At 45.5% G+C, this 221538-nt stretch carries 216 protein-coding genes, 12 tRNA genes, 1 pseudogene and 1 riboswitch; of the genes and pseudogenes, 129 read left to right on the forward strand and 100 right to left on the reverse strand.

All coding sequences use genetic code 11. The features are described 5' to 3' along the window. From ICN19_RS08250 to ICN19_RS08265, 4 genes are all read left to right on the forward strand, one after another. Positions 1-3918: S-layer family protein (locus tag ICN19_RS08250; RefSeq protein ID WP_216246994.1), on the forward strand; the 3918-nt coding region annotated here is incomplete at its 5' end. 16 nt (positions 3919-3934) lie between these two features. Next, on the forward strand, positions 3935-4768 hold the full coding sequence (locus ICN19_RS08255) for a peptidylprolyl isomerase (protein WP_216246996.1): 834 nt from the start codon (positions 3935-3937) through the stop codon (positions 4766-4768). A 4-nt stretch (positions 4769-4772) separates the two neighbouring features. Beyond that, positions 4773-5303: a hypothetical protein gene (locus ICN19_RS08260; protein WP_216246997.1), complete on the forward strand. Its 531-nt coding sequence runs from the start codon at positions 4773-4775 to the stop codon at positions 5301-5303. Then, positions 5300-5848 carry a hypothetical protein gene (locus ICN19_RS08265; RefSeq protein ID WP_216247000.1) on the forward strand — a complete coding sequence of 183 codons (549 nt, stop codon included), beginning with the start codon at positions 5300-5302 and terminating at the stop codon, positions 5846-5848. The genes ICN19_RS08260 and ICN19_RS08265 overlap by 4 nt, the downstream gene beginning before the upstream one ends. 12 nt (positions 5849-5860) lie before the next feature. Here the strand turns inward: ICN19_RS08265 and ICN19_RS08270 are convergent, their stop codons facing one another. Genes ICN19_RS08270 through pgi form a run of 3 tightly spaced genes read right to left on the reverse strand, consistent with a single transcriptional unit; the run spans position 5861 to position 8983 of the window. Beyond that, positions 5861-6040, reverse strand: coding sequence for a hypothetical protein (locus ICN19_RS08270; RefSeq protein WP_216247001.1), 180 nt, complete (start codon positions 6038-6040; stop codon positions 5861-5863). Positions 6041-6055: 15 nt separating this feature from the next. Next, positions 6056-7441 carry a phosphomannomutase/phosphoglucomutase gene (locus tag ICN19_RS08275; RefSeq protein WP_216247003.1) on the reverse strand — a complete coding sequence of 462 codons (1386 nt, stop codon included), beginning with the start codon at positions 7439-7441 and terminating at the stop codon, positions 6056-6058. Between the two features lie 45 nt (positions 7442-7486). Further along, the gene (pgi, locus tag ICN19_RS08280; protein WP_216247005.1) at positions 7487-8983 is read right to left on the reverse strand and encodes a glucose-6-phosphate isomerase; all 1497 of its coding nucleotides are present in this window, start codon (positions 8981-8983) and stop codon (positions 7487-7489) included. Between the two features lie 140 nt (positions 8984-9123). Between pgi and ICN19_RS08285 the strand changes: the two genes are divergently transcribed. Together ICN19_RS08285 and ICN19_RS08290 are read left to right on the forward strand one after the other, a co-directional pair. Then, positions 9124-10260 carry an NAD(P)/FAD-dependent oxidoreductase gene (locus ICN19_RS08285; protein WP_216247007.1) on the forward strand — a complete coding sequence of 379 codons (1137 nt, stop codon included), beginning with the start codon at positions 9124-9126 and terminating at the stop codon, positions 10258-10260. Positions 10261-10280: 20 nt separating this feature from the next. After that, a tRNA-Ser gene (locus ICN19_RS08290) sits at positions 10281-10370 on the forward strand. Positions 10371-10440: 70 nt separating this feature from the next. Here ICN19_RS08290 and ICN19_RS08295 read toward each other — a convergent pair. Next, positions 10441-10713, reverse strand: a complete 273-nt coding sequence (locus ICN19_RS08295) for a hypothetical protein (RefSeq protein WP_216247009.1) — start codon at positions 10711-10713, stop codon at positions 10441-10443. A 148-nt stretch (positions 10714-10861) separates the two neighbouring features. Here ICN19_RS08295 and ICN19_RS08300 point away from each other — a divergent pair, with 148 nt between their 5' ends. Next, the gene (locus ICN19_RS08300) at positions 10862-11263 is read left to right on the forward strand and encodes a hypothetical protein (RefSeq protein ID WP_216247011.1); all 402 of its coding nucleotides are present in this window, start codon (positions 10862-10864) and stop codon (positions 11261-11263) included. On the opposite strand, the gene ICN19_RS08305 is transcribed toward ICN19_RS08300, so the two are convergent. Beyond that, entirely contained in the window at positions 11260-11490 is a 231-nt protein-coding gene (locus tag ICN19_RS08305) for a helix-turn-helix transcriptional regulator (RefSeq protein WP_216247013.1), read from the reverse strand. The two genes, ICN19_RS08300 and ICN19_RS08305, sit on opposite strands and share 4 nt — an antisense overlap. 106 nt (positions 11491-11596) lie before the next feature. Here ICN19_RS08305 and ICN19_RS08310 point away from each other — a divergent pair, with 106 nt between their 5' ends. The 5 genes from ICN19_RS08310 to ICN19_RS10285 all read left to right on the forward strand — a co-directional run bounded on the left by ICN19_RS08310 (position 11597) and on the right by ICN19_RS10285 (position 14205). Next, positions 11597-11794, forward strand: coding sequence for a hypothetical protein (locus ICN19_RS08310; protein WP_216247015.1), 198 nt, complete (start codon positions 11597-11599; stop codon positions 11792-11794). 182 nt (positions 11795-11976) lie between these two features. Then, a complete protein-coding gene (locus tag ICN19_RS08315) occupies positions 11977-12708 on the forward strand; it encodes a peptidoglycan DD-metalloendopeptidase family protein (protein WP_255536993.1) in 732 nt (243 codons plus the stop codon). A gap of 137 nt (positions 12709-12845) precedes the next feature. Next, entirely contained in the window at positions 12846-13349 is a 504-nt protein-coding gene (locus ICN19_RS08320; RefSeq protein ID WP_216247016.1) for a hypothetical protein, read from the forward strand. Between the two features lie 17 nt (positions 13350-13366). Continuing rightward, complete coding sequence (locus ICN19_RS08325; protein WP_216247018.1) at positions 13367-13801, forward strand: hypothetical protein; 435 nt, start codon at positions 13367-13369, stop codon at positions 13799-13801. A 185-nt stretch (positions 13802-13986) separates the two neighbouring features. Next, positions 13987-14205, forward strand: coding sequence for an HGGxSTG domain-containing protein (locus ICN19_RS10285; RefSeq protein WP_370625188.1), 219 nt, complete (start codon positions 13987-13989; stop codon positions 14203-14205). A gap of 49 nt (positions 14206-14254) precedes the next feature. On the opposite strand, the gene ICN19_RS08330 is transcribed toward ICN19_RS10285, so the two are convergent. The 7 genes from ICN19_RS08330 to ICN19_RS08360 all read right to left on the reverse strand — a co-directional run bounded on the left by ICN19_RS08330 (position 14255) and on the right by ICN19_RS08360 (position 19585). Then, entirely contained in the window at positions 14255-14788 is a 534-nt protein-coding gene (locus tag ICN19_RS08330; RefSeq protein ID WP_216247021.1) for a hypothetical protein, read from the reverse strand. After that, complete coding sequence (locus ICN19_RS08335; RefSeq protein WP_216247022.1) at positions 14781-15440, reverse strand: DUF3102 domain-containing protein; 660 nt, start codon at positions 15438-15440, stop codon at positions 14781-14783. The genes ICN19_RS08330 and ICN19_RS08335 overlap by 8 nt, the downstream gene beginning before the upstream one ends. Continuing rightward, positions 15437-15694: an AlpA family transcriptional regulator gene (locus ICN19_RS08340; protein WP_216247024.1), complete on the reverse strand. Its 258-nt coding sequence runs from the start codon at positions 15692-15694 to the stop codon at positions 15437-15439. The genes ICN19_RS08335 and ICN19_RS08340 overlap by 4 nt, the downstream gene beginning before the upstream one ends. A 103-nt stretch (positions 15695-15797) precedes the next feature. After that, complete coding sequence (locus ICN19_RS08345; RefSeq protein WP_216247025.1) at positions 15798-16310, reverse strand: hypothetical protein; 513 nt, start codon at positions 16308-16310, stop codon at positions 15798-15800. 91 nt (positions 16311-16401) lie between these two features. Next, complete coding sequence (locus ICN19_RS08350) at positions 16402-17619, reverse strand: site-specific integrase (RefSeq protein WP_216247027.1); 1218 nt, start codon at positions 17617-17619, stop codon at positions 16402-16404. A gap of 331 nt (positions 17620-17950) precedes the next feature. Further along, entirely contained in the window at positions 17951-18532 is a 582-nt protein-coding gene (locus ICN19_RS08355) for a hypothetical protein (RefSeq protein WP_216247029.1), read from the reverse strand. 99 nt (positions 18533-18631) lie between these two features. After that, positions 18632-19585, reverse strand: a complete 954-nt coding sequence (locus ICN19_RS08360) for a hypothetical protein (RefSeq protein ID WP_216860671.1) — start codon at positions 19583-19585, stop codon at positions 18632-18634. 46 nt (positions 19586-19631) lie between these two features. Here ICN19_RS08360 and ICN19_RS08365 point away from each other — a divergent pair, with 46 nt between their 5' ends. Beyond that, the gene (locus tag ICN19_RS08365) at positions 19632-21080 is read left to right on the forward strand and encodes a sensor histidine kinase (RefSeq protein WP_216247031.1); all 1449 of its coding nucleotides are present in this window, start codon (positions 19632-19634) and stop codon (positions 21078-21080) included. A 99-nt stretch (positions 21081-21179) separates the two neighbouring features. Then, on the forward strand, positions 21180-23279 hold the full coding sequence (locus ICN19_RS08370) for an alkyl/aryl-sulfatase (RefSeq protein WP_216247032.1): 2100 nt from the start codon (positions 21180-21182) through the stop codon (positions 23277-23279). A gap of 73 nt (positions 23280-23352) precedes the next feature. On the opposite strand, the gene ICN19_RS08375 is transcribed toward ICN19_RS08370, so the two are convergent. Then, the gene (locus tag ICN19_RS08375; RefSeq protein WP_216247035.1) at positions 23353-24603 is read right to left on the reverse strand and encodes a CaiB/BaiF CoA-transferase family protein; all 1251 of its coding nucleotides are present in this window, start codon (positions 24601-24603) and stop codon (positions 23353-23355) included. A 76-nt stretch (positions 24604-24679) separates the two neighbouring features. On the opposite strand from ICN19_RS08375, the gene ICN19_RS08380 reads away from it, so the two are divergent. After that, positions 24680-25669, forward strand: a complete 990-nt coding sequence (locus tag ICN19_RS08380; protein WP_216247037.1) for a tripartite tricarboxylate transporter substrate binding protein — start codon at positions 24680-24682, stop codon at positions 25667-25669. Positions 25670-25674: 5 nt separating this feature from the next. Continuing rightward, positions 25675-26472, forward strand: a complete 798-nt coding sequence (locus ICN19_RS08385; protein WP_216247039.1) for an enoyl-CoA hydratase/isomerase family protein — start codon at positions 25675-25677, stop codon at positions 26470-26472. 18 nt (positions 26473-26490) lie between these two features. Here ICN19_RS08385 and hemW read toward each other — a convergent pair whose 3' ends face one another. The 3 genes from hemW to rph are packed head-to-tail and all read right to left on the reverse strand — an operon-like array spanning position 26491 to position 29004. Continuing rightward, complete coding sequence (gene hemW / locus ICN19_RS08390) at positions 26491-27672, reverse strand: radical SAM family heme chaperone HemW (protein ID WP_216247041.1); 1182 nt, start codon at positions 27670-27672, stop codon at positions 26491-26493. After that, complete coding sequence (gene rdgB, locus ICN19_RS08395; protein ID WP_216247042.1) at positions 27665-28255, reverse strand: RdgB/HAM1 family non-canonical purine NTP pyrophosphatase; 591 nt, start codon at positions 28253-28255, stop codon at positions 27665-27667. The genes hemW and rdgB overlap by 8 nt, the downstream gene beginning before the upstream one ends. 8 nt (positions 28256-28263) lie before the next feature. Beyond that, positions 28264-29004, reverse strand: coding sequence for a ribonuclease PH (gene rph / locus ICN19_RS08400; protein ID WP_216247043.1), 741 nt, complete (start codon positions 29002-29004; stop codon positions 28264-28266). Between the two features lie 68 nt (positions 29005-29072). Here rph and ICN19_RS08405 point away from each other — a divergent pair, with 68 nt between their 5' ends. The 4 genes from ICN19_RS08405 to ICN19_RS08420 are packed head-to-tail and all read left to right on the forward strand — an operon-like array spanning position 29073 to position 33314. Next, entirely contained in the window at positions 29073-30002 is a 930-nt protein-coding gene (locus tag ICN19_RS08405) for a YicC/YloC family endoribonuclease (protein WP_216247044.1), read from the forward strand. 22 nt (positions 30003-30024) lie between these two features. Then, on the forward strand, positions 30025-30663 hold the full coding sequence (gene gmk, locus ICN19_RS08410; protein WP_216247045.1) for a guanylate kinase: 639 nt from the start codon (positions 30025-30027) through the stop codon (positions 30661-30663). Positions 30664-30707: 44 nt separating this feature from the next. Then, positions 30708-30911: a DNA-directed RNA polymerase subunit omega gene (gene rpoZ, locus ICN19_RS08415; protein ID WP_011902918.1), complete on the forward strand. Its 204-nt coding sequence runs from the start codon at positions 30708-30710 to the stop codon at positions 30909-30911. A 15-nt stretch (positions 30912-30926) separates the two neighbouring features. Further along, positions 30927-33314 carry a RelA/SpoT family protein gene (locus ICN19_RS08420; RefSeq protein ID WP_216247046.1) on the forward strand — a complete coding sequence of 796 codons (2388 nt, stop codon included), beginning with the start codon at positions 30927-30929 and terminating at the stop codon, positions 33312-33314. Between the two features lie 2 nt (positions 33315-33316). Here ICN19_RS08420 and greB read toward each other — a convergent pair whose 3' ends face one another. After that, a complete protein-coding gene (gene greB, locus ICN19_RS08425) occupies positions 33317-33817 on the reverse strand; it encodes a transcription elongation factor GreB (RefSeq protein ID WP_216247049.1) in 501 nt (166 codons plus the stop codon). Positions 33818-33835: 18 nt separating this feature from the next. Here greB and ICN19_RS08430 point away from each other — a divergent pair. From ICN19_RS08430 to ICN19_RS08465, 8 genes are all read left to right on the forward strand, one after another. Further along, a tRNA-Arg gene (locus ICN19_RS08430) sits at positions 33836-33912 on the forward strand. An 89-nt stretch (positions 33913-34001) separates the two neighbouring features. After that, positions 34002-35174: an ABC transporter permease gene (locus ICN19_RS08435; RefSeq protein WP_216247051.1), complete on the forward strand. Its 1173-nt coding sequence runs from the start codon at positions 34002-34004 to the stop codon at positions 35172-35174. Next, positions 35174-35959, forward strand: a complete 786-nt coding sequence (locus ICN19_RS08440; RefSeq protein ID WP_216247053.1) for an ABC transporter ATP-binding protein — start codon at positions 35174-35176, stop codon at positions 35957-35959. Before ICN19_RS08435 ends, ICN19_RS08440 begins: the two co-directional genes overlap by 1 nt. Next, positions 35956-36885 (forward strand): MlaD family protein, encoded by a 930-nt coding sequence (locus tag ICN19_RS08445; protein WP_216247055.1) that lies wholly within the window; start codon positions 35956-35958, stop codon positions 36883-36885. Before ICN19_RS08440 ends, ICN19_RS08445 begins: the two co-directional genes overlap by 4 nt. Then, positions 36882-37508, forward strand: a complete 627-nt coding sequence (locus tag ICN19_RS08450; protein WP_216247057.1) for a membrane integrity-associated transporter subunit PqiC — start codon at positions 36882-36884, stop codon at positions 37506-37508. The genes ICN19_RS08445 and ICN19_RS08450 overlap by 4 nt, the downstream gene beginning before the upstream one ends. A 4-nt stretch (positions 37509-37512) precedes the next feature. Then, complete coding sequence (locus ICN19_RS08455; protein WP_216860672.1) at positions 37513-38499, forward strand: tripartite tricarboxylate transporter substrate binding protein BugE; 987 nt, start codon at positions 37513-37515, stop codon at positions 38497-38499. Positions 38500-38528: 29 nt separating this feature from the next. Next, entirely contained in the window at positions 38529-39314 is a 786-nt protein-coding gene (locus tag ICN19_RS08460) for an SDR family oxidoreductase (RefSeq protein ID WP_216247058.1), read from the forward strand. After that, positions 39311-41797 carry an ABC transporter permease gene (locus ICN19_RS08465; RefSeq protein WP_216247059.1) on the forward strand — a complete coding sequence of 829 codons (2487 nt, stop codon included), beginning with the start codon at positions 39311-39313 and terminating at the stop codon, positions 41795-41797. Before ICN19_RS08460 ends, ICN19_RS08465 begins: the two co-directional genes overlap by 4 nt. Before the next feature lie 10 nt (positions 41798-41807). Here ICN19_RS08465 and ICN19_RS08470 read toward each other — a convergent pair whose 3' ends face one another. From ICN19_RS08470 to ICN19_RS08485, 4 genes are read right to left on the reverse strand one after another with little or no spacing between them, the layout of a single operon-like run. After that, a complete protein-coding gene (locus ICN19_RS08470; RefSeq protein WP_216247060.1) occupies positions 41808-42344 on the reverse strand; it encodes an RDD family protein in 537 nt (178 codons plus the stop codon). 7 nt (positions 42345-42351) lie between these two features. Then, positions 42352-42978, reverse strand: coding sequence for a DUF3106 domain-containing protein (locus ICN19_RS08475; RefSeq protein WP_216247061.1), 627 nt, complete (start codon positions 42976-42978; stop codon positions 42352-42354). Between the two features lie 14 nt (positions 42979-42992). Beyond that, entirely contained in the window at positions 42993-43451 is a 459-nt protein-coding gene (locus tag ICN19_RS08480; RefSeq protein WP_216247062.1) for a DUF3619 family protein, read from the reverse strand. Next, a complete protein-coding gene (locus ICN19_RS08485) occupies positions 43448-44017 on the reverse strand; it encodes an RNA polymerase sigma factor (protein ID WP_216247063.1) in 570 nt (189 codons plus the stop codon). The genes ICN19_RS08480 and ICN19_RS08485 overlap by 4 nt, the downstream gene beginning before the upstream one ends. Before the next feature lie 193 nt (positions 44018-44210). Between ICN19_RS08485 and ICN19_RS08490 the strand changes: the two genes are divergently transcribed. From ICN19_RS08490 to ICN19_RS08625, 28 genes are all read left to right on the forward strand, one after another. Further along, a complete protein-coding gene (locus ICN19_RS08490; protein ID WP_216247068.1) occupies positions 44211-45998 on the forward strand; it encodes an acetolactate synthase 3 catalytic subunit in 1788 nt (595 codons plus the stop codon). Further along, the gene (ilvN, locus tag ICN19_RS08495; protein ID WP_011902903.1) at positions 45998-46489 is read left to right on the forward strand and encodes an acetolactate synthase small subunit; all 492 of its coding nucleotides are present in this window, start codon (positions 45998-46000) and stop codon (positions 46487-46489) included. The genes ICN19_RS08490 and ilvN overlap by 1 nt, the downstream gene beginning before the upstream one ends. Before the next feature lie 50 nt (positions 46490-46539). Next, positions 46540-47556 carry a ketol-acid reductoisomerase gene (ilvC, locus tag ICN19_RS08500; protein ID WP_216247069.1) on the forward strand — a complete coding sequence of 339 codons (1017 nt, stop codon included), beginning with the start codon at positions 46540-46542 and terminating at the stop codon, positions 47554-47556. A 42-nt stretch (positions 47557-47598) separates the two neighbouring features. Continuing rightward, positions 47599-48246 carry a phosphatidylserine decarboxylase gene (locus tag ICN19_RS08505; RefSeq protein ID WP_216247070.1) on the forward strand — a complete coding sequence of 216 codons (648 nt, stop codon included), beginning with the start codon at positions 47599-47601 and terminating at the stop codon, positions 48244-48246. 28 nt (positions 48247-48274) lie between these two features. Then, positions 48275-49138 (forward strand): CDP-diacylglycerol--serine O-phosphatidyltransferase, encoded by an 864-nt coding sequence (gene pssA / locus ICN19_RS08510; protein ID WP_216247071.1) that lies wholly within the window; start codon positions 48275-48277, stop codon positions 49136-49138. A 225-nt stretch (positions 49139-49363) separates the two neighbouring features. Beyond that, positions 49364-50911, forward strand: a complete 1548-nt coding sequence (locus ICN19_RS08515; protein ID WP_216247073.1) for a 2-isopropylmalate synthase — start codon at positions 49364-49366, stop codon at positions 50909-50911. Between the two features lie 200 nt (positions 50912-51111). Next, on the forward strand, positions 51112-51381 hold the full coding sequence (gene rpsO / locus ICN19_RS08520) for a 30S ribosomal protein S15 (RefSeq protein ID WP_068323724.1): 270 nt from the start codon (positions 51112-51114) through the stop codon (positions 51379-51381). A gap of 267 nt (positions 51382-51648) precedes the next feature. Further along, positions 51649-53814, forward strand: coding sequence for a polyribonucleotide nucleotidyltransferase (pnp, locus tag ICN19_RS08525; RefSeq protein WP_216247074.1), 2166 nt, complete (start codon positions 51649-51651; stop codon positions 53812-53814). Positions 53815-53838: 24 nt separating this feature from the next. Further along, positions 53839-54837: an NAD(P)H-quinone oxidoreductase gene (locus ICN19_RS08530; RefSeq protein ID WP_216247075.1), complete on the forward strand. Its 999-nt coding sequence runs from the start codon at positions 53839-53841 to the stop codon at positions 54835-54837. 16 nt (positions 54838-54853) lie between these two features. After that, positions 54854-55612 carry a triose-phosphate isomerase gene (tpiA, locus tag ICN19_RS08535; protein WP_216247076.1) on the forward strand — a complete coding sequence of 253 codons (759 nt, stop codon included), beginning with the start codon at positions 54854-54856 and terminating at the stop codon, positions 55610-55612. 22 nt (positions 55613-55634) lie between these two features. After that, positions 55635-55979 carry a preprotein translocase subunit SecG gene (gene secG / locus ICN19_RS08540; protein ID WP_216247077.1) on the forward strand — a complete coding sequence of 115 codons (345 nt, stop codon included), beginning with the start codon at positions 55635-55637 and terminating at the stop codon, positions 55977-55979. An 86-nt stretch (positions 55980-56065) separates the two neighbouring features. Then, a tRNA-Leu gene (locus tag ICN19_RS08545) sits at positions 56066-56150 on the forward strand. Positions 56151-56258: 108 nt separating this feature from the next. Then, positions 56259-56618 carry an NADH-quinone oxidoreductase subunit A gene (locus ICN19_RS08550; RefSeq protein WP_012357790.1) on the forward strand — a complete coding sequence of 120 codons (360 nt, stop codon included), beginning with the start codon at positions 56259-56261 and terminating at the stop codon, positions 56616-56618. Positions 56619-56623: 5 nt separating this feature from the next. After that, complete coding sequence (locus tag ICN19_RS08555) at positions 56624-57106, forward strand: NADH-quinone oxidoreductase subunit B family protein (protein ID WP_011902891.1); 483 nt, start codon at positions 56624-56626, stop codon at positions 57104-57106. A gap of 3 nt (positions 57107-57109) precedes the next feature. Beyond that, positions 57110-57709 carry an NADH-quinone oxidoreductase subunit C gene (locus ICN19_RS08560; RefSeq protein WP_216247078.1) on the forward strand — a complete coding sequence of 200 codons (600 nt, stop codon included), beginning with the start codon at positions 57110-57112 and terminating at the stop codon, positions 57707-57709. Between the two features lie 3 nt (positions 57710-57712). Continuing rightward, a complete protein-coding gene (locus tag ICN19_RS08565) occupies positions 57713-58966 on the forward strand; it encodes an NADH-quinone oxidoreductase subunit D (RefSeq protein ID WP_215350019.1) in 1254 nt (417 codons plus the stop codon). A gap of 22 nt (positions 58967-58988) precedes the next feature. Next, a complete protein-coding gene (gene nuoE, locus ICN19_RS08570) occupies positions 58989-59495 on the forward strand; it encodes an NADH-quinone oxidoreductase subunit NuoE (protein WP_068323048.1) in 507 nt (168 codons plus the stop codon). Continuing rightward, entirely contained in the window at positions 59492-60790 is a 1299-nt protein-coding gene (gene nuoF, locus ICN19_RS08575; protein ID WP_216214964.1) for an NADH-quinone oxidoreductase subunit NuoF, read from the forward strand. The genes nuoE and nuoF overlap by 4 nt, the downstream gene beginning before the upstream one ends. Before the next feature lie 32 nt (positions 60791-60822). After that, positions 60823-63138 (forward strand): NADH-quinone oxidoreductase subunit NuoG, encoded by a 2316-nt coding sequence (nuoG, locus tag ICN19_RS08580; RefSeq protein ID WP_216247338.1) that lies wholly within the window; start codon positions 60823-60825, stop codon positions 63136-63138. Between the two features lie 8 nt (positions 63139-63146). Next, complete coding sequence (gene nuoH, locus ICN19_RS08585; RefSeq protein WP_216247079.1) at positions 63147-64220, forward strand: NADH-quinone oxidoreductase subunit NuoH; 1074 nt, start codon at positions 63147-63149, stop codon at positions 64218-64220. Positions 64221-64231: 11 nt separating this feature from the next. After that, positions 64232-64723 carry an NADH-quinone oxidoreductase subunit NuoI gene (gene nuoI, locus ICN19_RS08590; RefSeq protein ID WP_216247080.1) on the forward strand — a complete coding sequence of 164 codons (492 nt, stop codon included), beginning with the start codon at positions 64232-64234 and terminating at the stop codon, positions 64721-64723. Positions 64724-64744: 21 nt separating this feature from the next. Continuing rightward, the gene (locus ICN19_RS08595) at positions 64745-65392 is read left to right on the forward strand and encodes an NADH-quinone oxidoreductase subunit J (protein WP_216247083.1); all 648 of its coding nucleotides are present in this window, start codon (positions 64745-64747) and stop codon (positions 65390-65392) included. Beyond that, a complete protein-coding gene (nuoK, locus tag ICN19_RS08600) occupies positions 65389-65697 on the forward strand; it encodes an NADH-quinone oxidoreductase subunit NuoK (RefSeq protein WP_114689749.1) in 309 nt (102 codons plus the stop codon). Before ICN19_RS08595 ends, nuoK begins: the two co-directional genes overlap by 4 nt. A 2-nt stretch (positions 65698-65699) precedes the next feature. Then, on the forward strand, positions 65700-67760 hold the full coding sequence (gene nuoL / locus ICN19_RS08605) for an NADH-quinone oxidoreductase subunit L (RefSeq protein WP_216247084.1): 2061 nt from the start codon (positions 65700-65702) through the stop codon (positions 67758-67760). Between the two features lie 24 nt (positions 67761-67784). Beyond that, entirely contained in the window at positions 67785-69251 is a 1467-nt protein-coding gene (locus ICN19_RS08610; protein WP_216247086.1) for an NADH-quinone oxidoreductase subunit M, read from the forward strand. Between the two features lie 10 nt (positions 69252-69261). Then, positions 69262-70761 carry an NADH-quinone oxidoreductase subunit NuoN gene (nuoN, locus tag ICN19_RS08615; RefSeq protein ID WP_216247087.1) on the forward strand — a complete coding sequence of 500 codons (1500 nt, stop codon included), beginning with the start codon at positions 69262-69264 and terminating at the stop codon, positions 70759-70761. Between the two features lie 113 nt (positions 70762-70874). Continuing rightward, positions 70875-71474 carry an NUDIX domain-containing protein gene (locus tag ICN19_RS08620; RefSeq protein WP_216247088.1) on the forward strand — a complete coding sequence of 200 codons (600 nt, stop codon included), beginning with the start codon at positions 70875-70877 and terminating at the stop codon, positions 71472-71474. Between the two features lie 65 nt (positions 71475-71539). Beyond that, positions 71540-72025: a DUF1178 family protein gene (locus tag ICN19_RS08625; protein WP_216247089.1), complete on the forward strand. Its 486-nt coding sequence runs from the start codon at positions 71540-71542 to the stop codon at positions 72023-72025. Positions 72026-72095: 70 nt separating this feature from the next. On the opposite strand, the gene ICN19_RS08630 is transcribed toward ICN19_RS08625, so the two are convergent. Further along, positions 72096-73616 (reverse strand): CoA-acylating methylmalonate-semialdehyde dehydrogenase, encoded by a 1521-nt coding sequence (locus ICN19_RS08630; RefSeq protein ID WP_068323011.1) that lies wholly within the window; start codon positions 73614-73616, stop codon positions 72096-72098. 162 nt (positions 73617-73778) lie between these two features. On the opposite strand from ICN19_RS08630, the gene ICN19_RS08635 reads away from it, so the two are divergent. Beyond that, positions 73779-74900 carry an NADH:flavin oxidoreductase/NADH oxidase gene (locus tag ICN19_RS08635; RefSeq protein WP_216247093.1) on the forward strand — a complete coding sequence of 374 codons (1122 nt, stop codon included), beginning with the start codon at positions 73779-73781 and terminating at the stop codon, positions 74898-74900. Between the two features lie 29 nt (positions 74901-74929). Beyond that, positions 74930-75904, forward strand: a complete 975-nt coding sequence (locus tag ICN19_RS08640; RefSeq protein ID WP_216247095.1) for a tripartite tricarboxylate transporter substrate binding protein — start codon at positions 74930-74932, stop codon at positions 75902-75904. An 8-nt stretch (positions 75905-75912) separates the two neighbouring features. On the opposite strand, the gene ICN19_RS08645 is transcribed toward ICN19_RS08640, so the two are convergent. Continuing rightward, a complete protein-coding gene (locus tag ICN19_RS08645; protein ID WP_216247098.1) occupies positions 75913-77223 on the reverse strand; it encodes an amidase in 1311 nt (436 codons plus the stop codon). Between the two features lie 78 nt (positions 77224-77301). Here ICN19_RS08645 and ICN19_RS08650 point away from each other — a divergent pair, with 78 nt between their 5' ends. Both ICN19_RS08650 and ICN19_RS08655 read left to right on the forward strand, forming a co-directional pair. Then, positions 77302-77964 (forward strand): SprT family zinc-dependent metalloprotease, encoded by a 663-nt coding sequence (locus ICN19_RS08650; RefSeq protein WP_216247099.1) that lies wholly within the window; start codon positions 77302-77304, stop codon positions 77962-77964. A 49-nt stretch (positions 77965-78013) separates the two neighbouring features. Beyond that, entirely contained in the window at positions 78014-79105 is a 1092-nt protein-coding gene (locus ICN19_RS08655) for a tartrate dehydrogenase (protein WP_216860673.1), read from the forward strand. Between the two features lie 17 nt (positions 79106-79122). On the opposite strand, the gene dnaQ is transcribed toward ICN19_RS08655, so the two are convergent. The 5 genes from dnaQ to ICN19_RS08680 all read right to left on the reverse strand — a co-directional run bounded on the left by dnaQ (position 79123) and on the right by ICN19_RS08680 (position 85593). Continuing rightward, positions 79123-79833: a DNA polymerase III subunit epsilon gene (gene dnaQ, locus ICN19_RS08660; RefSeq protein WP_216247102.1), complete on the reverse strand. Its 711-nt coding sequence runs from the start codon at positions 79831-79833 to the stop codon at positions 79123-79125. Further along, the gene (locus tag ICN19_RS08665) at positions 79833-82931 is read right to left on the reverse strand and encodes an efflux RND transporter permease subunit (RefSeq protein ID WP_216247103.1); all 3099 of its coding nucleotides are present in this window, start codon (positions 82929-82931) and stop codon (positions 79833-79835) included. Before ICN19_RS08665 ends, dnaQ begins: the two co-directional genes overlap by 1 nt. Continuing rightward, on the reverse strand, positions 82928-84232 hold the full coding sequence (locus ICN19_RS08670) for an efflux RND transporter periplasmic adaptor subunit (protein WP_216247106.1): 1305 nt from the start codon (positions 84230-84232) through the stop codon (positions 82928-82930). Before ICN19_RS08670 ends, ICN19_RS08665 begins: the two co-directional genes overlap by 4 nt. 110 nt (positions 84233-84342) lie before the next feature. Next, positions 84343-84795 (reverse strand): ribonuclease HI, encoded by a 453-nt coding sequence (rnhA, locus tag ICN19_RS08675; protein WP_068322986.1) that lies wholly within the window; start codon positions 84793-84795, stop codon positions 84343-84345. 9 nt (positions 84796-84804) lie between these two features. Further along, on the reverse strand, positions 84805-85593 hold the full coding sequence (locus ICN19_RS08680) for a class I SAM-dependent methyltransferase (RefSeq protein ID WP_255536983.1): 789 nt from the start codon (positions 85591-85593) through the stop codon (positions 84805-84807). Positions 85594-85629: 36 nt separating this feature from the next. Between ICN19_RS08680 and gloB the strand changes: the two genes are divergently transcribed. The 7 genes from gloB (at position 85630) to ICN19_RS08715 (ending at position 95494) form a co-directional block, all read left to right on the forward strand. Beyond that, complete coding sequence (gene gloB, locus ICN19_RS08685; protein WP_216247110.1) at positions 85630-86439, forward strand: hydroxyacylglutathione hydrolase; 810 nt, start codon at positions 85630-85632, stop codon at positions 86437-86439. Further along, entirely contained in the window at positions 86439-87875 is a 1437-nt protein-coding gene (locus ICN19_RS08690; protein ID WP_216247112.1) for a transglycosylase SLT domain-containing protein, read from the forward strand. Before gloB ends, ICN19_RS08690 begins: the two co-directional genes overlap by 1 nt. 33 nt (positions 87876-87908) lie before the next feature. Then, the gene (locus ICN19_RS08695; RefSeq protein WP_216247114.1) at positions 87909-89792 is read left to right on the forward strand and encodes a propionate--CoA ligase; all 1884 of its coding nucleotides are present in this window, start codon (positions 87909-87911) and stop codon (positions 89790-89792) included. 245 nt (positions 89793-90037) lie between these two features. Then, positions 90038-91225, forward strand: a complete 1188-nt coding sequence (gene carA, locus ICN19_RS08700) for a glutamine-hydrolyzing carbamoyl-phosphate synthase small subunit (protein ID WP_216247116.1) — start codon at positions 90038-90040, stop codon at positions 91223-91225. Further along, positions 91225-94488, forward strand: a complete 3264-nt coding sequence (gene carB / locus ICN19_RS08705; protein WP_216247118.1) for a carbamoyl-phosphate synthase large subunit — start codon at positions 91225-91227, stop codon at positions 94486-94488. Before carA ends, carB begins: the two co-directional genes overlap by 1 nt. A 56-nt stretch (positions 94489-94544) precedes the next feature. Next, positions 94545-95021: a transcription elongation factor GreA gene (gene greA, locus ICN19_RS08710; RefSeq protein ID WP_068322970.1), complete on the forward strand. Its 477-nt coding sequence runs from the start codon at positions 94545-94547 to the stop codon at positions 95019-95021. Continuing rightward, on the forward strand, positions 95021-95494 hold the full coding sequence (locus tag ICN19_RS08715; protein WP_216247120.1) for a DUF4149 domain-containing protein: 474 nt from the start codon (positions 95021-95023) through the stop codon (positions 95492-95494). The genes greA and ICN19_RS08715 overlap by 1 nt, the downstream gene beginning before the upstream one ends. A 28-nt stretch (positions 95495-95522) precedes the next feature. Here ICN19_RS08715 and ICN19_RS08720 read toward each other — a convergent pair whose 3' ends face one another. After that, positions 95523-96149: a YhbY family RNA-binding protein gene (locus tag ICN19_RS08720; RefSeq protein WP_216247122.1), complete on the reverse strand. Its 627-nt coding sequence runs from the start codon at positions 96147-96149 to the stop codon at positions 95523-95525. A 126-nt stretch (positions 96150-96275) separates the two neighbouring features. Here ICN19_RS08720 and ICN19_RS08725 point away from each other — a divergent pair, with 126 nt between their 5' ends. The 4 genes from ICN19_RS08725 to glmM all read left to right on the forward strand — a co-directional run bounded on the left by ICN19_RS08725 (position 96276) and on the right by glmM (position 101223). After that, entirely contained in the window at positions 96276-96950 is a 675-nt protein-coding gene (locus ICN19_RS08725; RefSeq protein WP_216247124.1) for an RlmE family RNA methyltransferase, read from the forward strand. A gap of 136 nt (positions 96951-97086) precedes the next feature. Continuing rightward, a complete protein-coding gene (ftsH, locus tag ICN19_RS08730; RefSeq protein WP_216247126.1) occupies positions 97087-98964 on the forward strand; it encodes an ATP-dependent zinc metalloprotease FtsH in 1878 nt (625 codons plus the stop codon). 22 nt (positions 98965-98986) lie between these two features. Continuing rightward, positions 98987-99862, forward strand: a complete 876-nt coding sequence (folP, locus tag ICN19_RS08735; protein ID WP_216247343.1) for a dihydropteroate synthase — start codon at positions 98987-98989, stop codon at positions 99860-99862. Positions 99863-99879: 17 nt separating this feature from the next. Then, positions 99880-101223: a phosphoglucosamine mutase gene (glmM, locus tag ICN19_RS08740; protein ID WP_216247127.1), complete on the forward strand. Its 1344-nt coding sequence runs from the start codon at positions 99880-99882 to the stop codon at positions 101221-101223. Between the two features lie 14 nt (positions 101224-101237). Here glmM and ICN19_RS08745 read toward each other — a convergent pair whose 3' ends face one another. After that, a complete protein-coding gene (locus ICN19_RS08745; protein ID WP_216247129.1) occupies positions 101238-103334 on the reverse strand; it encodes a TonB-dependent receptor in 2097 nt (698 codons plus the stop codon). Positions 103335-103416: 82 nt separating this feature from the next. Continuing rightward, positions 103417-103785 carry a hypothetical protein gene (locus ICN19_RS08750; RefSeq protein ID WP_216247131.1) on the reverse strand — a complete coding sequence of 123 codons (369 nt, stop codon included), beginning with the start codon at positions 103783-103785 and terminating at the stop codon, positions 103417-103419. A 60-nt stretch (positions 103786-103845) separates the two neighbouring features. Here ICN19_RS08750 and ICN19_RS08755 point away from each other — a divergent pair. The 6 genes from ICN19_RS08755 to ICN19_RS08780 all read left to right on the forward strand — a co-directional run bounded on the left by ICN19_RS08755 (position 103846) and on the right by ICN19_RS08780 (position 106436). Next, positions 103846-103922, forward strand: a tRNA-Pro gene (locus ICN19_RS08755). 38 nt (positions 103923-103960) lie between these two features. After that, positions 103961-104037: transfer RNA gene (locus tag ICN19_RS08760), tRNA-Arg, on the forward strand. 78 nt (positions 104038-104115) lie between these two features. Then, positions 104116-104478, forward strand: a complete 363-nt coding sequence (locus tag ICN19_RS08765) for a hypothetical protein (RefSeq protein WP_216247133.1) — start codon at positions 104116-104118, stop codon at positions 104476-104478. Between the two features lie 64 nt (positions 104479-104542). After that, positions 104543-105226, forward strand: a complete 684-nt coding sequence (locus ICN19_RS08770) for a DUF3313 domain-containing protein (protein WP_216247134.1) — start codon at positions 104543-104545, stop codon at positions 105224-105226. 9 nt (positions 105227-105235) lie between these two features. Next, entirely contained in the window at positions 105236-105490 is a 255-nt protein-coding gene (locus ICN19_RS08775) for a hypothetical protein (protein ID WP_216247135.1), read from the forward strand. 52 nt (positions 105491-105542) lie between these two features. Beyond that, positions 105543-106436 (forward strand): alpha/beta fold hydrolase, encoded by an 894-nt coding sequence (locus tag ICN19_RS08780; RefSeq protein WP_216247136.1) that lies wholly within the window; start codon positions 105543-105545, stop codon positions 106434-106436. Positions 106437-106495: 59 nt separating this feature from the next. Here the strand turns inward: ICN19_RS08780 and ICN19_RS08785 are convergent, their stop codons facing one another. From ICN19_RS08785 to wrbA, 4 genes are all read right to left on the reverse strand, one after another. Further along, complete coding sequence (locus ICN19_RS08785) at positions 106496-106681, reverse strand: hypothetical protein (protein WP_015420997.1); 186 nt, start codon at positions 106679-106681, stop codon at positions 106496-106498. 90 nt (positions 106682-106771) lie between these two features. Further along, positions 106772-108187, reverse strand: a complete 1416-nt coding sequence (locus ICN19_RS08790; RefSeq protein ID WP_216247139.1) for an FAD-binding oxidoreductase — start codon at positions 108185-108187, stop codon at positions 106772-106774. 4 nt (positions 108188-108191) lie between these two features. Continuing rightward, on the reverse strand, positions 108192-108578 hold the full coding sequence (locus ICN19_RS08795; RefSeq protein WP_216247141.1) for a DUF2069 domain-containing protein: 387 nt from the start codon (positions 108576-108578) through the stop codon (positions 108192-108194). A gap of 8 nt (positions 108579-108586) precedes the next feature. Continuing rightward, on the reverse strand, positions 108587-109204 hold the full coding sequence (gene wrbA / locus ICN19_RS08800; RefSeq protein WP_216247143.1) for an NAD(P)H:quinone oxidoreductase: 618 nt from the start codon (positions 109202-109204) through the stop codon (positions 108587-108589). Positions 109205-109226: 22 nt separating this feature from the next. Here wrbA and ICN19_RS08805 point away from each other — a divergent pair, with 22 nt between their 5' ends. From ICN19_RS08805 to ICN19_RS08820, 4 genes are all read left to right on the forward strand, one after another. Next, positions 109227-110075, forward strand: a complete 849-nt coding sequence (locus ICN19_RS08805) for a YhjD/YihY/BrkB family envelope integrity protein (RefSeq protein WP_216247145.1) — start codon at positions 109227-109229, stop codon at positions 110073-110075. 78 nt (positions 110076-110153) lie between these two features. Beyond that, on the forward strand, positions 110154-110609 hold the full coding sequence (locus ICN19_RS08810) for a CBS domain-containing protein (protein WP_216247147.1): 456 nt from the start codon (positions 110154-110156) through the stop codon (positions 110607-110609). A gap of 43 nt (positions 110610-110652) precedes the next feature. Continuing rightward, positions 110653-111768: a chorismate synthase gene (gene aroC, locus ICN19_RS08815; RefSeq protein ID WP_216247148.1), complete on the forward strand. Its 1116-nt coding sequence runs from the start codon at positions 110653-110655 to the stop codon at positions 111766-111768. 13 nt (positions 111769-111781) lie between these two features. Next, positions 111782-112939, forward strand: coding sequence for an MFS transporter (locus ICN19_RS08820; RefSeq protein ID WP_216247151.1), 1158 nt, complete (start codon positions 111782-111784; stop codon positions 112937-112939). A gap of 13 nt (positions 112940-112952) precedes the next feature. Here the strand turns inward: ICN19_RS08820 and ICN19_RS08825 are convergent, their stop codons facing one another. Genes ICN19_RS08825 through ICN19_RS08845 form a run of 5 tightly spaced genes read right to left on the reverse strand, consistent with a single transcriptional unit; the run spans position 112953 to position 116557 of the window. Continuing rightward, the gene (locus tag ICN19_RS08825) at positions 112953-113747 is read right to left on the reverse strand and encodes a peptidylprolyl isomerase (protein ID WP_216247152.1); all 795 of its coding nucleotides are present in this window, start codon (positions 113745-113747) and stop codon (positions 112953-112955) included. 45 nt (positions 113748-113792) lie between these two features. Beyond that, positions 113793-114077, reverse strand: coding sequence for a BolA family transcriptional regulator (locus ICN19_RS08830; RefSeq protein WP_216247154.1), 285 nt, complete (start codon positions 114075-114077; stop codon positions 113793-113795). Continuing rightward, positions 114074-114622 carry a septation protein A gene (locus ICN19_RS08835; RefSeq protein ID WP_216247156.1) on the reverse strand — a complete coding sequence of 183 codons (549 nt, stop codon included), beginning with the start codon at positions 114620-114622 and terminating at the stop codon, positions 114074-114076. Before ICN19_RS08835 ends, ICN19_RS08830 begins: the two co-directional genes overlap by 4 nt. Before the next feature lie 23 nt (positions 114623-114645). Then, complete coding sequence (gene msrB / locus ICN19_RS08840; protein ID WP_216247157.1) at positions 114646-115065, reverse strand: peptide-methionine (R)-S-oxide reductase MsrB; 420 nt, start codon at positions 115063-115065, stop codon at positions 114646-114648. A gap of 25 nt (positions 115066-115090) precedes the next feature. Further along, positions 115091-116557, reverse strand: a complete 1467-nt coding sequence (locus ICN19_RS08845; RefSeq protein ID WP_216247159.1) for a YdiU family protein — start codon at positions 116555-116557, stop codon at positions 115091-115093. A gap of 54 nt (positions 116558-116611) precedes the next feature. Here ICN19_RS08845 and ICN19_RS08850 point away from each other — a divergent pair, with 54 nt between their 5' ends. Next, positions 116612-117094 (forward strand): PaaI family thioesterase, encoded by a 483-nt coding sequence (locus ICN19_RS08850; protein ID WP_216247161.1) that lies wholly within the window; start codon positions 116612-116614, stop codon positions 117092-117094. A 2-nt stretch (positions 117095-117096) separates the two neighbouring features. Here the strand turns inward: ICN19_RS08850 and ICN19_RS08855 are convergent, their stop codons facing one another. Then, on the reverse strand, positions 117097-117954 hold the full coding sequence (locus ICN19_RS08855) for an NRDE family protein (protein WP_216247163.1): 858 nt from the start codon (positions 117952-117954) through the stop codon (positions 117097-117099). A gap of 8 nt (positions 117955-117962) precedes the next feature. Further along, the gene (locus ICN19_RS08860) at positions 117963-118970 is read right to left on the reverse strand and encodes a folate-binding protein YgfZ (RefSeq protein WP_216247165.1); all 1008 of its coding nucleotides are present in this window, start codon (positions 118968-118970) and stop codon (positions 117963-117965) included. Positions 118971-119023: 53 nt separating this feature from the next. Here ICN19_RS08860 and mltG point away from each other — a divergent pair, with 53 nt between their 5' ends. The 6 genes from mltG (at position 119024) to ICN19_RS08890 (ending at position 123962) form a co-directional block, all read left to right on the forward strand. Further along, positions 119024-120064, forward strand: a complete 1041-nt coding sequence (gene mltG / locus ICN19_RS08865) for an endolytic transglycosylase MltG (protein WP_255536984.1) — start codon at positions 119024-119026, stop codon at positions 120062-120064. A gap of 11 nt (positions 120065-120075) precedes the next feature. Beyond that, on the forward strand, positions 120076-120714 hold the full coding sequence (gene tmk, locus ICN19_RS08870) for a dTMP kinase (protein ID WP_216247169.1): 639 nt from the start codon (positions 120076-120078) through the stop codon (positions 120712-120714). Continuing rightward, positions 120715-121836 carry a DNA polymerase III subunit delta' gene (locus tag ICN19_RS08875; protein ID WP_216247172.1) on the forward strand — a complete coding sequence of 374 codons (1122 nt, stop codon included), beginning with the start codon at positions 120715-120717 and terminating at the stop codon, positions 121834-121836. Positions 121837-121866: 30 nt separating this feature from the next. After that, positions 121867-122652 carry a TatD family hydrolase gene (locus ICN19_RS08880; RefSeq protein WP_216247173.1) on the forward strand — a complete coding sequence of 262 codons (786 nt, stop codon included), beginning with the start codon at positions 121867-121869 and terminating at the stop codon, positions 122650-122652. 2 nt (positions 122653-122654) lie between these two features. Further along, entirely contained in the window at positions 122655-123362 is a 708-nt protein-coding gene (locus tag ICN19_RS08885) for an ankyrin repeat domain-containing protein (protein WP_216247176.1), read from the forward strand. Between the two features lie 72 nt (positions 123363-123434). Beyond that, a complete protein-coding gene (locus ICN19_RS08890; RefSeq protein WP_216247178.1) occupies positions 123435-123962 on the forward strand; it encodes an ion channel in 528 nt (175 codons plus the stop codon). A 2-nt stretch (positions 123963-123964) separates the two neighbouring features. On the opposite strand, the gene ICN19_RS08895 is transcribed toward ICN19_RS08890, so the two are convergent. From ICN19_RS08895 to hyi, 4 genes are all read right to left on the reverse strand, one after another. Then, positions 123965-124762, reverse strand: coding sequence for a DUF3108 domain-containing protein (locus ICN19_RS08895; RefSeq protein WP_255536985.1), 798 nt, complete (start codon positions 124760-124762; stop codon positions 123965-123967). Positions 124763-124968: 206 nt separating this feature from the next. Beyond that, the gene (locus tag ICN19_RS08900) at positions 124969-125538 is read right to left on the reverse strand and encodes an HNH endonuclease (RefSeq protein ID WP_370625191.1); all 570 of its coding nucleotides are present in this window, start codon (positions 125536-125538) and stop codon (positions 124969-124971) included. Between the two features lie 82 nt (positions 125539-125620). Continuing rightward, positions 125621-126208 (reverse strand): YqiA/YcfP family alpha/beta fold hydrolase, encoded by a 588-nt coding sequence (locus ICN19_RS08905; RefSeq protein ID WP_216247180.1) that lies wholly within the window; start codon positions 126206-126208, stop codon positions 125621-125623. Positions 126209-126241: 33 nt separating this feature from the next. Beyond that, positions 126242-127018, reverse strand: a complete 777-nt coding sequence (gene hyi / locus ICN19_RS08910; protein ID WP_216247182.1) for a hydroxypyruvate isomerase — start codon at positions 127016-127018, stop codon at positions 126242-126244. Positions 127019-127171: 153 nt separating this feature from the next. Here hyi and ICN19_RS08915 point away from each other — a divergent pair, with 153 nt between their 5' ends. Next, on the forward strand, positions 127172-127771 hold the full coding sequence (locus ICN19_RS08915; RefSeq protein WP_216247185.1) for a hypothetical protein: 600 nt from the start codon (positions 127172-127174) through the stop codon (positions 127769-127771). An 83-nt stretch (positions 127772-127854) separates the two neighbouring features. Here ICN19_RS08915 and ICN19_RS08920 read toward each other — a convergent pair. The 4 genes from ICN19_RS08920 to gltX form a co-directional block, all read right to left on the reverse strand. Continuing rightward, a tRNA-Asp gene (locus tag ICN19_RS08920) sits at positions 127855-127931 on the reverse strand. 53 nt (positions 127932-127984) lie between these two features. After that, positions 127985-128060 (reverse strand) — tRNA-Glu (locus ICN19_RS08925). 32 nt (positions 128061-128092) lie between these two features. Beyond that, positions 128093-128168, reverse strand: a tRNA-Ala gene (locus tag ICN19_RS08930). Positions 128169-128246: 78 nt separating this feature from the next. Beyond that, positions 128247-129644: a glutamate--tRNA ligase gene (gene gltX / locus ICN19_RS08935; RefSeq protein ID WP_370625192.1), complete on the reverse strand. Its 1398-nt coding sequence runs from the start codon at positions 129642-129644 to the stop codon at positions 128247-128249. A 65-nt stretch (positions 129645-129709) separates the two neighbouring features. Between gltX and ICN19_RS08940 the strand changes: the two genes are divergently transcribed. Beyond that, positions 129710-130675, forward strand: coding sequence for an Hsp33 family molecular chaperone HslO (locus tag ICN19_RS08940; RefSeq protein WP_216247189.1), 966 nt, complete (start codon positions 129710-129712; stop codon positions 130673-130675). Between the two features lie 10 nt (positions 130676-130685). On the opposite strand, the gene ftsB is transcribed toward ICN19_RS08940, so the two are convergent. Genes ftsB through ICN19_RS08960 form a run of 4 tightly spaced genes read right to left on the reverse strand, consistent with a single transcriptional unit; the run spans position 130686 to position 134882 of the window. Continuing rightward, positions 130686-130991 (reverse strand): cell division protein FtsB, encoded by a 306-nt coding sequence (ftsB, locus tag ICN19_RS08945; RefSeq protein ID WP_216214853.1) that lies wholly within the window; start codon positions 130989-130991, stop codon positions 130686-130688. An 18-nt stretch (positions 130992-131009) separates the two neighbouring features. After that, complete coding sequence (gene eno, locus ICN19_RS08950; protein WP_216247190.1) at positions 131010-132296, reverse strand: phosphopyruvate hydratase; 1287 nt, start codon at positions 132294-132296, stop codon at positions 131010-131012. A 51-nt stretch (positions 132297-132347) separates the two neighbouring features. Further along, the gene (gene kdsA / locus ICN19_RS08955; protein WP_216247193.1) at positions 132348-133211 is read right to left on the reverse strand and encodes a 3-deoxy-8-phosphooctulonate synthase; all 864 of its coding nucleotides are present in this window, start codon (positions 133209-133211) and stop codon (positions 132348-132350) included. A gap of 9 nt (positions 133212-133220) precedes the next feature. Then, the gene (locus ICN19_RS08960) at positions 133221-134882 is read right to left on the reverse strand and encodes a CTP synthase (RefSeq protein ID WP_216247195.1); all 1662 of its coding nucleotides are present in this window, start codon (positions 134880-134882) and stop codon (positions 133221-133223) included. 111 nt (positions 134883-134993) lie between these two features. Here ICN19_RS08960 and ICN19_RS08965 point away from each other — a divergent pair, with 111 nt between their 5' ends. Both ICN19_RS08965 and ICN19_RS08970 read left to right on the forward strand, forming a co-directional pair. Beyond that, positions 134994-135182 carry a superinfection immunity protein gene (locus ICN19_RS08965; RefSeq protein WP_216247197.1) on the forward strand — a complete coding sequence of 63 codons (189 nt, stop codon included), beginning with the start codon at positions 134994-134996 and terminating at the stop codon, positions 135180-135182. Positions 135183-135390: 208 nt separating this feature from the next. Further along, positions 135391-137976 carry a bifunctional aconitate hydratase 2/2-methylisocitrate dehydratase gene (locus ICN19_RS08970; RefSeq protein ID WP_216247198.1) on the forward strand — a complete coding sequence of 862 codons (2586 nt, stop codon included), beginning with the start codon at positions 135391-135393 and terminating at the stop codon, positions 137974-137976. An 88-nt stretch (positions 137977-138064) separates the two neighbouring features. Here ICN19_RS08970 and ICN19_RS08975 read toward each other — a convergent pair whose 3' ends face one another. From ICN19_RS08975 to ICN19_RS08985, 3 genes are read right to left on the reverse strand one after another with little or no spacing between them, the layout of a single operon-like run. Beyond that, entirely contained in the window at positions 138065-138820 is a 756-nt protein-coding gene (locus tag ICN19_RS08975; RefSeq protein ID WP_216247200.1) for a spermidine synthase, read from the reverse strand. Between the two features lie 11 nt (positions 138821-138831). After that, positions 138832-142869 carry a phosphoribosylformylglycinamidine synthase gene (gene purL, locus ICN19_RS08980; protein WP_216247202.1) on the reverse strand — a complete coding sequence of 1346 codons (4038 nt, stop codon included), beginning with the start codon at positions 142867-142869 and terminating at the stop codon, positions 138832-138834. A gap of 21 nt (positions 142870-142890) precedes the next feature. Beyond that, the gene (locus tag ICN19_RS08985) at positions 142891-143565 is read right to left on the reverse strand and encodes an ABC transporter ATP-binding protein (RefSeq protein ID WP_216247204.1); all 675 of its coding nucleotides are present in this window, start codon (positions 143563-143565) and stop codon (positions 142891-142893) included. Positions 143566-143567: 2 nt separating this feature from the next. On the opposite strand from ICN19_RS08985, the gene ICN19_RS08990 reads away from it, so the two are divergent. Next, positions 143568-144239: an arylesterase gene (locus ICN19_RS08990; protein WP_216247206.1), complete on the forward strand. Its 672-nt coding sequence runs from the start codon at positions 143568-143570 to the stop codon at positions 144237-144239. A gap of 1 nt (position 144240) precedes the next feature. Here ICN19_RS08990 and ICN19_RS08995 read toward each other — a convergent pair whose 3' ends face one another. The 9 genes from ICN19_RS08995 to ispD all read right to left on the reverse strand — a co-directional run bounded on the left by ICN19_RS08995 (position 144241) and on the right by ispD (position 153490). Continuing rightward, positions 144241-145704 carry a peptidylprolyl isomerase gene (locus ICN19_RS08995; protein WP_216247207.1) on the reverse strand — a complete coding sequence of 488 codons (1464 nt, stop codon included), beginning with the start codon at positions 145702-145704 and terminating at the stop codon, positions 144241-144243. Between the two features lie 107 nt (positions 145705-145811). Continuing rightward, positions 145812-145887: transfer RNA gene (locus ICN19_RS09000), tRNA-Val, on the reverse strand. A 107-nt stretch (positions 145888-145994) separates the two neighbouring features. Then, positions 145995-148427 carry an endopeptidase La gene (gene lon / locus ICN19_RS09005; RefSeq protein ID WP_216214830.1) on the reverse strand — a complete coding sequence of 811 codons (2433 nt, stop codon included), beginning with the start codon at positions 148425-148427 and terminating at the stop codon, positions 145995-145997. Between the two features lie 188 nt (positions 148428-148615). Then, complete coding sequence (gene clpX / locus ICN19_RS09010) at positions 148616-149977, reverse strand: ATP-dependent Clp protease ATP-binding subunit ClpX (protein ID WP_216247208.1); 1362 nt, start codon at positions 149975-149977, stop codon at positions 148616-148618. 30 nt (positions 149978-150007) lie between these two features. Next, entirely contained in the window at positions 150008-150637 is a 630-nt protein-coding gene (gene clpP, locus ICN19_RS09015; RefSeq protein WP_216247210.1) for an ATP-dependent Clp endopeptidase proteolytic subunit ClpP, read from the reverse strand. 30 nt (positions 150638-150667) lie between these two features. Next, positions 150668-152005 (reverse strand): trigger factor, encoded by a 1338-nt coding sequence (tig, locus tag ICN19_RS09020; protein ID WP_216247212.1) that lies wholly within the window; start codon positions 152003-152005, stop codon positions 150668-150670. Positions 152006-152062: 57 nt separating this feature from the next. After that, positions 152063-152149 (reverse strand) — tRNA-Leu (locus ICN19_RS09025). A gap of 78 nt (positions 152150-152227) precedes the next feature. Next, positions 152228-152731: a 2-C-methyl-D-erythritol 2,4-cyclodiphosphate synthase gene (ispF, locus tag ICN19_RS09030; RefSeq protein WP_216247213.1), complete on the reverse strand. Its 504-nt coding sequence runs from the start codon at positions 152729-152731 to the stop codon at positions 152228-152230. A gap of 9 nt (positions 152732-152740) precedes the next feature. Continuing rightward, positions 152741-153490: a 2-C-methyl-D-erythritol 4-phosphate cytidylyltransferase gene (gene ispD, locus ICN19_RS09035; RefSeq protein ID WP_216247215.1), complete on the reverse strand. Its 750-nt coding sequence runs from the start codon at positions 153488-153490 to the stop codon at positions 152741-152743. A 23-nt stretch (positions 153491-153513) separates the two neighbouring features. On the opposite strand from ispD, the gene mfd reads away from it, so the two are divergent. After that, the gene (gene mfd, locus ICN19_RS09040) at positions 153514-157059 is read left to right on the forward strand and encodes a transcription-repair coupling factor (RefSeq protein WP_216247217.1); all 3546 of its coding nucleotides are present in this window, start codon (positions 153514-153516) and stop codon (positions 157057-157059) included. An 18-nt stretch (positions 157060-157077) separates the two neighbouring features. Beyond that, positions 157078-157965 carry a phosphoserine phosphatase SerB gene (gene serB, locus ICN19_RS09045; RefSeq protein ID WP_216247219.1) on the forward strand — a complete coding sequence of 296 codons (888 nt, stop codon included), beginning with the start codon at positions 157078-157080 and terminating at the stop codon, positions 157963-157965. A gap of 30 nt (positions 157966-157995) precedes the next feature. On the opposite strand, the gene ICN19_RS09050 is transcribed toward serB, so the two are convergent. The 7 genes from ICN19_RS09050 to ICN19_RS09080 form a co-directional block, all read right to left on the reverse strand. Then, positions 157996-159180: an acetyl-CoA C-acyltransferase family protein gene (locus ICN19_RS09050; RefSeq protein ID WP_216247221.1), complete on the reverse strand. Its 1185-nt coding sequence runs from the start codon at positions 159178-159180 to the stop codon at positions 157996-157998. A 92-nt stretch (positions 159181-159272) separates the two neighbouring features. Then, positions 159273-160631: a 30S ribosomal protein S12 methylthiotransferase RimO gene (rimO, locus tag ICN19_RS09055; protein ID WP_216247223.1), complete on the reverse strand. Its 1359-nt coding sequence runs from the start codon at positions 160629-160631 to the stop codon at positions 159273-159275. Positions 160632-160633: 2 nt separating this feature from the next. After that, a complete protein-coding gene (gene phaR, locus ICN19_RS09060; RefSeq protein ID WP_216214797.1) occupies positions 160634-161194 on the reverse strand; it encodes a polyhydroxyalkanoate synthesis repressor PhaR in 561 nt (186 codons plus the stop codon). Between the two features lie 118 nt (positions 161195-161312). Then, a complete protein-coding gene (locus tag ICN19_RS09065; RefSeq protein WP_216247224.1) occupies positions 161313-162053 on the reverse strand; it encodes a 3-ketoacyl-ACP reductase in 741 nt (246 codons plus the stop codon). Positions 162054-162082: 29 nt separating this feature from the next. After that, on the reverse strand, positions 162083-163720 hold the full coding sequence (gene phaC, locus ICN19_RS09070) for a class I poly(R)-hydroxyalkanoic acid synthase (protein ID WP_216247225.1): 1638 nt from the start codon (positions 163718-163720) through the stop codon (positions 162083-162085). 116 nt (positions 163721-163836) lie between these two features. Beyond that, positions 163837-164598 (reverse strand): peptidoglycan editing factor PgeF, encoded by a 762-nt coding sequence (gene pgeF, locus ICN19_RS09075; protein WP_216247226.1) that lies wholly within the window; start codon positions 164596-164598, stop codon positions 163837-163839. Continuing rightward, entirely contained in the window at positions 164595-165635 is a 1041-nt protein-coding gene (locus ICN19_RS09080; RefSeq protein ID WP_216247227.1) for an RluA family pseudouridine synthase, read from the reverse strand. The genes pgeF and ICN19_RS09080 overlap by 4 nt, the downstream gene beginning before the upstream one ends. A gap of 101 nt (positions 165636-165736) precedes the next feature. Between ICN19_RS09080 and ICN19_RS09085 the strand changes: the two genes are divergently transcribed. Next, positions 165737-166543: an outer membrane protein assembly factor BamD gene (locus ICN19_RS09085; RefSeq protein WP_370625198.1), complete on the forward strand. Its 807-nt coding sequence runs from the start codon at positions 165737-165739 to the stop codon at positions 166541-166543. A 49-nt stretch (positions 166544-166592) separates the two neighbouring features. Here the strand turns inward: ICN19_RS09085 and alr are convergent, their stop codons facing one another. Beyond that, entirely contained in the window at positions 166593-167684 is a 1092-nt protein-coding gene (alr, locus tag ICN19_RS09090) for an alanine racemase (RefSeq protein WP_216247350.1), read from the reverse strand. 74 nt (positions 167685-167758) lie between these two features. Here alr and lplT point away from each other — a divergent pair, with 74 nt between their 5' ends. After that, positions 167759-169078, forward strand: coding sequence for a lysophospholipid transporter LplT (lplT, locus tag ICN19_RS09095; protein ID WP_216247234.1), 1320 nt, complete (start codon positions 167759-167761; stop codon positions 169076-169078). A gap of 19 nt (positions 169079-169097) precedes the next feature. On the opposite strand, the gene ICN19_RS09100 is transcribed toward lplT, so the two are convergent. Genes ICN19_RS09100 through scpA form a run of 8 tightly spaced genes read right to left on the reverse strand, consistent with a single transcriptional unit; the run spans position 169098 to position 178175 of the window. After that, a complete protein-coding gene (locus ICN19_RS09100; protein ID WP_216247235.1) occupies positions 169098-169619 on the reverse strand; it encodes a DNA polymerase III subunit psi in 522 nt (173 codons plus the stop codon). Further along, a complete protein-coding gene (gene rimI / locus ICN19_RS09105; RefSeq protein ID WP_216247236.1) occupies positions 169616-170146 on the reverse strand; it encodes a ribosomal protein S18-alanine N-acetyltransferase in 531 nt (176 codons plus the stop codon). The genes ICN19_RS09100 and rimI overlap by 4 nt, the downstream gene beginning before the upstream one ends. After that, positions 170146-170850, reverse strand: a complete 705-nt coding sequence (tsaB, locus tag ICN19_RS09110) for a tRNA (adenosine(37)-N6)-threonylcarbamoyltransferase complex dimerization subunit type 1 TsaB (RefSeq protein WP_255536986.1) — start codon at positions 170848-170850, stop codon at positions 170146-170148. Before tsaB ends, rimI begins: the two co-directional genes overlap by 1 nt. 33 nt (positions 170851-170883) lie before the next feature. Beyond that, positions 170884-171351: a VOC family protein gene (locus ICN19_RS09115; protein WP_216247238.1), complete on the reverse strand. Its 468-nt coding sequence runs from the start codon at positions 171349-171351 to the stop codon at positions 170884-170886. Between the two features lie 14 nt (positions 171352-171365). Then, positions 171366-173402, reverse strand: coding sequence for an acetyl-CoA carboxylase biotin carboxylase subunit (gene accC / locus ICN19_RS09120; RefSeq protein WP_255536987.1), 2037 nt, complete (start codon positions 173400-173402; stop codon positions 171366-171368). 15 nt (positions 173403-173417) lie between these two features. Next, positions 173418-174950, reverse strand: a complete 1533-nt coding sequence (locus ICN19_RS09125; RefSeq protein ID WP_216187131.1) for an acyl-CoA carboxylase subunit beta — start codon at positions 174948-174950, stop codon at positions 173418-173420. A gap of 10 nt (positions 174951-174960) precedes the next feature. Continuing rightward, on the reverse strand, positions 174961-175986 hold the full coding sequence (gene meaB, locus ICN19_RS09130; protein ID WP_216247240.1) for a methylmalonyl Co-A mutase-associated GTPase MeaB: 1026 nt from the start codon (positions 175984-175986) through the stop codon (positions 174961-174963). Positions 175987-176000: 14 nt separating this feature from the next. Then, positions 176001-178175 carry a methylmalonyl-CoA mutase gene (gene scpA, locus ICN19_RS09135; protein WP_216247243.1) on the reverse strand — a complete coding sequence of 725 codons (2175 nt, stop codon included), beginning with the start codon at positions 178173-178175 and terminating at the stop codon, positions 176001-176003. A gap of 94 nt (positions 178176-178269) precedes the next feature. Here scpA and ICN19_RS09140 point away from each other — a divergent pair, with 94 nt between their 5' ends. Beyond that, positions 178270-178908 carry a GntR family transcriptional regulator gene (locus tag ICN19_RS09140; RefSeq protein ID WP_216247251.1) on the forward strand — a complete coding sequence of 213 codons (639 nt, stop codon included), beginning with the start codon at positions 178270-178272 and terminating at the stop codon, positions 178906-178908. Between the two features lie 77 nt (positions 178909-178985). Here ICN19_RS09140 and ICN19_RS09145 read toward each other — a convergent pair whose 3' ends face one another. Together ICN19_RS09145 and ICN19_RS09150 are read right to left on the reverse strand one after the other, a co-directional pair. Continuing rightward, positions 178986-179339, reverse strand: coding sequence for a cytochrome c (locus ICN19_RS09145; protein ID WP_216214776.1), 354 nt, complete (start codon positions 179337-179339; stop codon positions 178986-178988). A gap of 31 nt (positions 179340-179370) precedes the next feature. After that, positions 179371-179736: a cytochrome c gene (locus ICN19_RS09150; RefSeq protein ID WP_255536988.1), complete on the reverse strand. Its 366-nt coding sequence runs from the start codon at positions 179734-179736 to the stop codon at positions 179371-179373. 162 nt (positions 179737-179898) lie between these two features. Here ICN19_RS09150 and ICN19_RS09155 point away from each other — a divergent pair, with 162 nt between their 5' ends. The 3 genes from ICN19_RS09155 to ICN19_RS09165 are packed head-to-tail and all read left to right on the forward strand — an operon-like array spanning position 179899 to position 182486. Further along, a complete protein-coding gene (locus tag ICN19_RS09155; RefSeq protein ID WP_216247253.1) occupies positions 179899-180768 on the forward strand; it encodes a MoxR family ATPase in 870 nt (289 codons plus the stop codon). A gap of 27 nt (positions 180769-180795) precedes the next feature. Next, positions 180796-181971, forward strand: a complete 1176-nt coding sequence (locus ICN19_RS09160) for a VWA domain-containing protein (protein ID WP_215349769.1) — start codon at positions 180796-180798, stop codon at positions 181969-181971. A 56-nt stretch (positions 181972-182027) separates the two neighbouring features. After that, positions 182028-182486 (forward strand): RidA family protein, encoded by a 459-nt coding sequence (locus tag ICN19_RS09165; protein ID WP_216247255.1) that lies wholly within the window; start codon positions 182028-182030, stop codon positions 182484-182486. Between the two features lie 15 nt (positions 182487-182501). Here ICN19_RS09165 and ICN19_RS09170 read toward each other — a convergent pair whose 3' ends face one another. Further along, a complete protein-coding gene (locus ICN19_RS09170) occupies positions 182502-183152 on the reverse strand; it encodes an NTP transferase domain-containing protein (RefSeq protein ID WP_216247257.1) in 651 nt (216 codons plus the stop codon). 53 nt (positions 183153-183205) lie between these two features. On the opposite strand from ICN19_RS09170, the gene ICN19_RS09175 reads away from it, so the two are divergent. Then, positions 183206-184165, forward strand: a complete 960-nt coding sequence (locus tag ICN19_RS09175; protein WP_216247260.1) for an XdhC family protein — start codon at positions 183206-183208, stop codon at positions 184163-184165. 9 nt (positions 184166-184174) lie between these two features. On the opposite strand, the gene parC is transcribed toward ICN19_RS09175, so the two are convergent. Further along, the gene (gene parC / locus ICN19_RS09180; protein ID WP_216860684.1) at positions 184175-186547 is read right to left on the reverse strand and encodes a DNA topoisomerase IV subunit A; all 2373 of its coding nucleotides are present in this window, start codon (positions 186545-186547) and stop codon (positions 184175-184177) included. Positions 186548-186618: 71 nt separating this feature from the next. Then, positions 186619-188607 (reverse strand): DNA topoisomerase IV subunit B, encoded by a 1989-nt coding sequence (locus tag ICN19_RS09185; protein WP_216247263.1) that lies wholly within the window; start codon positions 188605-188607, stop codon positions 186619-186621. A 79-nt stretch (positions 188608-188686) separates the two neighbouring features. Between ICN19_RS09185 and ICN19_RS09190 the strand changes: the two genes are divergently transcribed. The 10 genes from ICN19_RS09190 to thiE all read left to right on the forward strand — a co-directional run bounded on the left by ICN19_RS09190 (position 188687) and on the right by thiE (position 197751). After that, positions 188687-189907: a CaiB/BaiF CoA-transferase family protein gene (locus tag ICN19_RS09190; protein ID WP_216247264.1), complete on the forward strand. Its 1221-nt coding sequence runs from the start codon at positions 188687-188689 to the stop codon at positions 189905-189907. Between the two features lie 6 nt (positions 189908-189913). Further along, positions 189914-191146 carry an MFS transporter gene (locus ICN19_RS09195; protein ID WP_216247266.1) on the forward strand — a complete coding sequence of 411 codons (1233 nt, stop codon included), beginning with the start codon at positions 189914-189916 and terminating at the stop codon, positions 191144-191146. Further along, entirely contained in the window at positions 191139-191282 is a 144-nt protein-coding gene (locus ICN19_RS09200; RefSeq protein ID WP_216247268.1) for a hypothetical protein, read from the forward strand. The genes ICN19_RS09195 and ICN19_RS09200 overlap by 8 nt, the downstream gene beginning before the upstream one ends. 41 nt (positions 191283-191323) lie before the next feature. Further along, a tRNA-Arg gene (locus tag ICN19_RS09205) sits at positions 191324-191398 on the forward strand. A 201-nt stretch (positions 191399-191599) separates the two neighbouring features. Next, entirely contained in the window at positions 191600-192433 is an 834-nt protein-coding gene (locus tag ICN19_RS09210; protein ID WP_216247270.1) for an NUDIX hydrolase family protein, read from the forward strand. An 85-nt stretch (positions 192434-192518) separates the two neighbouring features. Further along, a riboswitch (TPP riboswitch) is annotated at positions 192519-192626 on the forward strand. A gap of 37 nt (positions 192627-192663) precedes the next feature. Continuing rightward, positions 192664-194604, forward strand: coding sequence for a phosphomethylpyrimidine synthase ThiC (gene thiC / locus ICN19_RS09215; protein WP_251374472.1), 1941 nt, complete (start codon positions 192664-192666; stop codon positions 194602-194604). Positions 194605-194631: 27 nt separating this feature from the next. Beyond that, positions 194632-195771, forward strand: coding sequence for an FAD-dependent oxidoreductase (locus ICN19_RS09220; RefSeq protein WP_370625195.1), 1140 nt, complete (start codon positions 194632-194634; stop codon positions 195769-195771). Further along, on the forward strand, positions 195762-195959 hold the full coding sequence (gene thiS / locus ICN19_RS09225) for a sulfur carrier protein ThiS (RefSeq protein WP_216247274.1): 198 nt from the start codon (positions 195762-195764) through the stop codon (positions 195957-195959). Before ICN19_RS09220 ends, thiS begins: the two co-directional genes overlap by 10 nt. Before the next feature lie 24 nt (positions 195960-195983). After that, complete coding sequence (locus ICN19_RS09230) at positions 195984-196802, forward strand: thiazole synthase (protein ID WP_216247275.1); 819 nt, start codon at positions 195984-195986, stop codon at positions 196800-196802. 22 nt (positions 196803-196824) lie between these two features. After that, a complete protein-coding gene (gene thiE / locus ICN19_RS09235) occupies positions 196825-197751 on the forward strand; it encodes a thiamine phosphate synthase (protein WP_216247276.1) in 927 nt (308 codons plus the stop codon). 6 nt (positions 197752-197757) lie between these two features. Here thiE and thiD read toward each other — a convergent pair whose 3' ends face one another. Next, on the reverse strand, positions 197758-198642 hold the full coding sequence (thiD, locus tag ICN19_RS09240; RefSeq protein WP_216247277.1) for a bifunctional hydroxymethylpyrimidine kinase/phosphomethylpyrimidine kinase: 885 nt from the start codon (positions 198640-198642) through the stop codon (positions 197758-197760). Positions 198643-198663: 21 nt separating this feature from the next. On the opposite strand from thiD, the gene ICN19_RS09245 reads away from it, so the two are divergent. Further along, a tRNA-Asn gene (locus ICN19_RS09245) sits at positions 198664-198739 on the forward strand. A gap of 72 nt (positions 198740-198811) precedes the next feature. Here ICN19_RS09245 and ICN19_RS09250 read toward each other — a convergent pair. Beyond that, entirely contained in the window at positions 198812-199855 is a 1044-nt protein-coding gene (locus ICN19_RS09250) for an alpha/beta hydrolase (protein ID WP_370625196.1), read from the reverse strand. Between the two features lie 166 nt (positions 199856-200021). On the opposite strand from ICN19_RS09250, the gene ICN19_RS09255 reads away from it, so the two are divergent. The 4 genes from ICN19_RS09255 to ICN19_RS09270 all read left to right on the forward strand — a co-directional run bounded on the left by ICN19_RS09255 (position 200022) and on the right by ICN19_RS09270 (position 204576). Further along, the gene (locus tag ICN19_RS09255; RefSeq protein WP_216247279.1) at positions 200022-201329 is read left to right on the forward strand and encodes a U32 family peptidase; all 1308 of its coding nucleotides are present in this window, start codon (positions 200022-200024) and stop codon (positions 201327-201329) included. Between the two features lie 32 nt (positions 201330-201361). Next, the gene (locus tag ICN19_RS09260; protein ID WP_216247280.1) at positions 201362-201889 is read left to right on the forward strand and encodes a hypothetical protein; all 528 of its coding nucleotides are present in this window, start codon (positions 201362-201364) and stop codon (positions 201887-201889) included. Between the two features lie 18 nt (positions 201890-201907). Next, the gene (locus ICN19_RS09265; RefSeq protein ID WP_216247282.1) at positions 201908-202771 is read left to right on the forward strand and encodes a transporter; all 864 of its coding nucleotides are present in this window, start codon (positions 201908-201910) and stop codon (positions 202769-202771) included. Positions 202772-202836: 65 nt separating this feature from the next. Further along, the gene (locus tag ICN19_RS09270; RefSeq protein WP_216247283.1) at positions 202837-204576 is read left to right on the forward strand and encodes an IlvD/Edd family dehydratase; all 1740 of its coding nucleotides are present in this window, start codon (positions 202837-202839) and stop codon (positions 204574-204576) included. A gap of 11 nt (positions 204577-204587) precedes the next feature. Here ICN19_RS09270 and ICN19_RS09275 read toward each other — a convergent pair whose 3' ends face one another. Both ICN19_RS09275 and ICN19_RS09280 read right to left on the reverse strand, forming a co-directional pair. Continuing rightward, positions 204588-206258, reverse strand: coding sequence for an AMP-binding protein (locus tag ICN19_RS09275; protein WP_370625197.1), 1671 nt, complete (start codon positions 206256-206258; stop codon positions 204588-204590). Positions 206259-206274: 16 nt separating this feature from the next. Next, a complete protein-coding gene (locus ICN19_RS09280; RefSeq protein WP_216247285.1) occupies positions 206275-206832 on the reverse strand; it encodes a 5'-methylthioadenosine nucleosidase in 558 nt (185 codons plus the stop codon). A gap of 11 nt (positions 206833-206843) precedes the next feature. Here ICN19_RS09280 and ICN19_RS09285 point away from each other — a divergent pair, with 11 nt between their 5' ends. Further along, entirely contained in the window at positions 206844-207362 is a 519-nt protein-coding gene (locus ICN19_RS09285; protein WP_216247287.1) for an adenine phosphoribosyltransferase, read from the forward strand. On the opposite strand, the gene ICN19_RS09290 is transcribed toward ICN19_RS09285, so the two are convergent. From ICN19_RS09290 to ICN19_RS09315, 6 genes are read right to left on the reverse strand one after another with little or no spacing between them, the layout of a single operon-like run. After that, positions 207359-207640, reverse strand: a complete 282-nt coding sequence (locus tag ICN19_RS09290) for a YqjK-like family protein (RefSeq protein ID WP_216247289.1) — start codon at positions 207638-207640, stop codon at positions 207359-207361. The genes ICN19_RS09285 and ICN19_RS09290 overlap by 4 nt on opposite strands. Further along, positions 207637-208005 carry a phage holin family protein gene (locus tag ICN19_RS09295; protein ID WP_216247291.1) on the reverse strand — a complete coding sequence of 123 codons (369 nt, stop codon included), beginning with the start codon at positions 208003-208005 and terminating at the stop codon, positions 207637-207639. The genes ICN19_RS09290 and ICN19_RS09295 overlap by 4 nt, the downstream gene beginning before the upstream one ends. A gap of 6 nt (positions 208006-208011) precedes the next feature. After that, positions 208012-208353: a YqjD family protein gene (locus ICN19_RS09300; protein ID WP_216247294.1), complete on the reverse strand. Its 342-nt coding sequence runs from the start codon at positions 208351-208353 to the stop codon at positions 208012-208014. A 56-nt stretch (positions 208354-208409) separates the two neighbouring features. After that, on the reverse strand, positions 208410-208823 hold the full coding sequence (locus ICN19_RS09305; protein ID WP_255536990.1) for a Smr/MutS family protein: 414 nt from the start codon (positions 208821-208823) through the stop codon (positions 208410-208412). A gap of 60 nt (positions 208824-208883) precedes the next feature. Then, positions 208884-209183: a hypothetical protein gene (locus tag ICN19_RS09310; protein ID WP_216247298.1), complete on the reverse strand. Its 300-nt coding sequence runs from the start codon at positions 209181-209183 to the stop codon at positions 208884-208886. Position 209184: 1 nt separating this feature from the next. Beyond that, positions 209185-209364, reverse strand: a complete 180-nt coding sequence (locus tag ICN19_RS09315) for a hypothetical protein (RefSeq protein ID WP_216247300.1) — start codon at positions 209362-209364, stop codon at positions 209185-209187. A gap of 225 nt (positions 209365-209589) precedes the next feature. Here ICN19_RS09315 and ICN19_RS09320 point away from each other — a divergent pair, with 225 nt between their 5' ends. From ICN19_RS09320 to ICN19_RS09345, 6 genes are all read left to right on the forward strand, one after another. Continuing rightward, a complete protein-coding gene (locus tag ICN19_RS09320; protein WP_216247302.1) occupies positions 209590-210582 on the forward strand; it encodes a tripartite tricarboxylate transporter substrate binding protein in 993 nt (330 codons plus the stop codon). A 49-nt stretch (positions 210583-210631) separates the two neighbouring features. Then, positions 210632-212140, forward strand: coding sequence for a class I adenylate-forming enzyme family protein (locus tag ICN19_RS09325; protein ID WP_216247305.1), 1509 nt, complete (start codon positions 210632-210634; stop codon positions 212138-212140). A gap of 22 nt (positions 212141-212162) precedes the next feature. Beyond that, a complete protein-coding gene (locus tag ICN19_RS09330) occupies positions 212163-212942 on the forward strand; it encodes a citryl-CoA lyase (protein WP_216247308.1) in 780 nt (259 codons plus the stop codon). A gap of 2 nt (positions 212943-212944) precedes the next feature. After that, on the forward strand, positions 212945-213670 hold the full coding sequence (locus tag ICN19_RS09335; RefSeq protein ID WP_216247310.1) for an SDR family oxidoreductase: 726 nt from the start codon (positions 212945-212947) through the stop codon (positions 213668-213670). Between the two features lie 12 nt (positions 213671-213682). Continuing rightward, positions 213683-214507 (forward strand): SDR family NAD(P)-dependent oxidoreductase, encoded by an 825-nt coding sequence (locus ICN19_RS09340; RefSeq protein WP_216247311.1) that lies wholly within the window; start codon positions 213683-213685, stop codon positions 214505-214507. Positions 214508-214569: 62 nt separating this feature from the next. After that, a complete protein-coding gene (locus tag ICN19_RS09345; protein ID WP_216247313.1) occupies positions 214570-215118 on the forward strand; it encodes a hypothetical protein in 549 nt (182 codons plus the stop codon). 79 nt (positions 215119-215197) lie between these two features. On the opposite strand, the gene ICN19_RS09350 is transcribed toward ICN19_RS09345, so the two are convergent. Continuing rightward, positions 215198-216106 carry a tripartite tricarboxylate transporter substrate binding protein gene (locus tag ICN19_RS09350; protein WP_255536999.1) on the reverse strand — a complete coding sequence of 303 codons (909 nt, stop codon included), beginning with the start codon at positions 216104-216106 and terminating at the stop codon, positions 215198-215200. 402 nt (positions 216107-216508) lie between these two features. Here ICN19_RS09350 and ICN19_RS09355 point away from each other — a divergent pair, with 402 nt between their 5' ends. The 5 genes from ICN19_RS09355 (at position 216509) to ICN19_RS09375 (ending at position 220285) form a co-directional block, all read left to right on the forward strand. Continuing rightward, positions 216509-217726, forward strand: coding sequence for an integrase arm-type DNA-binding domain-containing protein (locus ICN19_RS09355; protein WP_216247316.1), 1218 nt, complete (start codon positions 216509-216511; stop codon positions 217724-217726). A 94-nt stretch (positions 217727-217820) separates the two neighbouring features. Beyond that, positions 217821-218282: a hypothetical protein gene (locus ICN19_RS09360; RefSeq protein WP_216247318.1), complete on the forward strand. Its 462-nt coding sequence runs from the start codon at positions 217821-217823 to the stop codon at positions 218280-218282. A gap of 76 nt (positions 218283-218358) precedes the next feature. Next, on the forward strand, positions 218359-218631 hold the full coding sequence (locus tag ICN19_RS09365) for an AlpA family transcriptional regulator (protein WP_216247320.1): 273 nt from the start codon (positions 218359-218361) through the stop codon (positions 218629-218631). Beyond that, positions 218628-219491: a hypothetical protein gene (locus ICN19_RS09370; RefSeq protein WP_216247322.1), complete on the forward strand. Its 864-nt coding sequence runs from the start codon at positions 218628-218630 to the stop codon at positions 219489-219491. Before ICN19_RS09365 ends, ICN19_RS09370 begins: the two co-directional genes overlap by 4 nt. Before the next feature lie 38 nt (positions 219492-219529). Beyond that, positions 219530-220285, forward strand: coding sequence for a plasmid recombination protein (locus ICN19_RS09375; RefSeq protein ID WP_216247324.1), 756 nt, complete (start codon positions 219530-219532; stop codon positions 220283-220285). A gap of 261 nt (positions 220286-220546) precedes the next feature. Here ICN19_RS09375 and ICN19_RS10225 read toward each other — a convergent pair whose 3' ends face one another. Then, positions 220547-220678: a hypothetical protein gene (locus ICN19_RS10225; protein ID WP_255536991.1), complete on the reverse strand. Its 132-nt coding sequence runs from the start codon at positions 220676-220678 to the stop codon at positions 220547-220549. 266 nt (positions 220679-220944) lie between these two features. Then, positions 220945-221538: pseudogene (locus ICN19_RS10230) on the reverse strand (integrase core domain-containing protein); the annotation flags it as partial.

A 221538-nucleotide genomic window follows, 5' to 3' on the forward strand; every position in this document is an offset into this window, starting at 1 on the left:
GTGACTGGTAACGTGACTGGCGTCTTTGCCAACGCCAACGTAGGTAATGGCCTTGCCGTCACTACCAACGTCAGTGGCCTCACACTCTCGAATCCAAACTACTACGTAGCGGGTGTAACCACAGCATTAACTGCCAACATCACACCAGCCCCAGTAACCATCACTGGCCTGTCAGCTGCGAATAAGGTATATGACGCCACAACAACGGCAACCATTAACGGCATCCTGAATATTGCAGGCCTACTCTCAACAGATGCCTCAACAGTGACTGGTAACGTGACTGGCGTCTTTGCCAACGCCAACGTAGGTAATGGCCTTGCCGTCACTACCAACGTCAGTGGCCTCACACTCTCGAATCCAAACTACTACGTAGCGGGTGTAACCACAGCATTGACTGCCAACATTACGGCTGCGCCTTTGACTATTGCTGTAAATAATGATTCCAAGATTTACGGAAGCACAAGCACGAATGCGAATATTAGTTATACCAATGGCAGTACAACGGGCGCTTCTGGTTACACCGTCAGTGGCTTGCAGGGTAGTGATGCTATTAGTTCTGTTGTACTAACGAGCCAGGGCGCACTAGCGACTGCTGGAGTGCTTGGCTCGCCTTACGCAATTAATGCAAGCCTGGCTGTTGGCACAAATAACCTATCCAATTATGTTGTTACCTATATTCCTGGTGCTCTTGTTGTAACACCAAAAACATTAGCGGTAACGGTTGATAGCAAGTCAATGAACTACGGCGATGCTCTCATGCCAACCTTGACTTATTCTGTAGCCGGTTTAGTCAATGGTGACACCAGTACTATCAGCTTAGCTACAACTGCGAGCGCCTATACAGGCGCCGCTGGATCTGCATCAAATGTTGGTTCTTATCCAATCACTGCAACTGCAAGTAGTAATAGAAACTATCTAGTGAGTTCAAGTGATGGTGTATTGACTGTGAATACAGTGGCCCTCACTATTCAGGCAAATACCCAATCTACGACCTATGGTTCGCCTTTAGTTCTCTCTCAATCAGCGCTTACTGCCACTGGATTGCTCAATGGAGACTCTGTATCCGGTGCAAGCATCTTGACTGATGTCGCTCAGACTGGGCAAGCAGGGGTAAATAGTCAGACTGTGTCCGGTTTGACAAATGCTGGTACGTACAGCAGAAATTTATCCATTAGCAATGCCACTGGTGTCAGACTGTCGAATTACGCCATTAGCTATCAAGCAGGAAATCTCATTGTTGATAAGGCGGTATTAACAGTAACATCTGTAAATGATGCCAAATTTATTGGCCAAACTGATGCGGCTGGTTATGCGAATTCTTGCGGTACAGCCACGGCCTGTGCCGGTGGATACGCAGGTGTAATGTACTCTGGGTTTAAGAATGCCGATTCAGTAAGTTCATTAAATGCGAGTGGCTTAGTAGTTGCTCGTCAAAATGTAAGTAATGTGAATAGCAATCTCTCAGGAGAGCCTCATGCACCAGATACTTACCTTGGAGCCTTACAGGCTAGCGGTTTAACGGCGGCTAACTATAGCTTTAATTACGTACCGGGTAACTACACCATTGTTCCCGCATCCCAATTGCTGATTAAGGTTGGCGCTGTCAATACCATCTATGGCACTGCGCCGAATTACAGCAACATTACCGCCCAATATCTATATGGAAATAACATTGCTCCGACCACCTTATCGGTAAGCAATATTGGGGCAACAGTATCTGTTTCCGATGGTTCAGGCGGCACTGCACAATTTAATTTGATTCCGGTAAGTCCGCAATTTAGTGGCTCCAATAATCTGAGTGTTGGTAGCTATGGCTTGCAGATTAATACTGCGCCAGGGCAATTGCTCGTATCGGGAACCCATTTCGGAAATCAGTTAGTGATTTCTGGTGGATTGACGGTTACTCCTTTGGCACTGACTTTCAATCAGTTAAACATCTCCGGTTTAAATAAGGTGTACGACGGTTCTGCTTACATGACCAATTTATCAGTCAATGCTGCTGCAAATGCATTTATCGCAGGTGACAATTTATCAGTCTTGGCAACAGGAACATTTGCCTCCAAGAATGTTCAGAATAATTTGGCATATACCGTTGGCGTTCTCTTTGATGGACCGGATGCTGCCAATTATGTTGTTGGAAATGGTTCAAGCTATGCAGGGACTAACGGCTCAATAACGCAGCTTAATTCCGTTACCTATACTGGTTCGAATACAGGTGGCGCCTGGTCTAACCCTGCGAACTGGACAACTACAGGCACAACTGCTGTGGGCGCTATTCCAGATTTGGCAAACGTGGCGAATGTCATTATTCCAGTTGGTTCGACAGTGGTTTATGACGGGACTGTGGCAGGACCCGTTGACACGAATGTTGCAAACAGCGGCAATTTGCAGATCAATCTCAGTTCAGCAGCTTCGATGCCAATGAACATTAGCGGTACCGGTGTAGTGACCATTTCTGGGGCTGGTGCGGTAACCCTGACTGGTAATAGTAGCTATACCGGTAGCAATATTCTGAATGCTGGCGCTACGCTGATAGCGGGCTCGAATAATGCAATCGGGACTGGCAATATTCAATCTCATGACGGCTCATTCGGCACCTTAACTGGTGTGACATTGCCGGCAATCAATGCAACTGGCTCCATGACCTTACTGAGCAGCATTGATTCAACTGGCGTTCAATCCTACGGGAACTTAACATTGGCAACGACAGCTAGTGGTTTGAATACCTCTAGCTTTGGTGCAACAACCATTAGTTTGGCCTCCCAGAATGCCAATATCAGTCTACTCGGAACGGTTGATGGTGTCACGGCTAAAACCCAGTCTTTGAGTGTCAATGCAGGCACCGGTGTTGTGACGATAGGTGATAGCGTCAGCTCAGTAACGCGCCTGAATTCTCTTGATGTAACGGGCGCCACTATATATATCTTGGCCGATGTATTAACTTCCGCAACTCAAGCTTATCGTGGAAGCGTCTTGATTGGCGACGCTTCCTATTTGAATAAGCCGAGGGTGGTTGGTTTCTTGCTGGCCGGCTATCGCGGCTATTTTGATTACCAGCGTGGTGGGTTGGTGAGTAGGGTGGATTACCTCAATTCCAATCCAGTCTATATCCGCACCTTGATATCTGAGGACCCATCGGTCACATTTACGGGTACCGTGAATGACGTAGTACCAAATACGCATACCTTATTAGTTGCAGCTATAGCGCCAAGCTTGGCCTCAGCTCTGATTGACAGTCCGGCAATTATGTATGAGCAAGCGGTTGGTTCAATTGCTCCGCTATACAGCCTTAACAGCCAGACAACGATCTCGCAAAGCGTAGTGCCTGCAACGAGTTCTGATGCCTATGCTGGAGCGATTCAATCGACGAATGTCAGCACGTACTCTAGTCAAACGTACAGCACCCAGTCTATGACGGCTTCAGCTTCGACTGTTGGCGGAACTGTTACTTTCTCTATCTGGGATCCGACTGCTGCTGTGAATTTTATGTTGCCAACGCACGTTACCAATGGCGTGACCCAGCTCAACCTCTTTAACGGCAACTCGGCATTCCTAGCAATTAATGGGTCCACAAATTACAGCGGTGCCGCCAACACGGGCGTATCGTCTAATCAGTGGGCTGAGCCAATCCTCAATCAGGCTTTAGGTTATGTAGCACCACCTCCTGAGGCTCCGGTAAACATGGCACCGACTCAGGTTGCCCCAATTCCTGGTGATGGCGCCGTTCTTCAAGGTGTTTTGGGTAATCACATATCCAATATGACTTCTACTCTGCTTGCAGGAGCCGGCTCGGTATCCGTTAGCTCTCCAGATGAAGTTACACTTGTAGAAGGAAAGTCTAAATCCGGTCAAGCTAAGTCTGAAGGCGGATGTTCATCTGATCTAGACGGAAATGAATCTAGCTGTGCTGAAGATTAAGTGCGTACCCATAAGAATGATCAAACTCCATACCCAATTTAATAAACCTCTATTTGTCATTTTGTTGATGGCAATGCCATTGATCACTTTAGCGCAAACCCAAAAATCTCCTGCTGACTATGAATTCGTAGCCTCCGTGAACGGTTCCCCGATCTCAAAAGGTTTGCTGGAGTTCAATCTGAAGGGTGCGATTTCTCAGGGACAAAAAGATAGCCCCCAATTACGTCAGGCCGTTAAAGAAGAATTAATTAACCGTGAGTTAATCGCTCAAGCCGCTATTAAGGAGGGCTTAGAGAAAAACATTGATCTAACAGATCAAGTGGTTCAGCTGAAACAAACCTTGCTATTGCAGGCTTATCTTGAAGATCATTTCAAGAAAGAGCCCATTACTGATGCCAAACTTCGTGAAGAATATGAGAAGCAGAAGAAGCTCATGGGTGATAACTCCACGGCAGTTCAGTACAAGGTAAGTCAAATTATCCTGCCTTCCGAGTCTGAGGCTTTAGGGGTCATTGTGCGACTTCAAAAGGGCGAGTCCTTCTCAAAGCTGGCTAAAGAAACCTCTATTGATAACGCATCTAAAGAGCAGGGCGGCTCTGTTGGTTGGATATTGCCCCAACAGATTCTGCGGCCAATTGCTGATGTCATGGTGAACCTGCCTAAAGGTAGCATTTCGAATTCACCTATTCAGGTACAAGGTGGCTGGGTCATTATTAAGCTTGAAGACAAGCGCACCATGAAAGTCCCGACGTTTGAGGAGGCAAAGAATCAGCTTCGTCAGGCAGTGGTACAGCAGTATTTGGCAGAGTCTATCAAACGACTACGCGAGAGCGCAAAAATTGTTCAATAAGGCCATGCTGAAAAGCATCATTCATGCGATAGCCTTATCCGGCGCCTTGTTATTGGCGTTTGAGGTGAGCGCTAACGATAGAGTTGCCTATCAAAATTGGATTGTAGATACAGGCCCAGAAACCACTGAGGCTTACACAGCCAATGATTCCAACTCTTCATTGGGTCTTTTTTGTGGTGGACCTACTTGCGTGTTTTATCTCAACCCCAATCTCAATTGCCAACCCAATGCAAAAAATGCTGTTCTGATGAATAGCTCAAGTCAGTCTGCCGCCATCACTATGCAATGCACTTTGGTGGGAAAGCATTATTTTCAGATTCTGGATCCATTTGATCAGGTCTTAAATGCTGTTAAATCGGGTGGCAATATTGGCTCTGCTGTTGCCCTTCAGGGTGGAGCATTTTCGGTTTATCGATTTAGCCTAAATGGGGCGGTGCCAGCTTTGCAAAGAGCCTTGGATGAGTCGGCTAAAAAGCGTTTAGTGAAGCCAGTGCAGCCAAGTGGGCAACCCGGCTTTAAAGACATTACGTTATGAGCATTAAGCAATTTAACGCTACCTATCTGGCGCCAGATGATCGGCTGCTATTTCGTTTTAATACCACCGAAGATACGGAGTTTCGCTTTTGGTTTACGCGCCGGATAACGCTGTTTATCTTGGCGGCAACTCAGCATCTGACTGTTAAAAGCCTTGAGCAGACTCATGCTCCCGAGATCGCCAAGGCAATAGCGGACTTTGACAAAGAAGTCATGCAGAGCAACCCGGAGTCACAGGGTGTCTCGAAGGCGGAGGCGTATCAGCCCGCCGCAAACTATCCTCTTGGTGCAGACCCCTTGTTGGTAATGGATGCTAAATGCACGCCTGAGAAGCAGGGCTCAGAAGACGGGGTGTCACTAGATCTAGTCTTGCCAGGTGGCGCCAATATCAACGTCAAGATGGCGGGCCCAACCTTACAGGCTTTGTGCGCCTTATTGAATCAGTTGCGCGAGCATGCCAAGTGGGGTGATATTCCTTTGGTGGCGCAGTCCGCTACCGGAGTTGAGATTCTTGCGGAAGAGGGTAAGAAGCCCTCCGTTCATTAAGAGTCTTAAATGTTAAAAAGTCTTCCATTTTTCCAATGGAGGACCTTCTACTTCAATGATTTCGTTATATTCCTTTACAAAACTTTCAGTTATCAAGCCTTGACATTCTTTTCCAAGCATTAAGTTTGATAAGGCATCATGCTTTATTTGACTTGCTGTGACGATAATTTTTATCATAGTACCAGTCGACATTTGAGTTTTTCAAACTTAAAAAGGCAACTTTGCTTCAGGCTTAGCAGCCAATAAAACAGTCTTAAACTCCGCCTGAATACGTTTAATTGCTTCTTCACTATCAGCCTCAAAACGCATCACCACCACTGGAGTGGTATTGGATGGTCTAGCCAAGCCAAAGCCATCGGCATACTCTACGCGCACCCCATCAATGGTGTTGATGGATTCAGAAGTAGGGAACTTCGCATTGGCCTTGATAGTTTCCAGCAAGGCAAAAGGCTCACCCTCGGCACAAGCAAGTTGCAGTTCTGGTGTGCAGATTGCATTTGGTAGGTTGTTGAGGGTGTCGCTCGGGTTTTTCTCTTTGCTTAGGATTTCTAGCAAACGAGCTCCCGTGTAAAGACCGTCATCAAAACCAAACCAACGATCCTTGAAGAAGATATGGCCACTCATCTCACCGGCGAGTGGAGCGCCAGTTTCTTTGAGCTTAGCCTTGACTAGCGAGTGACCGGTTTTCCACATGATGGGCTCGCCTCCATGTTCTTTTACGTAGGTCGCTAAATTGCGAGTGCACTTCACATCGTAAATAATTTGCCCGCCCGGATTGCGAGATAGAACGTCTTTTGCAAAGAGCATCATTTGACGGTCCGGGAAAATCACTTGACCATCTTTAGTCACGACACCTAAGCGATCAGCATCGCCATCAAAAGCGAGGCCTAATTCATTATCGGTAGTCTGGAGGTTCTTGATGAGATCTTGTAGATTCTCAATATGGGCTGGATCGGGGTGGTGATTTGGAAAATGACCATCTACTTCACAAAAGAGTTCTTGCACTTCACAGCCAAGAGCTCTAAATAACTTGCCGGCAAATGCACCGCCAACGCCATTACCGCAATCGACGGCAATCTTCATGGGGCGAGTAATCTTGATATCGCCCACAATGTAATTAAGATACATCGGGAAAATATCAAAGGTGCTTCTACTGCCTTGGCCGGTAGCAAATTGCTTGGCTTCAATGCGCTTACGCAATTCCTGAATCTGCTCACCATAAATAGCCGATGTACCCAAGACCATTTTGAAGCCGTTGTAGTTCGGAGGATTGTGACTTCCCGTAATCATGATGCCGGACTTTGGTGTCTTGCTATTGATAGTGTGATTAGCGGCAAAGTACACCATGGGTGTTGCAACCATGCCTAAATCAATCACATTGATGCCGGTAGAGAGCAGGCCTTCTGTTAATGCCTCAATCAAGCTAGGGCCAGATAGACGACCATCGCGGCCGATGACGATATCGGTCTCGCCAAGCTCACGCATTTCAGTGCCAAAGGCTTGGCCAATCAATTTGGCGATAGAGGGATCTAGGGTCTCATCAATAATGCCGCGGATGTCATATGCTTTAAAAATGGACGGAGACAATTGCATTGCAGATCCTTCAGTAAAAACACCCAGGCATGGCTTGGGTGATAACTAGTTATTTGAATTTAATAAATTAATACGAGCTGCAGTAACGGCATCGATATCTGCGCTTGCTTGAATATCACTCTGATGGCTTGCAAGAGCCTTCTCAATCGGCTTGGCTAGTACTTTGCCGTATTCCACGCCAGGCTGATCAAAGCTATTGATATTCCATAGGGCGCCTAATGTCGCAGTGCGATTCTCATAGAGGGCGAGTAGGCCGCCAAGATAAAAAGGATTGAGCTTAGGTAGTAGCAAAAGATTGCTTGGGCGTTTACCGGGATAGACGTCATTTGGGTTGCTAGCAGTTTTGCCATTGGCGAGTGCTTGCGCTTGTGCCAAGCAGTTGGACAACAGAATACGATGATGGGCCACAGCCTCTGGTCTATCGCTCATTGGCTCGCGTACTGCAATGAAATCAATCGGAATGATCTCGGTGCCTTGATGAAAGAGTTGGAAGTAAGAGTGCTGCGCATTGCTGCCGGCGCTACCAAATACCACTGGGGAAGAATGTTTGACGGGTTTGCCGTCACGATCAACACTCTTGCCATTGCTTTCCATATCGAGCTGCTGTAGCCATTTCGGAAACCAATCCAAAGCATCTGCATACGGAATGGCAGCATACGCTTTGATGTTGTGCTTCTCTTGTTGATGGAGGAGAGTAAGTGCCATGATGACAGGCAAATTTTCTTCCAGGGGCGCATTCTTAAAATGCAAATCCACTGCTTCTGCGCCAGCCAAAAACTGTTTGAATGTTTCAAAGCCGTATTGCAGGGCAATTGGCAAGCCAACAGCTGACCAAACGGAGTAGCGTCCACCCACCCAATCCCAGAAGGGGTAGATATTGTCTTCCTCAACGCCAAATGCTTTAGCGGCAGGAATATTGGCTGTTACTGCATACAAAGCATGCGCGATTTGACTCTTGGTGCATCCACTGTCTTTTAGCCAAGCAACTACTGCTTTGGCATTCATCGAGGTTTCAAGAGTGGTGAACGACTTGGAGACCACAATCACGCGGGTGCTGTGTGGCTGAGCTCGTGCCAGAATGCGCGCTAACTCGGCGGTATCAATGTTAGCCAAGAAATGCATGCGCATGCCACGGCTTTCAATGCCGGGAACATGAGCTAAGGCTTCGATGGCGAGTCGCGGACCAAAGTCAGAGCCACCAATGCCAATATGAATGACATCGGTCACGCCAACCCATTTATTGCAGAGCGCTTCAATGCGATGCCAAACCTCAGAAACTGCTGGCATGACATCAGTACCATTAATCAATACAGGAGTTTTGCTCAGATTGCGCAGCGCAGAATGTAGGGCGGGGCGATCTTCGCTATTGTTAATGTGCTTGCCAGCAAACATATCCACAATGAATTGCTCGAGATGGCTTTGACGGGCAGAAGCAAAGAGCTTTTTCCAGTTGGCGGCATCAATCCCCTGATAGGCGGTATCTAGGACCATATCGAGGGCTGAATGACTATTTTGGGTAGCTAGTTGGCTTTGCGCAGACATTACTAGATTTTATCAACAAGGGCATCAAAATCCCTTTAAAACACTGAAAATGTTACGATTTGAGCTATATAAAGCCTTTAGTAAAGGCAAAAGTCATTACAAAATTGAGATATATCTGAAATCAGGTCAGGAAAAGCCGAATGGAGCAGGTTGATTGCGTAGTAGTGGGCGCTGGAGTGGTAGGCTTGGCAGTTGCTCGTGAGATGGCATTGCAAGGTCGAGAAACTATTTTGCTCGAGCGAGAGGACTCCTTCGGCACCATTAGCAGTGCGCGCAATAGCGAGGTCATTCACGCGGGGATTTATTACCCAAAAGACTCACTCAAAGCCAAGCTTTGCGTAGAAGGTAACCGCCTTTTATATGAATACTGCCGCAGCCATCAGGTTGGCACTCAAGCCTATGGCAAGCTCATTGTGGCCGCCAATGCGAGTCAGTTGGATGATCTTCAAGCTATTTTGTATAAAGCCCAAAATAATCAAGTACCCGATATCAAGATGATTTCTGGGGCGCAGGCCAAAGCGCTAGAGCCACAACTACAGTGTGAAGCGGCGGTACTCTCGAGCTCAACAGGCGTAGTAGATAGCCACGGCCTTATGCTTTCTTTGTTGGGTGGTTTTGAGGGCGCTGGCGGTATGGTTGCCTATCAATCCCCATTGCTTAGTGCTAGACCGATTGGTAGTAATGCAGAAGGCGGCTTTGAGTTAGATATTGGCGGTGCCGATGGCATGAAAATTCAAGCCAAGCTTCTAATTAATTGCGCGGGTATGAGTGCGCCAGCCCTAGCCCAAAAAATTGAAGGTCTAGCAAAAGACCGAATACCCAAGGCATATTTTGCAAAAGGGAATTACTTCTCGCTTTCAGGTAAATCTCCATTCAGTCATTTGATTTACCCCATCCCTGAGCCGGGCGGTCTTGGAGTACATCTCACCCTCGATATGGGTGGGCAGGCAAAGTTTGGTCCAGATGTGGAATGGCTCGATATTGACGAGGAAAGTCAGATTAGCTACACGGTTGATCCTCAGCGAGGGGAGGGCTTTTATGCGGCGGTCAGGCAGTACTGGCCAGACCTAAAAGATGGCGCTTTGCAGCCAGATTATTCTGGCGTTAGAGCCAAAATCGTCCCCCCAAATGCCCCTGCAGGAGACTTTTATTTTGAAGGCCCCCAGCAACACCAGCTACAAGGACTATTTAATCTATATGGCTTTGAGTCCCCTGGGCTAACCTCTTGTTTAGCAATTGCCCAGCATTTGGAAGTGCAAATCAAAAGTTCTCTATAATCTAGGACTTAAATCGCAAAGGAAGAGTGGCAGAGCGGTTGAATGCACCAGTCTTGAAAACTGGCGAGGATGAAAGTCCTCCGTGAGTTCGAATCTCACCTCTTCCGCCACTTGTCAAGTGGGTATATAGGTTCAAGACCTTACCCCTCTAAATTCACCCCAAAATTCCCCACACGGGGGTTATTCCTCGAAGCGCGCTCTCGTTAATGGCAGGTTTCTTAACTTATCTGGCTGCGCTGGGGTTGCTGTTGTTCTATGGCGCTGCTCATCCTCTGCAGCCATCTCAAAGTCTCTGGCGCGCTTCAATTCCAACTCTTTAGCCTTAGCTAAATTAGAGGCAGGCATTACCCTACCTTCTTTTATGAGACGCTCCAACTGAAACTGTTTGAAGGTCTGGGTTTTTATCTTGCCCGCGAAGTGTGCGTTGCTGTTATCTGAGCTATCGAAGTCCATAAGGACACTCTATCAAAGTCTGGGGGGTACCCCTTTATAAAATCTCAAATTTATGACCCCACTGTACCCCCATCCCCTTTTTCAGCCCCTTGCCCGCATACAGGGTAAGCATAGTATTTTGCTCGGTTGATTTAAGTAAACTTACTTTATGGGAAAGATAAATATCAAATTTGGCTATCCAACTTCCCAAAAGGAGTTTGAGCAACTCTCAGAGCGAGCCATCTTTCATGATGAATCCATCGAGAGCGCACTTTGCTATGAGTTTGAAAAAACTCTCAATTCACTTATTAAAGGACAGGATTCTGAGAATTTCTTTGACCTAGTTTTTTTTGTAGTGTCGGGTCAAAAAGTAACCGCGCCAAAAGTTAGATTTTCCTCGTACGTGGAGAATGGCCATAGACTCCCGATGATAGAGTTCAGGGATGATTATTTGATGTCGATTGGCGCCAATCGGATTAATCTCTCTGATGAATTGGTTGATGGCTTGGGGGAGCTATACCAAACAGAGTTTAATTACGAGTATGCGGGCTTTGAGAGGGTGGGGGCTTAAAACTTATCTACAAACTTTTTAAGCCATTTAACTGGATCCACCCCCATCGCGCTACAGTAGGCAATAAACTCTATTACGTCGAGTCCGCGCTCACCCGACTCAATTTTCGAAATATAGCTTTGAGGCCTCTTTAAGACCTTTGCTATATCGGCTTGATGCAGCCCAGCACCTATCCTTGCTTTTTTAAGCTCAGATCTTAGACATTCGTATTTTTGGCGCTCAAGCATAGATTCATGCTAGATTCCAATATAGAATATCCCATTTCAGGATATATTTGACTAGTTAACTTACCTCAAACAATCACCACGGTTTAGGCTGAAGGCTCTAATATTTATGACGAAAAAAGGAATGCTTGCTGCAGTGGCTAGTTGGGTTGGTCTAATGATATTTGGACTCTCAAATAGCTCTTGCGCCAAAAGAAGCTTTTGTGACGGTGGCGACCTACTTCTCTTTGGAGTTATGGCTATTGGCGCCTTGGTGCCAGCCTATTTTATTGGTGTGATTTTCTTTGGAGAACCTGAACGTGATTGATAAAGACCCATCGAAAATCATCTTGTATGTAATGTATTCGAGGGTTTGTAAATGAGCAGGCACGGTTTAGGGGAATTTATCTCTAAACAGATGGGTGAAAAGATTTGAAATTGATATCTAAAAATGAAAATTTTGGAGTTCTGACTTCAACTTCGAAGTTACTCTTTTCTTGTGTTTTTTTATTGAGCTCAGTTAATGTAATTGGACAGCAACCCCAAAGTACTTACCAGGTAAAGCCTGGGGATACCATGGCGCGTATAGCTCTTGATCACGGGATTGCCCCAAGAGATTTAGTGGCATGGAATGCTGTTGATCCAAATCAGCTTGTTGTTGGTCAAATACTTTCCTTAACTCCCCCAAGCGGTTTTGTTGCGCAAAATTCCACTGCAAATCCATCAACTTCCGCCCCAATCTCACTACCCCCATCATTTATATGGCCAATAAATGGAAGAGTACTGACGGGCTATACAGAGGCAAGTAGGGGTATTGACATTGAAGGGGGTCGGGATGAACCAGTTCAAGCCTCTGCTAACGGAGTAGTGGTTTATTCAGGAAATTCATTAAAAGGGTATGGAAACTTAATCATCATCAAACATGACAATACATACCTAACGGCTTACGCAAACAACAGCAAGCTCTTAGTAAAAGAAGGCGATAAGGTCTCCAAAGGCCAAAAAATATCTGAAATTGGCAGTGGTGAGCCTAATACTCAGAATTTACATTTTGAGATTCGGGTTAACGGAAAGCCAGTAGATCCATTGCCATACCTTAATGGCACTGTTACAGCTATTAAAGCCTCAACAGCCCCCAAAGTAGCAACTTCTATGGAAGATTACAAAAACAAATGCAAAGAGCTTGGCTTTAAATCTGGAACTGAGGACTTTGGAAAATGCGTGTTACAACTATCAAAATAATTTTCTCATCTGCTTTTTTGCTGCTTCTCAATAGTGCAAACCTATCAGCTGCACCTACAAGATTTGATTGTCTTGTGAAGCTGGGCAATAACGCATCCAAAGAAGATATTGACTCATGTGTAAAGGGCAATAATTCAATGGCGAATAATTCTAGCCAGGATAGCTCAATTGATACCAGCACCGAAGAGGCAGCATGCCTTGATTTGGGCTTTAAGAAAAAAACTCCCTCATTCGCTAATTGCGTTTTAGAGCTATTAGAGCGTAAGGAAAATTCAACGGCTAGTACGGATCCAGATGATGCAACATGTCGAAAGTATGGGTTCAAAAGAAAAACAAATGAATACGCAACATGTAGGCAACAAATAGAGCAGGCAAAAATGCAGGCTGCGCAACAGCAGGCGCAATATCAACAGCAGCAAAGGCAGTATCAGGCGCAGCTTGATGAGCAAAGGCGACAAAGAAGCGTAGCTGCAGGTTTAGCTCTCATGCAATTGGGCACAGGCATGACCTCAGGAGCATATAACGCTAACAATGGATATGGAACACTTCCAACCCCACCCAATCCCAATCGAACATATATTCTGCCGGGCGGTAAAACAATGAATTGCACAACAACTGGTACGGTTACGAATTGCTTTTAAATTCCAGGTAACCCACTATGAAAAATATATTACTGTTAGCTCTTTTGTTATTGGCAGGATGCGCGCCTGGAGTTATGTATAAGTCCGATCCACCTGGTGCCGTTATTTCAGGCGATGCACATGGGGGAGGATCATTTGCATACAACACACCCATGAGAATGATCTATCCAGGATTAAAAGATGGCTTTAGGGGCGGTGTCTGCCCAGAAATTATTAGCCCAACCGCGCGCTGGCCCGATGGAACGACTCTGCCCCCACAGAATCTCCGCATATGTCACAGGGAGTCGGAGTGGACTTTTGTAAAACCTGCGCCAATATACCAGGCTCCTGTGAGCCAGCAAAACCAGTCTAAAACAGTGGGAATGGATGAGGCCAAGAAAAAATGCATTGATCTTGGTTTTAAATCTGGAACCAACGAGTTTGGTAAATGCGTTTTACAGCTAACAAAATAATAGGCTATATGAAAATGATTTCTCTGGGCGGGAATTAAATTGACATTCATGTCATGATGGAGTGGAATGCAGTGTATGCATCAACCATCTTCGGAAGATAAATGTGAAAAGAACATACCTAACGCGTAAACAGATAAAACAACGCATACAACTGCTGGCAAAAGCTAATAATTTAGCGCCTCAATATGCAGTGCGGAGCTAAAACACGCTCTGGTGGCCAATGCCAAAAGCATGGAATGTTAAATGGCCGCTGCAGGCTTCACGGAGGTCTTTCTCCCAAAGGGCGCGATCACTGGAATTTCTTGCATGGCAAGTGCACCAAGGAACGTCGCGCACGCAACATACAGACAACCCAAGAGCTGAGAATGCTTGCTTGGTTGGTAAAAGAGTTAAATATGCTTTAGGGGGTCTTTGGGTTAGGGAGGTAGCAAATATTCCGCTACCCCACGAAAGTTAACCTTTAGATGCTGCGCGATAGGCTTTAGCCACTGCATCAAATTCTTTGTTATCTCTAGTTCTTTGATCTCCAGGATTATCACTACATGGCTGAAGTTGACTTGAGCTGATTTGACTTGAATTAACTTGAATTGAAGAACCTTCAGGTTGACCTAAAGGTTGACCTTGCATATTTAGATCTTCCTGTTTTCTCTTCTTTCTCCTGGCGCCTTCCTTTCCGCCTTCAGACTGCAACCTCCTCTTTTCTGCGTATCCTTTTTTTTGGGCATCTAGCTCTGGCGATGAGATTTCATTAAATTCTTCTGTAAAAAATTTCATGTAACGATCTTTTGGAATCGCCTTAATTTCTTGGGGGTTGAATCCAAGGCACTTCGCCAGGTCTTCGGGATCGGCTGGTACGGAGTCATTTGGCCAGCATTCAAGAAGAATGGAGATCCAAAGGCCTCGCTCCATTAAGGACATCAGCTTATATTCTCTTTTAGCAAGGATGTTTTCTGCATAACATGGGAAGTAGGGGACATCTCTAGGCATCATTACTTCCTTTAGTGAGAGCAGAGGAGTCTGCGTCACTGTCAAATTGTCCAAAAGGTAAAGATTGACCTGGAGCCTTTTTGATATTCCAAATTACATCCCTAGGGTTCATCAATCCATAGAAAACAAGAGTGCATTCAACTTTATCGGCATCTACCGAATGTTTTGTACAGCTGTACAAGAGATCCCATTCTATATCTGTGCGGCTTGTGTCAATCCCTGGGGGCGCGGAAAATTTACTTATGTGAAATGCATTGGTAAATTTGGAATCTGGAACTATCCAAAATCCACCAGTATCTAGACCCGCGCAATACCAAGTATCTTCTTCTGGTATCCATTGTGGGTTATGAAGCCTTTCATGGAAATACTCTTTTTCAAAATCCGACATGACGTCGCTTTTGGGTAGGGTGTTGATTTCGGGTTTTTTGGCCTTGTAGGCTGCTATATATCTTTGTGCCTGTCTTTGAGTAACAGCTAGGTTTTCTTTTACCCAGCTACCGAATTGTCCATGAGTAAGGGATTTCTTTACGGTCGATAAATGCATGCCTGCTTCTTTTGCATAGCCTATTGCGTCCTCAGCTGATCTGGTTGCCTTTTCATGGAGTTGGTTGATTTGTGTTGCTGCAATTGAAAAATCCAATAGATCGCTCATTTCACTGAATCCCCATGTTTGGCGCTGATCCAGTCATTCACATCTATTAAGCGCCAGGCATTAATTGTTGGTGAGAGACGTAGCGGGGCGGGAAACTTTGACTGGGCCACCCAAAGTCTGATTGTCGGTTTAGCAAGAGAAGTTAAGGAGCTAACCTCATCAATTCTTAGCAGCCGATTTTGAATATCTTTAACTTCTTCCGCGTTGCTAAGGCTATGTTTATATTCCGTATGTGTTACGTCTAAATGATTCATTTTTAATTCTCCTTTAAGAAGAATTAATTGTTATCAATTAGCACTAATAAAGAAACGCAATAAATTATTATTGCGCGTTGGTACGTTTTTGGATGACCTCGGCCTAAGTGAAGGTTTTATCCCTCATCTTTTTTATCCAATCTTGACCTGTTCTTGTGCTGATATTCATGGGGCATGGCTCTCCGCGCAATGCCATTTCATTGATACGTGCATTCACCTCATCAGCGAGATATTTACCAGTAGGTAATGCATCCTTATCTTGATTTAATTGCCTAAATTCATCCACTACATCGGAAGCGATCTTCATGGCTTCAGTAGTTTTATTTCGGCCCACTGTTTTACCTGACTTAGTTGTAGTTAGGACTCCATCGAAGTACATTAAAAAATGATCAACCTCGCTTCTCAGCCCCCAAAAAATATCTAAGAATTCACGCGGAATTGATTTCTTATCAAAATTTAAGAACTCCTTTTCATAGTGTTCATTTGCACTCTGAAGATTTCCCAGTAGGTGATTGATAATGTCTTTTCTTGATGGTTCTTCTGGATATGGCTCGCGCTCTTCGATTGGAATAATTTTCCCATCAACTTGCCGTATACCTTTTGCTGTCTTTTTCATTGGCGCCTCTGCACGCATGCCTGCATGGGAAGCTGCGCCAAGGAGAGCAGGGACCTCCAATTCGCTCCGTCGAGCTAGGCGCAGCTATAGTTTAAGCAGCTTTTTGCCATTCCAGGGTTAAGGTATTCCCCCAGCAGCCAGTTTGGCAATATGACTCCCAGTCTGTTAGAAGCCTTCTTCTTGGTTCTATTAGGTCACCTCTCCTATAAGCAGACTCTGTCTTATTTTGGATGGTGTGTGCCAGCACTTTTTCGGCAACTTCTGGAGAGTGTTGAGTTTCTTCGGCCACCCAGTCGCGAAAAGTCGAACGAAATCCATGGACCGTAAAATCTTTCCCCATTCTGCGCAACATAACTGTTAATGCCATATTGCTAAGATGTTTTCCATTCCTTGAGAAAAGATATGGGCTATCTCTATCTGAGTGCCACGCAATTGACAGTATCTCTAGAGATCGTTTGCAAAGTGGAACACGATGCTCCTTCTTTGACTTCATTCGCGTTGCTGGTATTGTCCAAATATCGCCTTGAATTTCTTCTCGGAGCCCATACAGCACTTCCCCCGTCCTATTGGCATTAAGTATCAAAAATTCAAGCGCAAGGCTTGACAGGCAATCTATAGCCTTGATTTCATTTATGAATGAGGGAAGTTCTTTGTAGGGTAGGGCTTTATGGTGTTCAATCGGAGCCACCTTGGAAGGTTTTGGCAGGATTGTGTCTAAATGACCTCGCCATTGAGCAGGGTTCATGCCAACGCGAAGCCCTCTGGATGTTGCGGAAGCTAGTATCCATTCAATTCTGCCTCGTAAACGAGATGCGGTATTCGTCTTTGTTTGCCAAATAGGATTTAATATTTTTAGGATGTCTTCGGTATTTAGCGCGTTTATTGGTAGGTGGCCAATATGAACAAATGCATAGTCACGAAGAGTATTCCTCCATTGCTCAGCATGTTTCGCATTGCTCCACTCAGATCGTTTGCTTTCTATACACTCAAGCGCATAATCTTTAAAAGTCACGATTTTTTCTGATTCCCGATTGCATGCCCTGGCGACCTTTCTCTCATCAGCTGGATTCAGCCCCTGATTTACTTGGTTTCGCGCAGCTACGGCTCTTTTACGTGCCTCCTTCAAGGGAATGGCTGGGTACGAGCCTAAGCTGTAGTCATAACGCTTGTTTTTATAAGAGTACCTAAATACCCAATATTTTTGATGGTTGGCCTTTACTTGGAGGTTGAGGCCTCTAACTTCGCCGTCTGTATATCTCCCAGGGTTTATGAGGTTTTTGATGAATAAATCAGTAAAGCAGGTTGCCATGAAGATTTCCTTTAACTATCCCCACATATTTCCCCACAGGCTCCCCATGGCTGGCTATGTGATGTCTTGGTAAGTAAAGTAAAGTCTTGTTTGAAAATTAACTACGCAAAAACTATTTATTGCGCAGCTAACCCTTAGGGCATTGGAATTTATAGGGTTTTAGGCTTACTAACGCTTGCTAGGGTCAAACAAGGCTTTACATGGAGGGATCCTGACACCTCTTCCGCCAAGTTAAATGTAAAAAGCCCAGCAACTACTTGCTGGGCTTTTATCTTTTCAGCTACTGAAAAGAATGACTGTGCTTCTTGGCTACTTCTTGATTGCTTCTTGATTACTTCTTGGCAGCTGGTGCGCTTACTACTGCAGCGATTGCTTCTGTGTAAACCACTTTTACTTGATCATTTACAGCAATATCTTTCATCAACTCAGGGTTCTGAACCTTAACCTTGATGATATTTCCTTGTGGGCCTTTTAAAGAAACAACATTTTTAGCTGTATCAATTGCCTCAACATTAGCGGTTGCAGTAACGGTATTAGTAGTGATCATGCCCGGCTTATCACCTTGTGGAGCAGTAGTAGTGCTGGTGCTAACTTGCTCACTAGTAGTGCCTGGATTTTTAACCTTAACCAGCTCAATCGCTACAGCGAGTTCATAAACAACATCAAAACGGTCACCCACTTTAATTTCAGCAAAGTTCTTCACTTCAGGGCCGGCAACAATAGAAGTTTCGCCATCATTGTTTTTGAGAGTCACTGTACGAGTTGCTGCATCAATTTTGGTTACTTCACCATCATAGATGAGTGCGGCTTCTTGAGCGGCTACGCCAGCAATAGGCACTTTTGGTTTGGTTAGGAAAACGTAAGCGCCAACTGCGATTGCAGCAATGACGATAGCAATGATAATTTTTTTCATAATGGTTTAATCCTTTGGGTGGTTAAAGAGCATCACCCTTGGGTGGTGATGCGGAAATGTCTAAATACTGGTGATTTAGTACTTGCGTCCATTGTATTGCTAGAAGCTAGCTGCAAGGCCAATAGAGGTGCCATGTACGTTTTGGCCAAACTGATAGCGAAATACGACCCTAACCCGAGTAAAAATAGGGTCAGATGCACTGCGATCCAATTCAATACCGGTGCCAACGGAGGATAGGGAGTTAAAACCCAGCGCTCCACGTAAGTCACCCAAGAATTCGGTATGCGCCACTTCAAACACGGCTCTTAAGGGTCTATCCAGAAGTGTGATCGGTGTCGGAATACGACTTCTGGCCCAAAGTGCCAGACTTTGTGAATCTGCTGATCCTTGTACTGCGGTAGAGCTGGCAAATGTTTGGACCGGAATATTGGTGTAACGCAACTCCACATCAATCTCTTGATCGGGCTTGTAATTTTCATAATCAAGCATGACGGAGCCACCCAGGCCATAGGAGTTCATGCGACCTCCGTTCAGGAATTGCAAATCAATCCCCTTTTGATTCTGAAGCACTCTAGAGGCAATCGACAGGTCACTCTCGAGATGCCCCAACATTACATTAGCAATAGGGCGAAAGCGCAACTCATTGGTAATCGGGAAATCCCAACCGATACCGCCTGTTCCAGTAATGCTATTCCAGTGCACGGGCACGGTAACAGAGCTGTTTCCAATCCCGTCTGTAAAAGTAGGGTTGTAGCGATTGACTGCTAGGGTGCCTTCTAAATAGAGTGGAAAATTTGCACTAATACGATCACCACCGCCAAGTGAGATCATTTGTAGATCAGAGTTCTCTCCACCATTGTTGCGAATTGATAGGGAGCCTGTAGTGACATCCGGCGTTAGTGAATACCCCGTAATTGTCATGAAGGCATCGGCACGCTTTTTGAGGTAATTGTTAGCGGCGTTGTAGAAGGCAGATTGGGCCTGTGCAAAGTCAATCCCAATGATGGATAGGGTGATAAAGAAAAGGAGCTGGATTCTACTTAAAAGCCGCATGACAGGCATTTTAGCGAATCAATTCTCTGGATGTACTATAGCGAACATGAAGCTGCTCATTTCTATTTACTTCTTTATTCTGGCCATTATTCAGATGGGCCTGTTTTTCGGTATTTATCATTATTACCGCTCCCAAAATTTGCTTAAGCCAAGTCTGTACTGGATGTCCTCGCTATTAGTGAGTGTGGTGGGTCTATTTGTTTTTGGGGCGGGAGTCATCACCATTCAAAATATTGCGAACCCTGAATTTAATTTCACGGTTGCCAACAGCTTCTTTTATGTCGCTGCGCTATTGCAAGCCCTTTTTTGCCAGTCACTCAATCGAGAAGTTTCCAGGCGAGCAAAGATATTTGCCTCAGCTTCAGTTCTCCTCTTTATTCCTGCTTTCGAATACATGCGCCTGTATGGGACTTTTGAGATTCGAACTGCTGCAATGGCTGCTATTGCCAGTATTTTTTATTGCTGGCAAATCTATGAGTTAGCCATCAAAAGAAAAGCATCACCATCAAAGCAATTGTTCTATATGCAATGCGCCAGTTTTGCTGAAATATTTTTTGCAATAGGTCGTTTTTTTATATTAGTTGCCTCAGCTTTTACTATTACGCATGTTGAGCAAATTCCTCAAATATTGATTCTCTTTACCATCTCTCAATTGGTGATGAATACGCTCTCCTATATAGCTATTGGCAGTTATTGGGCTGAGCAAATTGCAAAAGCAAATGCACAGTCTACTCATGAGAACCAAGAGATTAAGTCACTCCTGAAAGAGCGGGATATCCTAATTGGCACGCTACTCAAGGCAAATAAGACTGCCGGCACTGGAGCTTTATCTGCCTCAATCGCTCATGAGCTCAATCAGCCGCTTGGTGCCTCTAGTCTGAATATTCAATTTCTGCAAAAAAAGTTATCCGAGGGCAGCTTAAGTCCTGAATTGCAAAAAGAAATTCTAGACTCTTTGCTCGTCGATAATCAGCGAGCGGCAGGCATCATTCGCTCCCTCAGATCCGTCTTTGCTGATGAAAAATTGGCCTCAACAAAAATAGATATTGCTGAATTAATAGACTTAGTGCTCACCATCGCAAGTCCTGAAATTGCTAAGCAGAATATTCAAATGGTATTGAAACTGGAGCAGAATTTATTTGTAACCGCAAATAAGGGGGAGCTACAACAAGTACTTTTAAATTTAGTGAATAACGCAATTGATGCCTTAAAGAATTTGGACAAAGCGGATAAAAAAATTACGATTTTGGGTCGGCACGTTGGCTCTGATATTCAAATATCAGTTGCAGATAGTGGCTTGGGAATTGATCTAGAGGTTCAGTCCCATATGTTTGAGCTGCTTTCAACTACCAAAAGTTCCGGCATGGGAATTGGCCTCTGGTTATGCAAACATATTGTGATGAGACATGGTGGCTCAATCTGGTTTGAGTCATCCCCAGAGAAGGGGGCCACTTTCTTTGTGAGCTTGCCTCTGGTTGCGGTCTATGTAATCTAATTTCCTCATTCAACTTAACTATTAGCTTTAGGGCTAATTGCCATTGGTTAGCTCAAACATATCATTGAAGTAATCAAAGCATTTTTACTTTAGGCTCTTATGAAAATCAAACTTACTCAAATTTCAATTACAGTTACCTTGTTGTCCTCTGGATTGGCTTTAGCTGCGGGCGGCGGCGGTGTTGTAGTTGATCCTGGCGCCATGCAAGGCAAACACTTTGATGTGAAAGGTAAGTCGCCATCGAGCTATACGGTCGAATTACAAAACGGGTTACGTAAGACGCTGCCTTTTGAGGATAAAAGGGATTTTGAAGAGTCAAAGAGGGGTTTTATTGCTGCGCCTCCTTATAAGGCCATCATGGCTGATGCAGGAAATGTTGCCTGGGATATGGGGAGCTATGAATTTCTATTGCAGGGTAAAGACTTTGACAGCGTGCATCCATCTTTGCAGCGTCAGGCGATTCTCAATATGGGTTATGGCTTGTACGAAGTCGTGCCAGACAAGATTTACCAGGTTCGCGGCTTTGACTTATCCAATATTAGTTTTGTTAAAACAAATACAGGATGGATTGTCTTTGACCCATTGACCTCAAAAGAGACCGCTAGAGCAGCTCTGGAATTGGTGAATGAGAAACTAGGTAAGCGTCCAGTAGTTGCGGTGGTGTATTCACATTCGCATGCCGATCACTTTGGTGGTGTTCGTGGCGTGGTAGAGGAGTCTGATGTGAAGAGTGGCAAGGTAAAAATTATTGCACCTGCTGGCTTTATGGATCATGCCGTTGCAGAGAACGTATATGCCGGCAATGCCATGACACGTCGTTTGTATTTCCAGTATGGCGTCTTATTGCCCCGCAGCCCATTTGGACACGTTGACCAATCGATTGGTAAAAATACCGCAGCAGGAAATCTTGGTTTGATTGAGCCAACCATTCTCATTAATGAGCCATTTGAAAAGATGACGGTTGATGGTGTGGAAATGGAGTTTCAAAATACTCCGGGAACCGAGGCGCCTGCCGAGATGAATACCTATTTCCCGCAATTCAAAGCATTCTGGGCTGCTGAAAATATTACTGGCACCATCCATAATATCTATACCTTACGTGGCGCTTTAGTTCGCGATGCTTTGGCATGGTCTAAGAACATTAATAATGCTTTGTATCGTTATGGCAATGAGGCTCAAGTAATGTTTGCTTCACATTCTTGGCCGCGTTGGGGTAATGAGCGTGTTCAAGAGGTGATGCGCACTCAGCGTGATAGCTATGCGCACTTAAATAACGAGGTGCTTCATTTGGCGAACAATGGCGTCACGATTAATGAAGTGCATAACGTCTACAAACAACCTGAGAGTTTGAAAAAGCAGTGGGCAGCGCATAGCTACCACGGTTCAGAAGAGCACAACAGTCGTGCTGTGATCAATCGCTACTTGGGTTACTGGGATGCTAATCCTGCTACCTTGATTCCTCTGTCACCAAAAGATTCTGCGCCGCTGTATGTTGAGATGATGGGCGGTTCTGCCAAGATTATGGCAAAGGGCAAGCAGCTCTATCAGCAGGGCAAATATCGTGAGGCGATGGAGATTGTCAATAAGCTGGTTTATGCGCAACCGAACAATACTGCCGCCAAAGATCTGCTAGCCGATATTTTTGAACAAATTGGCTATCAAAAAGAAAGTCCTAGCGTGCGTAATAGCTTCCTAGGTGCTGCATACGAATTGCGTCATGGTATGCCTTCTGGTGCATCACCAAAGACTAATGGCCCTGACATGATCAGAGCCATGACTACAGAGCTTTGGCTTAATGCATTGGCAATCAGCATGGATAGCAAAAAAGCTGCCGGCATGAAGTTCACCATCAATCTGAGCACTCCAGATAATGGTGAAAAGTTTGTTGTGGAGATGAGTAATTCTGCGCTGACCAATATCAAGGGTTATCAGGATAAAAATCCAAACCTCACTATTACTGTGAATCGTAGTGACCTAGAGAAAGTCATGGGCGGACAAACTACTTTTGAAAAACTTCAGGCCGAAGGTAAAGCCAGGTTTGAAGGTGATCGCAAAGTCTTTGATCAACTGCGTAGCACCATGATCACCTTTACTCCAGACTTTGAATTAATGCCTGGCACCAAGGCTAAGGCACCACCAGCCAAACCTAGCAAGGATCCGTTTGAAGCTCCTCCAATTGCTAATTCTGATGGTGCCTAAGCTAATCAATGGGTAGGTAATAAGAAATGGGCTCCTAGGAGCCCATTTCTTTTATCCAAAACAGAAGAATTTCTCAGGCTGTAAAAGCGCCGCCAGCTTCCAGTGACTTCAGTTCTTCCCCAGCAATGCCTAATTCTGCAAGAAGCTCACTGGTGTGTTCACCCAGCAAAGGAGGGTGGCGATAAACCTGCTGAGGAGTGCCATTCATCTTGACGGCAAAGCCAATATTGGGAACTTTGCCTTCAATAGGGTGATCGATTTCCATGCGCATTTTGCGATGACGTCCATGTTCGCTATCGAATGCTTCTGGATATGTATTGATGGGGCCGGCTGGTATTCCGGCGGCAAGCAATGCATCAACCCATTCATTGCTGGTTTTTTGGGCGAATGATCTTTCTAATTCAGCAGCGAGCTCCAGTCGATTGGCTAAGCGTAGAGGATTGGTTTTAAAGCGTGCGTCTTCAAATAATTCTGGTCGATCAATTTTGTCGCAGAGAAGTTTCCAGAGCTTTTGATTCGTAGCGCCCATCACAAAATAACCATCAGAGGCCTTCATAGCTTGATAAGGTGCACTCATGTGATTGGCTGTGCCGAGTTTGTAGGGCTCAACTCCAGTACCCCAATACTGCGCGGTATCCCAGATGGAGAAGGCTAAGGCTGAATCAAACAGTGAGGCATCAATAAATTGACCTTCACCGGTTTTGCTTTTACCAATATAAGCAGACAAAATTCCGTACACAGCGAATAGGGCGCAGCCAATATCAGCAACCGGGACGCCAGCCTTTACCGGTGGACCGTCTGGATATCCTGTAACACTCATCACGCCAGACATGGCTTGCGCCATTAAATCAAATCCGGGGCGATCTGCCCACGGACCCGTTTGGCCAAATCCGGAGATGCTGGCATAGACCAAGCCTGGATTAATTGCTTGCAAAGAGGGGTAATCAATACCCAGTTTTTTCATTACGCCCGGGCGATAATTTTCAACCAAGATATCGGCTGTTTTGACCAGCTCAAAAAATACCTTTTTACCAGCTTCTGTTTTGAGATTAAGAGTGAGGCTGCGTTTATTGCGATTCATATTCAGAAAACCCATGCTGTCTGAACCCTTCATCTTGAATCCCATAGCGCCACGAGTTTGGTCACCAGTTCCAGGCGGCTCTATTTTGATGACATCGGCACCGAGGTCAGCCAAGAGCATGCAGCAGTAGGGACCTGCCATAACTTGACTGACGTCAAGAACACGTACTCCTGAAAGGGGTAATGGCTTGGAAGATCCGTGATGTGCGCCATCTGAAGCGCCATTTATAGGTGTTTTCGTCATTGTCTCAATTGTTTTTATATGTTTAGAATTACCCTGTAATAGTAACAAACACAATTAAAACAATTTTGGAGACTTTATGTTGGTTAAAACGCCTAAATGGGCTATGCGTAGCTTGCTCGCAATCTCGCTGGCCACAAGTTCATTTTTTGCAATGGGGCAGCAAGCCTACCCTGCAAAACCAATTCGTTTGATTGTTGGTTTCGCGCCTGGTGGCGGCACCGACATTGTTGCGCGTGCAATTGCACCCAAGATGAGTGAAATCTTGGGTCAGAGCGTGATTATTGAGAATAAGTCAGGTGCTGCTGGCACTATTGGAGCTGATCAGGTTGCTAAATCTAATCCGGATGGATACGCCTTGCTCGTAGGGCATTCAAACTCCAATGCGATTGCACCATTTGTATTAACAAATGTTCCTTACAATCCAGCAACGGATTTCACACCAATTACCTATTTAGGATACGTGCCGAACGTATTGGTTGTGAAGTCTTCATTGCCTGTAAATTCAGTAGCCCAGTTAATTTCTTTGGCCAAAGCAAATCCTGGCCAGATGACTTATGGATCTTCAGGCATTGGCAGCACGCAGCATTTAGCTGGTGCTTTGTTCTCCAAGATTGCCGGCATTCAGTTAAACCATGTACCTTATAAAGGTAGTGGTCAGGCGATTATTGATTTGCTTGGCGGACAAATTACGATGAACTTCGATACTTTGCCTCCAAACTTGCAGCAGATTAAAGATGGTGGCTTAAAAGCATTGGCGATCTCAACTCCAAAACGTTTATCGATTCTTCCAAATGTGCCAACATTTGCTGAGGTGGGCATTGTTGGATTCGATGTCACCAATTGGTATTCCGTAATGGGTCCAAAAGGAATGGATCCAGCTGTTGTGAACAAGATTGATCAGGCTGTTAAGGCTGCAATGGCAGATCCACAAATTAAAAAGACATTGGATTCTCAGGGTTTGCAACCTGAAGGCCCAGCAACACCGGCTGCCTTTAGTTTGTTCTTATCAGCTGAGTTAGCAAAGTATCAGCGTCTCGTAAAGAGCCTGAACATCAAAGCTGAATAAATTGCATGCTTGAGCACGGTAAAGAGGGTAATGTTGCGCAGGTTACATTAGAGATACGCGACAACATTGCCCACATTACCTTTGATCATGTGGCTGCTCGCAATGCGATGACCGTCAGCATGTATCAATCACTTAAATCCATTTGTGAAGACCTAGCCACAAATCCAAAGATACGAGTAGCTATCTTTCGGGGTGCTGGCGGCAAGTCATTTGTGTCGGGTAGTGATATCGCCCAATTTGCTAGCTTCAAAAGCGGTGAAGATGGGGTACGTTACGAAGAGGGTATTGATAGTTATCTTGCCCCGCTTGCCACTTTACCAATCCCAACCATCGCCGTGATTGACGGTATGGCGGTAGGGGGTGGTTTAGCAATTGCTAGCTGCTGCGATTTTCGACTTTCTTCACCTGGAGCCAAATTTGGCGTACCCATAGCTAAAACCCTTGGCAATTGTTTATCAGCGGGCAATGTCGCTTGGCTCGTAGCACATCTAGGTATCAATATTGTGAAACGGATGTTGCTCTTAGCAGAAATGATTTCTGCAGAAGAGTTGGCAAAGCAAGGATATGTATTTGCTATCCATAATCAAGATCAATTAAGTCAAGAGGCTGAAAACTTAGCTGAGCGCCTCAGTAAATTAGCGCCCATTACTCAAAAATCGACCAAGCTCGTTCTTGCAAGACTAATTAAAAATAATCTGCCCGATTGCAGAGATCTCATTAGTGAAACTTATGGCAGTGCAGACTTTAAGAATGGTGTCGCTGCATTTTTAAATGGCGAGCCACCAGTTTGGATCGGTAAGTAGTAATCTGAAGCTACCGATCTAATCTAAAAACATCTCTTGCAGGTTATTGAGATAGCGAATTCCCATTTCGGTGGCTTTTAGTCTGCTAGGATTTTCATCTAACAATCCTTTTTTACTTGCCTCATCTAAGCCTTTGCTAATCACGCTTAAAGGCAAGCCAGTGCGCTCACTAAAGGTGCTGGTGTCTACGCCATCAGTTAACCTTAAGGTGTTGAGCATAAATTCAAAAGGAAGATCCTTGGCTGCTATCTCACGGTTTTCAATGAGCGCATTACCTTTGGATTCCATAGCGCTCATATAGGCTTCTGGTTGGCGCTCTCGGACTTGCCGTGTGATTCGATCTGGATATGAAACCTTGCCGTGCGCCCCTGCGCCAATGCCGATGTAATCACCAAAACGCCAGTAGTTCAGATTATGTTTGCACTCTTGATTTTTTTGGGCATATGCAGAAACTTCGTAGCGTTGATAGCCTGCCTTAGTGAGTAAATCTAAATTCTGCTCATAGATCGCATCAATTTCATCTTCGCTAGGAAGGTTGGGTGGAAAACTAGCAAAGTAGGTATTTGGTTCCAAGGTGAGGTTATAGAAAGACAAGTGGGGAGTCTTAAATGACAGAGCAGTTTCTATATCCGCCTTTGCTGCTTCAAGAGTTTGCTTGGGTAAGCCGTACATTAAATCTAGATTCACGGATTTAAAGTGTTTTAAAGCGATCTCAATTGCTCGCTTCGCTTCTTCACCATTGTGAATGCGTCCCAAGGCTTTAAGCTGCTCATCCTGAAAGCTTTGTATGCCCAAAGAAACGCGGTTGACTCCCGCCTTAGCAAAGCCTGCTAATTTCTCAGTCTCGACTGATCCAGGATTTGCCTCCATCGTGATCTCGGCATCCGGCTCTAGATTTACTCTGGCACGTATTGCGCAAAGCAATTGATCCATTCCTTCAGCGGAAAGTAGGCTGGGCGTTCCGCCACCAATAAAAATACTGTGAACTTGACGTCCCCAAGTATTAGGCAATTCCGTTTCTAGATCAGCAATCAGCGCCTTGATATAACGAGCCTCATCAAAGCCCGCTTTACCTTCTTTAATTTGATGCGAATTAAAGTCGCAATAAGGGCACTTCTTTTCGCACCAAGGAAAGTGAATATATAAAGCCAAAGGTGGCAATGCACTGAGGCTGACTTTGTTAGGATTGGAATTAAGCACGAGCTTTAAGTTGCGTAATTAGTTCGCGCAAGGCTTGACCACGATGGCTTATTAAATTCTTTTGGGTGGGCTCTAGCTCTGCAGCAGTGCAGTTTTGATCCTCTAAAAAGAAATGAGGGTCATACCCAAACCCATTGCTGCCTGATGCTTTATCAACAATTTGCCCATACCAGCGGGTCTGAACAATCAACGGCTCTGGATCATCTGCACTATTGACTAGTACAAGAGCGCAAACATAATGCGCACCCCGATCAGTGTGAGCCTTTAATTCTTGAATGAGTTTTTCATTGTTCGCTGCATCATCGCCTTGCTCTCCTGCAAAGCGGGCTGACAAAACACCAGGTTTGCCATCCAAGGCGTGTGCGCAAATTCCAGAATCATCGGCTAAAGCCGGAAGACCAGACGCCGCGCTGGCGTGACGTGCTTTGGCTAGTGCGTTTTCTACAAAAGTGCAGTGAGGCTCTTCTGCGGACGGAATGCCTAATTCACCTTGAGGAATGACCTGAAAATTCAGAGGAGCTAAAAGCGCCTGAAATTCCTTTACCTTGCCAGCGTTATTGGAAGCGAGAACCAGCTTTTGCATTGCGACCTTTATTTCAATGCATCGATTTGCATTTGAGTAAGCTCACGAATACCTTGTTCAGCAAGATCCAGGAGTGCATTGAGTTCATTTCTAGAAAAAGCAGCGCCCTCAGCGGTACCTTGTACTTCAATCATGCCACCTTTACCTGTCATGACGACATTCATGTCGGTATCGCAAGAAGAGTCTTCTGGGTAATCCAAGTCAAGCACTGGCGTGCCTTGATAAATACCGACAGAGATGGCGGCTACGCTATCAATAATCGGGTCCTTGGTGAGTACACCACTTTTTAGAAGTTGGTTAACTGCATCTCTTGCGGCAACATAGGCGCCAGTAATCGATGCAGTGCGTGTACCACCGTCAGCTTGCAATACATCGCAATCCAGATGAATGGTTCTTTCTCCCAAGACTTTTAAATCAAAGACACTGCGCATAGCGCGACCAATCAGGCGCTGAATTTCTTGGGTACGGCCTGATTGTTTGCCGCGAGCTGCTTCACGATCGCTACGGGTGTGGGTAGAGCGGGGGAGCATGCCGTATTCGGCAGTTACCCAGCCTTCGCCAGAACCCTTTTTATGGGGTGGCACCTTTTCTAGGATGCTGGCGGTGCAAAGAACCTTGGTGTCCCCAAAGGCAATCAATACCGAACCTTCGGCATGCTTGGTAAAGGCTCTAGAAATGGTTACGGGGCGCAAATCTTTTGGCTGACGGCCGCTCGGGCGGGTAATATTGGCTGAATTGGCGGTGCTCATGGAAATGGGGTCCTGTGGGGTTAGGGTATGTATCGGGTCTGGTTCAATAATGAATCTACAATGTCCATATGATATCGAGCATGACTGGTTATGGCAGCGCTTCTCGCCAAGTCTCCCTGGGAGCTGGTGTAGTTGCTGATCTGCAGGTGGAATGTCGGGCTGTTAATAGCCGCTTTCTGGATTTGGGATTTCGTCTTCCGGACGAGTGCCGTGGGGCTGAACCCGCCTTACGAGAAATGGCTACTCAAAGCCTCTCTCGTGGCAAGGTAGAGTTCCGGGCTGCTTGGCGAGTCAATGCAGGGGCGGCTAATTCAGCCAAATCTAACCCACATGCACTGGGTGCTATTAATAAAGACCGCCTAGACGCTCTATATACCTTGCAAGAAAGGGCCCAAGACGCTTTTCCAAAAGCGCAAGAACTGAGTATTGCTGAAGTATTACGTTGGCCTGGCGTTGTTTCTGAGCCGCGCGGTGAAGAAGATAGTTGGGTCACAGCCGCCGTTGAAGCTGGGCGAGCTGCTCTAGCAGCCCTTATGGAAAGTCGTCATGCGGAAGGCAAAGCCTTAGTTGGCGTTCTTACTAGCATTACCGGCAAGATGCGTGACATCGTTAAGGTGATTGAGCCCAAGGTTCCTGAATACGTCGCGCAATACCAAGAGAAGTTAACTGAGCGATTATCAGAAGCCTTAGCTGCGCAAGAGCAGGCTAAAGCAGGGGCAGAGCTCATGGAGCGTATTCGCCAAGAGGTTGTTCTATATGCTGTGCGGATCGATGTTGCCGAAGAGTTTGCGCGTTTAAAAACCCATCTTCAGGCTGTAGATACAGCGCTTACAGGCAAGGGCCCAGTAGGCAAACGTTTAGATTTTCTGATGCAAGAACTCAATCGCGAAGCCAATACCTTAAGCTCTAAGTCTGTTTCAGAAGAATGTACGCAAGCAGCGCTAGAGCTCAAATTGTTTATTGAGCAAATGCGTGAGCAAGTTCAAAATCTTGAGTAATCCTTGAGTAATTAAACAATTCATGACTAACGCTAATTCAACTCCATCCTATCAAGGCAGCATGTTGATGATAGTGGCACCATCCGGTGCCGGTAAATCATCTTTGGTGAATGCTTTATTAAAAGATGACCAGGGATTGAAGTTATCTTTATCCACTACCACTCGCGCTCCAAGACCTGGTGAGATAGATGGTAAAGACTATCGTTTTTTGACCAAAGACAATTTTCTGCAAGAGCGTGACCAAGGTCATTTTTTAGAGTGGGCAGAAGTGCATGGTCATTTTTACGGCACATCTAAGCCGTGGATTGAGTCTCAAATGCAAGCTGGCAGTGATGTCATGCTGGAGATCGATTGGCAGGGTGCCCAACAGATCCGTAAATTAATTCCATCAGTGCAGTGGATCTTCATTTTTCCACCGTCCATTGAAGCCCTAGAAGAGCGTTTGCGTAAGCGTGGCCAAGATGATGAAGCCACTATTGAGCGCCGCTTAGCGGCTGCCCATATTGAGCTCACGCATGCCCATGAGGCTGATTACATCGTTGTGAATGATTCGTTTGATCAGGCTTTGGTGGATTTAAAGCATATTTTGGCTTCCAGCCGCCTGCGCTCAGGACCCAGTATGGCCCGAAATCCAGCTCTTTTGAAGCGTCTCGGGGTCTAATCAGTTATCCTATAGGTATTGAAGCTAAATTAAGTGAGTTCAGCATGGCCCGAATTACTGTAGAAGATTGCCTTAAAACGATTCCAAACCGATTTGAATTGGTTTTGGCTGCCACTTATCGTGCGCGCCAATTGGTGCAAGGTCACTCCCCACGTGTTGAGTCCAGAGATAAAGCTACTGTAGTTGCATTGCGCGAAGTAGCTGCTGGTGTAACCGACCGTGACATGTTGACCAAAGTACCTCTGTAATTAAGGAGTTCCGGTGTGGAGCTCCCTATTGGACAAGTCAAAACATCGGAAAAAGTAGGAAGCATCTTGCCTAAAGATGCTTCGCTTGACTCAGCTCAAGCGCAATTGTTGGATATCGATTCCAATACATCTCAAAGCGGTAAAAAATCAATCATTGCGAGTTTGTTAGCGCAATCGAGTCGTCATTTGTTTGGGCCCACCTCAGCGCCCAATCTTCCTCTCAAGCATCAGGTAGTTTCGATTGAGGGATTGCTGTCAAAGCTTACCTATCTCAAGCCAGAAGAAATTGCGCAAATTAAAAAGGCTTTTCAGTTTTCTGATGCTGCGCATTTAGGTCAATATCGCCATAGTGGTGAACCTTACATCACACACCCAGTTGCTGTTGCTGAGCTCTGCGCTACCTGGCGCTTAGATGCGCCTTCCATCATGGCGGCCTTAATGCATGATGTGATTGAAGATACCGGCTGCACAAAGGCAGATTTAGTTGAAAAGTTTGGCAACAAAGTAGCTGAGCTAGTTGAAGGTCTAACCAAACTCGATAAATTAGAGTTTCAGAGTCATGCAGAGGCGCAAGCAGAAAGCTTTCGCAAAATGTTTATGGCAATGGCACGCGATGTTCGTGTCATCTTAGTCAAGCTGGCTGACCGCACCCACAATATGCGCACTCTCGATGCGGTGCCGATGGAGAAGCGTCGTCGTGTAGCAGCTGAAACCATTGAAATCTACGCGCCTATTGCTCACCGCCTCGGCTTGAACGTCATTTACCGCGATCTACAGGATTTGAGCTTCCGTTATTCCATGCCGATGCGTTTTAGGGTGATTGAAGGAGCGGTCAAGCGGGCGCGTGGTAATCGCAAGGAAATGGTCGAGAAGATTTTGCAGGCTTCTCGCATGGCGTTCGCTAAAGCCAACTTAGAAGTAGATCTTCGTGGTCGTGAAAAGACGCTCTTTAGCATTTATAACAAGATGCGCTCTAAGCATTTAAGTTTTTCTCAAGTACTAGATGTCTATGCCTTCCGCGTAACCGTTCATTCGATTGACGAATGCTATCGCGCTCTAGGGATCTTACATTCTTTGTATAAGCCAATGCCTGGCAAGTTTAAGGATTACATTGCCATTCCTAAGTTGAATGGCTACCAATCCTTGCACACTACCTTGTTGGGTCCATCAGGTGTGCCAGTAGAGTTTCAGATTCGTACTACTGATATGCATGCAGTGGCTGAAGCGGGTGTGGCAGCGCATTGGGCTTATAAAGACGGTTCACCTGATATGAGTGAAGTACAAAACCGCGCCCATCAATGGTTGCAATCGTTAATTGATATTCAAGATAGTAGCGGCGACTCACAAGAATTTTTAGAGCACGTCAAAATCGATTTGTTCCCAGATGCGGTATATGTTTTTACGCCTACCGGACAAATTAGGGCTTTACCAAGAGGCGCCACTGCACTTGATTTTGCCTATTCGATCCATAGCGACCTTGGCAATACTTGTGTAGCCGTCAAGATTAATGGCCTGCAATTACCACTACGCAGTGAGTTAAAAAATAGTGACATTGTTGAAGTCATTACTTCTGCAAGCTCGCAGCCTAATCCTGGTTGGCTCGCTTTTGTGCGCACCGGAAAAGCCCGTGCCTCTATTCGCCATTCCTTAAAGACTAAGCATTATTCCGAATCCTTGCAGCTTGGCGAACGCCTTTTAGCAAATTCATTGCGTCAGCAAGGCGTTGATGCAGCATTGCTGAGCCCAGAGATTTGGGAAAAACTTACTCACTGGACTGGTGATAAAACCAGAGAAGAAGCTTGCGTCAACATTGCCTTAGGTAGAAGATCCCCTCAAGAGTTAGCAATTCGTCTGAAGATTTTGATTGATGACGAAGGTGGTTCAGAGCAGATGCGCTTGGGCGCCTCCGATTGGGTTGCACCAAATCAAGAAATTAATCATCATCAACGCCAGGCTATTTTGGTGGATGGTCGTGAGGGCAATTCCATTCACTTCCAGGGTTGTTGCCACCCGATTCCAGGCGATAACATCATTGGCTACCTAGGTAAAGGCGAAGGCCTGCAAGTGCATACCAACGATTGTCCGGTTGCTTTACGCATGCTCTCAAAAGACAGCGATAAGTGGGTAGAGGTGGAGTGGGGTAAAGAGCTCAATCGTGAGTTTGAGTTGGATCTAGCAATTGATACGCGCCAAGGTAAAGGTGTTTTGGCTAGAGTTGCAAGTAGTGTGACTGCGGCTGACTCAAACATCATGAATGTTTCAATGGAGGATCGCTTCAAGGAAGATTCTGTGACAATCCGCTTTACGATCCAGGTTTACGATCGTCTGCATCTCTCTAAGGTGATGCGTAGCTTACGTGCTAATCCAGACGTTATGCGTGTCACTCGTACCCGCGCTATGTAGTTTTAAAGATACTGAACATCTAGGATTTCAATTTCAGCTGGTCCAGTTGGCGTTTGAATAAAAACGCAGTCTCCGATTCGAGACTTAATGAGTGCTTTAGCTATAGGTGATACCCAGCTCACATGGCCTTTATCTAGATCAACCTCATCTACCCCAACAATGGTAATAACGGTCTCTTTGCCTTCTTGAGGTCCTTCAAGGGCGGAGTAGGTTACGGTAGCCCCAAAGAAGACCTGATCGGCGTCATTTTCGCCAGATTTTCGGGTGGAATTGTCTACAACTACGGCAAATTCAAGGCGTTTATTAAGGAATCGAATCCGTCTATCGATCTCCCTGAGGCGCTTTTTTCCATAGATGTAGTCCCCATTTTCAGACCGGTCGCCGTTGCTGGCAGCCCAGTGGACAACCTTGACAACCTCCGGTCTATCAAGGTTTAAGAGCTTTAGGAGCTCGGTCTTGATACGCTCGTGACCAGCTGGGGTGATGTAGTTCTTCTCTTCCATGGCATAATTATGGCTGTTGCGGCTGTAGCTCAGCTGGATAGAGTACTTGGCTACGAACCAAGGGGTCGTGGGTTCAATTCCTGCCAGCCGCACCAACTTATATGAGGGCCTAGTTGCAAAACTGGGCCCTTTTCATTTTTAAGCGTTTTATAAAACTTAAACCTGTATCCCTTATAGTTGGGTTATGAGCATTTCTGACACCATTTCTGCCGTTTCTGAGGCCCCAGTTGCTGTTTGGTCGCAAGTAGATGCCAATTCTGCAAAGGTGTCTCTCAGTGGCATTGTGAACGTCTATTCCTTGGGTGGAGTTTGGACCCAAATTCGTGATTCTCAAGATGCCTGGCTAAAGCAGGGCGATAGCAAAGCAAAAACCCTCAGTGTTGATTCATCGGCAGTTGCTTCTCTAGATGGCGCTGGTATTGCCTTTCTGATAGCCATACAAGAGGCGCAGACAATTGCCGGCGCTAAATATCTCTTATCTGGCTTGGATGCTCGTTATCAACCTCTACTAAAAGAGTTTGATCCAATCAATAATTTATTTCCTGCGCCATCTGTAAAACCCAAAAGAAGTTTTGTGGTCAGCCTGGGGATGGCAGTTCAAAACATCATTGATGACACTGCAGGTTTAATTGAATTCACGGGTCATTTATTTTCTGATTTAGTTTGGTCAGTTAGAAATCCAAAGCAAGTGAGGTGGGGCGACTTTATTAATGCTGCGGTTGAGGCGGGCATTGCGGCATTACCAATCGTTGGTTTGGTTGCCTTCTTAATCGGTGTGATCTTATCTTTCCAAGCTGCAATTGGTATGAAACAGTTTGGCGCGGTATCTTTTGTTGGCCCCTTGGCTGCCCTGGGGATTGTTAGAGAAATGGGGCCGTTAATTACCGCTATTTTGTTGGCCGGCCGTTCCTCCGCTGCCTTTGCTGCTGAGATCGGTACGATGACAGTCAACAGCGAAGTGGATGCTTTAGTTTCAGGCGGCTTAAGCCCAATTCGCTTTTTGGTAGTGCCGCGAGTCTTAGCTGGCATTCTCGTTGCCCCAATTTTGACTTTGTTCGCAGATATCGTCAGTATTTTTTCTTCGATGTTGACGATGTTGATCTATGGCATTCCATTTGTAAATTTTTATAATGGCATGCTATCTGCTGTCGATGTGGAAGACATTCTTTCTGGCTTATTGAAGGCAACCCTATTTGGTGTAGTTGTCTCAGCTATGGGTTGTTTGCGCGGCATGCAAACGGGTACTGGTGCGGCTGCTGTAGGTATCTCAGCTACACGTGCAGTAGTTAGCAGCATTGTCATGATTGTCATCGTTGACGGTATTTTCGCCTTCATCTCCTATAAAACAGGCTTCTGATGGACGCGCCAATTACTCCGAATAATTCTCCTTACGCTATTGATGTCCAGAACCTCACGGTTGGTTATGGATCTAAGGTGCTCATGCAGAACTTAAATTTCACTGTTAGTAACGGTGAGATTTTTGTGATTCTCGGTGGTTCGGGTTGCGGTAAATCCAGTCTTCTGAAAAATTTGTTCGGTTTGTATCAACCATTAGCTGGTAATGTCCTAATCGAAGGTCAAAATATCACCACTGCAACTGGTGCCGAACGTCAAAAGATCATGACGAGCTTTGGGGTGATGTATCAGCAAGGCGCGTTATTTGGATCAATGAATCTATTGGATAACGTCACTTTGTTTATGCAGGAATACACTCAGCTGACACAGGCGCAAATGAATCTTCTAGCGCGCTGTAAGCTAGATTTGGTCGGTCTCTTGCCATATGAGTCCTATATGCCTAGTGAAATCAGTGGTGGCATGCAAAAACGTGCAGCGATTGCAAGGGCGATGGCACTAGACCCTAAAATCTTATTTTTGGATGAGCCTTCAGCGGGTCTTGATCCAATCACCTCAGCGGATCTCGATAGCACCATCCAAGATTTATCAAAAAACTTGGGCATTACCTTTGTGATTGTTTCTCATGAGTTGGCCAGCATTTATGCCATTGCTGATAAGGTCATCATGTTGGATAAGGATGCTAAAGGCATCATTGCGGAGGGAGATCCGAAAGTGTTAAGAGATACCAGTAAGGACCCTAGAGTGCATCAATTCTTTAATCGCATTATGAGCAAGGACGCAGCATGAGCAATAACTCAAATCCGAATTATTTCCGCCTAGGCGTTTTCGTTCTGGCCGCAATAGGGGTGCTATTGGCTGTGATTTTGATCTTTGGATCTGGACAGATTTTTAAAAAATCTTTCTATATTGAAACCTATATTAAGCAATCCGTTACTGGATTAGACACTGGTGCTGCAGTGCGCTTCAGGGGTGTGAAGGTGGGTCAGGTCACCATGATTGGTCTAACCGGGGATATTTACGAAAAAGACATTCCCTTTAAAAAGCGTCGACAGTATGTGATCGTTCGCATGCAAATTTTTGGCGAGCAAGTGGACATGGATCACCTTAATATTTTTGTAAAAAATAATTTACGTGCGCGCGTTAAGTCCATGGGTATAACCGGCGTGAACTATGTGGAGTTTGATTTTGTTGGCGAAGCCAATCGGACTGAAGAGCTGCCGTATGATTGGAAGCCTGACTACCCGGTCATTCCCTCTTTACCAAATCAGGCTGATGAAATCATTTCTGGCATTCAAAAGCTGATTGGCGCACTCAATGATATGAATATTGACGGCACACAGAAGAAGTTGGATGCGTTATTTACCAATTTGAATGTCATGATGGCTGGTGATGGCAAAGGCAATGAGGGCGTCATTGAATCTGTTAAACAACTCAATGTGATCATGGCTCGTATTAATAAGGTAACCGATAAAGACGAGCTCAGTATTTTGATGCGAGAGCTTGTTGGCACGATGGTTGCATTACGTCAAACCGTTACCAGCATTCAGGGTGACACTAGTGCCACGATTGAGAACCTGAAGCAGACTAGCGAGAATCTCAATGAATTTAGTCGCATTGCAAGTCAATCACCATCTAGCTTGATATGGGGTGAGCCGCCAGCGAAAATTACACCACCGCTAAAAGGTTCAAGCGGTTCTGGAGCGCAAAAATGATTAAACGAATTCTCTTTTTAATAGCAATCTTGGGTTTAGTTTCATGCTCACTTCCGACTCGAGCACCGGTTTCTCCTACGAGCTGGATGGTTGCGCCTGAACGAACTGCCGCGCCCCTTAAAACTCGCTCTGACCTATGGTTAAAGATCGGCTCAGTATCTGTAGCGCCACCATTTGATGCAAAGTCTTTGGTCTACCGCTTGAGTGATCAACGTTATGAAAAAGATTTTTATAACGTGTATACCGTTATCCCATCGGAGATGATTGCAAATGCAGAGCGTAAGTGGTTTAACCAGGCAAATATCTTTGCCGCAACCGTTGGTCAGGGCAACAGCTTTTTCCCTTTCTATACTCTGCAGTTAACAATTAATGAGTTTTACGGTGACTACCGCATCAAGCCAGAGGCGGTAGTGAGCGTTGAATTCTTCTTAACTGCGACTAATGCAGGCAAGAGCAATCCCTTGATTGGTGCAAATCGATATACAAAACGAGTAGCGCTTAAAGACAATACTCCAGAGGCGCTAGTTTTGGGTCAGCAGCAAGCCTTGGCTGAAATCTTCCAGGACTATGAAGGTCAACTTTCTAAATATGCCTCTAATTTACCTAAACCTATAGGTCAGTAAACTTATGAAATTCACCACAGTAAAGCTTATTAAATTTATTAGCGCGACCGCTCTTGTAGCGGTTGGCTCTGTTGCTGTCGCTCAGGCGCAAAATTTCCCCGTTAAGCCAATTCGCTTGGTAGTGCCATTCGCGCCAGGCGGCAGTACTGACATCATCGCTCGTGCAGTGGGTGATGCCCTGGGCCGTCAGCTTGGCCAGCCTGTCATTGTGGAAAACAAGGCGGGTGGTGGTGGCTCTATTGGTGCATTGGAGGTAATGCGTGCGCCTAAAGATGGTTACACCATCGGTATGGCAACTGTATCTACAACGGCTGCTAATCCGGCTATTAACCCGAAGGTTGGTTACGATCCAATCACTGATTTCACGGCCATTAGCAATATTGCAGCAACACCAAACATCATCGCAGTCAATCCAGCATTCCCAGCCAAAGACTTCAAAACTTTTATGGAGGTATTGAAGGCGAATCCTGGTAAGTACTCCTATTCAAGCTCTGGCACAGGAGGCATTGGACATCTGCAAACCGAATTATTTAAAAGTTTGACAGGCGTATTTATCGTGCATATTCCTTATCGTGGTGCTGGTCCAGCATTGGCAGATACAGTTGGCGGACAAGTGTCGATGATTTTTGATAACTTGCCATCATCTTTGCCGTTCATTAAAGATGGCAAGCTTGTTCCGATCGTGATTGCCGCCCCTAAGCGTTTGGCTCAATTACCTAATGTCCCAACCTTTGCTGAAGTTGGTTTGGCGCCAGTCAATCGTATGGCTTACTACGGTTTATTAGGCCCAGCTGGTATTCCAAAAGAGGTGGTAGATAAATACAACGCAGCACTACAAAAAGTGGTTGCCGATCCAGCGGTAAAAAAGCGAATTGAAGACACAGGTTCGATCATTAATGTGAACGGCTCCGAAGCCTTTGCAAAAGAGATTAAGGCTGAGTACACCGTTTATAAAGAGGTTGTTGCTAAACAAAAATTGCAGTTAGACTAAAAATATAAAAATTAGCTTTTGGAGACAAAATGGATTTAGGAATTCAGGGTAAGGTTGCTTTAGTGATGGCTTCTAGTCGTGGCTTAGGTCAAGCGATGGCAGTCTCGTTAGCGCGCGAAGGCGTTAAAGTTGCTGTCACTGGGCGTAACGCAGAAGGTTTGAAGGAGTCCGTCAAATTAATTGAGGCGGCCGGTGGAAAGGCTTTGGCATTGAATTGGGATTTATCGGATCCGTCAGTGATTGATGGCTTAATCCTAAAAGTGGAAAAAGAGCTAGGCCCAATCGACATCTTGATAAATAACACTGGCGGTCCACCACCAACACCTGCTGCTGGTCAAGACCCGGCACTATGGCAAAAAAGTTTTAACGATATGGTGCTATCGCTTATCGCTATTACGGATCGTGTATTGCCAGGAATGCGTCAACGCAAATGGGGCCGCATTATTACTAGCACGACATCAGGCGCGATTGCACCCATTAAAAATTTAGCTATTTCCAATACATTGCGCGCAGCACTGCTAGCTTGGTCAAAAACTTTGGCGTCAGAGGTAGCTGCTGATGGTGTCACCGTGAATATCATCATGCCGGGCAGAGTGGCAACAGATCGCTTGCGTCAGCTTGATGAGGCCCGCGCGAATCGCGAAGGCAAAAGCTACGAAGATGTTGTTAAGCTAAGCTTGGGACAAATTCCGATGGGGCGATATGGGGACCCTAGAGAATATGGTGATACAGCTGCATTCTTAGCCAGTCAAAATGCCTCCTTTATTACGGGTACCGTTATGCGCGTTGATGGCGGTCAAATTCAGGCCATTTGAGACAATTGATTCTTCGCTTCCTGGGTGGTCTGAAGCGCGATTTTCGCTCTGCTGAATTAGCTTGGCTTTTTGTTGCGCTAACACTTTCTGTAACGGCGCTTTCCAGCGTGAGTTTTTTGGCGGACCGAATGCAAAGGGCATTTGCATTTGATGCTAGGAAGCTCTTAGCTTCGGACTTGCTCATTATTTCTGATCAGCCATTACCAAGCATATTTTTGAATGAAGCACAAAACAAAGAATTAAAAATAGCGCAAACAGTAGTATTTCCAAGCATGGCCACTGTTGGCCCAAACAGCAAGCTTGCATCCCTTAAAGCAGTAAGCGCTCAATATCCTTTGCGCGGTTCATTACGCGTTCAGACAGGCTCAGAAGATAAAACGCTAAGTGCCGGACCTATGCAGGGCTCTGTTTGGGTCGATCCGGCGATGTTGGCGAGTTTGTCTGCTAAAGAAGGTGACTCCATCAGGCTAGGCGATAAGACCTTTCTGATTGCTGGCGTTCTTGAGCGCGAACTGGATCGCGGCGCAGGCTTTATGAATTTTGCACCTCGAGTCATGATGTCCTTGGCTGATTTAAGTTCAACAGGACTGATTGGGCTAGGTAGTCGAGTGACTTATCGTTTGTTGCTTGCGGGTACAGACCAGCAAATTTCTGCCTATGGCGCATGGGCAAATCTATATATTGAAAAAGAAGGGCTCAAGGGTGTACGTATCGAAACCCTGGAGAATGCTCAGCCTATGATGCGCAAAACGCTTGAGCGCGCAGATCGTTTTCTGTCTTTAATTGCATTGTTGACTGCAATGGTTGCTGCAGTTGCAATTGCTTTGTCTGCGCATCGTTACACGCGCAAGCAGGCAGATGCATGTGCAGTTCTTAAGTGCTTGGGAGCTAAATCCAATGTAATTCTGATCCGTCAAGCTCACACCTTATTAATGCTTGGTCTGATAGCAGCATTTCTGGGTTCTCTATTGGGTTATCTTGGGCAGCATATATTGACGCTTTTATTGGGTAATCTTGTGATGTCAGACCTGCCACAGGTATCCATATGGCCTGTGCTTTGGAGTGTTTTAGTTTCCTGGAGTTTGCTGTTTGGGTTTGCTGGCCCAGCCATCTTCAAGCTAGTAAAGGTCTCGCCAATTCGTTTGATCCGTAAAGAATTTGATGGCGTAGATGTATCGACATTTTGGACCATTATTTTTGGCTTAGCGACGGCACTGGCGTTAATCATGATTGCTGCACGCGATTGGAAATTAGCCTTATGGACTAGCCTTAGTTTTGCTGCTGCAATTGCCATCTTTGCTTTTGTCTCTTGGGGACTTTTAAGGCTCGTTTGTTCAATGCCAACCAGGCGATTCGCACTTGGATTCGTGATCCTTGCGCAAGGCCGAAGAACAAGTCTCGCTGTTGTCCAAATTACCGCTTTAGGTATTGCGCTAATGGCTTTACTGTTAGTTCTTTTATTGCGTGCGGACTTTTTAAGTGCGTGGCAGGGCAATATACCCACCGATGCCCCTAATCGCTTCATGATCAATGTACAAGAAGATCAAAAGCAGGGGCTTACGCAATCTTTACAAAACGCAGGCGTACCTGCCCCACAGTTTTATCCGATGATCAGAGGTCGTTTAATTGAAATTAACGGCAAAGATATAGCGCCAAATAATTATGCTGAAGAGAATGCCCGGCGCCTTGTAGATCGTGAGTTTAATTTATCTTATACAGAGCAATTGCCATTAGGTAATCAATTGTTGGCAGGCAAGTGGATCGAGGGTGATGCGCCGCAGATATCCATGGAAACAGGTATAGCCAAAACCCTGAAGTTAAAGATGGGCGATCAACTGACATTTGAGGTGGCAGGTGAAAAAATTACTGCTCCGATCACCTCGTTGCGCAAATTAGATTGGGGTTCAATGCGGGTGAACTTCTTTGTGATCATGCCCGCGGCCCAGTTGCAGCCACTGCCGCAATCTTGGATTACTTCTTACTATCAATCGCCTAAACAGGAATCCTTGGATTTTCAGCTGAGTCAAACTTATCCCAACTTAACGATTGTGGATGTATCAGCCTCATTGCAACAAATTCAGGAAGTTCTGAATAAGCTTTCATCGGTTTTGGGCTTGCTGCTCGCATTTACCATTGTGGCTGCCATTTTGGTTTTAATGTCTGCTATCGCGGCTACACAAGACGAGCGTTATAAAAACGCTGCCCTCCTAAAGGCATTAGGCGCTTCTCGAAATACTTTAGCGAACATTGCTAACATTGAGCTGCTAATGATTGGTTTAGTGTCGGGTGTATTGGCGGGTCTTGCCTCCGGCGTTGCTGCCTGGGCTTTGGGTCGTTACGTAATGGAAATACAATTCAACGCTTTTGGTGAAGCGCTTTTGATGGGAGCTAGCTTTGGAGTGGTTGCTTGTTTAGCTTCGGGTTACCGCTTCCAAAGAAGGATACAGAAGGCTACGGCGATTGAGTGTCTGCGTGAGGCCTGAGGCAACGCTATCAAGTCAGAGTGACGAGATTTTTAGGGAGCTCGACCAAACGGGTTCCGGCTAACCGATCTGGCAGGCTTTGTCGATGCAAGTAGCTGCGACGGTCTAGGTAAATACTGAGTGGCCAAATAAACAAAGCTACCTCAAAAAGCATTTCAATGATTTGCCACTTTTCTAAATGAAAAGCCCATTGCAATAAGACGCACGGTATAAGCCACAGGGACCCATAGACATAGCGCCAAAAGGCCTGTCGCTTAGTAAGGGTGTGCCCACCTTTGCCGATGATGCGAACGCGCCATGTTTGCATGGCAAGTGTCTGACCAGATTTGGTCCAGTACCACACGAAATAAATTCCTAAAACAGCGTAGAGGTACAAAAAAGTAAGCCAACTTGGCAACGAGATACCAAATAGAATTCCTAATCCAAGATTTGGAACCAAAAAAGTAAATGCTATTACCCCTAGCAATACAAGTTGCTCATAGAGGCAGCATGAAACGCGACGCCAAAATTGAGGGGAGGGTAATACGTCTAGTTCAGCAGGCGTCATAGACTGCTTAATTGTTTGTTGGGCTGCTAGATGCGCTACCAGGTGAGCTGCTCTCTGTTGCAGATCCTGAGTTTTCTGATGGCGCTATGACAGCTGGAGGAAGGGCTGCCTTTGGGGATATGGGATGCTGTTGCAGTGTTGGCGCGTTAGCAGCAGTGGGTTTTTTCTTTGCTTCGGATTCTGCCAACTTCTTTTTTTGTTCATCGCTTAGTTTTTGGTAGGCAGTCCATGCCTCTGCCTTTTTCTCAGCAGGGAATTTGAGGCTGGCGAGATAATTTTCACGGGCAATGCGACGCTCTTTTTGGGAGAGGTTGGACCAACCGGTCATCCGCGATTGAAGTCGCTCTTGATCCTGAACGCTCATCTTCGGATAGATGTTGGCAACTTGAATCCACTTCTTACGACTATCGGGCAGCATGTAGTCCCAATCGCTTTCAAGCGGCGCAAGTATTTTCTGTTGAGCTGGCTTTAAGCCTTCCCATGTCCCGTCAGGCTTTTTCTCGGGAATGGCCGTTGCTTTCCCATTTGAAGTGTTTGGCAGTAACTGTGCGAATGCTGGGCTAACTAAAAACGCGCACAAAAAAGCACAGAGCGCTAGCCCACAAGTCTTTTGCGTTCTAGTAGTTAATGACATCAATTGAGTCGGAACTATTTGCTTTGAATAGAGTCTGATGAGCTATCTGACTCAGAGAGAGGACCATTTTTAAGAAAGGCCATAAATCCGCTATCAGCATAAGCATCTGGCGGCACATCATCAGACAATAAAGCCGCATCTACTTCAGCAATGTCATTAATGCGAGAATCATCTTGCCATTGGGCAATACCGATCAAGCCAAATACCAAGACTACCAATGGAGCAATCCAGCCCAAGGTATCCCAAGTGCTGCTAGATCCGGATGTCCAGTTACGGCCAGAGCCTGCCAAAACTTGCTTTTGAATACGTACTTTTTCTGGCTTCTTAACAGACAGCGCCTTCATACGTGCTGAATACAGGCGATCTTTAATGTTTTGAGGAATGGTTTGGGCACCTTGACGGAGCAGGGCAGCGCTAGCCTGACCAAATTGGTCGGCTTGAGTCTGGGATAGTTGGTCATCAAAGTGTTTCACAGCGTAATTCCTTTTAATTTCAATGCTTTAGCTAATGTTTGGGTGGCCCTAGAACAGTGGGTTTTAACACTTCCTTCGCTACAACTCATTGCCTGTGCCGTCTCAGTAATACTTAGCTCATCCCAATAACGCATCAGGAAGGCTTCTCGTTGACGTACAGGCAATTTAGATATTTCTGACTCCAAAGCCTGTAAAAGCTGACTTTTTTCAAGCTTTTGCGCCCCATCCTGGTGAATTTCACTGTCATCTGGAGCTGAAAGGGACTCTAAAGGGTCAAAATCATCGTTTTCATCCACTTTTTTACCCATATTGGAAAAAAGGGTGACCCAGGTATTTCTAACCTTTTGCCTTCTAAACCAGTCATGAATACAGTTCTGCAAAATTCTGGTGAAAACTAAGGGCAGTTCAGCTGCCGGTCTATCACCATATTTTTCGGCCAGTTTGATCATGGCATCTTGAACGATATCTAATGCAGCATCGTCGTCACGCACGGCGTATACCGCCTGCTTAAAGGCGCGTTGCTCAACACTGCTGAGAAAGTCAGATAGTTCTTGGGCTGATGCCATGCAATGGATTAGACCTGAATCGGTAAGAATTCAGCCATTTTAGGGGATTGCTATAGAATATAGGGCTTACTACCTAGAATCTCATTCAAGAAGTGGTTTTTTCCGGTAGCAGCGCCGTTCGAACTCAGGCCATAAGCAGGAGATAGAACAGACCAATCAATTTTTTGCCGAAAATTGCAAAGGACGAAAGAAAATGAATACAAGCAGCGCCGAATTTTTAGCTAGCAAAGCTAACAAAGACACAACAAATACAAACAATGATGCAGCGCCTCCAGAAATGATTGGCGCAGAGATGCTCGTTCATGCATTGCACAAAGAGGGTGTTGAATTTGTCTGGGGTTACCCAGGTGGATCAGTTCTCTTTATCTATGACGAAATTTTTAAGCAAGACAAGTTTGAGCACATTCTTGTTCGCCATGAGCAAGGGGCTGTTCATGCGGCTGATGGCTATGCGCGCGCAACCGGTAAGGTCGGCGTAGCACTAGTTACCTCAGGCCCAGGTGTGACTAATGCAGTGACTGGTATTGCTACTGCTTACACTGACTCGATCCCCATGGTGATCATCAGCGGTAACGTGCCAACATACGCTATTGGTGAAGACGCTTTCCAAGAGGCAGATACCGTTGGTATCACGCGCCCAGTTGTAAAACACAACTTCTTGGTCAAGGATGTTAAAGATCTTCCAATGGTGTTGAAGAAGGCCTTCCACATTGCGCAGACAGGTCGTCCTGGCCCCGTGTTGATTGACATACCAAAAGATGTCTCTGCGGCTAAGGGACCATTTGTATATCCTGATAGCCTGGAAATGCGTTCTTACAACCCTGTTGTTAAGGGTCATAGCGGACAAATTCGTAAGGCAGTAGCCCTATTGCAAGAAGCTGAGCGCCCATACATCTACACCGGCGGTGGCGTGATTTTGTCAGATGCTGCTCCCGAGTTAAAGGAGTTTGCTGATCTTTTGGGTTATCCAGTTACCAATACCCTGATGGGCTTGGGTGGATTCCCCGGAACGAGTCCACAGTTCGTGGGCATGCTCGGCATGCATGGAACATACGAAGCCAATATGGCTATGCAACACAGCGATGTATTGATTGCCATTGGCGCGCGTTTTGATGACCGTGTGATTGGTAACACTGCTCACTTTGCAAGTCATCCACGCAAAATCATTCACATTGACATCGATCCTTCCGTGATTTCTAAGCGCGTGAAGGTAGATGTTCCTATCGTTGGCAACCTCAAAGAAGTTCTGGTTGAGATGACCGCTCAAATCAAGGCAGCTGGCCCACGTAAGAATGGCGATAAAGTTGCTGCATGGTGGGATCAGATTAATGAGTGGCGCAAAAAAGATTGCTTGAAGTACGACGAAGCTTCTCAAATTGTGAAGCCGCAGTACGTTGTTCAAAAGTTATGGGAACTCACAGGTGGTGATGCATTTATTTGCTCCGACGTAGGTCAGCATCAAATGTGGGCTGCTCAGTTCTATAAGTTTGATAAGCCACGTCGTTGGATTAATTCTGGTGGTCTTGGCACTATGGGAGTTGGTTTGCCATACGCTATGGGCATCAAGAAAGCATTCCCAGATAAAGATGTATTCACCATTACCGGTGAAGGCTCTATCCAGATGTGTATTCAAGAGTTGTCGACATGCAAGCAGTACGACACTCCTGTGAAGATCGTGTCTTTGAATAACCGTTACCTAGGTATGGTTCGCCAGTGGCAGGAGCTTACTTATAACAAGCGCTACTCCAGCTCATACATGGACTCCTTGCCTGACTTTGTAAAGTTGGCTGAAGCTTATGGTCACGTTGGTATGCGTATTGAAAAGAAATCCGATGTTGAGGGCGCTCTTAAAGAAGCGATTCATTTAAAAGATCGCACCGTATTCATGGACTTCCAGACTGACCCAGAAGAAAACGTTTGGCCTATGGTTCAAGCGGGTAAGGGTATTACTGAAATGCTTTTGGGTAGTGAGGATCTCTAATGCGTCATATTATTTCTGTACTGATTGAGAACGAACCAGGCGCATTGTCACGTGTAGTAGGCCTATTTTCTGCTCGCGGCTACAACATTGACACTTTAAGTGTTGCACCTACTGAAGACCCATCTTTGTCTCGCATGACAATCGTTACCTTTGGTTCCGATGATGTCATTGAGCAAATCACTAAACACTTAAACCGTTTGGTTGAAGTTGTTAAGGTATTTGATTTGAGTGAAGGTCCTCATATTGAGCGTGAGCTCATGATGATTAAGGTTCGTGCTGTAGGAAAAGAGCGTGAAGAGCTCAAGCGCACTACCGATATCTTCCGCGGTCGCATCATTGATGTGACTGATAAGAGTTACACCATTGAGTTGACTGGCGATGGTGCCAAGCTGGATGCCTTTATTGATTCGATCGATCGCGCATCGATTTTGGAAACTGTTCGCTCGGGCGGTTCCGGAATTGGTCGTGGAGAACGCATCCTCAAGGTTTAATTTTTTAACTAATTACTGCATTAATTACATTTTCAATACAAGGAAAGAGCATGAAAGTTTTTTACGATAAAGACGCTGATTTGTCCCTCATTAAGGGCAAGAAAGTCACCATCATTGGTTATGGTTCACAAGGTCACGCGCACGCATTGAACCTCAAAGATTCTGGCGTTAACGTTACTGTTGGTTTGCGTAAAGATGGTGCTTCCTGGAGCAAGGCGGCGAATGCTGGCTTGAAAGTTAAAGAAGTTGGCGAAGCTGTTAAAGATGCAGACGTAGTAATGATGCTCTTGCCTGATGAGCAAATCGCTGATGTTTACAACAAAGAAGTTCACGGCAATATCAAGCAGGGCGCTGCTCTTGCTTTTGCTCACGGCTTTAATGTTCACTACGGTCAAGTTCAGCCACGTGCTGATTTAGACGTGATCATGATCGCTCCTAAGGCTCCTGGCCACACAGTACGTGGTACTTACGCACAAGGTGGCGGCGTACCTCATTTGATCGCTGTGTACCAAGACAAGTCTGGTTCTGCACGTGATGTTGCTTTGTCATACGCAACTGCAAACGGCGGCGGTCGTGCTGGCATCATCGAAACAAACTTCCGTGAAGAAACTGAAACTGACTTGTTCGGTGAGCAGGCTGTTCTCTGTGGTGGCGCAGTTGAGTTGATCAAAGCTGGTTTTGAAACTTTGGTTGAGGCAGGTTACGCTCCTGAGATGGCTTACTTCGAGTGCTTACATGAGCTCAAGTTAATCGTTGACTTGATCTACGAAGGTGGCATCGCCAACATGAACTACTCAATCTCTAACAATGCTGAGTATGGTGAGTATGTAACTGGTCCACGCGTAGTTACTGAAGATACTAAGAATGCAATGCGTCAGTGCTTGAAAGATATTCAAACTGGTGAGTATGCAAAGAGCTTCATCTTGGAAAACAAAGCGGGTGCGCCTACTTTGATTTCTCGTCGTCGTTTGAACGCAGAACATGACATCGAAGTAGTGGGCGCTAAATTACGCGCTATGATGCCTTGGATTGCTAAGAACAAGTTGGTTGACCAGACTAAAAACTAAGCAACTAACCAATAGAAGTAAATAAAAAGGCTCAGAACAAAGATGATGTATCCACACCCCATTATTGCGAAAGAAGGATGGCCGTATTTGGCGTTAGTGGGGGCGGTGACTTTACTTGTCCACTATCTCGGTGGGATTGCCTGGTCATGGCCTCTTTGGATCATCTTTATCTTTGTTCTGCAGTTCTTCCGTGATCCGCAGCGTATACCTGCAATGGGTCGCGATCTAGTTTTATCTCCAGCTGATGGTCGCATTGTGGTTGTTGAAAAAACTAATGATCCTTATGCTGGTCGTGAGGCGCTCAAAATTAGCGTATTCATGAATGTATTCAATGTTCACTCTAACCGTAGCGCAGTAAATGGCTTGGTGAAAGAGATCCAGTATTTCCCTGGTAAGTTTGTAAACGCAGATTTAGATAAAGCATCAACAGAGAATGAGCGCAATGCTGTTGTGATTGATGCCAATGGTCAAATCGTTACCTTAGTTCAGGTTGCTGGTTTGATTGCGCGCCGCATCCTCTGCTATATCCATGTTGGTGATCGTCTCAAAGCAGGCGAGCGTTATGGATTTATTCGCTTTGGTTCGCGTGTGGATGTGTATTTGCCACTAACCGCCGAACCATTGGTGAGTGTTGGTGATAAAGTGTTTGCAACAAATACAGCTTTGGCACGTTTGCCTGGCTTAGATTGATTCGAAATATTATTCACTAGGATATTTTTTGACTACATTTCGCCGTCGTGGTCGCATAGACCGAAGCCGCCTGTCCCACAAGCATACTGCCACCTCTGATCACCAGTGGGCTGATGAGTTGGGCGATGGGATAGATTACGAAGTAGAAGAGTTGCATCCTCAAAAGCCCCGCTTACGTAGCAAGGGCATTTATCTCTTACCAAATGCATTTACTACTGCCGCTTTGTTTTGCGGCTTCTTTGCTATTGTGAATGCGATGAACCATCAGTTTGAGATGGCAGCCATTGCGATCTTTGCATCTCTAGTCTTGGATGGAATGGATGGTCGGGTGGCGCGCATGACTAACACTCAGAGTGCGTTTGGTGAGCAATATGATTCACTTGCCGATATGGTCTCCTTTGGTGTTGCGCCTGCATTGGTCGCATACGAATGGGCCCTAAAAGATTTGGGTAAATGGGGTTGGTTAGCTGCATTTACTTACTGCGCTGGTGCTGCTTTGCGTTTGGCGCGCTTCAACGTCAACACAGGCGTAGTGGACAAGAAGTTTTTCCAGGGCTTGCCAAGCCCAGCAGCTGGCGCCTTAATGGCCGGCTTCATTTGGTTAGCTGATGACAACAAGATTCCGGTGCGAGATACTGCGATTCCCTGGGTTACTTTCTTTATTGCAGTCTATGCTGGTTTAACGATGGTTTCTAATGCCCGTTTTTACAGTGGCAAAGCCTTAGATGTACGCTACCGTGTGCCTTTTGGCGTCATGGTTCTGATGATCCTCACGTTTGTTTTGATCTCATCAAATCCGCCGTTGACTCTATTCGGCTTGTTTGTGGTCTATTCCATATCCGGCTACGTCATTTGGGCATGGGAACGACTCAGTGGAAAGCGTTTTAGCTAATTCCACAATTTTGGGGTATAGTAATTCTATGACTATGAATTTCTCACTTTTATCTAGCCTTCTTCTGCTAGCACTAAGCCTAAAGCTTGGGGCGGGTAAGGCCTGAGTTAATGAGATAAAAGATATTCATTAGCCACCACATACCAGCCCCAGCAAATTGCTGGGGTTTTTGTTTTATAAGATTGTATTAATGAGTTCAGCAGCATTTAAAACCGGAGAGTAGTAATGAGCGACAAAGTAATCATTTTTGATACCACCTTACGTGATGGCGAGCAGTCACCAGGCGCATCAATGACTAAAGACGAAAAAGTGCGAATTGCGCGCCAGTTAGAGCGTCTTAAAGTTGATGTGATCGAGGCTGGTTTTGCAGCAAGCTCTGAAGGTGACTTCCAGGCTATTTCTGCTGTGGCGGCTGCTGTCAAAGATTCGATTGTTTGCTCACTCGCCAGAGCCAATGACAAAGACATTACCCGTGCTGCTGATGCGTTGCAAGCGGCTAATGCAAAGCGTATTCATGCATTCTTGGCCACAAGTCCATTGCATATGGCTGTGAAGTTGCGTATGTCTCCAGAAGAGGTTTTGGAGCAAGCTAAACGCTCTATTCGTTTTGCGCGTAACTTGGCTGCTGATATTGAATTCTCTGCTGAGGATGGTTATCGATCTGAGATGGATTTCTTGTGCAGAGTCGTTGAGGCCGTAATTAAGGAAGGTGCATCCACCATTAATATTCCAGATACGGTTGGTTACGCAACCCCTGAGTTGTATGGTGAGTTTATTAAGACTTTGCGCACACGAGTGCCTAATTCAGATAAAGCAGTGTGGTCAGTGCATTGCCATAATGACTTGGGTATGGCTGTTGCGAACTCTTTGGCTGGCGTCAAGATCGGCGGAGCTCGTCAAATCGAGTGCACGATTAATGGCTTGGGCGAACGTGCAGGTAATACTGCATTAGAAGAAATCGTGATGTCATTGCGTACCCGCAAGGATTACTTTGATATGGTTTGCGGCATTGATGCTACCCAAATCGTGCCAGCCTCAAAGTTGGTTTCCCAGATAACTGGTTTTGTTGTGCAGCCTAATAAGGCGGTGGTTGGCGCTAATGCCTTTGCGCACACATCAGGTATTCACCAAGACGGCATATTGAAAAACCGTGACACCTATGAAATCATGCGCGCAGAAGATGTGGGTTGGTCAGCAAACAAAATTGTTTTGGGTAAGTTATCAGGTCGCAATGCTTTCAAACAACGCTTGCAAGAATTGGGTATTACGGTTGAAGCTGAGGCTGATTTGAATGAAGCGTTTACTCGTTTTAAGGCCTTGGCAGATCAGAAGTCTGAGATTTTTGATGAAGATATTATTGCCATCATGTCTGATTCAGCTGCAGCAGAAGAGGGCGAGCATTACAAATTTATCTCCTTAAGCCAGCATTCTGAAACTGGTGAACGCCCTAAGTCACGTGTGACTTTCCGCATGGGTGACAAAGAGATTAGTTCAGAAGCAGAAGGCAACGGACCGGTTGATGCTAGCTTGAATGCGATTGAGGGCATTGCTAAAAGCGGGGCAGAGCAGTTGCTTTATTCAGTGAATGCAATTACCTCTGGCACACAATCCCAGGGTGAAGTGACTGTTCGTTTGGCTAAAGGCGGTCGTATTGTGAATGGTGTGGGCACTGATCCCGACATCATTGCAGCCTCTGCGAAGGCCTACTTGTCAGCCTTAAACAAGTTACATGACCCGAGTCAGGCTAAGTTAAACGCTCAAATGACCCCTTAAAATCCATAAGTCATTGTTTTATATATGTATTTTTATTAAACCGCCTCTTTGGCGGTTTTTTCTTACTCGGACTTCAGTCTTGATTCATCTGCTACAATTCGAGGGCTTTGATTTATAAAGCTTTTTTGTATTATTTTGTTAATCACGCACGACACTTATTGGGTGAAAGCTCAGGTGTTCGCAAGTTAGGAGTATTAAAAATGGCAGTTGCTGATATTAAAACGGCGGAAATCGTCAAAGAAAACGCGCGCAGCGCAAACGATACGGGTAGCCCTGAAGTTCAAGTTTCATTGCTCACAGCCCGCATCAATGAATTAACCCCCCATTTCAAGGCTAACGCTAAAGATCATCACAGCCGTCGTGGTTTGTTGAAGATGGTTTCACGTCGCCGTCGTCTCTTGGATTACCTCAAAGGCAAAGATTTGGATCGCTATCGCGCATTGATTGAGAAATTAGGTCTCCGTAAGTAATTCTTATCGGTATGCAATGCCATCTATCTTAGGGTTGTTTCTTCACAGAATCAGTCTTAAGCAGATGGCATGTTTTTTGGGCGTTTCAAGATTATTTGTGTAGGGGATTGTGTCATTCCAATGAGCTTCTGATGTTTGTTCAGAGCCTCCCTGGAATGGCATCCCTTGTGATCTTAAATCGCTCCAGTGTTGTCGTGACACTGCTTTATCCCACGACAAGCGCAATGCTCATGTGAGTCTTGCGTGAACAATTTGGAGAAGATCAGAATGACTATGTTTAAAAAAGCAGTAAAAAGTTTTCAATGGGGCAATCATCAAGTAACAATGGAGACAGGCGAGATTGCTCGTCAAGCTGGTGGTGCCGTTATCGTTAACGTAGATGACACAGTAGTAATGGGTACAGTCGTAGCCTCTAAGTCTGCAAAGCCAGGCCAATCATTTTTCCCATTGACTGTTGATTACTTAGAAAAAACTTACGCAGCAGGCAAGATCCCTGGTGGCTTCTTCCGTCGTGAAGGTCGTCCATCTGAAGGTGAGACATTGATCTCCCGTTTGATTGACCGTCCATTGCGTCCATTGTTCCCAGAAGGTTTCTTGAACGAAGTTCAGGTTGTGGTGCACGTTTTGTCCATCAACCCAGACGTACCTGCTGATATTCCTGCTTTGATCGCTGCTTCTGCAGCCTTAGCTGTTTCAGGCATCCCATTTGCTGGACCAGTTGGTGCCGCACGTGTTGGTTATGCAAATGGTCAGTACCTTTTGAATCCAACCCGTACAGAACAGGCTACTAGCGAACTCGATTTGATCGTTGCAGGTACACAAGCAGCTGTATTGATGGTTGAGTCTGAAGCAAATCAATTATCTGAAGATGTAATGTTGGGTGCAGTTGTATATGGTCATGACCAAATGCAAACAGCCATCAATGCTATTAACGATTTAGTTCGTGAAGCTGGCAAACCTGAGTGGGATTGGACTGCGGCTCCTAAAGATGAGCCATTTATCGCTAAGGTAACTGCATTGGCTGAAGCACCATTGCGTGAGGCTTATCAGATTCGTCAAAAGGGTGCTCGTTCAGACAAGCTCAAAGAAATTTCTAAAGAAGTAATGGCTAAGTTATCCGAAGAGGGTGATGTTGATGCTGTTGCTGTGAGTGACATCATGTTTGAAATCGAAGCGAAGATTGTGCGTAGCCAGATTTTGAATGGTGAGCCACGTATTGATGGTCGCGATACACGTACAGTTCGTCCAATCGAAATTCGTAACGGCGTATTGCCACGTACACACGGCTCTGCTTTGTTTACTCGTGGCGAAACGCAAGCTCTCGTAGTGGCTACTTTAGGTACTGCACGTGACGAGCAAATTATTGATGCGCTCGAGGGTGAATACCGCGATCGTTTCATGTTCCACTACAACATGCCTCCGTTTGCTACTGGCGAAACAGGTCGGGTAGGTAGCCCTAAGCGTCGTGAAATTGGTCATGGTCGTTTGGCTAAACGTGCATTAATTCCAGTATTGCCAAGTGCAGAAGATTTTGCATACAGCATTCGTGTGGTTTCAGAGATTACTGAGTCCAATGGCTCGTCATCAATGGCTTCTGTTTGCGGCGGCTGTTTGGCTATGATGGACGCTGGTGTTCCAGTTAAAGCGCACGTTGCTGGCGTAGCTATGGGTTTGATCCTTGATGGCAATCGTTTTGCTGTGTTGACAGACATCTTGGGTGATGAAGATCACTTAGGTGATATGGACTTTAAAGTTGCTGGTACAGCGAACGGTATTACTGCTTTGCAGATGGATATCAAAGTTCAAGGTATCACTAAAGAAATTATGCAAGTAGCTTTGGCGCAAGCTAAAGAAGGTCGCTTGCACATCTTGAGCAAAATGCAAGAAGCGATGGGTTCAGTTCGTACAGAATTGTCAGCACACGCTCCACGCATGGTTTCTTTCAAGATTCATCCAGACAAGATTCGTGAAGTAATCGGTAAAGGCGGCGCAACAATTCAAGCGTTGACCAAAGAAACTGGTTGCAGCATCGATATTAAAGATGACGGTACTGTAACGATTGCCTCTACATCTGCTGAAGGCATGGCAGAAGCAAAAGCACGCATTGAAGGCATTACTGCTGAAGCTGAAGTAGGTAAGATCTATGAAGGCCCAGTAGTTAAGTTGCTCGAATTCGGTGCTTTGGTAAACATTCTTCCAGGTAAAGATGGTCTCTTGCATATTTCCGAGATTTCCAATGAGCGCGTAAAAGAAGTTAAAGACTATTTGGCAGAAGGCCAAGTAGTGCGCGTGAAATTGTTGGCTGCTGATGAGCGTGGTCGTTTGCGTTTGTCACTGAAAGCTGCGATGGCTGATGAGGGCGGCACGATTGCTCCTTTGGCTGGCGCGGCTGAAGTGGCTGCTGAGGCTCCGGCATCTGGCGAATCTGCTTAATTACATAAGCCGGTAGGAATATCTATGCGCGTAATTGAAATCAAAGAATTTGGCGCCCCAGAAATGTTGGTGCCAACCACTCGCCCTGATCCAGTAGCTCCGGCTGCTGGCACTGGTGAAATTTTGATCAAAGTTTTTGCAGCTGGAATCAATCGTCCTGACGTTTTGCAACGCAAAGGGCATTACCCAGTTCCTGCGGGCGCATCCGATATTCCTGGTCTTGAAGTGGCTGGCGAGATTGTTGGCGGTGATTTATCTCACTCTGATAATGTATTTGGATTGAAGCTTGGCGATAAGGTTTGCGCATTGGTTCAAGGTGGTGGCTATGCAGAATTATGTACCGCACCTGTTGCTCAGTGCCTTCCATACCCTAAAGGATTTAGCGACCAAGAGGCCGCCGCTTTGCCGGAAACTTTTTACACTGTTTGGAGCAATGTCTTCATGCGTGGTGAACTGACTGAAGGCGAGACCTTATTGGTTCAAGGTGGTTCCAGTGGAATTGGAGTTACTGCCATCTTGATTGCAAAAGCCTTGGGTCACAAAGTTTTTGTTACTGCTGGTACCGATGAAAAGTGTGCTGCTTGCGTGGCCTTAGGTGCTGATCTTGCTATCAATTACAAGACACAAGATTTTGTTGAGGAAGTCAAAAAAGCTACAGATGGCAAGGGTGTCAATGTCATTTTGGACATGGTTACCGGCGCTTATGTGCAAAAGGAAATTGATTGCTTGGCTGATGATGGCCGCATCGTGATCATTGCTATCCAGGGTGGGTCTAAAGCTGAAGTAAGTACCAATCAGATTTTGCGTCGACGCTTGACTATTACCGGTTCAACATTGCGTCCACGCCCAGTTTCTTTTAAGAAGCAAATCACTAAACAGTTGTTTGAAAATGTTTGGCCTTTGCTTAATGCTGGCAAGCTCAAACCAGTTATCTATAAAACATTTACGCTAGATCAGGCCGCTGATGCTCATGCATTAATGGAGTCATCTGAACACGTTGGCAAAATCGTTTTAACTGTTTAGATAATTCAACACCCCTATGCGACCACTCATCGTTATCGGCAATTGGAAAATGAATGGCAGTCTTGCAAGTAATCAAGACTGGATCAAGACCGTTGCTCGTGGCATGGAGAGTGGAATGCCATCAGGTCGTAGATATGCTGTATGTCCACCATTTCCCTATTTGCCTCAGTGTGCCGAATTAATCAAGGCGCATTCAATGGCCTTTTTAAGTCTAGGTGCTCAAGATGCCTCAGCTTATGGATCTGGCGCCTATACGGGCGAAGTTGCAGCTTCAATGCTCAAAGAAATGGGCTGTATTTATGTCATTGTTGGCCACTCAGAACGTCGTCAAATGCATCATGAAGTGGATGAGGTTGTAGCAGCAAAAGCCCTTCAGGTTTTAGATAATGGCATGACGCCAGTTATTTGCGTTGGTGAGACTGCGGATGAGAGAAATTCTGGTAGAGCAGAAGAGATTGTTTGCTCACAGGTTGCTAAACAGGTTAGTGTTCTGCAGGATCGCTTGGCAGACTGTCTGATTGCCTATGAGCCTGTTTGGGCTATTGGCACTGGCAAAGTTGCAAGTGCTCAGGTGGCTCAAGACATGCATCGAGCTATTCGCTTGCAATTAGCCGAATTTAACGAAGATGTAGCGTCTCACGTTGGAATTTTGTATGGCGGCAGTGTCAAGCCTGACAATGCTGTTGAATTGTTTGCCATGCCGGATATTGATGGTGGATTGGTTGGGGGTGCTTCATTGAATCCCCAGGACTTTCTTGCTATCTGCCAGGCATAGATTTTTTATTTGGAGATAAGCTGTGGAATGGTTTAAGACTTTATTAATCGTATTGCAGGTAATTTCAGCCTTGGCTGTGATTCTCTTGGTTCTATTGCAGCAGGGTAAGGGTGCCGATATGGGTGCAGCCTTTGGTTCAGGCTCCTCTGGAAGCCTTTTTGGCGCCAGTGGCTCTGCCAACTTCCTATCCCATGCAACTGCTATTTTTGCTGCTGTTTTCTTTATCAGCACTTTGGGTATTACCTGGATTGGTAACAAGAAAGAAGTGAGCCCAGGTGTTCTTTCTGGAACGGTAGCCCCAGCAGTGGCACCAACAGTCCCTGTTGCTCCAGTTCAAGACCCAACTAAGCCAGCAGTTCCTAAGTAAAAAAGTAGGTTTTTACGTATTTAAATGCCTCAAAAATGGGGTAGTGAAGTGGTGCAATGCAGTAGAATTAATGGGTTTTGCAAGATGCCGACGTGGTGAAATTGGTAGACACGCTATCTTGAGGGGGTAGTGGCTTAGGCTGTGCGAGTTCGAGTCTCGCCGTCGGCACCAAAAACGAGTATTGATAAGGGTTTTTGCCCTAAATCAATGCTTTATGTAGTGGAATAATTAATAATTTGCTGCTTTTAGGATTTACCAGACAAACGAATCAGGGCTATTTTGAATCTCGCTAATTACTTTCCTGTTCTGCTTTTTATCCTCGTAGGCATTGGGGTGGGATTAGTCCCCATGTTCCTCGGAAAAATACTGGCTCCTTCGAAGCCTGATGCTGAAAAACTCTCTCCGTATGAGTGCGGTTTTGAAGCTTTCGAAGATGCGCGTATGAAGTTTGACGTGCGCTACTACTTAATTGCCATTCTCTTCATCCTGTTTGACTTAGAAACTGCATTCCTATTCCCATGGGGTGTAGCGCTACGTGATATTGGATGGCTTGGCTACGCCTCTATGGTGATCTTCCTCTTGGAATTCATTGTGGGATTTGTATATATCTGGAAAAAGGGCGCTCTCGACTGGGAGTGATAGATATGGCATTAGAAGGCGTTCTCAAAGAAGGTTTTGTTACCACTACAGCTGACCAGTTGATTAACTGGACTCGTAATGGTTCTTTATGGCCTATGACCTTCGGTCTGGCCTGCTGCGCGGTAGAGATGATGCATGCTGGCGCATCCCGTTATGACTTAGACCGTTTTGGCGTGGTATTCCGCCCATCTCCACGTCAATCAGACTTGATGATTGTGGCTGGTACTTTATGTAACAAGATGGCTCCAGCTTTGCGTAAGGTTTATGACCAAATGCCTGAACCACGTTGGGTGATCTCAATGGGTTCTTGCGCAAATGGCGGTGGCTACTACCATAACTCGTATTCAGTTGTTCGCGGTTGTGACCGCATCGTGCCAGTGGATATTTATGTTCCTGGTTGCCCTCCAACTGCGGAAGCGTTGATCTACGGAATTATCCAGTTGCAATCCAAGATCGCACGTACCAGCACGATTGCGCGGAAGGCTTAAATCATGTCAGATCGTTTAAATCAATTAGCCGCCAATTTAGAAAAAGTTTTAGGTAAGCGTGTTCAATCAATTGAGATTGCATTGGGTGAAGTTACTGTAGTCGTTAACCCAGATACCTATTTAGAATCCGCCCTGTTGTTGCGTGATGATCCATCTCTTGCCTTTGAGCAATTGATTGATTTGTGTGGCGTGGATTATCAAGACTTCCGTGATGGCGCGTGGGGTGGTCAGCGCTTTGGTGTTGTGAGTCATTTGCTTTCTATAGAACATAACTGGCGCTTGCGTGTTCGTGTGTTTGCACCTGACGATAGCTATCCATTGGTTGCCTCAATTACTCCGGTGTGGAATTCCGCTAACTGGTTTGAACGTGAAGCGTTTGACCTCTACGGTATTTTGTTTGAAGGTCATGACGACTTACGTCGCATCTTGACCGACTATGGCTTTATTGGTCATCCATTTAGAAAAGATTTCCCAATCAGTGGCAATGTGGAAATGCGTTATGACCCAGAGTTGAAGCGTGTTGTCTATCAGCCGGTCACGATTGAGGCTCGCGAAATTACTCCACGCATTGTTCGTGAAGAGCAGTACGGAGGTCCGGTTTAAGTCATGGCACAAATTAAGAACTACACCCTCAATTTTGGCCCTCAGCATCCTGCTGCCCACGGCGTATTGCGTTTAGTGCTTGAGCTCGACGGTGAGGTGATCCAACGCGCCGATCCGCATATTGGTTTGTTGCACCGCGCTACAGAAAAATTAGCTGAAACTCGTACATGGATTCAAAACGTTCCATACATGGATCGCTTGGATTATGTTTCGATGATGTCCAATGAGCATGCCTATGTCATGGCCATTGAAAAGTTATTGCAAGTAGATGTTCCTTTGCGTGCTCAGTACATACGTGTGATGTATGACGAGTTAACTCGCTTATTGAACCACTTACTTTGGATTGGTTGTCACGGTCTTGACGTTGGTGCGATGGCGGTGTTCCTTTATGCCTTCCGCGATCGTGAAGATATCTTTGATATGTATGAAGCAGTATCTGGCGCACGTATGCATGCTGCTTACTATCGTCCAGGTGGTGTATATCGTGATTTGCCAGATCAAATGGCTCAGTACGATAAATCTAAGATTCGCAGCGCTTCTGCAGTAAAGCGTTTGAATGAAAACCGTAGCGGCACCTTGTTGGATTTCATTGAACAATTTACGAATGGCTTTGATGCCAATGTTGACGAGTATTGCAATCTTTTAACGGATAACCGTATTTGGAAGCAGCGCTTAGTCAATATTGGTATTGTGACTCCTGAGCGTGCATTGCAACTGGGTTTCACTGGTCCAATGTTGCGCGGTTCTGGCATCGAATGGGATTTGCGTAAGAAGCAGCCATACGAAGTGTATGACCGTCTCGACTTTGATATTCCGGTTGGCGTGAATGGCGACTCTTATGATCGTTATTTAGTGCGTATGGAAGAAATGCGTCAATCAAACCGCATTATCAAGCAGTGCGTAGCTTGGTTGAAAGCAAATCCAGGTCCTGTCATGAGCGATAACCATAAGGTTTCTCCACCGAAGCGTGTGGATATGAAAACCAATATGGAAGAATTGATTCACCATTTCAAACTCTTTACCGAGGGTATTCACGTTCCTGATGGCGAGGCCTACTCTGCTGTTGAGCATCCTAAAGGTGAGTTTGGTATTTACTTGATTTCAGATGGTGCCAATAAACCCTATCGCATGAAGATACGTGCACCAGGTTTCGTGCATTTATCTGCAATGGATGAGATGTCACGTGGCCATATGTTGGCTGATGCGGTAACCATCATCGGTACCCAAGATATCGTGTTCGGGGAGATTGACCGCTAATTAGCGTGCCAAGGATTATTTAATGACTACAACTCTTCAACTATCCGATAAAACAATGGCTGATATTCATCGCAATATCGCCAAGTACCCACCAGAGCACAAGCAATCTGCGGTAATGGCTTGCTTAATTGCCGCTCAAACAGAGGTGGGCTGGGTTTCTCCTGAAGTGATCGAAACTATTGCTCAGATCTTAGAAATGCCAAGCATTGCAGTGGATGAAGTGGCTACTTTCTACAATATGTACAACACCAAAAAAATTGGTAAGTACAAATTGGTAATTTGCACAAACTTGCCATGCCAGTTAACGCATGGTGAAACTGCTGCTACTTACCTCAAAGAAACACTTGGCATTGGCTATAACGAAACAACTCCATGTGGTACGTTTACTCTCAAAGAGGGTGAGTGCATGGGTGCATGTGGTGATTCACCAGTAATGCTTGTGAATGACAAGCGTATGTGCAGCTTCATGAGCAAAGAAAAGATTGATGCATTGTTAAATGAATTACGTGCAGAAGGGAAAGCAGCATGACCAGCTTGCACGATCGTCATATCAAGCCTTTGATCCTCGCGGGATTAAATGGTGATAACTGGCGTCTAAAAGATTACGAAAGCCGTGGTGGTTATCAGCAACTACGTCGTTTGATTAACGACAAAGTTGCGCCAGATGCCATCATTGCAGAATTGAAGGCTTCATCACTGCGTGGACGTGGTGGTGCGGGCTTCCCGACTGGTTTGAAGTGGAGCTTTATGCCGCGTCAATTCCCGGGGCAAAAATATTTAGTTTGTAATAGTGACGAAGGTGAGCCGGGTACTTTTAAAGACCGCGACATCATGCGCTACAACCCGCATGCTTTGATTGAAGGCATGATTATTGGTGCGTACACCATGGGTATTACAACTGGCTACAACTATATCCATGGCGAAATCTGGGAAGTGTATTCACGCTTTGAAGAGGCCTTGGAAGAAGCGCGTGCTGCAGGTTATTTGGGCGACAAAATTTTAGGTAGCGATTTTTCATTCCAATTGCATGCATCTCCAGGTTGGGGTGCTTACATTTGCGGCGAAGAAACTGCATTGTTGGAGTCCTTGGAGGGCAAGAAGGGTCAACCACGCTTTAAGCCTCCTTTCCCAGCAAGCTTTGGTTTATATGGCAAGCCAACAACGATTAACAACACCGAAACATTCGCTGCTGTGCCATTCATTTTGGCAATTGGTGGTCAGGCTTACTTAGATCTTGGTAAGCCCAATAACGGCGGAACAAAAATCTTCTCTATCTCTGGTGACGTGGTTCATCCAGGTAACTATGAGATTCCATTGGGCACACCTTTTGCAGAGCTATTGAAGCTTGCTGGTGGTATGCGTGATGGCAAGGCATTAAAAGCTGTTATTCCTGGTGGTTCATCTTCTCCAGTTGTGCCTGGCGCACAAATGATGGAACTCACAATGGATTACGACAGCATTGCTAAAGCTGGTTCGATGCTGGGTTCTGGTGCCGTCATTGTGATGAATGAAACGCGTTGCATGGTTCGTGCATTAGAGCGCTTGTCTTACTTCTATCACGAGGAATCATGTGGTCAGTGCACTCCTTGTCGTGAAGGTACTGGTTGGTTATGGCGCATTGTTCACCGTATTGAGCATGGAGAAGGGCGTCCAGAGGATTTGGATTTGCTTAATGACGTAGCAGCCAATATTCAGGGTCGTACGATTTGCGCTTTAGGTGATGCAGCGGCGATGCCAGTACGTGGCATGTTGAAGCATTACATGGATGAATTTGCGTATCACGTAGAACATAAGCGATGCTTAGATTCTGCAAAACCTTTATAAAGATTTAGAGCACGGGATATCTAAAAGTGAGCATGGTAGAAATCGAATTAGATGGTAAGGCTGTAGAAGTTCCGCAAGGTTCGATGGTGATGCACGCCGCGAATAAGCTCGGCACCTACGTACCTCACTTCTGCTATCACAAGAAATTATCAATCGCTGCCAACTGCCGTATGTGCTTGGTGGAGGTTGAAAAAGCCCCCAAACCTTTGCCTGCATGTGCAACACCAGTTACTCAAGGTATGAAGGTGTTTACGCATTCAGCTAAAGCAGTTGAAGCGCAGCGTTCTGTAATGGAATTCTTGCTCATTAACCACCCATTAGATTGCCCAATTTGCGATCAAGGCGGTGAGTGCCAGTTACAAGATTTAGCGGTAGGTTACGGCAAATCCAATTCTCGCTACGACGAGGAAAAGCGCGTTGTATTCCATAAGAATGTTGGACCATTAATCTCCATGCAGGAGATGACTCGTTGCATTCACTGCACACGTTGCGTTCGCTTCGGCCAAGAAGTTGCTGGTGTGATGGAACTAGGAATGGTCAACCGTGGTGAGCATTCAGAAATTACTACTTTCGTAGGTCAGACAGTGGATTCAGAGCTTTCTGGAAACATGATTGACTTATGCCCAGTAGGCGCGTTAACCAGCAAGCCATTCCGCTACGCTGCGCGTACCTGGGAATTAGGTCGCAAGCGTTCTGTAAGTCCGCATGACAGCTTAGGCGCAAACACTACAGTTCAAACTAAAGCCAATAAAGTGATGCGCGTTGTTGCTTTAGAAAATGAAGCTATTAATGAATGCTGGATTAGCGATCGCGATCGCTTCTCTTATGAAGGATTAAATAGCTCTGATCGTGTCACAACACCAATGGTGAAGCAGGGCGGCCAATGGCTAGAAACAGATTGGCAATCAGCGCTTGATTATGTTGCACATTCATTAAAGACTATTTCAGCGGAAAGCGGTCCTGAAGCAATCGGTGCTTTAGCTCACCCAATTTCTAGCGCAGAAGAATTACATCTCTTACAAAAGATGATTCGCAGTTTAGGCTCTAAGCAAGTGGAGACTCGTTTGCGTCAAACTGATGTGAAGTCTTCAGCAGCTGCACCATGGCTCGGTATGCCTATTACTAAGGTCGGTGAATTAGATCGCGTTTTAGTTATTGGCAGCTTCTTGCGTAAGGACCAGCCAGTATTGGCGGCCCGTATTCGTACTGCTAGCAAGCGTGGTTTACAAGTTGCTCGTATTGATGCGGGTGGCGATGATTGGTTAATTCCAAGTAGTGGCATTGCTGCGGCTCCAAGCGCTTGGTTAAGCGCATTAAGTGAAGTGGCTCAGGCAGTCGCTAAAGCCAAATCAGTTACTGCACCAGCTGGCACTGCTAACTTAGTAGCCTCACCTGCAGCCCAAAAAATTGCAGATAGTCTCATTTCTGGTGAATCAGCAGCGGTACTCTTGGGCTCTGCTGCTATTGCCCATCAACATGCATCTGATTTGCATGTGCTGGCCCAATTTATTGCTGACCAAACTGGCGCAACTTTAGGTTTCTTGCCAGAGGGCGGAAATGCAGTAGGCGCTTCCTTGGTTAACGCTAACGGCGTTGGTGTGGAATCTGTCCTATCCGGCGATCGTCGTGCTGTGATCTTGATGAATATCGAACCTGATGCAGATTTACCAAATCCTGCTGCCGCACGCGCTGCTTTGGCCAGGGCAAACACAGTCATCGCATTGAGTGCTTATAAGAGTGCCGATTTGCTTGAAGTGGCTGATGTCATTCTGCCAATTTCAACATTCTCTGAAACAGTTTCTACATTTGTAAACCTAGAGGGTAGAGCTCAAACTGTTCAACCTTCAGTAAAACCATTAGGCGATTCACGTCCGGCATGGAAAGTTATTCGTGTGCTCGGCGGTCTTTTGGGGCTTGATGGTTTCTTATTTAATCTTCCTGAAGAAGTCTTGGGTGAAGCGTTACCTGAAAACTATTGCACTCGTCTGAGCAATAAAACTTCAGCCACTTCCATTTCCAATGGAAGTGCGTCTTCAGTGAATGGTCTTGAGCGCTTGGCTGATGTCAATATTTATGCTGGCGACCCAATTGTTCGTCGTTCATCAGCGCTGCAACTTACACGTGATGCAAAACGTGGCAATCAAGCTGGCTTAAATCAAAAGGCATTCTCTGAATTAGGCTTGAAAGAGGGTGATGCTGTACGTGTAACTCAAGGTAGCCAGTCAGTAGATATGCCGGCAACATTAGAAGTAAATCTAGCGCCAGGCGCTGTCAGGATTTCTGCTGGCACTATGGCTAGTGCGAAATTGGGTGCTATGTTTGGCCCTGTAACTGTTAGTAAGGCATAAGGTCAGAGATGGATAATTTCTTGAACCTCGTTACCACCCAAGGTGAAGCCTTTTTTGGTTCTTTATGGCCATTGGTTTGGGCTTTGGTGCGCATCGTCATTATCGTATTGCCAATGTTTGGTTGCGTAGCTTACTTAACCCTCTGGGAAAGAAAGCTGATTGGTTGGATGCATATTCGTCTTGGACCAAACCGTGTTGGTCCATTAGGTTTATTGCAACCAATTGCAGATGCGTTGAAGCTTTTGATGAAGGAGATTATTGCTCCTGCACAAGCAAGCAAAGTTCTTTATTTCATAGCGCCAATCATGGTGATCATGCCTGCGTTTGCAGCATGGGCAGTCATTCCATTTCAAGCCAAGATGGTTTTGGCTGATGTTAATGCTGGCTTGCTTTACATCATGGCTATTTCATCGATTGGTGTTTATGGTGTGATTTTGGCTGGTTGGTCATCTAACTCCAAGTATCCGTTCCTTGGCGCCATGCGCGCATCAGCCCAAATGATTTCTTATGAAATTGCGATGGGCTTTGCATTGGTAACTGTGCTATTGACTTCTGGTTCTCTAAACTTAAGCGCAATCGTTGCATCCCAAGAGCAGGGTGTGTTTGCAGACATGGGTCTAAATTTCCTTTCTTGGAATTGGCTCCCATTGCTTCCGATGTTCTTGATTTACTTTATTTCCGGCGTTGCTGAAACTAACCGTCATCCATTTGACGTGGTTGAGGGTGAGTCTGAGATTGTTGCTGGACACATGGTTGAGTACTCAGGCATGTCTTTTGCGATGTTCTTCTTGGCTGAATACGCCAACATGATTTTGATTGCTGCTGTTGCTTCAATCATGTTCCTAGGCGGTTGGTTACCGATTGTTGATTTGCCAATCTTGCGCGACATTCCAGGTTTCTTCTGGTTATTTGGCAAGACATTCTTCCTCTTGTCTTGTGTGATCTGGTTGCGTGCCACATTGCCACGCTATCGCTATGACCAAATCATGCGTTTGGGTTGGAAGATCTTTATTCCCATCTCCGTTTTCTGGGTGGTTGTTATCGGCGCATGGGTTGTGTCTCCATGGAATATTTGGAAATAAGTTGACCAATCATGTTTAAGAAAATTTCCCAATTCCTCGATAGCTTGATGCTCAAAGACATCCTTACTGGTATGTCGATTACTGGGCGCTATCTTTTCAAGCCAAAAATTACTATTCAGTATCCAGACGAGAAGACTCCATTGTCTAATCGCTTCCGTGGTTTACATGCACTCCGTCGTTATGAAAATGGCGAAGAGCGTTGTATTGGTTGCAAACTCTGTGAAGCAGTATGCCCAGCTTATGCAATCACTATTGAAACCGCTGAGCGTGATGATGGCACTCGTCGTACCAGTCGTTATGACATTGACTTAACAAAGTGCATTTTCTGTGGATTCTGCGAAGAGGCGTGCCCAGTTGATGCAATTGTTGAAACCAATATTTTTGAATATTTCGGCGATAAGCGTGGCGACCTTTATTTCACTAAAGACATGCTTTTGGCTGTCGGCGATAAGTATGAAAAAGATATCGCTGCTAACCGTGCAGCTGATGCACCTTACCGTTAATCGAATTGAGCTGAACTGAATATGACATTCGATCCATCTACTTTGTTTGCTGTTTTCTTCTACGGCTTTGCAGGTTTACTTGTTATTTCTGCATTGCGCGTGATCACAGCTCGTAATCCAGTCCATGCGGCTTTATTTCTGGTATTGGCTTTCTTCTGCGCCTCCGGTCTTTGGATGTTGCTCAAAGCCGAGTTTTTAAGTCTCGCCTTGATCTTGGTTTATGTTGGCGCGGTGATGGTTTTATTCCTTTTCGTGGTCATGATGCTCGATTTAGATTTAGAGCATTTGCGTCGTGACTTCAAAAAGTTCCTTCCAGTTGCCTTCTTGATGGGCGCTGTGATTGTTCTTGAACTCTCTATAGTGATTATTCGTAGCTTCATCGGAACAAATGCGCCAGTGCAGCCTATGCCAGAAGAGATGATGGCAAACAATACTCAAGCCTTGGGTATGCTGATCTTTGTTGATTATGTGTATGCGTTTGAAGTTGCTGGAGTGATCTTATTGGTGGCAATTATTGCTGCGGTTGCTTTGACCTTGCGTAATCGCAAGGACTCTAAGTCACAGAATATTCACGAACAAGTCAATGTGGTTGCTGCAGATCGCATGCGCATTGTAAAAATGGGTTCAGACATGGCTGCGAAGCAAGATTCAAGAGGGGAGAAGAAATGAACATCACTCTCGCTCACTATTTAGTACTTAGTGCAATTTTGTTTGCAACTAGCGTTATTGGTATTTTCTTAAATCGCAAGAATGTGATCGTATTGCTGATGGCAATCGAATTGATGCTTCTTGCAGTCAACATGAACTTTGTAGCCTTCTCTCACTACTTGGGAGATATGGCAGGTCAAGTATTCGTATTCTTTATTTTGACAGTGGCAGCTGCTGAAGCGGCTATCGGCTTGGCAATTTTGGTTGTGCTCTTCCGTAAGGTTGACACCATTAATGCCGAAGATCTTGACCACCTTAAAGGCTAGTCATGCAATTGACCTTAAATATTCCCGTACTCTGCGCAATTCCTTTGGCGCCATTGGTTGGCTCCATCATTGCCGGTTTCTTTGGTACAAAATTAGGTGGTAATCGTATTGGCCACGGGGCAAGCCAATTTGTGACTATCTTGGGTGTCGCAATTGCCTTTGTCTTATCTTGCAATGTATTAGTACAGGTGATGGATGGTTTCTATTTCAATGGAACTGTTTACCGCTGGATGCAGTTGGGTGAGCTCAATCTAGATATTGGCTTCTTGATTGATCCGCTTACTGCGACGATGATGTGCGTAGTAACCTTTGTGTCGCTGATGGTTCACATCTACACCATTGGTTATATGCATGGTGAAGAGGGTTACAACCGCTTCTTCTCCTACATTTCCTTATTTACCTTTGCCATGTTGATGCTGGTGATGAGTAACAACCTATTACAGCTCTTCTTTGGCTGGGAAGCAGTTGGCGTAGTTTCTTATTTATTGATTGGCTTCTACTTTGAGCGTCAATCTGCAGTGTTTGCCAATATGAAGGCTTTCTTGGTCAACCGCGTTGGTGACTTTGGCTTCATCCTTGGCATTGGAATTTTGTTAGCCAGCACTGGCTCGATGCAATATGACGTTATTTTTGCTCAGAACTCTGCTTTAGCTGCGCAAACCCTACCAGGTACAAGTTGGAATTTAATGACGGTTGCTTGTATTTGCTTGTTCATTGGCGCCATGGGTAAATCGGCCCAATTTCCATTGCATGTTTGGTTGCCGGATTCAATGGAAGGTCCAACGCCAATTTCTGCATTGATTCACGCTGCAACGATGGTTACCGCTGGCATCTTTATGGTGTCACGTATGTCACCTTTATTTGAGTTGTCTGATGCTGCATTAAGCTTCATCTTAGTGATTGGTTCTATCACAGCACTCTTTATGGGCTTCCTAGGTATTGTCCAAAATGATATTAAGCGCGTAGTTGCTTATTCAACCTTGTCTCAATTGGGTTACATGACTGTTGCTCTGGGCGTTTCTGCTTACCCAGTAGCCATCTTCCACTTGATGACTCATGCTTTCTTTAAGGCCTTATTGTTCCTTGCTGCTGGTAGCGTGATTCTTGGCATGCATCATGAACAAGATATGCGTAAGATGGGCGGCCTCTGGAAATACATGCCGATTACATGCCTCATGATGTTGCTAGGTAACTTGGCACTCGTTGGTACACCGTTCTTCTCAGGCTTCTATTCAAAAGATTCCATTATTGAAGCGGTAGCTGCAAGCCATATTCCTGGTTCTGGATTTGCATACTTTGCGGTTATGGGAAGCGTATTTGTAACTGCCTTGTATTCATTCCGTTTGTATTTCTATGTATTCCACGGCAAAGCACGCTGGGGTCACGATGATGCACATGCTCATGACCACCATCATGGTCACGCAGAGCAGGGTGACGATCATGCGCACCACGGATTAGCTCCAGGTCAAAAACCACATGAGTCACCGTTTGTTGTGACCTTGCCATTGATTCTCTTGGCTATTCCATCTGTAATCATTGGTTTCTACACAATATCGCCATTGTTGTTTGGAACATTCTTTGGTGATTCCATCTTTATTGATTTGGCTCGCCATCCAGTGATGAAAGAATTGGAAGATGAATTCCACGGTCCAGTTGCTATGGCGATTCATGCATTTACTTCGCCTGTATTGTTATTAGTAGTGTTGGGTGTACTAACTGCAGCTATCGGCTATTTATGGGCACCCAAACTGCCTGGCAAAGTTGCGGAAACATTTGCGCCAATTAAGAAATTGTTTGATAACAAATACTATCTCGATGAAATCAACCAAGCCGTATTTGCTAAGGGCCTCATTTGGATCGGTGGATTCCTATGGCATCGCGGTGACCAAAAGGTTATCGATGGTTTCTTCGTTAACGGCAGTGCGCATGCAGTAGGGCGCTTTGCTGGAGTTATTCGCCATTTGCAATCCGGTTATCTGTATCACTATGCTTTCGCAATGATTGCGGGCCTAGCGGTATTGTTAGCTTGGGTTTTGTACGCTTATCTGCCTTTTGTTCGCTAGGCCTTTGTTACTTAAGTAGCCACTATGATTCTTTCTTACGCCATCTGGACCCCGATTGTCTTTGGACTCATTATTTTGTTTTATGGGTCTGAGAAGCCAACTGCCGGCGTACGCTGGTTAGCTCTTGTTGGTGCCGTACTCGGCTTTATTGCAACCCTTCCATTGGTGATTAATTTTGATATTGCCAATTCCGGAATGCAGTTTGTTGAAAAGATTAGCTGGATTCCGCGCTACGACATTAACTATTACTTAGGTATCGACGGTATCTCCGTTTGGTTCATAGTGCTCACCGCTTTCATCAACATCATTGTGGTGATCGCAGCATGGGAAGTGATTGAAACCAAAGTGTCTCAATACATGGCCTCTTTCATGATCCTTTCTGGATTAATGATTGGCGTATTTTGTGCGCTTGATGCTTTATTGTTTTATGTCTTCTTTGAGGCAACCTTGATCCCGATGTACATCATTATTGGTGTATGGGGTGGCCATAATCGTATTTACGCTGCATTCAAGTTCTTCTTGTACACATTGCTTGGCTCTTTGCTTACATTGATTGCCATGCTGTATCTGTACAACGTAACTAATACTTTTGATATCTTGGCTTGGCAAAATGCACGTTTAGATATCGTTGAGCAGATCCTATTATTTGCTGCGTTCTTTATGGCGTTTGCTGTAAAAGTGCCAATGTGGCCATTGCACACTTGGTTGCCAGACGTACACGTAGAAGCTCCAACTGGTGGCTCCGTAGTCTTGGCTGCAATTATGTTGAAGCTCGGCGCTTACGGCTTCTTGCGTTTCTCATTGCCTATCGCTCCAGATGCAAGTCAATATTTAGGCCCATTTGTAATCTTCCTATCTTTAGTTGCCGTGATCTACGTAGGTGCAGTTGCCTTGGTCCAGAAGGATATGAAAAAGCTGGTTGCTTATTCATCTGTAGCGCATATGGGTTTTGTAACCTTAGGCTTCTTCCTCTTTAGCCCTTTGGGCATTGAGGGTGGCATTGTGCAAATGATTTCACACGGCTTTGTTGCTGGCGCAATGTTCCTTTCAATTGGCGTGCTCTATGACCGTATGCATACCCGTCAGATCGCCGATTACGGTGGCGTTGTACACCGTATGCCTGCATTTACTGCATTTGCAGTATTGATGGCGATGGCTAACTGCGGCTTACCTGCAACCTCTGGTTTCGTAGGCGAGTTCATGGTGATTTTGGCTGCCGTTGATTATGACTTCGTCATTGGTATCTTGGCTGCAACAGCCTTGATCTTGGGTGCTGCGTATTCTTTATGGATGGTCAAGCGCGTATTTTTCGGCACGATCAATAACGCTCATGTAGAAGAGTTAAAAGATTTGAATGGTCGCGAGTATTTCTTGATGGCAGTTCTATCGATCTGTGTGATTGGTATGGGTGTTTATCCAAAGCCTTTTACCGACATCATTCATCCAGCCGTGATTAATCTGCTACAGCATGTTGCTGTTAGCAAACTCTGAGTAAGCGCAAATGCAAGCATTCGATCTATACGCCATCCTGCCGGAACTTGTTTTACTGATAGCGACCTGTTTGCTACTGGTTGCAAGTGTTTACGTTCCTGAAAGAGTGATATCCACTCCCGGTGTGGAGCAAGATGTTTTCCACACTCCACGTGGTGTCGGCTTTGTTTATTTCTTTACAATCATTTTGTTGGTTTACTTGGTGATCGCTTTTGTAGGCCGCATGGGTGATCCAGCTTTAGTCGCAATGAATGGATTATTCCAGTCTGATCCTTTCTCAAACTTGCTCAAAGCGTGTTCTTGCATTGCTGTATTGGTAAGCTTGATTTATTCCAAGCAGTATTTGATGGATAGGGCTTTATTCCGTCCGGACTTCATCGTATTGGCTTTACTTGCCTTGCTTGGTCAATTTGTATTGATCTCTGGCGCAAATCTGTTGACCTTGTATCTCGGTCTGGAGTTAATGGCTTTGCCAACCTACGCTTTAGTGGCGATGCGTCATAGCAGCGAGAAGAGTGTTGAGGCTGGTATTAAGTATTTCATCTTGGGTGCATTGGCGTCAGGCTTCTTGCTTTATGGCATGTCCATGCTCTATGGCGTTACTGGCTCTTTGGATCTCATTGAAATTTTCAAGGTAGTAGCCGATCCTAGAGTTAACCACTTGGTGATGGCTTTTGGTTTGGTATTTATTGTGGCCGGCTTAGCATTTAAATTAGGCGTGGTGCCATTTCACATGTGGGTACCTGATGTTTATCAAGGAGCACCAACGGCTGTTACATTGATGATCGCTGCAGCTCCAAAGCTAGCCGCTTTTGCGTTGTTGTTCCGTTTGTTAGTAAACACCTTGTTGCCATTGCTAGGCGACTGGCAACCCATGTTGGTATTGCTGGCAGTCTTATCTCTAGTTGTGGGTAACGTTACTGCGATCGCTCAAACTAACGTAAAGCGTATGTTGGCTTACTCAGCTATTGCTCAAATGGGCTTTGTTCTTTTAGGTATGTTATCTGTATTTGATGACCATGCTTTTAGTGCTGCAATGTTCTACGCCATTACTTATGTTATGACTACTCTAGGCACCTTCGGTCTATTGATGGTGCTGTCACGCAAGGGCTATGACTGCGAAACCTTGGATGGCTTAAAAGGCCTTAATAAAAAGCACCCATGGTTTGCCTTTATTGGTCTTGTGATGATGTTCTCATTGGCTGGTATTCCGCCAACGGTTGGCTTTGCTGCTAAGTTGGGCGTTCTTGAGGCCTTGGTTGATGCAGAGCATACATTCTTGGCTGTAATCGCTGTGATTGCATCCTTGATCGGCGCTTTTTACTACCTCAGAGTAGTCAAGGTTATGTACTTTGATGAGCCTGAGCATGAGATTACTGTTAGCGGCTCTGGTTTTGCTAAAGGCATCTTGGGTTTAAATAGTATTCTGGTATTGGCAATCGGCATTGTTCCTGCTGGACTAATGGGGCTCTGCCTAGATGCTATGCGTCGTACCTTATTGGGCTCCTAATACAAAGTCCAATCCCAATAAAGGCTCCTTAGGGAGCCTTTATTATTTATGACTTTGAAGTGTCACGGCTGTTTTGTATGATGAAGTCATCGAATTTCAAAAGGAATATGTAAATGACTGAAAAATCATTTAAAGATCTACCATCAGGAGATTCTCATTTGCGCGAAGAGCGCATTTCTGGGGAAGATATTTATGGTGGCATTTTCCTGAAGATGAAGCGTGACAAGATTTCCCTGCCGAATGGCGAAGAGGCTGTGCGCGAGTATTTAACCCATCCAGGGGCTGTAGCTATTGTTGCAATTCTTGATGATGGTAGGGTGCTTCTTGAGCGCCAATATCGCTACCCAATCGCAAAAGCTTGTATAGAGATTCCCGCGGGTAAGCTGGAGATTTGTGAAGATCATCTTCAGTGCGCTAAAAGAGAGCTCGAGGAAGAGACGGGCTATACAGCCGAGAAGTGGAGTTACATTCGCCGTATTCATCCGGTGATTTCTTATTCCACGGAGCTTATTGATATTTACTTGGCTGAAGACTTGGTCCCTGGCAAAAGTCATCTTGACGATGAGGAGTTTTTAGACGTCTTTGCAGCTCCCCTAGAGCAGTTAATCGGTTGGGTTGAGGATGGTGAGATTACGGACGTTAAAACAACGATTTCAGCCTATTGGCTCGATCGTTATCGCAGAGGCTTAGTCAAGCCAACCCCGATCGAATAGGGTGTTCCCAAACCCGATTAAAATGGGGGTATTGAATTTATCGTTTTTGACCCTATATACGTTTTATGAAAGTCTATAACTTAGCTTGTCCACTAGATCACCGCTTTGAAGGGTGGTTCGCTTCGGAAGAGGATTGTCTTGCCCAACAAGACAAGGGGATGCTTGCTTGTCCGGTTTGTGACAGCCCAGAAATTACCCGGATGCCATCAGCGCCGCATATTGGTAAATCATCTTCTACTGAATTAGCTATTCCTAAAGCTGAATCCGAAAATCTGAGTGGAGGGGTAGTTGCGCTTACTGGTAGCGATCATTCCCAGCTTGAGGCGCAAGTCCAAGCGGCCTTCTTGAAGGGTATGAGAGAGCTGATGGGCCGCTCTGAAGATGTCGGCGATTCTTTCGCTGATGAAGCCAGAAAGATTCACTACAAAGAAACTCCCGAGAGAAGCATTCGCGGTCAAACTACGTTGGATGAGGCTGAGGCCCTAAGAGAAGAGGGTATCGACGTGCTATCAATGCCAATGATTCCAGCATTAAAAAATACCCTTCAGTAACAGTCTTATATAAACCGAGCAAATAAAAAAGCGATCCGAAGATCGCTTTTTTGCTATTTACATCTAAGAATTACTTGGAGGTAGGCATCACAAACTCTGCGCCCTTAGCAATGCTTTCAGGCCAGCGCTGCATTACGCTCTTTTGCTTGGTGTAGAAACGGACGCCTTCTTTGCCATATGCATGCATATCGCCAAAGATGGATTTTTTCCAGCCGCCAAAACCATGCCACGCCATTGGAACTGGAATAGGTACGTTAATACCAACCATGCCTACCTGAACGCGACGCGCAAACTCACGGGCAATATTGCCATCACTGGTGAAGCAAGCAACGCCATTGCCAAATTCGCAAGAATTCACTAGGTTGAGTGCATCAGTAAAGTTAGCAACACGCAGGCAAGACAGTACTGGCCCAAAGATTTCTTCTAAGTAGATCTTCATATCAGGGGTGACATTGTCAAATAATGTGCCACCAATAAAGAAGCCGTTTTCATTACCAGGAACTTTGAGGCCGCGACCGTCAACCAATAGTTTTGCGCCAGAAGCTACGCCACTTTCGATATAGCCAGTAATGCGCTCAAGAGCCGCCTTAGAGACAATTGGACCCATTTCTGCATCAAGCTCCATGCCATTCTTCACTTTTAGCGTCTTAGTGCGCTCGATCAGTTTTGGCATGATCTTTTCAGCAACATCACCAACCAAGACTGCCACTGAGATCGCCATGCAGCGTTCGCCAGCTGAGCCGTAAGCAGCGCCAACCAATGCGTCAATTGCTTTATCAATATCGGCGTCAGGCATGATGACCATGTGATTCTTAGCGCCACCCAATGCTTGGGAGCGTTTGCCAAAGTGAGCGCAGCGCTCATAAATGTAGTTCGCAATTGGGGTGGAGCCGACAAAGCTCACAGCCTTAACATCTGGATTTTCAATCAAAGCATCAACTGCCTCTTTGTCGCCCTGAACTACGTTAAATACGCCATCAGGAAGGCCGGCTTCCTTGAGGAGCTTGGCCATAAATAGAGATGCAGTTGGGTCGGTAGGACTTGGCTTCAGAATGAATGTATTCCCACAAGCAATTGCCATTGGGAACATCCACATTGGCACCATGACAGGGAAGTTAAATGGAGTGATACCAGCAACCACGCCCAATGGCTGACGCATTACCCAGTTATCAATGTCTGTAGAAACTTGTTCGGTGTAATCGCCTTTGAGCAATTCTGGAATGCCAGTGGCAAATTCCACAATTTCAATTCCACGAGTAACTTCACCTTGCGCATCGGTAAATACTTTGCCATGCTCTGCTGTAATAATCGCAGCCAATTCATCGCGATTGGCGTTTAAGAGTTCTAAGTACTTAAACAAGATGCGTGAACGGCGCAGGGGGCTGGTTTGGCTCCAGGTCTCAAAAGCTTTTTGCGCAACCGCTACAGCAGCATCTACTTCCTTGCGACTAGCAAGGGCGACGCGACGAGCTACAGACCCTTTGGTAGGGTTGTATACATCGGCAAAACGGCCATCTTTAGGGTTAACTACATTGCCGCCAACAAAGTGGCCAATATCTTCTTTTGATTCAAAGGCTTGAGGTGCGTTCATAGTCTCTTGTAGTGAGTGTTTATAGGATTATTGGTAAAAAAGACGCTTGGCTATATGGCCTGCACGACTTTACTATCTCGTTTATTCTGCTTTTTAAGTATTTTATAGCTTTACAGCAATTTTCGTATTTTTGACCCTTATTTGGGCTTTTTAAGGCATTCAATGAGTCTTTTATTCTCTAGTTACACCCTCAATTCGCCACGTGGACCCCTGGAGCTGGCTAATCGTATAGTAGTGGCCCCAATGTGCCAATATTCAGCCAGTAACGGCGAGGCAACAGACTGGCATCTAATGCATTGGGGTAATTTACTCAATAGCGGCGCAGCACTGTTCATTATTGAAGCAACGGGCGTTAGCCCAGAGGCTCGCATCACTCCGGCTTGCTTAGGGCTCTGGGATGACCGCACAGAAGCGGCGCTAAAAGATAAATTAATTAGAGCGCGCTCCTTGGCCCCCGCTGTACCAGTTTTTATCCAGCTAGCTCATGCAGGTCGTAAAGCCTCCAGCGCCACTCCTTGGAATGGTGGTCAACTGCTTGCCAAAGATCAAGGTGGCTGGGAAACGCTAGCGCCTTCAGCTATTCCGCAGTTAGACGGAGAGCGCCCACCTCATGAATTAAGCAAGGATGAGCTAAAGAAGTTGATTGCTGATTTTGTTGCATCAGCCAAGCGCGCAGATCGCATTGGTATTGATGGCATTGAACTTCATGGTGCGCATGGTTATTTATTGCATCAATTTTTATCTCCGATTGCAAACCAACGCACTGATGAATACGGCGGTTCATATGAAAATCGAATTCGCTTTCCACTTGAGCTATTTGCAGCTGTAAGGGCTGCCTATCAAGGCGTTCTTGGTATCCGAATTTCAGCTAGCGATTGGATTGAAGGGGGATGGACGCCCGAAGAAACTGCGGATTTTGCTAAACAACTGAAGCCATTGGGCTGTGATTTTGTTCACATCTCTTCAGGCGGCATTTCTCCTAAGCAGAAAATTGCTATTGGTCCGAACTATCAAGTGCCTTTTGCAAAGATCGTCAAAGACCAATCTGGTTTGCCAACCATGACAGTTGGTTTAATTACAGAGCCTCAGCAAGCTGAAGATATTTTGCAGGCGGGCGATGCAGATTTAATAGCTCTAGCAAGAGCCTTTTTATACAAGCCGCGTTGGGCTTGGGAGGCTGCTGCAGTTTTGGATGGAACGATTACAGCTAATGAGCGTTATTGGCGCTGCTTGCCGCGTGAAGCGCAAGCAGTATTTGGTAATGTAAAAATTGGGCAAAGATAAGTTCCAATTATAAAAATCTGGAGGCACTAATGAATAAAAGTAGAGCGATAGCTAGCGTATTAGCGTTATTGACTATGGGTTTGGTGGGCTTAGCATCCGCACAATCATTTCCGGATAGGCCGATTACTTTGGTTGTGCCAAATCCACCGGGCGGTTTAGTTGACACCTCAGCGCGTTTGTTGAGTGAGCCATTGACAAGAGTTATTGGTCAGCCAGTGGTTGTTGACAATAAACCTGGGGCAAGTGGAAACACTGCCTATCAATATGTTGCAAAAGCTAAACCAGATGGCTATACCTTGCTGATTTCTTACTCTGGATATCACGTAGGTAATCCCGCTTTATTTGACAAGCTTCCATGGGACCCCATTAAAGACTTTTCACCTGTTGCTTTATTAACTGTTTCAACCAACGTGATTGCAGTTCATCCTTCTGTGCCGGTGAACAACCTCAAAGAATTTATTGCATATGCTAAAGCGAACCCAGGTAAATTAAACTACGCATCTCAAGGTAATGGCTCTGTATCTCATATCGGTACCGAGATCTTTAAGCAAACAACCGGTGTAGAAATGGTGCACGTTCCTTACAAGGGATCGGGCCCTGCAATTCAAGACGTATTGGCAGGGCAGGTTCAAGTATTTATTAGTACGCCGCCTTCTTTGATGCAGCATGTACAAAGCGGTAAATTAAAAGGCTTAGCTGTTACTGGAAAAAATCGTCATCCTGGTATGCCTAATGTACCAACCACTGCAGAAGCAGGTCTTCCTTCATTTCAGCTAGAGTCTTGGGTTGCTTTGTATGCACCAGCGGGTACTCCAGCCCCTATTATTACAAAACTGACGAACTCGGTAAAACAGAGCTTGGCATTACCTGAGGTCAAAGAGCGTTCGGATGCGGCTGGTGTAGAGCTCCGCTATCTCAATCCAGCGCAAACCGATGCGCTAGTAAAGAAAGAAATTCCTTTCTGGGGTAAAGCAATTAAAGCGGCAAACATTACGCTTGACTGATACTTGCTCTATGCCTGATCTCTTAAAGTGGGATCAGGCAGAGCATGTACGAAAGCTCTTGCTGCGCTTAAAAGAAAATGATCTTTGTCTGGCCCAGCTATGAGCTGCACGCCAACCGGTAATCCGTTGGGGCCGCTGGCTACATTGATGTTGATACAAGGCAATCCCAAGAGAGTCCATTCTCGACAGAAGACTGGATCGCCGGTACCATCTTTTAAATCAGGCGCTTCACCCGGAGCGCTGGGAGCTATCAATAGGTCAACCTCATCATTGAATAGTGCGTTGATGGATAATTTAGCATTGCCTGCAAACAGTAAATCTTTTGCGTACTGCTCATAACTAATTGCAGCGCCGTCAGTGAGTTGCTTGCTCAATATCAAGCTTAATTTCTTTGGATAGTGGGTTCGCTCAAACACAAAGCTGCGAGACATTTCGGAGAGCATGATGCGAGTTTGAGCTTGCGTGATGTCATCACAGGATTTGGGTAGTTTTAAGTCCACAACAGTGGATTTGGCAATGCGCTCCGCCGCATGGCGCGCTACAGCCATCGCAGTTGCAGTTTCCTGTTGGGCAAGAGACCAGTTTGAAGTCTTGCAAATCGCAATGCGGGGTTTGTTATGCAGCATCTCAATCTTTGCAAGGCGATGATCACCACTCATGGCTGCAACACCTAACCCTACATCCTCTACAGTCCTGCCAAAGCATCCCAAAGTATCCAATGAAACCGAAAGGCTTTTCACGCCCGCGATACTCACTTTGCCCAAGCTAGGTTTAAAGCCTACTACGCCACAATAGGATGCTGGACGAATCATAGACCCAGCTGTTTGGCTGCCTGTTGCCAGAGGCACCATGAAGTCGGCAACCGCTGCGGCAGAGCCGCTTGATGATCCTCCGGGCGTATGCCTTGAATTATGCGGATTTGTTGTTAGACCGCTTTTAAATGATGCTAATTCGGTAGTAACTGTTTTGCCTAGAATGATGCCGCCTGCCTGTCTTATCAATGCAATCGAGACGGCATCGGCTACTGGATAGTGATTGGCGTAGATGGGAGAGCCATAAGAGGTTGGCAGGTCATAGGTGTCATATAGATCTTTCACGCCGATAGGCAGGCCATGCAAAATGCCTTTAAATGCCCCTTTATCAAGCTCTTTGGCGCGCGATAAAGCATTTTCCTTGCCAAGGCTGGTCCAAGCCTTAATGTGGCTCTCCCGTTGTCCTATGCGGTCAAGACAGGAGAGCAGCAAATCAGTGGCCTTTATCTCCCTTTGAGAGAGGGCTTTAATGGCTTGAGAGGCGCTGAGGCTTTCTAGATCTTTCATTGGTTCATTCTACTTATGGTGGCGTATGATCGCAATTTAAGCTTTTTTGTCCCAGAAATTCCATAGAAGATAAGTTAGATGAAGCAACATACAGTACGTGAAGCATGGCTTGAAGATGCTGTAAGGCATTTGGAGCCAGTATTTTCAAAAGCGGGCTACGCAATCCCTCCAGTAAGGGTTTCTTGCGGCTTTCCAGCCTCTAGTAGCCCCAGAACAACACTAGGTCAGTGCTGGCCTCGTGAGCGATCTGGGGGTGGTGTTAATGAGATATTTATCTCCCCAAAATTAGATGAGCCAGTGCAGCTTTTGGACACCTTAGTGCATGAGCTTTGCCATGCTGTTGATGACTGCTTTAGTGGCCATGGCGAGGATTTCAAGGGGATAGCTCAGACAGTTGGTTTAGAGGGCCCAGCCAGAATGGCTCATGCTACTGAAGAATTAACAGTAAAACTGATGATGATTAGCCAGGAATTGGGCCCATACCCACATCAAGCCATCGTATTTCCACCCCCTAGACCTAGCAATGCCAGCCGTAGCAAAGCAAAATGCAGCCAATGTGGCTATGAGGTTACCTTGCTTAAAAAGTGGGCTAGCTATGGCGCGCCAATTTGCCCAAAAGACAATATTCGTATGCTAGAGGCGGTTCCCGAGACAATTGAAAATACGACTGATTACGATTCTGATTCTGTAGAAAAAGGTACTAAAAAAGCGCCGGATGAGATCCGCCGCGCTATTAGTTAGAAATTTGTAAAATTCATCTTCATCAAAAATTAAAAGAGACAAGTTACTCATGAACGCAAAAAAAATTTTTAAGAATCCAAAAATTGCTGTTATCCCTGGTGATGGCATTGGTAAAGAGGTTATGCCTGAGGGCGTCCGCGCACTAGAGGCTGCCAATCGCAAATTTAATCTCGGAATGCAGTTTGATCATTTTGACTTTGCAAGCTGTGACTACTATCTCAAGCACGGCAAAATGATGCCCGATGATTGGTTCGATACCTTAATGAAGTACGACGCAATCTTCTTTGGCGCAGTTGGAATGCCTGATGTTCTTCCTGACCATGTTTCATTATGGGGTAGCTTGATTCAATTCCGTCGCGGCTTTGATCAATACGTCAATTTGCGTCCAGTGCGTTTGCTGCCAGGTGTTCCTTGCCCATTGGCCAATCGCAAGCCTGGTGATATTGATTTCTTTGTTGTGCGCGAGAACACAGAAGGCGAATACTCAAGTGTCGGTGGAAAAATGTTCCCTGATACGGATCGTGAGATTGTTATTCAGGAATCCGTTTTCACAAGACAAGGCGTAGATCGTATTTTGCAATATGCATTTGATCTGGCACAAAGTCGCCCTAAGAAGCATCTCACTTCAGCCACAAAATCAAACGGTATTGCTATTACGATGCCATACTGGGATGAGCGCGTAGAAGCAATGTCGAAGAAGTTTGCAGATGTAAGAGCAGACAAATATCACATTGATATTCTGGCTGCACACTTTGTTATGAATCCAGATCGTTTCGATGTCGTTGTGGCGAGCAATTTGTTCGGAGACATTCTTTCCGACTTGGGGCCTGCATGTACCGGCACAATTGCTGTAGCGCCATCAGGTAGCATTAATCCAGATGGTAAGTTCCCGTCATTATTTGAGCCTGTGCATGGATCTGCACCCGATATCTTTGGCAAGATGATTGCTAATCCGATTGGTCAAATTTGGAGCGGGGCGATGATGCTTGATCACCTTGGCTATCCAGAGGCTGGTAAAGCTATATTTACAGCGATTGAAAAGGTATTAGCTTCTGGCCCTGGAAATGCACCTTTGACACCTGATCTTGGTGGCACAGCCAAGACTGATGATTTAGGTAAGGCGATTGCCGCAGCGATCTAATGAACGGCTAATTCTTGTTAGCTAGCAATACCTAAAGGACTCCAAACGGAGTCCTTTTTACTTGCCTTGGCAATTTCAGCAAGGATCTTTTCATGGCTGAGTAGATCATCCTCTGAAGCGGAAAGTATTTTTAAATTGGTCGGAAGTGCTTTGGTGTGTCCAGAGGAATCTGCGCCTACAGTGTAATCAATGAGATCTATGGACAGATCCTCTTGACCCCTAGTCATCGCTACATAGACTTCGGCCAAAAGCTGGGCATCCAATAAAGCGCCGTGCAAGGTACGGTGTTTATTGCTAATCGAAAAACGTTCGCACAATGCATCCAAGGAATTTCTTTTACCTGGGAACATTTGACGGGCATCTAATAGGGTATCGGTTACCTTAGATGCAAGATTCCGAAACGGAGGACGTTTTAATAGCGCAAACTCGTTATCTAAAAATCCTAAGTCAAATGCTGCGTTATGAATTACGATTTCAGCGCCATCAACAAACTCAATAAGCTGCTCAACAATATTTGCAAAGATGGGCTTATCAGATAAAAACTCTCTTGAGAGGCCGTGAACTGCAAAGGCTCCTGCATCGATATCGCGCTCTGGATTGATGTAGTAATGAAAGGTTCTATCCGTTAAGCGACGACCAACCATTTCAACGCAACCGATTTCAATAATGCGGTCACCTGTAGCAGGATTTAAGCCTGTGGTTTCAGTATCGAGAATAACTTGACGCATTAGGTTCCCTCCAGAATGGCAGGTGGAATATCCATTGGACCATTACCTGCATATTTATCCAGGTAAAGATAAATTACCGGAGTAATGATGAGTGTTACAAATTGAGAAAATATCAAGCCACCGGCAACGCTAATACCTAAAGGTTGGCGTAACTCTGCTCCAGCACCAAGGCCGAGTGCAATTGGCAGCGCACCCATCAAAGCGGCAATGGTGGTCATCATGATGGGTCTAAAGCGCAAGATACAAGCCTCTCGGATTGCTTTCTCTGGACTCATGCCTTGATTACGTTGCGCATCTAGTGCAAAGTCAATCATCAAGATCGCATTCTTCTTAACAATGCCAATCAGTAGCAAGATGCCAATTGAGGCAACGATAGTGAGCTCAAAGCCAAAAATACGTAACGCTAGTATGGCGCCAATCGCAGCAGATGGTAGTCCTGCCAAGATAGTAAGTGGGTGAATATAGCTCTCGTATAAAACGCCAAGCAGAATATAAATTACACCTAACGCTGCCAGCAATAAGATTACTTGTCCCGATTGATTGTCTTTAAAGACAGCGGCATCGCCACCATAGCTGGTAATGATGGAAGGTGGCAAGTCAACTTCATTGACAAACCGATCAATCGCTTTGGTTGCATCACCCAAAAAGACATCAGGTGCCAAGTTAAATGAAATCGTTACAGCAGGAATTTGACCTTGATGATTTACAGCGGTTGGTCCAACCGTTCTTACAAAGCTAGCCAAGCTAGATAGCGGTATGAGTTTGTCAGTAGCTCTGCCTCGTACATATACTTTATTTAAGTCTGTTTCAAACTGCCTATCATCCTCTGCCGTTTCAAGAATGACGTAGTAGGTATTAACCGGTGTGTAAATGGTAGACACTTGGCGCTCACCAAATGAAGAGTAGAGGGCTGTTCGTATATCGGCAATCGATACGCCAGCGCTTGCTGCTTTTTCACGGTCAATTTCAATTTTGACGTTAAGGCCCTTGAGTTGTGAATCGCTTGTCACATCCCTAAAGATCGGATCAGTACGCATCTTTTGCAATAGCTTATCAGCCCATTCATTTACACCCTCAAAGCCAACACTTTGCAATGTGAACTGATAGCGGCTCTTACTGCTTCGTCCGCCTAGTTGTAAATTCTGTACTGGGCTCATGTAAACCTGGATGCCAGGAATTTCTCTGAACTTTGTTCGAAGACCTTCCATTACCTTACTCATTTTTTGACGCTCGCCTTTTGGCTTCAAAATAATGAAGAACCGACCGGTATTGCGCCCTGAGCTTTGTCCGCCACCCAAAATAGAAATCGATGTTGCAACGTTAGGGTCGCTATCAACGATTTTGGCTGCCTGATCTTGCAGGGCAATCATCGTTTTAAACGAAGTGTCCTCTGAGGCTTCGACCGTAACTCGCAATTGACCAATATCTTCTTCGGGGAAGAAGCCTTTGGGGCTATAGATAAAGAGGGCAACAGTAATGACACAACTAGCAATTGCTCCCCACAACACCTTTTTGCGATTGACTAAAGCTAAGTCTAAAAAGTGAACGTATCCCTTTAGAGTCCAGTCGAAGAGGCGATCAAATTTCTTAGTAATTTCATATTCTTTTGGTTTGTGGTCTGGCTTTGGTAGATACCGGCTACAAAGCATTGGCACTACTGTCAGTGAAACAACCGCAGAAACCAAAATAGAGAGGGTAACAACAACTGCAAACTCTCTGAATAGGAGGCCAATCGGTCCCGCCATAAAGAAGAGCGGAATGAAGACTGCCACCAAGGACAGGGAAATGGAAACGATAGTAAAGCCAACCTCTTTGCTTCCCTTGAGCGCAGCCTTAAGTGGATCCATGCCTTGTTCAACGTAACGCATGATGTTCTCTAAAACAACAATCGCATCGTCAACAACCAGGCCAACAGCTAGCGTGATGCCCAATAGAGAGATGTTATCCAGGCTGTAGCCCAAGAAGTAGAAAACAAAAAAGGCACCAATTAAGGAAATAGGCAGGCTAATTGATGGGATAACGGTTGCTGATACATGCTTGAGGAACAGGAATATCACCAGAATCACCAATGCAATAGTGAAAAGCAGGGTGATATTAACGTCATGGATGGACTCAATAATTGAGAGCGAGCGATCGTTGATGAGTGTTAGCTGAATCGAATCCGGCATCTGCGCTTGAAGCGAGGGTAATAAGCGTTTGATCGAATCAACTACTTCAACCGTATTGGCATTTGGTTGTCTGTTAATACCAATCGCAATCGATCTTTCGCCTTTTGCTGAGGCAAAAGTTTTTACATCTTCGTAGCTTTCTTGTACATCAGCCACATCCTTAAGATAGATTGGATATCCATTGCGCTGTGCAATGATGAGGTTGCCAAACTCTTCTGCCTTAACTAATTGAGGATTTGCATAGATGGTAATGAGTTGTCGTGGACCATCTAGGGTGCCAACGGGGCTATTAGTATTGGCTTTATTGATTGCAGCAGCCACTTCATCCATCGTAATATTGCGGTTGCCTAAAGCATCTGGTCTTACGCTAACGCGAACTGCATAGCGCTTAGCGCCATAAACAGAAACCTGAGACACGCCTGAAATCGTCGATAAATTCGGTGCCATTAAATTCTCGGCATAGGCGTTCATTTCCGAGAGGCTAATTGATGGAGAACTCATTCTGACAATGAGTACCGGTGTATCTGCAGGATTAATTTTTCGGTAAGAAGGCGGTACCGTCATCTCAATCGGCAGGCGCCTTTGTGCGCGCAAAAGAGCTGCCTGTACATCTACCGCCGCCTTATCAATATCGCGATCATTGTTGAATTCAAGGGTGATGCTAGTAGAGCCGAGTGAATTGGTTGAGCTAATGACCTTGATGCCATCGATTGTTGAGAATTCTTTCTCAAGCGGCAACGCAACTGCGGAGGCCATATTTTCTGGTGCAGCGCCTGGCAAACTTGCGGTGACCGAAATGATCGGCGTATTGAAGCTCGGTAGAGCGGCTACTGGAATTTTGAAATACGCTACGCTTCCAGCAATGACGGTTGCAATAGAGAGCAACACCGTCATGACGGGGCGTCTAATACATAACTCAGAAAGTGTCATTTTTGCTCTGCAGCAGGTGTGTTATTGGCGGGAGCCGGACCTTTACCAGTTTTAGCTTCCCGCACTTTGCTGCCGGTACGTAAATTTTGCTTGCCTTCAACAACAATGCGGTCACCAGCTTGAATTCCCGATACAACAGAGGTGCCCTGGTATTCGTATGTCACCTTTACTGGCTTCGCAGTCACTTTGTCATCCTTGTCTACTATATAGACGAGGCGACCGGTTGGACTAATCACAATAGCTTCAGTTGGTACTGCAATTGCATCCTTTAATGTGTTGGCATTTAGGGATACACGTGCAAACTGACCTGGTAAAAGCTCCATTTTTTCATTGGGAATTTGCGCTTTAACTCTTACCGCTGCAATCGCTGGATCTACTTGGTTATCAATTACTAATACCTGGCCTTCATAAGCAGCTTTGTCAGAATTGCCAACGGTGACTTTAACTTTTAAGGGTTCATCAGCTTTTTTGTTTTCCAAAATAATTGGAATATCTTTTTCTGGAATAACAAATTGAACATTAATTGGATTCAATTGCGTAATGGTGACCATGGATCCAGTGGTCGATGTAGCGGAAGCGTTGGTTGAGCTAATTACCGCATTGCTAGCCTGCACAAAGGAGCCTGGGAACACATTAATGATGCCGGCACGACCGTTAATGGGGGAGCGTATTGAATCAAAAGAGAGTTGTACCTCGGCTGAGCGTGCAGCAGCTTGTGCTGATTTCGCGTTTGCAAGAGAAGTTTCTAAACCTGCTTTTGATATGAAATTTTTGGCAACCAATTCCTTAGCGCGCAAATATTGCTTTTGAGCATCATCCGCCAAGGCCTTCTGTTTTTCGTAGTTAGCCTTATCGTTGCGGTCATCTAGACTGAAGAGAAGTTGGCCCTCTGTTACTTCTTGCCCATCTTTGATGTGAATTTTGGTAACGGTATTGGTCACCATCGGGCGAATATCAACAATGCTATTGGAGACAATCGTGCCAGTTGCCTCGATGATCAGTGGGACATCCTTTTTCTCGACCACCATACTAGTAATCGTTTGAGGGCCGCCAGCTTTCTTGCCTGCTGGGAAAAAATAATCGTATGTTTTTGAGCCCGCATACAGCAGTATCAAAACGATCAAAATACGCCACTTAAAGCGTTTGATGAATGCCTTGATAGAGACGTAATTAATGTCTTTAAGCTTATCAACCTGAGGCAAATATTTATTCCAAAGCGTGCATAAACGAGACTTGCCCGCATCCTTCAGTTGCACGAGCTTGCCTAACAACTTATCAAGGGAGGATTCGATTTTTGACACAGACTTGTTTTTCTTGGATTTCTAGGGTTTATATGCTGTTTCTGGGGTATTTAAAGCAGGACCATTCTCTCATAAGATGCCTTAAAAGGTGGTTGCCGAAGGGCATTGGCCTAGGGTAGAAATTCTTCAACGCCTTTATTGGCTAATTGGTCTGCCAGCTCATTCCCAGGGTGACCGTTATGACCTCTTACCCAGTGCCAGGAGATGTCATGGCTTGGGAGTAGTGAGTCTAGCTCCTGCCAAAGATCCGCATTTTTAACAGGATCCTTGCTGGCTGTTTTCCAACCGCGCCTTTTCCATCCTTCTAGCCATTCCGTAACTCCCTTTTGGACATATTGGGAGTCAGTCCAAAGCTCGACCGTACTACGTTGTTTTAAGGCCTTTAGGGCAAAAATAACCGCACAAATCTCCATACGGTTATTAGTTGTGAGTTTTTCGCCACCATGGATATGTTTTTCGTGCCCGCCTGAGCGCAAAACAGCTCCCCAACCACCAGGTCCGGGGTTTCCTTTGCAGGCTCCATCGGTATAAATCACGATATGGGGGTGTTTGGTATGCGGCATAGCAATAATTTACTGGTTATTGTTGCTCTTGAGACGTTTTTGCAGATTACTTCGCTCCGCAGCGGGGCTTAGTTGCTGAATTGCCGGAATTCGGACTAGAGACGCTGGACCGATGAGGCGCATTCCTTGTTGGCGCTTGATGGCTGATACCAGGAAAACTGCCCCAAATATTGGCCACCAACGATTTCCCATTTTTTCAAGAAAATTCATTTTGCCCATAACAGCTTCGCCCTGTAGGGGAAATTTGTAGCATCCAAAGTGGCCGCGATCGAGAGAGAAATTGAGAAGCTCAAGCCAATCTTTAATGCGAATGAGGCTAATAAATTGACCGTCTCTAGGTAGGTAGGGGCTGCCTATTAATCTGCTGAGATATTGTCTGGCACCCCATAAGCTCGCAGGATTAAAGCCTGAAATAATCAAGCGGCCTTCTGGGCGAAGCACTCGATCAACCTCGCGCAATATTTGGTGGGGATCTGCTGCAAATTCCAATACATGAGGCAAGACTATTAAATCCAAACTCTCGCTAGAAAAAGGGAGCTCAGTAGAGTTGGCTTCAATTAAATGCCAGTTAAAGCGGCCAGCATCTATGCGGTTGTCGTTTGAGTGAATTAGGAGCGCCTGTAGGGGCATCCGATTCTCGCTCAAGGTGTTGATCTGCGGCAGACCAATCTGGACGGCATGAAATCCAAAGACATCTGCAACAATTTGATCAAAACAGCGCTGCTCCCAGGCTAGGACATAGCGCCCAGGTGGTGATTGGAGCCATTTTTCCCAGGAGCTCCAGGGGGGTGCAGGCATCTGAGAAGGGATGGGTGGGGTTGGTATCATGAGTACATGGATAAGAATACTTTATTGCAGGTCTGGCCCATACCGGCATTTGATGATAACTACATTTGGTGCATTCACGATGGTAGCAATGCTTTAGTTGTTGATCCGGGGGATGCTGAGCCGACCCTGGAATATCTAAAAGCAAATAAATTAACCCTCAAGGGAATCTTAATTACGCACCACCATGCTGACCATACGGGAGGCATTCTGTCCTTATTGGAAAAGTTGGGTGCCAATATTCCTGTCTACGGGCCGGCGGGAGATAACATTCCCGGTCGAACAGTGGTAGCAATGCAGGACGACAAAATTGAAATTGCTTCCCCGCGAATTAGCTTAAAAGTATTTGAAGTTCCCGGCCACACTCTGAGCCATATTGCCTATTTTGCCAATATGCAGGCTAACGTTGTAGAGCCTATGTTGTTCTGTGGGGATACTTTATTTGCCTCTGGTTGTGGAAGATTGTTTGAGGGTACGCCTACGCAAATGAGTGAATCTTTAAGTAAGTTTGCTGCGTTGCCAAAAAATACTTTGGTTTACTGTACTCACGAATACACACTATCTAATATTCGCTTTGCATTGGCTGTTGAACCGAATAACCACAATTTAGTTGCATGGGCAGAACAGGCGAAATCTTTACGAGGGCAGGGGTTGCCAACACTTCCCACTACGATCGGTCAAGAGCTGCAAGTTAACCCTTTTATGCGCTGCGATCAGCCTGAAGTCATTGCAATGGCAAAAGAGGTTTCAGGGCAGGCAGAGCTTCCAAGTCTCGCACACGTCTTAGCAGTCATCCGCGCCTGGAAAGATCGCTTCTGATGCGCATGTTTTATGCAGCAGTTTTAATGGTTGCTTTCTTGAGTGGCTGTGCGAGTACAGGTGATTGGTCGTCCGATACTCCAACAAGAGCCAATCCAAAATCGTCTAAAGCTACGCGCGTAAACCTAAAAAACCAATCAGTTAGCAAGGTGTACGCGCCTTCGGATAACTTGTGGATACGCATCCGTGATGGCTTCCAAATGGAGCCCATGAATACGCCGTTAGAAATTGAGCAAGTCCGCTGGCTCGCTGCTAGGCCTGATTATGTCAATCGTTCAATGACGCGCTCTTCACGCTATTTGTTTTACATTGTTCAAGAAGTCAACGCACGAAATATGCCAACTGAGATTGCATTACTCCCATTTGTAGAGAGTGCATTTGTTACGCACGCCAAGTCAAGCGCAAAAGCAGTGGGCTTATGGCAATTTATGCCGGCCACCGGAAAAGATTTTCGCTTAACGCAAAACGTATTTAGAGATGAACGACGAGATGTAGTTCAGTCAACTGATGCTGCATTGGATTACTTGCAGCGCTTACATAATCAATTTGGCAGCTGGGAGTTGGCGTTGGCTGCATACAACTGGGGTGCTGGCAATATTGCTAAAGCACAGAAGCGCAATGCTGCAGCTGGATTGCCAACGGACTATGAGAGCTTGACCTTGCCTCGTGAAACACGAAATTACGTTCCCAAGCTTATGGCCTATCGTCAAATTGTCTTGGACCCACAGGCATATGGAATTGTTTTGCCTGAACTTGAAAACCACCCGTACTTTGTTGCGGTGGATGTGGGGAGTGATATTGACGTAGCACTTGTAATTAAGTTGGCTGAAATTCCTTCAGATGAATTTCATAGTCTGAACCCCTCATTTAACAAGCCAGTCATTCTGAGCAATGCGAATCAGCAAATCCTCTTGCCATTTGCTCATGCTGAAATCTTCCAAGCAAACTTGAAGCAGTACGACAAACCGCTTTCTTCATGGACAGCTGTAAAAGTATCTAAAACTGAAAGCGTAGATCAAGCGGCGAAAACTTTGGGCGTAGATGTGGACACCCTAAGAGAAGTGAATGGCATCCCACGGGGAATGAGAATACGCTCTGGCTCTACAGTGTTGATCCCTAAAACCAATCGCCGTCCTGGAGATGTATCGACTGCCATGGCAGAAAATGCCAGCTTAAGTTTGGAAAAGCCTGCACCGCCGGCACCAAAGTGCCCAAAACCAGCAAATACTGGGAAGGGCGGCAAGACCGCAAAGTGCGGCCCAGCGACAACGGCCAAAACATCAGGAAAAACCGCTTCTAAGGGTAATTCTCCTGAAAAAAATGCTGCATCTCAGCATAAATCCGCATCGACAGGGCTTGCAAAATCTGCGAAAAATGGTAATTCAGCCGCCTCCAACAGCAATAACGGTAGCAAAGGGGCGAGCAAAGGCCAGTAATTACAGTAACTTTTTAAAGAAATCAGGTTGACCATGTCCTATAAAGCACACCACGAACGCTCAATTAAAGACCCAGACGGATTTTGGGGTGAGCAAGCGCAGTTAATTCACTGGGAAAAGCCATTCGATAAGGTGCTGAATTACAACAACCCGCCATTTGCAAAATGGTTTGAGGGTGGACTTACGAATCTTTGCTACAACGCAGTAGACCGCCACCTCAAAGATCGCCCGGATCAAATCGCTCTAGTTGCTGTTTCAACCGAAACCAATCAAGAGAAAACTTACACATTCAAAGAGCTATACGAAGAAGTTAATCGTATGGCTGCAATCTATAAAGCAAACGGTATTCAAAAGGGCGATCGTGTGCTCATTTATATGCCAATGATTGCTGAAGCATGTTTTGCAATGTTGGCCTGTGCTCGTATTGGCGCAATTCACTCTGTGGTGTTTGGCGGCTTTGCATCTCACAGCCTTGCTTCACGAATTGATGATGCAAAACCAAAGCTCATCGTTACTGCAGAGGCTGGTGCGCGCGGTGGTAAAGCGGTCCCATATAAACCTTTGTTGGATGAGGCAATCACATTGGCTGAATACAAACCAGCAAAAGTGTTGATTGTGAATCGCGGCTTAACTGAGTTCACTACTGTTGCTGGTCGTGATTTGGACTATGCAACCGAACGCCAGAAACATCTTAATGATGTAGTTCCAGTTGAGTGGGTTGATGCTACGCATCCTTCCTATATTTTGTACACTTCCGGTACAACAGGAAAGCCAAAGGGCGTGCAACGTGATACCGGTGGTTATGCTGTTGCGCTCGCTGCATCAATGAAACATATTTTTACTGGTAATCCAGGCGAGACAATGTTCTGTACTTCTGACATTGGATGGGTGGTCGGTCATAGCTACATCATTTATGCGCCATTGCTTTCTGGTATGGCAACAATCATGTATGAGGGCACACCTTTGCGCCCGGATGCTGGTATTTGGTGGGAACTGGTAGATAAATATAAAGTTTCTGTCATGTTCTCTGCGCCAACAGCAGTTCGTGTTCTCAAGAAACAAGATCCCTCATTTTTGACTAAGCACGATCTTTCTAAATTACGGGCATTGTTCTTGGCGGGTGAGCCTTTAGATGAGCCTACTGCAAGCTGGATTCATGGCGCTATTAATAAGCCGATTGTGGATAACTACTGGCAAACAGAAACTGGTTGGCCAATGCTAGCAATTCAACGTGGCGTAGAAGTGATGCCACATAAATTTGGCTCACCAGGTGTGCCATCGTTTGGCTACAACATGAAGTTGCTTGATGACGCCACATCAGAAGAGTTGGGACCAGATCAAAAAGGGGTTATCGCTATCGAAGGGCCATTGCCCCCAGGTTGCATGCAAACAGTTTGGGGTGACGACAAGCGCTTTATCAGCACCTACTGGGAAACTATTCCTGGCAAGTTGATTTATTCCACCTTTGACTGGGGCATCAAGGATAAAGATGGTTACTTCTTTATTCTTGGACGAACAGATGACGTGATTAACGTTGCCGGACATCGTTTAGGTACTCGCGAAATTGAAGAGAGCATTTCTAGCCACCCCAATATTTCAGAGGTTGCTGTAGTGGGCATTGAGGACAAGCTTAAAGGTCAGGCTGCGATAGCGTTTGTTATCCCTAAGGACGCCTCAAATATCGCAACCCTAGAAGCGGAATGCATGAAAACTGTTGACACAACATTAGGCGCAATTGCTCGCCCAGGTCGTGTTTATATTGTCACGGCACTACCAAAAACACGTTCAGGCAAGATTGTGCGTCGTGCACTCCAGGCTGTTGCCGAGGGTCGTGATCCTGGTGACATCAGCACCATGGACGACCAGACGGTATTGGCTCAAATTAAGACCATTATTGAGCAAAGCGCTAAGGCTTAAAAACCCTTAACTTTTGCTGAAAAGCTTTGCCAGCCAGCAGGTTGGAGGGGCTTTTTCCTTTGTAAGCCCCATTTGACTGGATATTCAAGGGTTTACGAGCAGAAATGGTATGATTGTAGGGTTCGAAACTTATTAAATACCCTAGCGCTTAAAGACACTCACCTCCCGCAAAAACATCCTCGGGTTGGTATTTTTGAGGGTTTTGAGCGTCGGATGGAGCAGGGACTGGAGATGGTTTGTCACCCTTGCTTCCTTCTTTTCCCCCAGCCGTGTTGGCCCTAGCCGACGGCACTTTATTTCCCGGTTTTAGCATTGGCGCCCCAGGCGAAACTACCGGCGAAGTTGTTTTCAATACAGCGTTGACTGGATATCAAGAGATCATTACTGATCCTAGCTACTCACGTCAAATTGTCACGCTCACTTATCCCCACATTGGCAACGTCGGCGTAAATGCTCAGGATGCAGAATCCGTTCAAATACATTCAGCGGGATTGGTTATTAAAGACCTCCCAAAACGCGTATCTAACTTCCGTTCGGAAGACTCTTTAGATAGCTACCTCACTAAAGCCGGAGTTTTAGGTATTGCTGGAATTGATACTCGCAAGCTCACTAGAATTTTGCGCGACAAGGGCGCCCAATCAGGCGCAATCGTTGCTGGCAAGGTGGGTGATGATTATGAGACTTTAGGCAAGAAGGCTCTTGAGCTTGCCAAGGCTTTCCCAGGTATGTCTGGATTGGATCTAGCTAAAGTAGTTACAACCAATAAGTCTTATGAGTGGCGTGAAGCTGAATGGGATCTGCACGGTCCTGATGGCAAGCCTGCATACAGAGACTTAGATACCAGCAAACCAGTTAAGAAAGTTGTTGCTTATGACTTTGGTGTAAAGCGTAATATTCTTCGCATGCTTGCTGAGCGTGGCTGCCAATTGACGGTAGTGCCAGCACAAACTAGTGCAGCTGAAGTATTAGCCATGAATCCTGATGGCGTATTCTTTTCAAATGGCCCTGGAGACCCTGGTCCGTGTGATTACGCAATTGCCGCCGCAAAAGAAATCATTGATAAAGGTGTGCCAACTTTTGGCATCTGCTTAGGCCATCAAATTATGGGTCTTGCTGCTGGTGCAAAAACTTTGAAGATGAAGTTTGGTCACCATGGTGCAAATCACCCGGTTAAAGATTTAGATACTGGTCGTGTGGCAATTACTTCTCAGAATCACGGCTTTGCCGTTGATGCCAATACATTGCCAGACAACATTCGTGTAACCCACGTTTCTTTGTTTGATGGCTCCTTACAAGGTTTGGCTTGGAAAGATAAGCCAGCCCTGTGTTTCCAAGGACATCCTGAGGCCTCACCTGGACCTCATGACATTGCCTATTTATTTGATCGTTTTGTGGAGCTCATGAATGCTGCCAGCAAGAAGGAGGGCAAATAATGCCTAAGCGTAGCGACATTAAGAGCATTCTGATTATTGGTGCAGGACCAATCGTGATTGGTCAGGCTTGTGAGTTTGACTATTCTGGCGCGCAAGCATGTAAAGCGCTGCGTGACGAGGGTTACAAAGTCATATTGGTAAACAGTAATCCTGCAACCATCATGACTGATCCTGAGATGGCTGATGTAACTTACATTGAGCCAATTACTTGGGAGGTTGTAGAACGTATTATTGCTACTGAAAAACCAGATGCGATATTGCCAACGATGGGCGGTCAAACGGCGCTGAACTGCGCATTAGATCTGCATCGCCATGGCGTGTTGGAAAAATATGGGTGCGAGCTTATTGGCGCATCTCCTGAAGCGATCGACAAAGCGGAGGATCGTCAGAAGTTTAAAGAGGCTATGACTAAGATTGGTCTAGGCTCTGCCAAGTCAGGCATCGCGCACTCTATGGATGAAGCGCACGAAGTGCAACAGCGCATTCAACAGGAAACGGGTAGTTCAGGATTCCCAGTTGTTATTCGCCCATCATTCACCATGGGTGGATCTGGCGGTGGTATTGCTTATAACCGCGAAGAATTTGAAGAGATTTGCAAACGCGGTCTCGATTTATCTCCAACTCGCGAACTTCTCATCGAAGAATCTTTGCTTGGTTGGAAAGAGTTTGAAATGGAAGTGGTACGCGATCGTAATGACAACTGCATCATTGTTTGCTCGATTGAAAACTTAGATCCAATGGGTGTGCACACTGGTGATTCCATTACCGTTGCTCCGGCACAGACCTTAACGGACAAAGAATATCAAATCATGCGTAACGCATCGATTGCAGTCTTGCGAGAAATCGGTGTTGACACTGGTGGGTCAAACGTTCAGTTCTCGATCAACCCAGTTGATGGTCGCATGATCGTCATTGAAATGAATCCACGGGTTTCGCGTTCATCTGCATTAGCCTCCAAAGCAACTGGCTTCCCAATTGCAAAGATAGCTGCCAAATTAGCAGTTGGATACACATTAGACGAGCTTAAAAATGACATTACTGGTGGAGCTACACCGGCATCTTTTGAGCCATCAATCGACTATGTAGTAACAAAGATTCCACGCTTCGCGTTCGAGAAGTTTCCACAAGCAGACTCACGCTTAACTACTCAAATGAAATCTGTTGGTGAAGTGATGGCTATTGGCCGCACTTTCCAAGAGTCTTTCCAAAAAGCGCTGCGTGGTTTAGAAGTCGGTGTTGATGGTCTTGATGAAGTTTCTACTGATCTTGATGACATCATTAACGAAATCAATGAGCCGGGCCCAGATCGTATTTGGTATTTGGCTGATGCTTTCCGTATGGGTATGGGGCTTGATGAGATTTATGCAGAAACCAAAGTCGACCCTTGGTTCTTAGAGCAAATTGAAGAGCTCATTACGATTGAAGCCGAGTTAAAGCAACGCAAAATTGATAGCCTTACTGCGCCAGAGCTACGCTTTGTAAAGCAGAAGGGATTCTCTGATCGTCGTTTGGCAAAACTGCTTGGCATTGATGCTGCTTCCGTTCGAGCTGCGCGTCATCGCTTAAAAGTCGTTCCAGTCTATAAACGTGTGGATACCTGCGCAGCTGAGTTTTCAACAAATACCGCGTATTTGTATTCAACCTATGAAGCTGATCATGGTGAGTGCGAATCAAACCCAACCAATAAAGACAAGATTATGGTTCTGGGCGGTGGTCCTAACAGAATCGGTCAAGGTATTGAGTTTGACTATTGCTGTGTACATGCGGCCTTAGCAATGCGCGATGATGGTTATGAAACCATTATGGTCAACTGCAATCCTGAAACAGTTTCAACAGATTACGATACGTCTGATCGTTTGTACTTTGAACCATTAACTCTTGAAGATGTTCTAGAGATCGTAGCCAAGGAAAAGCCTAAGGGCGTCATCGTGCAGTACGGTGGTCAAACTCCTTTGAAGCTGGCATTGGATCTTGAGCGTAACGGCGTTCCTATTATCGGAACTTCGCCTGACATGATTGATGCTGCAGAAGATCGCGAACGCTTCCAAAAATTATTGCAAGATTTGGGCTTGCGTCAACCACCAAATCGCACTGCGCGCACCGAAGAAGAGGCTCTCAAACTAGCGGAAGAAATTGGTTATCCATTAGTTGTGCGTCCTTCCTATGTTTTGGGTGGTCGCGCCATGGAGATCGTTCATGATGGTCGTGACCTAGAGCGCTACATGCGCGAAGCAGTCAAAGTCTCTCACGACTCTCCTGTTTTACTGGATCGCTTCTTAAATGATGCGATTGAGTGTGATGTTGACTGTATTAGCGATGGTGAAAAAGTATTCATCGGTGGCGTTATGGAGCATATTGAGCAAGCCGGGGTTCACTCTGGCGACTCAGCCTGTTCTTTGCCTCCATATTCTCTATCCGATAAAACGGTAGAGGAAATTAAGCGTCAAACTGCAGCTATGGCTAAGGGATTGAATGTTATTGGTTTAATGAACGTTCAATTTGCTATACAAAATGTAGATGGCAATGATGTTATCTATGTTCTTGAAGTAAATCCACGCGCTTCCCGCACCGTACCTTTCGTTTCCAAAGCCACTGGTTTACAACTGGCTAAGATTGCTGCTCGTTGTATGGTTGGTCAAACACTTGCACAGCAAGGCATTACTGCTGAAGTGAAACCTCCATACTTCTCTGTAAAAGAAGCGGTATTTCCATTTAATAAATTCCCTGGTATCGATCCAATCCTTGGGCCAGAAATGCGCTCAACTGGTGAGGTGATGGGTGTAGGTAAAACCTTTGGCGAGGCTTTATTCAAGTCTCAATTGGGCGCTGGAATTAAGCTTCCTAAGAGCGGAACTGTTCTTTTGACTGTAAAGGATAGCGATAAACCAAAGGCGATCGAAGTTGCCAAGTTATTGCATCAGCTCGGCTTCCCAATGGTTGCTACTAAGGGTACTGCTGCTGCAATTGAAGCTGCCGGTTTGCCTGTAAGAGTAGTAAATAAGGTCAAGGATGGACGCCCTCACATTGTTGATTTCATCAAGAATGGCGAAATCTCCTTGGTATTTACTACTGTGGATGAAACCCGCACTGCAATTGCTGACTCTAGATCGATTCGTACTAGTGCTCAGGCCAATGGCGTGACTTACTACACAACAATTAGTGCGGCACGTGCAGTAATGGATGGTTTATTGGCATCTCAAAATGGCAAGCTAGAGTCACTCGAGGTCTATTCATTGCAAAACTTACATCAGACGCTTATTTAATCTAAAATCAGCTTTTATGCGTAATTTTGCGCAAGATTTTAAGTTAGGTTAGCAGCATGAGCACAATTCCAATCACTAAACGCGGCGCAGAACTTCTGAAGGAAGAGCTGCACCGCTTAAAGCATGTAGAACGTCCTGCGGTCATTATTGCTATTTCTGAGGCTCGCGCTCAGGGCGATCTCTCTGAGAATGCAGAATATGATGCAGCCAAAGAAAAGCAGGGTTTTATCGAAGGCCGTATCCAGGAGTTAGAGGGTAAGTTGTCGGCCGCCCAGATCATTGATCCTTCCTCTCTTGACGTTACTGGACGTGTCGTATTTGGCGCTACCGTTGACCTCGAAGATCTTGAAGATGGCACTAAGTTGACCTATCAAATTGTGGGTGATGACGAGGCCGATATCGCTTTAAATAAGATTTCAATTAGCTCACCAATTGCGCGTGCATTAATTAGCAAGGAAGAGGGCGATGTTGTTGCCGTTCAAGCTCCTGGCGGTAACCGCGAAGTTGAAATATTGGCCGTACGCTACGTTTAATGTTTCCATCATTTGCCCAGAGGATTTATAGCCTGCTTTTGGGTCTCTGGGTTGGCGGTTTATTAACCATTGGATTTCTCGTTGTCCCGACACTCTTTTCGAGTCTAGGGGATCGTCAGGTCGCTGGAATGGTAGCGGCAAACTTATTCAAGTCAACCGCATACATAAGCGTCCTAATAAGTATTGTCCTGATGGTGCTTGCCAATTACTTTGTACGCGTAGGTAAGCCACAATATCGAATAGATCGTTTGTTGTTGCTGGGGATGCTGGCTTGTGCAATTTGCGCGGCTTTTATCATCATTCCTTGGATGAATTCATTAAGAGACCAAGCTTTGTATTTGGGATTGTCTGTTCGCGAATCCACTCACGCTGTTCTTTTTAGTCGGTTACATGGCGGATCAACCGCCATCTACATGCTCCAATCAATATTGGGTATCGCCTTAGTGTGGCGCACAACAAAAAACGCCGACTAGCGACGTTTTTAATCTATTAAAAGAAGTATTAAGAGCCCAAAGATTTTTTCTTGGTACTGCTCATGCGTACTTTACGTTTCTTAATGGGCGCTGGCGCTGCAGTAGCTTTTCTGTAACCAGGTGAAGACCAGCCAATTTTGGATTCAGCAGCTTCGGAGCGCAAAACTCTTTTCTTTGGTGTAGCAGACTTCACAGCAGCCGCGCGTTCAAAAGGCGACTTGTTAGACGCAGAGCGACGATCTGATCTTTCGGAAGTGCTAGTGCGAACACCAGTTTTAGTTGCAGTACGGTTTGGCTGACGCTTAGTGCGGGGCGCTTGCAAAGTTTTTTTAGTCTGTTTGCTTGAGCGACCTAAATTACTGAAAACTTCATCAACAGCATCTTTTGGTTTCCATAGCACCAATAATTTACCGATATGTTGTACTGGAGCGGCATCTAATTTATCGCAGAGCTCTTGATAGATTGCTGTACGAGCCTCACGGTCATCACCAAAAACGCGAATCTTAATCAAGCCATGATGATTGATGGCTAACTTTGCTTCTTTGATTACAGCAGGAGTTAAACCATCGCCGCCGACCATCACCACAGGACTTAAATCATGTGCGTCAGCTTTGAGGGATTTACGTTGTGCGGGGGTAAGGATGAGTGCAGTCATGGGCTTGATGATAGAGCATTCACCAACAAAATCAGTCGAATAAAGCCAATTTAGCGCTATTTTTCTAGATTCCTTTTGCTTTAGCCGGAAGAAACCAGGAAAATAGAGGGCGAAAGTGGGTGAGTTGTGGCAAAGAATAAATTTAATAAAAGTTGGTTGCAGGATCATTTAACCGATCCCTATGTGAAGATGGCTCAAAAAGAGGGCTATCGCGCTAGAGCGGTATACAAGCTCAGCGAAATTGACGAGCAAGATCACCTCATTAAAGCAGGCATGACGATTGTCGATTTGGGTAGCGCCCCAGGGAGCTGGTCTCAGTACGCCCGCAATCGTCTAACAGAGCTTGGTAAAAGCAATCCCAAGATTGAGTCTGGCAAACCGGATGGTCAAATTATTGCGATTGATATTTTGCCCATGGAAGATATTGCGGATGTGAGCTTTATTCAGGGTGATTTTCGTGAAGATGAGGGTCTGGCTGCGCTTGAGGCCTTGTTGCCTAAGGAGGCTGAAGGAAAAGTGGATTTAGTCCTTTCGGATATGGCCCCCAATTTATCTGGTGTCGGCGTTGCTGATGCCGCCAGAATGGCCTTTTTGGCTGAAATAGCCTTAGATTTTGCTGTGGCACATCTTAAGCCTGAGGGTGCTTTGTTAATCAAGTGTTTCAACGGTAGTGGCTATAGCCAGATTGTCGAATCCTTTAAAAAGGTGTTTAAAACCGTAGCCCCCCGCAAACCTAAGGCATCAAGAGCCCGCTCTTCAGAGATATTCCTCCTCGGAAGAAACCTCAAACCACCGAAATAATGGCTAAAAACCCTGAATTTGTAGGGGGTTTATTAAATAAATATGCCATTAGCCCTTGAAAAAGGGTGGTAGTAGAATCAAATACTTAGGAAGCGATTCGCTTTAACTCCTGGATCAATCCAGAAAAGGACTCATTTTGAACAGCAATATGTTCCAAAAAATCGGTGTGTGGCTCATTGTGGGCTTAGTGCTTTTTACTGTTTTTAAACAGTTTGATAAGCCTAAGGACCAAACTCAGGTCACTTATTCCCAATTCATGGATGACGCTAAAGCGGGAAAAGTAAAGCGTGTTGACGTGCAAGGCCGCACATTACAAGTTACCCCTGCTGATGGCGCTAAATATTCCATCATCTCTCCAGGCGATATCTGGATGGTTGGTGATCTCATGAAGTATGGAGTTCAAGTTACTGGTAAAGCGGATGATGAGCCAAATATGTTGGTGTCTGCTTTGTACTATCTTGGACCAACTCTCTTAATTATTGGTTTCTGGTTTTTCATGATGCGCCAAATGCAGGGTGGCGGCAAAGGCGGCGCTTTTTCTTTTGGCAAATCAAAAGCGCGCTTGATTGATGAGAACAGCAATACAGTTACTTTTGCTGACGTTGCTGGTTGCGACGAGGCAAAAGAGGAAGTCTTTGAGTTAGTAGATTTCTTAAAAGATCCTCAGAAATTCCAAAAATTGGGTGGACGCATTCCGCACGGCGTGTTACTTGTTGGTCCTCCGGGTACGGGTAAAACCCTTTTGGCACGTGCTATTGCTGGCGAAGCAAAAGTTCCGTTCTTTTCGATTTCCGGTTCTGATTTCGTAGAAATGTTTGTTGGTGTTGGTGCATCACGTGTACGTGACATGTTTGAAAATGCCAAGAAAAATTCTCCTTGCATCATCTTTATTGATGAGATTGATGCAGTAGGTCGTCATCGTGGCGCCGGAATGGGTGGCGGCAATGATGAGCGTGAGCAAACATTGAATCAAATGTTGGTTGAGATGGATGGTTTTGAGAGTAATAGCGGCGTGATCGTTGTTGCTGCAACCAACCGCTCTGATGTATTGGATAAAGCATTACTTCGTCCTGGTCGTTTTGATCGTCAAGTTCATGTTGGCTTGCCTGACATTCGTGGTCGCGAGCAGATCTTGCAAGTGCATATGCGCAAGGTTCCTATCGATCCTGATGTAAATGCAGCTGTATTAGCGCGTGGAACACCTGGCTTCTCAGGTGCCGACTTAGCAAACTTAGTGAATGAAGCGGCTTTATTTGCTGCTCGTCGCAATAAGCGATCTGTTGATATGAAGGACTTTGAGGACGCTAAAGATAAGATCTATATGGGTCCTGAGCGTAAGTCTGCTGTGATGCGTGAAGAAGAACGTCGCAATACGGCTTACCATGAGTCTGGCCATGCTGTGGTAGCCAAAGTCTTGCCTAAGGCTGATCCCGTACACAAGGTCACCATCATGCCTCGCGGCATGGCCTTGGGCGTTACTTGGCAGCTGCCTGAATTCGATCGCGTGAACCTTTACAAAGATCGCATGTTGGAGGAGTTGGCCATTCTTTTTGGCGGCCGTGCTGCTGAAGAAGTTTTCTTGCACTCCATGAGTACTGGAGCATCAAATGACTTTGAGCGTGCTACTAAGATGGCTCGCGATATGGTTACCCGTTATGGCATGAGCGATAGTTTAGGTACGATGGTTTATGTTGATACTGAATCTGAAAGCATATTTGGCCGCAATAGCACTAAGACTGTCTCCGAATTGACGCAACAAAAAGTGGATGCAGAAATTCGCATGTTGATTGATAGTCAATATGCTTTAGCGAGATCGATCTTGGAACAAAATCGTGACAAGGTTGAGGCTATGGTAGCTGCACTGCTTGAGTGGGAAACGCTTGATGCAGAACAGATCACCGACATCATGGAAGGTCGTCCACCACGGTCACCTAAACCACCTCCAGCAACCCAGTTTGGTAATTCTGCTGGCACGCCTGGTCCTGCTACTGGCAGTGCACCGGCAACAGCGTAAATAGGAATAGCTTTAGCCTTTGATGCAGAATCAAAGCATCCAAACTAAGCCCACAACATGGCGTTGTGGGCGTTTTCTTTTTGATTTTGCTAAACGTAATCGCCCAATAGTCATGGGCATTCTGAATGCCACGCCAGATTCATTTTCAGATGGCGGTAAATTTAGATCGCCTAAAGATGCAGTTGCACAAGCTGAACGCATGCTTGCTGATGGTGTTGATCTCATTGATATCGGCGGCGAATCAACCAGACCTGGTGCAGAACCCGTTGGACTCCAAGAAGAGCTTGATAGGGTACTGCCTGTAATTGAGGCGCTCAAAGATTGCGGAGTTCCGCTTTCAATCGATACCTACAAATCAGAAACAATGCGCCAAGCACTGAATGCTGGTGTGGATTGCGTCAATGATATTTGGGCGCTTAGACAAACTGGCGCTGTTGACGCAGTATTGGAAAGTCAAAATTGCGGCATTGTATTGATGCATATGCAACGCGATCCCCTAACAATGCAATTTAATCCCGAATATATCAATGTGATTGCTGAAGTAAAGCATTTCCTAAATGATCAGGCTGACCTCTTAATTTCTTCTGGCATTGCAAATGATCGCATTGCTATTGATCCAGGCTTTGGATTTGGTAAGAGTCTGGAGCACAACCTCAATATGTTGACTAATTTTGCTGAGTTTTCATCATTGGGGCTTCACGTATTGGCTGGTATCTCTCGCAAATCCATGATTGGCAAAATAACCGGCAAGGACACCAATGACCGAGTGGCTCCTAGTATTGCTGCGGCCATTATGGCGGCAGATCGTGGGGCCAATATTGTGCGGGTTCATGACGTAGCCGAGACAGTTGATGCTCTAAAGCTATGGGAAGCTATTCAAGTAGATATGTCTGCCTAAGTTTTATAATTAATCCCATGAAAAAACAATACTTTGGCACCGATGGAATCCGAGGGGAGGTAGGGCAGTTTCCTATCGTTCCAGAATTTATGACTCGCTTGGGTTACGCGGCTGGCAAGGTATTAACACGCAATGCTAAGCCGGGCGAACGTTGTAAGGTTCTGATCGGTAAAGATACCCGCGTTTCTGGTTACTTGTTGGAGGCCGCATTGGAGGCAGGCTTTGCAGCTGCTGGCGTGGATGTAATGCTTTGCGGCCCCATACCAACACCGGGAGTTGCTTATCTCACGAGGGCCTTACGCTTATCTGCGGGATTGGTAATTTCTGCCTCACACAATCCATATCAAGATAACGGTATTAAATTTTTCTCCGCAGAAGGGGATAAATTTTCAGATGATTTTGAGTTCGCAATTGAAAAAGAGCTAGAAAACCCAATTGGCTGCGTAAGCTCTAAAGATTTGGGTAAAGCATTTCGCTTGGATGATGCTGCAGGCAGATATATTGAGTTTTGCAAATCCACCGTTCCTGGTCATCTAAATCTAAAAGGATTGAAGATCGTAGTCGATTGCGCTAACGGCGCTGCCTATCATACTGCTCCACATGTTTTCCATGAATTGGGTGCTGAAGTGATTTCAATTGGCGTACAACCAGATGGCCGCAACATTAATGATGGCTGTGGAGCTACCGCACCAGCAGCTCTAATTGCAAAAGTTCAGGAAGTAAAAGCAGATATTGGTGTAGCCTTAGATGGAGATGCTGATCGTCTGCAAATGGTTGATGCATCCGGCAGATTGTTTAACGGTGATGAATTACTTTATGTCCTGGCAAAAGATCGCGTTGACCGTGGCGACAAGGTTGGTGGCGTGGTTGGCACATTGATGACCAATCTGGCTGTTGAAAATGCCATCAAAGAACTCGGGATTGGGTTTGAGCGCGCAAATGTTGGCGATCGCTATGTTTTAGAGCTTCTTAAAAAGAATGGCTGGGATGTCGGCGGTGAAGGCTCTGGTCATTTACTTTGTTTAGATCGTCATTCGACAGGAGACGGCACCATAGCGGCGCTGCAGATATTAACCGTTATGAGCCAATCTAAAAAGAGCCTTGCGCAGCTATTAGATGCGGTCAGTATATTTCCACAAGTACTCTTAAATGTGAAATTTAAGCCTGGCTACAACTGGCAATCTGATGAGGCTCTCAAAAAACAAATTTCTTTGGTTGAGCATGATCTAAAAGATATCGGCAGGGTTTTAATTCGAGCTTCCGGTACTGAGCCATTATTGCGCGTGATGGTGGAGACTAAGGATAGCGCTGTAGCCATGACCGCCGCTAAAAGTATTGCTGATATGGTGCCTACTGCATAGTCATAATGATCTGCTTAGAATGTACCTCTTAGTCCGACCATGAAACTTCTTCCTGGTTGAGGTGCATAGAGCCTTACTGCCATAGGCGTTGTTGCATAACGAATTTGCTCATTAAGCAAATTCTTCATATTGAGATAAACGGTCCAGTTGACTTGCTGAATTCTTTCGGTGTAAGAGATCCCGGCATTCAAAAGGTTGTAACTTGGAGCCGGACCTTGTTCCCAATTTGCTAAACGATTTTGTTGATAGCTATAGATGTAGCTAGCATTCGTTAGCCATCCATCTCTTTGATGGGCAATTTCAGCACCCAGGCGAGGTGCAGGTTGCAAAGGAAGGTTTCCTCCAGCATCAAACGTTCCCTGAGAGGCATCGCCAAAAATCCTACCGCCAAGACCGGGCTCTCGCCAGTTATAGGTAATTTCACCTTCAATACCTTTAATGGTTGCGGCAGCTTGCTGGGCAGTGACTACACTAAAACCATCGCCTTCCTGACCACCATTATTGATGGCATTGCCAGTGTAGTAGCCATAAATATAGTTATTAAAACGATTGGCATAGATACTAGCTTTACTACGAAAAATTCCCAAATTCTTTTGAAAGTTGAACTCTAAATTGTGGGAAACCTCCTTGCTTAAATTGGGGTTGCCAATATCAAACGTCGCAGTAGATTCATGGGCGCCATAAGAATACAACTCTTGGGCACTTGGAGCGCGCTGGGAAACTGTGTATGCCACACCTAAACCATGACCTTGCATAAAATTCCATAGCCCCCCAGCAGAGTAAGACATCAAATTGAAAGTCCGGCTTTGCAATGCAATTTGCGGGGTAAGCGTGCCAGCAGAAGTATCTTGTGACTCTAAAACTGTGCTGGTGTTTGGATTTTGTGCAACATTGTTGTATCTGAGGCCAAGACTGCCTTGCAGGCTATTCCATTTACCTTCCTCAATCCAAAATAGGGCATTAGAATTTGTTTTAGTTGGTGGAACAATTGCATAGCTGCCACTGCCTACCTCAGTAGCATTTAATGAAGCGGCGGTTACTTGAGCGCCAAATGTACCTTTCCAGCCAAGAAGGGGGTTATGAGTTAGCTCAAAGCGCGCTTCATTTGCTAAATTTTTCCAGAGGGCAGCTGCTTCGCCGGCGTTATTAAATTCTGTGTGGTTGTAATTGGTATTAGCGGCACTAAATTTAAATGATGAGAATCCACTAAACGGATCGCGAGTTTGGTGCTGAAAGTCGTAACGATTTTGTGATTGGTTTATTGACCCACCTTCGGGTGTTGGAATTCCATAGTTATTATTTAACCGCTCGACTGACACGCCCGTGTAACCAGATTTGCCTATATAGGAAACGCCGAAGCCTAAATTATTTTGATTGGTATAGGTATTTGGAAGTTTGCCCGTATAGTTCTTCCCAGCATTGCCCTCTGGCGGGACAGTCCAGCCGCCAACGGGCTCACCCTGTGATTGTGTGGAGCTGCCAGGTATTGAATAATTATTGGCATTATTAATTGCGGTGTCCACGTGTACAGCTACTGATCCTAAGGCCCCATCCACCTCAATAGACCCGGCACGGCCATTATTGACGGTCTCGTAACTGGTATTAAACGCTCCAGTTGGGCGATCGGGTAAATTGGTCAAGATTCGGTCATTAACAACATTCACTAGACCGCCGCTGGAGCCTGAACCATAGAGGAGGGCAGCGGCTCCACGCAATATCTCAACTTGATGTGTGTTTTGCATATTGTTGCCAACAGCATGATCTTGGGAAATATTAGATACGTCCCCGACCGATAATCCATTTTGCAGAATTTGCACGCGTGAGCCCTCTAGCCCTCGAATCACTGGTCGGGACGATCCAGCGCCATAACCAGTTGCCGATACGCCTAACTCATTAGCCAGTGTTGCTCCCAGCGTGCCGCCTAATTTATTTGCTAACTCATCTCCTTGGAGAATTTTTGTTGGCGTCAAAATACTTTGTGTGGCCTCTTGGCTGCCGGTCGCAGTAATCTCAAGACTAGGAGATTGATTTTGTGCAAAGGCATAAGAGCTGAACATGCCGCCTACTAGCACGCAAATAATGCGCTGCTTTAATAATTTTTTACACTTCATTTGAAACCCTTTAATTCTTGCAACCAAACTATGGAAGCAAATAAATCTCTGGCTAGATACTGGATCTAGCCTCTACAGCGATTTATAAAAAAAGGGCTGGTGGTGCTCTTGATTGATAGTGCTCAATGAAGACTTGAACTGCGAGGGATTTATCTAATCTTTCTGAACGACTTACGTGATTGCCGTATGTAATGAGCGTGGAATTATCAGATGCAACAAATCCAGCCAAGGTAAGAGCATCAAATAAGTGACATACGTCTGAATTGTGATTTTGTGAGGGCGCAGCATCAATCTCAATCGAGCACGCTTCAGTTTGGATCTGTAAATTTGCATGCGAAATGCTATGAGATAGACCTATCCAGCGGGTCCCCAGCAAGCAGAATGCAAGCAAAGCAATGCTCAGGGCAACTTGAATTTGCTTCTTAAATTTGCTTGAAAAATAGGCAACCATGGCATGAATCTTACAGGATTTGCCTGCAATAGCGCTCTCGGTGTAGAATATCGATTCCGTCGGAGTGTAGCGCAGCCTGGTAGCGCACCTGCTTTGGGAGCAGGGGGTCCAAGGTTCGAATCCTTGTACTCCGACCACTTTCTCTTTGTTTTACGATTTTCAGTCCCAGTACTCACTGCCTATAGCTCAGCTGGATAGAGCAACGCCCTTCTAAGGCGTAGGTCGCACGTTCGAATCGTGCTGGGCAGGCCACCTCTTCATTTGATCCCATGCTGTAAATTGTGGCTTAACTACCTTTTTATGTTGTGTGCCGTGACTTAGAATGCATCGATGAACTCTATTTCCTCCAAGATTTGCTCATTCTTGAGTCTCATTTTTTTGCTTTCAGCATGTTCGGTGGCTAAATTAGAGGCCCGACTAGAAGCTAATCCGCAGTGCAAAGACGTTATCAATCCAAAAACAGGCGCTCTTATGCCATGTCCTGGATCTGATAAGGCTTTCTATAGAGAGGCAGGCTTAGCGCCAGTAAAGGCGACGGCTGTTGTAAATAGCTCCGTTCCCAATACTCCACCATTAAATGCTCAAGCCACTCCAACATCAGATGCTGGACTAAGGGCGCCTTCTCAAAATGATTGCAAGCCTCAGATTCACAAAAAGACCGGCGGAACATTGCCGTGCCCCACACCAGAATAACTCGAAGTAGGTATGATCTTCTGTATTAGAACTCTCTAAAAAGTAAGCAACCCATGGAAACGCTATGAAAAAAATGAATATATTGCTGGTCTCCTTTGCGGCAGCAATTGCTTTGGCTGCTTGTAGCAATGCACCCAAGTTAGCGACTGAATCAATGCCAAGATCTGGATTCTTGCCAGATTACAACCTCTTGGTGCCAATGGCGACAAGCGATAGCGACACGCGGGTTTGGAGATATCGTGTTTCTGGTGTAAATCCAGGGGTATATACAGCGGTTATTCTTGATCCAATTTACTTGAATCAAAATGCAACTAAAGATGTCAGTCTTGAGTTGATTAATAAAGCAAAAGCGGCATTACAAGAATCTATGGTTGAGGCTGTAAATGCGCGAGGCAATATTCGCATTGTGACTAAACCTGGCCCAGGTGTGGCACGTATTTCAGTAGGTATTACTGGCGCAGAAAGCTCTGCAAATAGTTTGCAGCCTTGGAACTTCACTCCAATCGGTTTGGCTATGAATGCTGCCGCATATGCTGGTGGTGTTAATGCTAAAACACCTGCGCTTTTAGTCGAAAGTAAAATTACTGATAGTCAGTCAAAGCAACTATTGGGCGAGGGTTTAATTACCGTTCAGGGTGAATCTTTCCGAACAAGTGCGGGCTCCGCAGATTCTTTTATTGCCATGGCTAAGAAAGTGGTTCGCACCGCATTAGAAACATCGGCCAATCCAACTCCTACCGGTAAATAACTGGCTCGTATGAAAACTCCATTCTTTGTCTTGGCTTGCGGCCTTCTATCAGTAACACCTATATTGGTTCATGCGGATGATGCATCTCGAGATCAAGAAATTGTTGAGCGCTTTGCAAAGTGTGACACTAATAAAGATGGGAAGTTAACCAAGGAAGAGGCAAAAGGTTGTATGCCACGTATCTATAGTCACTTTAGCTATATTGATTCCTCTGGCAAAGGTTACGTAACTGTTGCTGAAATTCAGGCAATGGCAAATAGATGATTTTATGAAACCTCAAGAGCCTCTTTCGAGGCTCTTTTGTATAGGATGAATGATGGCAGTTTCTTTTCCTGGTTTTACAGAAAGCAAGATTTCCGTTTTATCGGACGACGGTCCAATTGAAATTGCTTATTTAATTGGTGGAAGCGGCCCACCTTTATTGTTATTACATGGCTTTCCTCAAACCAAAGCAATTTGGAGTCAAGTTGCTCCTGAGCTGGCGAAACATTTCACGGTTGTGGCTGCCGATCTAAGAGGCTACGGCGCTTCTTCAAAGCCTCATGGCAAAACAGATCATTCCACTTATTCAAAACGATCAATGGCAGCTGATCAACACTCATTAATGCAGTCATTGGGATTTAATCAATTCTTTTTGCTAGGGCACGATAGGGGCGGGCGGGTCTCTCATCGACTGGCAATGGATTTTCCTCAAAGCGTGCTGCGTTTAATGGTGCTAGATATTTCTCCAACATTAACGATGTATGAAGGCTCAACCATGGCTTTTGCAAAAGGCTATTGGCATTGGTTTTTCTTAATTCAACCCGAACCAGTACCTGAAACGATGATTGGCGCAAACCCAGAGTATTGGCTAAAAAATCATATGGGTCGTCATGCGGGTACAGGTATATTTTCTGCTGATAGATGGGCCGAATATTTAGCTGGCGCTAGTAATCCGCAATGCATGCATGCAATGTGTGAGGATTACCGTGCTGCAGCCTCAATTGATTTGATGCATGATCGCGCAGATCGATCTGCTGGCAATCAACTAAAAATGCCTTTAAAGGTACTCTGGGGCGAGCATGGGCTAGTCAATCAGTGCTTTAAGCCGCTTGATGACTGGCGAAGCGTGGCAATGAACGTCACAGGTAGGGCTGTTCCCAGTGGTCATTACATTCCGGAGGAGATCCCGGGTCTGTTAATAGATGATGCCAGGGACTTTTTCAGGTAAATACATCGAATGAAAACCAAAAACCCTAAATAAATCATATATTTAGGGTTTTTTAATCATTACTCTGGGTGAAAGTTATTGCTAGCCATGAAGCTGATCGTGCGTTCAAAGCCTAGGATACGAATGTAGCGCCAAGCAATATCGCGATATTTGCTATCTAAATAGCCAATCGCTACTTCAGGCGTCCTTTTGGACAAGTCGATCTGTTGAATTGCACGGGCCCAACGTTTGAGTCTTGTTGACATATTTGTCACCTCCATGACCATACAACGCATGAAAAAGGGGTCGAGATGACATGAATTACAAAATATTTAATAAAAAACTGCTTAATTTCCTTAAATAGAGACAACTTTATGGGGATTAAGGATATTTTGGGGGTCTAGAGCCGTTTTGAGGGCCTTCATAAGGTCATGAGCAACCTCGCCCTTGTGCGCCCTTAGGCCATCTAATTTGAGCTGTCCAACCCCGTGTTCCGCAGAGATGGAGCCTTTACATCTCTCAACCTGCCCATAGACCAGCTCATGTATGCGCTTTTCGTTGGTTTCGTTAAAGGTTTTTGGGTCTGTACCCAATGGCGGGGCAATGTTGTAATGCAGATTCCCATCACCGAGATGTCCGAAATTAATGATTCTGATCCCCGGAAACTTTTCTCTCATTAATTCATCAGTCACACGGATAAAGCTATCAAGCGAAGAGAGGGGAATGGTGATGTCATGCTTCAAGTTCGCACCTTCTTCAGCTTGCGCAAGTGTGATGTGTTCGCGCATATGCCAAAAAGAATTTGCTTGAGATAAATTGCTAGCAATTACCGCATCACTAATGATTGACTTCTCAAAGGCATCCTCCAGGATAGTTTCAAGAAGTTGCCTGACATGCTCCTCACTTTCGTGATCAGACAATTCAATCAAGACTGTATATGGCGGATTTCCTTGCAAAGGGTTAGCCATTTGCGGAAAGTGCTTTTCATTCAAGTCCAAAGATTCTCGAGTCATCATTTCAAAACCCGTAAGCAAAGAGCTTGCCCGTTTTTGAAAAAGAGTTAGCAACTCAATAGTGGATGCAATGTTCTCGCAAGCAACTAAGGTTGTCCATTGAGAAACGGGTAAGGGGTAAAGCTTCATAACCGCTGCCGTGATAATGCCAAGCGTGCCTTCTGATCCGATGAATAGGTCACGCAAGTCATAACCAGTATTATCTTTGCGCAATCCTTTGATGCCGTTCCAAATCTCTCCTTTGGCAGTAACTACTTCAAGGCCCAGGCAAAGATCCCGAGTATTGCCATAGCGCAAAACATTAGTGCCGCCTGCATTAGTTGCGAGGTTGCCGCCAATCATGCAGCTACCTTCAGCCCCAAGACTAAGCGGAAACAGATAGCCATTCTCTGCGGCCTTTTCTTGTACAGTTTGCAAGATGCAACCGGCCTCGAGGGTAATCGTTTGGTTTGCGATATCAATCTCGCGAATTTGATTCATTCGCTTGAGATTAAGTATCACTTGCTTACCACTATTGTCTGGAGTAGCGCCACCACAAAAACCAGTATGACCACCTTGTGGAACCAGTGCAATTTGGTGCTGAGCACATAGCTTTACGATTGCTGCAACTTCATTGCTAGTGCTAGGTAATAAAACAGCAAAGGCTTTTCCGGTAAATCGTTTTCGCCAATCAGTTAGGTAGGGTGCTTTATCTTCATCTTGAGTCAAAATATATTTTGACTCAAGAACCTCGGATAGTTGATTGATGAAGTTTTGCATTGATTTATTTTTCTGCAGAAACCTTCTTTAAAGCTTTAGCCTCTTTTTTAATTGGCCTTAAATACATCAATAAGCAAACAAAACCAATGGTTGCAAAGAGCGTTTCAATCGCGGCAAGCCAAAAGTTAGCGCCAGTTTCTAGGATACGCACTAAGCCTTCAGTGACATAAAGCAAGATCAGCATTGAGGCCCACTGCATGGTGTAGACATTTCCCTTCCATAGGCCGGGAATGGCAAACAACAAAGGAATGCCTTTAAGTATTAGCCAGGATCCACCAGGGCGCAGGGGTGAGATGAACCACTCCCAAGCTACACAAAGAATGAATAAATCTACAAAGGCAGCAGTAGCTATGAGTTGGTAAGGATTCTTATCGAGGATCTTTTTCATCATGATGCGCTTTAAATGCCTTGCTTTTTATTGAGGTGCAGCATTAAAGCCGTTTCGGCTAAACGCTTTCCTTGAGCCTTAGCTAAACGCTGCTCTTCGAGACTGATGGGTGCACGACCGTCTGCATGGGCAAGGTGGGTAACACCGTAAGGGCTACCACCCGTGTTGGATGACATCAGATCTGGCTCGCTATAAGGAATACCCATCAACATCATGCCGTGATGAAATAGCGGAATCATCATTGTTAACAAAGTGCTTTCTTGTCCGCCATGCATGCTGCCAGTACTGGTAAAGACGCAAGCGGGCTTACCAATTAATGCGCCATTCATCCACTCAGATGAACTGCCATCCCAAAAGTATTTCATGGGGGCGGCCATATTGCCAAAACGGGTAGGGGACCCTAATGCAAGTCCAATACACTCCTGCAGATCTGAGTACTCCACATAAGGGGCTCCTTCTTGAGGTACAGATGCTTCGGTTGCTTCGCAAGCGGTAGAAATGGCAGGTACTGTCCTGAGGCGGGCATTTACCCCCTGAACGCTTTCAATGCCCTCGGCTATCAAGCGCGCTAGGTCCTTTGTTGCACCGTAACGGGAGTAGTACAAAACTAAAATATCGGGTTGGCTCATATTGATCTCTTATGATACGGCGATGCGCCTCATTCGTAACCCCCAATTATGGCTCTCTCTTGGAAAAGAGATCTGGGAGCGCAATCGTGGCCAAAATTTAAAGCAAATTGCCGCTAGCCTGGCCTTTACGACGACCTTATCAATGGTTCCTATGGTGACTATAGCCACCATGTTGATTGGCTACTTGCCCAGTGTTATTCAAGTCAAAAACGCCTTTAAATCATGGCTTTTAGATACCTATATGCCCGGTGGCATTAATCAACAAGTATTTGTTTACTTGGATCAGTTTTCTTCCCAGGCCAAGGGCTTAACATTCGTAGGTTTAGCGGGCTTAATCATCACCACAATCATGACTTTAGCCGTGATTGAGGGAGCCTTCAATCAGATCTTTAAAGTCAATACAAGTCGACCTCTTTACAAAAAGATTGTGATCTACAGTGCAGCAACAATATTGGGGCCAATACTGCTAGGTATTGGCATCTACCTCAGCGGTGTTTTATTTAGCGCGTCGGAGGGCTGGATTAGCGCAGTATCTTTCGGCTTTCAATTGGTAGCCACTATTGCCCCAATCTTCTTGGCTATTGTGGTTTATGCAGTTGTCTACAAAGTTCTGCCATATGCAAAAATCCTGTGGCGTGATGCTTTCACTGGGGCTTTAGTAGCTGCACTAGCATTTGAGTTGATGAAATTCGGCTTTGCTATTTTCTTGAGTAACACCGCCTTCTACAAGACGGTTTATGGAGCTTTTGCCATCTTCCCCTTGGGTTTGATGTGGATTTACATGACCTGGTGGATTACCTTAACTGGTGCGGTCCTTGTGGCGAATCTTCCAGAGATACGCAGTGGCTTCATTAGGGTTATTCGTTACTAAAAGTGATAACTTAACCCTTGATTCAGAGTGGTCTTAAGTCTATATTGAGCATATAAATACATTGTTTTTGGAGATCAAATGAAAGTTCGTGACATATTGCGCGTTAAGGGCAGCACCCTTTTTACGGTAGCTCCAGAAACAGCCCTGCAGACAGCGGTTCTGGTAATGAGCGAGCACGATATTGGATCCCTGGTTGTTATGGAGTACGACAAGTTGGTCGGCATTTTGACTTTCCGAGAGGTCATTGCCGCATTGGCAAAACATCACGGCAAGCTTGAGGGATTACAAGTTAGCTCTGTTATGAATCAAAAGCCTTTGACTTGCAACATGGAAACTGAGATTGATGAAGTGCGCCGCATGATGTTGGTGGACCACGCCCGATATCTACCGGTGGTTGATCAAAAGATGTTGATGGGCGTAATTTCTTTCTATGACGTAGCAAAGTCCGTAGTGGAAGCACAAGACTTTGAAAACACAATGCTCAAAGCCTATATCCGCGACTGGCCGGAAGATACCGAAAAAACAGCTTCTTAAGGCGTTCTGACCATCATTTACTGACAAATGACATAATGTCGGTATGTCAGGAAATACATTAGGCCTTCTCTTTACAGTTACCACTTTTGGTGAATCCCATGGTCCGGCTATTGGAGCGGTGGTTGACGGCTGCCCGCCAGGCATGGAGCTTTCTGAGGCTGATATTCAGCTTGATTTGGATCGACGTAAGCCAGGCACTTCAAGACACGTTACTCAGCGCAAGGAAGAGGATAAGGTTGAAATTCTTTCTGGTGTTTTTGAAGGCAAAACTACCGGCACTCCGATCGCACTATTAATTCGTAATACTGATCAACGCAGCCAAGACTATGGCGATATTTTGCAGACCTTTAGACCAGGCCATGCAGATTATGCATACCAAACTAAGTATGGCATTCGCGATCCTAGAGGTGGTGGAAGATCTTCTGCACGCTTAACAGCTCCAGTTGTAGCCGCTGCTGCGATCGCAAAAAAATGGTTGCACGAAAAATATGGCACTGAGTTCTATGGCTACATGAGTCAATTAGGTGAACTGGAAATTCCATTTAAAGACGCAGCAGAAATTGAGAAGAATCCTTTCTTTACTGCAAATGCAGAAATGATTCCTCAGCTTGAGACATACATGGATAACCTGCGCAAAGCAGGGGACTCTTGTGGCGCGCGTATCGAAGTTCGCGCTCGCAATGTGCCGGTAGGTCTAGGCGAGCCATTATTTGATAAGTTGGATGCTGATATTGCGCATGCCATGATGGGTATTAATGCCGTGAAGGGTGTTGAGATTGGTGCAGGATTTAAATCTGTTGCTCAGCGTGGTAGCGAGCATGGGGATGAGCTTCACCCAGATGGTTTTGCTACCAACAATTCTGGCGGAACTCTTGGCGGGATTAGCACTGGGCAGGATTTACGCGTATCCATAGCGATCAAGCCTACCTCAAGCATTATGAGTCCTAAGCAGTCAGTAGATCTAAATGGCAAACCCATAACCGTTCAAACGAAGGGCCGACACGACCCTTGCGTTGGTATACGTGCAACCCCGATTGCCGAGGCAATGCTTGCTCTGGTGTTGATGGATCATGCTCTACGCCATCGCGCTCAATGCGCTGATGTACCAGCATTTGCTGCATCCATACCGGCTGCACAACCTGGATCTTTTCGTGATTGATTTGGCTGATTAAATGACGCCTTCGCTTCGCTGGGCCTTCGGGTCCTTTTTCTTTTTATATTTCGCTTATGTTGGATTGGTATCACCGTACGCAAGCCTCTTCTTCTTGGAGAGGGGCTTTAGCGTTATTGAGATAGCAGCGCTGATGTCCATGTTGCAAATCACCAGAATAGTTGGACCTTTCTCCTGGGGTTGGTTGTCAGACTATCTATCAAATCGTATTGGCATTATTCGCGTTTGCGCCTGTCTGGCCGCACTTGTTTTCTTATGCATCTATTTTTTACAAGATTACATTGGTTTTTTCATTTGGATGTTTGTTCTGCACACCATCTTGAGTAGTTTGATGCCCCTTGGTGAGTCCGCCACTATCCATGCTTTATACAAAGACAATTCTTTTGATAAGCGCTATGGACGCTTGCGCTTATGGGGTTCAATTGGCTTTATAGCGATGGTACTTGCTGCTGGTGAGTTATTCCAGCGCAAAACTATTGAGTTATACCCAATCGTAGGTACGGTAGTTTTATTTGCCTTGGCTCTAATTACCTTTTGCCTGCACGAACCAAAGATGGAGCGACGCAAAATGGTGAAAGGGGAGTTGTTAATAGTGCTCTTTAATCCTGACGTTCGTTGGTTTTTGCTATCCGGTTTTTTTATGATTTTTGCCCATGCCGCTTTGTATGTTTTTTATTCACTATACCTGTCAGATCTTGGATACGACAAATTTCAGATAGGGCTTTTCTGGGCCCTCGGAGTTGCTGCAGAAGTCATTTTCTTTTACTTTCAAAGCAAGGTGCTGAGCAGATTGGATGCCGAAGTTATCTTGCAAGCCACCTTTGGTATTGGCGTTATTCGTTTTATCTTGATTGCCTTCTTACCCATCACATCGGTCTTAATTGTGGCGCAATTAATGCATGCGGGCACATTTGCCGCTCACCATAGTGCTGCCAATAAAATGCTACAGCGCTGGTTTACTGGACCCGTACAAGCTAGAGGCCAAGCATTAATGGCTACCATTTCATATGGCTTAGGTGGAACCCTGGGGGGTCTGTGTGCTGGCTGGATTTGGGAGGTGTCACAACCTAGAGATGTTTTTGTAATGTCTGTATTTGCATGCGGACTGGCGGGCATGGCAATCCAAAAACTCAGACCGCGACGTTACCCCGCCAGATAAAACTTTAAGCTTCTTATTGAACCTTAGCCTTGGCACGTAGTTTTTGCATCATCTCTGCAAATTTGGCTTTTTGCCAATTCTTATCAGACATGATCATTTGCTTAAGCTGATCCTTCATTTCTTCCATGCTTGGAGCTTTTACATCACGAGAATCTACCATCTTAATGATGTGCCAACCGAATTGAGACTTAACAGGCTTATCTGTAATTTGACCGTTCTTCAACTGAACCATTGCTTTAGAAAACTCTGGTACTAGTGCTTTATCGCTTACCCAGCCAAGATCGCCACCATTTTTTGCTGAGCCTGGGTCCATGGATTTAGCCTTAGCAATCTCTTCAAAATTAGCGCCAGCCTTTAACTGAGCAATGATTGCTTTTGCATCTGATTCCTTTTCAACCAGGATGTGCTCAACGTGATATTCCTTGCCGGTGTATTGGGCTTTAACGGACTCATAAGCCGCTTTAAGATCAGACTCGGCAACACCTTCTTTTTCAACAAAATCCTCAAACACAGCTGAGACCAATACGCCGATACGTGCTTGCTCCAACTGTTCGCGAACAGCTTCTTTTTGAATAACGCCACGTTTGTCGGCCTCTTGCAAAATAAGTTCTCGAGTCACAAGCATCTCGCGCGCCTGGTCGCGTACTTGAGGGTTGTCCGGCTGGCCCGAACGTTGAACCAATTTATCAAGCTGCGCTTTTGGAATAGATTTGCCGTTCACGATGACTGCATTTTGTGCATACGCACCTGATGTCAAAAAGGAGGCGCTCAGAAGGCTGATTGAAAGTAATTGATGTTTAGTGAACATAGTATTTGATAGGTTAATAAAAGATGCGGCTATTTTAAGGTAGCCTTATTTAGAAACTTCATCCGGCGCTAAAGCAATAATCGTTAAAGCATGAATTTCCTTGGGAATATGGCGATTTAGGGCGGCATAAACAGCTCTATGGCGAGCCACTAGGTTTATACCCTTAAATTCCGGAGCAACGATTTCTAGTTTGAAATGACCGCCGCTGCTAGCTGCGCCAGCATGTCCTGCATGAAGATGGCTTTCATCATCAATCACTAAGGATTGAACCTGAAAAGCTTTGCGCAAGTCTTGGTCAAAAGCTGCAATTCTTTGTTGATTCACATTCATTCGCTGGGGTGCTCCATATGTTTAGATAGCCAAACACCTTGAATAACGACAAATAGCAACAATAAGCCAGTGCTACCAAACAACTTAAAGTTGACCCAAGTTTCCTCGGAAAATTCAAAGGCTACATACAGATTGAGTGCTCCCATTGCAAAAAAGAATGCAGCCCATGCCATATTGAGTTGATGCCAAACAGAATGCGCATTTTTTTCTTTCAGCGTTACCTGTTTGCCCATTAATACCTGTATCAAGTTTTTTTGAAAAAATTGCGCACTAATAAAAAGGGCGCCAGAAAATAACCAATAAAGAGCAGTTGGCTTGAGTTGAATGAATGTCTTGTCATGCAAGAAAATAGTCAAGCTACCAAATACAACAATCATTACCAAACTAATCCATTGCATTGCATCGATTTTGCGATGGCGATAATAGACCCAAAGTATCTGGCCAATGGTGGCTATCATCGCAACAATGGTGGCCGTATAGATGTCACCAAGCTTAAAAGCGACAAAAAATAGGATTATGGGGAAGAGGTCGAATAAAAATTTCATAGGTGGATTATCCCGGTATTTGATTACTTGTCCGCCTTTACCGGAATTGCATTGGCGTTTGGCTCAAAACTTAAAGAAGCTGAGTTGATGCAATAGCGCAAGCCAGTGGGCATAGGTCCATCCTCAAATACGTGGCCCAAATGAGCATCACAATGAGCGCATCGTACCTCCGTACGAATCATTCCATGACTGGTATCTCGAATTTCCTTGATGGAGGAGGCAACTTCCGGTGCGTTATAGCTAGGCCAACCGCAGCCGGCATCAAACTTGGTTTCTGATAAAAAAAGTGGCGTATCGCAGCAGACACATTTATATCGGCCTTTATCCCAGTGATCCCAATATTTCCCGGTAAATGGTCTTTCAGTTGCCGCTTCACGAGTCACTCGATACTCAATGTCACTAAGTGACTGCTTATATTCTTGGTCGGTTTTCTTCATTTTCAATTCAGAGGGATGTATTAGATTAAATTTAGGATGAGCAGCTTACTTCTACTGCCTGTGCATTAGGAGGTGGGGCGATAGAATAAGATTCATATTCTGGCTGCTCGTCAAAGGGTTTGCTCAAGATTTGGAGAAGCTTGGTAACCTCTGAAAAATCTTTATCTTGTGCCTTTTCAATTGCAGTCTGAGCCAGATGATTTCGCAGTATGTATTTTGGATTCACTTGATTCATTGCGTGCAGTCGAACCTCATCGGGACAAGATTCAACTTGCAATCGCTCTACATAATCTCCGAACCACTGATCAATTGATTCTCTATCTATAAATTGATCTCTCAATGAGTTTTGTGAAATTGCTTTACCGATCCTCAGCTTGCCAAGACTTCGAAAGAAGTTGGTGAAATCTACTTTTGAATCATGCATGGCCTGCAATAACCTCTCAATAAGAGCTATATCCCCCTCCTGAGAAGTGGTAAATCCAAGCTTTTTGCGAAATAAGGATTGCCATGTCTGGGCATATATCACTGGAAACTGTTCGAGAGCAGATCGCAACTGCTCTTGCGCTAGCGTTTCTTCAGACTTATCTGCTAGCAAAGGGATCATAGCGCTGGCAAGGCATGCCATATTCCAGTGCATGATCTGAGGTTGGCGATGATATGCATATCTTCCACCCTGATCACTATGGTTGCAAATGTGATCAATCTGAAATTGATCCAAGAATCCGAATGGCCCATAGTCCATAGTTAGACCAAGGACGCTGATGTTATCGCTATTAAGTACGCCATGACAAAAACCAACAGCTTGCCACTGGGCTACAAGCCTAGCATTGCGAGCGCAGATTTCTTGAAAGAGACTTAAATAAGGCTCATTGGCATTTTGAGAATCAGGATAGTGGTATTGAATTAAATAATCCGCAAACTCCCTCAAGCGATCAATATCATCTAGCGAGGCAAAGTGTTCAAAGTGGCCAACTCTTAAGAAGCTAGGAGCAAGTCGTGCACATACTGCGGCGGTTTCCAGAGTCTCTCTTCTAACCGGCAAATCGGATCCAACGATTGATAGAGCTCTTGTGGTCGGAATGCCTAAAGCGTGCATTGCTTCACTACACAGAAACTCTCTGATTGAAGATCGAAGTACTGCTCGCCCATCGCCCATACGAGAAAAACGAGTGATGCCAGCGCCTTTGAGTTGCAGCTCTTGATCAGCAACATCTCCCAATAGGATTGCTCGGCCATCGCCCAACTGTCCAGCCCATACACCAAATTGGTGGCCACTATAGACGGTGGCAATTGGATTGGAAAACTGGCGATCGCTAGTATTTAGTTGGTTTCCAGATAAAACCCCTAGCCATTCTTTGTCCGTTGGTAGACCACTTTCATCCAATGAAATGCCAATGAGATTAGCCGCAGAGGGTGAAAATGCAACCCAGTAGGGTGCTGGTATTGGTGTTGGTGGGGTTGCTTGGCAAACGTCATCGCCACTGAATATAAAGGCCATGGGCTTATTCTAGGGGGATTTACCAAAACACGTACATGCCTCTAAAATTATTCAATGAATAAACAAGTCCAAATCAATCCACAGACCCAACTGGCCAATTTAGGGGAAGAATTAAATGTTCCTTTTTTAAAGCTCCTTGGGGTTCGCTGCCTAAGCGCAGAAATGGGTAAAGGGGAGATTTTGCTGGCCCTTAAGCCTGAACATAACAATACCTGGGAAGTAGCCCATGGCGGCGTATTGTTAACGTTAATGGATGTGGCTATGGCAGTTGCCGCTCGCTCTGGTGATCCTGGCGACCGAAGTGTTGTCACTATTGAAATGAAAAATAATTTCATGCAGGCCGCAACTGGGGTGTTGCGTGTCAAAGCAGATACAGTTCGAAGGACTGCAACTATGGCTTTCTGTGAAGCGAAGCTCTATAACGATCAAGGTGAAATATGTTGCATGGCCACCGGGACATTTAAGTTTCTAAAGCGCTTGGCAACTCGTAATGCCGATGGTGCACGTGTTGTGAACGACGATGGTCGCTTCGACTAACCCTATACAGATAAATTAGAGTCAGAGGACGAGCTAAGCGCCCCAGTCACAACGTCATGCCCAACCGTTCCGGATGAATCAAAGCGGCGCTCGACTAATTCAAACTGACCATCTTTTCTTATTCTAAGAACGGTGCTGGAGCGCGTTCCGTAAGCAGGCGTTTTAATAAAAGCAGGGGAGAGCGCTTTTTCCCACTCCTTACTAACGCCTGTATTAGGGAGCTCATGATCGCTTGCATGATGTGTATCAGCCAACAGTTTTAAATACTGATCTGCATTCTTGAGGCTGCCTTGGTCCATTGCCAATGTCTGGGCAAATGCTGCTACACGATGATTTACCTTAGGCCAAGGTGTATCAAGCATTGCATTAGATAGCCCGTAGACTCCTGGCTCTAGGGGTTGAGGCGGAAATACTTTACGGGGACGAACATTTTGACCCATCATCATGCGATTACTAACCCAATGCATTTCTGCTTTTGCTGGATCGCTAAGTTCAGCCATGAGCAAATTAAAGCCGTTGTATTGTGAAAATCGTTTTGAATTTCCTTGAACAAATTCTGTTGGGCGATCGTTGCCGGTCAAATACATTAATGACAGTTCGCCACGAGTTCTAGCATCTGGATTTTTTTCGCTTGGAGCTCTTACATTGGTTAAGGCGGCGAATTTACCCGTCTTAGTAAAGCCGAGCCAGGTCCCTGGACTCCCCACAACATCTGCACGATCTCTCCCTGCAAGAACGTTTGGGTGTTCTGGCCACCAAGAAACCCCTTCTGTGTCCCTCTCATAAAACTCATCGCGGTTGGCCGCAACCACCAGAGAGTAGTCTGGATGAGAGTTCCATGCGAAAAGAATGAGGCACATAAAAAGAATTAAATTTCTATCAAAGGATACGGCAATGAATCTATTTTTAACACAGGTCCAGTAGCGCTACCCAGGTGAATCTCACCGCCCTCAAGTGCTTCTAGCTTGCACTCAATTTGTAGATCAATACGTGCAGAATCTGTGGGGTGCTTGGTTGATAAAACAACCATTCCAGCAGGTTGTCCAGGATCATTGCTGTGGAAAAGTTCTGAACCAGGCAATGCATATGGTTCATCCTGCTCAGAAGCAATTACGTGCGCAAGCTGAAGTCTTCGCTTAATTGCGCCTCGATACTGGCTGCGAGCAACAATTTCTTGTCCTGGATAACAACCTTTCTTAAAGTCAATGCCAGCTACTGATTCGAAATTAATCATTTGCGGTACAAACTGCTCTTGCGTAGTTTCAACAATCCGCGGAATAGCGCTTAATACTTCTAACTCATTCCAAGAGCGCAATGATTCCTCGGAGTTTTGGACATCAATATTGGCTTGATTAGGATATGCCAATAAAAGACGTGTAACCGACCGAGATCCAACCAGAACGTCGGGGAGCTGCAATGCAATACACTGATCATTCAGTTTCACATTATTTGTAATTTCATCGGAGCCATAGAGTCCTGCAACTGACCAGATTGAAGAAAGATCAGTCACTTTAACTTTTGAACGCAGCACGTACATAGACAAACGTTTAGCGGTGCTAGCTGCTATGTCTCTTGAGATAAATAAAGCAAATCGGTCTTCTCCATCAGGTGTAGATGGAAATAAGCCAAGCCAAGCACTTGCCAACAAACGACCCTTTGGATTGCAATAACCTACGAGACGACTTCCTGAGTAGCTCTGAGCTATTGATCCCGGTAGTGTTCGGCTGAGCCCCAAGACAGAGTTTGTTAATTGATTTTGCAAAAAGCTTGCAGCATCAGAGCCCTCTACTAAGATAAGACCCCACTGAGTCAGGCTGCAGGGTAGGGAAAGGCTGTTTTCTAGCCAGTTTTGCTGGATTTGGGTGGAATATGTCATGACCCTTTTATCATAGCCTGATGAGTAGAAAAATTCAGAAGGGGGGCTTTTTTATGAAGAGAAGGCCCTCATACCGAGATCTTAAAAAATTGCTTACCCTCGCTGTGGTCCTATTAGGCCTTATTTATGGGACTATTTTTTTATTCCCAGTTGTCCCTAATCAGTCAAATACTGTTGATGGCTCTAGTTATAGAGTGAAGATTAACCCCAATTCTGGGTTAACAAGCATTTCTGATCAGTTAAGCGCGCAGGGATTGGCTGTTAATTCAGTTGCCCTACATTTAGGCGCCAGAAGCTTATTGGTTGCCTCCAAGCTAAAGCCGGGAACATATTTATTGCCAAATGGTGCGAGTCTTGGAAAGGTGCTTTTGCAAATTGCCCGCGGGGATCGCGTTAGAGAAGCAGTTGCCATTATTCCCGGAATGACGATTTGGCAATTGAGAGCTTTAATGGATTCGCAGTTGGCAATGATCCATCGAACCAAGGGCATGAGCAGTAAGGAGCTACTCCAACAATTAAATTTGAACTATTCAAGCGATGAGGGTCTTTTTCTACCTGATACATATGTTTTTGACCCAGACGAGCTTGATCTCAATATTTATCGTCGAGCAGCACAAGCTATGCAAAAACAGCTTATGCAAATCTGGGAGCAAAGAGAGCCGGGATTGCCTCTTAAAACACCTTATGAACTATTGATATTGGCATCAATCGTAGAGAAAGAAACTGGCCGTCTAAGCGATAGGAATCTAGTTTCGGCTGTCTTTATCAACCGGCTTAATAAAGGGATGCCACTTCAAACTGATCCTACGGTTATCTATGGAATAGGGCCTAAATTTGACGGAAATTTAAAGAAAGCGGATTTACGTAGAGACACTCCCTACAATACCTATATGCACAAAGGTCTGCCTCCAACCCCTATTGCCATGCCTAGCAAAGAGTCCATTCTGGCCGCAGCACACCCTGTAAAAAGCAATGCTTTATTCTTTGTTGCTAAAGGGGATGGAAGTAGTCATTTTTCACAAAACTTAAAAGAGCATGAAGCTGCGGTTGATCGATATCAACGCAAAATAATGCCTAAAAATAACAGTAACTAAATTCACTTCATATGACATCAACGCATACAGGATTTTTTATCAGCTTCGAAGGAATCGATGGGGCAGGCAAGAGTACGCATGTCGATGCTTTTCGAAATTTGATGCAAGAACGTTATCCTGATATAGAAGTAGTGATGACGCGTGAGCCTGGGGGGACTGCTTTAGGCGAACAGCTTCGCAACTTGCTTTTAGATGCCCCAATGAATTTAGAGACGGAAGCATTACTCATGTTTGCGGCGCGTCGTGAGCATCTAGCGCAAGTCATCGAGCCAGCTCTTGCAGCAGGCAAGATTGTGATATCCGATCGCTTTACCGATGCTAGCTTTGCATATCAAGGCGGTGGTAGAGGTTTAAGTTTAGAGAAATTAAATCTATTAGAGCGCTGGGTTCAGGGTCAACCTGACGGCTCACTCCTGCAGCCAAACTTAACTATTTTGTTTGATTTACCGGGTGAGGTTGCCGAGGCTCGCCGCTCAAAAGCTCGCGCACCAGATAAATTTGAAAAAATGGACTTATCTTTTTTTGAAAGAGTTCGTCAAGAATATCTACGTCGAGCAAAGGAAGATTCCAAGCGCTTTCATCTGGTAGATGCAACACAAACGCCTGAAGTAATTTGGAACGGTTTAAAACAGATTCAGATTGCCATTTAAGTGAATCATAAGACTCAAATAGCACCTTGGCTTCAGCCTCTTTGGGAGAGTCTGGACTTTAATCAATTTCCCAATGCCATCTTGCTTCATGGTCAGTCCGGTATTGGTAAGTTCGCTTTTTCGATTGAGCTAGCTAAAGCGCTACTTTGCGAAAACAATGATCAATCTATAAAACCATGCAATCAATGTGAAGCCTGTCATTGGTTTGACACCGGCAATCACCCAGACTTTATTTCTCTCGTTCCTGAGACCCATCGCAAACTCTTGCCGCATGCTGACTATGATGGCGACGATACGCCCAAGAGAGGCAAGGCTGCACGTGATGATGATAGTGAATCAAGCGAAAAGAAAGAGAAGAAAAATATCTCAATTGAAGAAACGCGACATGCGATTGAGAATTTGTCCATTGGTTCGCATCGTGGCGGAAATCGCGTGATATTAATTTATCCACTCGAAATGCTTCGATCCGATTCTGCTAATACATTACTGAAGTCTTTGGAAGAGCCGCCAAAAAATACTATTTTTATATTACTTGCCGATCGAGTAGATCGTGTATTGCCAACCATTCGCTCCCGTTGCCGACTCCTAACAGCCCCGCGGCCAAATCGCGAGCAAGGCATTTCATGGCTAAAAACCCAACTCAATGAAATCGCAGGATTGAAAGCGGCTGATGTAGATATCGAGACCATCTATGATGAACAGGGTGGGGCACCATACTCGGTTCTGAGCTCTCTCATTGCGAGACACAATAAAGACGACAAGGATGAGCTAACAATATCAATCCAAGCCTCCCGCTATCTACTCCAGTCCATGGCCCAAGGCGCCAGACTTAACTGGCTTGATGCTGCCGAAAAAACACATAAGGCGCAATATGGCTTCCTTTTAGCCAGTATGCAACGTTGGGTTTCCGATCTGCAGTCTGTGGCGCAGGGTGGAGAGCCGCGTTACTACCCCAAACATTTAGTCGTGCTTCAAGGCCTGTCCAAGCTGGCCAATGTTCAACGGTTGCATAACTTCTGGAAATCTCTTGTGCAGGCGCGTCGACATGAGAATCACCCCCTTGCAAATAAAATTCAACTAGAGTCGCTGCTTTCTCAATATCAGCAGATATTTGGTCCTTAAATTGTTCGTGGGCGGACTAAAATAGGCGCTATGTTTATTGACTCCCACTGCCACCTCGATTTCCCGGAATTTCAATCGCGATTGCCAGAGATGCTGGCTAATATGCAGTCTGCCAAAGTTAGCCATGCTTTATGCGTATCCGTAGATCTTCCTGACTTTCCGAATGTATTAAAGCTAGCCCAGGATCATCCGCATCTTTATGCATCCGTTGGCGTGCACCCGGATTACGAGGATACGCCTGAGCCAAGCTTGGAATTTTTAGTGGATACGGCTTTAAAGCACCCTAAGATAGTTGCCATTGGTGAAACTGGCCTTGACTACTATCGCATGGGAGAGCGCAGCTATGAATCTATGGAATGGCAGCGTGCGCGCTTTAGGACGCATATAAGAGCATCAATTGCCTCTAAAAAGCCTTTGATTATTCACACCCGCTCAGCTTCTGAGGACACTATAAAAATTCTTAAAGAAGAGGGTGCTCAGAGAATCGGTGGGGTAATGCACTGCTTTACAGAGTCCTATGAAGTGGCAAAGGCTGCAATGGAGATGGGTTTTTACATCTCCTTCTCAGGAATTGTGACCTTCAAAAGCGCCAAAGATTTGCAAGAAACATGCAAGCAAGTACCTCTTGAGAGAATGCTTATAGAGACAGATTCACCTTATTTAGCGCCAATTCCATATCGCGGCAAGACCAATGAGCCTGCCTGGGTCTCTAAGGTTGGTGAATTTATCGCGGATTTAAAGGGGGTGCCTATTGAAGTATTGGCCAACCAGACTTCTAGTAATTTTTATGATTGTTTTCAGATAGATAGAGCGTAATTATGATATTCAAGTTTAATATTTATGCTTCGTTTTTTTTCACTTTTACGTTATTTTTTGGGGTAGTCTACGCACAAACAGAAGATCAAATTTCTGAATTTGCAAAAGCGGCTAAGTTTAACGATGCAGCTACAGTCAAAAGCCTAATTTCAAAGGGTGTTAGCCCCAATACAGTGGATCCCAAGGGTGATCCAATGCTTAATTTAGCCATCAGAGATAAGTCTGAAGACGTAATTAATCTATTAATAACAAATAAGGCTACAGATGTAGATCTATCCAATAAGTCTGGGGAAACACCTTTAATGATTGCCTCCATAAATGGAGATTTACCAGCTGTAAAAGCCCTTGTTTTACAGCGTAAGGCTCAGATTGATCATATTGGGTGGACTCCATTACATTATGCGTGTGCCAGAGGTCATCTTGATGTCGCACAGTTTCTTATTGCCAATGGAGCATCTATAGATTCGTTAAGCCAAGGAAATACGACACCATTGATGATGGCTGTCCAATCCGGTAATGAGGCCTTAGTAAAGCTATTGCTTGATAAAGGCGCAGACTTGCAATTAAGGAATTCCAAAGGTCTTAGCGCGATTGATATAGCTGTTATTTATGAGAAGCCATGGATTTCAGAAGGCTTGTTATCACGCTGGCAAAAGCTTTACAAGCAGCCTTATAAGTGGCCTAAGGGTGTTGAGCCTCTCAAGTCCTAATATTATTATCTGCGTATAATCATTATTATGTCAAATAAGATATTTCTGTAGTCCTTCACAATCACAACACCAATGCTTAGCCTATTTCAAAATACCAACCTACCTAGCTTTTCCACTCTCTTTGGTGAGATTAATGCCGATATGGGCAATAGCCAGATCTGGGTCGTTGTTGTTTGTGCATGCCTAATGCTGGCTATTCACGCAGTTGCTGTACTGGGCATTGCGGGAGCATTTCATGCCATTGACAATTTCATGTCTAGAAGACGAGTCTTTGGGGCTAGCTTCCTGTCTTATTTCATCGCCATTCTATTGGTGATTTCCATTCATTTTGCCGAAATCATTATTTGGTCATACATTTGCGTTGCTTTGAAGGTTTTCCCAACCAATCCTCAAACCTTCTACTTTGCTGGTGAAATGTATACAACGGTTGGTTATGGCGATTACAAGCTCACTGAACAATGGCGGATCCTCCCCATCATCATCTCCTTCTCTGGGATATTTGCAGTGTCTATGTCAGGGGCAGCGCTTTACACCATGATGGGGGCGTTATTGGGTCATAACGAGCAAAACCAAAACCCAAAATCAGGATCAGGCTTTTAAAGTTAAGGGTTTGTGCGAACTGGTATTGGGTTCTTCTGTTTAAATACCATCTCAAGAACTCTCCCATTAGCCTCTAATGAGCGAATGCGTCCTGGGAGCCACTCCAGGTCCTTCGCAAGCCAGATATCAACCTGTCGCTTATAGGGGTCGTTTTCACGCTGCATCAGTGCATAGTGACGATTGATTGTCTTGCCCATACTTGGAATGTCATCTGACAGGGATTCGCCATAACTCTTGAAATTCCACATCTCCAGAGTGTTGTAATCGACAACTGGAATGGATCGAATGCTCCCAGCTTCATCCATCTTGCTATCCCCATTCAATAGAGAGGCAAGCTGAAACATAAGGCTAAAACGATCTTGTGTGCCTGGCAAAATGGTTGGAGTAAATTCGGGCTTTTCTGAAAAGTACATCTGCCCTTCCCCTTTGTCGTTTCGATCAAATCGAGAGTAGCGCGGTGCTTTCGTGCCACGCTGCGTCCAGTAAATGCTTGGCGCTATACCATAGGAGTCTACTGTTCCGCGTGATTCGAAGACGAACGGGCCAACAAATGCGTATGGAATGTTGATATATAGGCGATAGCTATTCCCTTCTACAATCCAATCAATCTCGCCGGTTTGATATTGCTGGCCATCGACATACGTGTCGTAATAAATGATTCCCGATTCGGGCAATTTAAATGCAACTCCAGATTGATCACCATTTGCACCTAGATTTCCGTTGCCGCTTGCATTGACCTCAGCTTGAGAGCTTGAAGATACATTTTGTTTCTCAGCCTTCTTTTTAGGAGCCCTAGACATTTGTATTTTCTTAGGCGGCTCTGTTTTTAGCTCCGTTCTAATAATGAGATCTTCCGCAATAGGCTGGGGATCTTTAAATGAGAAAAACGGGATGCCAAAAAATAATACGAAATGCCCAACAATAGAAAGTAGCAGGGCAGCAAGAAAAATTCGTAATGATTTAATTTTGGGGAAGTGAAGACCACTACCCCACCCTCTTACTAAACTCAGGACAAGCCCTCCAAAAGGCGGCTAGTTTTAGGGAGATTAGCTGCTAAAAAATCCATTTGATCGGCCAATATATTTCGCCCTTTAAGAATCATGTCTTCATAGAGACTTGGTAAATAGGGCGTATACAACAAACCCATACCAGCCTGTTCTGGGGTTCGATTACCTTTTCTTTGATTGCATGGTCTGCAGGATATGACTAAATTCATCCAGCTATATTGACCACCACGACTATTGGGAATGATGTGCTCTGCTTCCGCATGATTTTCATGTATGGCATCACCGCAATAAGCACATAAACCTTTATCCCGTTTATAGAGCTTATGCTTAGTGATGACAGGCACCACATCAAAGAGATTAATTTTTGCGCTGCCTTTCACCGCAATGATGGAGTGAAGTTCAATAACAGATTGCTGTCCAGTTGCGCGAGAAATGCCACCACGCATTTTGAATATAGGATCACCTAGAGTCCATAAGACACTGCTATCGGCATATTGCTTCGTAGCTTCTTCAGGATTTACCCAGCCCTGGGGAATTCCACCTGCGTCTAATTTCAAGATGCTCAGCACAAACTCTCCTTTCTAGACCGCATCGAGTGGATAACAGTCGTTTGGATCATCTTACAGAAGAAGATGGCTGCAATCAATCAACCTATTTGGCAATGAACTTTAATACCCTTGGCAAATGTTCAGGGTAATCTGCAATTCCATGGTCGCTACCCTCAAGCACTAGTTGCTCGGCACCCTTATAAAAATCCACCATCTCATGCCAATCAAGAAGCTCATCCCCTTTGGCTGCCATCAAGAAATAACGGGAAGGATCGGTAATTGATTCTACCTGTAGGGCTTTTAATTCAACAATATATTCTGGCCGAAAATCGTATGGCTCATCAGTATCGTAGGAAGTAAGTATGCCTACATGTGCTGCCAACTCTCTGGGGGCTCTAACGGCAGGATTCAGTGCGACCGCTTTACATCCATACTTTTCTGCCAAGTAATTTGCATAGTAGCCACCCAAAGAAGATCCAATAACCACCAGGCGATCATGCTGAGAGCTTGAAATGTACGCATTAACCATGTCCATGCTTGCCTTAGGAGAAGCTAAAAGTTGAGGGCAATACCACTCAATGGGTTTTTCTGAAGTAGACAAGGCTTTAATTGCGTCACCAGTCATAACTGCTTTACTTGAGCGCGGTGAAGAGCGAAAACCGTGAAGGTAAACGATTAAGGTTGAAGACATATGTAAGTCCTAGAGTGCATTGATTTATATTAATTAATTGAGCGCTTTGATCCAACCCAATCCAGACTCAGTCTGATTTGCTGGCTTGTATTCGCAACCTATCCATCCTGCATAGCCAATCTTATCTAGCAACTTAAATAAGTGTGGGTAATTAATTTCGCCCGTACCAGGCTCATTTCGACCCGGATTATCAGCCAGTTGAATATGGGCAATCTTAGAAATATTTTTCTCTAGCGTTTTGCTAAGCTCACCCTCCATACGTTGTGCATGATAGATGTCATATTGGATATATAAATTATCAGAACCAACTTCATTCAGGATATCTAATGCCTGCTCAGTCTTGGATAAATAAAAACCAGGAATGTCAAACGTATTAATCGGCTCAATAAGTAATTTAATATTGGCTTTTTTAAGCTCGGCTGCAGCGTACTTTAAATTGGTAATAAATGTTTTTCGCAGCAATCCAGGATCAACTCCCTCGGGAGTTCTCCCTGCTAAACAATTGAGTTGGTTTACGCCAAGCACTGCTGCATATTCGATTGCCTTAGTGACACTACTCTGGAATACCTCTACACGATCCGGCAAACAAGCAATCCCACGCTCTCCTGCATCCCAGTCTCCTGCCGGCAGATTATGAAGAACCAAGCGAAGATGATTTTGATCTAGCTGTTGGCGAATTTCATGAGCCGAGTATGCATATGGAAAGAGAAACTCCACCGCCTGAAATCCTGAATTAGCAGCTTTCTCAAAGCGCTCCATAAAAGGATATTCATTAAATAGCATGGTCAGATTGGCTGCAAACTGGGGCATTTCACATCCTTTAGAATGAATTAACGTACTGGTTGATCTTAACAAACCCTCAGCAGCTCAGTCTTGCAGAGGTGTATACCCTTTTATAGCTCTAATTTGCTTTCAAATAGGCTAAGATTGAATTTAGTAGTTATTTAAATAAGGAAAACTAATATGAAATTCGCCCCGATTGCTATGATGCTTGCTGTGTTTTTCGCAGGAACAACGGCAGTTAATGCCCAGTCTCCCTCTACAGCTGGTTCCACCAAGCCAGTTGTTATCGATGCAGCTGTTACCGATAATGTCTATCAGCTCTATGAAGGTGAAGTCGTTAAGGTGGATAAAAAAACCCGCACAATTACATTTAAAAACAAAGAAGGCGAATCTAAATTTGTGGCTGGTCCAGATATTAAGAATTTTGACCAAATCAAAAAAGGCGACCGCGTTAACGTTAATTATGAGTTGGCTGTAGCTATTGAATTAATTAAAACTAAGAGTGATGGTGTTCGTTCCAAGGTAGAAACCAATACAGTTACCAAATCAAAAGCAAGCGAAAAACCTTCTGAAACAATTACCAACCAGACAACCATCATTGCCGATATTGTCGAGGTAAATCGTGAGAAGAAGTTGGTTTCCGTTAAGGGGCCAAGCGGCAAGATCACTGCTGTAACCGTAAAGAATCCCGCCCTATTAGCTGATGTCAAAGTCGGTGAGCAAGTAAAGGTGATTTACTTTGATGCAATGGCTGCATCAATTACTACGCCTAAGAAGTAAGATCTATATCTCATTCTTTGAGTTAATCAAAGAATTAAAGTAATAAAAAAAAGCCCCCTATTAAGGGGGCTTTTTAATTGTCTTGGCGGAACGGACGGGACTCGAACCCGCGACCCTCGGCGTGACAGGCCGATATTCTAACCAACTGAACTACCGCTCCAAAATACATCGAGTAACGCAACATCATACATCTTTACAACTACCAGAAGAATCTGGCGTCCCCAGGGGGATTCGAACCCCCGTACTCACCGTGAAAGGGTGATGTCCTAGGCCTCTAGACGATGGGGACCTGGACTACAACAAAATACTATTTTAAATGCTTGGTGGAGATAAGCGGGATCGAACCGCTGACCTCTTGCATGCCATGCAAGCGCTCTCCCAGCTGAGCTATACCCCCGAATTCTCGCGATAAAACTACAAGACACTCAAAACAATCCAAGATTTTATCCTATTTTTGTGCAGGTGCGCAAATTCTCTAGTGGATGACCTTGGAGAGCCTTTGGATAGCCTCTTCTTTGCCCAATACCACCAGTACAGAATCAATCGCCGGAGTTTGGGTGGTAGCAAATAAAGCGTATCTAACTGGCATAGCCAAAGCTGGCATTTTGAGTTGATGCTGGGCTAAAACCTGCTTAAATGCAGCGGCAAATCCCTCTTTTGTTGGCTCTGCCGATGAAATGGCGCTAACCAAATCTTTTAATGCGGGAACCACTAATTCAGAGATATTTTCTTTGATTTGATCTGCACTTAAATTAGGAGGCGGCAAATAAAACAGCTTTGCCCCCTCTGCAATTTCAATCAAAGTATTTGCACGATCTTTTAGTAGACCCACTACCTTTACAAAATCTGGTCCTGATTCAGTATCAATACCTAAGTCATGAGCAAAAGGCTTTGTGGCTGCCGCTAATTTCTCGGGATCTTCGCTTTGAATATATTGATGGTTAAGCCACAGTAATTTTTCTGGGTTATGTTGCGCCGGAGATCGCCCTAAACTTTCTAAATCAAACCAGCCGACAAATTGCTCTTTAGTGAAGACTTCGGCATCGCCATGCGACCATCCGAGGCGCGCTAAATAATTAAGAATGGCTTCAGGCAGATAGCCTGCTTTCTGGTAATCACGAACGCTCATTGCACCATTGCGCTTACTCATCTTCTCGCCGGAATCATTGAGAACTGTTGGCAAATGAGCGTAAACAGGTGGCACGCCACCTAGTGCTTTCATGATATTGATCTGTCTAGGGGTGTTATTGACGTGATCATCGCCACGAATAACGTGGGTAATCTTCATATCCATATCGTCAATCACAACACAGAAATTGTAGGTTGGCGTTCCATCAGGTCTTGCAATCACTAAGTCGTCTAACTCATCATTGCTAATCTCAATTTGACCTTTAACCGCATCATTCCATATCACTGAGCCGCCAATAGGATTTTTAAAGCGAATAACGGGGTTTACACCCTCTGGCACAGGAGGCAATGTTTTGCCAGGCTCAGGTCTCCAAAGGCCGTTATAACGTGGCTTTTCTTTATTAGCCATTTGTTGATCACGCAATTGGTTAAGCTCTTCCTCGCTCATATAGCATGGGTAAGCCAATCCAGATTCGAGCATCTGCATTACAACTTCGCGATATCGATCAATCCTCTGCATTTGATAAATAGGGCCTTCATCTAAATCTAGACCCAACCATGCCATGCCTTCGATAATGACATCTACAGCCTCTTGAGTGGAGCGCTCAAGGTCGGTATCTTCAATCCGAAGAATGAAGTCTCCTTTATTGTGTCGCGCAAAAGCCCATGGATAGAGCGCGCTACGAAGATTTCCCAGATGAATAAAGCCCGTGGGACTTGGGGCGAAACGTGTACGAATATGCATAAAACACATTATCTCAGGTCGTGCTTCAAATGACTAAAACCCAAAAAAAGTGGATACTTTGACATATGAATGAATTACTTGTATTTATGTGTGATGGCGCCCCAGTGAGGGGAGAAATTGTCTCTATTGGTAGCGCTTGGCAGGCTGTTTTAGAGCGCCGAAATGACCCTCCTGCTGTCCGTCGAATTTTGGGGGATTTTGTGGGCGCAGCCACTTTATTGAGCGCTAGCCTCAAGTTTGATGGCACCCTCATTATTCAAGCCCAAAGCAAGGGCCCTATTCAGCTCTTGGTCGTCGAATGCAAGTCTGATTTATCAATGAGGGCTACTGTGAAGCTGTCTGTAGACCCCTCCGAAATTAAACCTGATGCAACTCTCGCTGAACTATTGGATGTCAGTCAGAGTGGACGGCTTGTTATTACTCTAGACCCTGCTGATCGCGAACCTGGACAGGCACCATATCAAGGTATTGTGGCCTTACAAGACCATCAAGGAGCAGTCATAAAGCCAGTCTCTAGTGCTGCAGAAGCTATTGCGCTCTATATGCAAAATTCTGAGCAGCTGGACACCAGGATTTGGCTTGCGTCGAGTGATACCCAGGTTGGTGGCTTGCTTCTGCAGCGCCTACCAAACTCAGGTGGACATGCTCACCTGGATCCTCAGATTGCTGCGGAAGGATGGTCACGCATTCAAGCCCTTGGCGAAACAATTACCAATGAAGAGTTGTTATCGCTTCCGCCAGAGACTATTTTAAGACGTCTATTTTTGGAAGAGTCTGCTGAAAACGGTGTACGAAGCTTCCCTGCCCGTCCTATTCGGTTTTCTTGCAGATGCTCACGCAGTAAGGTGGCTGATATCTTGCGCATGCTTGGTGAGGAAGAAGTTCAGAGCATTCTTGAGGAACAAGGCGCCGTTGAAACTGTTTGTGATTTTTGTGCTAAGCCTTATCGCTTTGATGCGGTTGATTGTCTACAGGTATTTAAAACGGATTTATTGAGTGATGCAACAAGGCCACCTTCTAGCGGCCACTGAGAACATCGACTTACTGTTTTGTAGCTTTAGCGTCGCCTGATTTATCTGCAGGCAGAATTTGCACAAAGAACTCACCTTCTTTAATGAGGCCATGCTCAACACGGGCACGCTCTTCAATTGCACGGGTGCCGTCCTTTAAATCTTTTACATCTCCAGCCAACTTGGCATTGCGCAAGGCTAAGAGGCTATTTTTAGCCTCTTGAAGCTCTACTTGCCGCTCCATCTCGTATACCTTAAGCCATCCACCCTTACCCAGCCAAAGCGGGTACTGGATTGCTATTAGCAATACCAGCATGGAGTAGATAACTATACGCATCGCTATTAAATCTTAAGATTAGCGCTTGAGGTTATAAAAGACTGACTTACCTGGGTAGGTTGCTACATCACCCAAATCCTCTTCAATACGTAAGAGTTGGTTGTATTTCGCAATGCGATCTGAACGAGACAATGATCCAGTTTTAATCTGGCCAGCATTTGTTCCCACTGCAATATCAGCAATAGTGCTGTCTTCAGTTTCACCAGAGCGATGTGAAATCACTGCAGTGTAATTTGCACGCTTAGCCATTTCAATAGCCGCAAATGTTTCTGTCAATGTGCCAATTTGGTTAATCTTAATCAAAATTGAATTGGCGATACCCTTCTCAATACCTTCTTTCAGAATACGTGTATTGGTAACAAACAGATCATCACCAACCAATTGAATCTTCTTGCCGAGTTTATTGGTAATATCGGCCCAACCATCCCAATCACTCTCATGCATGCCATCCTCAATCGAAACGATTGGGAATTGATCTGCCAAGTTACCAAGATAGTCTGAGAACTCGCTTGAGCTAAGCTGCAAGCCTTCGCCAGCCAAATGATATTTACCATCTTTATAGAATTCGCTAGCAGCGCAATCAAGGGCCAATAGAACGTCTTCACCAGCTTGGTAACCTGCACCTTCAATGGCTTTCATAATCGTTTGTAAGCACTCATGATTGCTCTTAAAGTTTGGAGCAAAGCCGCCTTCATCACCAACAGTAGTTGGCATACCTTGCGCACCCAAAATCTTTTTCAGCTCATGGAAAATCTCAGCGCCACAGCGCAAAGCATCACGGAAATTTTCAGCGCCAACTGGCATCACCATGAATTCTTGAATATCCAAACTGTTATTAGCATGAGCGCCGCCATTGACGATATTCATCATTGGTACTGGCAACTGCATACCACCTGAACCACCAAAATAGCGATACAAAGGCAATCCAGCCTCTTCTGCAGCAGCTCTAGCAACTGCCATAGATACAGCTAAGGTTGCATTAGCACCTAAGCGCGCTTTATTGTGTGTGCCATCTAACTCAATCAGAGTGCGATCTAAGAAGGCCTGTTCACTTGCATCTAAACCTAGAATAGATTCAGCAATTTCAATATTGATGTTTTGAACAGCTTTTAGAACACCTTTACCCAGGTAGCGAGCCTTATCGCCATCACGTAACTCAATTGCTTCACGTGAACCTGTGGATGCACCTGAAGGGACGGCTGCGCGACCCATAACACCAGATTCAAGTAAAACGTCGCACTCAACCGTTGGGTTGCCGCGGGAATCTAAAACTTCTCTACCGATGATGTCAACAATGGCGCTCATGCACCTTCTCCTTAAAACAATATGAAATGGGTTTAACTAATTTACTAAGAGTTACTTAAAGCTGTCTTCTAAAAAAGATCCGGTCGATTTAACAACGTCATCAATCGCGACCAATGATGCGAGCAATTCTTTCATGCGATCTAGTGGAACAGCATTAGGGCCATCAGATAATGCCTTGGCAGGATCTGGATGTGTTTCCATAAAAAGCCCGCTGATACCAACAGCAACAGCGGCACGAGCTAAAACTGGCACGAATTCTCTTTGACCACCGCTAGAACTTCCTTGACCACCCGGTAACTGAACTGAATGCGTTGCATCAAAAACAACTGGCGCCTTAGATTCGCGCAAAATTGCCAAGCTGCGCATATCAGAAACGAGGTTGTTATATCCAAAAGATGCGCCACGCTCACAAACCATAAATTGGTCTGGAAGGTTTTTTTCTAATGCTGCAGCACGGGCCTTTTCAATCACGTTCAGCATCTCGTGCGGAGAAAGGAATTGACCTTTTTTGAAATTCACTGGCTTGCCACTCTGAGCACAGGCGCGAATGAAATCGGTCTGCCTACATAGAAACGCTGGTGTCTGCAATACATCTACAACACTAGCAACAGCTTCGATTTCGCTGATGTCATGAACATCCGTCAGAACTGATACACCAATCTGTTTCTTAACCTTAGCCAGAATCTCCAAACCCTTTTCCATTCCCAAACCACGGAATGATGTACCGGATGAACGGTTAGCTTTATCAAATGAAGACTTATAGATAAATGGAATCTTTAAAGTAGCAGTGATTTCTTTTAATTGGCCTGCAATATCAATGGCGGATTGCTCGGACTCAATGACACAAGGCCCGGCAATTAAAAAGAAGCGGCGATCTAAACCCACGTCATAGCCGCATAGCTTAAATGTGCTCATATTTTTCCTTTATGCCGGCTGCTTTGCAGTCAGCTCTTGATGCACTAATGCCGCACTGATGAAGGCTGAAAATAATGGGTGTCCATCACGGGGAGTCGAAGTAAATTCTGGGTGGAACTGCACGCCAAAGAACCAAGGATGAATTGATGCTGGTAATTCCATCATTTCTGGCAACTCTTCATTTGGAGTTCTGGCGGAAATAATTAAGCCAGATTGCTCTAGTTGAGGGACATAAGTATTGTTTACCTCATAGCGATGGCGATGGCGCTCATTCACTTCAGCCCCATAAATACGATAAGCCAAAGTCCCAGTCTTTACTGGGCAACGTTGTGAACCAAGACGCATAGTGCCGCCTAGGTCAGAATCATTTGTACGCTTCTCAACACGCCCCTCCCTATCAAGCCACTCAGTAATGAGTGCTACAACGGGCTGATCAGATTGCGGATCAAATTCAGTGCTGTTTGCCTTAGTCAAATTGGCAACATGGCGAGCAAATTCAATGACAGCCAATTGCATTCCAAGACAAATTCCTAAATAAGGAACATTGTTTTCACGAGCATAGCGAATAGCAGCAATCTTGCCTTCTGTACCCCGCTTTCCAAATCCACCGGGAACCAAAATGGCATCTAGCTCTCGCAAACAATCAACGCCATCTTTTTCAATTACTTCAGAATCAATGTAATTGATGTTGACGCGCGTATGAGTATGAATGCCAGCATGACGCAATGCTTCAATTAGAGACTTATAAGATTCTGTTAATTCCACATACTTTCCGACCATGCCGATAGTGACTTCGTGTTGTGGGTTGGCCATTTCATACACCAAATTAGCCCATACGGATAAATCTGCCGGTTTAGCTTTGAGATCAAGCTGTCTGCAGATCAAGTCATCCATTCCCTGTGCATGCAGCATTTCAGGAATCTTATAAATGGTGTCTACATCCCACACCGAAATAACAGCTTCTTCACGGACATTTGAGAATAGTGAAATCTTTGCGCGTTCATCTTCCGGAATCGGGCGATCAGCACGACAGAGCAATACAGTTGGCATGATGCCAATCTCGCGCAACTTTTGCACTGAATGTTGTGTGGGCTTGGTTTTTAACTCGCCAGCGCTATTGATGTATGGCACCAGAGTCAAATGAACAAAAGCGCAATCATGAAGAGGCAGGCGCAAGCTCATCTGTCTTGCAGCTTCTAGAAATGGTAGGGACTCAATATCGCCGACGGTGCCACCGATTTCGCAAATAGCAACATCTGCCTTACTGTCGTGACTTGCTTTGGCGCCACGTTCTACAAATGCTTGAATCTCATTAGTGATGTGCGGAATAACTTGAACTGTCTTACCCAAGTATTCACCACGACGCTCTTTGCTGATCACGGACTCATAAATCTGCCCGGTAGTGAAGTTATTACTCTTACGCATCTTTGCAGATACGAAGCGCTCGTAGTGACCTAAATCCAAGTCGGTTTCTGCACCATCTTCAGTAACAAAAACTTCACCGTGTTGGAGTGGGCTCATAGTGCCCGGGTCAACGTTGATATAGGGGTCTAATTTTAGGAGGGTGACTTTCAGGCCGCGGGATTCGAGAATCGCGGCAAGCGAGGCAGCTGCGATTCCTTTCCCTAAAGAAGAAACCACACCACCAGTGACAAAAACGTATTTGGTCATCGCTTAAGCTCTGTTGGAAAAAGTAATTATAACGACAGAGGGTCACCCAGGACAAAACTGAAAATCTGTAATATGGGGTTTCTCCCGCAAATTAACCCATTTCTTGACCCCATGCGCCTTTTATTCGCCGTACTACTTACACTGCTCTCCCTTTTCTATTTCTTGCCTTTTTCCATTGCATTTAATAAGAAAAGAGCTAACTCTGGTGCCATCTTTGCCTTAAATCTGTTCCTGGGCTGGTCGCTGGTTGGTTGGGTAGTCGCCTTAGTTTGGGCCATGAAGGAAGAGGAAGTCCTTTAATAAGGAACTGAATGCCCTAGGTCACCCCTATGAAATATAGGAATTCTTCCGTAAAAACCCTAATATTTTCAATAATTTAGCGTTTTAAGGGCAAATTGGCTATTCAAAGTCTTATATAAGACTTAAATAAATAACTATAATCTGATTAATCGGGAGAAAATTCCCTTTTGGCCTTTCTATTGACCACTTTTACCTCATAGGAAACACAATGTTAGAAGCCTATAACGCCCAAGTTGCTGAACGTGCCGCCCTTGGCATCCCCGCCTTACCTTTAACCAAAGATCAGACTGCTGAATTGGTTAAATTGCTAAAAAATCCACCAGCTGGCAAAGAGGCTGAGCTTGTAGAGTTAATTACAAACCGCGTTCCTGCTGGCGTTGACGAAGCTGCAAAAGTAAAAGCTGAGTTTTTAGATGCGATCGCTAAAGGAACAGAAAAATCCCCTTTAATTTCACGAGTCAAAGCTACTGAATTGTTGGGCACCATGCTCGGCGGCTACAACATTAAACCGCTAGTTGAGTTATTGAGCGATGCTGAATGTGGCGCCGCTGCAGCTGCTGCACTCAAGAAAACATTGTTGATGTTTGACTACTTCCATGATGTTCAAGAGATGGCGGAAAAAGGCAATGCGAATGCAAAGTCTGTATTGCAAAGCTGGGCTGATGCTGAGTGGTTTACAAGTCGTCCAGCTGTTCCAGAAAGCATGAAGCTCACTGTATTTAAAGTGACTGGCGAAACAAATACTGATGATCTATCGCCTGCTCCTGATGCGTGGAGCCGTCCTGATATTCCTTTGCATGCAACAGTGATGTTGAAGAACCCTCGTCCAGGCATTGAGCCGGATGAAACTGGTGTTCGCGGTCCGATGAAACAAATTGCTGAGTTGCAGAAAAAAGGTAATCAAATTGCTTACGTTGGTGACGTTGTTGGTACTGGTTCATCACGTAAATCTGCCACTAACTCTGTGTTGTGGTGGACTGGTGTAGATATTCCTTTTGTTCCAAATAAACGCTTTGGTGGCGTTTGCTTGGGCACAAAAATTGCTCCAATCTTCTTTAACACTATGGAAGATGCCGGCGCGTTGCCGATTGAGCTTGATGTTTCTGATATGAATATGGGCGATGAGATTGAACTCCGCCCTTATGAAGGTAAAGCATTTAAAAACGGTAAAGAAATTGCCGCTTTCTCTCTCAAGTCACCAGTGATTCTGGATGAGGTTCGTGCAGGTGGACGTATTCCTTTAATCGTAGGTCGTGGCCTTACGGCTAAAGCACGCGCTGCACTTGGCTTGCCGGCTTCCACTGAATTCCGCATTCCTGTTAGCCCTCCCGATAACAAAAAAGGTTTCAGCCTGGCTCAGAAGATGGTTGGCCGTGCTTGTGGATTACCAGAAGGTCAAGGCGTTCGCCCAGATACTTATTGCGAGCCACACATGACTACAGTAGGCTCACAAGATACTACTGGTCCAATGACTCGTGATGAATTGAAAGACTTAGCTTGCTTAGGATTCTCTGCAGACTTGGTAATGCAATCTTTCTGTCATACATCCGCATATCCAAAACCAGTAGACATTCGCACGCACCATGAGTTGCCAGCATTTATGACCAACCGCGGTGGTGTTGCATTGCGTCCAGGTGATGGCGTGATTCACAGCTGGTTAAACCGTTTACTCCTGCCAGATACCTGCGGTACTGGTGGTGATAGTCATACTCGCTTCCCAATCGGCATCTCCTTCCCTGCTGGCTCTGGCTTAGTTGCCTTTGCTGCTGCTACTGGCGTTATGCCTTTGGATATGCCTGAGTCTGTATTGGTTCGCTTCAAAGGAAAAATGCAGCCTGGCATTACTTTGCGTGATTTGGTTAATGCAATTCCTTTGTATGCCATCAAAAAAGGTTTGCTAACTGTTGAAAAGCAGAACAAGAAGAACGTTTTCTCTGGCCGTATACTGGAAATTGAAGGCCTACCCGACCTGAAAGTTGAACAAGCATTTGAATTGTCTGACGCTTCTGCTGAGCGTTCTGCGGCTGGTTGCGCGATTCAATTAAGCAAAGAGCCAATTATCGAGTACATGCGTTCAAACATCACATTGATGAAGTGGATGATCGCAAATGGCTACGAAGATAAGCGCACTTTAGGTCGTCGCATTAAAGCAATGGAAGCTTGGATCGCTAAGCCGGACTTACTCAAGGCTGATGCAAATGCTGACTATGCTGAAGTAATTGAAATCGACATGAGCGAAATCAAAGAGCCAATTTTGGCCTGCCCTAACGATCCAGATGATGTGAAATTCCTGTCTGAAGTTTCTGGCGAGAAAATCGATGAGATATTTATCGGCTCTTGCATGACTAACATCGGACACTTCCGCGCAGCAGGTCAAGTTCTTCAAGGCAAAAAGGATATGCCTACTCGTTTGTGGGTAGCCCCTCCTACCAAGATGGACCAAATGATTCTGACCGAAGAAGGCTATTACGGCATTCTGGGTGCTACAGGTGCTCGCATGGAAACTCCAGGCTGCTCACTCTGTATGGGTAACCAGGCGCAGATCCGTAAAGGCTCTACTGCAGTCTCTACATCAACACGTAACTTCCCGAACCGTTTGGGTATCGATACTCGTGTGTACCTAGCTTCTGCTGAGCTTTCAGCTGTTGCAGCACTCTTGGGCCGCTTACCAACGCCGCAAGAATATTTCGAGCAAGTTGAATCTTTGAATGCTAAATCTGGCGAAGTTTATCGCTACATGAACTTTGACAAGATTAAGTCATTTAGTGATGTTGCTGACACAGTAACTGTGTAAGTTGGTATTTCAGCACTCCTTCGTGAGTGTTGAATATAAAAAGGCGATCTGATGATCGCCTTTTTTGTTATGTTAGATTTCTGACCGTTTATATAGAAAGTTTTGATTCTTGACGTGCATTCTCGCGACTGATGCCGGAAACCCACTTATTGGTAGGTAACCCAGTCTTCTCAAGAATCAATTTAGCTCGCTTGGAGACATCTTTCCATTCAGCCTCAAGCTTAGGGCCCTTGAAAGCGATGGCAACGACATTGCAATCATGAGACTCGGGAAATAACAGAACCCTATTATCAAATGCTTCGCAGATATTCTTTAGATTTACTTCAAAACTTTTATGACGTGAAAATAAATTCACCGTCATTACACCTGGCCCTTTAAGGATGTTGAAGCAACCTTTATAAAATTCCAAGGAGCTCGCCGCCGGGCCATCACATATTGCATCATATAAATCGACCTGAACAGCATCAAACAAGCCTTGATATTTTTTATCCTTAACAAACTGTTTCGCATCAGTTTCAAGGGTTTCTAATTTACGATCGTCATCTGGTGTAAAAAACATCGACCGGGCAGATACGATTACCGCAGGATTTAACTCCACAACCGTAGTCTTTACTGCCGGGCAATAACGATGCTGAAATTTGGTCAATGCACCAGTACCCAAACCTAATTGAGCAATCCGCATCCCAGGTTTAGTTTCCAAAAACAATAACCAGGCCATCATCTGCTGGTTGTACTCAAGGTAAATCTCATCGGGGTCGCGCAAGCGCATTGCCCCTTGAATCAATTCAGTACCAAAGTGAAGATAGCGTATGCCACCGCTTTCAGAAAATGTAACCGGTTCCATCTATAGAAAGATTATTTAGCCCAACGACGTGCATTGCGGAAAAGGCGTAACCATGGGCTAGCGCCATCAGGGGTATCTAACCACTCTGGTGGGCACCAACTCATCTGCGCAGCCCTAAATACACGTTCCGGATGGGGCATCATGACCATGAAGCGACCATCGGATGTCGTAACGCCTGTTAAGCCGCCGGGAGATCCATTGGGATTCATCGGATACGTTTCCGTAGGAATACCTTGATGATCTACAAACCGGAAAGAGGCTAATCCCTGCTTTTGAATCTGCTCAAGATTGCCTTGTTGGCTAAAGTTTGCATAACCTTCACCATGTGCAATAGCAATTGGAATTTGACTGCCTTCCATGCCTTGAGTAAAGATCGATGGAGAAGCCATCACTTCTGCCATCACCAAGCGAGCCTCATACTGCTCGGATTGGTTGCGGGTAAATTTAGGCCATGCTTCAGCACCTGGAATAATTCCGGAGAGATTGCTCATCATTTGGCAACCATTACAGACACCTAATGCAAAGCTATCCTGGCGATTAAAGAATGTAGAGAATTGATCACGCAACTGTTGATTAAAGAGAATGGTTTTAGCCCAACCTTCGCCAGCGCCGAGCACATCACCATAACTAAAGCCACCGCAAGCAATTAAACCTCTAAAGTCCTCAAGCTTTGCTTTACCACTAAGCAAGTCGGACATATGGACATCATAACTATCAAATCCAGCCCAGTTAACCGAGTAAGCTATTTCTACATGAGAATTAACGCCCTGCTCTCGCAAAATGGCGACCTTAGGACGCGAATTTTTAGCAATAAAAGGTGCTGCGATATCTTCAGACGAATCGAAAGTGAGTTTAGGACTCATGCCTGGATCTGCGATATTGTCTAAGAGCGCAAATTCGCTATCGGCACACGCTGGATTGTCGCGTAAGCGTGCAATCTGGTAGCTGGTGTTAGTCCACATCTTTTGCAGTACCTCACGTGGCTCGGCAAAAATATTTTTGGCGTCACGCCAGATCTCAATGCGTCCATTGGTATTTGGCTTACCAATGACATGACTGTAAGCACTAAGACCTAATTTTCTGAGGGTGGCAAATACAGCGTCACGATCTTCTTTTCGAACTTGAATAACAGCACCAAGTTCTTCGTTGAATAAAGCGCGCATAGTTTGCTCATGGCGGCGGCCTGAAACCTGTTGCGCCCAGTTCTTAGCATCACCGTAATCTGGTTCCTGCCCTGCATCCATAGCAATCATATCGACGTTCATGGAGATACCGCAATGTGAAGCAAAAGCCATCTCTGCAACGCAAGCAAGTAATCCGCCATCAGAACGGTCGTGATAAGCTAATAACCTACCTTCTTTGCGCAGCTCAATGATTGCAGAGGATAAAGATTTGAGGTCTTCTGGGTGATCAACATCTGGAGCCGTTTTTCCTGACTGATCCAGAACTTGAGCCAAGATGCTTCCGGCCATGCGATTTTTACCGCGACCTAAGTCAATCAAAATAAGTTCAGTCTCCAATGGAGATCCGGCTTGATCTTTCAATTGCAGAAGTGGGGTTGATGTCTTGCGAACATCCTGCACTGATGAAAATGCAGAAATAATTAAGGAGACTGGAGCAACTACTTTTTTAGCCTCGCTACCATCTTGCCATGAGGTAGACATTGATAAAGAATCTTTTCCTACTGGAATGGAAATTCCAAGAGCGGGACACAACTCCATGCCAATGGCTTTAACTGAGTCATAAAGCTTGGCATCTTCACCGGGGGCTCCACATGCAGCCATCCAGTTTGCCGAGAGCTTCACGCCCTGAAGATTTGCAATATCTGCAGCCAAAAGGTTCGTAACGGCCTCACCAACAGCCATACGAGCTGCCGCTGGAGCATCGATAACTGCCAATGGAGTTCTTTCACCCATGGACATCGCTTCGCCACGATAACCCTTGTAATCCATCATAGTGACGGCACAGTCAGCAACAGGAACCTGCCAAGGACCAACAAACTGATCACGAGCATTAAGGCCGCCAACAGTTCGGTCACCAATCGTAATTAAGAAGGATTTGCTAGCAACTGTTGGTTGCTGTAAGACCCAGGCAATAGATTGAGCTAGATCAGCATCGGTTACATCCAACTCTTTAAATTCTTGCGCAACGCGTTTGACGTCTCGATGCATCTTCGGAGGCTTGCCTAGCAATACCTCCATCGGCATATCAATTGGTGAAGCAGCGTCTGCGCCGGCAGCCTGCTTAGAATCGCTCAGCGTTAACTGACGCTCAGAGGTAGCTTCACCAACAACCGCAAAAGGACAGCGCTCACGCTCACAAAATGATTTAAACAAATCTAAATCTTTTGCTTCAATTGCTAATACATAACGCTCTTGAGACTCGTTGCACCAAATCTCCGCAGGACTCATGCCACTTTCTTCAAGGGGCACGTTTCGGAGTTTAAAAGCAGCCCCTAAACCAGCGCCATCAGCTAATTCTGGGAAGGCGTTTGATAAACCGCCTGCGCCGACGTCATGAATGGAAACAATCGGATTACGGTCGCCAAGGGCACGACAAGCATTGATCACTTCTTGTGCTCTACGTTCCATTTCTGGATTACCGCGTTGTACTGAATCAAAATCCAGATCTGCAGTGTTTGTGCCTGTTGAAACAGAGCTACCAGTAGCGCCACCCATGCCAATACGCATGCCAGGGCCGCCAAGTTGAATGAGTAAATGCCCTGCTTGAATTGCTTTTTTATCAGTGTGAATTGAGTCGATGCTACCAATACCGCCAGCAATCATGATGGGCTTGTGATAACCGCGGCGAGTTCCATCTAATGTCTGCTCAAACACGCGGAAATATCCACCTAAGATAGGTCTACCAAACTCATTATTAAATGCTGCGCCACCTAAGGGGCCATCAATCATAATTTGCAATGGTGTGGCAATACGCTCTGGCTTGCCGTATTTCTCAGCTTCCCATGGAAGATCTGTACCTGGAATATTCAAATTGGAAACAGAGAACCCAGTAAGACCTGCTTTAGGACGACCACCAACACCGGTTGCACCCTCATCGCGAATCTCTCCGCCAGCACCAGTAGAAGCACCAGGAAATGGCGCAATCGCTGTGGGGTGGTTATGTGTTTCAACCTTCATTAAGGTATGAACTAAGCGCGTATCTTTTTGATAGCGATGATCTGAACCTTGGGGGGCCCAAGTCTCCGCCTCACATCCAGCCATCACTGCAGAGTTATCAGAGTAGGCAACAATCGTACCCTCAGGGTGCAACTGATGAGTATTGCGAATCATGGCGAACAATGAGCGCTCTTGATCATCGCCATCGATTGTCCAGCTTGAATTAAAAATCTTATGACGACAATGCTCGCTATTTGCCTGGGCAAACATAATCAACTCAACATCTGATGGGTTGCGTTGAAGACGAGTAAAACTTTCTGCTAGATAAACAACCTCATCATCAGATAAGGCAAGACCTAATTCTTGATTAGCCTTATCAAGAGCTGCCCTGCCCTCGGTCATTACTGGAATGCGTGCTAAAGGCTTGTCTTCTAAAGATTGATATAAAGCATTAGCCGCATCGGTTGAATCGATAACCGCTTCAGTCATTCTGTCGTGGGCCGCAGCTAACACCAATTGTTTTTGTTCTGGAGTTAGCGCCTTTTTGCTCTTCCATGAAAACTGAACACCGCGCTCAAGTCGCAGAACATCCAATCCACATTGACGAGCAATATCAGTTGCCTTACTAGCCCAAGGTGAAACAGTTCCAAACCTAGGGATAACAATTGCAGATTGATCCTCTGCTTTACCTTTTCCAAACCAGGATTTACCTGAATTTATTTTGGATTGAAATGGCTGACCGTAGGTCAATAGACTTGCCATGACTTCCTGGTTTTTGGAGGCTAACTCTGCCTCAGACCAAATAAAATGAAGGTATTGAGCCTCAATAGACTCAAGATCAACCCCTTGGGCAGCCAAAGACGCTAAAAGTCGCTGTTGGCGGAAGGGGGAAAGCGCGTCAGCGCCGGGCAAAAAGTGGAAAAAAGACATCCCTAGATTATAAGGTTTTGCCTACACTAAGCGACCGCCCTGAAGGTGCAGTTGCCGCTGGCACCGGTCAGCCAAGGCCTGATCGTGGGTAACCAAAATAAGGGTCGAATTATTGGCCTGATTTAGCTCAAAAAGGAGCTCAATCACCCTATTTCCGCTGGCCTCGTCTAGGCTGCCAGTTGGCTCATCCGCAAATAGGATGGCGGGCTTCATGATGAAAGCCCTGGCCAGTGCAACACGCTGCTGCTCACCGCCCGATAGGGTCTTTGGGAAATGGTTGGCGCGCTCCCTTAAGCCTACTTGCCCTAGCCAATGCAGAGCATTTTCTTTGGGCATATCCAAGCCATTGAGCTCGGCAGGCAGCATTACATTTTCAAGCGCCGTTAGATGCGGAAGCAATTGAAATGATTGAAATACAAACCCTACTTTTTGCCCCCTCAAAAGCGCCCTACCATCCTCATCCAATTCAGTGAGGTTTTGCGAGACCAGCTCAACACAACCGCTAGAAGGAATATCTAATCCAGCCAAAAGACTGAGTAAGGTGCTCTTACCAGAACCCGAGGCTCCCGTAATGGCAACACTCTCGCCTTGAATGACATCAAAGCTAATGTCGTGCAAAATAGTTAACGATCCATCGCTAGATAAAACTTGTTTACCTAGATGTATCGCACTAAGGACCTTTACTGGATTACTCATAAATGAATCGATATATTGGGTTGAGCTTCTTGAGTAAAAAAATGAAAGCCCTAACGTCGGCTATTGCTCTATTTTGCCTGTTTATTTCATTTGGCACCTTAGCCCAGACAAACCAGACCATTTTGGTGATGGGTGACAGCCTATCCGCCGAATACGGTCTCGTACGCGGATCTGGCTGGGTCAAGCTATTGGAAGAGCAGCTTCAAAAACAAGGTAGCCCATGGAATGTATTTAATGCCAGCATCAGTGGGGAAACGAGCTCCGGAGGTCTTTCCCGACTTCCCAAGCTGCTAGAGCAAAAAAAGCCTGGCATTGTATTTCTTGAGCTAGGCGCAAATGACGCCTTGCGCGGTCTATCCATTCAAGAATCCAATAAGAATTTGCGCAAGATGATTCAAATGAGTAAGCAAGCTGGGGCAAAAGTACTTCTATTCGGAATGCAGATTCCACCAAACTATGGTCAAGAGTACACCCGGGAATTTAAAGATCTTTATGCAAAGCTAGCAGTACAAGAGAATGTGCAATTACTCCCTTTCTTTTTAAGTGGAGTTGCATCCGATATCAGCCTATTCCAAGCCGACCGCATTCATCCTAATGAAAAAGCACAAATCGTTCTCTTTAAAAACGTATGGGACGCTATGGCCCCATATCAAACAATCCTTAAAGGTAACTAGCCTAGCTTCCGGAACCAGGTGACATTGGCTTCAGGGGATTAATTACTTTCACTCCAGCTACATCACGCCAATAAGCCATGAATACTGCAAACTCAGACTGGGCTGCCAAAGCCTGGATTTGTTGGGCCTGTGCTTTATGAACTTTGGCATCGACACCTGTTGGTTGACGAACTTGATCAACGCGGTAAAGGGTGGTTCCAACGCCAGGATTGCTAACCGATACGAGGGCCGGGAATTTATCTGGGCTGATGGACATTATCTGATCAAGCGCACCACCAACTAAATTGGCTGGTTTATTTCTGGAAACCCAAACTGGGTTAGCAAAACCTGATGCGCTTTTAGGATCCTTTTCTAATGCAGCATAACGATCGGCAGCGGCATTAATTGCAAGCTTCTCAGCCAAACGCTGACTCACTTGACGCTTCACTTCCGTAGCGACATCTTTGTATGGAAGCGTTTGCGCAGGATGAAAAGTGACTACGCGAGCAGAAACAAATACGCCTGGGGATGTTTGCACTGCTTCTGTATTGCGCTTGTTCTTAACGGCCTCATCACCAAAAAGGGATTGAACAACCTTTGGATTGGCTAGTGGGTGATCTTTTGCAACACCAGACGCGCCAGAGCGAGTTACGCCTTTTTGTGTTTGAACATTTAGCTTCAATTTATCTGCGGCCGGCTTAAGGCTATCTGACTGGTCATAAGTCATGTTGGCAAACTGATCAGCCTTTTCACTAAATACCTTGGCATCTTCCTTTGGGTCGGCCTTAAGAACAATGTACTCAACATCCACATACTCAGGACTCTCAAATAGCTTAGCATTTGCTGTGTAGAAGGCTTGCAACTCCTCTTGTGAAGGATTTACCTTAGATAAGTAGTCCTTGGCATCAAAAGACATCGCTTGCACTTGTCGCTCTGTCTCATACAGAGTTGAAATAATCTCAGATAATTTAGGGCTACCGATTTCAGTACGCGCCACTGAGTTCACCAGTTGACCAATCTTTAAATCAAAAGCTTGGCTAGCATAAAACTGCTCTTCATTCATTCCATTGCTTGCTAGCAATTGCTTGAAACGAGCATCATCAAAACTACCATCTTGTTTGTAGAGTGCGCGGATCTGTGGAATGTTTTGCAAGCTTTTAACCAAAGCCTCATTACCCACTTGCAAACGAAGATCGCCAACAGCAAAACCCAAAATTCGTTGCTGCAACAACTCATTCAATATGGCTTGTTTAAATTGCAGACTTTGTGCAATTTGCGCATTACCACCGACACGCTCAGCTTGGCGTTTTGCTGCCGAATCTACTTCTTGCGCAGTAATAGGCTTGCCATTAATTTTGACCAGGTCTGTTTCTTTATCAAGAAAGCTGGAATAGCTTGAGATGCCAAAAAATGCAAATGACGGAACAATCAAAAGCATTAATACAAATTGCAGAATTCGCTGGTGTTTACGGACGGTATCAAACATGAAAAAGTTCGCTAGTAAAAAGTATGAATACTAGGAGTGTACTAGGGTAATGAGCTTGGTATTGAAACGCCTGAGCAGGCTTAGAGGGGGTAATGCTGGTAATAATTTGGTGGGCGCTGAGAGGCTCGAACTCCCGACATTCTGCGTGTAAGGCAGACGCTCTACCAACTGAGCTAAGCGCCCCAAAATATTACAAGGTGTGATTGTAACCTAAGCGTGGATTTCGGGGGAAATTTCCGCTAAATCGACCTCAAATGATGGGGTCAATTTAACGGAAAACCGCCCTATTTTCAGTGCTTAAGAACGTCTGCAGCTGCGCCCTTGTCGTTTGCCTTGCTGGCCTCTGCTGCCTTTTTAGCAAGCTCTTCCGGCGTAGGGTCTGGCAGCGCTTCTGGCATACGCTCTAGCGCCAACTCCAAAACTTTATCGATCCAGCGTACAGGAACTATCTCAATGGCATTCTTAACGTTATCCGGAATGTCGATGAGATCTTTTACGTTCTCCTCCGGAATCAAGGCCAGCTTAATACCTCCGCGATGTGCAGCCAAGAGCTTTTCTTTCAAGCCGCCAATTGGAAGCACTTCACCGCGTAAAGTAATTTCACCAGTCATGGCAACATCCGATCGAATCGGAATACCAGTAAATACAGAAACCAAGGCTGTTGTAATTGCGATACCGGCAGATGGACCATCCTTAGGTGTTGCGCCATCAGGGAAGTGAATATGAATATCTTTCTTCTCAAACGACTCATCCGCAATTCCTAGACGCTTAGATCTGGACCGAACAACGGTACGGGCTGCCTCCACGGATTCTTTCATTACATCACCGATAGAACCAGTGCGAGTAATAACCCCTTTACCAGGCATTACAGCAGCCTCAATGGTGAGCAAATCACCGCCAACCTCAGTCCAAGCCAAACCAGTAACTTGACCCACTTGATTCTCTTTACCAGCTAAACCAAAATCATACATACGAACTGAGAGGAACTTCTCTAAGTTATCCGCATTCACAACAACTGGAGCAGCCTCTTTCTTCAAGAGCAAGAGCTTGACCACCTTACGGCAGATCTTGCTAATTTCACGCTCTAAAGAACGTACGCCAGCCTCGCGTGTGTAATAACGGATCATATTACGAACGGCACTATCTTCAATCTTGAGTTCGTCTTTTTTCAAGCCATTATTTTTGATTTGTTTAGGAATCAAATAATTAACAGCAATACTGGTTTTTTCATCCTCTGTATAACCAGCCAAACGAATAATTTCTAGACGATCCAGTAGCGGACCTGGAATATTCAAAGAATTCGAGGTCGCCACAAACATGACGTCAGAGAGGTCAAAATCTACCTCAACATAGTGATCTTGGAATGTATGGTTTTGCTCTGGATCCAAAACCTCCAACAAGGCGCTAGCCGGATCTCCGCGGAAATCCATGCCCATCTTGTCAACTTCGTCCAAGAGGAATAAAGGATTGCGCACACCAACCTTAGTAAGGCTTGTCAGAATCTTGCCGGGCATTGAACCAATATAAGTTCTACGATGACCACGAATCTCGGATTCATCACGCACTCCACCTAAAGCCATGCGTACAAACTTTCTGTTCGTAGCGCGTGCAATGGATTGACCAAGCGATGTTTTACCAACACCAGGAGGGCCTACTAAGCAAAGAATGGGTGCCTTCACGCGATCAACTCGTTGTTGAACTGCGAGGTACTCCAAGATACGTTCTTTAACTTTGTCCAGACCATAGTGATCTTCATCCAATACTTTTTCAGCATTAGTGAGGTCATTATTAATCTTGGTTTTTTTCTTCCAAGGCAAATTGACCAGCGTGTCGATAAAGTTACGGATAACCGTTGCCTCAGCGGACATCGGTGACATTAATTTCAGCTTCTTGAGTTCGGATTCTGCTTTTTTCAAAGCTTCCTTAGGCATGCGTGCAGCTTTAATGCGCTTCTCTAGCTCTTCTAGATCAGCACCCTCTTCGCCCTCACCTAATTCTTTCTGAATCGCTTTAACTTGTTCGTTCAAGTAGTACTCGCGCTGACTCTTTTCCATCTGACGCTTTACACGTCCACGAATACGTTTCTCCACCTGAAGAATATCAATCTCACTTTCGAGATCAGCCAACAAGCTTTCTAAGCGCTGCACAACATCGGTCATTTCAAGCAAGCGCTGTTTCTGCTCAAGCTTGACTGGTAAGTGTGCACAAATGGTGTCAGCTAAGCGACTTGGATCATCAATCCCACCTAATGAAGACAGGATCTCCTGAGGTACCTTTTTGTTTAGTTTTACGTATTGATCGAACTGCGCCATGATTGCGCGACGTAATGCTTCTGTTTCATGCGCATCGATAGCGTTAATGGCTGTTGGTGTTGCTTCACAATTGAAGTAGCCAAGGCTATCTTCAATTTGACTTACTTCAGCACGCTGAACACCTTCAACCAATACTTTGACAGTGCCATCAGGCAACTTCAACATTTGCAAAATATTGGCAATACAGCCAACCTCATACAGATCTTCAATAACAGGCTCATCCTTAGCGGCCGCTTTTTGGGCCACTAAAAGGACATTTTTGCCAGTTTCCATAGCTGCCTCGAGGGCTTTGATGGATTTAGGGCGACCCACAAACAAAGGGATCACCATGTGAGGAAATACAACTACGTCCCTTAATGGGAGTAAAGGTAGTTGAATGGGTTCAGAGGGTAGTAATAAGTGGCCAGGCATGGGGCAAATCCTCCAAAGTAATCAATCCTCAAAAGCCTTTAATAGTGATAGTTATTAAACAACCACTAAATAGAGACATTATTTATGAGTAGCATACTACCTATATGGGTAGACTTTAGAGAAAAACAAGGGGCAAAAAGACAAAAAGAGGGCAAAAATGACCAAAAAATAGCGAAAACCCTAAGAATTTAGGCTTTTTTGCTCAAATCTGCCTCTTCGACGTCTTGCTTGTAGACCAAAAGAGGTTTTCCACCCTCGGCAATGCTGCTTTCGTCGATAACGACTTTTTGGACATTCTTGAGAGATGGCAGGTCATACATCACATCCATTAAAGAGCCTTCAAGGATGGATCTAAGTCCGCGAGCACCAGTTTTACGCGCAATTGCCTTTTTAGCGATGGCGGATAAAGCCTCGCGGCGAACCTCAAGCTCAGAGCCCTCCATGGTCAGGAGAGCTTGATATTGCTTAACCAAAGCGTTTTTAGGCTCAGTCAGAATCTGAATTAAAGCCTCTTCATCCAATTGGGCCAAAGTAGCCACAACCGGCAGACGGCCAATTAACTCTGGAATCAAGCCAAACTTAATTAAGTCTTCTGGCTCTACTTCGATCAGGAGGTCGCTTACACCGCGATCATCTTTACCTGGAACGGTTGCATTAAAACCAATGCCTGTTTTAGCGGTACGCTGTTGAATGACCTTTTCAAGACCATCAAAAGCGCCGCCGCAAATAAACAAAATATTCGTTGTATCTACTTGCAAGAAATCTTGATTGGGATGCTTGCGACCACCTTGTGGCGGAACGGAAGCCATGGTGCCTTCAACAAGTTTTAACAACGCCTGTTGAACACCTTCACCGGATACATCGCGAGTGATGGAAGGGTTATCGGATTTACGAGAAATCTTATCGATCTCATCAATGTAAACAATGCCGCGTTGCGCTTTTTCTACGTTGTAGTCGCACGCTTGCAGAAGCTTTTGAATAATATTTTCAACGTCTTCGCCGACATAACCAGCTTCGGTTAAGGTTGTTGCATCAGCCATCACAAATGGGACGTCCAGCATACGAGCTAAAGTCTGAGCTAAAAGGGTCTTGCCTGAACCAGTAGGACCGATTAAGAGAATGTTGCTCTTTGCAAGCTCCACACCGTCCACCATTGCCTTAGCTGGAACCTTGGATTCTTTCTTATCTAAGCCCTCTACCGGCTTACCATCTTTATCCAACTTCTCTTTTTTTGGCTTAGGCAAATACTGCAGGCGTTTGTAATGGTTGTATACCGCTACAGCTAAAGTCTTTTTGGCGTGATCTTGACCGATGACATACTGATCTAAATTTTCACGAATCTGATGCGGTGTTGGTAAGGAATCATCACCCTCTTCCTTGGGAAGCTTGGCAATCTCTTCTTGAATAATATCGGTACAAAGATCTATACACTCATCACAAATAAAAACAGATGGACCAGCAATAAGTTTTTTTACTTCGTGCTGACTCTTGCCACAAAAAGAACAATACAGAACTTTATCTGATGAATTAGTTAAATTTGTATCGCTCAAAATAGGCTCTGTAAATAATGATTAAGTAAACTAAGGGCGCTTCTCAATAACCTTGTCGATCAAACCATACTCGCGGGCTTGCTCAGCTGACATAAAGTTATCGCGGTCAGTATCTTTTGCAATTGTTTCAATCGATTGACCAGTGCGGTCAGCCAAAATTTTGTTGAGTCGTTCGCGCAAGTACAAAATTTCACGGGCTTGAATTTCAATATCAGATGCTTGGCCACGCGCACCGCCCAAAGGCTGATGAATCATCACACGTGAATTCGGTAACGCATAACGCTTACCTTTTTCACCAGCGCACAACAAGAATGCTCCCATACTTGCAGCCATACCCATACACAAAGTACTTACATGCGGCTTTATAAATTGCATAGTGTCGTAAATAGCCAAGCCTGCAGATACAGATCCACCAGGAGAGTTGATGTACAGAGAAATTTCTTTATCTGGGTTCTCGCTCTCAAGGAACAATAACTGAGCAATCACCAAGTTAGCGGTTTGGTCGTTTACTTCGCCAACCAAAAAGACAACCCGTTCACGCAACAATCTGGAGTAGATATCGTAAGCGCGCTCACCTCTACCAGAGGTTTCGATCACCATTGGAACCAAGCCCAGGCCTTTTGGTTCTAGATTTTCAGACTGTGAATGATTGTGGATCATTTTGAAACCTCTTATAGGTAAGTAGATTGCTTAGTTTAGCTTGCTGAGCTCTTCAAAAGTCACAGCCTTATCACTCACTTTGGCTTGAGATGTGAAGAATTTAATGACGTTATCTTCAAGGACCAGGTTCTCGATATCCTTCAAACGGCTTGGATTGCTATAGAACCAACGCACCACTTCTTTTGGATCTTCATATGTTGCAGCCTGCTCATCAATCTCAGCTTTGATTTGATCGGCTGTAGCGGCCAAGTTTTGCTTTTTAACCAACTCACTCAAGATCAAGCCAAGGCGAACGCGTTTAGTAGCTTGTTCAGCAAAAATCTCCGCTGGAATTGGCGCATCTTTGGCATTAGGAACGCCGCGCTGCATCAGGTCTTGACGCGCACCTTCAACCAAACGCTCTTGCTCTGAAGCAACCAATGATTTAGGAACGTCTAATTCACACAAGCTGTTGAGCTTATCCATCACCTCGTTTTTCAATAGCGAAGTGATGCGACGCTTTACTTCGCGATCTAAATTCTCTTTTACTTCAGCGCGCATCTTTGTAACGCCGCCTTCAGCAACACCCAACGACAATGCAAATGCATCATCAACTGCTGGTAAATGTGGCCAGTTAACTGATTTCACGGCAATCGTGAACTCAGCTGTTTTGCCTGCAACATCTTTACCATGGTAATCAGCCGGGAAGCTCAATGGGAATGATTTGCTTTCGCCCGCTTTAAGGCCCAAAGTTGCAGCCTCAAACTCAGGAAGCATGCGACCTTCACCCAATACATATTCGAAGTTTTCTGCTTTACCACCAGCGAATTCAATACCATCAATCTTGCCAACAAAATCGATAACCACTTGGTCACCATTTTGTGCTGCGGTATTAGAACCGCCATCGCCATCGGCTCCAGCCTCACCGCGCGGGTGGTAATGAACTTGCTGCTTGCGTAATACATCTAATGCGCGATCGATTTCAGCTTCACCAATATCGGTTACGTATTTAGTAACTTCAGCCTTTGTAAAGTCGCCAATTTTCACTTCAGGCAAGACTTCAAAAAAAGCATCAAAGACAATCTTGTCAGCATCAATCTCACTCTTTGGTTCAAGACGTGGTTGACCTGCTAAAGCAACGCCCTCTTTTTGGGCTAGCTCATAAAACATTTCAGCAGCTTTATCGAATTGCAACTCGAAATCTACTTGCATACCGTGCTGTTTTTCAACGAGGTTCTTTGGAACTTTGCCAGGACGAAAGCCTGCCATTTTCATGGTCTTACCAACTTTAGCCAAACGGGCTTCACGGGCTTTTGCCAAATCGGCACGAGCGAATTCCAAAGTCATTTTGCGGTCTAGTGAACCTAAATTTTCTATCTGCACAGCCATTCTCGTCTCTTAATTGAAGATCTGGAAATGTGAAGTCCAAGCCAAGTAGCAATCTTGTGGTGCGAGGAGGGGGACTCGAACCCCCACACCATTTCTGGCGTCAGGACCTAAACCTGGTGCGTCTACCAATTTCGCCATCCTCGCAAATATCCGCAAACTGCCAAGCTTAGACTTCACTCTAAAGACCGTAATTCTACAATGCCTAGGGTTTTAGAGATTGTTTTAGGCCTTGTAGAGCAAAGCTACCGCATGGACGGCAATGCCCTCTCCCCTGCCCAGGTGCCCGAGAGATTCATTGGTCTTGGCCTTGAGGTTCACATGGCTGGGGGTAACAGCCAAATCAGACGCAATATTACGGACCATTTCAGGTAAAAAATCAGCCAATTTAGGCTTTTGGCAAATAATGGTGGCATCTACATTGCCAATTTGGAATCCTGCTGCCTGAACCTTTTGGAGTGCGGCCCGGAGCAAAATCCGGCTATCCATATCCTTAAATTCGGGATCCGTATCCGGAAATAGCTGTCCAATGTCATTTAAACCAGCAGCCCCCAGTAAGGCATCCGTTAAGGCATGCAATAGCACATCAGCATCGGAATGACCCAATAAACCCTTCTCAAAAGGGATTTGAACACCCCCTAGAATAAGTTTGCGGTCAGCAACCAGTGCGTGAACGTCATACCCCTGGCCAATACGAAACTGAGGAATGTGAGGAGCGCTTTGGGTCATATTGATTCTTTATCGAGTGGCAGAGCTTAAAAGCAATTGCATTAGATCCCAATCAGCGGGATGAGTAACTTTAAAGTTGCGAGCAGCACCCTCTATCAGCAGAGGCTTAGAGCCTGCCAACTCAATTGCGCTGGCCTCATCAGTAACGTCAGCTTCAAGACGAATAGCGCTTTCGAGAGCATCGTGCAACTGCTTCAAACCAAACATCTGAGGGGTTTGTGCCTGCCAGAGATGTTCGCGTGGAATCGTTCTTTCAGAGTGCGGGATGTTGCCTACTATGACTGAATCTAGATCTGCTTGCTTCAATGTGTCCGCCAAAGGCACAGCCAAGATACCGCCAGCATTGGACATCTGAACAGCGTTGATTAATTTCTCAATGAGAGCTGGTGTGATTCCCGGTCTAGCAGCATCGTGAACCAATATCCAGTCATCCTCAGCGATGCCAGCTTTGAGCATTGCCGCTAAAGTATTTCTGACTGTTTCTTGTCGAGTTGGGCCACCAGTTGGTAAAAATTCAATTCCCTTGGTGCCCTTAGCAATCGTTTGCAAAATGGGGTTGTCAATAAAACCGGGGCTAACTCCAATCCAGATTGACTCAACTCGAGGGGTATTCAAAAAAGATTCTATTGCATAACAAAGCATCGGCTTTCCAGCCAGATGCTGAAATTGCTTAGGCAACTCACCGCCAAGGCGTGAACCAGTACCAGCAGTTGGCAAAAGTGCATGACATTTCTTTTTTGAAGGATTTCCGGAAGGCATACCTGATTCTATAATGAGCCTAGATGTCTGACGTATTAAATCTAGCACCCCCTATACCCGCTCCCCGGGCTGGGCAGCGCTTTACCTTTTCAGGGCTGATTGGCTCGGCTGATGCCGCTTTAATAGCGCAAAACGCCCTTCGCTATCGCGATAAATTCTCAGTAATGGTGATTTTTTGTGCCCAAGCGCAGGAGGCTCAACGTCTATTAGAAGAAATCCCCGCTTTTGCCCCACAACTAAAAACCAGGCTTCTACCCGATTGGGAAATTCTTCCCTATGACCATTTTTCACCGCATCAAGACTTGGTGTCGGAAAGACTTGCCACTCTTTATGAATTGCTCAATGGCAGCTGTGACATTGTTTTGGTCCCTGTTACAACCGCTCTTCAGAGACTAGGCCCTCCTGGTTTTCTATCAGGCCACACCTTTTTCTTTAGGCAAGGCGACAAACTTAATGAGGCAGCATTAAAGCTGCAGTTGCAACAAGCTGGTTACGATCCAGTAAGCGCTGTGATGCGCCCTGGTGAATATAGTATTCGCGGTGGCTTGTTTGATTTATTTCCCATGGGATCCAATCTTCCTTATCGATTGGATTTATTTGGCGATGAGATTGAGCAAATTCGTGCATTCGATCCCGATACTCAACGCAGCCTATATCCCGTAAAAGAAATACGCTTGCTGCCAGGACATGAATTTCCATTTGATGATGCCTCTCGCACCGCATTCAGGGGGCGCTGGCGGGAAGTGTTTGAAGGTGATCCAAGTCGCTGCTCTATTTATAAGGACGCCAACCTAGGTATACCTAGCGCCGGAATCGAATCCTATTTACCGCTCTTTTTTGAAGAGCAATCCAATTTATTTGACTACTTCCCCAGGTCTGGTGACCCCGTTTGGCTAGTCAGCATTGGCGATGTTGAAGAGACTATCAAGGGGTTCTGGAAAGACACGCTTTCTCGATATGAGTTTCTAAAACACGATTTAGATCGCCCCATCCTACCGCCTAAGGAATTATTTTTAGATGTTGTTGAATTTTTTACAACATCTAAACCGTATGCACGTTTAGCTTTTGAAAAGGAAGGCTCTGAACAAAATGAGTTTTCTGCAGTGCCTGATATTGCGGTACATCGACGGGACGCAGATCCCATCAACCGTTTACGCAAAATAGTTGCAGCGGAAAAATCACGTGTCCTAATATGTAGCGACAGTGCGGGACGTAAAGAATCCATTCGGCAACTTTTCGAAGAGAGCAATTCAGTTACTGGACTAGATGGCAAACCCCTTTACCCATTGAAGCCTGAGGGCTTCGATAGTATTGCCGATTTCATCAAGAGTGGCTCGCTATTTGGATTGGTAACGGCACCACTCTTTAACGGCTTCTCTTGGCCAAGAGAAAATCTCATCGTCGTTACTGAAGCAGAGCTATTTACTACTACCGCAAGACAACGACGCAAAGGCAAGGCAAACGAGAATGCCGATCCTGACATGCTATTTAAGGATCTGTCGGAACTGAAAATCGGCGATCCGGTAGTACATGCTGAGCATGGTATTGGGCGTTATCAAGGCTTGGTACTTCTAAATCTTGCGCCGCCTAAAGAAGCACCTATTTTCGAAGAGTTCTTGCATTTGCAATATGCAGGTCAAGCTACTTTATATGTCCCAGTACAGCAATTAGAAATGGTGACTCGTTATGCTGGCTCAGATCCGGATTCGGCGCCGCTTCATCAATTAGGCTCAGGCCAGTGGGACAAAGCAAAGCGAAAGGCGGCTCAGCAAATTCGTGACACAGCTGCTGAGTTGCTAGGTTTATATGCTGCAAGGGCCATTCGCAAGGGTCATGCTTTTGAATTCTCGGCCCATGACTATGCCGCTTTTGCGGAAAGCTTTGGCTTTGAAGAAACTCCCGATCAAGCTAATGCCATCGCCGCAGTGATTGGTGACATGACTAGCGGAACACCAATGGATCGCTTAGTTTGTGGCGATGTTGGCTTTGGTAAAACGGAAGTAGCCTTACGCGCTAGTTTTGTTGCGGTAATGGGCGGCAAGCAAGTAGCCATTTTGGCTCCAACCACCCTACTTGCTGAGCAACACGTTGCCACATGGAAAGATCGCTTTGCCGATTGGCCCGTCCGCATTGTTGAGTTATCCCGCTTTAAAACGACCAAAGAAATTAATGCAGCCTTAGAAGCCATTGCTAAGGGTGAGGCTGACATCATTATTGGAACGCACAAACTGCTTTCCAAAGAGACGCAGTTTGCGAATTTGGGATTGGTGATTGTTGATGAAGAGCATCGCTTTGGTGTCCGCCAAAAAGATGCTCTTAAGGCACTTCGCGCTGAAGTAGACATCTTGACGCTTACTGCCACCCCAATTCCCAGAACTTTGGGTATGGCAATGGAAGGCTTGAGAGAGTTTTCCATCATTGCTACTGCCCCTCAGAAGCGCTTAGCAATTAAGACTTTTGTACGTCGTGAAGGTGATGGCGTTATACGTGAAGCCGTGCTGCGCGAAATTAAGCGTGGTGGCCAAGTCTATTTCTTGCACAACGAAGTAGAGACTATTCAGAATCGCAAACACGCTTTGCAGGAATTAATTCCAGAGGCGCGCATTAGTGTGGCCCATGGACAAATGCATGAACGTGAACTTGAATCGGTCATGCGTGAATTTGTGACACAACGCACCAATATCTTGTTGTGCACTACCATTATTGAAACTGGTATTGATGTTCCTACGGCTAATACCATCATCATGCACCGTGCAGATAAGTTTGGTCTAGCCCAGCTTCACCAATTGCGTGGACGTGTGGGCCGCTCACATCACCAGGCTTATGCCTATCTGCTCGTACCCGATCCAGAAGCACTCAGCAAACAAGCACAATTACGCTTGAATGCAATTCAAGCAATGGAAGAATTGGGCTCTGGTTTCTATTTAGCGATGCACGATTTAGAAATTCGTGGCGCTGGTGAAGTTTTGGGTGATAAACAATCCGGTGAAATTCATGAAATAGGATTTCAGCTTTATACCGAAATGCTGAATCGTGCCGTGAAATCCTTGCGTAGTGGTAAAGAGCCAGACCTTCTCTCTCCATTACAAGCTACTACGGATGTGAATCTCGGTGTACCCGCCCTACTTCCAGACGATTACTGTCCCGATGTCCATGAGCGACTCTCGCTATACAAACGTTTTGCCAGCACTCATGACTTCTCTGAATTGATGGGCTTACGTGAGGAACTGGTGGATCGATTTGGGGATTTACCAGATCAAGCGAAGTCTTTTTATGAAACCCACCGCTTGCGTCTAGAAATGACAGGGTTTGGCATTAAAAAGATTGACGCAACACCAATGTCTATTCAGATTCAATTTATTCCGAACCCACCGATTGATCCAATGAAGATCATCCAACTGATCCAGTCATCGAAATATATTCAACTCAATGGTCAAGACAAGTTAAAAGTGCTGCCTCAAAAAGACCGTGAGTTTGAGAGATTGGAACAACGCCTTGATGCCATTAGGCAAGTCCTCAGACGCCTGAATGAATCCGCTGTTTTAAGCCCAATGAAGACGGGTCAATAATCCGATTATTATTAAGCCATGAGCAATCAAGTACTTGTAGTGATATCCAGAGCCCCCTTATCTGAAAAGCTGATCTTTTCACTAAAAGATCAAGCCTTACAGCATGGTATCTCGCTACACTCCATTGGCGGTCAAGTCAGTAATGGCGCTTATTATTCCGAGCGCTTTGAATCAAGCGCGCACATTGAAACAGCCCAACGTGAGCAACTGCGCACCTTAACCGCAAACTTTAATGCGGATCTCTGCTTCTTGAGGCCAGATCTCCTGCCGCAAGATATTCGCGTGCTCGCAATGGACATGGACTCAACACTGATCAATATTGAATGTATTGATGAGATTGCGGATTTCACCGGCAAGAAATCGGCTGTATCTGAAATTACCGAAGCCACTATGCGCGGGGAAATCAAGGACTTCCAAGAAAGTCTTAGGAGGCGTGTGGCGCTACTTGAGGGCGTTCATGCAGATGCGCTTGAATCTGTCTATCGTGATCGCTTACGCCCTAACCCTGGTGCAACAGAACTCTTGGCTGGCGCTCATGCGCGTGGAATATATACATTGTTAGTTTCTGGCGGCTTTACCTTCTTTACTGAGAAGTTACGCCAGCAATTGGGTTTCAAACAAACCCAGGCTAATACCTTAGAAATTATTGACGGCAAATTGACCGGCAAAGTACTTGGTGACATCGTCGATGGTGCGGCGAAAGCTGCTCATTTGGATGCTGCATGCGCACGACTTGGCTGTACAAAAGTAAACGCTATAACCATGGGTGATGGCGCGAATGATTTGATTATGATGAATGGCTCTGGTATTAGCGTTGCCTACAAAGCAAAACCTGTTGTCAAAGAAAAAGCCGACGCGGCTTTTGACCGAGTCGGCTTAGATGCTGCTTTACTACTGATCTCTTAATGCTTTAACTAAGAGATCAGGGTAACTTTTTTAGAGACGCTCAAAAATAGTAGCAATACCTTGACCGCCACCAATACACATTGTTACCAAAGCGTACTTGCCTTGAACGCGGTGTAACTCATGAATTGCCTTGGTCGCAATCGCCGCACCAGAGCAACCGATTGGGTGACCCAATGCAATCGCCCCACCATTCACATTGGTCTTAGCTGGGTCCAAACCCAAACCTTTAGTAACGGCCAATGCTTGTGCAGCAAAAGCTTCGTTAGATTCAATCACATCGATTTGATCTAATTTGAGGCCGGCGCGCTCAAGAGCCAATTTAGTTGCAGGAATTGGGCCTTCACCCATGATGTGGTTTGGCACACCAGCAACTGCATAGGACACTAAACGTGCGATTGGCTTATGACCAGCTTTCTTAGCAGTCTCAGCATCTGCCAAGACGAAGAATGCAGCACCATCGTTAATGCCGGATGCGTTACCGGCAGTAACAGACCCACCTTCTTTCTTAAACACGGCCTTCATCTTGCCAAGTGTTTCCATTGTGGTGTCTGGCTTGCAATGCTCGTCAGTATCAAACACGATATCGCCCTTGCGGGTCTTGATAGTGATTGGAACGATCTGAGATTTGAAACGCCCTTCTTTGATTGCGTTTGCTGCACGGCGGTGTGACTCAACTGCCAATGCATCTTGCTCTTCACGAGTAAGTTTCCATTTTTCAACAAGGTTTTCTGCAGTTACGCCCATATGGCCAACACCAAATGGGTCAGTTAAAACAGCAACCATCAAGTCAAGCATTTTGGTATCACCCATACGTGCACCACTGCGCATTGCTGGTGAACCATACATACCACGTGACATTACTTCAACACCACCACCAACACCATAATCACAATCACCCAACAGGATTTGCTGAGCAGTGGTCACGATCGCTTGCAAGCCGGAGCTGCACAAACGATTGAGCGCCATCGCTACGGACTCCATTGGAAGGCCTGCTTGAATCGAAGCCACACGAGCAACATAGGCATAACGACTATCCGTAGGAATCGTATTTCCTACGGTAATGTAATTAATTAACGCCGGATCTACACCAGAGCGTGCAACCGCCTCTTTCATCACAATGCCGCCGAGCTCTGAAGGCTCAAAGCTGCTGAGGGAACCATTAAAGGTGCCAATTGCGGAACGAACTGCACTTAAGACAACGACATCACGACTCATATCAATCCCCTTTGCTAAGCCTAATAATTAGGCTGACACTGCACTAAATAATTACTAAATAAGCAATCCAACTATCAGTTTTATTCGATTCGTCAAGTTTCGGCTATTAGGTCATGCCCTTGGGAGCTAATGACTGTTGCACGAATGATTTCGCCAGCACGATAGCGTTTAGAGGGCTTGCTAGCAGGCAAAACCCTCACCAAACCATCAATTTCAGGGGCATCGCCAATAGTTCTGCCTATTCCGCCCGATTCATCTAAGCGGTCAATAATGACCTGAACACGTTTGCCTATTTTTTTAGCAAGTCGTTTTATCGAGATTTCTTCCGCTTTTGCCATAAAGCGAGCACGCCGCTCCTCACGAATTTCATCCGGGACGGGGTTATCCAGCTGGTTTGCTGTGGCACCCTCAACTGGCGAATAGGCAAAACAACCTGCTCTATCAATTTGCGCTTCATCTAAGAAGTTAAGCAAATACTCAAACTCTTCTTCAGACTCACCAGGAAAGCCAGCAATGAAAGTACTTCTGATGACTAAATCAGGACAGGCTTCACGCCAAGACGTGATGCGCTCAATATTTTTCTCGCCGCTAGCAGGACGCTTCATGCGCTTTAGGACGTCTGGATGCGCATGCTGTAATGGAATATCTAAGTAAGGCAAAACACCATAACCATGCTCTGAGAACTCCGCCATCAATGGGAGAACATCATCTACATGCGGATAAGGATAGACATAGTGCAATCTCACCCATGCTTGATGTTCACGCGCAATTTGATTTAAGGCGTTTACCAAATCAAACATTTTGGTTTTTACAGGCTTACCGTCCCAGAAACCAGTGCGGTACTGGATATCAACGCCATAAGCACTAGTGTCCTGAGAAACAACTAATAATTCTTTTACGCCCGACTCAAATAAACGCTTTGCCTCAAGCAATACCTCACCAATTGGACGCGATACCAAATCACCGCGCATGTTTGGAATGATGCAAAAAGTACAGCGATGATTACAGCCTTCGCTAATCTTGAGATAGGCGTAATGCTTAGGAGTCAGCTTTAGGCCAGCTGGCGGAACTAAATCTGTAAATGGATCATGTGGCTTGGGAAGATGCAAATGAATGGCTTGCATTACTTCATCAGTAGCGTGCGGCCCTGTAACAGCAAGGACTTTAGGGTGAATGCTCTGAATGAGATCAGAGCCATCAGCATTCTTTCTGGCACCGAGGCAACCAGTCACAATCACTTTGCCGTTTTCTGCTAACGCTTCGCCAATTGCTGAGAGACTTTCTTCAACAGCGGAATCAATAAAGCCGCAGGTATTAACTACTACCAGATCCGCGCCGGAATAATCCTTGGCAGTTTCATATCCCTCGGCGCTCAATTGCGTGAGGATGAGCTCTGAATCTACTAACGCCTTAGGACAGCCTAAGGATACAAATCCTATTTTTCCAGCCACAACTATTCTTTTTCAGTTTTATTAGGCTGGGGCGTAAACGGGAAGTTACCAAAAATATTCTGAGATCCCTGCATCTGCTCTTGCATCTTAATGAAGAGGTCTTTGCTCTGTTCCATGTAGTTGCCCATCAGACCTTGCATGAGGGGGTTCTGAATATTCATCATTTGAGACCAAGCTTCTGGAGTGCTGCCAGCACCTAAACCTTTGGTTTGATCACCAAGCTTATTGTGGATGTCCACGAATGACTGCATGGTCTTCTCAAGGTAATTACCCATCAAGCCTTGCATGGAGTTTCCATAGAAGCGAATGATTTGAGAAAGCATTTGGGAAGAGAACACAGGTGCACCACCCGCCTCTTCCTCAAGAATAATTTGCAACAAGATGTTGCGTGTTAGATCTTCTTCAGTTTTAGCATCAACAACTTTAAATACTTCGCTGCCCATAACCAAATTCTTGATGTCAGACAGCGTTACATAAGTGCTGGTCTGGGTATCGTAGAGACGGCGATTTGGGTACTTCTTGATGAGCCGATCTTCGCCAGCTCGTTTTGCACGGGTTACCATTTTTTTCCTTACTCATTACTGCATCGCAACATCAGCGTAGTTTATCCCTAGTTTGACCTAAAGGTAAATACGCTGTGTTGCGTACTACAAATACTCTAATAATTGCTGCAGTGCAATATTAGCCAGTATGAATTCCGCCGTTTAATGAGAAATCAGCGCCTGTAGCATATCCACCATCATCAGATGCAATCCAGCAGCAAATAGAAGCGATTTCCTCAGGAGTACCTAAACGTTTCACCGGAATGCCAGAGACAATCTTTTCCAAAACATCCTCACGGATCGCTTTAACCATATCTGTACCGATGTAACCAGGAGACACCGTATTCACGGTAACCCCTTTAGTGGCCACCTCTTGAGCCAAAGCCATAGTGAAACCATGCAGGCCGGCCTTAGCTGTTGAATAGTTTGCTTGACCAAATTGGCCTTTTTGACCATTCACAGAAGAAATATTAATAATCCGACCCCAATTATTTTCAACCATGCCATCGATTACTTGCTTGGTTACATTGAACAAAGAGTTGAGGTTGGTATCAATAACCGCTTTCCATGCATCAGGAGTCATCTTGCGGAATACGCTATCACGGGTAATGCCGGCATTGTTTACTAATACATCTACACGCCCAACATCGGCCTTTACCTTTTCAAAAGCGGCAACCGTGCTATCCCAGTCAGAAACGTTACCCTCGGAAGCAATGAAGTCATAACCTAGCGCCTTTTGCTCACCCAACCAGCGGTCTTTACGTGGTGAATTTGGACCACAACCGGCGATCACCTTAAAGCCATCTTTAGCAAGGCGTTGACAAATAGCGGTGCCAATACCACCCATACCACCAGTTACATATGCGACTTTTTGAGACATTACTTTCCCCTTTTAAAAACCTTAGTTAATTAGTTTGCGATTTCTGGTGTTGCTTTTTCTTTGACATACACACCAGGTGCTGCTTCCATTTTTTTGTACTTGGCATTACCAAAGGTAGTACTTGCTGGCTTTTTCTCGCCACCAAATTGCTCCAGCCATTTTGTGTAATCTGGCCACCAGCTTCCAGAAATTTGTTTAGCACCCTCTAGCCATTCTGCTGCCGTTGGTGCAAGCTTGTTGTTTTCAAAGTAGTAACGCTTGTTTTTTGCTGGCGGATTAATTACGCCGGCAATATGGCCTGATGCACCCAAGACAAATCGGTTCTTACCTTTAAGAATATGCGTGGACTCATAAGCTGATTGCCAAGGAACAATGTGGTCCTCTTGTGAGGCATATAAATACGCCGGGCATTTAATCTTGCCGAGATCAATCTTCTCGCCACAGATTTTGACCTTGCCTGGTTTAACCAAATCATTTTGCAAATAAGTGTGACGCAAATACCAGCAATACATTGCACCAGGCAAGTTCGTGGAATCGCCATTCCAATAGAGCAGGTCAAATGGTGGCGGTGAATTTCCTTTCAGATAATTCTCTACAACGTAATTCCAAACTAAATCGTTTGGACGCAAGAAAGAAAAGGTGTTGCCCAGGTCTAACCCAGACATCATGCCGTACTTGCCGCCCTTACCGCCGATGGTGTTCTCGCGCATTTCAACCATGCCTTCATCAATAAAGACATCCAGGATGCCGGTATTGGTGAAATCCAATAAGGTAGTAAATAGGGTTAAGCTAGCAGCCGGATGCTCATCGCGAGCCGCCAATACCGCTAATGCAGATGTGGTTAAGGTGCCGCCAACGCAGAATCCCAAGATATTAATTTGCTTGGTGCCTCCGATATCTTTAACTACTTCAATCGCTTTAATGACGCCCTTGCCAACATAATCATCCCAACTCACCTCAGCCATGGAGGCATCTGGATTTTTCCAAGACACCAAAAATACGGTGTGACCTTGGCTCACCATATGTCGAACTACAGAGTTATCTGGTTGCAAATCCAGAATGTAGTATTTATTGATGCAAGGTGGCACCATTAAATAAGGACGCTCGAATACTTGATCTGTTAATGGTGTGTATTGAATTAACTCAAAGAGTTCATTACGGAACACCACGTGACCTTCCGTTGTGGCAATATTTTTTCCCACTTCAAAGGCGGACTCATCCGTTTGGGAGACCTTACCTTTTTTCATATCCCCCAATAAGTTCACAATCCCTTTTTGAATGGACTGTCCTTGGGAGCTGATGATGCTCTCCAGTACTTCTGGGTTAGTTGCAATAAAATTGGATGGTGAAAGCGCATCAATCATCTGCTCTGTTGTGAACAGAATTTTCTGCTTAGACTTTTCATCTGTTTCTACTGCTTTGGCCAAGGCCATTAAATGCTTAGAGTTAAGCAAGTAAGTTGCTGCAATGACTTTGCTCCATGAGGAGTGCCATGCCTTTCCTGCAAAACGACGATCTTTGACTTCAATCGCTTCAGGATTGGTTGCGATGTGCGCTAGTTCTGTGAAATATTCTTTTTGGATTTCAGATAAACGCTCTGGCGGAATTAGTGCCATGTGATGCGGCGCCAAAGATGGCGTTGCACCGGTATTCATGCCTGCAAACATAGTAGTCTCTTCGATTAGTTAGAGACATTCTCCGCCCTTAAGCACTATAGAGTTATACGCAATAACCCTAGCCCTAGAGAGAATCTAGTAGTTACCCTCATAGAATGGCGTATTAATTATTTTGCTATCCAGATAGCAGAAGCAAATCTACCTGTTTCGCCATCACGCCTGTAGGAGAAAAACTGATCACCATCTCTCACGGTGCAGTATTCACCACCAAATATTGATGTCACGCCACAGGCTTGAAGACGATCGCTAGCCAAACGATAAATATCAGCTAAAAATTTTCCAGATTTACTAGTAATAGGCTTAAATGCCTCCTCTGAAAAAGGTAATCCAGAAGCTCTAAACGCCTTTACAACATCCTCGCCCACTTCAAATGACTCTGGCCCTATTGCAGGACCCAGCCAGACTAGCAAATCAGATGCGGAACTTTCTTCGGATAGACGCAGCATTTCAGTAACGGTGTTTTCCAAAACTCCAGCGCAAAGCCCTCTCCATCCTGCATGTGCTGCACCAACAACAGTCCCTTTTGAATTAGTAAACAACGCCGGCAAACAATCCGCAGTCATGATCACCAGGACCTCGTTCGCGATATTGGTGACTGATGCATCAGCATCGATCACATCGCCAGATTTTGTTCTACGTGTTTCAGGGGTGCTTACCACCGTGCTATGTGTTTGCTTTAGCCACAAGGGCTTGTTAGGCAAGGTCTTGGTGAAGATTGCTCTATTAGCCAATACGTCCTCAATATGATCGCCGACATGATCGCCCAGGTTTAAAGATTCAAAGGGAGATGCACTCAGCCCACCAGTTCGAGTACTAACTTGCGCTTTTACAGAAGCTGGGGCTTGCCACCGAGGACTTATCAAAGTCATGCTTGTGATTCATTTTGTATAGAGGCTAGGACCACAGCTTCTTTGGGTAGCACTTCCTCACTCATCTCTAACTGAGGTAACAAATCTAATATGTCCTGCGGAGGAAGACGGAACCAAGTCATCAATTCATTTTTCACTGGATGCTGAAGACTTAATGCAAATGCGTGCAAGGCCTGGTGACTAAATTGAATATCTTTTGCTACCCCTGGTGTTTTTTTGCGATAGACAGGATCGCCAACCAATGGAAAGCCTAGTGACTCTAGGTGAACTCGAATTTGATGAGTGCGTCCAGTTTCTAGTCGGCACTCCAACAGGGTGACTGGTGACTCTTTTACGAGGCCCTTGGCTAAGCGACGAAACAAAGTAGCGGCAGGCTTGCCTTGGGGGCTGCCTGCAGCCATTTTGAGGCGATCCCGCTGATCACGACCAACGGAAGCCAAAACCTTCCCTTGACTTGGTGCATCACCCCAAACCCACGCTAAATAGCGTCGCCCTACTGTTCTATCTTGCAGTTGGCGCACTAAAGAGGTTTGCGCTTGGGATGTTCTTGCCACAACCATCAAGCCTGATGTGTCCTTATCTAGTCGATGGACAATACCCGCCCTGGGTAGCATCTTTAACTCAGGATAATGAAAAAGGAGTCCATTTAACAAAGTTCCGGACCAATTGCCTGCAGCTGGGTGAACCACCAAACCAGGCGGTTTATTGACCACAATGATGTCTTCATCCTCATAAACTACATCTAGAGGGATATTTTCAGGACTAAAAGCAAATTGCTCGGGCATTTCCTGCGGAAACACCTTAATACTCTCGCCTCCTCGAAGAAGATAGCGGGCTTTAGTGACCTTTCCATCGACCATAACCGCTCCGGCCTCCACCCAAGCCTTTAGACGATTGCGTGAATAATCAGGCAAGGAGCCCGCCAGCACCTTGTCCAAGCGCTCGCCAGCCATCTCCAAGGGTATTTCTAGGGAGATGAAATCCTCATCATCGATATAATCAATGGGATTCGAATCAGGAGTTTGCGGCAATGCCACGCTTAAAGAGCCTTTCAGTTATGTCCGACGTAATATCAGACGCCAGTTTAAGGCTTGCTGGGAATTCTTCCACACAAAAGAAGATTCGCAATTTAAGCAGCATGCCGATTGCCATAGTTTTGGCCTTACTTTTCGCCTTGACGCTCTTGAGTGGTTGCGCAGGCAGTGACGGCAACAAAGACGACACCGACATCTGGTCAGAGGCAAAACTTTATTCAGAAGCTACGGATAAGTTAAACGACGCTGACTTTGCTAAGTGCGGAAAATACTTTGAGAAGCTCGAGGCTCGCTTTCCATTTGGTCCGTATTCTCAACAGGCACAAATTAATGCTGCTTATTGCTATTGGAAAGCCCAAGAACAAACTCAAGCACTAGTTGCTATTGATCGCTTTATCAAATTGCATCAAGGCAGCCCAAATCTCGATTACGCTTATTACCTAAAAGGTCTCATTACCTTCAATGACGACTTGGGATGGCTGGGGAAATTTACTGGTCAGGATCTGAGCGAGCGTGATCCTAAAGCAGCTAAAGAAGCATTTGAATCGTTCAAAGTTGTTGTTGAGCGTTTCCCTAATAGCAAATATGCACCAGATGCCTTGGATCGTATGCGCTATATCGTTAACTCTCTAGCTGAAGCGGATGTCATCGTAGCGCGATATTACTACCAACGTGGCGCCTATTTAGCTGCCGCGAATCGTGCTCAATTGGTTATTCGAGATTATGACCGCGCACCTGCTGTAGAAGAGGCGCTTTACATTCTGACTAAGTCATATGAGAAACTTGGTATGACACAATTAAGTAACGACTCTGCGCGTGTGTTTAAACTGAACTTCCCAGATAGCCAGATGATGTTAACTGGTCAACGTGTTAAAAAAGAGCGTAGCTGGTGGCAGTTCTGGAATAAATAATGTATGTGCATTACTTGCATAAAAAAAATCCTCCGTACTGGAGGATTTTTTATTTGATGGCTACAGGCACCCTTGGAGCTAAGGCACAGAGTAATTCGTAACCAATCGTGTCGCTCATTTTTGCAACGTCATCCACCGGAACTTTGTCACCCCAAAGTTGCACAGCGGTACCAATGTCTGCATTAGGCGCATTACGCAAATCAATCGCCAACATGTCCATGGAAACTCTTCCCACCAAAGGACAAATAACTCCTTCTTCGCCATGGGCAACCCAGACGGGGGTGCCGTCTTTAGCGTGCCTCGGATAACCATCTGCGTAACCACAAGCCACGATACCTACACGCATTGCTTCCGTTGCCTCATAGCGACCACCATAGCCTATGCGATCGCCCTTCTGGAGATCCTGAATATCAATAATTTCGCTATGTAACTGCATTACCGCTTGTAGATTGGCATGCTCAACATCGGCATGCAATCCTGTTGGTGATGCGCCATAAAGCATGATGCCGGGACGAACCCAGTCACCCAATGCATTTCGATGCCACAAAATAGCTGCTGAATTAGCTAGCGAAGTAGAACCCTCTAACCCTTCAATGGTTTGGTTAAACAACTCTTGCTGAGCGCCAACAGTCGGAGATTGATCCACTTGGTCCGCATTGGCAAAATGAGTCATGTGGTGCATGTGATATCCAGCAGCATGCAAGCGGTGAAATGCTGTTCTGTAGGCCTCTGGCTTAAACCCCAAACGGTTCATACCAGTATTCATTTTGAGAAAGACATTAAATGGCTTATGGTTTTTGGCTTTAAAACGCTCAAGCCACTCCACTTGAGCTTCGCAATGGACAACCAAATCGCAAGCCAATTCCTCTGCAAGGCTGAGCTCATTTTCATGAAAAAAGCCTTCTAGTAGCAGTATTCGACCCTGCCAACCATGTTGACGAAGCCATGTTGCATCCTGAATATCCAATAGAGCAAAGCCATCTGTAGAAGCAAGCCCCTTTAAGGCGGCATCAAAGCAATGGCCATAGGCGCGGGCCTTAATAACCGACCAGATCTTGGACTCTGGCGCCAATTCTCGAACTCGGTTTAAATTATGCTGAAAGGCGGCAGTATGAATAGAGGCCAAAATTGGTCTATTAATCATGCCGTTAGCTGAATCGCCCATAATCACCCCTCCTTTCATGTTTTAATTGTAGTAATGACTAGATTGTACGAATGAACCGTAGCTTTTACATCATTATGGCGGCGCAATTTTTTTCGTCGCTTGCTGATAATGCTCTCCTGATAGCGGCTATTGCCCTCCTGGCCCAGCTCCACGCTCCGGCCTGGATGACCCCTTTGCTCAAATTGTTCTTTGTGCTGTCCTACGTCCTCTTGGCAGCCTTTGTAGGCGCTTTCGCTGATTCCCGCCCTAAGGGCAACGTCATGTTCATTACGAACACGATTAAGTTTATCGGCTGCGTGGCCATGCTCTTTGGAAGCCACCCTTTGCTCTCATATGCCATTGTTGGCCTGGGAGCAGCTGCATACTCGCCTGCAAAGTACGGAATTTTGACCGAACTGCTTCCACCAGAAAAATTAGTTGCAGCCAACGGCTGGATTGAGGGCCTAACAGTTGGGTCCATCATTTTAGGTACGGTATTGGGCGGCGTTCTTATTAGCACCACAGTCTCCCAAAGTCTGCTCGCCTTAGATATGCCGACTTTTGAAACCGGCATTGATACACCGGCTGAATCAGCAATCATGATCATCATGATGATTTATGTTGTTGCAGCACTCATCAACCTAAAGATTCCGGATACTGGCGCACGCTACGTTTCCCAAAAGACCAATCCAATTGAATTAGTAAAAGATTTCGCTATTTGCTTTAAAACGCTTTGGAATGATCGCCTGGGTCAAATTTCCTTGGCAGTTACTACTCTATTCTGGGGTGCCGGCGCTACCCTACAATTTATTGTGATCAAGTGGGCGCAAGTAGCCCTCCACATGAATTTGTCTCAGGGCGCTATTTTGCAAGCGATCTCTGCCGTAGGTGTAGCTGGTGGAGCTGTCTATGCTGCGTGGCGTATACCTCTGCGCAGATCTTTGGATGTTTTACCTTATGGAATTGCAATGGGTTTAGTTGTCTGCGTAATGGCAGTCTACAACTCCGATTTACTGCCTAACACAAGCATTTTTAGCTTCGGTAAATTTGATGTCACTCTCAATTTATTGCCAGCTTATTTCTTATTAATTCTGGTGGGCTGGCTAGCGGGTTACTTTGTAGTGCCAATGAATGCACTGCTGCAACATCGCGGACATGTACTCATGTCTGCAGGTCACTCCATTGCCGTTCAGAACTTTAATGAAAATATTTCAGTACTGATGATGCTATTGATCTACTCGCTACTCATTTGGCTAGATGTACCAATTCAAATAGTGATCGTTGGGTTTGGTGTAGCCGTGAGTTTAATTATGTGGCTGGTTATTAAACGTCACGCCAGAAACCAAGCGGAATATGACTCCATGCACCTCATCGGCGAACATAAGCACTAAGCTTATCCTCCGGAAGTCTTTAGATGTTTTGCAGCACCGAGCGAGCCATCAATAAATCCTGCCAAAGCATAGCCTTCTCTTTTGGCTTTGTGAGTACTTGATTTAACTCAAAAGAAGCAATCACCGGAATCTCTTCTTCGTTGCCCGTATTTAAAGCAAGAACCGTTTCGCGCAACTGCGGCAGCGGATCTCTTTCCCCGGTTATCTTTTGAGCAACTGGCCCACCAAATGCAATCGCAACTACTGGTGAATCGGGGTTTGTTAATTGGCCCAGGTTCTCTGATGGATTCTTCCAGGACCACTCATTCTTAGCTAGACCAAGCACCCTGATGAGATTTTGAAACAAAATTTTGGCATCGCCCTGTGGTTCGTTTCCAAAAAACCACCACATACCATTGCTCGCTCTTGGGGAGGTTTGCGTCTCTTGTGGAACGGCTCGAGAACTTACTGCAACAGATGTTTCAGGATGTGCTTGAATTGCATCCCGAGATGTCCACTCGGTGATGCCCATTTCCTTTAAGAAGGTTGAATTGTTGCTCATGCCTCTAGCTTAATCGATTTAGCCAATACAAGAGCGTCTTCTCGTCCACCAGTTTCTGGGCTTGCAGGGTAATAATTTTTACGAATACCAATTTGCTCGTAACCCAATTTTTGGTACAGGGCTAAAGCTGCTGTATTCGTTGGTCTTACCTCCAAGATGATTCTCGGCATCTTTTGCTGGAAAGCCACGCCCTCTATAGCTGCCATCATTCTTTGCCCTAGTCCCAGCTTGCGTAAATGAGGTGAAACGGTGATGTTGAGGAGATGTAATTCATCAACAGCAGGAAACAAGATGCAATAGGCCCAAAGCACCGCTGGATCCAAATAGGACCCCTTTACCATTTGATCTTCTTGTGGCCGAATGCAATAAGCCCAATGGCCTGCCGCCAATGAATCTGAAAAGTTGCCTTTTGTCCAAGGATGAATATGGGAAACAGATTCAATCTTCAAGACATCGTCTAAGTCAGCTTGCTGCATCGGCAAGAAGGAAAGTTCTGCAGCGCCTTCTGCTGTTTTGTGATCCGACATTACCTCTTGCCCTCTTCCCGTTCGGCAGTAGTAAATGCCACTTTATCTCGCACATACAGGGGCTCTAGTTGTCGAACTTCGCAATGTACCCCGTCTTGTAGGGACTGCTGTGCACATTTCAAAATACCCAATGCGGAAATGGAGATATCTGGATCGATTGGACCTGTGAATTGCGGTAAGCGTTGGCTATAGGCATTTAAAGCACTACCAGCAAGTAATTGCATGTCTTCTAAATTGAGATCTTCTGGCTTGGTCAGGTGAATATCGCCAATGCGACTTGGCAAGCACCCCTCTTGAATGTCGTAAGAAGCCCAATAGACCTCTTCCATCCGAGCATCAATTGCAATCATCAATCGCTGAGGTTGGGAGGATTTGAATACTTCTGAATCTAAAAGTTGGGCAGCGATGGCATCAAGGCTACATACCGGCACAACCGGAATGTTTTGCGAAACAGCCAAGCCCTGTACTGCGGCCACACCTAAACGTACACCAGTAAACGCACCAGGACCGTTACCTACAGCAATCGCATCAAGGTCTTCCAGGGAAGCTTTTGCATCGCTTAAGAGCGACTCAATCCATGGCAATAGCAATTGGCTAGCGCCAGCTGTGACAGCTTCATGCCTGAATTGCACTGCCTGACCTTCTAACGATAAAGCCACCGAACACCATGCTGAAGAGGTGTCGATGGCTAATATATTTGCCAATTTAAATCCCGTTAATTTGCTTACCAGTCCAAATTATGTACTTAATCCTGCAATAACTTCTGGAGGAGCCTGAACTAGCTCAATAAGCACACCTTCACCACCAATTGGAAACTCGTCATTTCCTTTTGGGTGCACAAAGGTAATGTCATAGCCCGCTGCACCCTTGCGAATGCCACCAGGCGCAAAACGTAGGCCATTCGCGGTAAGCCACTCAACCGCTTTAGGCAGGTCATCCACCCACAAACCAATGTGATTTAGGGGTGTTTGATGAACTGCTGGCTTCTTTTCAATATCGAATGGCTGCATGAGGTCAACTTCAATCTCATGCGCACCCTTACCGATTGCACAGATATCTTCATCCACGTTTTCGCGTTCAGAAACAAAAGTGCTCTTGTATTCGAAGCCCAGCATATCAACCCATAATTTCTTGAGTCGATCTTTATTTTCACCGCCAATAGCGATTTGCTGAATGCCTAGAATTTTGAATGGCTTAGCGCTCATAGTCATCAACCTTATTATTCGAAGCGAATGATCAACTGATCAACCGCTAAGCTATCACCCTCTTTAGCGCAAATTTCGGCAACCACACCATCTTGAATAGCCGATAGCGTGTTTTCCATTTTCATCGCTTCGATGGAGGCTAATTTTTGACCAGCAGTAACGGCCTCACCCACTTTGACGGCAATCTTCGTTAATAGCCCTGGCATTGGAGACATCACCAACTTGGAAGTATCTGGCGGTAACTTGACTGGCATGCGACGCTGGAGCTCAGCACCTAATGGACTTAGCACCATACACTCGTAATGAACGCCATCGAGAACCAACACATAACGCACGCCACGACGTTCAACTTGCGCAGTGATTTTGTGAGTACCGTTAATGGTTGCGTGCAGACAAATTTGACCTGGACGCCATTCACTTACGATGTCATAACGGCTTACACCATCGGCATCTTCGATGTAGACGGAATAAACACCGTCCTTGAGCTCAACCCGAATAGGTACCTCATACGGGTCATTCATAGATCCCGCCTTTTTGCCGGTAACAACCACAAATTTCTTACCAATAATCATTTCATGACCGGCTAACTGACCATCGATCATTTGAATGTGCTGAAGATAGCGATAGCGCATAAATGCTGCCAATGCAGCTAAGCGCTTAGGATCTGCAGGCTGTACTGAATCTTTCTTAAAGCCCTCAGGATACTCTTCTGCAATAAAGCCGGTTGTGAAGTCACCATTTACAAAGCGTGGATGCTGCAATAAAGCAGCCTGAAAAGGAATATTTGAATGTATTCCGCGAATAACGAAATCATTCAGTGCAGCACGCATTTTTTCAATAGCCTCTGTACGATCCTTGCCATGAACGATCAACTTAGCGATCATGGAATCGTAGTACATCGGAATCTCACCGCCTTCATAAACACCCGTATCAACACGAACGCCATTAACTGACTCTGGTGGACGGTATTTCACGAGGCGGCCTGTTGATGGCAAGAAGTTACGGAATGGGTCGTCGGCATTAATACGGCACTCCATGGACCAACCGTCAAGCTTCACATCTTCCTGTTTAAAGGCCAGCTTCTCACCAGCAGCAACACGAATCATTTGCTCAACTAAATCAAGACCAGTGATGCTTTCAGTAACAGGATGCTCAACTTGCAAGCGGGTATTCATTTCGAGGAAGTAGAAAGACTTATCCTTACCAACTACGAACTCCACGGTACCTGCGGACTGGTAATTAACGGCTTTAGCTAACGCAACCGCCTGCTCACCCATCGCTTTACGAGTAGCTGGATCGATAAAAGGAGATGGCGCTTCTTCAATCACCTTTTGATGACGACGTTGGATTGAGCAATCGCGCTCATTGAGGTAAACCACGTTGCCATGAGAGTCGCCCAAAACCTGAATCTCAATATGGCGTGGGCCTTCTACAAATTTCTCAATGAAGATACGGTCATCACCGAAGCTATTCATCGCCTCTGTTTTACAGGCAGCAAAACCTTCGGCGGCCTCTTTGTCATTAAAAGCAACGCGTAGACCTTTGCCGCCACCACCTGCAGAAGCTTTGATCATGACCGGATACCCTATGCCTTGGGCAATCTTCACCGCCTCTTCAGTAGTATCAATTGCTTCGTTGTAACCAGGAATGGTATTGACCTTGGCATCTAGAGCAAGTTTCTTAGAGGCAATTTTATCGCCCATTGCTGCGATAGATTGATGTTTAGGGCCGATAAATACAATGCCCTCTTCCTCACAACGCTTAGCAAACTGCTCGTTCTCTGATAGGAAGCCGTAGCCAGGATGCACTGCTTCAGCGCCAGTATCTTTACAAGCCTGGATAATGCGATCCATCACCAAATAGGATTCACGTGAGGGAGCTGGTCCGATGCATACTGCCTCATCAGCCAACTGAACATGACGTGCCTCTTTATCTGCTTCCGAATAGACAGCAACAGTCTTAATGCCCATCTTTTTGGCGGTGGCCATGACACGGCAAGCAATCTCGCCGCGGTTAGCAATCAATATTTTCTTAAACATTTTCGTAGTCATAATTTGTCAGCGCCTTTACAGAGGAATATTGCCGTGTTTACGCGCAGGATTCTTCAAGTCTTTGTCTTTAAGCATTGCTAGTGAACGAGCAATACGTTTGCGGGTTTCGTGAGGAAGGATGACGTCATCAATGTAGCCACGACGTCCAGCCACAAATGGGTTTGCAAACTTAGATTTGTACTCAGCTTCACGAGCTGTAATTTTTTCTGGATCGGATTTCTCTTCACGGAAAATAATTTCAACAGCGCCTTTAGGGCCCATCACAGCAATCTCAGCTGAAGGCCAAGCGAAGTTCACGTCACCACGTAAATGCTTGGAAGCCATCACGTCATAAGCGCCACCGTAGGCCTTACGTGTAATTAATGTTACTTTAGGCACCGTGCAATCTGCGTACGCATAGAGTAATTTCGCGCCATGCTTAATGATACCGCCGTATTCTTGGGCGGTTCCTGGCATAAAGCCTGGAACGTCAACCAATGTAACCACTGGAATATTAAAAGCATCGCAGAAACGTACAAAACGCGCTGCTTTAATGGAAGCTTTGATATCTAAACAGCCAGCCAATACCAAAGGCTGGTTTGCGACAATACCAATTGAGCGACCTTCAATGCGGGCAAAGCCAATCACGATATTTTTTGCGTAGTCAGGCTGCAATTCAAAGAACTCGCCATCGTCAACGATCTTCTCAATCAACTCTTTCATATCGTAAGGTTGATTTGGGTTCGATGGCACCAATGTATCTAAAGAGAAATCTGGCTCTTCGGTGCGATTAGCACCCTTAATCAAAGGCGGCTTCTCACGGTTAGAGAGCGGCAAGTAATTGAAGAAGCGACGCAACATCATGATTGCATCGACATCATTGTCAAATGCTAGATCGCATACGCCTGAAACTGTTGAGTGAGTTACAGCACCACCCAATTCTTCGGCAGTGACATCTTCATGAGTAACAGTCTTAACCACTTCAGGACCAGTCACGAACATGTATGAGCTATCTTTAACCATGAAAATGAAGTCGGTCAGGGCTGGAGAGTAAACCGCGCCACCCGCTGATGGACCCATGATCAAGGAAATCTGTGGAATCACGCCAGACGCAGTAACGTTGCGCTGGAAAATTTCAGCATAGCCGCCAAGAGATGCAACACCCTCTTGAATACGTGCACCACCAGAGTCATTCAAACCTATAACAGGCGCTCCGACTTTAAGGGCTTGATCCATGATCTTGCAGATTTTTTCAGCGTGAGCTTCAGACAGGGAACCACCAAGCACAGTGAAGTCTTGTGAGAACACAAATACCAAACGTCCGTTAATCATTCCATAGCCGGTAACAACGCCATCGCCAGGAACGGTTTGATCACCCATGCCAAAATCATGGCAACGGTGCTCAACAAACATATCCCACTCTTCGAATGTGCCGGCATCTAGCAAGAGTTCAATACGCTCACGCGCAGTTAACTTGCCTTTTGCATGTTGAGCCTGAATACGCTTTTGCCCGCCACCCAATCGGGCAAGCTCACGCTTGGCTTCCAGTTGTTGAATGATTTCCTTCATTTCCTGCTCCTTAGAAAAATTCATGCCCCATGGACTCCAGTAGCCGTCTTGCGGCTACAGAAGCTGCCATAGTTCCTTGATTTACTTGTGCAACCAAACTTGGTAGAAGTTTTTGCACTGCTTCATTGCTACGAAATGCGTTTTTGAGTCCAGCATCGATGCGATCCCACATCCATGCACCTGCCTGTTGTTTACGACGCGATTCAAATTTACCGTTCGCCTTTTGCAGTTTTTCAAAATGGGAAACTTTGTCCCAAAGCTCTGGCACGCCTTTGCCCTCGAGGGCGCTCAAAGTCATCACTTGCGGATGCCAAAATTCTTTATCGTGTGATGCGTGATCAGGGTTGCCCTGGAATCCCAACAGACGCAATGAACTCGTGATAAATAGTTGAGCACGCATTGCAGCATCTGGATCGATATCCACTTTATTAATCACAATCAGGTCGGCGATTTCCATCACGCCTTTTTTAATTGCCTGAAGATCATCGCCAGCATTAGGTAATTGCAATAACAAGAACATATCGGTCATGCCGGCAACCGCGATTTCACTCTGCCCTACGCCAACCGTCTCAACAATGATGACGTCAAAGCCTGCGGCTTCAGCAACTAACATGGCTTCACGTGTCTTCTCGGCTACACCACCCAAAGTACAAGATGATGGACTTGGACGAATAAAAGCATTCTCCAGAACGGATAAGCGCTCCATACGAGTCTTATCGCCCAATATTGAACCCCCAGAAATACTGGAAGAAGGATCGATTGCTAAGACGGCAACTCGATGACCCTTTTCGATCAGGTAAAGACCCAAAGATTCAATTAAGGTCGACTTGCCTACTCCTGGAACGCCTGAGATACCGAGGCGGAATGATTTGCCTGTTTTAGGCAACAAAGAATTAAGTACGTCATCAGCACGATGACGGTGATCTAGGCGTGTTGACTCAAGCAAAGTAATGATCTTCGCCAGCGCGCGACGCTGTTTAAGCGATGGCGCACCAGTGAGATCATTCACCAGAGCCTGATCAGCAGCTTCGAGCATGCCTATGATCCGTATTAAGCTGGTTTAACAGACTTGCGAATTTGCTCAAGCACATCCTTGGCTGATGCCGGAATGGGTGTACCTGGTCCGTAGATTCCTTTAACGCCTGCCTCATAGAGGAATTCGTAATCTTGTCTTGGAATCACGCCGCCAACGAACACGATGATGTCGTCTGAGCCTTGTTTTTTCAATTCAGCAATGATGGCCGGAACCAATGTCTTATGCCCAGCTGCCAAAGTAGAAACTCCTAAGGCATGTACGTCATTCTCAATCGCTTGGCGAGCACATTCTTCAGGCGTTTGGAATAAAGGTCCGATATCCACGTCAAAGCCTAAGTCAGCATAGGCAGTGGCAACAACTTTCGCACCGCGATCATGTCCATCCTGGCCTAATTTGGCGATCATCACACGTGGACGACGACCAAAGTCTTTTGCAAAATCAGCTATTTCTGTTTGGAGTTTTGCCCAGCCTTCGGCTGAGTCATAGGCAGCTGCATACACACCGGTCACCTTTTGAGTATCGGCGCGATGGCGCCCGTAAACTTTTTCTAAAGCATCAGAAACTTCACCAACAGTTGCACGTAAACGAATCGCGTTTACGGCTAGCTCCAAGAGATTTCCTGAGTTATCTTCTGCAGCCTTGGTTAAAACCTCTAATGCAGCCTGTACTTTTTGTGAATCACGTTTTGCTTTGATATCTTTGAGGCGAGCTACCTGACCTTCGCGAACCTTATCGTTGTCGATCATCAATACGTCAACAAGATCTTCTTTGCCAAGCTTGTATTTATTAACACCAACAATTACATCAGAGCCAGAGTCAATCTTGGCTTGTTTTTCAGCGGCAGCTGCTTCAATTTTCAGCTTAGCCCAACCACTTTCAACTGCCTTGGTCATGCCACCCATGGCTTCTACTTCTTGAATGATTTCCCAAGCTTTATCAGCCATCTCTTGTGTGAGGTTTTCCATCATATAAGAGCCCGCCCATGGATCGATCACGCTCGGAATATGGGTTTCTTCTTGCAGGATCAGCTGAGTATTACGAGCAATGCGACTGGAGAACTCAGAAGGAAGCGCAATCGCCTCATCCAGTGAATTGGTATGCAATGACTGTGTGCCGCCAAATACGGCAGCCATCGCCTCAACTGTAGTTCTCACAACGTTGTTGTATGGATCTTGCTCAGTTAAAGACCAGCCAGAAGTTTGGCAATGCGTACGGAGCATTAAAGACTTTGGATTCTTTGGCTCGAAGGATTTCATAATGCGCCACCACAGCAAGCGTGCAGCGCGCAACTTGGCAACTTCTAAGTAGAAGTTCATGCCAATCGCAAAGAAGAATGAAAGGCGTCCAGCAAAGCCGTCCACATCCAATCCTTTAGCTAGCGCTGTCTTTACATACTCTTTACCGTCGGCTAATGTGAAAGCCAATTCCAAAACTTGGTTAGCACCCGCCTCTTGCATGTGATAACCCGAAATCGAAATCGAGTTGAACTTAGGCATATGCTTAGCGGTGTACTCAATGATGTCGCCGATGATGCGCATTGATGGCTCTGGTGGGTAAATATAGGTATTACGCACCATGAACTCTTTCAGAATATCGTTCTGAATGGTTCCTGATAATTGCTCTTGCTTAACGCCTTGTTCTTCACCGGCAACGATGTAGCCAGCCAACACAGGCAATACGGCACCGTTCATCGTCATCGAAACAGACACTTTGTCCAATGGAATGCCATCAAACAAGATCTTCATATCTTCTACAGAATCAATCGCAACGCCGGCCTTACCAACGTCACCAGTAACCCGAGGATGATCTGAGTCGTAACCACGATGCGTGGCTAAGTCAAACGCAACAGATACACCTTGACCACCAGCATCTAACGCTTTGCGATAAAAAGCATTGGATTCTTCGGCTGTTGAAAAGCCAGCATATTGGCGGATGGTCCATGGGCGAACTGAATACATCGTCGCTTGTGGTCCACGCACGAATGGTTCAAATCCAGGCAATGTATCGGTGTAATTGAGGCCTTCAATATCCGATGATGTGTATAGAGCTTTTAGGTGAATTCCATCTGGTGTTTTCCAACCCAAGGAATCAACATCGCCATTAGGGGCTGATTTCTGAGCTGACTTTTTCCAAGCATCAAGGTTGGTATCTGGAAAAGATGGCCATGAATTATTTTCTTTAGAACTCACAAAAACTCCCGGTTAATTTTTGTTGCATTGCATCGAAATGTCCTTACATTTTGCTTGACAATTTTAGAATTGTCTACATAATGTATTCATAATTATGAATACAAAACTGAATAATAGACCCCTATACGAAGATGTTGCCGATAGGCTTCGGGAGCAAATATTTAGCAAGCAGCTAGCTCCTGGAAGCTGGCTGGATGAGCAATCTTTGGCTGATCAATTTGGCATTAGCCGCACACCGATGCGTGAAGCGATCAAAGTTCTGGCGTCTGAAGGTCTGGTAACGATCAAAATGCGCCGGGGAGCCTACGTTACCGAGGTTATTCGCAAAGACTTAGAGCAGATTTTTACGATTCTCTCACTTCTGGAGGGTCAAGCAGCCAAAGAAACGGCCACAAAGGCAACCGAAGCAGAATTAAACCTATTGGATCACCTGCACCACCGACTTGAAAAAGCGGCCGCAGATCGAGATATTGAGCAATTCTTTGAGGTAAATGGCAAATTTCATGAATTAATCCAAGAAATTGCCGGAAATCGATGGATGAATGGCGTTATCGCGGATCTACGCAAAGTGCTAAAACTTCACCGCAGAGACTCCCTAACCAGCACAGGTAGACTGCAAAACTCATTGGTGGAGCATCGAGAGATTCTCAGAGCCATCCTGAAACGGGATGAGAGCGCTGCTGAGTTAGCTATGCGCAAACACCTAGAGCGAGGATTGGAAGCCCTCCGCTAAGAATTTAAATACTATAAAAAACAAAGGCTTAGATGATTAATCTAAGCCTTTTTGTATGGAGCCTTGCTTACTAGGATTTACTTTTTAACTACAAAGTTACCTGGTAAGGAAGAAATATAAGCAGCCATATCTTGCAAATCAGCATCGCTAAAGTTTTGAACTTGCGAGCCCATTACAGCGTTATTGCGACCAAACTGAGCATTGCTATTGCCTACCTTGTAAGCCTTTAAGGCGTAGTAAAGGTAATCAGCATACTGGCCAGCTAATTTTGGATAGGCAGGCAGGATTGGTGCATTTAGACCGGCACCATGACAAGAAGCGCAATTAGCCTTCTCAACCAAAGCCTGACCTTTTTCTTTATTGGCAGCGTTTGCTACGTTTACCAAACCTATGCTGGATAGCAAAACTGCAGTAATTAGGGCGAATTTCATAAAAGTATCTCTATGTATCTTTATTAATGAATCACTTCAATGGGTTGTTAGGTGAGCTGGCAGTTTGCGCAGCATAGTATTCACCGATATCAGCCATATCTTGGTCAGACAAGCTGGCAGCAATAGAGCGCATTGTTGGATGCTTTCTTTCGCCTTTTTTGTAAGCAGCTAGTGCGCTAGCGATGTAAGCGGCATTTTGACCGCCAATCATAGGCACCTTGTATACCAATGGGTAGTCTGCGCGATAGTCAGGAATTGAGTGGCAACCAACGCAAAGCCAAACCTTGCCGTTACCTGCTGCAGCATTACCTTTAACTTCATCAGCCTGAGCAACAGAGCCAGCAAAAACCAAAGCTGCGGTTACGGCCAATTGAGGAAGAATGGAGAGTTTTTTCATAGAAATCATTATTAATGAGTTTGATTTAGATCAATTTGGGAAGAGTATAGCGGACAGACGCCCTTCCCGCCATTCTGGAGGGCAAAATCAGTAGAAACACTGAAAAATTTGGCTCATTTACCTATACTGGAACGCTTGACCCAGCACTAATTAGGTCAGCATATGAGCAAATCTAACCCCTCTACTCAAAACCGCTTCTCAGGCAGCCAAAGCTATGTTGCCACCGAAGATCTCAAATTAGCCGTAAATGCGGCAATCGCACTACAACGCCCTCTTTTGATTAAAGGCGAGCCAGGCACTGGCAAAACGATGTTGGCCGAAGAAGTTGCCGCCGCACTCAATATGCCCCTTTTGCAGTGGCACATTAAATCCACCACCAAGGCCCAACAAGGGCTTTATGAATACGATGCAGTAAGCCGCTTGCGCGACTCGCAGTTGGGCGATGAGAAGGTAAAAGACATTCGTAACTACATTGTTAAGGGCGTACTTTGGCAAGCTTTTGAGGCAGATGAACCTACGGTATTGCTCATTGATGAGATCGATAAGGCAGATATTGAGTTCCCCAATGACTTGCTGCGTGAAATTGATCGCATGGAATTTTATGTGTATGAAACTCGCGAACTCATTAAGGCGAAACATCGCCCGTTAGTCATCATCACCTCCAATAATGAGAAAGAGCTCCCCGATGCATTCTTGCGCCGCTGCTTTTTTCATTACATTACCTTTCCCGATGCAACGACTATGCAAAGCATCGTGGATGTTCACCACCCTAATATCAAACAAGATCTCCTGGACGCAGCTCTCAAGGCCTTTTATCAAATACGCTCATTACCAGGGTTAAAGAAAAAACCATCTACCTCTGAATTGATTGATTGGCTCAAGTTGCTATTGGCTGAAGATATCCCGCCAGAGGCTTTGTATAGCAACGATGAAAAAATTGTTGTGCCTCCATTGCATGGAGCCCTACTTAAGAATGAACAAGATATCCACTTGTTTGAGCGCCTGGTCATGATGAATCGCAATCATCGTTAATGTATTGATCAATATCACCCTGTATTTATGTTGATTCAATTCTTCCTTAACCTGAAAGAGGCTAAAGTGCCCGTTTCAGTACGAGAGTTTTTAACTCTCCTGGAGGCTTTGAAATCAGGTGTTATCAACCCATCCATTGATGAGTTTTATCAGCTGGCTCGCATGACCCTGGTTAAAGACGAACAACACTTTGATCGCTTTGATCAAGTGTTTGGTAGCTACTTCAACGGCATTGAGCAAATCATTGCGCTCTCCCCAGACATTCCTTTGGACTGGCTAGAGAAAAAGCTTCAGCGCGTACTGACTGAAGAAGAAAAAGCAGCACTCAAAAAATTGGGCGGGCCTGATGCACTGAAAAAGCGTCTTGAGGAGCTCCTTAAAGAACAAAAAGAGTGGCATGGTGGCGGGAATAAATGGATTGGCGCTGGCGGATCCTCCCCGTTTGGTCATAGCGGCTACCATCCTGAAGGCATTCGCATTGGCGGTGAGAGCGCCGGTAATAGAACTGCTATCAAGGTTTGGGAAGCGCGAGAGTTTAAAGACTATGACAGTGATTTAGCTTTGGGCACTCGCAACATTAAGGTTGCTTTGCGTCGTTTGAGACGGTTTGCCAGAGAAGGATCGACCTTAGAGCTTGACCTAGATAAAACGATTCATTCAACTGCAGCTAACGCAGGAATGCTGGACATCAAAATGCGTCCTGAGCGCCACAATCAGGTTAAAGTGCTGCTACTCATGGATGTTGGTGGTTCGATGGATGATCATATTCAGCGTATTGCTGAATTGTTCTCTGCCGCTAAAGCAGAATTTAAACATCTTGAGCACTACTATTTTCATAACTGTGTTTATGAAAACCTTTGGCAAAGTAATCGTCGCAGACGCGATCAAGCAACGCCAACCCAAGACATCATCAATAAATATGGCCCAGATTACAAATTGATATTCGTTGGTGATGCAACGATGTCTCCTTATGAAATTTTGAGTCCGAATGGTTCAGTTGAATACAACAATAAGGAAGCTGGCGCTGTTTGGATCAATCGATTAATTGATCACTTCCCGCATTTTGCTTGGCTCAATCCAGAACCTGAATCTATTTGGCAATATCGTCAGTCAATTGACATCATGCAAAACCTCATGAAAGATCGCATGTATCCAGTGACTTTAAATGGTCTTGAGAGTGCCATGCGTCAACTTTCCAAGTAAGATTCTGATATTCCCTTTTTGAACTTATTTCTTTTTTTAAATTAATCCTATTCATCATGACTACAAACATTAGCGATCGCCTCAAAACCCTTGGAATTGATTTGCCACCACCAGGGCCTCCTGCTGCGGCTTATGTCATGGCAGCCACTTCCGGCAATACTGTTTTTCTCTCCGGTCATATTGCTAAACGCGATGGCAAGCCTTGGGTGGGAAAGCTTGGAAAAGACATGGATACCGATACTGGCAAAGCGGCAGCACGCTCTATTGCAATCGATCTGATCTCCACCCTGCAGAATCACTTAGGTTCTTTGGATAAAGTAAAGCGCATTGTGAAGGTAATGGGTTTGGTGAACTCTACCGATACCTATACAGAGCAGCACCTAGTTGTTAATGGCTGTTCAGAATTACTTTTTGAAGTTTTTGGTGATGCTGGCAAACATGCTCGTAGCGCATTTGGTGTTGCGCAAATTCCGCTGGGTGCTTGCGTTGAAATTGAATTGATCGCTGAGATTTAATTCAATTGCATTAATTTAAATAGGATCAAGCCCTAGTTTTTGAATGTCGGCCTGGGTATCGACATCCAATAAATAAGCCCGATTATTCGTCTCAAATAGCTTCACTAACTCTGGATGCTGATCCATAAAGGGCCTGCAGACCAATCCGTGTGTCGCCAGAATTTCTTCAATCACCTTTTTTGAAAATAATACAGGGTTACCACGGTTTCCGTTCACCATTGGCAAGATGATTTCCCGACTGAATCCTGCTTGATTGAATTGCTCTAACAGAGCTTCAATCTCCGAGAGGCCAATATAAGGTTGATCGCATAAAGCAACCAACAAAACGTCATAGTCAGATTTGAGCGACTCTAAGCCAAGGCGGACCGAAGAGGATTGACCTTCTTCTGGGTTTAGGTTTTTTACTATGGCAATGGAGTTATCAGTCTTTTGCCTTATTGAGTTGATTTCCACCTCAATTGCATCTGCATAAAAGCCAGTAACAACTAACGTTTCTACTGGGTTGAATTTTTGAATAGATTGTAGAAAGCGGCTTAATAAGCTTTCACCCTGCTTCTTTAGCAATGCCTTGGGAAGTCCACCTAAACGACTCCCCTCGCCTGCCGCCAAGAGGAGTATGGCTAGGCGTAATTTTGGGTTTTTGAAGGATTCACCAGAAATAGTCATTAGAGTGATAATAATTAGTTATTCATCAAAGTATTAGCAAAAGAAGAAATAGCATGAACAGTACCGACCTCAGCGTTCTTAAATCTGCCGTGGAATGGCTCCAATCAGGCCAATCTGTGGCGATTGCAACCGTGGTTCAAACCTGGGGCTCCGCTCCACGTCCGGTTGGCTCTTGGTTAGCAATACGTGCCGATGGTCAGGTAGCTGGCTCAGTTTCAGGCGGTTGCGTAGAAGACGATCTGATTCGTCGTGTGCAGACTGAAATTTTGACTCGCAATACCCCTGAAATGGTGGTGTATGGCGTGACCCAACAAGAAGCGGCTCGTTTTGGATTGCCATGTGGAGGCACCCTGCGTTTGCTGGTGGAGCCAAAACCGGAGCTAGCTGTTTTAGAAAAGCTACTTGAGAATATTTCTACGCATCAAATTACTCGCCGCTCAGTAAGCTTAAGCACTGGAAAATCGACGCTCACCATGGGTGATCGAAGTGATGAATTTGTTTGCACCGAACAAGAAATGCAAACGACTTACGGTCCACGCTGGCGTATGGTCATCATTGGCGCCGGCCAACTCTCCCTATACACCGCTGATTTTGCTTTAGCTTCTGACTTTGAAGTTATCGTGATCGATCCTCGCGAAGAATATGCCGAAGGCCTCAATCGCACGGACATTACATTTTCTAAGGGCATGCCAGACGATGTATTGCTGGAAATTGGTGTCGACTCTCACACTGCAGTTGTTGCCCTTACACATGATCCTAAATTGGATGACATGGCTTTGATGGAGGCTCTCAAGTCACCAGCTTTTTATGTAGGCGCACTAGGCAGTCGTAAGAACACCCAAAAACGCAAAGAGCGTTTATTGGAATTCGATGTAAGCCAAGAGCAAGTAGAAAAACTACATGGCCCTGTAGGGCTTTATATTGGGGCCCTCACTCCACCAGAGATCGCAGTCTCGATCCTGGCAGAAGTGATTGCCGTCAAATACGGCATTAGCGTTCCGAAGAAAGTCTAAACGCCGTACTTAGTTCGCTGTGAGCTTGCCGTCTTTTAAGCGCGGTTCTACAAAGTGACCTTTGCGTGCACGGTTACCCGCAAACGACTTCAAGGTTTTTGCATCCAAACTGAGTTCGGTTGGCTTGCCAGCACGTCCCGCGCCTGAATAAGTCGCTCCATCAGGACCAACAGCAATTGCTGAAGCCAAATACTCTTTATCGTCCAAGCCCATCAAGATCACGCCTTTGCCACCAGTGGGCAAGCGTTTGAGTTCGTCTAGAGGGAAGACTAATAACTTGGAAGCCTCAGACAAGCAGGCAACTTGTTTCATGCCGACTTTGACTTTTGCTGCCCCTAAAGGTGCATCACCCGGAACCTTGGCATCCATGCTTAAGAACGATTTGCCCGCCTTATTACGGGTACTCATATCCGATACATTAGCCAAGAATCCAAAGCCTGCTTTAGTAGATAGCAATACCAAATCGTCAGGCTGGCCAGCATAGTAAGCAACCATCTGTGATCCGGCAGCTAAATTAACAAAACTGGTTAATGGTGAACCATCACCGCGGGCACCAGGCAATTCACTAACAGGAACGGTATAGACACGACCATCACTGCCAAAGCCTTGAATAACGTCTACCGTTCTCACTTCGAAGGTGGCATATAAAGCATCGCCAGCCTTAAAGCTAAATTGCGTTGGATCATGCTCGTGGCCTTGTCGCACTCGGACCCAACCCTTTTGAGAAACAATCACTGTTACCGGCTCATCAATCACCTTGGTCTCAGCAACAGCACGCTTATCTTCCTGAATCAGGGTGCGACGATCATCGCCAAAATCCTTCATATCGGATTCGATTTCTTTGATGATGCGCTTACGCAAGACGGTATCGCTCTGCAATAAGCCTTCTAGATCATCGCGCTCAGCTTTGAGTTCTTTAAGTTCTTGCTCAATCTTGATGCCTTCTAAGCGAGCCAACTGACGCAAACGAATATCCAGAATGTCTTCAGCCTGACGGTCTGACAACTTAAATTCTTTAATCAAATCTGCTTTGGGTTCATCGCTATTGCGAATGATCTTGATCACCTTATCAATATTGAGAAGAACGATTAAACGCCCTTCCAAAATATGCATGCGGTCTTTGACTTTACCTAAGCGGTGCTGGGTTCTACGAGTAACCGTAGCAACCCTGAAAGCAATCCACTCAGAGATAATTTCTTTTAAGCCCTTTTGACGCGGACGACCATCATTGCCAATCATCACCAAGTTCATTGGCGCATTGGACTCTAATGAGGTATGCGCAAGCAATAGGTTTACAAACTCATTGACATCAATATTCTTGCTCTTAGGCTCAAATACCAAGCGTACCGCCGCATCCTTGCTGGACTCGTCACGCACACCATCGAGCACATTCAGAATGGTTGATTTGAGATTATTTTGCTCAGGCGTTAAGGTCTTTTTGCCAACCCTGACCTTTGGATTGGTGATCTCTTCAATCTCTTGCAATACACGCTGAGAGGAAGTGGCTGGCGGTAATTCATTTACAACAATCTGCCACTGGCCGCGAGCCAACTCTTCGATAGACCAACGTGCGCGCACCTTAATACTGCCGCGCCCCGCCTCATAAATTTGGGCAATTTCTGCAGTAGATGAAATGATTTGACCGCCGCCTGGATAGTCAGGACCAGGCATGATCTCCAATAACTCTGAAGTACTCATCTTCGGCGACTTCATTAGAGCAACTGCTGCAGAAGCTACTTCACGCAAGTTATGCGATGGAATCTCGGTAGCCATACCAACAGCAATACCTGAAGCGCCATTAAGCAATACAAACGGTAAGCGCGCTGGTAACAATTTCGGCTCTTGGAATGAACCGTCGTAGTTTGGAGTGAAATCAACCGTACCTTCATCAATCTCACTTAACAGCAGGCTTGCTATCTTAGTAAGGCGTGCTTCGGTGTAACGCATTGCCGCTGCGCCATCGCCATCACGTGAGCCGAAGTTGCCTTGTCCGTCAATTAATGGGTAACGTAAAGAAAAGCTTTGAGCCAAACGAACTAAAGCGTCATAAGCGGACTGATCACCATGGGGATGAAACTTGCCCAACACGTCACCAACCACACGAGCACTCTTTACCGGCTTCGCGTCTGCACGCAAGCCCATCTCACTCATCGAGAATAAAATTCGGCGCTGTACTGGCTTCTGTCCGTCAGCCACATCAGGAAGCGCACGACCTTTAACGACGCTAATGGCGTAATCTAAATAGGCACGCTCTGCGTAAACCGCCAGAGTTAAGCTGTCTTTACCGTCTTCATTTAGATCAATAGTTTTAGGATCATGATTACCAGAACCGCCGCTAGAAGCAGTAACTGCTGGCGCCTCATCTACTTCAACAACATCCATCTCAATAGGATTGGAGAATAAATCTGCCTGATCAGCAGGATTATTTTTTCCGGGGGTCTTCTTGGTTGTCATTAGATATCCGCCTCCACTTCATTGCCGCGCTCTTCAAGCCAATCGCGACGCGCGCCAGACTCTGATTTACCCATCAGCATATCCATTGTTTTAAATGTTTCGTCTTCGGTCCAAGTACCTAGTGTTACAGGGAGTAAACGGCGAGTATCTGGATTCAGAGTTGTATCCCAAAGCTGCTCTGCACTCATCTCACCCAAGCCTTTAAAGCGAGAAATCTGCCATGCAGTTTCTTTAACGCCATCCTTGCGCAGCTTATCTTCAATCGCTTGCAACTCATTAGCATCTAATGCGTAGATCTTTTGCGCTGGCTTCTTGCCGCGTGCTGGAGCATCCACTCTAAATAGTGGTGGCCTAGAAATATGCACATGACCCAACTCAATCAATTTAGGGAAATGCTTGTAGAACAAGGTTAGTAACAACACTTGAATATGCGCGCCATCGACGTCCGCATCAGAGAGGATGCATACCTTGCCATAACGCAAGTTTGATAAATCCGGATTGTCATTCGCACCATGGGGATCAACACCAATTGCCACTGCAATATCGTGCACCTCATTATTAGCAAATAAGCGGTCGCGCTCTGCTTCCCAGGTGTTTAAAACCTTACCGCGTAATGGCAGGATGGCTTGATATTCCTTATTGCGACCCATTTTGGCGGAACCACCAGCAGAGTCACCCTCCACCAGGAAGATTTCATTCATGCCGATATCTTGGCTCTCACAATCCGTGAGCTTGCCAGGGAGAACCGCAACGCCAGAAGATTTTTTCTTCTCAACCTTTTGTCCTGCGCGAGTTCTAGCCTGGGCTTGCTTAATAACCAAATCAGCCAACTTACGACCGTAATCAACGTGCTGGTTAAGCCACAGCTCTAAAGCAGACTTCACATATCCAGAAACTAAACGCACTGCATCACGAGAATTTAGGCGCTCTTTAATCTGACCTTGAAATTGCGGATCCAATACTTTGGCAGACAAAATGAAGGATGCGCGTGCAAATACGTCTTCAGGCATGAGCTTCACACCTTTAGGTTGCAATGCATGCATTTCAATAAAGCCTTTAACAGCATTAAATAAGCCTTCACGCAAACCACTCTCATGCGTACCGCCTGCAGGAGTTGGAATCAAGTTCACATAACTCTCGCGTACTGGTGCGCCATCCTCAGTCCAGCAAACTACCCAAGCTGCGCCCTCACCTTCAGCGAAGGAATCATCATCACCAGTGCCTGTTGCGTATTGCTCGCCTTCAAACGGCGGAATAACTTCTCCGCCATGACCAGCTTGTGCAATGGCCTCATTTAAATAGCCGCGCAAGCCTTGTGCATATTGCCAAGTCTGGGTATCGCCGGTTTTTTCTTGAATCAGGGTGACCTTCACGCCCGGCAGCAAAACCGCCTTGGAGCGCAACAAGCGGATGAGCTCAGGCATCGGAATAGCCGAGCTATCAAAGTACTTACCATCAGGCCAAGCGCGAACGCGAGTACCGTGTGACTTATCTTCTTTTAAAGATGGACTCGATTTGAGTTTTTCAATGACCTTGCCGTCAGCAAAGGTCAATGTCGACTTTTGGCCATCACGCCAAACAGTCACCTCTAATCTCTTGGATAAGGCATTGGTTACCGAAACACCAACACCATGCAAACCGCCTGAAAATGCGTAAGCACCACCAGTGCCTTTTTCAAACTTACCACCAGCATGTAACTGGGTAAAAACGATTTCTACTACGGGTAACTTCTCCGTTGGATGCATGCCCACTGGAATGCCACGGCCATCATCTTCGACGCTCACACTTCCGTCGGTATGCATCGTGACAATGATTTGCTTGCCAAACCCGCCCAAAGCTTCATCGGATGCGTTATCGAGCACCTCTTGAATGATATGGAGTGGATTATCAGTGCGGGTGTACATTCCAGGCCGCTGACGGACTGGTTCCAGTCCTTTTAGGACCTGAATCGACGATTCGCTGTATTCGGAAGTTTTACGGGTAGCCATGCGCGCAAATTGTAGTCATGTCTGAGATCCAGACCGAATTTTTCAGGTATTACCCCGTCATCCATGCCAAAATTGGGGGATGGGAGCCTTAAGTCATATTCGCGTTTTAGACCTTAGCCGAGTCTTGGCTGGTCCTTGGTGCGCTCAGAATCTCGCAGATTTGGGTGCAGATGTCATTAAAGTCGAAAGACCTGGCACTGGGGACGATACCCGCCATTGGGGCCCTCCTTTTGCCAAAGACGCCAATGGCAAGGAAACCGAAGAATCTGCCTATTTTATTTGCATCAATCGTAATAAGCGTTCCATTACCGTTGATATTGCTAAACCTGAGGGCCAAGAACTCATCCGTCAGCTTGCTGAAGAATCAGACGTAGTGATTGAGAACTACAAAGTTGGAGACCTCGCCAAATACGGGCTTGATTATGAAAGCCTTAAAAAGGTGAAGTCTGACCTAGTCTATTGTTCTATCACTGGCTTTGGTCAAACTGGGCCTTATGCTCACCGTCCTGGATATGACTTCATCATTCAGGGTATGGGTGGCTTCATGAGTGTTACTGGTGAGGCCCATGACTTTGAGGGGGCTAGCCCACAAAAATCTGGTGTTGCTATCGCCGATATCTTCACAGGCATGTATGCCAGCACGGCAATCCTCGCGGCCATCGTCCATCGCGACCATACCGGGGAGGGTCAATACATCGATATGTCACTGCTAGATACGCAAATAGCCGTGATGGCGAATGTATCAAGCGCCTATCTCACCTCGGGTGAAGTGCCTAAACGCTGGGGTAATGCCTCTCCGATCATTGTTCCCTACCAAACCTTCCCGACATCCGATGGCTGGATGATTGTTGGAGCGGGTAATGACGGTCAATTTAGGCATTTTGTGACGGCAGGCGGTGAAGCACATTTAGCGGACAACCCACTTTATGTGTCAAACCCCCTTCGCGTAGAGCATCGCAAGCAACTCATTCCACTCTTAGAGCAAATGACTCGCAAAAAGACTAAGGGCGAATGGATTGCGCTGCTAGAAAAAGCCAAAGTTCCCTGCGGACCTATTAATGACTTTAAAGAAGTTTTTGAAAATGAGCAGGTCATTCATCGTGGTGTACAGATTGAAGCCCCACACCCCACTGTCGGCAGTATGAAATTAGTAGCCAGTCCAATGCGTTTATCAAAGACGCCTACTGAAGTACGCATGGCGCCACCAACATTAGGTCAACATACAGAAGAAATCTTGCATGAGCGTCTCAAGCTCGATGACAAGACTATTGATGCGCTGCGTAGCAAAGGGATTATCTAGACCCCCATGACCAAGCCAATCAGCAACGCTGGACTTTCAATGAAGGAAGTGCTTATTTATGGCGGACTGATGGTCACGCTGTCTATGGGCATTCGTCATGGCTTTGGTCTATTTAATTTACCGATTACCTCAGCCAACGGCTGGGGACGTGAAACTTTTGCTTTAACCATTGCACTTCAAAACCTGATCTGGGGCGCAGTTCAGCCAATAACTGGCGCTCTAGCCGATCGCTATGGTGCATTCAAAATCATGGTTGCTGGTGGCGTTTTGTATGCACTAGGTTTAGCGGGTATGGCCGTCTCAAGTGATGTCATGAACTTCACCTTAGCCGGTGGTTTATTAATTGGCTTGGCACAAACCGCAACAACCTATAGCGTGGTGTACGGCATTTTAGGTCGAAACGTCCCTGCAGAAAAACGGGTTTGGGCGATGGGTATTACTGCAGCAGCCGGTTCATTTGGTCAGTTCCTGATGATTCCAGCCGAACAAGGATTGCTCAGTGCATTTGGCACCCAAGATGCGCTTCTCATGTTGGCGCTGATGGCCAGCTTAATGATCCCAACCGCTTTTATGTTGCGCGAGAAAAACTTCAGTCACTCGCATGCTTTGGGCGATCAAACGATCAAACAGGCTTTAAAAGAAGCGATTAGCAATCCTAGCTTTCGTTACCTGACCTTAGGCTACTTTGTTTGTGGCTTTCAGGTGGTATTTATTGCGGTTCACTTAGCACCCTATCTAAAAGACCTATCCTCTAACTATCCAGCAGTTGGCGCGCCAGTGGTTGCCACAACAGCCCTAGCCCTCATTGGTCTATTCAATATTTTTGGCACCTACAGTTCAGGAATCTTGGCCCAACGCTTTCCAAAGCGCTATTTACTATCTGCCATTTACATAGGTCGCTCGATTGCTATTACTGCTTTCTTGTTGCTCCCACCCACGCCGATGAGCACTTACATCTTCGCGGCGATCATGGGATTCTTATGGCTATCAACCATTCCACTTACCAACGGTATCGTTGCGCAAATTTTTGGAGTTAAATATTTAACGATGCTTTCTGGGTTGGTGTTTTTCTCACATCAACTAGGTAGTTTCTGTGGTGCATTCCTTGGCGGCTATTTATTCGACCAAACAGGTTCTTATTTAATTGTTTGGGAAATCGCGATTGGATTAGGTGTCTTTGCGTTCTTAGTGAATCTTCCTGTAAAAGAACGCGCCGTTGAACGGGCTGTCAATGCTTAAGAAAAAACCTGCTGTTTGGAAAATAATTTCCTATGGCTTTGGTTTATTTGTATTGTTATTTGTTTTTTCAATGTACTTTGCACCAGATATGATGGTGGCTGTTACCAATCAAGTATGGGCTCTGTGTGGTTGGTAACTCGCTAATATTTCATTAGCACACTTTTGTTTTTTTAGCTTCTCGCCGTAGCACAATGGATAGTGCACATGCCTCCTAAGCGTGGGATACAGGTTCGATTCCTGTCGGCGGGACCAAAAATTCCTCATACTTATCCACAGGCATTGTGGATAAATCCTCAAATGTTTTCGTAAGTCACAGATTTGTATAGGCTGACCTAGCTTGCCTAAATTGTGTGCAAAAAGTATTTCCCTTTTTTAGTAATTGCTTACAAATATTTAAGCTAGTTCAGCTGCGGTTATGTGTTAAAGAGGGTAAGTTCCCTTAAACTTAGGGCCATGACCAGCCTTTCGACCAGTACGTTAGCCGCCCTTGAGGAAATGCTCCAAAATACGGCGCGTTCTGCTCCAGCAGATTTTTTACCAATCTATTTATCCCGCGGTGCAATGGGCGAGCAACTCATTGGGCATCTCAATCCAGAGTTCACGCTGTATTTGCATGAGTCATTACAAAAAGAATCTATTCCACTCATTGCAATCAGCCATGACAAGCTGACCATTCAATTGGGCAAGCCAAGAGATTTATCAAATAGTCTTTACCAGCTTGCCAATCGCATGCGCGTGGGTGGATTTATTCCCGGCTGGCGGAACGAAGACTTTGCATGGGTGGATCAAAATGGTCACAAGTACTTTCGCATGGAACGTGCTGCATTTCGCACCTTTGGATTTCGCAGCATGGCAACGCATATCAACGGCTACACGCAAGGAAATACGATTTGGTTGGGTAGACGTAGTGAAACCAAGCCTACTGATCCAGGCAAGTTAGATAACTTAGCGGCTGGCGGCATTACCGCTGATGAAACACCTTGGGTAAGCGCACGTCGTGAACTTTGGGAAGAGGCTGGCGTACCTGAGCAAATTGCAGAACAGATTGAGCCTGTTGGACGGATTCATATGCGTCGCCCATCCCTTAACCGGGGTTTTCATGATGAGCAGCTCTATATTTACGACCTAGAATTGACTGATAACTTTGTCCCAATGAATCACGACGGCGAAGTCAGCGGCTTTATAGAAATCTCACTAGCGGAGGCTGCCGCCAGGATACTGGCTGACGAATTCACCTCTGACGCTGCTTTTGTAACTGCAGACTTCATATTGCGTCGCAATAAATAAGGGATTCGCCCTTATTTACCTGTTGTGACGCCTACTTGACTGCAGTCATGCATCAAGCCCCTAATTCGTGGTTAAATCCTGATTAAGGATGAAACAGGGGTGCCCTTCAGAGGTTTTTAGTCTGAAGGCGCTGAGAAAGACCCTTTAACCCGATCCAGGTAATGCTGGCGTGGGGAGTTACATCAGACCGACACCCGGTTTCGTCCATCTAAAACAGCTAGGAGATGGACATGAGTACAGGCAATTCCACAACAAAAAACGCTAAACACGAGATTCCCAGTTTAAAAAGCTTGGAGCGCGACTTTGGACAAAAGTTTGCCTATCCAGCTTCAACTAAAACTTACCTCCAAGGTTCACGTCCTGATATCAAAGCTCCAATCCGCATGATTGAGCAGCTGCCTACTCGCGTAGGCGAAGAATTATTAGCTAATCCCCCTGTTCCTGTTTATGACACCTCTGGACCATACAGTGATCCGGATGTTGTGATCAATCTTGAAAAAGGTTTACCAAGACTACGTGACGCTTGGATTGCTGAGCGCAATGACACTATTCAATTGGCTGGCCCTAGTTCTGAATATGGCGTGGCCCGCTCTCAAGATGAAGCCACTCAGAATTTGCGCTTTTCTCACATCAGCGCCCCACGTGTTGCAAAGCCTGGTCAAAACGTAAGTCAAATGTACTACGCTCGCAAAGGCATCATTACCCCAGAGATGGAATACATTGCCTTACGTGAGTCCATGGGTCTTGAGCAACTTCGTAAAGACCCTGCTTACAAACAGCTCCTCAAGCAACATCCGGGGAAAGGCTATGGCGCCAACCTTCCTGAAATCATTACTGGTGAATTTGTCCGCTCCGAGATTGCCGCTGGCCGTGCAATTATTCCTGCCAACATTAATCACCCTGAATTAGAGCCAATGATTATTGGTCGCAACTTCCGAGTGAAGATTAACGGAAACTTGGGTAACTCTGCTGTTACCTCTTCTATTAACGAAGAAGTAGAAAAGATGGTGTGGTCAATCCGTTGGGGTGCAGATACCATTATGGATCTCTCTACTGGTAAACACATTCATGAAACACGTGAATGGATTATTCGCAACTCTCCAGTTCCAATTGGTACCGTTCCTATCTATCAGGCATTAGATAAAACTGGTGGCATTGCAGAAGATCTCACTTGGGAAATGTTCCGAGACACATTGATTGAACAGGCTGAGCAAGGTGTTGATTACTTCACCATCCATGCGGGTGTTCTCCTGCGTTATGTGCCGTTAACTGCTGATCGCATTACCGGCATTGTGTCTCGCGGTGGTTCAATCATGGCCAAATGGTGCTTGGCTCATCACAAAGAAAACTTCCTCTATACGAAGTTTGATGAGATTTGCGAGATCATGAAAGCCTATGACGTCTCATTTAGTTTAGGCGATGGCTTGCGTCCTGGCTGTATTGCTGACTCCAATGATGCTGCACAGTTTGGTGAACTCCATACCCTTGGTGAATTGACAGCTAAAGCATGGAAGCATGATGTACAAGTCATGATTGAGGGTCCTGGTCACGTACCAATGCAACGTATTGAAGAGAATATGACTGAAGAGCTCAAGCACTGCTTAGAAGCCCCCTTCTATACGCTTGGACCATTGATTACTGATATTGCTCCTGGTTACGACCACATCACCAGCGGTATTGGTGCAGCCCAAATTGGTTGGTACGGTACAGCCATGCTTTGCTATGTCACACCCAAAGAGCATTTAGGCTTACCTGATAAAGAAGATGTACGCGAAGGCATCATTACTTACAAGATTGCCGCTCATGGCGCTGACTTGGCTAAAGGCTTACCAGGCGCCCAAGTGCGCGATAACGCATTGTCTAAAGCCCGTTTTGAATTCCGCTGGGAAGATCAGTTCAATCTTGGCTTAGATCCTGAGCGTGCACGTGAATATCACGATGCTACTTTGCCAGCTGAAGGCGCGAAGATTGCACACTTCTGCTCAATGTGTGGTCCAAAGTTCTGCTCCATGAAGATCACACAAGAAGTACGTGACTATGCGGCAACTTTAGATGCTGACGGTAATCCAAAAGCTAAAGTCATTCCAATTACTGAGGTTGCTGATGCATCCAAAGGTATGGAAGAAATGTCTGCGGAGTTCCGTAAGCGCGGTAGTGAGATTTACCAATAATCATCAAACTTTGTAATGGTGGCTAATTTGAATCTCTCTAACGGTAAGTACGCAATTGTTGGGGGCGGCCTAATGGGTCGCTTGCTGGCAGTTGCACTTGCTAAGAGAGGCGCTCAAGTTGATCTATTTGAAAAAGGCGGTCCAGACGCGGCTCATGCTGCGGCACGTATTGCAGCTGCGATGTTGGCTCCTCTTGCTGAATCTGCCATTACCGAAGATTCTGTCGTCCGCATGGGCCTGCATAGCCTACCCCGCTGGAAAGAGCTCATTTCAGAACTATCTGATGCGGTTTTCTTCCAGCAAGACGGCACCTTGATTCTTTGGCATAGACAAGACGCTAGTGATGCTGAGCGCTTTACGGCTCACCTAGAGAAAAACTGTCATGCGAACTCGGAGCTCAGCTCCCCGCAAAAGTTAAGTAGTGAAACTTTGCGTGAGTTGGAACCAGGAGTTGCTGATCGCTTTAATCAGGGACTCTACTTGCCCAACGAAGGACAGTTGGATAATCGCCAACTATTAGATGCACTTGCTAGTGAGCTTAAGCTCTTGAAGGTCAATTGCTGCTGGTATACAGAAGTTGATCCACAAGAATTGCGGAAGCAGTTTGAATATCAAACAGTAATTGATTGTCGCGGTACTGGTGCAAAAGCTCCCTGGTCTTCTGGCAACAAACCCAATGCCTTGCGTGGTGTTCGCGGTGAAGTGATTCGGCTCTATGCTCCAGAGGTAAAACTGCGCCGTCCTACGAGGTTAATTCACCCTCGCTACCCAATTTATATTGCCCCCAAGGAAAATGATATCTATGTGGTGGGCGCTACTGAGATTGAGTCTGATGATCTCTCGGAGATGAGTGTGCGCTCTGCAATGGAACTACTGAGTGCGGTCTATACCGTCCATAGCGGTTTTGCAGAAGCGCGTATTTTAGAAATGGCAACACAATGTCGCCCTACTTTAAAAAATAACCTGCCGGAAATCCGGACGAAAAAAGATAAAGGGCTGGTAGATTTGATCATGATCAACGGCCTTTACCGTCATGGTTTTATGATTGCTCCAGCAGTATTGGACTGCGCTTTACAGTTGCTGGAACAAGGATCAAGCAAGACTGCATTGGAATTGGGCTTAAGCATTACGCAAATTGACAATCAAGTAGAGGCCATATGCGCGTGATCGTTAATCAAGTGGAGTATGACTTACCAAGCCAAAGCTTGGTGAGCGATGCACTGGCATTAATTGATGCAAAGCCACCCTACGCTGTTGCCGTGAATCTGAATTTTGTACCCAAGACAAAGCATGCCGAGTTTGTTTTGAATGAGAATGACCAAATTGAAATAATCGCCCCCGTTACTGGTGGGTGATGTAATAACGAACTGATTTTTCATATGAACGCTCCATTACCTAGCAATCTCAATAGCGCTGATACTCTTGTACTGTATGGCGAGAGCTTTGCTAGCCGTTTATTGCTGGGCACCTCACGTTACCCTTCGCCACAGGTTTTGGAAAATGCTGTTCAAACCTCTAATCCCGCGATGATTACAGTGAGCCTACGTCGTCAAGGCACTTCAACTACTGAAGCGCACAGCGGCTTTTGGGACTTGCTCAAAAAGATGGCTGTACCTGTTTTACCAAATACTGCTGGCTGCCATAGTCCGCAGGAAGTCATTGCCACCGCACAAATGGCACGTGAAGTATTTGAAACCGATTGGATTAAATTAGAACTTATTGGTGATGACTACACCCTGCAACCTGATGTTTTGCGTTTGGTACAAACAGCTGAGACTTTGATTAAAGACGGCTTCAAAGTTCTGCCGTATTGCACTGAAGATCTCATTTTGTGTCAACGTCTAGTTGATGTCGGTTGCCAAGCAGTAATGCCATGGGCCGCTCCCATTGGCACTGGTCAAGGGCCATTAAACCCATATGCTATGAAACTCTTGCGCGATCGCTTAAAAGTGCCGCTCTTAGTCGATGCTGGCTTAGGCCTTCCCTCTCATGCATGCACAGTCATGGAATGGGGTTTTGATGGTGTTCTCCTCAATACCGCTGTTGCATTGGCCGATGATCCTGTAGTCATGGCTAAGTCCTTTGCGATGGCCGTGGATGCAGGACGTGCCGCCTATTTATCGGGTGCCATGAAACCGCAAGAATCTGCTCAAGCAAGCACGCCTTTGGTGGGAACACCTTTTTGGCACCACTCTTAATGAAGTTAAGTACACTGAACTAATGAGTCTGATTCGTGATCTTGCCGACCAAATCGTTGCTGCGCATCGTAATGCAGATCTGTGTATTCCGATTCCGGCTTTTAGCTTAAATACTCCGCCGCCGCAAATAGATAATGAAGCGGCAGTCGATCATTACGAATTGGCTGGCGCGTTAGCAGCAGTTGACATGGGATTTATCGAATCGGATGCGAAAGTTCTTGGTAAAGCTTGGTCACGCATGACATTGCAAGATGGTGGCTTTAACCCCTTTAAATGGCCCAGCAGACCTGAGCATTTTGATTTGCTGCCCTGGACTCGCAATATGAATCCCAATGCGTTTAAAGAATGTCCAAAGCGCTTAGGCTTGTATGGCGTGATGCCAGATGCTGATTGGGTAAAGCGCATGGTTGATGCTGAAATTCCGACGGTGCAATTGCGCTTTAAATCCGAAGACAAGTCCAAGATTAAAAAACAAATTAAAGAATCGGTTGCCGCAGCTCAAGACAGTAAGACTTTGCTATTTATTAACGACTATTGGCAGGAAGCAATTGATGCAGGCGCATATGGTGTTCATCTAGGCCAAGAAGATATGGAAGTCGCTGATCTCGATGAAATTCGTGCAGCAGGATTACGTTTAGGCCTCAGTACTCATGGATATGCGGAGCTTGCCTATGCCGATCGTTTTTGCCCAAGCTATATTGCCATGGGCGCAGTGTTTCCGACGAACTTAAAGAAGATGCCTACTGCACCACAGGGTCTTGGTCGTCTTTATCAATATGCCAAGCTCATGAGTCACTACCCTCTAGTAGCCATTGGTGGTATTGATCAAGATAGCATTCGCGCAGTCTCTAAAAGTGGTGTTGGTTCAGTAGCTGTCGTCAGGGCCATTACGCAAGCAAAGGATCCCAAGGCTGCGGTGAAACACTTGCAAGATTTAATGCAAGCTTAAGAAAAGTTAAAACTTTTCTTTCTCATCTAGCAGTGCAGTTGGATAAAAGTCGTGCATATGCCATAAAGGCCCAGGACCCTCACCAATACTTAAGAAACGACCCGCCTCTAGGCCTGCCTCTACATAGGCAATTGCTTTAGCAACTGCGTGACTGAGGTCATGACCATCCGCAAGATAGGTAGCAATGGCAGAGGCCAACGAACATCCAGTACCGTGGGTATTTACAGTATTAACACGATAGTGTTTGAATTCTTTTGTCTGCACTACTTCCAAGCCATCCTCCATAGTGCGCCACATCAAGTAATCCGTAATTTGCGTATGGGTACTATCTAAATGCCCACCTTTAATCAATACTGCCTGCGGACCTATGTCGAGTAATTCTTCAGCAGCTAATTTGAAATCATTAGGCCCGCGAATATCACGGCCCAGCAATAGTGATGCCTCATCTAAATTTGGCGTAATCAATGTTGCAATTGGAAACAATTCAGAAATCATGGCCTGTGCAGTATCGTCACCACCCAAACTAGCACCTGATGTAGCCCGCAATACAGGATCAAGAACAATACGTTTTACGCCATGTTTGTGTAAAGATTTAGCAACCGTTTTCACTATTTCTGGACTGGCTAACATGCCAATTTTGACAATATCTGCCCCGATATCCAATAAAACAGCGTCAATCTGGGACTCAACCACATCCAAATCTATGTCTTGAATGCGCGTAACTCCCAAGGTATTTTGGGCGGTAATGGCGGTAATAACAGACATGCCATAGCCGCCTAAGGCAGTGATGACCTTGAGGTCCGCCTGGAGACCCGCCCCGCCTCCGCTATCGGACCCAGCAATAGTCAGTACTTTAGGGATCTGCACAGAAGTGGGTAGAAGTGATTTCATCTTGCTATAATATCGGCTTATTCCTCGATAGCTCAGTCGGTAGAGCGCCGGACTGTTAATCCGTAGGTCCCTGGTTCGAGCCCAGGTCGAGGAGCCAAATAAGTAAAGCCCCTAGAGCAATCTAGGGGCTTTTTCTTTTCCAACTACAAGCCTTTATCCAGCCAAATCATTACTTCTCTGGTTTAAAGGAGCTATCCAAGAATTCTTGAACGCCGTTAAACATGAGCATGCGGTTCTTTTCCATAATGATGGTGTGAGTACCCTCGCTGATCTGTAGCATGATTTTGTAGGGAGCATTCTCTAACTTAGTGAAGTACTCATACAACATGTAGCTAGGGAGGTCAGCATCCCATTCTGCATGAACCAACATCACGGGCACACGAATATCCTTGGGCTCATAAACCGGTTTTCCTGCTGTCCAATACTCACGTGCATCTTGTACGGTGCCGTTCGGTGCTCGTAGTTTCTTAGGGGTCTGCGTTCTTCCCCACGGATCAGTGTCAAAAGTGGCTTCCGCCCATTTCTCGAACCAACCTTCAGGAATCAGTGTTGCTTTGGCACTTTCTGGTACGCCTGTTAACCAGCGATTTTTAGCATCGGTAATAGAGGCTACTCGATAGGCGCCTAATTGTCCGCCCTTATCGGTTAATGGAGCGCCACCTTGGCGTATCCACTGCGGCGCATAAAGCACAAGCTTATTCACCTTCTGATTATTTTCAGTAGTGTATTTACCCATGATGGTGGTTCCCCATGACCAACCAAGCAAATTCAACTTATTGATATTGCGTTTTTTTAGGATGTAATCAACGGCGCTCGATACATCTCTCACCGCTACATCTGTTCTCACAATCGGGGGATTTTGATCCGCAGGTTGATCCATTTCAGGAGGCCTAGTAGATTTTCCATATCCACGCAAATCCACGAGCCATACGTCGTAACCGTGCGCAGCCATGAACTCCATCCAGGAAGTTCCACCTAGAGATAAATCGAAAGCGGTTTCCGCAGGATAGGTTGAACCATGCACATAGAGCAAGGTTTTCTCGGCTGAAAATTTCTTCATGCCAACCATGTGTTTATTACGAACATACAGCGATATACCAGGGGTATCGCTTTGAACCATATATTCATTCATCTGAATCTTCCCAGCTGCAACTGCCTGCCCAAGAAAGATGCAAGAAATAAGTGCGAATAGTGCCTGTGCTTTTAATTTCACTTCGTCTCCTTTTGGGTTTCTACCCATATGTATTTATTCAACCAATATAGCATTCCCAAGGGTGATATCAATGCAAAATTTGGCGTTTTGGCAGGTGTTTTGCCCTTCTTTTTCCCTTCAGGGGCGGTTAATGCATAAATCAGCCCAAGCCCCTTAAAATAGACCCATGACTAAGATTCCCGAACTCCTCGCCCCAGCTGGCAGCCTCAATATGTTGCGCACTGCATTTGATTTTGGTGCAGATGCCATTTATGCCGGACAACCTCGGTATTCATTGCGCGTTCGCAATAATGACTTTGGCAAGATAGAGGTTCTCAAACAAGGAATTGATACTGCCCATGAGATGGGCAAAAAGTTTTACTTAGTTTCCAATTTATTACCGCATGGCGGTAAAACCCGGACTTACATTAAAGACATGGATCCGGTTATTGCATTAAAGCCAGACGCCTTAATCATGTCTGATCCAGGATTAATCATGATGGCCCGTGAAGCTTGGCCGGATATGCCCATTCACTTATCAGTTCAGGCTAATACTGTAAACGGTGCCTCAGCCAAGTTTTGGCGCTCAGTTGGCATTAGTCGCGTGATTTTGTCTCGTGAGCTATCTTTTGATGAAATCGAAGAAGTTCGTCAAGACTGTCCTGAAATGGAGCTAGAGGTTTTTGTGCACGGTGCCTTGTGTATCGCCTACTCAGGACGTTGTTTACTTTCAGGCTATATGTCTCATCGCGACTCTAATCAAGGCGCCTGTACCAATGCTTGCCGCTGGGACTATAAAGTCAAACCTGGACAACAAAATGGCAGTGGCGATGTGGTTCTTCTACAAGAGGCCCGCCGCCCCGATGAATTGATGCCAATGGAAGAAGATGAGCATGGTACTTACATCATGAACTCCAAGGATCTTCGAGCCGTTGAGCATATCGAACGCCTCACCAAGATGGGTGTTGACTCTTTTAAAATTGAAGGGCGCACTAAGTCACCTTATTATGTTTCTCGTACTGTGCAGGCCTACCGAGCAGCAATAAATGATGCGGTTGCAGGCAAACCATTTAACACTGCTTTGTTAGGTCAACTAGAGGGCTTAGCCAATCGCGGCTATACCGATGGCTTCTATGAGCGCCATCACGATAAAGAATATCAACTCTATATGCGCGGCCACTCATTATCAGGGCGCAGTTTATATGTAGGCGAGACTCTTGACATTGATACGGCGACTGGACGAGTCAAGGTCGACGTCAAGAATCGTTTCTCTGTTGGCGATAAGCTAGAGATTATTGAGCCTAGTGGCAATACAGATGTTGCCCTCACCGAAATGTGGAATATGAATGGGGAGTCGATTGATGTTGCACCAGGCTCCGGTCACTTTGTTTGGCTAAAAATTCCAATGACCAGCAAACACGCCTTTATTGCACGCTATACACAGGAACCAGCGCCAGCTGAAACGGCAGGCTCTTGCGCCACTTGTGGCGAGTAATCGACCCCTATTTATTTGATTAACCATTTTTAATGACAAACAATACCGTTAACCAACCTCAGCATCACAGCTTAAAAGAAAAACTCAAGGACGAAGCTAAAAAGGCCTTTTCCTTAACCCTTTATTTCGGCGCCTGGTTCTGCGCGATTACTTTTGTTGCAGCCACCGCTCTTGAAGAGCGCCCTATTCCACTATCCATCTTCGGGTTTGCATTAATCAAGGCGGGAATCTCGGCTAAATTTATGCTGATTGCGCAGGCCGCCTATCCGCTTAAAGTAAATAAAGAACATGGGATTGTGAATTCTCTTTTGTTCGAATCTTTTGTTTATTTAATTTTCGTACTTGCCTTGAATTTCCTAGAAGCCGGTGTGGATGGATTAATTCATGGGAAAGAATTTATCACCTCTATGGCAGCCTTTGGAAATGGTGAACCCTTAAGAATTTTTGCAATGTCTATTCTCTACTGGCTCATTGTTTGGCCCTATTTAATTTTTATGGGCGTCAATCAAGCATTAGGCAATACGGCAACACTGGCAATCCTATTTGGATCGAAAAAATAATTGCTCTACTTGTATTGCGTGAGAATTTTTTGGTTTTTCTTGCTGGCATTCTTTTGCCAAATCGCTAATGCCCAAGAAATTGAAGCGCGTATGTATTCCAATGCGCCAATTGGAATTAACTTCGTCACAGGCGGCATTGCTCAAGCAAAAAGTGGCTCATATCAACTCACCACTGAAGCCGTAAATCTGACACGCATTATCGATGTGTTTGGTCAGTCCGGCAGAATGAGCCTCACATTACCTTATGCGCAACTTACTGGCTCTGGCACAGTAGGATCTCAAAGTATGAATGCTTCTGCAGAGGGATTATCTGATCCCGTCATTAAAGTCTCCGCCAACCTATATGGCGCGCCAGCGCTCTCCTTAGATGAATTTAAGAGCTACCAACAAGATCTCATTATTGGAGCTAGTCTTGCTGCCTCCATCCCCTGGGGTAAGTACAACAGCGAGCAAATGCTCAATGTAGGCGCCAATCGTTCCGTCATCCAACCTGGCATTGGTGCATCTCAAGCGATAGGTCCTTGGCGTTTAGAGTTGGCTGGAATGGCAACCATCTACACCAGCAATACAAACTTCCTAGGCGGCAACACCCTTTCCCAAAACCCTATGTATTCGACTGAATCCCATGTGATTTACTACTTTCAAAATATGGCTTGGATTTCGGCGGATGCAACTTACTATATGGGCGGGCAATCCTACGTGAATGGAGTTCCCATCAATGGCTCCCAAGAAAACTGGCGTTTTGGTAGCACCCTATCCTATCCAATTAATAAGCAAAATTCGATTCGACTCACTGGCAGCAAAGGGGTCTACTCCAGAACCAATAATAGCTATGACGCCCTTGGTATCTCTTGGCAGTATCGCTGGGGTGGCGGCCTTTAGGTAAATTAGGCAGTGAATCGCTACAATGAAACCAAAAGAACATTTAAAAGAGACTTGAGACATTCATGAGCAATAAACCAAAAGACCCTGCTGAAAGCGGTTTACGTAAAGGCTTAACTAGCTATGGAGATAAGGGCTTCTCTTTATTTTTACGTAAAGCTTTTATTAAAGGGGCTGGCTACACCAATAGCGCTTTAGATCGACCCGTCATTGGCATCATTAATACTGGTAGCGCATACAACCCTTGCCACGGCAATATGCCCCAATTGCTAGAAGCCGTAAAACGCGGCGTTATGTTAGCCGGCGGTTTGCCCATGGAATTTCCAACAATTTCCATTCACGAAAGTTTTGCAGCCCCAACCAGCATGTACCTGCGCAATTTGATGTCGATGGATACCGAAGAGATGCTGCGCGCACAACCGATGGATGCAGTCGTCATGATTGGTGGTTGCGATAAAACGGTGCCTGCACAAATGATGGGTGCGGCCTCCGCTGGCTTGCCTGCTATTCAACTCATCACTGGATCCATGTTGACTGGCTCACATCGCAGTGAGCGAGTTGGTGCATGTACTGATTGCCGTCGTTATTGGGGTAAATTCCGCGCCGGTGAAATCGATGAGGCAGAAAAAGATGAAGTGAATGATCAATTGGTAGCCAGCGTGGGAACGTGCTCAGTAATGGGGACTGCCAGTACGATGGCTTGCATCTCTGAAGCGCTTGGCATGACTGTGCCAGGCGGCGCCACACCTCCGGCGGTTACTGCTGATCGTATTCGCGTTGCGGAAGAAACTGGAACTTGTGCAGTGAAAATGGCCAAGGAAGGCTTGACCATTGATAAAGTACTCACAGCAGATGCTTTTGAAAATGCTATGCGTGTTTTACTGGCTATTGGTGGCTCAACGAATGGCATTGTTCACCTTGCTGCCATTGCTGGACGCATGGGATTAGAAATCGATCTAAATGCTCTTGACAAGATGGGTGATGAGACTCCAGTTCTAGTTGACCTTAAGCCATCCGGCGATCATTACATGGAGAACTTCCATGACGCAGGCGGCATGACCACCCTACTTCGTGAACTCAAGCCTTTGTTGAAGTTAAATGCCATGACGGTATCTGGCAGAACCCTTGGTGAGGAAATTGATGCGGCTCCACCAAGCTTTAAACAAGATGTGGTTCGCCCTTTTGATAAGCCTATTTATCCACGTGGCAGCATTGCTGTATTGCACGGCAATCTTGCTCCTGGAGGCGCCATCATTAAGCAATCTGCTGCCAATGAAAAACTGATGGAGCATGAAGGCCGCGCTGTCGTCTTTGAAAATGCGGCTGATTTAGCTAACCGTATTGATAGCCCTGAATTGGATGTCACTGCTGAAGATATCTTAGTACTAAAAAACATTGGCCCCAAAGGGGCGCCTGGTATGCCTGAGGCTGGTTATACTCCCATCCCGATGAAGTTGGCTCGTGCAGGCGTAAAAGATATTGTGCGCATTTCCGATGGACGCATGAGCGGCACCGCCTTTGGCACGATTGTCTTGCACGTTACCCCTGAATCTGCTATCGGCGGTCCTTTAGCTCAAGTGCGCAATGGAGATCGCATTCGTTTGAGCGTTAAGAATCGAGAAATCAGCCTTTTAATTTCAGATGAAGAACTAGCGAAGCGTATGCAAGAGTATCCGATCACCTCTCCAACTGCAGAGCGTGGATATAAGAAGCTCTTTTTGGATACAGTTACCCAGGCAGATCAGGGTGTCGACTTTGATTTCTTAAGAGCAGCGAAGATGGTAGGCAAAACACCGCGCAAGTAAGCAATCTTCTGTTAAATCTTTCTGAGCTCGCGACGCAGTATTTTGCCCACATTGGATTTAGGTAATTCATTTACGAAAATCACCTTTCGAGGTCGTTTATAGCTCGTGAGATGCTCTTTGCAATACTGCATTACGGCTGCCTCGGTAAGATGTCTGTCTGAGCGCACTGCATAAACCTTCACAATCTCACCTAATTTGCGGTGCGGCTCACCAATAACGGCGCACTCCTGAATGCCCGGCATTTGCACGATGACGTCCTCTACGTCATTGGGAAATACTTTAAATCCCGCCACCACAATCATGTCTTTCTTGCGATCGACAATCTGCACATATCCCTCTGGAGTGATTAGACCGATATCGCCAGACTTAAAATAGCCGTCAGCAGTCATACAGCTGCGAGTTTCATCCGGCTTATTCCAGTAGCCCGCCATGACTTGCGGACCTTTAATACAGATCTCCCCTACCGATCCCTGCGGCAAGACCACTTCATCATCATCGAGAATCACTACATCCGTTCCAGAAATAGGAGAGCCGATATGGCCTGTAAAACATTCTTCCAGTGGGCTGTTCACACAAACTACTGGCGAGGTTTCTGAAAGACCATAACCCTGAGCAATAGGTGAACCGGTAAGAGCCTGCCAATGATCTGCAGTCTTTTTATGTACAGCCATGCCGCCACCAATCGTTACTAATAAATTAGGCAGTTTCACTGACTTAAATTCAGGGCGGTGAATCAAGGCATGAAATAACGTATTCACACCAGGAAAGATATTGATATTGGGATGCTTGATCAGCATTTTGATAAAACCGGTGATGTCCCTGGGATTGGGCACCAGAATGAGCAAACCACCTTTTGCTAGTCCAAGCAATGCACATGCAGTCAAGGCGAATATGTGTGTCATTGGAAGCGCGCACAAAAAAACCAGCTGATCAGAAGCTTGCTTCTTTAACCCAGGATTAAGCCAAGCCTCAATCTGCATGACATTTGACAGAATATTTCGGTGCAGCAAAATTGCGCCCTTCGAAACCCCAGTTGTTCCGCCGGTATATTGCAAAAAGGCAATGTCGTCCAAATCTATAGAAGGTTTTGCATAAGGCATGTGAGACCCAATGCGTAGTGCATCCTTCATTCTGATGTGCTTAAAATCCCAGGGTGGTACGATTTTTTTGATGTGGCGAGCGACCCAATTAATTAGATGCCCTTTGAGACCCAGTAATTCTCCAGGGCTGCTAACAACGACAGTATTCACATATGATTGCGGCAAGATTTGCTCATAAGTGGATGCAAAATTTTCCATGAGCACTAGAACAGTAGCGCCGCTATCCTTTAATTGAGACTCTAACTCTCGTGATGTATATAGCGGGTTGATATTTACCACCGTATATCCGGCTCGTAGTGCCCCGAGCATCGCAACCACATACTCAATAACATTGGGATACATCAACGCTACACGCGCACCCTTTTCTAAATTAAGGCTTGCTAGATAGGATGCGAAATTTTTAGATAAGCGATTAATATCAGCATAGGTGAAAAAGCTGCCCATAGCCTCGATAGCCTTGCGCTTAGCAAAGCGATCAAAACACTCCTCTATAAAATCACTCAGCGATGCGTGACTTAAAGGCCCCAAATCATGGGGAACCCCCTCGGGATAATGTTTTAACCAGGGTTTTATATCGCTCACGGATACCCTTTACTATTCAACGAATGATGGACTTCAACTTTTCTATAAATAATTCCTGACCATAATGTACTCTGTCACTCCAGTCAGCGCCAGATGACTCATTAGCATCGTCAGTAATATATTTAAAGGACTGCCAGGGAATGCGATGTTCATGTGCAACCGTAGCTATTGCAAACAACTCCATATCAACAACATCGACTCCTTGACTTAGCAACCAAGGGTCTTGGGCGGTCACAAAGCTATCGCCAGAGCCACACAAAAATTGCCCTGTAGAAAGGTATTCTTGGGGTCGGATACAAAAAGGAGTGTTGCCACGCGGCGCCAAAGGTTCTGCATCCATGTCGCGCTGTATCACTTTGCCGATCTCCAATAGGCCATGTAGCTGGGGATTAATTTTTCCCACGGTTCCAAAATTGAAGATTTTTTTGGGAGAATACTGATGTATTGCTTTAATACTGGTCATTGCGGCATTAATTTTGCCAATCCCTGAGTACACAATTTCAACGCCACTTGGGAGTGCATCGCGCTTGAGCTCAGTCTCTAATGCGGTAATAATGAGTAGTTCTGTTTTCATATTGGTTAGTAATGAATTTATTAGATTATCTACCGGGAGTTCCTGATTTTCCTAAACCTGGTGTTCTTTTTAGGGATATCTCCCCTTTGCTCGCCAATCCAATCGCATTTCAAGAGGCAATTGCACAGCTGCATGATTTGGCCCAGCAGTTTGACTACACTCATATCCTAGGCATTGAGTCGCGTGGCTTTATCTTTGGCTCCGCTCTGGCACACCATGCCCAAAAGGGATTGGCGCTGGCTAGAAAGCCCAACAAACTGCCCTTAGCAAGTCATCGTGAAAGCTACGGCTTGGAATATGGAAATGATTCTTTAGAAATTCAGGAGTCCACCTTACCTAAAGGCGCCAAGGTATTGCTGTTGGACGATGTTCTAGCTACTGGCGGGACTTTGATTGCGGCAGATAAGCTCATTCGAAGCGCTGGTTTTGAAGTAGCTGGTGCAATGACCTTACTAGAAATTGCTTTTTTAAATGGCAATGCCTTATTGAGCCAAAATGGCATTAACCATCAATCTCTATTAAAAAGCTAGATTAGATTTTTAGCGCTTTTAACGATCTTCATAGCGCCCCAACCTACTGCCAAGACTTTGCTAGCGATCTTAGGCTTGTAGTGCGCAAGCGCCGCAAATGCGCTGGTCCAAAGTATGGGGTTGCTCTTGAGGAATTGAACTGCATCAATTCCTTTGTCTGCCCATGAGAGCGGCTTCTCCCAAGCTTCAAAATGTTCCGCAAAAGCTTTTCGCTCTCGACTAGCCTGAAGCATTAGTTCATGTTGACGATGCTCTAAGGCCTTTAGCTTGCCATTCATTTTGAAAGCGCTTCGTGATCTTTTGCTAATTCTGTGATTGAGGCCTCAAACAATCTGGGCATCTTGCGCAGCGACTGAGAAATTAGGAAAGCCAAAATCAGCCCGACCGATAAAAATGCTCCAGTTAACAAACCAAGAGCCATCATTCGATCGGTCTCCCAGCTATAGATCACAATCAGCAATGCCAACATGACCAAGCCAAAGAATAGAAAAAATAAGGCGCTAACAATCATGATTAACAGGCTAATGAATTTGCTTCTAGCAATTTGTACATCGAGCGATAAAAGCTCTAAACGCGTTTGGGCAATAGATGCTCCAGTAGAAGCAAGACCCTTGATAGAGGAAAGTAGGTTTTCTTGAGACATAGGAAATTAACGGCGTCCAATAAACAAACCAATAAGCAAACCAAGGCCCGCCGCTACACCAACAGCCTCCCAGGGATTACGATGAACAAAATCATCCGCACCATCAGCGGCAATCTTTGCCTTATCCAGCAACTTACCCTCAACACCCGAAAGACTCTCTTTGGCGCCAGCCAAAGTCTCCAGAGCTTTAGTGCGAATAGAGCTTATAGCTTCCCCTGGATGATCTTCAGTAGCCTTAATTAATGCCTCTGCATCAGCCATAAGAGATTTGAATTCTCCAATGAGACTTTCTGCACTAATGTGTTTGTCGTCATGCGTAACTGCATGATCAAGCTTCTTAGCGGTCATATAGGGATTCCTGATAGGTAAGGCTTAAATACAGATATGTCCTATTCTAAGCACTTCTAGTAGGATTTAAGCAATAAGATCGTCATTCCGGCATTACCCTCCTTGAATCGCTTGAGATAGCGCTTTAATCCAGGGCGGCGCTTAAGCAATGCATGATATGCCTCACCTCCATAAGCAACATTTTCGCCAAAATGGAATTCTTCCACCCTATCTGAGTAGCGATTGTTTTCTAGTGCGTCGTGAATGGCCCATTTGATTCGACCACCCTCTCCGCTCGAGCCGTAACCATGTATCAACACAATGGCCTTAATTCCGACCTCGAGAGATTTACGCAAATATTCCGTAAGCCTCTCTAGTGCCTCGTCTACATAGGGGCCATCTTGCTTGATATTGAGTTCAATCGTATCGGAACTTAAGATGGGCAAGGCAATAGATCCACAATGCGGACATTGATCAAACAATGCCCGCATATTCCCACAATCAGGACATTCTGCGTTGTGTGCCAATTTAGATCGAATGAACTGAACTCCTTAGGAGCAGTACTTCCCCTCCAAACTTCTTACATCTGATGATTTATCGTCAACCATCAAATTGAGAGTTTTCTGTGCAATATCCCGATTTTCAGGTGTCTTTAGGCTTGTATTTATTAATGTAGAGACATCCTTACGTATGGACGTATTGCCATAGCGCAGGCCTTTCAGTGTAGATACCGCTTCAGCAGATATCTTGCACTGCTGATTTACCAACTCAGAAGAATCCGACGGCTTTGTATTTGCATAAGCAAACGCAGCAACGGAGATTGATACGGCTGCTAATAGAGTCTTTTTCATCTTAGTTCCTTATTTTGTGACCACATGTTGGACAACAACCCACTTCTTTCGCTCTGGTCTTTTTAAGAGCGGCATACACACTGGATTCAGAAATCTCCATCTTTCTAGCTGCTTGAGCAGCAGTCAGCCCCTTGCTCACCCACTCCAAGGCTTGATGTGTTTTTGGTATTTGTCTCTTCATTTCATCTCCCAGTTCCATCACTATATCACAACTTGTGAACTTGTGAAGTTGTGAATTAGAATAAATCAGTAGTGACATACCCTAATAAGATGCGCTAAAAATCAGTGTTTTTAGGAATGTTGGCAAGAACCCTTATAGGTTGCTTTGGTGTTATAAATACTGAATAAATAAGAACTGGGGCTTATAAAGATTGTCTTAAAGCACCCTACAAACAGGAGAAGATCTATGTCTTTACGCTTTGCGCCCAAAAAAGGCTTGTTGACTGTTTTTGCAGCCCTCGTTATGACTACAACGCCATCGGTTTTTGCTCAAACATCATCCGCTTGGCCAACTAAACCTATTAAGATTATTGTTGGCTACTCCGCTGGTGGCGCTACCGATGTTTTAACGCGCTTAGTATCAGTCAGCATGGGCAATACTCTTGGCCAGTCTATTTTGGTTGAAAATAAGCCTGGGGCTAATAGCAACGTTGGCGCTGAATTGGTGGCGCGCGCTCCTGCGGATGGCTATACCCTCTACGCATTTTCAATTGCAAATACTATTAACGCTACGCTCTATCCGAACTTGAGCTACGACCCAATTAAAGATTTTGAGCCAATTGGTATGATTGCCAAGATTCCAAATATTTTGGTGGTAAATCCAAATCTTCCCGTAAAAACAGTTGCAGACTATGTACGCTATGCCAAGAGCTCTAAAGACGGCGTCACTTTTGCATCTTCTGGTAGCGGCTCATCTATTCACCTCTCCGGCGAAATGTTTAAGATGCAAGCCAAAATTCAGATGCTACATATTCCCTACAAAGGTAGCGCTCCCGCGGTCACTGATTTACTCGGCGGTCAAGTAGAGTCTATGTTTGATAACGCTCCATCTGCTTTACCTCACATCAAAGCCGGAAAGCTCCGTCCAATTGCAGTTACCAGTGCTCAACGCTCACTATTTTTGCCAGATGTACCAACCATTGCAGAATCAGGCTATCCAGGATTTGACGTGCAATCATGGTTTGCATTAGTTGCTCCAGCAGGAACACCAAAGCCGATCATTGCGCAATTGAATTCCGCTTTAAACAAGGCATTAAATTCACCTGAAGTTCGTCAGCGCATGCAAGAGTTAGCCGCCACACCTGATCCTGGCTCACCAGAAAAAATGGCAGCATTTGAGGCATCGGAAGTGAAACGCTGGCGTGAAGTGGTGAAAGAATCTGGCGCTAAAGCCGAATAAGAACACCCTCAGCCCTTCGAAAATCGTCTTTGTGAAGCTGACTTAATTTATGTATCCGATTGATTTTTTCTGGAGGGCTGTGCAGCGCTGGCCCGATCGTATTGCCATTGACACGCCTGCGGGCCCCATTCATTACGCCACGCTAGCCGCTCGAGTGAAGGCTTTGGCTGCTGGTCTTTCTGCATTAGATCCAACTCTGCAAAGTCGTGTTGCCATATGTGCAGGTAATAGCGCTGATCACATCACTGCTTTGCTTGCCATCTTGGCTTGCGGCAAAGTGTGGGTGCCTTTAAATCCAAAAAGTACCCACCCTGAAATTGCGCGCATCATCAATATCACAGAGCCAACTATTGTGATCTTAGATGCTACTAATAAAGAATTACTCAAGGGCGCGCCAGGTGCCTGGGTATACACAGGCGCAGACTCTGATACTTCAGCTAGAAGTATGGATGAGCTTATCCATTTACACATGGATGCTCCACAGCCTTCATTTGAATTGCCTCAAGATGCTATTCAGGCGATTAAATTTACAGGCGGCACTACAGGCGCACCTAAGGGTGTCATGCAACCCTATCGTGCATGGATGGCCAATATTAGCAATCAAATTCAGGTATGGGGATTTGATGAGCATGAGCGTTATGTTGTAGCTGCTCCGATTACGCATGGCACATCCACTTACATTGTTCCCATTCTGGCCCAGGGTGGCTGTCACGTTATCTTAGATGGGGCTGGCGCAGAGGTGGTGAGATCTGCATTCCGTGACCGCAGGGGCACTGTCTGCTTCATGCCGCCAACCCTGGTTTATATGCTTATGGCCCTGCCTAATGTATCCAGAAATGATTTTCCAAAACTGCGCAGACTCATTTATGGCGGCGCTCCAATGCCTCCTGAACAAGTTCGTAAGGTGCGAGATTTCTTTGGGCCCGTTTTAGGAACTACCTATGGTCAAACTGAAGCGCCACAAATTTTAACGGTCATGCGTCCAGAGGATTTTGAAGATCCTAATAATTGGGCGGCCGTCGGTAGACCGACATGGTTTAGCGATGTTGCGATCATGTCCCCCGAAGGAAAGATTTTACCTATCGGCGAAATCGGTGAGGTCGTAGCTCGTGGTGACCTACTGATGAATGGGTACTGGCGTATGCCTGAAAAGACCGCTGAAACAATTATCGACGGCTGGTTACATACTGGCGATCGTGGCTTAATTGATGAACGTGGATTTTTATATCTTAAAGATCGTCTCAAAGATATCGTCATTACTGGTGGCTTTAATGTATATCCAGTCGACGTTGAAAATGCCTTAAGTCAGCACCCCGCAGTTCATGAATGCCTGGTCTTTGGTCTTCCTGACGAAAAGTGGGGAGAAACTGTTCAAGCTGCTGTGCAGTTACATCCCGGACAAAAGACTGACGAAGCAGAACTCATTGCATTTGTACGCAACTTACTGGGCCCTGTGCAAACTCCAAAACACATACACTTTTATGAGAGCTTGCCTCGCTCCAATGTAGGCAAGCTACTGAAGAGCGCTGTCATTCAAAAACTTCAAGCGCCTGTCTAATTAAAATTTAGAAATTATTTCTATGACTACTAAAAAAACACCCGTTACCAGCCTTTGTACACACACCCTTACCAGTCTTCACTACCGTGATGCAGATCTAGTAAAAGACTTAATGGGCAAAAAGACTTTTACCGAAGTGATGTTGATGCAAATTCTGGGTAGAGAGCCTCGCGCTGTAGATATTCGCATTACAGATGTAGTACTGATAGTGTTGATGGAACATGGCTTAACGCCAAGCGCAATTGCCACACGCCTTATCTATATGAGCGCCCCTGAAAATCTACAAGGCGCAGTATCAGCTGGTCTACTCGCAGTAGGCAGCTCATTTATCGGCACAATGGAAAATTGCTCCGCCTTATTAGATCGCATCATTGCTGCAAATGATCAATACGCCGAAGCTTTATTGATTGCCCAACACTACAAGAGCATCAAGGGGGCCGTTCCTGGCTTTGGTCATCACCTTCACAAACCAGTTGACCCGAGAGCTTACAAACTTCTAGAGATGGGTCGCGCTGAGAAAGAACTTAAAGGCGACCATATTCGTGCTTTAGAGACTCTATCTAAGGCGGTTGATGAGGTTGCCGGTCGTCAAATCACTATTAATGCAACTGGTGCGGTTGCTGCCCTCCTGGGCGAGATAGGCATACCCACAGCAGTAATGCGTGGCTTTGCCGTAATCTCACGCTCTGCAGGCCTGGTGGCACACATTGTTGAAGAACAACAAAGCCCCTCCGGCCGCTTCATTTGGGATACCGTCGAGCACGCCATTCCATTTGTGGATGGCACCAATAAGATAGGCTAAACATGAGCGCTAGAGAATGTGTCTTAGTTACTGGCGCTAGCCGTGGCATTGGCCGTGCAATATCCGAAAGGCTGATTGCTGATGGCATGCATGTTATTAACTTTGATAAAGCAGCGCCAGAAAATATTGCTGAAAACGAAACCTTTGTTCAAGTAGATGTATCAGACGAAAAAGTTTTACGCGCTGCATTAGCAGACGTAACATCCAAATTTAAGATTATTCGCTTAGTTAACAACGCAGGCATTGTTCGCCCTGCCACTATTGAGAAAACCACTATCGCTGATTTTCAGGCGGTGATGAATGTGAATGTCGCTGCTGCCATCATCTGTGTACAAGCCCTACTTCCCACCATGAAGTCTGCTCACTTTGGCCGTATTGTGAATATCGCCAGTCGCGCCGCCCTAGGTAAAGAAGAGCGTATTGCTTATGCAACCTCTAAAGCAGGATTGTTGGGCCTGACTCGAACGCTCGCTTTAGAGCTTGCTGCTGATGGCATTACCGTAAATGCGATTGGACCTGGCCCGATTGCTACAGAACTTTTTCAAAGCGCCAATCCTCCAGATGCGCCAGCTACACAGCGCATTCTAGATGGCGTACCGCTAGGTCGTATTGGTCAACCAGAGGAGGTAGCTCACATAGCTGCTTCATTACTTGATCAACGCGCTGGTTTTACTACTGGTCAAGTAGTTTATGTTTGCGGCGGTATGACGGTAGGCCTTAGTCAGTAAAAGCGTCAGAAAATGAATCCAAAGCATCCTCCGGGTTTACCCACCGACCTCACTAATCGTGTGATCTTTGTATCAGGTGGCGGTTCAGCTGGGCCTGGATGGAGCATCGGTAGAGCCTCATGCGTTACCTATGCGCGTTTAGGCGCTAAGGTCTGCGTGGTCGACAGAGATCAAGCATCGGCAGAAGAAACAGCCAAGATCATCCAAGATGAAGGTGGCATAGCCAAAACTTTTGTTGGCGATGTCTCCGAAGAGGAGGATGTGAAGAGGCTTTTCAGTGAAGCTCGCAAACAGTTTGGCCCTATTGATGTTTTGCATCACAACGTGGGTGTCGGCAAAGTTGGCGGCCCCATGGAAACCAGTGCTGAGGATTTTGACCGCATTCATAAAATTAATGTACGCAGCCTTTTGTTAGCAGCCCAGGAAGTCTTACCTGAAATGGCATCCAGAAAGACTGGCAACATCATCGCCATTTCCTCAGTAGCCGGCATGCGCTATCTTGGATACCCTCACCTAGCCTATAGCGTGACCAAAGCTGCCAATACTCAATTTATTCGGATGATTGCCCAGCAATATGCCAATATGGGTATTCGTGCCAATACCGTAGTTCCCGGTCTAATCGATACCCCGCGGATCGCCAATACTGTCGCGAAAATGTTCTCGGAAAATGGGCTTGATGAGGCACGCGCAGCCCGCGATCGTCAGGTGCCTTTGGGTCGCTCAGGGTCCGCCTGGGATGTAGCTCATGCCTGCGCCTTCCTGGTGTCTGATGCGGCAGCCTATATCACCGGCACTGAACTGGTAGTTGATGGCGGATTGACTGGAAAGTACGTCTAAGCCACAGATACCAAGCCTCCCACTAAGGGATAGTATGATTTGGTGATATTAAGGAGTTTTATATGCATCGCATCATCTATCGAGTAGTTCTATTGCTGGCAATCGGCGCTGGTCTTATTGCCTGTAACCACAATGACAAAAAAATTAGTGGCTGGGAAATTAATGACGTTTATCACTCAACCATCATTACGCCCAACTCAGTAACTGGTGGCAAAACCTATCAGGGCCCTCCTATCAACACGATGGATGAAGCCAATACTTATGAAATGTTTAGTCTCAGAGCTGAGCAGACAAAGCAAGGTGCAAAGACTTATGAGTTGGTTGCACAGTTAACGTATTTCTCACAATGGCGTTATTACGATTCAGCAACCCAAGAAGGCGCTCCTGCAACAACATTTAAAGTGGTTGGCAGAGAAGCTGGCGCATGTGGTGAACGAGGCTGCATCTTCAGAGAAGTGCTATCCGTTCAGTTGACTGAAGCATTCCTCAAAGACAAAATGAAGAAGGGTTTCATCATGACCGTTTCTTCGAAGTCTGGCATCAAGACTGAACTCTATGTCCCCCCACAGTACATCCAAGGCTATATGCAGGCGGTGAACGGCTTTAATTAATCTTCATTGCAAAATTGAAAATAAATAAAGGGGCCTCGGCCCCTTTATCTTTATTACATTCTTGAGTATCCATTAGAGACTAGTCTAATGATGCGCCAGAGGTTTTAACAATCTTTGCCCAGCGAGCAATATCATCTTGCAACTGTTTTGCAAACTCAGCAGGCGTCATGTTTGCGAGCTCTACTCCAGAGGCCTGTAATTTTTCTCTTAATTCCGGGTTTGCGAGTGTTAACTGCATTTCCTTTTGTAATTTATCCACCACCACTTTAGGCGTACCTTTTGGCGCAAACAAGCCAATCCATAAGGACCCCGAGAATCCAGGAACCTTTTCTGAAATCGACGGCACATCCGGAAGGATGGGTGAGCGCTTTGGAGAGCTAACACCAAGAGCAATCAGTTTTTGTGAGTTGATGTATTGCAGTACAGAAGGCAAACTCGCAAATGCAATTTGAACCTGACCTCCCAAAAGATCATTGAGAGCAGGTGCCACACCCTTATAAGGAATGTGTTGCAAAGATATGCCATAACTTTGATTGAGCATTTCACCCAAGAGATGGTTTAAGGTGCCATTCCCTGCTGAAGCATATTGATAAGTTTCTGGAGGCTTTGACTTAACCAGCTTTAAGAATTCATCTAAATTCTTGGCTGGGAAGTTTGGGTTGACCACCAAAACATTAGGGACCGAGCCGATCATGGCTAGAGGAATAAAGTCGTTGACTGGATCAAACCCTGGATTTTTATAAAGCGCAGGATTAATAGCTTGGGCACTGCTAATGGTCATTAAAAGGGTGTAACCATCCTTGGGTCCATTGGCAACATACTGAGTACCAATGTTGCCACCAGCTCCAGGTTTGTTTTCGACAATCACAGAAGCTTTTATTTGCTCGCCAAGACGCTGCGCAACGACCCGACCAACAATGTCATTTGTTCCACCCGGTGCCTGAGGAACAATAATCGTTATGGGCTTGGTGGGATATGCAAGCGCCATGCCAGAGGAAATAGCGAAACAAGTAGCAAGCACTAGATGGATGATGCGATTCACAGAATTCCTTTGCATGGCAGTTGTAATGATTGTGATTGCTTAAATGATAATCACAAAAGCGTTAACCAATGTCTAGAAATAAATAAAGGGGCCATAGGCCCCTTTATCTTTAAGTACTTGGCGGAGACGAGACCAAAGTGGATGTCTGGCAGGCATTGTATGAACTTGGACTCTCTTAGCAACCCTTATCCACCTAACCTGTTGAATTTAATGGTTCAAATAACGCATTAAACCTTTAATGCGTAGTGGATCTCTACTCAAGATCATACATTGCCTATCAACACCTCACATGGCAAATCACCACAATAGTGTGGGGAAAATTGTGGGGATTTTAGACAGGAAATGTTAATGAAAAACTCACTTACCGACTTATTTATCAAAAATATTACCAAGCCTGGTCGCTATACAGATAGCGAAACAAAGGGCCTAAATCTACAAGTAAAACCAAGCCTACAAAAATATTGGGCGCTTAGATACCTTTATAACGGAAAGCGACATGACCTCAGCATCGGATCGTACCCAGAAATTAGCCTTAAGGAAGCCAGAAAAAGAGCCATTGCAGCTAGAAATCAGTTAAACCAAGGAACCAACCCCAAGACACCAAAAGAAAGGCCATTGGCGCCAGCAAAACAAGAATCAAGCCTACCAACATTTAGCGAATATGCTGTTGCTTGCCACGAACTAAAAAGGCTTGAATGGGCAAATGAAAAACATAGTAGTCAGTGGATTAATACTTTGCGTGACTACGCATTTCCAATAATTGGGGATTTACCTATAAATGAGGTAGATACGGATCATATTCTTCAGATTCTTGAGCCAATATGGGTAAAAAAAACAGAAACAGCGTCAAGACTTAGAGCGAGGATCGAATGGGTTCTGGCGTCAGCTACAACTAGGAAGATGCGCTCAGGATTTAATCCAGCGTTATGGCGAGGCCATTTAGAGACAATTCTTCAGAAACCTTCTAAGGTAACTCCAGTTCAACATCACAAGGCTTTGCCGTACAAAGAGATACCTGAATTTATCAAAGAACTCAAGGAATACGATAGCGTAACTGCTGTAGCGTTGGAGTTTTTGATACTTAATGCAAACCGTACTGGTGAGGTAATTTTTGGGCTTCGTGATGAGGTTTCTGATGGAGTTTGGATTATTCCAGCAGAGCGCATGAAAGCCAGAAGGGAGCATCGGGTACCGCTATGCAACAGATCCCTAGAGCTACTAGAAATCGCAAGATCAAAGGATCTAAAAAGCATCTATCTATTCTCAAACAATGAAAAACCGTTAAATAATGTAGCGATGGCTAATTTGGCAAAAAAAATTACGCCAGGTATTACTGTTCATGGCTTTAGATCTGCCTTTAGGGATTGGGTTGCCGAAGAGACAGACCACTTTCCAGAAGTAGCAGAAAAAGCTCTTGCGCACACAGTTGCCAATCAGGTTGAGGCGGCCTACAGACGTGGAGATTTGCTTGAGAGAAGGAAAAAGTTGGCGATAGACTGGGAGTCTTATTGTCAAACTGGTTCTTGGGGTAATGTAATTAAACTTTTAGAGCAAAAAGCTGCGTAAACTCAATATCTACGCCTAGCCTGACAGGGTAAATGGGAGAAGCCTGCACTCTCTGGCGTAGTTTCTATTGCAGGAGTCTTTGCAGGGGATCTTGATGGCAAGTAAAGCGAAGTCTATAAGCAATGCAGAAATCAAGCGCAGCTTAGTTAATCAACTTGAGACAGATCTCTTGGAGTTCAGAGATGCATGCACTCAGATTCCCGTAGATTCTGTAGATCCAAAGTTACGAACAGCGATATATGAATTAGGACTGGATATCCTTCATTTTATTGACCAGTATCGTATGACAGATAACTCTATAACTGACATTAATAAGTTGCCCGGCTCTCGGATACATTACGAGGAACGAGAGTACTTCAGGGAAGCTGTGACAACATACCAGCTAAACTTTCCAGATAAATTCCCGAATATAGAAGATATTTGGCTGAACTTGGCTGCCATTAATAAGGTTAGGGTCGCACATCAATTACCCGAACTTATGATTGAGAGACGAACCTATGATCAATGGATCAAATGGTGGAAGGCTGGGGAGTTTGATCATTTAGTTCACGACTAATCAAGCAGCAAACCTTTGATGCGTTTTCTTATAGGTACCAAATCTTTGTAATTGACTCTTCTTAAAGGAGAGTTAAATGGAAATAACCAATACAAACGTTGTAGCTGCAAATGAATTACTAAGCTCACTTAAAAGTGACATCATCCAAAAAAGTCAGCTAATAAGGATCGCTGAAGTTAGTGCCTTAACTACATTAGCTAAATCCTCAATTAATCTGTGGGTGGCGCAGTCCAAGTTTCCCAAGCCCATTTCACTATCTGCTACCGTAAAGGTATGGAAATTAGAGGACGTATCCAATTGGATTGAAGCTCAAAAAACTTCTAATGGTTCATTGAGAGGTGAATCATGAGAGGAAAGTCACAAGCGTCACTGCGTCTGATAGATGCCTCATATCAAATCCTAAAGGAGATACAACCAGCATCAGTTAGAGCCGTCTGTTACAGACTATTTACCAAGGGAATTATTCCTAATATGGGCAAAGGCTCAACGGCAAAAGTAAGTAAGCAACTAGTCTACGCAAGAGAAAAAGGCATCATTCCTTGGGAATGGATTGTTGATGAAACTAGAGCGGCAGAAAAAGTCGCAACTTGGTCAGATACGGATGCAAGGATCTCTGCAGCGGTCAGAAGCTACAGGAGAGACTATTGGCAGGATCAGCCCTACCGAATAGAAATTTGGTCTGAAAAGGGAACCGTTAGGGGAACATTGGCACCAGTTCTTGATGAGTATGGCGTTACTTTTCGTGCTATGCATGGCTATAGCTCCGCAACAGTAATTAATACAATTGCAGAGGAATCCAATATGAGCAGTAAACCGCTTATAGCCTTCTATTGCGGTGACTTTGATCCTTCGGGCAAGCATATGTCAGATATAGATCTGCCTGAACGTTTAGGGAGATATGGCGCAAAAATTACTATAGAGCGTATCGCCCTTTTAGAGACAGATGTTTTTGGCGGAGACTTGCCCTCCTTCAAGGCGGATACGAAAACTGGTGATTCCCGCTATCAATGGTTTGTAAATAACTTTGGGCATAACTGCTGGGAGCTTGATGCTATGTCCCCAGTGACTCTACGTGAGTGCGTTGAAACCTCAATCCTATGCAAGCTAGATATAGAGGCCTGGCATCGAGCTATTGATATCGAGCAAGTTGAAAAAGCCTCTATGCAGCAATTTCACCAATCTTGGAAAAATACACAAATAGCAAATTGAGGCCTGTCCCTATTTGCCCTAATTCAAAAGGAATAACTATGTCTAAAGTAACAGTATTTGCACACAACCTTCGTTTGAACGGCCACAAAAAAACTCTGGCACTGGCTGAAAAACACAATTGCAGATTGATAGCCCAAGAAATTGGTGGCTATGGTGGCATTGATGGCAGAAGGACGCCATTAAATCTAGAGTTAGTCTCGTTAAATGGAAGCTCTTATGAGGTAGCAGTCATTACGGTATTGCGTTCCCTAGGGCTTGATTTGAGCCATTACAGCTATCGCAAAAAAAATCGTGGCTACGCTGTCGAGCTTGTCTTTTCAGTAACAGCGGGACACCATTGCGACTTTAATGGGATGTATTCCGATAGTCTAGGTTGGCTAAGAGACTACTATCCTGAGTCGTACATTATTCATGCTGTCATTCATCACGATGAGGATACGCCTCACATGCATGTAATTTTGGTACCGATTGTTAATGGCAAGCTTGATGCTAATGCAGTCTGCGGCTATAAAGGCGTTAGCAGTAAGCGAAATGTATCTCTGTTTGAGTATCTTGATAAAAGATATGGCCTAACCTTTCCTGTATACCTAAAGGGGGCGGAAAAGAAAGCTGGCGCAGCGCTGGCAGTTCTTTACTATCAGAGGCTACCAGAGGCAGTGGTAAAGAGCGTACTAGAGCAGCCCATCGTTCAGTCAATACACGCTCGTCCTGAACCATATTTGTACGCATTAGGAATTTCGTATGATGACGTTCTGACTAGCATGCAAAACAACTCCAACATAAAGGAGGGTTAATGATGCTGGAGATAATTTAGCGTAATGTAATTTTGGTAGTAGATGACTATGTCGTTAGCCGTCTACTACCAACTGATATGAGTACAAACTAGGAACACTGATATACCCATATGTATGCTGTTATTTGAGATCATCCACAGGGTAGTGAAATGCTCTGCAGAAATATATCCAGAAATCGTCAAACAGCGCATTACCGCTTCTTTGGAATCATCCCCAGCTCTATAGCCAACATCTCAAGAAGTCTGATCCTAGCGGTTGTTTCTACTGAGCGCTGACGGCTTTCCTTAGTACACCAACCATGCTGCCAATTCCAATGGTCAGTGCCTTTAAGCGATAGACCGCCATGTAGCCTGCATCTTCCATTGAGCATCCCGTGCTTTTGGCAATGGGCATCTCTACCCCTGAGCTTAGCTCCACACAACATTCTTAGGTCTCTTAGGTGAGTTGATTAAAGCCAGCTGATTTATACGCTGTCTGATCTGCTCTATAGTGAGATATCGTCTTTTCATAAATGGCTTCCGAAGGTTTAATAACAACTAAATTCTAAAGAACCCCTTAAATCCTTGCAAGATGCCGTCACATCATTTCATGTGACTACAACAATCATTGAACTGCTGTCAATTTAGGTCCACTACCAAAGAGAGTTTTTCTATAGTAAATCATTGCAGCATCATAGGTTGATTCTGGATGATTCTGGGTACTTGTGCCTGGGGTGCTGGTGGTCTGTAATCCAATGCGCTATGGGGTCTTTCATGGTTATAGTGCTTGACCCATTCACCCACGACTACCTTAGCTTCCCTCAAGCTGTAGAAGATCTCCCCATCCAAAAGGTTATCTCTAAAGGTGCCATTAAAGCTTTCACAAAAGCCATTCTCCCAAGGACTACCGGGGGTGATGTAAGCGGTTTTCACTCCAATGCCGGATAACCAACTACGCAGCTCTTTAGCAACAAATTCTGGGCCATTATCACTTCGGATGTGCTCGGGGATGCCGTGAGTAATCATGGCGTTCGCCAACTGCTCAATCACTTGGATTGAGCCAATTCTTCTGGCACAGTGGATCGTTAAGCATTTCCTGGTGAACTCATGACCAAAGGGAATCCCGCGGGACAATCATCGTGAGCATGCGGATCTTGCCACCATAAGCGTCCCTGATAAAGACAAAGTCATAACTCCAAACATGATTGGTATGAGTAGCTCGCAATCTCATACAGCTGCCATCGGAGAGCCAGAGTCTGCCTCTAGGAGGTTGCT

The sequence above is a fragment of the Polynucleobacter sp. AP-Capit-er-40B-B4 genome, assembly GCF_018882245.1.
Lineage (GTDB): Bacteria > Pseudomonadota > Gammaproteobacteria > Burkholderiales > Burkholderiaceae > Polynucleobacter.

What these genes read in the sequence shown, in the direction of transcription:
- ICN19_RS09365 (WP_216247320.1), top strand. Translation starts at nt 218,359, where the DNA reads ATGGAAATAACCAATACAAACGTTGTAGCTGCAAATGAATTACTAAGC.
- ICN19_RS09115 (WP_216247238.1), bottom strand. Translation starts at nt 171,351, where the DNA reads ATGAGCGCTAAGCCATTCAAAATTCTAGGCATTCAGCAAATCGCTATT.
- ICN19_RS08360 (WP_216860671.1), bottom strand. Translation starts at nt 19,585, where the DNA reads ATGCGGCTTTTAAGTAGAATCCAGCTCCTTTTCTTTATCACCCTATCC.
- ICN19_RS08330 (WP_216247021.1), bottom strand. Translation starts at nt 14,788, where the DNA reads ATGCCTAGAGATGTCCCCTACTTCCCATGTTATGCAGAAAACATCCTT.
- ICN19_RS08285 (WP_216247007.1), top strand. Translation starts at nt 9,124, where the DNA reads ATGGAGCAGGTTGATTGCGTAGTAGTGGGCGCTGGAGTGGTAGGCTTG.
- ICN19_RS08630 (WP_068323011.1), bottom strand. Translation starts at nt 73,616, where the DNA reads ATGAACGCACCTCAAGCCTTTGAATCAAAAGAAGATATTGGCCACTTT.
- ICN19_RS08515 (WP_216247073.1), top strand. Translation starts at nt 49,364, where the DNA reads ATGAGCGACAAAGTAATCATTTTTGATACCACCTTACGTGATGGCGAG.
- ICN19_RS08635 (WP_216247093.1), top strand. Translation starts at nt 73,779, where the DNA reads ATGAGTCTTTTATTCTCTAGTTACACCCTCAATTCGCCACGTGGACCC.
- thiD (WP_216247277.1), bottom strand. Translation starts at nt 198,642, where the DNA reads ATGAAATCACTTCTACCCACTTCTGTGCAGATCCCTAAAGTACTGACT.
- ICN19_RS08505 (WP_216247070.1), top strand. Translation starts at nt 47,599, where the DNA reads ATGATGTATCCACACCCCATTATTGCGAAAGAAGGATGGCCGTATTTG.
- ICN19_RS08405 (WP_216247044.1), top strand. Translation starts at nt 29,073, where the DNA reads ATGATATCGAGCATGACTGGTTATGGCAGCGCTTCTCGCCAAGTCTCC.
- ICN19_RS08650 (WP_216247099.1), top strand. Translation starts at nt 77,302, where the DNA reads ATGAAGCAACATACAGTACGTGAAGCATGGCTTGAAGATGCTGTAAGG.
- serB (WP_216247219.1), top strand. Translation starts at nt 157,078, where the DNA reads ATGAGCAATCAAGTACTTGTAGTGATATCCAGAGCCCCCTTATCTGAA.
- ICN19_RS08335 (WP_216247022.1), bottom strand. Translation starts at nt 15,440, where the DNA reads ATGAGCGATCTATTGGATTTTTCAATTGCAGCAACACAAATCAACCAA.
- ICN19_RS08460 (WP_216247058.1), top strand. Translation starts at nt 38,529, where the DNA reads ATGGATTTAGGAATTCAGGGTAAGGTTGCTTTAGTGATGGCTTCTAGT.
- ICN19_RS08665 (WP_216247103.1), bottom strand. Translation starts at nt 82,931, where the DNA reads ATGACACTTTCTGAGTTATGTATTAGACGCCCCGTCATGACGGTGTTG.
- ICN19_RS08825 (WP_216247152.1), bottom strand. Translation starts at nt 113,747, where the DNA reads ATGTTCACTAAACATCAATTACTTTCAATCAGCCTTCTGAGCGCCTCC.
- ICN19_RS09290 (WP_216247289.1), bottom strand. Translation starts at nt 207,640, where the DNA reads ATGAATGGCAAGCTAAAGGCCTTAGAGCATCGTCAACATGAACTAATG.
- ICN19_RS09050 (WP_216247221.1), bottom strand. Translation starts at nt 159,180, where the DNA reads ATGAGTCGTGATGTCGTTGTCTTAAGTGCAGTTCGTTCCGCAATTGGC.
- ICN19_RS09155 (WP_216247253.1), top strand. Translation starts at nt 179,899, where the DNA reads ATGAGCAAATCTAACCCCTCTACTCAAAACCGCTTCTCAGGCAGCCAA.
- ICN19_RS09350 (WP_255536999.1), bottom strand. Translation starts at nt 216,106, where the DNA reads ATGGCGCTTGCATATCCCACCAAGCCCATAACGATTATTGTTCCTCAG.
- ICN19_RS08270 (WP_216247001.1), bottom strand. Translation starts at nt 6,040, where the DNA reads ATGTCGACTGGTACTATGATAAAAATTATCGTCACAGCAAGTCAAATA.
- ICN19_RS08375 (WP_216247035.1), bottom strand. Translation starts at nt 24,603, where the DNA reads ATGACGAAAACACCTATAAATGGCGCTTCAGATGGCGCACATCACGGA.
- mfd (WP_216247217.1), top strand. Translation starts at nt 153,514, where the DNA reads ATGTCTGACGTATTAAATCTAGCACCCCCTATACCCGCTCCCCGGGCT.
- kdsA (WP_216247193.1), bottom strand. Translation starts at nt 133,211, where the DNA reads ATGAGCACATTTAAGCTATGCGGCTATGACGTGGGTTTAGATCGCCGC.
- ICN19_RS09190 (WP_216247264.1), top strand. Translation starts at nt 188,687, where the DNA reads ATGGGAGCCTTAAGTCATATTCGCGTTTTAGACCTTAGCCGAGTCTTG.
- thiS (WP_216247274.1), top strand. Translation starts at nt 195,762, where the DNA reads ATGCGCGTGATCGTTAATCAAGTGGAGTATGACTTACCAAGCCAAAGC.
- ftsB (WP_216214853.1), bottom strand. Translation starts at nt 130,991, where the DNA reads ATGCGTATAGTTATCTACTCCATGCTGGTATTGCTAATAGCAATCCAG.
- ICN19_RS08485 (WP_216247063.1), bottom strand. Translation starts at nt 44,017, where the DNA reads ATGGCATCAGCCCAAGAACTATCTGACTTTCTCAGCAGTGTTGAGCAA.
- phaR (WP_216214797.1), bottom strand. Translation starts at nt 161,194, where the DNA reads ATGGTAACCCGTGCAAAACGAGCTGGCGAAGATCGGCTCATCAAGAAG.
- ICN19_RS09375 (WP_216247324.1), top strand. Translation starts at nt 219,530, where the DNA reads ATGTCTAAAGTAACAGTATTTGCACACAACCTTCGTTTGAACGGCCAC.
- ICN19_RS08565 (WP_215350019.1), top strand. Translation starts at nt 57,713, where the DNA reads ATGGCACAAATTAAGAACTACACCCTCAATTTTGGCCCTCAGCATCCT.
- ICN19_RS08325 (WP_216247018.1), top strand. Translation starts at nt 13,367, where the DNA reads ATGAAAAATATATTACTGTTAGCTCTTTTGTTATTGGCAGGATGCGCG.
- ICN19_RS08820 (WP_216247151.1), top strand. Translation starts at nt 111,782, where the DNA reads ATGACGCCTTCGCTTCGCTGGGCCTTCGGGTCCTTTTTCTTTTTATAT.
- ICN19_RS08770 (WP_216247134.1), top strand. Translation starts at nt 104,543, where the DNA reads ATGAAAAAAATGAATATATTGCTGGTCTCCTTTGCGGCAGCAATTGCT.
- ICN19_RS08860 (WP_216247165.1), bottom strand. Translation starts at nt 118,970, where the DNA reads ATGACATATTCCACCCAAATCCAGCAAAACTGGCTAGAAAACAGCCTT.
- ICN19_RS08720 (WP_216247122.1), bottom strand. Translation starts at nt 96,149, where the DNA reads ATGACTGCACTCATCCTTACCCCCGCACAACGTAAATCCCTCAAAGCT.
- ICN19_RS08350 (WP_216247027.1), bottom strand. Translation starts at nt 17,619, where the DNA reads ATGGCAACCTGCTTTACTGATTTATTCATCAAAAACCTCATAAACCCT.
- ICN19_RS08440 (WP_216247053.1), top strand. Translation starts at nt 35,174, where the DNA reads ATGGACGCGCCAATTACTCCGAATAATTCTCCTTACGCTATTGATGTC.
- ICN19_RS08345 (WP_216247025.1), bottom strand. Translation starts at nt 16,310, where the DNA reads ATGAAAAAGACAGCAAAAGGTATACGGCAAGTTGATGGGAAAATTATT.
- ICN19_RS08365 (WP_216247031.1), top strand. Translation starts at nt 19,632, where the DNA reads ATGAAGCTGCTCATTTCTATTTACTTCTTTATTCTGGCCATTATTCAG.
- glmM (WP_216247127.1), top strand. Translation starts at nt 99,880, where the DNA reads ATGAAAAAACAATACTTTGGCACCGATGGAATCCGAGGGGAGGTAGGG.
- ispF (WP_216247213.1), bottom strand. Translation starts at nt 152,731, where the DNA reads ATGACCCAAAGCGCTCCTCACATTCCTCAGTTTCGTATTGGCCAGGGG.
- ICN19_RS08745 (WP_216247129.1), bottom strand. Translation starts at nt 103,334, where the DNA reads ATGAAGTGTAAAAAATTATTAAAGCAGCGCATTATTTGCGTGCTAGTA.
- ICN19_RS08680 (WP_255536983.1), bottom strand. Translation starts at nt 85,593, where the DNA reads ATGCCTGCACCCCCCTGGAGCTCCTGGGAAAAATGGCTCCAATCACCA.
- ICN19_RS09165 (WP_216247255.1), top strand. Translation starts at nt 182,028, where the DNA reads ATGACTACAAACATTAGCGATCGCCTCAAAACCCTTGGAATTGATTTG.
- ilvC (WP_216247069.1), top strand. Translation starts at nt 46,540, where the DNA reads ATGAAAGTTTTTTACGATAAAGACGCTGATTTGTCCCTCATTAAGGGC.
- thiE (WP_216247276.1), top strand. Translation starts at nt 196,825, where the DNA reads ATGAGTCTGATTCGTGATCTTGCCGACCAAATCGTTGCTGCGCATCGT.
- ICN19_RS08260 (WP_216246997.1), top strand. Translation starts at nt 4,773, where the DNA reads ATGCTGAAAAGCATCATTCATGCGATAGCCTTATCCGGCGCCTTGTTA.
- ICN19_RS08295 (WP_216247009.1), bottom strand. Translation starts at nt 10,713, where the DNA reads ATGGACTTCGATAGCTCAGATAACAGCAACGCACACTTCGCGGGCAAG.
- nuoN (WP_216247087.1), top strand. Translation starts at nt 69,262, where the DNA reads ATGCAAGCATTCGATCTATACGCCATCCTGCCGGAACTTGTTTTACTG.
- tmk (WP_216247169.1), top strand. Translation starts at nt 120,076, where the DNA reads ATGACATCAACGCATACAGGATTTTTTATCAGCTTCGAAGGAATCGAT.
- ICN19_RS09175 (WP_216247260.1), top strand. Translation starts at nt 183,206, where the DNA reads ATGAACAGTACCGACCTCAGCGTTCTTAAATCTGCCGTGGAATGGCTC.
- ICN19_RS08255 (WP_216246996.1), top strand. Translation starts at nt 3,935, where the DNA reads ATGATCAAACTCCATACCCAATTTAATAAACCTCTATTTGTCATTTTG.
- ICN19_RS08805 (WP_216247145.1), top strand. Translation starts at nt 109,227, where the DNA reads ATGCGCCTCATTCGTAACCCCCAATTATGGCTCTCTCTTGGAAAAGAG.
- nuoE (WP_068323048.1), top strand. Translation starts at nt 58,989, where the DNA reads ATGACTACAACTCTTCAACTATCCGATAAAACAATGGCTGATATTCAT.
- ICN19_RS08880 (WP_216247173.1), top strand. Translation starts at nt 121,867, where the DNA reads ATGTTTATTGACTCCCACTGCCACCTCGATTTCCCGGAATTTCAATCG.
- ICN19_RS08780 (WP_216247136.1), top strand. Translation starts at nt 105,543, where the DNA reads ATGGCAGTTTCTTTTCCTGGTTTTACAGAAAGCAAGATTTCCGTTTTA.
- ICN19_RS08975 (WP_216247200.1), bottom strand. Translation starts at nt 138,820, where the DNA reads ATGGAACCGGTTACATTTTCTGAAAGCGGTGGCATACGCTATCTTCAC.
- mltG (WP_255536984.1), top strand. Translation starts at nt 119,024, where the DNA reads ATGAAGAGAAGGCCCTCATACCGAGATCTTAAAAAATTGCTTACCCTC.
- ICN19_RS08905 (WP_216247180.1), bottom strand. Translation starts at nt 126,208, where the DNA reads ATGTCTTCAACCTTAATCGTTTACCTTCACGGTTTTCGCTCTTCACCG.
- ICN19_RS08850 (WP_216247161.1), top strand. Translation starts at nt 116,612, where the DNA reads ATGAATAAACAAGTCCAAATCAATCCACAGACCCAACTGGCCAATTTA.
- rpoZ (WP_011902918.1), top strand. Translation starts at nt 30,708, where the DNA reads ATGGCCCGAATTACTGTAGAAGATTGCCTTAAAACGATTCCAAACCGA.
- ICN19_RS08715 (WP_216247120.1), top strand. Translation starts at nt 95,021, where the DNA reads ATGTTTCCATCATTTGCCCAGAGGATTTATAGCCTGCTTTTGGGTCTC.
- ICN19_RS08470 (WP_216247060.1), bottom strand. Translation starts at nt 42,344, where the DNA reads ATGACGCCTGCTGAACTAGACGTATTACCCTCCCCTCAATTTTGGCGT.
- thiC (WP_251374472.1), top strand. Translation starts at nt 192,664, where the DNA reads ATGAGTACAGGCAATTCCACAACAAAAAACGCTAAACACGAGATTCCC.
- ICN19_RS10285 (WP_370625188.1), top strand. Translation starts at nt 13,987, where the DNA reads ATGCAGTGCGGAGCTAAAACACGCTCTGGTGGCCAATGCCAAAAGCAT.
- ICN19_RS08320 (WP_216247016.1), top strand. Translation starts at nt 12,846, where the DNA reads ATGGCGAATAATTCTAGCCAGGATAGCTCAATTGATACCAGCACCGAA.
- ICN19_RS08915 (WP_216247185.1), top strand. Translation starts at nt 127,172, where the DNA reads ATGAAATTCGCCCCGATTGCTATGATGCTTGCTGTGTTTTTCGCAGGA.
- gloB (WP_216247110.1), top strand. Translation starts at nt 85,630, where the DNA reads ATGGATAAGAATACTTTATTGCAGGTCTGGCCCATACCGGCATTTGAT.
- rpsO (WP_068323724.1), top strand. Translation starts at nt 51,112, where the DNA reads ATGGCAGTTGCTGATATTAAAACGGCGGAAATCGTCAAAGAAAACGCG.
- gltX (WP_370625192.1), bottom strand. Translation starts at nt 129,644, where the DNA reads ATGCATATTCGTACACGTTTCGCCCCAAGTCCCACGGGCTTTATTCAT.
- eno (WP_216247190.1), bottom strand. Translation starts at nt 132,296, where the DNA reads ATGAGCGCCATTGTTGACATCATCGGTAGAGAAGTTTTAGATTCCCGC.
- ICN19_RS08385 (WP_216247039.1), top strand. Translation starts at nt 25,675, where the DNA reads ATGCTTGAGCACGGTAAAGAGGGTAATGTTGCGCAGGTTACATTAGAG.
- ICN19_RS08970 (WP_216247198.1), top strand. Translation starts at nt 135,391, where the DNA reads ATGTTAGAAGCCTATAACGCCCAAGTTGCTGAACGTGCCGCCCTTGGC.
- ICN19_RS08765 (WP_216247133.1), top strand. Translation starts at nt 104,116, where the DNA reads ATGAACTCTATTTCCTCCAAGATTTGCTCATTCTTGAGTCTCATTTTT.
- ICN19_RS09285 (WP_216247287.1), top strand. Translation starts at nt 206,844, where the DNA reads ATGAATTTATTAGATTATCTACCGGGAGTTCCTGATTTTCCTAAACCT.
- pgeF (WP_216247226.1), bottom strand. Translation starts at nt 164,598, where the DNA reads ATGACTTTGATAAGTCCTCGGTGGCAAGCCCCAGCTTCTGTAAAAGCG.
- ispD (WP_216247215.1), bottom strand. Translation starts at nt 153,490, where the DNA reads ATGCCTTCCGGAAATCCTTCAAAAAAGAAATGTCATGCACTTTTGCCA.
- rimI (WP_216247236.1), bottom strand. Translation starts at nt 170,146, where the DNA reads ATGTCGGATCACAAAACAGCAGAAGGCGCTGCAGAACTTTCCTTCTTG.
- ICN19_RS09255 (WP_216247279.1), top strand. Translation starts at nt 200,022, where the DNA reads ATGACTAAGATTCCCGAACTCCTCGCCCCAGCTGGCAGCCTCAATATG.
- nuoL (WP_216247084.1), top strand. Translation starts at nt 65,700, where the DNA reads ATGCAATTGACCTTAAATATTCCCGTACTCTGCGCAATTCCTTTGGCG.
- tig (WP_216247212.1), bottom strand. Translation starts at nt 152,005, where the DNA reads ATGGCTGTGCAGATAGAAAATTTAGGTTCACTAGACCGCAAAATGACT.
- ilvN (WP_011902903.1), top strand. Translation starts at nt 45,998, where the DNA reads ATGCGTCATATTATTTCTGTACTGATTGAGAACGAACCAGGCGCATTG.
- lplT (WP_216247234.1), top strand. Translation starts at nt 167,759, where the DNA reads ATGAACCGTAGCTTTTACATCATTATGGCGGCGCAATTTTTTTCGTCG.
- wrbA (WP_216247143.1), bottom strand. Translation starts at nt 109,204, where the DNA reads ATGAGCCAACCCGATATTTTAGTTTTGTACTACTCCCGTTACGGTGCA.
- ICN19_RS09315 (WP_216247300.1), bottom strand. Translation starts at nt 209,364, where the DNA reads ATGAAGAGACAAATACCAAAAACACATCAAGCCTTGGAGTGGGTGAGC.
- ICN19_RS08265 (WP_216247000.1), top strand. Translation starts at nt 5,300, where the DNA reads ATGAGCATTAAGCAATTTAACGCTACCTATCTGGCGCCAGATGATCGG.
- ICN19_RS08450 (WP_216247057.1), top strand. Translation starts at nt 36,882, where the DNA reads ATGATTAAACGAATTCTCTTTTTAATAGCAATCTTGGGTTTAGTTTCA.
- ICN19_RS08640 (WP_216247095.1), top strand. Translation starts at nt 74,930, where the DNA reads ATGAATAAAAGTAGAGCGATAGCTAGCGTATTAGCGTTATTGACTATG.
- ICN19_RS09335 (WP_216247310.1), top strand. Translation starts at nt 212,945, where the DNA reads ATGAGCGCTAGAGAATGTGTCTTAGTTACTGGCGCTAGCCGTGGCATT.
- ICN19_RS09170 (WP_216247257.1), bottom strand. Translation starts at nt 183,152, where the DNA reads ATGACTATTTCTGGTGAATCCTTCAAAAACCCAAAATTACGCCTAGCC.
- ICN19_RS08645 (WP_216247098.1), bottom strand. Translation starts at nt 77,223, where the DNA reads ATGAAAGATCTAGAAAGCCTCAGCGCCTCTCAAGCCATTAAAGCCCTC.
- ICN19_RS08475 (WP_216247061.1), bottom strand. Translation starts at nt 42,978, where the DNA reads ATGTCATTAACTACTAGAACGCAAAAGACTTGTGGGCTAGCGCTCTGT.
- ICN19_RS09345 (WP_216247313.1), top strand. Translation starts at nt 214,570, where the DNA reads ATGCATCGCATCATCTATCGAGTAGTTCTATTGCTGGCAATCGGCGCT.
- gmk (WP_216247045.1), top strand. Translation starts at nt 30,025, where the DNA reads ATGACTAACGCTAATTCAACTCCATCCTATCAAGGCAGCATGTTGATG.
- ICN19_RS09210 (WP_216247270.1), top strand. Translation starts at nt 191,600, where the DNA reads ATGACCAGCCTTTCGACCAGTACGTTAGCCGCCCTTGAGGAAATGCTC.
- pgi (WP_216247005.1), bottom strand. Translation starts at nt 8,983, where the DNA reads ATGTCTGCGCAAAGCCAACTAGCTACCCAAAATAGTCATTCAGCCCTC.
- ICN19_RS08560 (WP_216247078.1), top strand. Translation starts at nt 57,110, where the DNA reads ATGTCAGATCGTTTAAATCAATTAGCCGCCAATTTAGAAAAAGTTTTA.
- ICN19_RS09270 (WP_216247283.1), top strand. Translation starts at nt 202,837, where the DNA reads ATGAGCAATAAACCAAAAGACCCTGCTGAAAGCGGTTTACGTAAAGGC.
- ICN19_RS09140 (WP_216247251.1), top strand. Translation starts at nt 178,270, where the DNA reads ATGAATACAAAACTGAATAATAGACCCCTATACGAAGATGTTGCCGAT.
- ICN19_RS08455 (WP_216860672.1), top strand. Translation starts at nt 37,513, where the DNA reads ATGAAATTCACCACAGTAAAGCTTATTAAATTTATTAGCGCGACCGCT.
- parC (WP_216860684.1), bottom strand. Translation starts at nt 186,547, where the DNA reads ATGGATGTTGTTGAAGTAGATGAGGCGCCAGCAGTTACTGCTTCTAGC.
- rph (WP_216247043.1), bottom strand. Translation starts at nt 29,004, where the DNA reads ATGAGCACCGCCAATTCAGCCAATATTACCCGCCCGAGCGGCCGTCAG.
- ICN19_RS09185 (WP_216247263.1), bottom strand. Translation starts at nt 188,607, where the DNA reads ATGGCTACCCGTAAAACTTCCGAATACAGCGAATCGTCGATTCAGGTC.
- ICN19_RS08380 (WP_216247037.1), top strand. Translation starts at nt 24,680, where the DNA reads ATGTTGGTTAAAACGCCTAAATGGGCTATGCGTAGCTTGCTCGCAATC.
- ICN19_RS08965 (WP_216247197.1), top strand. Translation starts at nt 134,994, where the DNA reads ATGCGCCTTTTATTCGCCGTACTACTTACACTGCTCTCCCTTTTCTAT.
- ICN19_RS09305 (WP_255536990.1), bottom strand. Translation starts at nt 208,823, where the DNA reads ATGCGGGCATTGTTTGATCAATGTCCGCATTGTGGATCTATTGCCTTG.
- ICN19_RS08445 (WP_216247055.1), top strand. Translation starts at nt 35,956, where the DNA reads ATGAGCAATAACTCAAATCCGAATTATTTCCGCCTAGGCGTTTTCGTT.
- ICN19_RS08885 (WP_216247176.1), top strand. Translation starts at nt 122,655, where the DNA reads ATGATATTCAAGTTTAATATTTATGCTTCGTTTTTTTTCACTTTTACG.
- ICN19_RS09320 (WP_216247302.1), top strand. Translation starts at nt 209,590, where the DNA reads ATGTCTTTACGCTTTGCGCCCAAAAAAGGCTTGTTGACTGTTTTTGCA.
- nuoG (WP_216247338.1), top strand. Translation starts at nt 60,823, where the DNA reads ATGGTAGAAATCGAATTAGATGGTAAGGCTGTAGAAGTTCCGCAAGGT.
- ICN19_RS08625 (WP_216247089.1), top strand. Translation starts at nt 71,540, where the DNA reads ATGAAAGTCTATAACTTAGCTTGTCCACTAGATCACCGCTTTGAAGGG.
- ICN19_RS08610 (WP_216247086.1), top strand. Translation starts at nt 67,785, where the DNA reads ATGATTCTTTCTTACGCCATCTGGACCCCGATTGTCTTTGGACTCATT.
- ICN19_RS08305 (WP_216247013.1), bottom strand. Translation starts at nt 11,490, where the DNA reads ATGCTTGAGCGCCAAAAATACGAATGTCTAAGATCTGAGCTTAAAAAA.
- ICN19_RS08490 (WP_216247068.1), top strand. Translation starts at nt 44,211, where the DNA reads ATGAATACAAGCAGCGCCGAATTTTTAGCTAGCAAAGCTAACAAAGAC.
- ICN19_RS08785 (WP_015420997.1), bottom strand. Translation starts at nt 106,681, where the DNA reads ATGTCAACAAGACTCAAACGTTGGGCCCGTGCAATTCAACAGATCGAC.
- ICN19_RS08355 (WP_216247029.1), bottom strand. Translation starts at nt 18,532, where the DNA reads ATGAAAAAAATTATCATTGCTATCGTCATTGCTGCAATCGCAGTTGGC.
- ICN19_RS09295 (WP_216247291.1), bottom strand. Translation starts at nt 208,005, where the DNA reads ATGTCTCAAGAAAACCTACTTTCCTCTATCAAGGGTCTTGCTTCTACT.
- ICN19_RS08795 (WP_216247141.1), bottom strand. Translation starts at nt 108,578, where the DNA reads ATGATGAAAAAGATCCTCGATAAGAATCCTTACCAACTCATAGCTACT.
- ICN19_RS08895 (WP_255536985.1), bottom strand. Translation starts at nt 124,762, where the DNA reads ATGTCTAGGGCTCCTAAAAAGAAGGCTGAGAAACAAAATGTATCTTCA.
- folP (WP_216247343.1), top strand. Translation starts at nt 98,987, where the DNA reads ATGCAGAATCAAAGCATCCAAACTAAGCCCACAACATGGCGTTGTGGG.
- rdgB (WP_216247042.1), bottom strand. Translation starts at nt 28,255, where the DNA reads ATGCAAAAGCTGGTTCTCGCTTCCAATAACGCTGGCAAGGTAAAGGAA.
- meaB (WP_216247240.1), bottom strand. Translation starts at nt 175,986, where the DNA reads ATGCTCGAAGCTGCTGATCAGGCTCTGGTGAATGATCTCACTGGTGCG.
- ICN19_RS08890 (WP_216247178.1), top strand. Translation starts at nt 123,435, where the DNA reads ATGCTTAGCCTATTTCAAAATACCAACCTACCTAGCTTTTCCACTCTC.
- ICN19_RS09150 (WP_255536988.1), bottom strand. Translation starts at nt 179,736, where the DNA reads ATGAAAAAACTCTCCATTCTTCCTCAATTGGCCGTAACCGCAGCTTTG.
- ICN19_RS09125 (WP_216187131.1), bottom strand. Translation starts at nt 174,950, where the DNA reads ATGAAGGAAATCATTCAACAACTGGAAGCCAAGCGTGAGCTTGCCCGA.
- ICN19_RS08435 (WP_216247051.1), top strand. Translation starts at nt 34,002, where the DNA reads ATGAGCATTTCTGACACCATTTCTGCCGTTTCTGAGGCCCCAGTTGCT.
- ICN19_RS09310 (WP_216247298.1), bottom strand. Translation starts at nt 209,183, where the DNA reads ATGAAAAAGACTCTATTAGCAGCCGTATCAATCTCCGTTGCTGCGTTT.
- nuoK (WP_114689749.1), top strand. Translation starts at nt 65,389, where the DNA reads ATGAACATCACTCTCGCTCACTATTTAGTACTTAGTGCAATTTTGTTT.
- ICN19_RS09280 (WP_216247285.1), bottom strand. Translation starts at nt 206,832, where the DNA reads ATGAAAACAGAACTACTCATTATTACCGCATTAGAGACTGAGCTCAAG.
- ICN19_RS09195 (WP_216247266.1), top strand. Translation starts at nt 189,914, where the DNA reads ATGACCAAGCCAATCAGCAACGCTGGACTTTCAATGAAGGAAGTGCTT.
- ICN19_RS09065 (WP_216247224.1), bottom strand. Translation starts at nt 162,053, where the DNA reads ATGTCTCAAAAAGTCGCATATGTAACTGGTGGTATGGGTGGTATTGGC.
- ICN19_RS09300 (WP_216247294.1), bottom strand. Translation starts at nt 208,353, where the DNA reads ATGACCGCTAAGAAGCTTGATCATGCAGTTACGCATGACGACAAACAC.
- ICN19_RS08300 (WP_216247011.1), top strand. Translation starts at nt 10,862, where the DNA reads ATGGGAAAGATAAATATCAAATTTGGCTATCCAACTTCCCAAAAGGAG.
- ICN19_RS08655 (WP_216860673.1), top strand. Translation starts at nt 78,014, where the DNA reads ATGAACGCAAAAAAAATTTTTAAGAATCCAAAAATTGCTGTTATCCCT.
- ICN19_RS08960 (WP_216247195.1), bottom strand. Translation starts at nt 134,882, where the DNA reads ATGACCAAATACGTTTTTGTCACTGGTGGTGTGGTTTCTTCTTTAGGG.
- lon (WP_216214830.1), bottom strand. Translation starts at nt 148,427, where the DNA reads ATGCCTGGCCACTTATTACTACCCTCTGAACCCATTCAACTACCTTTA.
- ICN19_RS08370 (WP_216247032.1), top strand. Translation starts at nt 21,180, where the DNA reads ATGAAAATCAAACTTACTCAAATTTCAATTACAGTTACCTTGTTGTCC.
- ICN19_RS09100 (WP_216247235.1), bottom strand. Translation starts at nt 169,619, where the DNA reads ATGAGCAACAATTCAACCTTCTTAAAGGAAATGGGCATCACCGAGTGG.
- ICN19_RS08690 (WP_216247112.1), top strand. Translation starts at nt 86,439, where the DNA reads ATGCGCATGTTTTATGCAGCAGTTTTAATGGTTGCTTTCTTGAGTGGC.
- nuoI (WP_216247080.1), top strand. Translation starts at nt 64,232, where the DNA reads ATGTTTAAGAAAATTTCCCAATTCCTCGATAGCTTGATGCTCAAAGAC.
- ICN19_RS08595 (WP_216247083.1), top strand. Translation starts at nt 64,745, where the DNA reads ATGACATTCGATCCATCTACTTTGTTTGCTGTTTTCTTCTACGGCTTT.
- ICN19_RS08775 (WP_216247135.1), top strand. Translation starts at nt 105,236, where the DNA reads ATGAAAACTCCATTCTTTGTCTTGGCTTGCGGCCTTCTATCAGTAACA.
- ICN19_RS08830 (WP_216247154.1), bottom strand. Translation starts at nt 114,077, where the DNA reads ATGAATGTGAATCAACAAAGAATTGCAGCTTTTGACCAAGACTTGCGC.
- ICN19_RS09330 (WP_216247308.1), top strand. Translation starts at nt 212,163, where the DNA reads ATGACTACTAAAAAAACACCCGTTACCAGCCTTTGTACACACACCCTT.
- ICN19_RS08845 (WP_216247159.1), bottom strand. Translation starts at nt 116,557, where the DNA reads ATGGCCTTTATATTCAGTGGCGATGACGTTTGCCAAGCAACCCCACCA.
- ICN19_RS08940 (WP_216247189.1), top strand. Translation starts at nt 129,710, where the DNA reads ATGAATGAATTACTTGTATTTATGTGTGATGGCGCCCCAGTGAGGGGA.
- rnhA (WP_068322986.1), bottom strand. Translation starts at nt 84,795, where the DNA reads ATGCCGCATACCAAACACCCCCATATCGTGATTTATACCGATGGAGCC.
- ICN19_RS08275 (WP_216247003.1), bottom strand. Translation starts at nt 7,441, where the DNA reads ATGCAATTGTCTCCGTCCATTTTTAAAGCATATGACATCCGCGGCATT.
- accC (WP_255536987.1), bottom strand. Translation starts at nt 173,402, where the DNA reads ATGACTACGAAAATGTTTAAGAAAATATTGATTGCTAACCGCGGCGAG.
- ICN19_RS09340 (WP_216247311.1), top strand. Translation starts at nt 213,683, where the DNA reads ATGAATCCAAAGCATCCTCCGGGTTTACCCACCGACCTCACTAATCGT.
- ICN19_RS08810 (WP_216247147.1), top strand. Translation starts at nt 110,154, where the DNA reads ATGAAAGTTCGTGACATATTGCGCGTTAAGGGCAGCACCCTTTTTACG.
- pnp (WP_216247074.1), top strand. Translation starts at nt 51,649, where the DNA reads ATGACTATGTTTAAAAAAGCAGTAAAAAGTTTTCAATGGGGCAATCAT.
- ICN19_RS09200 (WP_216247268.1), top strand. Translation starts at nt 191,139, where the DNA reads ATGCTTAAGAAAAAACCTGCTGTTTGGAAAATAATTTCCTATGGCTTT.
- ICN19_RS09160 (WP_215349769.1), top strand. Translation starts at nt 180,796, where the DNA reads ATGTTGATTCAATTCTTCCTTAACCTGAAAGAGGCTAAAGTGCCCGTT.
- ICN19_RS08985 (WP_216247204.1), bottom strand. Translation starts at nt 143,565, where the DNA reads ATGAGTAATCCAGTAAAGGTCCTTAGTGCGATACATCTAGGTAAACAA.
- ICN19_RS09145 (WP_216214776.1), bottom strand. Translation starts at nt 179,339, where the DNA reads ATGAAATTCGCCCTAATTACTGCAGTTTTGCTATCCAGCATAGGTTTG.
- ICN19_RS08990 (WP_216247206.1), top strand. Translation starts at nt 143,568, where the DNA reads ATGAATCGATATATTGGGTTGAGCTTCTTGAGTAAAAAAATGAAAGCC.
- dnaQ (WP_216247102.1), bottom strand. Translation starts at nt 79,833, where the DNA reads ATGCGTCAAGTTATTCTCGATACTGAAACCACAGGCTTAAATCCTGCT.
- ICN19_RS09260 (WP_216247280.1), top strand. Translation starts at nt 201,362, where the DNA reads ATGACAAACAATACCGTTAACCAACCTCAGCATCACAGCTTAAAAGAA.
- nuoF (WP_216214964.1), top strand. Translation starts at nt 59,492, where the DNA reads ATGACCAGCTTGCACGATCGTCATATCAAGCCTTTGATCCTCGCGGGA.
- nuoH (WP_216247079.1), top strand. Translation starts at nt 63,147, where the DNA reads ATGGATAATTTCTTGAACCTCGTTACCACCCAAGGTGAAGCCTTTTTT.
- ICN19_RS08340 (WP_216247024.1), bottom strand. Translation starts at nt 15,694, where the DNA reads ATGAATCATTTAGACGTAACACATACGGAATATAAACATAGCCTTAGC.
- ICN19_RS09085 (WP_370625198.1), top strand. Translation starts at nt 165,737, where the DNA reads ATGCCGATTGCCATAGTTTTGGCCTTACTTTTCGCCTTGACGCTCTTG.
- greA (WP_068322970.1), top strand. Translation starts at nt 94,545, where the DNA reads ATGAGCACAATTCCAATCACTAAACGCGGCGCAGAACTTCTGAAGGAA.
- ICN19_RS08695 (WP_216247114.1), top strand. Translation starts at nt 87,909, where the DNA reads ATGTCCTATAAAGCACACCACGAACGCTCAATTAAAGACCCAGACGGA.
- ICN19_RS08855 (WP_216247163.1), bottom strand. Translation starts at nt 117,954, where the DNA reads ATGTGCCTCATTCTTTTCGCATGGAACTCTCATCCAGACTACTCTCTG.
- ICN19_RS08750 (WP_216247131.1), bottom strand. Translation starts at nt 103,785, where the DNA reads ATGGTTGCCTATTTTTCAAGCAAATTTAAGAAGCAAATTCAAGTTGCC.
- ICN19_RS09370 (WP_216247322.1), top strand. Translation starts at nt 218,628, where the DNA reads ATGAGAGGAAAGTCACAAGCGTCACTGCGTCTGATAGATGCCTCATAT.
- ICN19_RS08835 (WP_216247156.1), bottom strand. Translation starts at nt 114,622, where the DNA reads ATGAAATTTTTATTCGACCTCTTCCCCATAATCCTATTTTTTGTCGCT.
- aroC (WP_216247148.1), top strand. Translation starts at nt 110,653, where the DNA reads ATGTCAGGAAATACATTAGGCCTTCTCTTTACAGTTACCACTTTTGGT.
- ICN19_RS08530 (WP_216247075.1), top strand. Translation starts at nt 53,839, where the DNA reads ATGCGCGTAATTGAAATCAAAGAATTTGGCGCCCCAGAAATGTTGGTG.
- ICN19_RS08310 (WP_216247015.1), top strand. Translation starts at nt 11,597, where the DNA reads ATGACGAAAAAAGGAATGCTTGCTGCAGTGGCTAGTTGGGTTGGTCTA.
- ICN19_RS08790 (WP_216247139.1), bottom strand. Translation starts at nt 108,187, where the DNA reads ATGCAAAACTTCATCAATCAACTATCCGAGGTTCTTGAGTCAAAATAT.
- ICN19_RS10225 (WP_255536991.1), bottom strand. Translation starts at nt 220,678, where the DNA reads ATGCCCATTGCCAAAAGCACGGGATGCTCAATGGAAGATGCAGGCTAC.
- ICN19_RS09360 (WP_216247318.1), top strand. Translation starts at nt 217,821, where the DNA reads ATGGCAAGTAAAGCGAAGTCTATAAGCAATGCAGAAATCAAGCGCAGC.
- purL (WP_216247202.1), bottom strand. Translation starts at nt 142,869, where the DNA reads ATGTCTTTTTTCCACTTTTTGCCCGGCGCTGACGCGCTTTCCCCCTTC.
- ICN19_RS09230 (WP_216247275.1), top strand. Translation starts at nt 195,984, where the DNA reads ATGAACGCTCCATTACCTAGCAATCTCAATAGCGCTGATACTCTTGTA.
- tpiA (WP_216247076.1), top strand. Translation starts at nt 54,854, where the DNA reads ATGCGACCACTCATCGTTATCGGCAATTGGAAAATGAATGGCAGTCTT.
- carB (WP_216247118.1), top strand. Translation starts at nt 91,225, where the DNA reads ATGCCTAAGCGTAGCGACATTAAGAGCATTCTGATTATTGGTGCAGGA.
- greB (WP_216247049.1), bottom strand. Translation starts at nt 33,817, where the DNA reads ATGGAAGAGAAGAACTACATCACCCCAGCTGGTCACGAGCGTATCAAG.
- ICN19_RS08995 (WP_216247207.1), bottom strand. Translation starts at nt 145,704, where the DNA reads ATGTTTGATACCGTCCGTAAACACCAGCGAATTCTGCAATTTGTATTA.
- ICN19_RS09325 (WP_216247305.1), top strand. Translation starts at nt 210,632, where the DNA reads ATGTATCCGATTGATTTTTTCTGGAGGGCTGTGCAGCGCTGGCCCGAT.
- phaC (WP_216247225.1), bottom strand. Translation starts at nt 163,720, where the DNA reads ATGTTTGCAGGCATGAATACCGGTGCAACGCCATCTTTGGCGCCGCAT.
- ICN19_RS08555 (WP_011902891.1), top strand. Translation starts at nt 56,624, where the DNA reads ATGGCATTAGAAGGCGTTCTCAAAGAAGGTTTTGTTACCACTACAGCT.
- hyi (WP_216247182.1), bottom strand. Translation starts at nt 127,018, where the DNA reads ATGCCCCAGTTTGCAGCCAATCTGACCATGCTATTTAATGAATATCCT.
- ICN19_RS09355 (WP_216247316.1), top strand. Translation starts at nt 216,509, where the DNA reads ATGAAAAACTCACTTACCGACTTATTTATCAAAAATATTACCAAGCCT.
- clpP (WP_216247210.1), bottom strand. Translation starts at nt 150,637, where the DNA reads ATGATCCACAATCATTCACAGTCTGAAAATCTAGAACCAAAAGGCCTG.
- ICN19_RS08620 (WP_216247088.1), top strand. Translation starts at nt 70,875, where the DNA reads ATGACTGAAAAATCATTTAAAGATCTACCATCAGGAGATTCTCATTTG.